Below are 229155 nucleotides of genomic sequence, written 5' to 3' on the forward strand. Positions count from 1 at the left end.
GCTGTCGATCGGGCTGGACGTGCCGGTGCCCGTGGCGCCCCCCGTCGTGCCCGTCGTCCCGGTGGGCGAGGCCGTGCCGCCGAGGCTTTTCAGCGCGTCCAGCACGCCGCCGCCCGCGCTGCCGCCGAGCTGGTCGGCCAGGGCTTTCGGGTCCTTGATCGCGCCCAGGTTGGACAGGCTCGACACCAGCGCCTTTGGATCCTTCGCCAGCTCGGTCAGGTCGCCCTGGCCCAGGCTGTAGTCGGTTTGGGGATCGTTCCAGCCGCCATGCACGTGCACGGAAACCGGTAAGCCGCCGACATCCGCGGCACCGCCCTGGCCTTGCAGCGAGGCGACGGCCTTGGGCTGGGCGGTGTAGTCGATATTGCGCGCGCCGATGCCGACCGTGCCCTGGCCGCTGACCCGCAGCAATTGCGACAGCAGCGCCAGGTCCTTGTTGGTCAGCACGCCGTCCTTGATGGTGAAGGTGCCGGACAGTTCGGCGAAGTCGGTCTTGGAGGTCTCCCAAGACGACGGGTCGAGCTTCAGGGTCGAGAGGCCACGCAGCAGCGCCGCCAGATTGGTGCCGCGCACCGCACCGTCGAGGAAGGTCATCTTGCCGGAGCCGTTCAGGGCGTTGGCCAGCGCCTTCTGGCTGTTGCCGCGGGTGGTGACGCTCATTTCCATGGCCGCGGTGCCCGACAGCCAGTCGAGCTTGGCCGCATCGGTCAGGAACGGCTCGGCCTGCAGGCTGGCGAGCGAGAAGGTGCTCTTGACCGTCGGCGTCTTGCCGCTGGCATCCACGTTCAGTTGCAGCTTGCCGTTGCCGTCATAGAGCGCCATTTCCGACAGGTTCAGGTCGAGCTTGCCGCCCTGCAACACCGCGTGCACCTGGCTCTTGCCGATCTTGATGTCCTTCGCCTGCAGCGAGCCGACGGCCAGCATCAGGTCGGCATTGACCGCGCGCAGGGCCGAGAAGTCGATCGGCTCGTCGCTCCACTGGTTCGATGCGGCTGACGGGGCGGCCGCCTTGCCGCCGGCGCCGGGGGCGTCGGTGCTGCCGAAGGCTTCCAGATACGGGTTGAGGTTCAGCGCATCCACCGCCAGCTTGCCCTGCACCGTCGGCACGTTGGCGCCGAGCTTGGCGGTCAGGTCGCCGGTGGCGTTGATGTCGTCGAGCGAGAGGGTGAGGCCGCTGATCGCCGCCTGGCCGGGGCTGGCCGCGACCTTGCCGGACAGTTTCAGGGCGTTCAGCACCTTGTCGCCCTGGATTTGCAGCGGGCTGCCGACCCATTCGGCCAGGCCGCGGACCGAGGGCACGCTCAGGTCGAGCTGGCCGGCGGCGCTGCCCTTGCCGGCATCCAGCGTGCCGCCATAGGCGAGCGTCAGCGGTTCGCCGCTGACCTTCACGGTCACGTCCGTGGCATTGCCCTGCATCAGCGCCCGCGGCTTCTGCACGCCCAGCGTCAGCGACAGCGCCTGCTGATGCCAGGTGGCGGAGCCGTCGGCCGAGAACGGGTCGTCCAGGCCCGGCAGCGCCAGCGTGACGTTCAGCTTGTCCACCGTCTCCGCCGCGCCGCTGCGGGCGTCGCGGTATTCCAGGCGACCGTCGACGATGCGCACATCGCCGAGGCGGAGCGCCTGCAACGCCTCATTGGTGCCGCCGGCGGAGGACGGCTTGGCCGCCACGCCGGCGTCGCCGGTCTTGCCGGCGCTGCCGAACGCCCAGTTCGGACGGCCGTTCTTGTCGACCTCCAGCAGGATGTCCGGCTTGTCCAGCACGAATTCCTGCACTTCCACCTCGCGCGAGAGCAGCGGCAGCAGCGCCACGTGCACGCGCAACTCCTTCAGCGTCATCATGTCGGCGCGGGAGCCGCCGGCGGCGTTCTGGAAGCGCACGTCGCCGGCCTTGAGCACAGCCTCCGGTAACAGCGACACTTCGAAATCGCCGTCGATGACCAGGTCGCGGCCGGTGGCCTGCTTCACCTGGGCCTGGAGTTCCTGCTTGATCGTGTCGACCGGCAGGAAGAAGGGAAGAGCGAACGCCGCGGCAATCACCAGGACCACCAGAACGACGAGGCCGATCAGAATTTTCTTGAGCATCGCGGACACCTTTTGCAATCGGGCAGCGAGAGCGAATATCGCATTTTAAATCATATGAATGTGGCAGTTCTATCGCCATTGTCGCAGCATGGTCGCGACCCGTCTGGCCTTCGCCGGCCAGGCCCCCTAGTATGGCACGATCCGCCGAGCGTATGAGAGCGCATGTCCCGCCGTTATTCCCTCTGGGCGCTGGCCCGCAATGCGCTCAGTCATCATGAGAACTGGCCCAAAGCCTGGCGCAGCCCGCAGCCGAAGCCAGCCTACGACGCCTTGATCATCGGCGGCGGCGGCCATGGCCTGGCCGCGGCGTATTACCTCGCCCGGCTGCACGGTGTGCGCCGTGTCGCCGTGTTGGAGCGCGGCTGGATCGGCGGCGGCAACACCGGCCGCAACACCACCATCGTCCGCTCCAACTATCTGATGGACGAGAACGCGCCCTTCTACGAGCACGCGCTGAAACTGTGGGAAGGGCTGTCGCAGGACCTGAACTACAACGTCATGTTCAGCCAGCGCAGCGTCATCAACACCTGCCACACGCCAGGCGAGCGCGAGGCGACCATGCGGCGCTACAACGCCATGCGCCTGCGCGGCATCGACGCGGAATTCCTCGGTCGCGAGGACTTGGCCCGAATCGAGCCGGCCATGAACCTGTCGCCCGACAGCCGCTTTCCGATCCTCTGCGCGCTGGCGCAGCCGCGCGGTGGCTCCGCCCGGCACGATGCGGTCGCCTGGGGCTATGCCCGCGCCGCCGATGCCCAGGGTGTCGACATCATCCAGAATTGCGAGGTGACCGGCATCGACCGTGATCCGGCCACCGGCGCCGTCACCGGCGTGCAGACGACGCGGGGCGCGATCCGGGCGCACAAGATCGGCATCGCCGTCGCCGGCCATTCCAGCCAGGTCGCGGCCATGGCCGGCGTGCGCCTGCCGATCGAAAGCCATTTGTTGCAGGCCTTCGTCAGCGAGCCCGTGAAGCCGTTCCTGAACACCGTGGTTTCCACCGGCGCGGCCCATTTCTACATCTCCCAGACCGACAAGGGCGAGGTGCTGCTGGGGGGCGAGATCGACGGCTACAACTCCTACAGCCAGCGCGGCACCTTGCCGAAGGTCGAGGAAGTGGTGCGCAACGCCACCGAGATGTTCCCGCGCATCGGGCGTCTGCGCTTCATGCGCCAATGGGCCGGCGTCATGGACATGACCATGGACGGCTCGCCCATCATCGGCAAACTGCCGGTGCCGGGCCTCTATATGAGCGGCGGCTGGTGCTATGGCGGCTTCAAGGCGACGCCGGGGTCCGGCTGGTGCCTCGCCTGGACCATGGCCAGGGACGAGCCGCACCCGCTCAACGCCGGCTTCACGCTGGAGCGGTTCCGCGCCAGCCACATGATCGACGAGAAGGGCGCCGGGCCCTTCCCGAAGGCGCACTAGGGGAGGATCGGACGACGCCATGCTGATGATCCCCTGCCCCTGGTGCGGCCCGCGCGACGAGACCGAGTTCGTCTATGGCGAGGCCGCGCTCGAACGCCCGGCCGATCCGCACGCCCTTAGCGATGCGGACTGGACCGACTATCTCTATTTCCGCGACAACCCGAAGGGCGCCCATCGCGAATTCTGGTTCCACCGCGCCGGCTGTCACCGCTGGTTCGTGCTGGAGCGCAACACCGTCACCCACGCCATCGCCGGCGCCTGGCCGCCCGGCGCCGCGCCGCCGCGCGAAGGGGGGGAGGCATGACCCGGCAGTTCTGGCGCACGGCGGCGGGCGGGCACGGCATCGACCGGGGCGAGCCGCGCTCCTTCACCTTCAACCAGTTCCGGCTGGAGGGCTATGCCGGCGACACCATCGCTTCGGCCCTGCTGGCGAACGGGGTGCGGCTGGTCGGTCGCTCGTTCAAATACCACCGGCCGCGGGGGGTGTTCGGCATCGGGGCGGAGGAGCCGAACGCGCTGCTGCGCATCGGCACCGGTGCCAGGGCCGAGCCGAACACGCGGGCGACGGTGCAGGAACTCTATCCGGACCTGACGGCCGCCACCCAGAACCACTGGCCCTCGCTGCAATTCGACCTGGGAGCGCTGGTGAACGCGGCGGGCGGGCTGTTTCCGGCCGGCTTCTATTACAAGACCTTCATCACCGACCCGAAGCGTTGGCTTCGGTACGAGGCGCACATCCGCCGCATGGCCGGTCTGGGCGCGCCGCCGGAGGGGCCGGACCCGGACCGCTACGCCCACACCAACGCCCACCCGGACCTGCTGATCGCCGGCGGCGGCCCGGCCGGGCTTGCCGCCGCGCTGGCGGCGGGCGAGGCCGGGGCGAAGGTGATCCTGGCCGACGAGAACCCCGTGCTGGGCGGGCAGTTGCTGCTGGCGCCGCAGCGGGTGGACGGCCTGCCGGGCCATGAATGGGCAGCCCGGGCCGAGGCGCGTCTGCGCGCCCTGCCGAATGTGCGGGTGCTGACCCGGACCACGGTTGCGGGTGTCTATGAACACGGTTGGTTCACCCTGGTGGAACGCTGCACCGACCATCTGGCCGAGCCCGACCCCAACGCGCCGCGCCAGCGCTTCTGGACCGTGCGGGCGCGCGACGCGGTGTTCGCGACCGGGGCCATCGAACGCCCCATCGCCTTTGCGGACAACGACAAACCGGGGGTGATGCTGCTCTCGGCCGTGCGCGGTTATCTGGCGCGCTATGGCGTGCTGGCCGGGCGCACGGCGGTGCTGTTCGCGAACAATGACAGCGTCTATGCCACCGCCCGCGAGTTGCTGGCCGCCGGCATGCGGATCGAGGCGGTGGTCGACCCGCGGCCCGTCGTCAGCGAGGCGGCGGCCGGGGCCGGTGCAGAGGGACTGCACGTGCTCACGGGGCACGCGGTGACGGTGGCGCGGGGCTGGCGCGGCGTGCGCGCGGCGGCGGTGGCGCCCATCGGCCCGGACGGCCGCCTCTCCGGCGCGAGCCGGCTTCTGACCTGCGACCTGATCGCGGTCTCCGGCGGCTGGAACCCGGCGGTGCACCTGCACGCCCAAAGCCGCGGCAGCCTGACCTTCCGCGAGGACCTGGCGGCGTTCGTGCCGCAATCGGACGGGGCGCCCTATCGCAGCGCCGGCGCCTGTGCCGGCGCCTGTGACCTGGCCGGCTGCCTGCGGGACGGCTCTGCGGCGGGGGCCGCCGCGGCGCGAGCCCTGGGTTTCGCCGGCACGGAAGAGCCGCCGGTGCCGCCGGCCGAAGGCGACCCGGTGGGGCAACAACCGCCACTCTGGGCCGTGCCGGCGCGCAAGGGCGCGCGCTGCTTCGTCGATTTCCAGAACGACGTCACCACCAAGGATATCGGCCTCGCCCGGCGCGAGAATTATGCAAGCGTCGAGCATCTGAAGCGCTACACCACGCTGGGCATGGGCACGGACCAGGGCAAGACCTCGAACGTCGCCGGTCTGGCGCTGCTGGCGGAAAAGCGCGGCGAGCCGATCCCGGCAGTCGGCACCACCACCTTCCGCCCGCCCTACACGCCCTTTGCCTTCAACGCCATGGCCGCCGGCCAGTGGGGCGAGGTCGGCCACCCGGTGCGCCGCACCGCTGCCCATGACTGGCACGCCGCCAATGGCGCGGTCTGGACCGATGCCGCCGGCTGGGCACGGCCGCTCTATTATGCGCAGGAGGGCCTTTCCGCCCAGCAGCGCATCGACGAGGAGGCGCTGGCGGTGCGCCATGCGGTGGGGCTGATCGACGTCTCGACGCTGGGCAAGGTGGACGTGCAGGGGCCGGATGCGGCCGAGTTTCTGGACCGGGTCTATGTCAATCGCTTCTCCAACCTGAAGGTCGGGCGCGGGCGCTATGGCGTCATGCTGCGCGAGGACGGGCGGGTTTATGACGACGGCGTCACCATGCGGCTGGGGCCGGACCATTTCCACATGACCACCACCACCAACCATGCGGGCGGCGTGCTCCAGTTGCTGGAATATCTGTTGCAGGTGGTCTGGCCGGAGTTGCGGGTGTTCGTCACGCCGGTGACCGAGCAGTGGTTCGCCGCGGCGATTTCCGGCCCGAACGCGCGGGCGCTGCTGGCCGATTTGGCGCCGGAGGTCGATGTCTCGAACGCGGCGCTGCCGATGATGGCCCTGGCCGAAGGGCTGGTGGGCGGCGTGCCGGCCCGCATCTTCCGGCTGTCGTTTTCGGGTGAGGTCGCCTACGAGATCAACGTCGATGCCGACTATGGCCTGGCCCTTTGGAACGCCATTCTGGCCACCGGCGCGGCGCACGACCTGAAGGTCTATGGCACCGAGGCCATGGCCACGCTGCGCATCGAAAAGGGCCATTTCACCCATGCGGAGGCGGATGGTCGGGTGACGCTGGACGATCTGGGCCTGGGCGCGTTGGTGAGCGGGGCCAAGGATTGCATCGGCAAGCGCTCGCTCACCCTGCCGGACCTGGTCGCGCCGGGCCGCAAGCAACTGGTCGGCTTGGTCGCCGAGGCGGGAGAGCGCATTCCCGTCGGCGCGCAACTGGGGCGGCTCGACGACCTGGTAGCGGTGCAGGACAGCCAGGGACACACCACGTCCTGGGCCTATAGCCCGACGCTGGAACGGTATATCGCGCTGGCCTTGCTGAAGGACGGTCGCGCACGGCACGGCGAGCGGCTCTACGCGCTCTCGCCGGTCATGAGCGAGCGGGCGGCGGTCACGGTGACGGCGCCCTGCTTCTACGACCCGGAGGGAGGGCGGCAGCGTGGATGAACCGACCCGCCGACCGCAGAGCCCTTTGGCCGAGCTGTTTCTGGCCGCCCAGTCGGCGCCTCCGGACGATACCGCCCGGGTGTTCGTGCAGTCGGTGCCCTTGGTCGGGCAGGTCGCGGTGCGCGGACGGCCGGAGGATGGCGCCTTCCGCGCGGCCGTGCGGGCCGCCACCGGCCTGGACCTGCCGCTTGCGGTGGGCGGCGTGGCGGAGGCGGGAGACTATCGCGCGCTCTGGCTCGGCCCCGACCACTGGCTGGTGGTGACCGCGGCCGGCGAGGGGCCGGCGCTGGTGGCGCGGCTGCAACCGGCGTTCGCGGGCCTGTTTGCGGCGGCCGTGGATGTCTCCGGCGCGCGCACGCGGCTGCGCCTGATCGGGCCGGCGGCGGCGGACGTGCTGGCGAGCGGTTGCCGGCTCGACCTCGGTCCGGATGCCTTCGGGGCGGGACAGGCGGTGCAGGCGCCGGTGGGGAATGTCACCGCCATTGTCCATTGCCTGACCGCGGAGCCGCCGGGCGAGAGGCTCTGTTACGACCTCTACGTGCCCCGCAGCCAGGCACTGTCGTTCTGGCGCTGGCTGGAACAGGCCGGCCGGCCCTGGGGGCTGGGTGTGCGGGCCTGAGAGGGCAGGAAGGGATGATTCCCGGCCGCCGCAGAGCGGTGGGCCGGGATCGGTTGCTGTCGCGAACACCATCGCCGCTCGTGTTCGAAGGATGACACCGGCCCCGGATGGCGGCTCCGCCACCTCCGGGGAACAGGAGGCTCAGTAGAAGCGGAGCAGGCCGACCAGGCGGCCTTGCACCTGAACCCGGTCCGGCTCCAGCAGGCGGGTTTCGTAGCGCGGGTTGGCGGCTTCCAGGGCGACCATGGCGCCGCGCTGGTGCAGGTATTTCAGCGTGACCTCTTCCCGATCCACCAGGGCGACGACGATTTCGCCCGGCTGGTGCTGGGCGCCGTCCTGGATGATGACCGTGTCGCCGTCGAGAATGCCGGCATTGACCATGGAATCACCCGCAACCTCCAGCGCGTAATGGCGGCCGCGGCCGACCATGCCCATGGGCACGCGCACGGTGGTGTCCGGGTCGCGCAGCGCCTCGATCGGGGTGCCGGCGGCGATGCGGCCATAGAGCGGCAATTCCACATCGTTGGCGACGGGCGGTGGCGGCCGACCGACGGCGGACGTGACCGGGGCGATCACGGGCTTGGGCGCGGTGGAACTGACCGCGGCGGATTCCGGCAGGCGCATCACTTCCAGCGCCCGCGCCCGGTGCGGCAGGCGGCGGATGAAGCCCCGCTCCTCCAGCCCGCTGATCAGGCGGTGAATGCCGGACTTGGACTTGAGGCCGAGAGCGTCGCGCATCTCGTCGAACGAGGGGGAAATGCCATCGTCTTGCAATCGACGGTTGATGTAGAGCAGCAGATCGGTTTGTTTGCGTGTTAGCATTGTAAGCCTCGCCTGAACGCGCACCATGGCATATGATGCGGTAACGAACATGATTTGTTCTATGTATGGCGAGAACGACCGTCAAGCGTGTATTTTATGTTCTCAAAGTAGCCCGTCGAGCAACAGGGCCGGAACGGGATCATTTGTGGTTGCCGCCGGCGCGTTCGGCGGACGCACGATCAGGGCGTCCGCCTCGGCCAGCGCCGTGAGCATGGAACTGTCCTGCCTGGCGAACGGCACCACCCGACCGTCGGCATCGAGGCGCGCGCGCATATAATCCTGGCGGCTGCCATTCGGTTCCAGATCGGCGCCGGTCCGGCAGTGTGCCGGCTGTGGAATGCCGCCGGCGCGGCCCTGCAGGGCGAACAGCAGCGGGCGCAGGAACAGCACGGCGCAGACCAGCGAACTCACCGGATTTCCCGGCAAACCAAGCACTTGGCTCTTGCCCATCGTGCCGACCATCAGCGGCTTGCCGGGGCGCATGGCAATCTTCCAGAAGTCGACGGCGAGACCGTCCTGCTTCAGCGCTGTCTGCACCAGGTCGTGCTCGCCGACGCTGGCGCCGCCGATGGTCACGAGAACGTCCGCATCCCTGGCCGCCGCGGCGGCTTCGCGCAGCGAGGCGACGGTGTCGTGGGCGACGCCCAGCAGCACCGGCTCGCCGCCGAGGGCGCGCACGAAGCCGGCCAGCGCCGTGCTGGTGGACGCGACGATCTGACTAGGGGCGATCGGCTCGCCGGGAAAGACGATTTCGTCGCCGGTCGCGAGAATCGCGACGCGCGGGCGGCGAATCACCGAAAGCCAGGGGTAATCCATCGCCGCGGCCAGCGCCAGTTGCCGGGGCGAGAGCGCGGTGCCGGCAGCCAGCCGCAGGTCGCCCGCGCCGAAGTCCAGGCCGGCGGCACGAACATGGCGGCCCTTGGGCTCGGCTTCCCTGATCAGGATCTGGTCGCCGTTCGCCTCGGTGTCCTCCTGGATCACCACGGTGTCGGCGCCGGCCGGCAGCGGAGCGCCGGTGAAGATGCGGACGCACTGGCCGGCCTGCAGGTTCGGCTCGTAGATGCCACCGGCGGCGACGGCGCCGACCTGGGTCAGCGTCACCGGCACGCGCGCGATGTCGGCTGCGCGCACGGCATAGCCGTCCATGGCGCTGGCGGCGAAGGGCGGCTGGGTGCGGCGCGCGGCGAGCGGGCCGGCGAGGATGCGGCCGGCGGCATCGGTCAGCGCCACGGTCTCGGCCGGCAGGACGGAGACGCCGGCGACGACGCGGGCCTGGGCTTCTTCGACAGGAATCATCGCGGGTTCGCCTCATAGGTTCCGGATTTGCCGCCGGCCTTCAGCAGCAGGCGGACGTCCTGAATTTCCATGGCTTTGTCGATGGCCTTGCACATGTCGTAGACAGTGAGCGCGGCGACGCTGGCGGCGGTCAGCGCCTCCATCTCGACGCCGGTGCGGCCCTTGAGCTTGCAGGTGGCGCGGATGTCGACGGCGTTGGCCTCCGGCACGCATTCCAGGTCGACCGTGACCTTGGTCAGTGCCAGCGGGTGGCAGAGTGGGATCAGGTCCGGCGTGCGCTTGGCCGCCATGATGCCGGCGAGCCGGGCGACGCCCAGCACATCGCCCTTGCCGATGGCACCGGCCCGGATCGCGGCCAGGGTCGCCGGCTGCATCACCACGCGGGCACCGGCGGTGGCGGTGCGCTCGGTCTCGGCCTTGTCCGAGACATCCACCATCTGGGCGTTGCCGGCGGCGTCGAAATGCGTCAGTCCCGTATCGCCATCGCCACCGTTCATCATGCGGCCCTCGCGAGCAGGGTCTTGGTGGCGGCGGTGACGTCGTCCTGGCGCATCAGATGCTCGCCCACCAGAAAACACCGGGCGCCCACCGCGGCCATGCGGGCGAGGTCCGCCGGCGTGCGCAGGCCGCTTTCGGAGACCAGCAGCCGGCCGTCCGGCACCAGGGCGGCCAGTTCCTCGGTCACGGCGATATCGGTGACCATGGTCTTGAGATTGCGGTTGTTGATGCCGACCAGTTGCGCGCCCAGCGCCAGCGCCCGGTCCAGTTCCGGCGCGTCGTGCACCTCCACCAGCACATCCATCTGCAACGCCTCGGCGGTGGCCGCGAGGTCGGTGGCCTCCGCATCGTCGAGGCAGGCCATGATCAGCAGCACGCAGTCCGCGCCCAGCGCCCGGCTCTCGCAGATCTGCCAGGCGGTGAGCATGAAATCCTTGCGCAGCGCGGGCAGGGTGCAGGCGTCGCGGGCGGCGGCGAGGTATTCGTCCCGCCCCTGGAAATAGGGCGCGTCGGTCAGCACGCTGAGGCAGGCCGCGCCGCCATCGGCATAGGCCCGGGCCAGCGACGGCGGGTCGAAATCGGGCCGGATCAGGCCGCCGGAGGGCGAGGCTTTCTTGATCTCGGCGATCAGGCCATAGGCGCCGGCGTCGACTTTCGCCTTCAGCGCGCGGGCGAAGCCGCGCGGCGGCTGTTGCAGCATGGCTGCGGCGAGCAAGTCCTGCTCGCTTTTCTGGGCCTTGCGCGCGGCGACGTGCGCCCGCTTGTCGGCACAGATGCGGGCGAGGATATCGGGCAGGTCGGGCTTGCTGCTCACGCGGGTGTGCCTCCGGTGGCCTGGACCAACGCCGCCAGCTTGGTCGCGGCGCTGCCGTCGTCGATGGCCTTGGCGGCCAGCGCGACGCCGTCTTTCAACGTGGCGACCTTGTCCGCGACGATCAAGGCCGCGGCGGCGTTCAGCAGGACGATGTCGCGGTACGGCCCCTGCTCGCCGGCCAGGAGGGCGCGCAGCGCGGCGGCGTTGTGCTCCGGCGAGCCGCCGACCAGGGACCGGAAGTCCGTCCGTGGCAGGCCGGCGTCTTCCGGTGCGATCTCGAAGATGGAAACCTGGCCGCCCTTCACCTCCGCCACATGGGAGGGGCCGGTGGTGGTGAGTTCGTCCAGGCCATCGGATCCGTGCACGATCCAGGCATGCTCGGTGCCGAGCTGGGCCAGAACGCGCGCCTGCGGTTCGAGCCAGTCGCGGGAGAAAATGCCCATGAGCTGCCGCCTGGCCCCGGCCGGGTTCGACAGCGGCCCCAGCAGGTTGAAAATGGTGCGGGTGCCCAGTTCCACGCGGGCCGGGCCGACATGGCGCATGGCACCGTGGTGGCGGGGGGCCATCAGAAAGGTGATGCCGGTGTCCCAGATCGCCTTCTGCACCAATGCCAGATCGGCGTCGATATTGACGCCCAGGACGGCGAGCACATCGGCACCGCCGGACTTGCTGGACAGCGCGCGGTTGCCGTGCTTGGCCACGGGCACGCCGCAGGCGGCGACGACGAAGGCGACGGCGGTGGAGATGTTGTAGGTACCCTTGGCGTCGCCGCCGGTGCCGCAGGTGTCGATGGCGTCGGGCGGCGCCTCGATTCCCAACACCTTGGCGCGCATGACGCGGGCGGCACCGGTCAGCTCCTCGACGGTCTCGCCGCGCACGCGCAGCGCCATCAGAAAGCCGCCGATCTGCGCGGGCGTGGCCTCCCCCGACATCATGATTTCAAAGGCCTGGCGGGCTTCCTCTTCCGCGAGCGGGTGGCGGTCGGCCACCTTGGCGATCAGAGGTTTGAAGGCGTCGCTCATGTCTCGGCGTCTCCGGGTTCAGGCCAGGGCGTGCAGGCGGCGGGGCGGCAGCGGCTTCGGCGTGCCGGTGGGCAGGCGGCCGCCGGTGGCCAGCCCGAGGAAATTGCCCAGCAGTTGGTGGCCGGCCTGGCTCGCGATCGATTCCGGGTGAAACTGCACGCCGTGGATGGGCAGGGTGCGGTGCCGGAAGCCCATGATGAGCCCATCCTCGGTCTCGGCGTTGATATCGAGGCAGTCCGGCAGGCTGGCCCGTTCCACCAGCAGCGAGTGGTAGCGCGTCGCCTCGAACGGGTTGGGCAGGCCGGCGAACACGCCCGTGTTTTTGTGATGCATGCGGCTGAGCTTGCCGTGCATCGGCTCCGGCGCGCGGATCACCCGCCCGCCGAAGGCCTGGCCGATGCATTGGTGGCCGAGACAGACGCCCAGCAGCGGCAGTTTCGCCTCGGCCGCGGCGGCGACGAGGTCGAGGCAGATGCCCGCCTTGTCGGGGTCGCACGGGCCGGGCGAGATGACGATGCCTTCGGGCTGCATCGCCAGCGCGTCGGCGACGGAGAGGGCATCGTTGCGGTGGACCGCGAACTCCGCGCCGAGTTCGCCCAGGAAGTGGCGGAGATTGTAGACGAAGCTGTCGTAGTTATCGATCAGGAGGAACATGGCATTCAACCGTCATTGCGAGCCGAAGGGCGAGGCAATCCAGGGGCGGGTCGGGGCGGGGGTGGCGGGCAGCCGGGATTGCGTCGTCGGCTGCGCCATCTCGCAATGACGCCATCGGAAGAAGGGGTTGCGCATCGTTTTGCCCCTCACTGCGGCGCGTAGCGGACGGCTTCGCCGGCGGCACGCACCAAGGCTGCGGCCTTGTCGATGCTTTCCTGGTATTCCGCCGCCGGGTTCGAGTCGGCGACGACGCCGACGCCGGCCTGGACGTACATCTTGCCATCCTTCACCAGCGCCGTGCGCAGGCCGATGCAGGTGTCCATGGTGCCGTCGGCGGCGAAATAGCCGATGCAGCCGGCATAGATGCCGCGCTTCTCCGGCTCCAACTCGTCGATGATCTCCATGGCCCGCACCTTGGGCGCGCCGGACAGCGTGCCGGCCGGGAAGCCGGCGATGAGCGCGCCGAACGCGTCATAGCTGGGATCCAGCTCGCCCTCGACCGTCGAGGACAGGTGCATGACATGGCTGTAGCGCTCGATCTCGAACTGGCCCACCACCTCGACCGAGCCGATCTTGGCGACGCGGCCGACATCGTTGCGGGCGAGGTCCAGCAGCATCAGGTGCTCGGCCAGTTCCTTCGGATCGTTCTGCAACTCCTCGGCCAGCGCCCGGTCCTCGGCTTCGGTGGCGCCGCGCCGCCGGGTGCCCGCGAGCGGGCGGATGGTGACGCGGTTGTCGCGCACCCGCACCAGGATTTCCGGCGATGAACCGACGATGGAAAAGCCCGAAAGATTGAAAAAGAACAGGAAGGGCGAGGGGTTCAGCCGCCGCAGCGCGCGATAGAGCGCGAACGGCGGCAGTTCGAACGGCACGGCGAAGCGTTGCGAGGGCACGATCTGGAAGGCATCGCCGGCGTGGATGTATTCGCGCGCCTTCAGCACGTTCCCCTCGAACACGTCGCGGGTCATGTTTGCCACCGGCTCCGGTCCCGGCCCCGGTGCGGCCGCGGAAAGGGCGCTGGCGGTCGGCGGCAGCGGCTGTTCCAACTGCTCCGCCGCCTCGACCAGGCGCTGGTGGGCGCGGTCATAGGCGGCGCGCGCGTCCAGGCCCTCTGCCGGGCGCACCGGCGAGACCAGGGTGATGCGGTCCTCGACGCCGTCGAACACCGCCATGACGGTCGGGCGGATGAACAGGCCGTCCGGCAGGCCGAGCGTGTCCGGCGGGGTGTTCGGCAGATATTCCATCAGCCGCACCATGTCATAGCCCATATAGCCGACCAGGCTGGAGGCCATGGGCGGCAGTTTCGGCGGCAGGTCGGGGATCTGCGCTTCCTCGATCAGCGCGCGCAGCGAGGCCAGCGCCCCGGTCTCGCAGGGCCGGAAGGCGTCCGGGTCGCTCAGCGCCTGTCGGTTCACCTCGGCCTTGTCGCCGTGGCAGCGCCAGATCAGGTCCGGCGACAGGCCGATGAAGGAATAACGGCCGCGGCTGGCGCCGCCCTCGACCGACTCGAGCAGGAAGGCGTTCGGCTGATCCGACCCCAGTTTGAGCCAGGCCGAGACCGGCGTTTCCAGGTCGCTGATCAGGTGGCACCAGACCAGTTGCGGCTTGCCGGCGTCATACGCCGCCCGGAATGCGGAAAAGGCAGGCTCGATGGCAAGAGAGGTCATGGGACGGGGCGCCTTCTAACGCAACTTAACGCAATGCACGGTCGATCGCGGCCTTGTCGATATCGACATCGTAATTGGCCCGCACCGCCTGTTGGAAGGCGCGGGCGATTTCCTGGCGGCGATCGCGGTTGAGGATCTGGCGAAGCTGGGTCATCGCCTGTTCGGCGGTCTTGTCGTCGTCCCCCGGCTTCGGCACGGTGACGTCGTCGATGCGCGCGACGAAGACGCGGTCGGGGCCGTTGACCACGATCACCTCTCCCTTCTTGGCCTTGAAGGCGGCGTCCACCAGTTCCGGGGTGGCGGGCGCCGGCGTTTGCGTGCGGGTGACGGCGGTGAGCGTCGTCTCGGCAAAGCCGGCGGTTTTGGCCTCGGCGCCGATGTCGCCGCCCGCGCGCACCGCTTCCGCCAGCTTGTCGGCGGCGGTCTTGGCCGCTTCGGCGCGTTGCCGTTCGGTCCAATCGCTCAGCACCTTGTCGCGGATGGTGGCGAAGGGCTGCTTGGCCGACGCGATGACACGGTCGACGCGCAGGACGAAATAGCCGCCGTCGGGCGTTTCGGTCAGGACCGAGGTCTCGCCGTCGTCGGTCTGGTAGGCGAGCGCCAGGAACTGGCCGCCCTTGGGCAGGCCGTCGGGCCGGCTGCCATCGGCGGTCTGGCCGGTGCGGCTCACGCCCTTGAAGGTCTGCACCGGCATGTCGACGGCGTTGGCCGCATCCTCCAGCGTGCCGCCGCCGGCAATGGAATCCTCGACCGTGTTGGCCCGCTTGATCAACTCGTCGACGGCCAGGTCGAGCGCCACCGCATGGCGCAGTTCGTCATGGACCTCGGCCAGCGGCGTGGTCGAGGCCGGGTCGATGGCCTTGACCCAGAGCACGTGATAGCCGAACGGCGTCTGGATCGGATCGGTGAAGCCCGCCGCTGTCAGGGCAAAGGCCGGGCCGGCGAGTTGCGTCGGCACCATGCCCGCCTTGGTCAGCGAGCCCAGTTCCGTGGCGACGCCGCCGGAGTCCGCGGCCACCGACACCCAGCTTTCGCCATTGCGCAGCCGCGCCACCGCCTTGGCCGCGGCGTCGGCGTCCGTGAACAGCAATTGCGAGATCGTGCGTTCCTCGGGGTGTTGGTACTGAGCGATGCGGGCCTCATAGGCCTCGGCGATGCGCTCTTCCGGCACCGCGAAATTCTTGGCGATGGCTTCCGGGCTGAGGATGATGGCGGAGATATCGCGCAATTCCGGCAGGTTGTAGGCCTTGCCGGTGCCGTCATAGAACGCCCGCAGCGGGCCGTCTCCCGGGTCGGCCGGCGCGACGAACCCGGTGTGCTCCTTGCTGAGCAGGGTCAGGCTGCGCTGTTGGGCGAAGAAGGCGTACTGGGTGTCGAGCATGGGCTTGGGCACCGGCGGTTCGGCCACGGCCGCGGCCAGCAGCGGGTCGCGCAGCAGGCGGCTTTGCACGTCGGCCAGGAATTGCGGTTCGCTCATGCCGGAACTGAACAGGACCTGTTCGTAGCGGTTGCGGTCGAAGGTGCCGGTCACGCCGCGGAACGCCGGTTCCTGGGCGATGGCGGTGCGCAGCATGTCCTCGTTGGTGGCCATCCCCATATGCTCCGCCTCGCGGTTCAGCACCTGGACGTCCACCACCCCGTCGATGACCTGGTCGTCGAGGCCCATGTTCAGGGCCATTTCCTGCGTCACCGTGGAGCCGAGGCGCTGGCGCAGGCGCTCCAGCGAGAAGTTGAACTGGCTGCGCAGGGTCGACTGACGCACGCCGGAATCGCCGACCTGGATGACGACCGGGTCCGGGTCCGGCTTCAGATAGTCCACGATCCCCCAGGCGCCGAACGAGATAATCAGCAGCCCGAAAAGGATTTTGGCAACCCAGCCGGTGGCGCCTTTGCGCATTGCGGTAATCATTGGCGCGTCCTTGAACCCAAACGGCAACATACGGAAAACTTGCGGGACGCCCGTATATAGAGTGACCGCGGCCCGGCAGCAACTGGCCCGGTCGCGGCGGATGTGCTAGGGGGCGGATCGAACGCATGTCCCGCAGCGGAGAACCCGAAATGGCTGCCCTCAAAACCCTGATCGCCGGCAATTGGAAGATGAACGGCCTGCGCGCCGACGGCGTGACGCTGGCGAAAACCGTCGCCGCCGGTGCGCCCGGCGTCGTCGCCAAGGCGGACCTGCTGCTATGCCCGCCGGCAACGCTGCTCAGCCTGGCGGCAAACACGCTGGGCGAGCCGCTGCGCAACGGCCTGGTCAGCCTGGGCGGCCAGGATTGCCATTCGGAGGCGTCGGGCGCCCACACCGGCGACATCGCCGCGCCGATGCTGGCGGATCTGGGCTGCCGCTATGTCATCGTCGGCCATTCCGAGCGCCGCACCAACCACCGCGAGGACGACGCCCTGGTCTGGCAGAAAGCCGTCGCCGGCCAGCGCGCCGGCCTGACCGCGATCATCTGCGTCGGCGAGACTGAGGACGAGCGCGACCGGGGCGCGGCGCTGGACGTGGTGCGCCGCCAGATCAATGGCTCCCTGCCCGACGCGGCGACGGCGGCCAACACCGTCATTGCCTATGAGCCGGTCTGGGCCATCGGCACCGGCCGCACCCCGTCGCTGGACGACATTGCCGAGGTGCACGACGCCATGCGTGCCCTGCTGGCCGAGCGCCTGAAGGACGGCGACCAGGTGCGCCTGCTCTATGGCGGCTCGGTCAAGCCCGGCAATGCGGCGGAGATCCTGGCGCTGGCCAATGTCAACGGCGCGCTGGTGGGCGGCGCCAGCCTGAACGCGGCCGATTTCCTGGCGATCGCGGCCGCAGCCTGAGGATCCGTGTGCCCCGGACGGTGCGGAGCGCCGATCCGGGGCCGGCTTCCTCCATCGAACACCGTCGCCCGTGTTCGCACGCCGAGAGCGGCCCCGGCTCAGGGCCGGGGAACGATGGCGGTCGACGGTGGGGAGGCAGGGCGCTAGGCTTCCGGCCTCTCTTCTGACGCCCCAAGTGCGGAGACCGTTCCCATGCTCGTGATGGACGCCATGGCCCAGATCCTGCGGAAGGAGGGCATCGACACCCTGTTCTGCTTCCCGACGACGCCGATCATCGAGGCCGCGGTGGGGGCGGGCCTGCGCCCGGTGATCTGCCGGCAGGAACGGGTCGGCGTCGACATGGCGAGCGGCTTCGCCCGCGTCGCCAACGGCAAGCCGCCGGCGGTGTTCGCCATGCAGTACGGGCCCGGCGCGGAAAACGCGTTTCCGGGCATCGCGTCCGCTTATTCCGACTCCGTGCCGATCCTGCTGCTGCCGCTCGGCCATGCGCGCGACGCGTCGCAGGTCTATCCGATGTTCAAATCCACCCGCACCTACGAGTCGGTGACCAAGCAGGTGGAGGAGATCACGCTGCCGGGCGAGGTCGGCAGCGTGATGCGCCGGGCCTTCAACGCGCTGAAGAACGGCCGGCAGGGGCCGGTGATGGTGGAAACGCCGGTGGACGTGGTGAAGCAGCAACTGGCGGCGGAGCCGGACTATCGGGTGGTGAAGCGGGTGCGTTCGGCCGGCGATCCGCGCGACATCGAGGCCGCCGCCGATTTGCTGGTGGCGGCGCGGACGCCGATGCTGCTGGCGGGCCAGGGGGTGCTCTACGCCCAGGCCAGCCGGGAATTGCGGGAACTGGCCGACCTGTTGCAGGCCGCCGTCATGACCACCAACGACGGCAAGAGCGCCTTCCCGGAGGATCATGCGCTGGCGCTGGGCACTGGCGGCATCGTCTACACCGCCCACGGCAAGGCGATTTTGGCGGAGGCGGACGTGATCCTGGGCGTCGGTTGCAGCCTGACCCCGCACCGCATCACCAGCCCGGCGCTGCCGGCCTCGGCCAGGGTGATCCACGCCACCAACGATGCCCGCGACCTGAACAAGAACTACACCACCGAAATCGGCATTCTGGGCGACGCCCGGCTGGTGTTGCAGGGGCTGATCGACTGCGTGCGCGACCGGCTCAAAGGCAAGGATCGCGACGGTGCCATGGCGCAAAAGATCGCCCGGCTGCGCGACCCGTGGCTGGCGGAATGGCAGGCGAAGCTCACCAGCGCCGAAACGCCGATGACGCCCTATCGCGTGCTGAACGAGTTCATGCGCGTGGTCGACCCGGCCGATGCCATCGTCACCCATGACAGCGGCAGTCCGCGCGACCAGATCCTGCCCTTCTACCGTGCGACGGTGCCGCGCTCCTATCTGGGCTGGGGCAAGTCGCACCAGTTGGGAACGGGGCTCGGCCTCGCCATCGGCGCGAAGGTGGCCGCACCGGACAAGTTCTGCGTCAATTTCATGGGCGACGCCGCCTTCGGCATGACCGGGCTGGATTTCGAGACGGCGGTGCGCAGCGGCATTCCCTCGTGCACCATCGTCCTCAACAACTCGACCATGGCGATCGAGATCCCGCACATGCGACTCAGCCACGAGAAGCACCGGGCGCGCGACCTGGGCGGCAACTATGCGGCGCTGGCCAAGGACCTGGGCGGCTGGAGCGAACGGGTCGAGGACCCGGCCGACGTCGGCAACGCCATCCTGCGGGCCAAGCGGGCGACGGAAGAGGGCCGGACCTGCCTGCTGGAATTCGTCACCAGCGCCGAAACCGCCTTCTCGAACCGGATTTAGCGGTGCCCTCCGCTTCCCCGGGCGCTACGGAGCGCCCCTGTTCCCCGGACGGTGCGGAGCGCCGATCCGGGGCCGGTGGCCTCCTTCGAACACGGCGGGCGGAGGTGTTCGCGAGAGCGACCGATCCCGGCTCTCGCCTCCGGCTCGGCCGGGAAATGGGGCGCCCGCTCTAGCCGAAAAAGCGGTCGAGGCGGTCGAAGGCCTGGTTGATCCGATCGTCGTCGACGCAATAGGCCACGCGCACATGGTGCTCGCCGCCGGGGCCGAACGCGCCGCCGGGGGTGGTGGAGACGCCGACCTTGTCCAGCAGGTCCAGGGCGAAGCTATAGCTGTCCTCATGGTCGGCCAGGATGCGCGGGAAGACGTAATAGGCGCCGTGCGGCCGCACATAGGAAAAGGCGTGGGCGAGCCGGTCCAGCCGCTCGCAGATCAGGTTGCGGCGGCGGGCGAGGACCTCGCGGAACGCGCCGGTATGATCGGCCTTGTGGGTGAGCGCGGCGATGCCGGCGGCCTGGGAGATGCGCGGCGGGCAGATCAGGGTCGCGTCGTGCACCTTCATCACCTGCGGCTTCAGCCAGTCCGGCACCACCATATAGCCGAGCCGCCAGCCGCTCATGGCATAGCATTTCGAGAAGGTGAAAAGGTAGACCAGCCGCTCGCGCAGTTCCGGCACCGCGGCCGGATGGCAGAAGGCCGCGATATCGGCGGCGTCATAGACGAAGCGGGAATAGGGGTCGTCGGCAATGACCAGGAAGTCGTGTTTCGCGGCTAGCCGGGCGATGGCCTCCAGATCCCGGCGCGGAAACACCGTGCCGGTGGGGTTGGAGGGCGTGACCAGCAGCAGCGCCTTGGTGCGGGGCGTCACCAGGGCGTCCAGGGCGGCGGTGTCGGCGCGCCAGCCGTCCGCCTCGCGCATCGGCCAGAACACCGCCCGGCCGCCGGCGAGTTTGATCTGCAACAGGTGCGAGGCGAAGCAGGGGTCGGTGACGATCACCTCGTCGCCGGGGTCGAGCAGGGTGCGCAGCACCACCTGCCCCGCCTCCATATTGCCGGCGGAGACGATGATATTGGCGTCCGCCGAGACCGCATGCCCGCTGCGGGCCAGATGGTCGGCGGCGGCGGCCTGGCGCAGCGCCGGCAGCCCGTCCGGCAGGGTGTATTTGCCCACCTCCGGGTCCTCCGCCAGGGCGGCGGTGGCGCCGGCGCGGATCGCCTCCGGCGTGCGGAACGAGGGCACGCCCCAGGCGAGCGAGACGCTGCCCTCGCGCCGTGCGGCCCGTGCGGCCATGTCCTTGATGGCGGACAGGCCGATACTGGCGACGGTTTCGGAAATATTCGACATCGACCGGAACCCCGTTGCGGTATTGGATTGACCCATTGGCGTGGGTGTCGGTTTTGCTTTCGCGAATACTATCAGATCCGGCGCATTCGCGGACAGGCAACCGGCAGTGTTGCCGCAAGGCGCTGACGGTTTCGGGTCTATTGACGCCCCGGTCCATTGGTGGTGGGGTTCTGGCGATGGCCGGCCGATCGTCGTGCGCCGTCTGCGGCGCGCTCCGTCGGCCCAATAACCCTTTCAGGGAAAAGGAGCCCCCGAGGACATGACCAGGAACAGTTGGACCGTGAAGCGCCTTTCGGCCGCGCTGGGCGCCGAGATCAGCGGCGTGAAACTGGCCGAGGCGACCGGCGACGACATTGCCGCCGTCAAGGATTTGTTGAACGAGCACAAGGTGGTGTTCTTCCCCGGCCAGTTCCTGAGCCCGGACGAGCACGTGGCCTTCGGCCGCCATTTCGGTGAACTGGAAGGCCATCCGAACCTGAAAGAGCGCAACGCCAAGGAGCATCCGGAAATCTTTCGCCTGATGGCGAGCGAAGGCGGCGTCGCCGACGAATGGCACACCGACCTGACCTTTCTGGAGCATCCGGCGCTCATGTCGATCCTCAACATGAAGATCTGCCCGGAGGTGGGCGGCGACACCATGTGGTGCAGCCTGACCGCCGCCTATGAGGCGCTATCGCCGCCGCTGCAGGAGTTGTGCGACGGCCTGAGCGCCCTGCATGACGCCCACCCGCACGATCGCTCCGACCGCATGCACATCCATCCGGTGGTGCGCGTCGACCCGGAGACGGGCCGGAAGGCGCTTTATGTGAACGAGCACTTCACCCGCCGCATCGTCGAGCTGAACGGGCAGGAAAGCGACCACATGCTGGCCTATCTGACCCGCTGGGTGCAGCAGCCGGCCTTCACCGTGCGCTATCGCTGGAGCGCCGGCACCATCGGCATGTGGGACAACCGCTTCACCCAGCACTATGTCGTCAACGACTTCGTCGGCGAGCGGGTGATCGAGCGGGTGACGGTGATGGGCGACACCATTGCCGGCAACGCGCCGCGCTGGCGGCCCTATCCCGAACGGGCCGGCATTTCCGCCATGACCCGCCACGACCGGCAGCTGATCCGCTATCTGAAAGACGGCGCGCCCGCCCGCGCGGCCGAATAGCGGCCCCCGCACAACCGCATTGCCGACACCGGGGCATGCAGGGCATACCCCGGTGCATCGTGTTTTGTCGCAATCGCAAGGAAGAGTTCCCGTCATGCCGACTTCGCCCTGGCAGTTCACCACCATCGAGCGCCGCGGCGCCGTGGCCATCGTCCGCTTCGACCGCGGCGAGGCGTTGAATGCGTTCAACGAGCCGCTGGTGCGCGAGCTGACCGCCGTCGCCCAGAGCTTTCACAACGACCACGACTGCCGCGCCATCGTGCTGACCGGAGCGGCCAAGGCGTTCTCCGCCGGGGCCGACCTGAAGGAGACCTATGGCGCGGCCGGCTTCGCCAACCAGCGCGAGCGCAGCCAGCTCGGCCGGCGGCTCTGCCGCGCCTGGGAGGAGACGCCACAGATCGTGGTCGCCGCCATCGAGGGCCTCGCCGTCGGCGCCGGCGTGGCGCTGGCGATCTCGTGCGACTGGCGGGTGATGGGCCGGTCGGCCTATCTCTATGTGCCGGAGGTGAAAATCGGCCTGACCCTGCAATGGCAGGCGATCCCGCGGCTGCTGAACTTCGTCAACCCGGCGCGCGCCAAGCGCATCGTCGTGCTGTGCGAGAAAATGGGCGCGGACATGGCCCATGACTGGGGCCTCGTCGACGAACTGGCCGACGATGGCCAGGCGGTGGAAGGCGCGCTGAAACTGGCCGAGGCGGCGGCGGCGATGCCGGGCGAGATCGTCACCATGTCGAAAGAGGCGATCAACGCCACCGCCAACGCCTCGAACCATCTGGCCTCGTTCATGGATTCGGACGTCTCGCTGCTCTGCCGCGACGCGGAGCCGGCCGCCAAGGCGCGCGAAGCCTTCCGCGCCGGCAAGCGCTGAGGAGGGGACGGCAATGGCGACATCGCCCTGGCAATTCACCACGGTCGAGCGGCAGGGGCCGGTCGCCGTGGTCCGCTTCGACCGCGGCGAGGCCCTGAACGCCTTCAACCAGCCGCTGGTGCGGGAACTGACGGCGGTGGGGCAGAGCTTCCACACCGACCATGACTGTCGCGCGATCGTGCTGACTGGCACGGCCAAGGCGTTCTCCGCCGGCGCCGACCTGAAGGAGACATTCGGCCCGCAAAGCTTTGCCGAGCAGCGGGCGCGCAGCATGGCCGGCCGCCATCTCTGCCGCGCCTGGGAGGACGCGCCGCAGATCGTCGTCGCCGCCATCGAGGGTATGGCCGTCGGTGCCGGTGTGGCGCTGGCGATTGCCTGCGACTGGCGGGTGATGGGCCGGGGCGCCTATCTCTACGTGCCGGAGGTGAAGGTGGGCCTGACCCTGCAATGGCAGGCGATCCCGCGCCTGCTGAACTTCGTCAATCCGTCTCGCGCCAAGCGCATCGTCACGCTCTGCGAGAAGATGGGCGCGGACATGGCCCACGACTGGGGCCTGGTCGACGAACTGGCCGACGACGGCGGCGCGGTGGCCGGCGCGCTGAAACTGGCCGCGGCGGCGGCGGCGATGCCCGGCGAGATCGTCACCATGTCGAAAGAGGCGATCAACGCCACCGCCAACGCCCGCAACCACATGGCCTCGTTCATGGACGCCGACGTCTCGCTGCTCTGCTGGGACGCCGAGCCCGCGGTGCAGGCACGCGACGCGTTCCGGGCGGGGAGGCGGTAGGGACGATTTCCTCCGCCTCTCCCGTGGAAGCGGGAGTCCCTGCCGGAGAGCCGACGATCAGGACGTCCGCGGAAATCTTGATCGCGTCATTGCGAGGAGAGACACGACGAAGCAATCCAGGCCGTTTTTCAAGGCGTTAAAACGCTGGATTGCTTCGCCTTCGGCTCGCAATGACGGGTTCCGGGAATGGCGGGTGGCGCCGGAAAAGGAGGCTCCGAGGGCTCACCCGCCGAGAAAGTCCTCCGTCCAGGCGTCGTAGCGGTCGGAGCGGGTGTAGACCTGCACCAACTCTTTGGACGGCAGGCCCTCCAGGTCCTTGGGCGCGACGCCGTCGCGGAGCGCCTTCAGCGTCGCATAGACCGCCTGCTGGGCGGCCATGATCGGCTGGTGGCCCTGCAGCGCGATGCGCACGCGGCGGCTGGCGAGATAGGCCTTGTCGGCCAGTTCCGGCGTCGCGCCGCCCAGGATCAGCGGCAGCGTCGTCGCCGCACTGACCGCGTCCAGTTCGGCGCGGGTCCTGACGCCGACCATGAACAGCGCGTCGACGCCCGCGGCCTCATAGGCCTGGGCCCGCTTCACGCCCTCGTCGAGGCCGGCGATGGCGATGGCGGACGTGCGGCCGGCAACCACCAGCGACGGGTCCTCCTTCGCTGCCATGGCCGCCTTCATCTTGCCGACGCCCTCGTCGAGCGAGAGCAGGCGCTGCTTCGCCTCGCCATAGGGCTGGGGCAGTTCCGTGTCCTCGATGCTGAGGCCGGAGACACCGGCCGTCTCCAGCTCCTGCACCGTGCGCATGACGCTGAGGGCGTTGCCGTAGCCGTGGTCGGCATCCACCATCAGCGGAATCTCCGCGGCCCGGTTGATGCGCAGGCATTGCTGCGCGAACTCGGTCAAGGTCATGACGATCAGGTCGGGCGCGCCGAGCACGGTCAGCGAGCCGGTCGAGCCCGCGAACATGCCGACCTCGAAGCCGATATGCTGGGCGATACGCGCCGACATCGGGTCGTAGACCGAGCCCGGATGCACGCACTGCTCGCCGGCGATCACGGCGCGGAAGGCGCGCCGGCGGTCGGTCCAGTTGGTCATGCGATCGAGACCTTCGGCGCGGCGTCCAGCCGGCAGACCATGCCTTCCAGCTTCGGATCGGCGGCGGGATAGTAGTCGAGCACGGCCGGGTCGTGGCCGGGAATGATGTGGTCGATGCTGTCCGCCAGCCGGTGCAGCTTGCCCCAGCTCTCGATCATCTGGGCCATGTCGACCAGGATCGGGAACGGCTTCTTGTCCTTGAAATTCATGTAGAAATGCGTCGCGTCGCTCGCGACCATGACATAGCCGCGCCGGGTCTTGACCCGCACCGACTGCAGGCCGGCGGCGTGGCCGTTGCAGAGATGGACGCTGATGCCGGGGGCGATCTGTTCGTCGCCGTCGTGGAACGACACCTGTTCGGCATAGACCTTGCGCACCATCTCGCACACGTCTTCGACGTGATAGGGCAGGCGCAGCGGCGCGTGGCACATGCAGCGGCCGGTGGCCATCTCCATCTCGCTGTCCTGCAGGTGCAGGCGCGCGTTCTTGAAGTCGCTGAACGTGCCGGCGTGGTCGTAGTGCAGGTGGGTGATGATGACGTCGTCGACTTTGTTCGAATCGATGCCGAGCAGGGCCAACCCCTCGCGCGGCAGCCGGTCGATCTGGCGGCCGCGCAGCTTCGCCACCTCGTGGTTGAAGCCGGTGTCGATGACGATGGTGCGTTCGTTGTTGGTGGCGACCCAGACATAATAATCCAGGTGCTTGGAGAGGTCATGCGGGTCGCCGCCGATGAAATTCTCGCTCATCGGCCGGTTCAGCACCGAGCCGTATTTGATGGCATAAAGGTCGTAGGTGTCGTTCACGGGCGTTCCTTCCGGTGTTGCAGGGGGCGGCAAGGCCTCGCGGCAACGTTGGCGCGATCCGGCGCCGCAGGCAACCGGTTTGCGGAGCGGCCGTGCCGGCGTCGCACTGGCGTCGCGCCGACCTCTGGCCTCTCAGCCGGCAACGGCCTCGTTGCGATAGCGGCCGGGGGGGATGCCCAGATGCTTGCGGAACATGTAGACGAAGCTGCTGGTGCTGCCATAGCCGAGGTCGAGTGCCACCTCGGTCACGCTGGCGCCTTTTTCCAGGCGCATGATCGATTCGATCAGGCGCCGGTTGGTGCGCCACTGGCCGAACGACATGCCGGTTTCCGCGCGAAACAGACGCGCCAGAGTGCGCGGGCTGGCGCCGGCCTCGCGCGCCATGTCTTCCAGGCTGCCGCTGGATTCGGGGTCGTCGATCAGCCGCTGCATCACCCGCGCGAGGCGGGGCTCTTTCGAGATCGGCAGGAACAGCGGGGCGAATTCCATCTCCGCCAATTCGTCCAGCATGACCTGGGCCAGGCGGGCCGCCGGTCCTTCGCGGGCATAGGCGTTGCCATAGGCGACAGCGCGTTCCAGCAGCGCCTCAAGCAGCCGGTTGACCTTCAGGGTGCCGCAATGGCCCGGCAGCGCTGCGGCGTATGACGGGTCGATGAACAGCAGCCGCGCGACGACCGGCCCGTGCGAGTGGAGCTCGTGTTCGATATGCGGCGGGATCCAGATCGCCAGCCCTGCCGGCACCAGCCAGTTGCCGTCGGTCGTCACCACCCAAATGCTTCCGGCCTCCGCGTAAATAACGTGGCCGCGGGGGTGAGAGTGGCCGGGCGTGCGGTGCGGCGCCTGCACTTGCCATTCGAAAGACAGGGTCGGGCGGTCGGGATCCACGACATTGCCGAAATCCGGCACCTCAACCAATGGCAAGTTTTCGACAGACATTGACCGGCTCCTGATAGCGGCCGCGGCGGAATACGGCGACAATACCACAATATATAACAAAACAATCGAGTAGGAAGATCGGGAGAATGAAAATCACTACTGGGCGGATGGACAACGGGCAGATTGCGAACAAACATCAGGGGAAACGGCTGGCTGACGGCGTGCTTATGCATGTCGTGACGCTGGCCTGTAAGGACCCGCACCACGCGGCCGAATTCCTGGCCGTGCTGGCCGAACACGCGCGGCGCGATGCCATGGCATACAACTGCTTGGCGTTTGAGTTCGGCCTGAAGGAGGGCACGGACGACACGGTATATCTGGTCGAGCGCTGGCGCTGCTGGGAGGATCTGGACGCGATGCTGGCCGAGCGCGTGGAGCCGGTCATGCCGGTCTACAACGCCCTGCTGAAACGCCCGTTCGACCCGGCCGCGGACTCGGTCCGTCTGGTTCTGGCGGCGCGGTAGCCGCCGGCCCACCGGGATTGCGGGCCGCGCGGTTTTTTTTCGGAGACTGCGCTACGCCACCCAGGGAATGAAGGGCAGATCCAGGCTGTCGGCAACGGCCTTGTAGGTCAGGTCGCCCTTGTGGACGTTGAGCCCCCGTTGCAGGTGCGGATCGTCGCCCAGGGCGCGGGCATAGCCCTTGTCCGCCAGGGCGAGCGCGAACGGCAGGGTGGCGTTGTTCAGCGCAAAGGTGGAGGTGCGGGCGACGGCGCCCGGCATGTTGGTCACGCAATAATGCACCACGTCGTGCTTCACGAAGGTGGGCTCCGCATGGCTGGTGGGGCGGGACGTGGCGAAGCAGCCGCCCTGATCGATGGCGATATCGACCAGCACCGAGCCCTTGCGCATGTTCTTGACCATCTCCTCCGTCACCAGCTTCGGCGCGGCTGCGCCCGGCACCAGCACCGAGCCGATCACCAGGTCGGCATTGGTCACCAGTTCCTCGATGGCCTCGACGGTGGAATAGCGGGTGTTGAGCGACGGGCCGAATTGCAGGTCCAGGTCATAGAGGCGGGCGAGGTTTTTCTCGATCACGGTGACGCGCGCTTCCAGGCCCATGGCCATGCGCACGGCGTTGGTGCCGGCGACGCCGCCGCCGATCACCACCACGTCCGCCGCCGGCACGCCCGGCACGCCGCCCAGCAGAATGCCGGCGCCGCCCTGTTCTTTCTCCAGATGGTGTGCGCCCACCTGCACCGACATGCGCCCGGCCACCTCGCTCATGGGCGAGAGCAGGGGCAGGCCGCCGCGGGCATCGGTGACGGTCTCATACGCGATGGCAATGCAGCCGGACGCCAAAAGCCCCTCGGTCTGGGTCTTGTCGGCGGCGAGGTGCAGATAGGTGAACAACACCTGGTCCGGCCGCAGCATGGCGATCTCGGCGGCCAGCGGCTCCTTCACCTTGACGATCATGTCCGCCGCGCCGAACACGGTGGCGGCGTCGGGCGCGATGCGGGCGCCGACGGCCTCATAGGCCGCATCGGCAAAGCCGGAGCCCTCGCCGGCGCCGGTCTGGACGACGACCTGGTGGCCATGATGGATCAGCTCGCGCACCGATCCGGGCACGAGGCCGACGCGGTATTCGTGGGTTTTGATTTCCTTCGGCACGCCGACGAGCATGATCTGCCCTCCCGTGGGATCAGGTTAACTGTGACTTGATGTAAGGCGTCGTCGCAACGGAACAATCAACAACAGGCCCGGAAGGGCGGCAATGGCCGTTAGCAAAAAGTACAGCGGCCAGTTCACCTGTTCGGCCAGAACCCCGCCGGGGGCGGCCAGAAAGGTGCGGGCGACGGCGAACAGCGACGAGAGCAGGGCGTATTGCGTGGCGGTGTATTCCCGGTGGCAGAGCGCGGCCAGGAAGGCGACGAAGGCGGTGGTGCCCATGCCGCCCGCCAGGTTTTCGAAGCCGATGACAGCCGCCAGAACCGTCACGTCGTGGCCCGCCAGCGCCAGGCCGGCAAAGCCCAGATTGGAGAGCAGTTGCAGCACGCCGGCGATCCAGAGCGCCCGCACCAGGCCGGTCCGGGCTACCAGGGCGCCGCCCAGAAACGCGCCCAGCAGGGTGGCGGCCAGGCCGAACACCTTCACCACCTCGGCAACCTCGGTCTTGGAAAAGCCCAGTTCCACATAAAGCGGGCTGGTCATGACCGAGGCGGCGGCGTCGCCCAGCTTGTAGAAGACGACGAAGGCCAGGAAGGCGAGCCAGCCGGGCCGGGCCAGGAATTCCGCGAAGGGCTCGAACACCGCCCGGCGGAGCCAGGTCAGCGCCCGGTCGAGGCCGGCGCCCTCGGCGCGGGCGTGCTGTGGCGCCGGTGGCTCCGGCGCCAGCAGGGTGGCGGCCACGCCCAGGCCCATGGCGACGGCCATGGCGGCATAGACCGTGCCCCAGGGCTGTGTGCTGGCCAGATAGAGCGCGCCGGCGCCGGAAGCGAGCATGCCGATGCGGTAGCCGAACACGATCATGGCCGCGCCCGCGCCCTGTTCGTCGTCGCTCAGGATTTCGACCCGGTAGGCGTCGATGACGATGTCCTGGCTGGCGCTGGCAAAGGCCAGCGCCACGGCCCAAAGCGCCACGGCGGCGGCATCCGCCGCCGGCTGCTGCTGCCCCAGGCCGAGCATGGCGACGATCAGCGCGGCCTGGCAGAGCAGCAGCCAGCCGCGCCGGCGGCCGAGCCAGCTTGTCAGGCCCGGCAGCGGCAGCTGGTCGATCAGCGGCGACCAGAGGAATTTCAGCGTGTAGGCGGTGCCGACCAGGGCGAAGGCGCCGATGGTGGCCTTGGAGACGCCGTCCTCCGCCAGCCAGAAGGTGAGGGTGGCGGTCGACAGCGCCAGCGGCAGGCCGCTCGCGAAGCCGAGCGCCAGGATCAGCAGCAGCCTTGGGCGGAGATAGACCGCGACGGCGTCGCGCCAGCCAGCGATCACGTCAGTTCAGGCCCACCGCGGCCCCGAGCGTCGGGCCGATCTCGTCGTTGACCACCAGGTCGGCATACTGGTCCAGTTCGGTCGGCTCGCGGTTCAGGATGGCGAGCTTGGCGCCGCAGCGCTTGGCCAACACCGGGAAGCCGGCGGCGGGGTAGACCTGCAGCGACGAGCCGATGGCGATCATCAGGTCGCAATTGTTGGTGGCGATCTCGGCCCGCCGCATTTCCTGCTCCGGCATGGATTGGCCGAAGGAGATCGTCGCCGTCTTGACATATTCGGAGCCGCAGGACGGGCATTCGGGCATGGTCTCGTCGCGGGCGAAATTCTCCAGGATCGGCTTCAACTCCATGTGCGTTTCGCAATCCAGGCATTTGGCATAGGTGGAGTTGCCGTGCAGTTCGATCACCCGCTCGGCGGGCACGCCGCTCGCCTGGTGCAGGCCGTCGATATTCTGGGTGATGACCGCGGTGCAGAAGCCGCGGCTCACCAACGCCGCCACGGCCAGATGGCCGCGGTTCGGCTGGGCGACGGTCATGCTTTTGTCGGTTTCGATCTTGCGCCGCCAGCTTTCGCGCCGGGCTTCCTCCGAGCGCATGAAGTCATCGAACATGATCGGCTTGTAGCGGGTCCAGATGCCGCCCGGCGAGCGGAAGTCGGGAATGCCGCTTTCGGTGGAGATGCCGGCGCCGGTGAAGATCACGATCCGTTGTGCGTCGCCAATCAGGCGGCGCAGGTCGTCGACAGGCGAGTGGCTCATAGACTCTCGCTTCCAAAACAGTTAAGCAAATGTGTGGTAACGGACGAACCTTCGACATGGTGCGTTCCGTTCCAGTTGGGCAGCTTCCGTTCCGTCACCTTTCCCAGCATGCCATTTCTTACCATTATCCGCCATTCGTTCCAATGGTTTTCCGTGTCATCAGTCGGGGATATGCAATATGACGGCAAATACCAGTATCTTTGTGTTGGGCGGGGAAGAAAAACCGAAATCAGAAAAAGAAGAATGGCACAGGTTTACCCACGCCAAGGTATTGCGCGTCAATTGCGCCAATGGCGACCTGACCGGTGAATCGACTTATCGGTCGCCGCCGGAGGTATGTCCCGAAGAGCGGGCCTCCATTCTGTTCAAGTCCGGCACTCTTGCCGGGGGGCGTCTCTATGCCTGTACCCAGACCGAAGTTCTGATTCTGAATCCCGACGATTTTGCCGTGGAACGCACCTGGTCGCACCCTTGCCTGAATGATGTCCATCATGTCCTGCCGGACGGCCAGGGCGGGTTCTATGTGGTTGTGACCGGCCTGGATCTGGTGATTCACGTCGACGCTGCGGGGGAGATCGACCGGGAATGGTCTACGGTGCCGGGAGAGGCACCCTTCACCCGCTTCGACCGACAAACCGATTATCGCAAGGTCCCGACAACGAAGCCCCATCGCACGCATCCGAACTTCGCGTTTCGCTTGGACGGCCTGCTTTGGGTGACCCGCTTCTTTCCGCGCGACGCCATCTGCGTGACCGCCGACGCACCGAACCTTCCGGTCGGCGTGGAAGGGCCCCATGACGGTCTCGTACGCGAGGGGAAAGTGCATTTCACGACCGTTGACGGTCATATCGTGGTTGTCGACCCAAGCGCACCGGATCGCCCCACGGTCTACGACCTCAACACGTTTGGCGCGTTCGATGCCCCGTTGGGATGGTGCCGCGGTTTGAAATTTCTGGACGACGATCGCATTTTGGTGGGGTTCAGTCGTCTACGCCGCACGAAATTCGCCGACAATTTGCGCTGGCTGAGGAAAAGAATAACAAATATGAAAGCCGATACGAATATTTATGTTGCGCCGGAGCCCACCGGAATACGCTGTTTCAACATCAAGACCAAAAAACAGGAATTTTTCTTGAATTTGGAGCAGTACGGAATGAATGCGATATTCTCCATTTTGTAGCTTCCGTGGCGAAGACGGACCGATACAATACAGGGCGCAGCACAACAAGATTTCCCGTCGAGGACACAATCATGCAGTTCGGCCTTTCCGTCCCCCATCGCGGCCCGCTCGCCAACCCGCAGGCGATCCGTGCCATTGCCCGCAATGCGGAGGCGCTGGGTTATGATGTGCTCACCGTGTCCGACCACATCGTCGTGCCGCGGACCATCGGCTCGAAATACCCCTACAGCCCCGATGGCGGCTGGTCCGGCGGCCGGGACGGGGTCTGCTTCGAGCAGTTGTCTCTGTTGAACTATGTCGCCGGCGTGACCGAGACCGCGCGGCTGCTGACCTCGATCATGGTGGTGCCCCACCGGGAGCCGATCCTGGCGGCCAAGGCCATCGCCACCGCCGACCAGTTGTCCGGAGGCCGGGTCGAGTTGGGCATCGGCACCGGCTGGATGGCCGAGGAATTCGCGCTGCTGAAAACCGCGCCCTTTGCCGAGCGCGGCGCGGTGACCAACGAATATATTCGCGCCTTCAAGGAGTTGTGGACCGCGGAAAAGCCGTTCTTCGACGGCGAGTATGTGCAGTTCCGGGACATTTTCTTCGAGCCGAAAACGCTGCAGCCGGGCGGCCCGCGCATCTGGGTCGGCGGCGAGAGCGGCCGGGCGCTGCGGCGTCTCGCGACGCTGGGCGATGTCTGGTACCCGATCGCCGGCGGCAATCCCAAGGCGCCGCTGGATACGCTGGCCGCCTATGACGCGGCCCTGGCGAAGCTGCGCCAGACGGCGGATCAGGTGGGCCGCGATCCCGCAAGCATCGGCCTCGCCTACAGCGCCATGGCCCACTCGCCCCGGGAGAAGCAGGCCGCCGACGGTGCGCGCATGCTGCTGACCGGCTCCGCCGCGGCGCGGCAGGACGATGTGGCGGCGCTCGCCGAACGCGGCGTCGAGACCCTGATCGTCAATGTCGCCGCCGGCGACCTGGACACGGCGCTGGCGCGGCAGGCGGCGTTTGCCGAGGACGTGATGGCCAAATTCCGGTAGGGGAGACAAGGGCATGGCCGACGCGCCGAAGAAAAACCCGATCCTGGAAGCGACCAAGATCCAGGCCCGCGCCGTCATCCCCATCGTCAAGGCGCTGGAGGCGGAACTGGGCCGGGAGCGGGCGCACGCCATCGTAGGCAAGGCCATCGGCGACAGCTATGTCGCCTGGCGCGAGCGGATGGGCTTCGAGACCGACGCCCACCCGCGCACCGAGGCGGAGGCCGGCCCGGACTTTCCGGTGGAGCACGCGGTGGTGGAGGACAGCGACACCGCCTACGGCCACAACATCACCGGCTGCGCCTTCGCCGACTATTTCCGCGCCATCGGCGAACCGGAAATCGGCGCGCTCATGACCTGTGGCGTCGATTTCCCGGCCGAGGCGCGCATCCGCCCCGGCTGGGAGTTCCGGCGCACCCAGACGCGCATGCAGGGCGCGCCGCACTGCGATTTCCGCTGGCGGCGCAAACCGCCGGCCGGTGGGTGAGGCGTCCGGCGCCAGCCTAAAACGCCTCGACCCTAAAACGCCTTGACCACGTCCTCGCACATTTTCTTGGCGTCGCCGAACAGCATCATGGTGTTATCGTTGAAGAACAACGGGTTGTCGACACCGGCATAGCCGCTGGCCATGGAGCGCTTGACGAACATCACCATGCGCGCCTTGTCCACCTCCAGCACCGGCATGCCGTAGATCGGCGAGCTGGGGTCGGTGCGGGCCGAGGGGTTGGTGGTGTCGTTGGCACCGATGACGAAGGCGACATCGGTGGTGGCGAAGTCGCGGTTGATGTCATCCATCTCCAGCACGTCCTCGTAAGGCACGTTCGCCTCCGCCAGCAGCACGTTCATATGGCCCGGCATGCGCCCGGCCACCGGGTGGATGGCATAGCGCACGCGCACGCCTTCGGCCTTCAAAAGGTCGACCATCTCGCGCAACGCGTGCTGCGCCTGAGCCACCGCCATGCCATAGCCCGGCACGATGATGACGCTGCCGGCATTCTTCAGCATGAAGGCGGCGTCGTCGGCATTGCCGGCCTTGACCGGCCCCAGTCCCGCCGCCGCGGCACCGGCGCCCGGGCTGGCGCTCTCGCCGCCGAACCCGCCCAGCAGCACGCTGGTCAGCGAGCGGTTCATGCCCTTGCACATGATGTAGGACAGGATCGCGCCGGACGCGCCCACCAGCGCGCCGGTGATGATCATCAGCGCGTTGTCGAGGGTGAAGCCGATGCCGCAACTGGCCCAGCCGGACAGCGAGTTCAGCACGCTGATGACCACCGGCATGTCCGCGCCACCGATGGGCAGCACCACCATCACGCCCCAGACGAAGCAGATCAGGGCCATGGCCCAGAACAGCCCCTCGCCGCCCCAGCCGCAAAAGGCGATGGCGGAGAAGACCATGATCAGGCCCAGAAAGCCGTTGACCGCCTGCTGGCCGGGAAACACCAGCGGTGAGCCGCTGACCAGGCCCTGAAGCTTGGCGAAGGCGATGACCGAGCCGGTGAAGGTGACGGCGCCGATGCTGGCGGACAGCATCATCTCGACCAGGCTCTGGGCCGGCATTTCGGCGGCGGCCGGCAGGCCATAGAGCGAGGGCGAATGCAGGGCGGCGCCGGAGATGAACACCGCGGCCAGGCCGACCAGCGAGTTGAAGATGGCGACGAGCTGCGGCAGTTCGGTGATCTTCACCCGCAACGCCACGAATATGCCGATGGCGCCGCCGAGCGCGATGCCGCCCAGCACCAGCACGAAGGTCTGGATCTGCGGCGCGAACAGGGTGGCGGCGATGGCGATGGCCATGCCGAGCACGCCGATCAGGTTGCCGGTGCGCGCGCTTTCCGGCGAGGCGAGGCCGCGGATCGCCAGCACGAAGCAGATCGCCGAGGCGAGGTAGGCCAGATCAATGAGGTTCTCGCTCATGGCCTCAGCTCTTCTTCTTGAACATGTCGAGCATGCGGTGGGTGATGATGAACCCGCCGAAAATGTTCACGCTCGCCAGCACCACGGCCAGAAAGCCCATGATGGTCGAGGCGCCGAGCAGCGCCGGCCCGGCCGAGATCAGCGCGCCGAGCACCACCACGCCGGAAATGGCGTTGGAGACCGACATCAGCGGCGCGTGCAGCGCCGGCGTCACCTTCCAGACCACGTAATAGCCGACGAAGCAGGCCATGGCGAACACGGTCAGGCCGAAAATGAACGGGTCGACGCCGCCGGCGCCGGTGTGCGCCATGCTTGTTGCCTGATTGGCGAGCGCGGCCGCATCGCCGGAAATGTCCTTGGCCTGCAAGGCAAGGTCGTGCAGCCGGCCGGACAGCGCCGCGGCCTGGTCGGTCAACTTGGCGGGATCCGCCCCTGCCATCGCCATGACGCTACTCCTTCTTTTCCAGCAGGACCGGGTTGGTGATCGCTCCATCGCGGCAGATCAGGGCCGAGGAGACGATTTCGTCCTCCCAGTCGATCTTGAGCGCGCCCGCGTCCTTGTCGACCAGCGGGGTGAGGAAATTCACGATGTTGCGCGCATAGAGGGCGCTGGCGTCGGTGGCCACCCGTCCCGGCAGGTTCGGGTCGCCGACGATCAGCACGCCCTTGTGGTTGACCGTCTCGCCCGCGACCGAGGGCTGGACATTGCCGCCCTGTTCCACCGCCATGTCGACGACGATGGAGCCGGCGCGCATGGTCTCGACCATCTCCGTCGACAGCAGCAGCGGCGCCGGCCGGCCGGGGATCAGGGCGGTGGTGATGACGATATCGGTGCGCGGCAGCACCTCCATCAGCTTTTCCGCCTGCCGCACCCGGTAGTCGCTGGACATTTCGCGGGCATAGCCGCCCTGGGTTTCCGCCGACCTGGTCTCCATCGTGGTGACGTCGACGAAAGTGGCGCCCAGGGATTCCACCTGCTCCTTGGCGGCGGGGCGCACGTCCATGGCCGAGACGACCGCGCCCAGGCGCCTGGCGGTGGCGATGGCCTGGAGGCCGGCGACGCCGGCGCCCAGCACCAGCACCCGGGCCGGCGCGACGGTGCCTGCGGCGGTCACCATCATCGGGAAGCCGCGGCCAAAGCGGGCGGCGGCCTGGAGCACCGCCGCATAGCCGGCCAGGTTCGCCTGGCTGGAGAGCGCGTCCATGCCCTGGGCCCGGCTGATGCGCGGGATGAACTCGAAGGCGAAGGCGGTGACGCCGGCCTCGGCATAGGCCTGCAACCGCGCATGATCGGCATAGGGGCTCAGCAGCCCGACCAGCAGCGCGCCCGGTTTCATCCCGGCAAGGGCCTCGGGCTCCGGCGGGCGGACGACGGCGACGATATCGGCCTCCGCACGGGCGGCGGCGGCGGCGCCGGCGATCGTGGCACCCGCATCGGCCAGGACCGCGTCGGGCATGCCGGCGGCAAGGCCCGCGCCGCTTTCGACCACGGTCTCGATGCCGAGGCCGGCCAACCGTTTCACCGCATCCGGACTGATCGCGGTGCGGCTTTCGCTTGCGGGTTCCTGCGGTACGAAGAACTTCACGGCATCCACCCATCGGCTCGGTCTACGTTCCCGATAGTAGACAGGTACGCAACCTTGCGACAAGATTGATAATTGGTAGCAATCGCTTCCGACCCACGCCGGAGCCGAGTGCCGCCGTGGCTCGTCTATTTCTTTTGGGCGTGCGGTGTGGAGTCGTGCGGTGTGGCGGCGGGCGTGATGCGGCGCTCGGGCAGCAGGCCCTTCGGCGCGAACCGCATCACCAGCAACAGGATCGCTCCCATCAGCAGGTAGCGGGTATAGGCGGCGCCGGCGAGCAGGTGCTGGGCCACGGGCGAGCCCTCGGGCAGGGGCGCGGTCAGCAGCGCCATGAAGCCGTTGCCGAGCGGCTCGGCCTCCACCCACAGGAACCAGATGATGAAGCCCCCCAGCACCGCGCCCCAGTTGTTGCCGGAGCCGCCCAGGATCACCATCACCCAGATCAGGAAGGTATAGCGCAGCGGAATATAGCTGGTGGGCGTGAACTGGCTGTCCAGGGTGGTGAGCATGGCGCCGGCCATGCCGCACACCGCACACCCCAGGATGAACACCTGCAAATGGCGGCCCTTGACGTCCTTGCCCATGGCCTCGGCCGCGTCGCGGTTGTCGCGGATGGCGCGCATCATCCGGCCCCAGGGCGAGTTCAGCGCCCGCTCCGCCAGCCAGAGGACGAGGCCCAGCACCATGACGAACAGCACCGCATAGCAAAGCTTGACGAAAATGCCGGCGGCATCGGTGGCATTGGCGAGGCCCAGCCCGTCGGTCAGGCGCAGGAACCAGTCGCTGGCGGCCAGATCGACCTCATAGGGCACGGGACGCGGCAGGCCGGTGACATTCTTGACGCCGCGTGTCAGCCATTCCTCGTATTTCAGGATGGCGATGATGATCTCGGAAATGCCCAGGGTGGCGATGGCCAGATAGTCGGCGCGCAGGCCCAGCGCCACCTTGCCGATCAGCCAGCCGGCGCCGGCGGCGATGACGGCGCCCACCGGCCAGGCCAGGACGATGGGCAGGCCGAGCCCGCCCAGATAGCCGGCATTGACCGGGTCGATCGCCTCGATCCGGTCGGTGGCCGGGCCGAAAAACGCGTTCACGGCGAAGAAGCCGACCACCAGCAGCACCAGGGTCGCCGGCAGGCGCAGGCCGCGCGGCAGCACGCGCCGGGCGGCGACGATGGCGGCGACGGTCAGCGCGACCGCCAGCAGGGTCATCGCCAGGCCAAACCCGCCCGCCTGCCAGGCGCCGGCCACCGGCGGCATCGCCACCAGCACCGCCGCCAGACCGCCCAGCGCCGTGAAGCCCATGATGCCGACATTGAACAGGCCCGCATACCCCCACTGCATGTTCACGCCCAGCGCCATGATGGCGGAGATCAGGCTGAGATTGAGGATGCCGAGGGCGACATTCCAGCTTTGCAGCAGGCCCACCAGCACCAGGACCAGCGCCATCAGGCCGTAATAGAGCGGGACCCGGGTCATCCGATCACCTTCCCGCGGATGATGCCGGTCGGGCGCACCAGCAGCACGGCCACCAGGATGATGAAGGATACGGCGAACTTGTAGTCGGTCGACAGCAACTGCACGAGGCCGTCCGGCGCCCAGCCCGTCGGCCCCAGATAGGCGAGGAATTTCTTGAAAGCGTAGGTGACGGTCACCTCCGAGAAGGCGATGATGAAGCCGCCCAGCACCGCGCCCACCGGCTGGCCGATGCCGCCGACAATGGTGGCCGCGAACACCGGCAGCAGGATTTGCAGATAGATGAACGGCTTGTAGGTCTTGTCGAGGCCGTAGAGCGTGCCGGCGATGGCCGCCAGCGCTGCCGTGATGGCCCAGGCGATCATCACCACCCGCTCCGGATCGATGCCGGAGAGCAGGGCCAGGTCCTCGTCGTCGGAAAAAGCGCGCATGGCCTTGCCGGCGCGGGTGCGTTGCAGGAACCAGAACAGCGCCGCCACGACCACGATGGCCACGACGACGGTGATGACCTGGGTCTGCTTGATGGCGATGCCCTCGGCCAGCCCGGTCAGGCGCTTGAACTCGAAGGCGGTGATCAGGAAGCGGGCGCCGTCGGCGAAGCTCTGGTCGGCGGGGCCGATGATGATGCGGATCAGCCCGGCCAGCACGAACATCACCCCGACCGAGACGATGGCGAACACGATCGGGTTGGAGCGCTGGCGGCGATAGAAGCGGAACACGCCCCGCTCCGTCGCCAGTGCCAGCAGGATGGTGGCGGCAATGGCGACCGGCAGCGCCAGCAGGGCGGTGGGCAGCGGCGCGATGCCGATGCCCCAGCCCTGCAACAGCCAGGTGACGAGAATGGCGGTCATGGCGCCGAACGACATCAGCTCGCCATGGGCGAAATTGGCAAAGCGCAGAATGCCGAAAATCAGGGTGACGCCCAGCGCGCCCAGCGCCAGTTGCGCGCCATAGGCGGTGGCGGGGACCAGGACGAAATTGGCGAACAGGGCCAGCGCGTTCAGAATATCCATCAGCCCCCCAGGAACGACCGGCGCACTTCTTCGTTGGCCAGCAAGGCCTCGCCCGTGTCGGTGAAGCGGTTTTCGCCCTGCACCAGCACGAAGCCGTGGTCGGCGATCTCCAGCGCCTGGCGGGCGTTCTGCTCGACCATCAGGATGGCGATGCCGGTCCTGGCCACCTCCAGGATGCGGTCGAACAGGTCGTCCATCACCACCGGCGAGACCCCCGCCGTCGGCTCGTCCAACATCAGCAGTTTCGGCTGGGTCATCAGCGCCCGGCCCACCGCCACCTGCTGGCGCTGGCCGCCCGAGAGCTCGCCCGCCGGCTGGCGGCGCTTTTCGCGCAGCACCGGGAACAGGTCGTAGACCTGCTCCAGCGTGTCGCTGAAGTCGTCGCGGCGGATGAAGGCGCCCATTTCCAGGTTTTCCTCCACCGTCAGCGAGACGAACACGTTGCGGTTCTGCGGCACGAAGCCCATGCCCGCCGGCACGCGGTCCTGCGGCGGCAGGTTGGAAATGTCGGTGCCGTCCAAAGTCACCCGGCCCTGGCGCAGGCGCAGCATGCCGAAAATCGCCTTCATGGCGGTGGACTTGCCGGCGCCGTTCGGGCCGACGATCACGGCGATCTCGCCCCGGTCGACCCAGATATTGCAATCGCGGACGATGTCGACGCCGCCATAGCCGCAGGTGATGCCTTGGGCGGAGAGGAACGTCACGCCACCCCCCGCCGCTGGTGCTTGCGCCCGGTGCCGAGATAGGCCTCGATCACCTGTTCGTTGGCCTTGACCTCGTCCACCGTGCCCTGGGTCAGCACTTGGCCTTCCGCCATGACGATGACCGGGTCGCAGAGGCGGGCGATGAAGTCCATGTCGTGTTCGATCAGAAAGAACGTGTAGCCGCGTTCGCGGTGCAGGCGCTGGATCGAGGTGGCGATGGTGTTCAGCAGCGTGCGGTTGACGCCGGCGCCGACCTCGTCCAGCAGCACCACCTTGGCGTCGACCATCATGGTGCGCCCCAGTTCCAGCAGTTTCTTCTGGCCGCCGGAGAGATTGCCCGCCAGTTCGTGGGTCAGGTGGGAGATTTCCAGGAAGGCGATGACGTCGAGCGCCCGCCGCCGCACCTCGGCCTCGCGCTCGCGCACGCGGGCGAAATCGAACCAGGTCTGCCAGAGCCGTTCGCCCGGCTGGCCGTCCGGGACGACCATCAGGTTTTCCAGCACGCTCAGGCTGGAGAATTCGTGCGCGATCTGGAAGGTGCGCAGCAGGCCCTTGTGAAACAGGTCGTGCGGCTCCAGCCCGGTCACGTCCTCGCCGTCCAGGCGGACGGTGCCGGAGGTGGGCGGATAGGCGCCGGCGACCAGGTTGAACAGGGTCGACTTGCCGGCGCCGTTGGGGCCGATCAGCCCGGTGATGGTGCCCTTCGCGATTTCGAGCGACACGCCATTGACGGCCTTGAGGCCGCCGAAATGCTTGTGAACGTTCTCGACCGCGATCATGCCGGCCCCTCACACCGCCTCCGCGGCCCGGCCCTCTGCCGGCCCGCGGAAGCCTGGGTTGAACCGGTGGATCAGTGGTAGCCCACGGTCTCGAACTTGCCGCCCTTGACCTCGGTCTCGCGGAAGCTGCCCGCGGCCTCGCCCGGGCCGACCAGTTCGACCGCGGTGCCGCCGACATAGTCGATGTCGCCGCCATCGGCCAGGATCTTCAAGGCCTTGGCCAGCTCGCCCGGATAGATTTTCTCGCCGGGCGCGTTGGCGACCTTGGTCACGAAGTCCTTGTAGACCTTGCTGTCGGTGCTGCCGGCCGCCTGCATCGCCAGCAACAGCAGGGCCGAGGCGTCATAGCATTCCGGCACATACGGATCGTCGCCCTTGAAGCCGCGGTCGGCGCTGAGCTTGGCCAGCATGCCGGCGCCGGGGCTGTCCGTGCCCGGATTGGTGCCGATGGAGCCGTCGAGGGCGTCGCCGAAATGGTCGGTCAGCGCCTGGCCCACCATGCCGTCGGGCAGGATGAAGCGGTCGAACGCGCCGGTGTCGAGCGAGGCCTGGATCATGCCCTTGCCGCCCTGGTCCAGATAGCCGGCGACGATCAGCACCTCGCCGCCCGCGGCGGCCAGCGTTGCGACTTCGGCGGAATAATCGGCCTTGCCGTCCTCGTGCGCGGCGACGGCGGTGATCTTGCCGCCCAGCTTTTCGAACGACGCCTGGATCGAGTCCGCCAGCCCCTTGCCGTAGTCGTTGTTGGTGTAGGTGAGCGCGGCGGTCTTGATGCCGCGGCGGTGCATGATCTGGCCGATCACCTCACCCTGGCGCGCGTCGGAGGGGGCGGTGCGGAAGAAATAGCCGTCGTCCTCGATGGTGGAGAGCGCCGGCGACGTCGCGGACGGCGAGATCATGACGATGCCGTTCGGCCGGACGACATTGTTCAGCACGGCGGTGGCGGCGCCGGAACAGGTGGTGCCGTTGATGCCGGAGACCTTTTCCGCCGTCACCAGACGCTCGGCGGCGGCGGTGGCCGCGGCGGCGTCGATGCAGGTGCTGTCGCCGCGGACCGAAACGACCTTGCGGCCGCCGAGGAACAGGCCGCTGTCGGAGACCTCCTCGATGGCCATTTCGCCACCTTTGGCCATCGGCGCCACCAGCGATTCCGTCGGGCCGGTAAAGCCTTGCAGCATGCCGATTTTCACGGCATCGGCGGCGGATGCGGACATGGGCAGGGCGACCGCCAGGACGCCTGCGGCAAGTATCCGGTTCAGCATGATATCTCCATCCTCTGTTCTCGCCTCTGTTCGCGGGGTTGACCAGCGGCACGTTCGGCGATCCGGTGCGGGGAGGCACCGCGACCGTCCGTCCGTTGCGCTCGCAAACCGGACGCATTCCGACCGGCCCTTTGGCGCCGATCGCGTACCGGTTAGCCTGTCGCCTCGGCGAGGGCACGTCAAGCGCGGCTATGGGCGAATATGGTGCGAAACTGGCCGCCCGATGGCATGAAACCCCGGATTTGTCTGCGTTTTCGGGCTTGCGCCACCGCTGCCCTTGCACTCTGACAGGCGCGCGTCCATTTTCAGCGCACATACCATTTCATCGACATGCGTTGGCGAGAGAACGCAAGGAAGCAGGACTTATGCTCGAGGCACAACCGGCAGGCGCGGGCCTGATCAAGGACGGGACCGACCAGAGCTTCATGGCCGATGTGGTCGACGCGTCCCAGGACGTGCCGGTCATCGTCGATTTCTGGGCTCCCTGGTGCGGCCCCTGCAAGCAGTTGGGCCCGACGCTGGAAAAGGTAGTCACCGGTGCCGGCGGCAAGGTCAAGCTGGTGAAGGTGGATATCGACCAGAACCCGATGGTGGCGCAGCAATTGCGCATTCAGTCCATTCCCGCCGTCTACGCCTTCAAGGGCGGCCGGCCGGTGGACGCGTTCATGGGCGCGCTGCCGGAAAGCCAGGTGAAATCCTTCGTCGAGAAGCTGGTCGGCGACAGTGTCGATTCGCCGGTGGAGCAGGCCATCGCCCAGGCGAAGGAATTGCTGGAGGCGGGCGATCTCGACAATGCCGGCGCCATTTTCAGCCAGGTGCTGCAGCACGAGGCCGAAAACGTCATCGCCAAGGCCGGGTTGGTGCTGGTGCTGGTGGAAAAGGACGAGATCGCGACCGCGCGCGAACTGCTGGACCAGATCCCGGCGAACGAGCGCCGCGACGCCTTCGTCGCCGGCGCGGTCAGCGCGGTCGAACTGGCGGAACAGTCCGGCGACAGCGGCGACCTGGGCGAGTTGCAGCAGGCGGTTCAGGCGGACCCGGACGATCACCAGGCCCGGTTCGACTTGGCCATGGCCCTGTTCGGCGCGCGCCAGCACCAGGACGCCGCCGAGGCGCTGCTGGAGATCGTCCGGCGCGACCGCACCTGGAACGATGACGGTGCGCGCCAGCAGTTGGTGAAATTCTTCGAGGCCTGGGGCCCGACCGACCCGCTGACCGTGCAGACGCGTCGCCGGCTCTCCTCGCTGCTGTTCAGCTAGGCGCGGGCGGATGGAAACGCCCGCTCTCGCCGACCTGCCGGAGATCGTGCCGATCTTCCCGCTGCCGGGGGTGATGCTGCTGCCGCGCGCGCCGCTGCCGCTGCACATTTTCGAGCCGCGCTATCGCGCCATGACCCGCGATGCGCTGGAGGGCGACGGCTATATCGCCATGGTCCAGCCCAGCGGCGAGCCCGGCGACGACCCGGTGAACCCGCCCGTGTTCCAGACCGCCGGTCTCGGCAGGATCGCCGCCTCGGAGCGGCTGGAAGACGGTCGCTACAACATGGTGCTGCACGGGGTGTGCCGGCTGCGTCTGGTGGCGGAGCTGCCGCTGAAGGACGGCTATCGCCGCGTCCGCGCCGATTACGCCGCCTTCGCCCACGACCTGCCGCCCGCGGCCGCCGACGCGGTGGCGCGCGAGGCGTTGCTGGGGGCTCTGGGCGCGTTCCTGGAGCGCCGCAATCTCAAGGCCAACTGGGACGAGGCGGCCAAGGCGTCGGACGAGCAACTGGTGAACAGCCTGGCCATGGCCTGCCCGTTCGGGCCGCGGGAGAAACAGGCGCTGCTGGAAGCGCACGACCTGGCCGCGCGGGCGGAGTTGTTGCAGGCGCTCTGCGAACTGGACGCCGGCGGCATCGCCAACGACAACGCGCCGCTGCACTGACCGCACCGGCCCCCGGAGCATCGCCCGAGCCCATGGAAACGCTTTGGCGATCGATGGCTGGGGGTAGGATGCTCCTGTTATGGAATTCCGAGCGGATTCCCCCGAACGGAACGGATCGGGAGCCGCTCTAGCGCGAGGCAATCATGACCGATCTCGATCCGCGACTGCTGGAAATGCTGGTCTGTCCGGTGACGAAAAAGCCGCTGACCTACGACCGCGAGGCCCAGGAACTGGTCAGCGAGGCGGCCAAGCTGGCCTTCCCGATCCGCGACGGCATCCCGATCATGCTGGTGGAAGAGGCCCGCAAGCTCGACGAGTAGGCGGTCGCCGCACCGCCGCGCGCGGGATACCTGCACCCCGGACGGCGCGAGCGCCGGTTTTGTAATCCGGACGGCGCGAGGGTCGGTCTTGGACCCCGAAGGTGCGGAGCACCGAACGTGTTCCACGGACGGTGCGGAGCGCCGGTCCGGGGCCGGTGTCGTCCTACGAACACCATCACCGGCGGTGTTCGCGAGAGCCGACCGGTCCCGGCGCTCGCCTCCGGCTCGGCCGGGAAACACCTGCATCGTGGTCCCGTGCTCTCAGTCGTCGTCCGCATAGGGGTTGTCGGGCTGGCGCAGCACCACCCGGATCGGCACGCCCTGCAGGCCGAAATCCTGGCGCAGGCCGTTGATCAGATAGCGGACATAGGCGGTCGGCAACTGGCCGGCGCGGGCCGCGAACACGGCGAAGGTGGGCGGCCGGCGTTTGATCTGGGTGATATAGCGCAGCTTCAGCCGGCGTCCGGCCACCAGCGGCGGCGGGTGCGCCTCCTGCAGGGCAGCGAACCAGCGGTTCAGGCGGCCGGTCGGCACCCGCACATTCCAGGTGTCGTAAATCTGGGTCACCGCCTGCATCAGCCGGTCGACGCGGTGGCCGGTCAGCGCCGAGAAGGTGACGATCGGCACGCCGCGCAACTGCGCCAGCGATGTCTCCAGCCGGTCCCGGATGCGCTGCATCGTGGCCTCGCGGTCGGCCACCGCATCCCACTTGTTGACCGCCAGCACCAGCGCGCGGCCTTCGTCCTCCACATGGCGGGCGATGGCGAGGTCCTGGCGTTCCAGCCCCTCGTTCGCGTCGATCATCAGCACGACCACATGGGCGAACCGGATGGCGCGCTGGGTGTCGCCGACCGACAGGCGCTCCAGCGAATCCTGCACGCGGGCGCGCTTGCGCATGCCGGCGGTGTCGATCAGGCGGATCGGCCGGCCCCGATACTGCCAGTCGACGGCGATGGCGTCGCGGGTCAGGCCCGGCATCGGCCCGGTGATGACCCGCTCCTCGTTCAGCAGCCGGTTCAGCAGGGTGGACTTGCCGACATTCGGGCGGCCGACAATGACGATCTGGAGGGCCTTGGGCTCTTCCTCCTCGTCCAGGTCGATGCCGGTTTCCGCCTCCGCCGTCGCGAGGCCCGGGCCGAAGTCGTCCGCCTCGTCCGTCCCGGCCGTGTCCGGCTCCGGATGGCCGAGCGCTTCGACCAGCGCGTCGTAGAGGTCGCCCATGCCCTCGCCGTGCTCGGCCGAAATCGGCACCGCTTCGCCCAAGCCGAGGGCGAAGGCTTCCAGGAGGCCGGCCTGGCCGGCGCGGCCCTCGCACTTGTTGGCGACCAGGATCACGGGTTTTTGCGCCCGGCGCACCTGCTCGGCGAATTCGCGGTCCACCGGCGTGATGCCGGCGCGGGCGTCGATCAGCAGCAGCACCGCCGCCGCCTCTTCGATCGCGCGGGCGGTCTGCGCCTGCATCGCCTGCTCCAGCTCGGACTCGGGCGTGTCCTCGAAGCCGGCGGTGTCGATGGCCTCGAAGGCGAAGTCGGCGATGTGGGCGGCGCCATAGCGGCGGTCGCGAGTCACGCCCGGCCGGTCGTGCACGATGGCCTGGCGCAACCCGGTCAGCCGGTTGAACAGGGTGGACTTGCCCACATTCGGGCGGCCGACGATCGCAACTTTGTGGCGCATGGGCCTGGTTCTCACCGGAAGGCGCTGAGCGTGCCGTCCTCGGACAAGGTGTAGACGGTGCCGTTGGCGGCAATCGGCGGCTGCAGCGTGCGCGGGCCGATGGACAGCGCGGCGAGGCCGGCCCCGTTTTCGGGGTCGAACTGGAGCAGCGCGCCGTTGGAGCGCACCAGCACCAGACGCCCGCCCGCCAGCACCGGCCCGGCATAGGTCAGGGGGCCATCCTGGTCTTCCGGGTCCTCGAACCGCGGCAGCGGCTGCACCCAGCGGACGCGGCCGTCGGGCCGGTAGAGGCAGACCAGTTCCTCGTTGTCGGTCACGACGAAGAGGAAATCGCCCGCGACCCAGGGCGCGGACGAGCCGCCCAGGCGCTGTTCCCAGAGGCGATTGCCGATGCGCATGCTGAAGGCGGCGGTCCGGCCGGCGACGCTGGTGGCATAGACGATATTGTCCGAAATGGCGGGCGGGCCGCCGAAATCGGAGAGACGGGTGCCGGAATCGTACCGCCGGATGGTGCCCATGGACGCCCGCCACAACTCCCGCCCGTTGGCGCTGCGCAGCACGGCGAGGTCGCCGAAGCTGAGCGGCACAACCGTGGCATCGCCGAAGACGGCCGGTGCGGCGCCGCCCAGCAGGCCAGCGCCTTCGCCGGTGCCCGGCAGCGACCAGACCCGGTGGCCGTCTTCCGCGTTCAGGGCGACAATGCCGTTGTCGGCCGTGACGATGATGACGAGCTTGCCGGCGATCGCCGGCGCCGCCCGCGCCGGACCCGGCAGTTTCGTCCGCCAGATCTCCTTGCCGTCGGCGGCGTTCAATGCCACGGCCTGGGCGTGGCCACCGGCCATGTAGACGCGGGGGCCGTCGCTGGCCAGACCGCCGCCGAAGCCTTCCTCTTCCTCTTCCGGCGCGGTATCGGCCTGCCAGAGCCGGGTGCCGCTGCGGCTGTCGAAGGCGCGGACGACCAGTTCGGCGTCGAGAACATACACCCGGCCGTCGCTGACGATGGGTGGCGAGGGCGGGCGGCGGGCCTCGTCTTCCGCTCCGGCGCCGGCGTCCACCTGCCAGGCCAGGCCTGCCGCGGGGTTCCAGGCGCGCTGGCCGCCGGTATGGGCGGGGTCGCCGCCGGCGACCGGCCAGTCGGTCCCGGTCATGGGCGGGAGCGTGACCGGCAGCAGGGCGATGTCCGGGTCGGCGACCGGGCCGCGGCCGATATCCAGCACCGCCTCGCGCTCGCCCGGCAGCGGCGGCGCCTCTTTCTCGCCGAAATAGTCGTTCGTCAGCGAACAGCCGGCAAGCAGCAGGGCGCCCAGCAGGCCGGCAAGCAGCGGTTTACAATTGCGCAAGGAAAGCCTCCGCCCGAGCCCGCGCGGCGGCCGACGCGGTGCTGTCATCCAGGATGCGTTGCATATGGCCGCGCGCCGCCTCGACATTGCCCGCCCGTTGCTCCACATAGCCGGCCAGTTCCCAAGCGGTGAACCGCCAGGGGCTGTCGTCGCCCATCCACGGCTGCAACAGGCCGAGCGTCGCCGCCGGGTCGCCGTCGGCCAGATCGAGTTCCGCCAGGCGGATCGCCGCCAGGGCGTGATAGGGGGCGCCGACATCGTCGTTGCCCAGGATGTTGCGATAGAGCACGCGGGCATTGTCGCGGTCGCCGTCGGCGGCGCGCAGCGCGGCTTCCTGGAACAGGGCCAGCGTCGCCTGGCCGCTGTTGCCGGTCTCGCTGATGGCCGCGAATTCGGCAATGGCGGCCTTGTCCTTGCCGTCGCGTGCGGCCGAAAGCGCGGTGTGCAGGGCGGCGGTGGCGGAGACGTTCTGACGGGTCTGGTATTGCTGCCACGCCACCCAGCCGGCCGTTGCCAGCACGATCACCGCGGCAAGGGTGATGATGGCCGTGCCGTAGCGCTTCCAGAGCGCGTCCACGCGGTCGCGGCGCAGGTCTTCTTCGATTTCTTGAAAAATGTCACCCAAGACGGCGGCTCCTGCCGGTCGGTCGTTTGACGGGAAAGCGTGTTTGGCACCGCCGGTAGCATATCCGGGCAGGCGTGGCCATAGTCAGGCTGGCGCGGTTAGGTCTGGACGCCACGGATTTTTGACGGAATGATGACATGGTTACAGGGAAGAAGCGGAAACGAACGATAGCCGCAACGGCTATCCGGCATATGGGAGTGCCCTGCCAATGAGCAAAGTGGTGCAGCTGGAGTCTTTCCGGCGCTCGCGCAAGCACGTGTCGTTCAACAAGCACGAACTGCGCGAGTTGATGACCGTCTACAGCCGCCGCGTCGCTTCGGGCGAGTGGCGGGATTACGCCATCGACCATATGGCCGGCATGGCGATTTTTTCGATTTTTCGCAGCTCGTTCGAGACCCCGTTGTTCCGGGTCGCCAAGGTGGCGGGCCGCAGCGTCAGCGAGCAGACCGAATGGATGGTGGTGAGCCAGGGCCAGCGCCTGAAACGCTCCACCTCCCTGCCGGACGTGCTGACCTATTTCGACAAGAAGCTGGAGGTCGTGGGCTGATCGGCGCTCCCGAGCCTGACCTACCTTTGCAGGCCACCCTCACAGGCAGTGCGAGAGGACACAGGACGCCTCTCGTCGAGAGCGGAATGGGCAACGGGCTCTGTTAGGCTGCTGTCTCCAGCGCCACCCGGAGTTCGTCGCGTTTGAATTCGTCGATAACGTCGATGTTGAACAGATGTTCAAGCAAGGCCGTCGCACCGACGTTCATCGCGGTCGCCATCTCAAAAAGGCTGTCGCGACCGAGGTCCTCGTGCGGTAAGAAATGCCGGATCAGATGACGTGGCATCAGCAGCATAGCTGCAAAAGCGTTCGCACGCTTTTCGATGCCCGGGGCGCCCAAGGCCCACTCGAATGCGTGACTCGTCTGGCGCGTTGGCGATCGTAAAGGATATGAAATAGCTCGTGCGCCAGGGTGAAGCGCCGTCCTGACTCCCCGGTATTATAGGCGCTGGTCAGGTTCACGATGATCGCTGGACGATACTCGGTTCCAGCAATGGCGACGCCGCGGATCGTTGATGTGCGGAAGCGCTGCTCGATTACGTCAATGCCCAACCGGGACACGAGGGCAGGCATGTCGATGGCGGTCGTTCCGCCAGCCAAATCCAGGTCGTCGAGGAGTTCTTCGGCCAGGTCGTAGCCTTCTTCAAAGGGGGCGGTCAGCGGCGCGCCGATGGTCGTATCGACGAGGTCGGCCAACTCAGGCGAATCCTGGCCATCACTCGGTCTGCTAGCAACATGAGCAACGTGTTGGTGTCCTCCGCGCCGATGTTGGGGCTGACTCCTCCGAACATCAGGACAGCGTCGTCGAACTCCGCAATGGCTGGCAGCCTCTGTGCACGAATGCTGCGATCAAGCCGGCCGCCATCGTTACGAGCCTGCTCGATTTTGTCGAATATTTCAGTGGGCAAATATGCCTGCTCGAGCGTCCCAAGTGACAGGTGTTGGAGTTCCCCAATCTTTCGTTCGAGTTCGGCGACCGATTCGCGATCGTCGGCGTTGAGATTAGCCGGTGGTGCGCTCACTGCCCAGGCAAGTGCCTCCCACAAGGGACCGGCAACCTCGGAGACCGGCAACATCGCCGCTCCCGGCGGCACCATGAACCGAAACCCATCCGGGGCATAGCTTGGTTGTCGGGCGGTCCAAGAGATCTCGATGTCGTTCACGAGGCGGCGGATGACTAGGTCTGGAAAAAGCGCACTCGAATCCGCAACTCGCAGGGCGTGGCGTGCCCACCACCCTTGCACGGCCGCATACTCTGCCTGTTCCGACTCGGAATGCGCATCGATCAGCCGGCGCAGTGCCACAAACACGGCGGTCGCTGCGGGCACAGCATGGTTGTCCCGCCAAGCAAGGCGCTCTTCATGTAGCAACGACACCCAATTCGTCGCCAACCACTCGAAAAAGGGTAACAGATACCAGCGAATTGCACCGTGATCGTTGCCGGTGAACTCGTGGCGGGTCAGCACAGGAGACTCCCGACCGTGAGGCACAATTCGCCCGTCGACCAACCGCCATGTGCTGGCCGCCGTTCACGCGGCTCGTGATCCTCGACCCAGCGCATCGCAATTTCGAACCGCGACGGGTCGCCAAAGCGAACAAAATCGCTCATTGATTGTCCGTTTCCATCGCCCAATGAATATCATTCTTGTCAAAGCGGAGATATTTTTTTATCTGACGCCTATTGACGGCGCCGCTGTCCAGCCAACTATTTTGATGGCGACAGGCACACTTTCCCATGGAACCGGGAAGCCATGCCAAGTGCCGTCGGCGGTCGGTTTGGCCTCGAAAGCAATTCCCTCGGCCGTTGCATAGCGTCGGCCGCTGGCATATCCACTTCGGCCCCTGCGAATAGCACCGCTGCTCTCGTGGCCTTCCAGTCATGAGCGTATGGCTCCGTTGCAAACCCTCCGGCCGCGGTTTGATGGGTCCATTCAGGGCAGAGTGTACCCTTCTGCTCATTGGCAGGCCGGTTCTTGTGTTTGGAAGACCCGCGATAGAGAGTGGTCGCTGACGAAGCCTGACGTGGCATCTGCTGGTCCGAAGCTTGAGAAGTCCTGCCGCCGGTCTGCGTTTTATCGGCTATCGCTGAAGCTGTCGCCATGATTGTCTTTGAGAGCAAGCGTTTTGGATGGTGATGGCCCCCTCACTCCCACTCAATCGTGCCCGGCGGTTTCGAGGTGATGTCGTAGGTGACGCGGTTGATGCCCTTGACCTCGTTGATGATCCGGGTCGCGACGCGACCGAGGAAGGCGTGCTCGAACGGGAAGTAATCCGCGGTCATGCCGTCGGTCGAGGTGACGGCCCGCAGCGCGCAGGCATAATCATAGGTGCGCTGGTCGCCCATGACGCCGACCGTGCGCACCGGCAGCAGCACCGCGAACGCCTGCCAGATGCGGTCGTAGAGGCCGGCGGCGCGGATTTCCTCCAGATAGATGCGGTCGGCGGCGCGCAGCACCGCCAGCTTGTCCGCCGTGATCGCCCCCGGCATGCGGATGGCGAGGCCGGGGCCGGGGAAGGGGTGGCGGCCGACAAAGGCCTCGTCCAGGCCCAGTTCGCGGCCGAGCGCGCGCACCTCGTCCTTGAACAGCTCGCGCAGCGGCTCCAGGAGTTTCAGCTTCATATAGTCCGGCAGGCCGCCGACATTGTGGTGGCTCTTGATCGTCACCGACGGGCCGCCAAGGGCCGAAACGCTCTCGATCACGTCCGGGTAGAGCGTGCCCTGCACCAGGAAGTCGGCGCCGCCGATCTTGGCGCTCTCGGCGTCGAACACGTCGATGAAGGTGGCGCCGATGATCTTGCGCTTGCGCTCCGGGTCGTCGACGCCGTCGAGCCGGGTGAGGAAGGTCTCCGACGCATCGGCGTGCACCAGCGGGATGTTGTAGTGCTCGCGGAACAGGGTCACCACCTGCTCCGCCTCGCCGGCGCGCAACAGGCCGGTATCGACGAAAATGCAGGTGAGTTGGTCGCCGATCGCCTCATGCACCAACACGGCGGCGACGGCGGAATCGACGCCGCCCGAAAGGCCGCAGATCACCCGGGCGTCGCCGACCTGCGCGCGGATCTTGGCGATCTCCGCCTCGCGGAAGGCGGCCATGGTCCACTCGCCGCCGCAGCCGCAAATGCGGTGGACGAAGTTCGAGAGCAGGCGGGCGCCATCCGGCGTGTGCACCACTTCCGGATGGAATTGCACGCCATAGAAGCGCCGCGCCTCGTCGGCGATGGCGGCGAACGGCGCGCCGCTGCTGGTGGCGATGACGCGGAAGCCGGCAGCCAGCGCGTTGACGCGGTCGCCATGGCTCATCCAGACCGTGTGCCGTTCGCCCGGATGCCAGACATGCTCGAACAGGGGGGAGGCGGTCTGCACATCGACCTCCGCCCGGCCGAATTCGCGCTCGTCCCCTGGCTCCACCGCACCGCCCAGGGCCTGCATCATCGCCTGCTGGCCATAGCAGATGCCGAGCACCGGCAGGCCCAGGTCGAACACGCCGGCGGGCGGCTGCGGCGCCTCCGCCTCGGTGACGGAGGCGGGGCCGCCGGACAGGATCAGGCCGGCGGGATCGAAGGCGCGGATCGCCTCCGGCTCGCCGCGAAAAAACGGCCAGATCTCGCAATAGACCCCGGCCTCGCGCACCCGGCGTGCGATCAACTGGGTCACCTGGCTGCCGAAATCGAGAATGAGGATGCGGTCGGTCATGGTAGGCTCGTGCGAATAGACGATGCGCACCGCCGGCGGAGGCGGTGCGAAGCGCGACGGTTTGGGGATGGTCTGGCCCTTACGGGTCGAGAGCCCGGTCGGCCAGACGCTGGTAGGCGCCGGTGCGCCAGAAATGAAATTCCCGGCTCATGCGGATGGCCGGTTTCAGCGCGAAGAACACGCTGCCGATCAGGAACAGCCATGTTCCCGTCCTGGTCGTTGCCGCATCGAAGAACAGGATGCTGCCGACGATGAACAGGAACGCGGCGGCAAAGTCGGCGATCGTGAACGCGATTTCGTAAATTGCGTACAGCCGCCGATGCTGCTGGGACAGGTCGCCGGCGGCGGGTAGGAACCAGGGCATGCGTTTCTCCCGAACGACATCGCATCACCGCGATTCCCCCTGAGCCGGGTCAGGCCCGCGGCCCGATCTGATAATTCGGGGGTTCGCGGGTCACGACGATGTCGTGGACATGGCTCTCGCGCAGGCCGGCATTGGTGATGCGCTGGAACTGGCAGAATCGCTTCATGTCGGCGATGGTGCCGTTGCCGGTGTATCCCATCGCCGCTTTCAGGCCGCCGACCAGTTGGTGGATGACGACGTTGACCGCGCCCTTGTAGGCGACCTGGCCCTCGACGCCTTCCGGCACCAGTTTCAGCGTGTCGTTGACCTCCTGTTGAAAATACCGGTCGGCCGAGCCGCGCGCCATGGCGCCGACCGAGCCCATGCCCCGATAGGACTTGTACGAGCGGCCCTGGTACAGGAACACCTCGCCCGGGCTTTCGTCGGTGCCGGCGAATAGCGAGCCGACCATAACACAGTCGGCCCCGGCGGCAATCGCCTTGGCCAGGTCGCCGGAGGCGCGGATGCCGCCGTCGGCAATGGCCGGCACGCCGGCGGCCTCGCAGATTTCGGCGCATTCCATGACCGCACTCAGCTGCGGCACGCCCACGCCGGCGACGATGCGGGTGGTGCAGATCGAGCCCGGGCCGATGCCGATCTTGACCGCATCCGCGCCGGCGTCGATCAGCGCCCGCGTCGCTTCGGCCGTGGCCACATTGCCGGCGATGACCTGGGTGTAGTTCGACATTTTGCGGATGGCCTGCACCGTCCGCATCACGCCTTCGGAATGGCCGTGGGCGGTGTCGACCACCAGCACGTCGACGCCGGCATCGAACAGCGCCTCGGCGCGGGCGATGCCTTCGGGGCCGACGCCGGTCGCCGCGGCGGCGCGCAGCCGGCCCTGGGCATCCTTGGTCGCGTTCGGGTTCAGCGCCGCCTTCTCGATATCCTTCACCGTGATCAGGCCGATGCAGCGATGGTCGCCGTCGACCACCACCAGCTTTTCGATCCGGTGCTGGTGCAGCAGGCGCTTGGCATCTTCCAGGCTGACGCCATCGCGCACGGTCACCACATTGCGCGTCATCAGCGAGAGCACGGGCTCTTCGGCATTGGTGGCGAAGCGCACGTCGCGGTTGGTCAGAATGCCGACCAGCCGGCGCGTGCCTTCCTGCACCACCGGGATGCCGGAAATGCGATGGCTGCTCATCAGGTGCAGCGCGTCGGCGAGCGTCTGGTTCGGGCTGATGGTGACCGGGTTGACCACCATGCCGCTCTCGAACTTCTTCACGCGGCGAACCTCGTCCGCCTGCTTGTCGATCGGCAGGTTTTTATGGATCACGCCGATTCCGCCCGCCTGGGCCATGGCGATGGCCATGGGCGCTTCCGTCACCGTGTCCATGGCGGAGGCGACCAGGGGAATGTCCAGTTCGACCTCGCGCGTCAACTGGGTTCGGGTCGTGGCCTGACCCGGCAGAACGGACGACGCGGCAGGGCGGAGCAGGACGTCATCGAAGGTTAGCGCGACGGGAATCGCACTCGGGTCACGCGGCGGCAAAGTATCCGGCATGTCAGCCCTCGCAGCGGCAGCCTGCACCGGGTCGGATCGCGCGGTTGCGATCCGCTCGCAGGCTCATTTGGGATGACGCGTTCCTATACACTGGCTTGGCGTCGGTTCCAAGCTAGCAGGTGTCGTCTTCGCTGCGCACAGTGCCGCGGAAGCCCTGCGCCACCAGATAGAGTTCGGAGGAATCCTTGCGGCTGGCCGGGGGTTTGGCATGCCGGACCTGGGCAAAGTCGCGCTTCAGCTCGGCCAGCAGTTCGCCGACCGCACCGCCCTGAAACAGTTTCACCACGAATCCGCCGCCCGGTGCCAGAGTCGCCCGCGCCACCTCATAGGCGATTTCCGCCAGCGCCAGGATGCGGATCTGGTCGGTACCCTTGTGGCCGGTGGTCGAGGGCGCCATGTCGCTCAGCACCAGATCCGCCGCGCCGCCGAGCCATGCCTTGATGCGCGCTTCGCTGTCTGGCGTTTCCACGTCGAGCTGGTGGCAGTCGACGCCGGGGATGGGGCCGAAGGGCAGGATGTCGACCGCGACCACGGTGCCGCCCGGCCCCAGCCGCCGCGCCGCCACCTGGCTCCAGCCGCCGGGGGCCGCGCCCAGGTCGAGCACGCGGGCGTTGCGCTTCAACAAATGAAAGCGCTCGTCCAGCTCGACCAGCTTGAACGCGGCGCGGCTCAGATAGCCCTCGCGCTTCGCCGCCGCCACATAGGGGTCGTTCAACTGCCGTTGCAGCCAGCGCGTCGAAGACGCCGTCCGGCCGCGGGCGGTGCGCACCCGCTCGGTCAACTCCCGAGCGCCGCGCCCGCTGGACCCTTTGCCGCTTCTCACCGTACCGTGATCCTCCGGGATTGATCGGCGGCGATCAGGTTGAACAGAATGCCTTCGCGCAGGCCGCGATCGGCCACCCGCAGCCGGCCGACCGGCCATTCCCGCAGGATCGCATCCATGATGGCGCAGCCCGGCAGCACCAGGTCCGCCCGCTCCGGCCCGATGCAGGGATGGTCGCTGCGTTCGGCCAGGCTGAGCGTGTTCAGATGGTCGACCACATGGCGGATCTGGCAGAATTCCAGCAGCCGGCCGTCGACCTTGTCCCGCTGATAGCGCTCCAGCCCCAAATGCACGCCGGCGATGGTGGTGACGGTGCCGGACGTGCCGATCATCTGCACCCGGCCGCGGGCGATGTGATCGCGAATGTGATAGCGGCGCTCGAAATGGCCGAGCAGGTCGCGGATCACCGCGATCATCAACTCATAGGTCTCGTCGTTGACCTCGGCGCCGCCGAACTCCTCCGCCAGGCGGACGACGCCCCACGGCATGGACAGGCTGTCGATCACCTCGCCCGCCGCACCGTCGTCGGCGACCCGGAGCCAGGTGACCTCGGTCGAGCCGCCGCCGATGTCGAACACCATGGCATAGCGCCGCTCCGGCACCAGCAGCGGGCCGCAACCGCGCGCGGCGAGGCTGGCTTCTTCCTTGGCGGAGATGATTTCCAGGCCGATGCCGGTCTGGTCGGCGACGCGGTCGACGAAGGCGCCGCAATTCTCGGCGCCGCGACACGCCTCGGTCGCGACGAAACGGGCGCGCAGCCGCTCGTGCCGCCGGATTTTGCCGGCGCAGATGCGCAACGCGGCGATCGTGCGGTCGATGGCCGACTCCGACAGCCGCCCGGAGGCTTGCAATCCTTCGCCCAGACGGGTGATACGCGAGAACGAGTCGATGACCCGGAACCCCTCGGCAGCGGGCAAGGCCACCAGCAGGCGGCAATTGTTAGTCCCCAGGTCGAGCGCGGCATAGACCGGCTCATCCCCGTTTCCCGACCGACGGCCCCGGGTGTATCCCGGATGACGCGGTCGGGGAATCATATATCCCACGGCAGCCTCCCGAAGCGGCCGGAACGACCGTTGCTGCGCTCATCATTTTCAATAAGGTACTGTGCGTGTCGGATATTCGCCAGCCAGAAGGCGCCGCACCGTGCGAAAGGTGTAGGCAAAGGGCTAGGCAAACCGTATCGGGCATGCTAGAAGCCCCTTCCTCGACGCGGAGCCGCTGCCGGCTTTGGCGCTCGAAAGGCCGCTTGGGGAATAGTTTAGCGGTAGAACCCCGGACTCTGACTCCGGTAGCCCTGGTTCGAATCCAGGTTCCCCAGCCAAACGATTTCAAGGACTTAGCCAATCCTCCGCCCGAAATTTAGGGCTTTATCCTCGGATTATCCTCGCTCTAGGCTCACCAATTTCGCGTGAAACCCGATATTGATCCCTCGGTTTTGAAGCTCGCGCGCCACAATTTCGTAGAGGCTGAGGCAAGTCGCCTCTAACTCGCAATGCGTCGGCACCGTTTTGACGCCGACCTTGAGGTAGCGCAACGCAATCATATCTTTGCTGACTGGCATGAAGGAAATTAGCGCCTCGTCCTTCCTAGTGAGGGCTAAACCGCGTGCCTTAGCTTGTGTCAGAAGCTTCGAAAGGTCGTGCCCAAATATTTTAGGACTGCGAAGCTTCGAGAGTGGCACTCCGTCAGCCAGCAGGTAGGCTTTGAGAAACAGCTCGATTGAGTGCCAGTAGAGGAACTCGGCTGGACTATCTGGGTGGGACTCCTGCTTCTCCCAGTCGAGTTGGATTAAAGCACGTCCAGCGCTCCAGAACGAGTGAGCGTAGTTGAACAAACCTATCGGCGACGGATCACTCATTTTGACTCTCTAGCAGTTCCGGGGTTTCGTAGATGTTGCCAATACTGACTTGTCGCTTTGCGTCCCTCATGCCTTGATGCACTTCATTTTGAGGGCGCGGCTCGCCAACTCTTTGGTATTCATATGCACCTGAATATTCGTTATATATAACGTAATAGTGGTGATCTGTATGTCCGTCTCTTTCATAGCTGGACACCCGCATTAACCATCATTACAGGCTCGGGTTATGATGGTTTCAGGCCGTCGGGGTCTATGGGCCGATCTGACGGGTGAGATTTTGGCGTTTGAAGAGGTTGCGACTCCGGCTTTTTGTGTTTCCGGACAGATTCATGCTGCCGCCGCGCGCCGTTCGTGGAAGACAAGGCGGTCGAAGTTGTAGGCGAGGTTGGCCCGCGTCAGTTTTGTCTCGGTCCGCGCCAGGCCGATGGCGCGGATGAACAGGCCGAAGCGCCCCTTTTGATGGGCAAAGACATGCTCGATGCGGGCCCGCACGGATGACTTCCTGGCATTGGCCCGGGCCGTCGCCTTGGGCATCGGCCTGCCTGCCGGCTTGCGGCGGTGGATGCGGCTGGTCAGCATCCCGGTCGCGAGCCACTTCTCGTTGGCTTTCGAGCGGTAGGCGGTGTCGGCCCAGCCCTCCGAGGGGGTGTTGTCCGTCATGAGATTCTCCAGCCTACTCGATAAGCCACAGAAGCAAATTTTATGCCGACGAGCCTTTTTGGCGATGCGGACGGCGGCACGACCCGGAATTGGCCTCTATACGGGCCTGACGGACCTTCACGATCGTGCAGTCTCCATCCGCAGGTGCTTGGGGGCGGCGTGATTTGGTCCATGCGACGACACATGTGCCGCCATCCGCGAATGGATTGGCCAATGACTGGTGACGATGCAGGCGGTGGGGGCCTTGCAAAGGCATTGGCCTGGATATTGGCAATGGCGGGGGGAAAGCCGGCGCTGTCAAGGCAACCTGGTTCGAGGCGACAGCGAGGACGCCACAGTCTCCTCGAACGCCAAATCCGTTCCGGCACTTTAACGTGATCCGCCTCGCGGTGATAGCGTACGAGCGCTATCCGCTATCGCTCCGCCAGGTCGAGAATTTGCCGTTCGAGCGGGGTATCGATATCGGCCACGAGACCATTGGGTTGTGGTGGAACCGCTTCGGCCCGATGGTTGCGGCTGAGTTACGGATGTGGCTACGACGCCAGGGCCGTTTCTCGCTCTGGCGCTGACATGTGGTGAGGTGTCCGTCCGCATCAACGCCGAGCGGCACTCTCTCTGGCGCGTCGCCGCTGCCGGTGGCTGTTAGACGGCAGGCTTGATCGACGCCCTTGAATGCGCAAGCATCGCCGGCGCGAGTCTCGATGGGATTTCCCGGCCAAGGTGGAGAAGCAATGATTGAGATCGATCGGCAGGATGACGTCTTTGTCCTGACCATGGATGCCGGCGAGAACCGCTGGAACACCAACTTTGTCCGGGCGTTCGATGCGCGGCTGGATGAGGTGCTGGCCTCCGACGGCCCGGCGGCCCTGGTGACGAGGTCGGCCAATGCGAAGTTCTTCTCCAACGGGCTGGATCTCGACTGGCGGCGCGGCGATGGCGACGGCGCGGGCGGAGATAAGACGGTTTTCGCCAAGGAATTCATGGCGCTAATGGCGCGATTGATCACTTTTCCCGTGCCGACCGTTTGCGCCGTCAACGGCCATGGGTTCGGCGCCGGCTTCATGCTGGCGCTCTGCCACGATGTTCGCGTGATGCGCGCCGACCGCGGCTATCTCTGCGCCAACGAGATTGAACTCGGCCTGCGGATTCCCGACGAGGAACTGGCCCTGTTCCGGCACAAGATGTCCGGCAGCGCCTTCTTCGACACGGTGCAATTGGCGCGCCGCTGGACCGGCCCGGATGCCCAGGCCGCGGGTTTCGTCGCGGCAACGGCGCCCCTGGACGATCTGTTTGATTTGGCGATGGCCAAAGCGAAGCGCCTGGCGCCACTGGGAGCGAACCGGGAGCTTTTCAGCAGTTCCAAGGAACGGATTTTCGGCGAAGCTCCCTCGATCAACGACAGGAACGGCGCGGCCCACTTCCTGCGCAACTACCGCGGCGGCCATTAGATCGTCTCGGGCGTAATGGCCAAGCGAGAACAGGGGCCGAAATATCCGCCTCTCACCTTTGGGTTCGGCCGCTGATGGACAGATCCGGGCTCAGCCCGGATACTTCCACGAGTTCACGCAACCGACGGATGAATACGCCGTGCCGATGATTCTCGCCGCCAACGCCAACGCCCAGGGTAGCCATGTGGGGGAGTGGCGGCATGCCGATGCTTGGGACAGCCCAGCGGCGAACATCGCCAACGCCGTACGGCTCGCGCAGATCGCCGAGGCTGGCAAGATGGATCTGCTGTTCCTTGCCGACGGCAACGGCGTCCGCAACATGGACAAGGCGGATCTGTTCGCGGCGACCTCGCCCTCCGACCGACCGGGCGTGTTTGAGCCCGTTACCCTGCTGTCGGCGCTGGCGATGGTGACACAGCATATCGGGCTCGTCGCCACCACCACGACGACCTACGACGAGCCGTTCCATGTGGCCCGGCGCTTCGCCTCGCTCGATCACATCAGCGGTGGCCGCGCCGGCTGGAACCTGGTCACCACATCCAACGCCGGCGATGCGCTGAATTTCAGCCATACCGCGCATGTCGCGCGCGAGACGCGCTACGACCGGGCCAACGAGTTCGCCGAGGTGGTGAAGGGCCTGTGGGATTCCTGGGCGGATGACGCCTTTCCCCAGGACAAGGCGACGGGGCGGTTCCTCGATCCGTCGAAAGTCCAGCGGCTCGACCACGAGGGCAAGCACTTCCGGGTCCAGGGGCCGCTCAACGCACCGCGCCCGCCGCAGGGCCATCCGGTGGTGTTCTCCGCCGGCCAGTCGGAGGCCGGGCGTGAACTCTCGGCCCGCCACGCCGACTGCATCTTCGCCATCGAGGCGACCTTGCCGGCGGCGCAGACGCTCTATACCGACTTCAAGGGCCGGCTCGCGAAATACGGACGCGAACCGGACGACCTCAAAATTCTCGCCGGCGTCACCATCTTCGTCGGCGAGACGCAGCAGCAGGCAGAGGATCTCGCCGGCGAGTTGGACGATCTGGTGCCGCCCGCTGTCGGCGTCGACTACCTCTCCAAGATGACTGGGCTCAACATGAGGGACTATCCGGTCGACGGTCCGATGATCGACTGGCCCGAGGGGCACCAGGGCCCGACCGGCATCGCCAACGCCATCGTCGAGGTCGCGCGAAAGGAGGGGCTGACCGTACGCCAGACCTACAAGCGCATCCTTCCGCAGATGGCCGGCAACATGTTCAAGGGAGACCCCGTTCAGGTTGCCGACGTCATGGAGGAATGGTACCGCGGAAAGGGCTGCGACGGCTTTATGATCGCCGCGCCGGTTGTGCCCACGGGCATGGCGCGCTTCACCCGATTGGTGGTGCCGGAATTACAACGCCGTGGCCTGTTCCGCCGCGAATATGAAGGCCGCACCTTGCGCGAGAATCTTGGGCTGAAGCGGCCGGAACGGCGGATCGCAGGCTAGTTCGGGCGCGGCGGTCTTGGCAGCCCTCTAGGCGGTCCTGCGCCGGGACGATGAAAACCCGGCGGCCACGTGGGGGACGCCCGACCGATTGGTGAGGATGATCGGCGAGAGGCGCGTCTCTCCATCTCAGCCCAGACGCTCTGCGATATAGCGCACGCCGCCGTTGACCGTAAAAAACCGGGGAGCGTCGGCCTCCGGAATGTCGATGCCCAGGCGTTCGTGCAAGGCAGCGATGATGTTCAGCATGTCCATCGAGTCGAGGTCGAGCGCTTCGCGCACGTCCTCGTCCGGGGGGATGCTGGATGGGTCAATGTCCGGCGCGATGGCGGTGATTTCCCCGATCAGGATCGCTTTGATCTCGGCTTCGGTCATAGGGCCTCCGGGGTCTGCAAGAGCGTGTCGATCGTGCACAGCAACAGCGCGCCGCGATGGCCGTCGCTGGCGCGATGATCGGCGGCGAGCGAGATCTGCACCTGCATCCTGGGCAGGACGGCATCATCCACGACTGCGGGGCGCCGCTCCGCCTTGCCGAAGCCGATCAGCGCCACCTGCGGTGGGTATATCACGCCCCACAGCCCCTCCACGCCCCGGTCGCCCAGGCTGGAAACGGTGGCGGTCGGATCGGTCAGTTCCGACGAGCGGATGCGGCCCGCTCTCATACGCTGGGTCGCGTCGCGGAGCGTCGCCATGAGAGCGTCGATGCCGAGTGTCTCCGCATCGTGGATGGCGGGCGCGATCAGGCCGCCGCCGCGGATGGCCACGGCGACCCCCAGATGCACGGCGTCGGCCGGGCGGAACGCACCCTCGATATAATGGCCGTTGAATTCCGGATACCGTTTCAGCGCCAGCGCGCTGGCCTTCAGCAGCAGCGCGGCCAGCAGCAGCCGTTGCGGCGGCGCGCGCTCGGCATTGGCCGTGGCGAGCCAGTTGGCAGCGGTCTCCAGGTCGATGCTGTGCTGGAGGTAGTAATGCGGGATTTCGCGCTTGGAGCGGGCCATGGCCGCGGCGATGGCCTTGCGCATTTCGCCCATGTCGATGCCGCGGCGGGCCGGCTCGCGCGGCTTTGCAGCGGGCGCTCCCCCCGCCGCCGCGACGTCTGCCGAGACGATGGCGCCGCCGGGGCCGGTGCCCTTCAGCCCCTGCAACGCCAGCCCCCGCTCCGCCGCCAGGCGCCTTGCGGCGGGCGAGGCCAGAATGCGCCCGCCCGATCCGACTGCGGCGGGCGGCGGTCTTGGAGGCGAAGCGACGTGCCGGTCCGGCGGTATGGCCGCCTCGGGCGCAGCGGAGGCAGGCGCGGGAGCCGCTGCCGGCCCGGGTTCCACGCCCACCCCCACGACCTCTGCCATGATCTCCGCCATGGGCGCGCCGACCGGGACGGTCTCGCCTTCCTGCAGCAGCAGCTTGGCGATGGTGCCGGTCTCGAAAATCTCGATCTCGATCGCGCCCTTCTGGGTCTCGACCACGGCGATGATGTCGCCGCGCTGGACCGGCTGGCCCTCGCGCACCAGCCATTCGACCAGGGTGCCGTCCTCCATGTCGGAGCCGAGCGAGGGCATGGTGAACAGGCCCATGACGCTAGCGCCCCAGGGTCTCGCGGGCGGCCTGGACGATGCCGGGCACCTGCGGGATGGCGGCAGCCTCCAGATGCTTGGCATAGGGGATCGGCACCTCGGCGCTGCAGACGCGGCCCACGGGGGCGTCCAGGTCCCAGAAGGCCTGTTCGGTGATGCGGGCGCTGATCTCCGCAGAGAGACTGCCGGAGCGCCAGCCCTCGTCGACCACCACCGCCCGGCGCGTCTTGCGGACGGAGGCCATGATGGTGGCGTCGTCCAACGGCCGGAGCGTGCGCAGGTCGATGACCTCGGCGGCCACGCCGTCCTTGGCCAGCGCTTCGGCGGCCTCCAGCGTCTTGAACAGCGAGCCGCCATAGGTGATGAGCGTGACCTGGTCGCCCGCGCGCCGCACGGCTGCCTTGTCGATATCCACCGGTCCGGCGTCTGCGGCCATCTGACCTTTCATGTTATAGAGCAGCGCGTTCTCGAAGATCAGCACCGGGTCCGGGTCTTCCAGCGCCGTCCAGAGCATGCCGCGTGCGTCCTCCAGCGTTGCCGGCGCCAGCACCCGGATGCCGGGAATGTGTGCGAACCAGCCCTCCAGGCTGTGCGAGTGCTGGGCGGCCAGTTGCTTGCCGGCGCCGGTCGCCATGCGGATCACGACCGGCACGCCGAACTGGCCGCCGGACATGTGGCGAACGGTGGCGGCGGTGTTCATGATCTGGTCGAGCGCCAGCAGGCTGAAATTGACCGTCATCACCTCGACGATCGGGCGCATGCCGCCCATGGCGGCGCCGATGCCGGCACCGGTGAAGGCGGACTCGGAAAGTGGCGTGTCGCGGATGCGCTCCTCGCCGAATTCCTCCAGCAAGCCCATGCTGACGGCATAGCAGCCGCCATAGCGGCCCACGTCCTCGCCCATGAGGAAGACGCGCTCGTCCTTGAGCATGGCCTCGCGGATGGCGGCGCGGACGGCCTCGCGATAGGTGGTCTCAACCGCGCTCATGGCCGGGCCTCCTCGGCCATGACGTGGCGGGTGAGGGTTTCCAGCGGTTCCCAGGTGCCGGCCTCGGCGAAGGCGACGGCCGTGTCCACCTCCTCGGCCACCTGCGCCTCGACCCGCTCCAGGTCGCCCGCATGGATGAAGTGGGTGGCCTCCGCCCACTCGGTCAGGCGCTTGATCGGCCCGTGCTCGCGCATGGCCTCCACCTCCGCCTTGTCGCGATAGAGCTGGGCGTCGAACATGGAGTGCGCGCGGAAGCGGTAGGTGCGGCATTCGAGGAAGTGCGGCGCTCCGGTCTCGCGCACCGCCGCCAGCGCCTGCCGCGCCGCGGCCTCCACATCCACCACGTTCATGCCGTCCACGGCCTGGCTGGCGATGCGGTAGCTTTCCGCCTTGCGATGAATGTCCGTCTCGGATTCGGAGCGATCGAGCGCGGTGCCCATGGCGTAGCGGTTGTTCTCGCAGACGAACAGCACCGGCAGCTTCCAGAGCGCAGCGAGATTCAGGCTTTCGTGGAACTCGCCTTCGGCCGCCGCGCCCTCGCCGAAGAAACAGGCGGTGACACGGCGGCGCTTCTGCATCTTGTCCGCCAGCGCCAGGCCGATGGCGAGCGGCAGGCCGCCGCCGACAATGGCGTTGCCGCCATAGAAGCGGGTTCCGGCGTCGAAAATGTGCATGGAGCCGCCGCGGCCATGGCTGCAGCCCTCCTGCTTGCCATACATCTCGGCCATGATTTTGGTCATGGGAATGCCGCGGACGATGGCGTGACCGTGCTCGCGATAGGTGGCGACCACGGCGTCGTCCGGCGCCAGCGCCTCCATCACCCCGGTCGCGACGGCTTCCTCGCCGATATAGAGGTGCAGGAAGCCGCGGATTTTCTCCTGGGTGTAGAGTTCAGCGCATTTCTCCTCGAACCGGCGGATGCGGATCATCTGGGCCAGCAGGTGCAGCACATGCTCCCGGCTGACTCTGGGATGCGTGCCGGAGGGGGGCTCGGTCATCGCTCGTCGCTCTCCAGGGTCGAGGTGTCGCCTTCCGGCAGGCCCAGCTCGCGCGCCTTCAGCAGACGGCGCATGATCTTGCCGGAGCGGGTCTTGGGCAGGGCCTCGCGGAACGCCAGGTCGCGCGGCGCCACCGCCGGGCCGAGGCGCGAACGGGCATGGCCGATGATCCGGCGTTTCAGCGCGTCGGAGGGCTCGAAGCCGCGGTGAAGCTGGACATAGGCCATCACCACCTCGCCCATGCGTTCGTCCGGCAGGCCGATGACGGCGGCCTCCGCCACCGCCTCATGCTCCATCAGGGCGCTTTCGACCTCGAACGGGCCGATCAGGTGGCCAGAGGACTTGATCATGTCGTCGGCGCGTCCGACGAACCAGAAATAGCCGTCAGCGTCGCAGAGGGCGAGGTCGCCGGTCAGGTACCAGCCGCCGGCAAACGCCTGGGCATAGCGCTCCGGATTGCCCAGATAGCCGCGGAACATGGACGGCCAGCCGGGGCGCAAGGCCAGCTCGCCGACCGCATTTCGCTCCGTCAACTCGCGCACCTCGCCGCCATCGGTCGCGACAATGCCTGCGTCGATACCGGGTAGAGGCTTGCCCATGGAGCCCGGCTTTACGTCCATGCTCGCATAGTTGGCGATCATGATGCCGCCGGTTTCCGATTGCCACCAATTGTCGTGGAAGGGCCTGCCGAACGCCTGATTGCTCCAGACCACCGCCTCTGCGTTCAGCGGCTCACCGACGCTCGCCATGAAGCGCAGGCGCGAGAGGTCGCGGCCCTGCATCGGCTCGGTGCCGATGCGCATCAGCATGCGGATGGCCGTGGGCGCGGTGTACCAGACCGAGACCTTCTCCGCTTCCAGGATGCCGTACCACCGCTCCGCATCGAACTCCGCCTCGTCCACGATCATGGTCAGGCCATTGGTCAGCGGCGAGACGATGCCGTAAGAGGTGCCCGTCACCCAGCCGGGATCGGCGGTACACCAGAAGATGTCGTCGGCGTGAAAATCGAGCGCGTATTGGCCGGTGACGTGGTGCGCCACCACCGCCTCATGCACGTGCATGACGCCCTTGGGCTTGCCGGTGGTGCCGCTGGTGAAATGCAGGAGCGCAAGGTCTTCGGGGCGTGTCCGGACGGTCTCGAATTCGGAGGAAGCCGCTTCCAGCAAGGGCGCCAGCGCGGCCGTGGCCGCCGGCACGTCTTCGCCGCCATCGATCAGCAGCACATGCTTCAGGGACGGCAGGTCGGCCCGCCACGCCGCCACCTTGCGCTCATAGAGAGCCTTGGTGGTGACCAGCACCGACGCCTCGCCGATTTCCATTCGGGTGCGGATCGGGTCCGGCCCGAAGGCGGAGAACAGCGGCGAGAACACCAGCCCGGCCTTGAGCGTCCCCAGCACGCTCACATAAAGCTCCGGCACCCGGCCCAGGAGCGAAAACACCCGGTCGCCCTTGTCGAGGCCCAGCCCGTGCAGCATGGCAGCGAATTTCGCCGTGTCCCGGCGAAGGTCGGCATAGGTGATGTCGCGCCGCTCGCCAGCCTTCCCGAGCCAACGGATCGCGCACTTGCCGCCCTGGCCTGCCGCCAGATGCCGGTCCACGGCCTCGTGTGCGATGTTGAGGCCGCCACCTGTCAGCCCGTCCAGCAAATGGCGCGCCGCATCCCAGGAAAATCGGGCGCGCTCGGCCGGATAGTCGCTGAGGACCGGAGCCGCGAATCCGGCGTCCGTGTGCTTGACGATGCGCTGCTCCAAAATCTGGCACCCCTTTCCGGCCCGCGGCCTTGGGTGGTCGACAACCAAGCCCGGCAAAAATGCAACCATGGCCGCCGTCGCGCAACCATGACCTAAATCAAGGTCCTGAGATTCATTGCCACGCGCATAGACGTAGATCAATTTCGGTGCGTATCTTCTTTGGCAGACTTGCCTGACGGTGAAACGGCGCGTGAGCGAGACGGCGATGCGACGGATCTTGGTGACAGGTGCGATGGGCCAGATCGGCAGCGAGTTGGTTGAGGCCCTTTGCCGTGAATATGAGCCCGGTCGGATCGTGGCGTCCGACATTCGGATGCAGCAGCCCCCCAATGGCCCGGCGAGCGAGCGTGCGGCCGTCGTGGCCGAGCACGTGGACTGCACGCGGCCTCATCAATTGCAGGAGGTCGTGCGGCGCCATGATGTCGGGACGATCTATCATCTGGCGGCGCTGCTCTCGGCCGTGGCGGAGGACAAGCCGCAGGTGGCGTGGAATGTGAATATGGGCGGCCTTTACAATGTGCTGGAGGTCGCCCGGCAATATGGTTGCGCCGTGTTCTTTCCCAGTTCTATCGGCGCGTTCGGTCCTTCCACGCCCCATGATGCCACGCCGCAAACGACGATCCAGCGTCCGACGACAATGTATGGTGTGACCAAGGTCGCCGGGGAATTGCTTTGCGACTATTACGCAAGCCGCTTTGGCGTCGACACCCGCGGGCTGCGATTGCCGGGGCTGATCTCGTACAAGACGCCGCCGGGCGGGGGCACCACCGACTACGCGGTCGAGATCTTCCGCCAGGCGATCCGCTATCGCCATTACACCTGCTTTCTGCGCGCCGACACGCGGCTTGACATGATGTACATGCCGGACGCGATCCGGGGCATGATCGAGCTGATGGCTGCCGACGCCCGCCGTCTCGCCAACCGCAACGCCTATAACGTCAGCGCCATGAGCGTGACGCCGGAGGAGATGGCCGCCGCCATTGCGGCGCGGCTGCCGGGCTTCGCTATCGATTACGACATCGACCCCGTCCGGCAGGCCATTGCCGACTCCTGGCCTCGCAGCCTGGATGATAGTGCCGCCAGGCAGGAATGGGGCTGGGCGCCGGCCTTTGACCTGGGCGCAATGTGCGATGACATGATCGCTCACCTGAGCCAGGCCCTGAAACCGGCCCGATCCGGTTGAGCGCACCCGAAGGGAGGCCAAGCATGCCTGACGACCGCCTGAAACCGATCCTCGCAGCCCATCTCGCCTCGCTTGAGGAGACGGGCACCCGGAAGGGGGCCGAGCGCGTCATCCGCGGGGTGTTGCCACCGGCCGGCGACCTGGGCCCAAGGTATTTGCTGGAAGGGCAGGGCGACCGGCCTTTTTTGCGGATGAACGCCAATAGCTATCTCGGGTTGTCGAGCGACCCCGCCGTGATCGCAGCGGAGGAACACGCCGTCCGCACATTCGGGGCGGGTCCCGGTGCGGTGCGGTTCATCAGCGGAACCTGGGTGCCGCATCGGGAATTGGAGCGACGGCTCGCGGCCTTTCACGGGCGAGAGGCGGCCATGCTGTTCAGTTCCGCCTATGCGACGGTCATGGGGCTCCTGCCGTCGTTGATCACGCCGGAGACAGCGGTGATCAGCGACGAGCTCAACCACAACTGCATTATCAACGCCATTCGGCTGTCCACGCCGCGTGAGAAGCGGATCTATCGTCACTTGGCGATGGCGGAACTGGAAGAGCAGTTGCAAGCGGCCAGCCAGACCTGCCGGCGAGCGATCATCGTGACGGACGGCATATTCAGCATGCGTGGCGATCACGCGCCGCTCGACCGGATCATGGCGCTTGCCCGCCGGTATGACGAAAAATTCGCCGAAAACGTGCTGGTCGTTGTCGATGACTCGCACGGCATCGGCGCCCTGGGCCGGACGGGCCGCGGTACGGAGGAAGCAACGGCCAGCGGGCCCGCAGACCTGCTGGTGGCGACGCTCGGCAAGGCGTTCGGCGTGAACGGCGGCTATGTCGTCGGCAGCGACACCCTGATCGCCTATCTGCGCGAAACGGCGCCGTTCTATATCTACTCGAACCCGATCACGCCTGCCGAGGCCGCCGCGGCGGCGGCGTCCCTGACCATCCTCGAGAGCCCGCGGGGCCTCGCATTGCTTGAGCATCTGCGGGCGATGACCACCCGCTTTGAACGGGGTTTGCTGAACCTGGGGCACGAAATCATCCCGAGCGCCCACCCGGTGACGCCGCTCCTGGTGCGCGACACGCCGCGAACGCGCCGGATGATCGAGCATTTGTTCGCTGCCGGCATCCTCGCAACCGGGCTGGGCTATCCGGTCGTGCCACGAGGCGATGAGGAGATCCGCTTTCAGATCGCCGCCGACCATACGCCCGCGGACATCGACGCCGCGCTGGATGCCGTGCGGACGTTTGACGGGTGACAGGGGCAGGCGGCTGTCGTGGCCTGAGCACATGCCGCCTGCAAGTCTATCTCACCGCCACCGCCGACAACGACCGCCCTACCCTCACCATCATGGCCAGCGCCTGATCGCGGCAACCCCTCCCGTGTTGGAGCCCGATGTTTGATCGGGTCCGGTTTCCCCCGGGACCGCAGACGAAGCTCGGCCTTTTGCCGCCCCCGGCCGGCAGCGCGGTTGGAGCATTTCGGGCCGGGTGATAAGCTTTCCTCCGGTCGTTGGCGCAAGTGATGTGCAACTACCGCTGCAATCGGGGCACCAGCCCCCATAACAAAAGCAGGAGGAAACGATGGCATTCGATTTTCGGACATGGCGCCTTTTACGCTGGGCCTTGGCTCCCGGCCTGGCTCTCGGCGTCATTTGCGGCGCCAGCGCCCAGGAGTTCACCATCAAGATCGGCCATATCGCCTCCACCACCGACGAGGATCACAAGGGCGCGCTGGTCTTTCAGAACTTCGTCGAATCGCAGACCAACGGTCGGGTGAAGGTGGAGATTTATCCGGGCGGTCAGTTGTGTGGCAATTTCCGCCAGTGCCTGGAAGCGGTGCAGATCGGCGCGATCGAGATCACGGGCTCGACCGTCGGCGGCGCGGCGAACCTGCTGCCCGAGTTGCAGGTGACTGACCTCCCCTACATGTTCCCGAACGACCGCGTCGCCGAAAAGGTCATGCACTCGCCCTTCATGGACAAGGTGCGGGCCGCCATGCTGGCCAAGACCGGCACGCTGCGGCTGATGGGCCTGAACAACACCGGCGGCTGGCGCGATTTCTTCACCACCGGGGCGGTCATTCGCACCCCCGCCGACCTCAAAGGCCTGAAAATCCGGACCATCGAGTCGGAATTGCAGGTGGAGATGGTCAAGCTCTTGAGCGGCAGTCCGACGCCCATTCCCTGGCAGGAATTGTACACCTCGCTCGCGACCAAGGTGGTGGTCGGCACCAAGAACGGCATCACCGACATCGTCAACATGAAGTTCCAGGACTTCCTGCATTACGCCATCCTGGACCACCACGCCTACATGTTCCTGTTCTGGTGGATGAACGACAATGCGCTGAAAAGCTATCCGCCGGAGATCCGGAAAGTGGTGCTGGACGGCTTTCACCACATGACGTCGGTGGCCAGCAACGACCCGAAATACACCCAGCTTGCCGCCTATGAGGCGTTCCGCAAGGCCGGCGGCACGGTCTATGTGCCGACGCCGGAGGAAAAGGCGCAGTTCGTCGAGAAGGTGCAGCCGCTGCGCAAATGGTTCACCGACAAATACGGCCCGGAATGGCTGGACGCACTGGAACAGGCCATCGCCGACGCCCAGAAGGACATCGCAGCCGAAGACGCGCGCATCATGGAATAGCCTCCGTCTTATAGGGCGGATTCTTTTCCGGCTGGCTCACCACCCCATTTTCCCTATCCCCGCGGAAGCGGGGACCCATGCCTGAGAGGCCAAGACACAGTCCGTGTCCTGTGTGAAGCTCTCAGGCATGGGCTCCCGCTTCCGCGGGAGATGGGGCAGGAGAGTGGGGCAACGAGTACCGAACCCACTTTAACCCCCGTCTCGGCGCGCTCGGGCCGGGTCCCCCTGACGGGGCGCCCGGCCTTTTTCGGTGCCCCGTGCCGGCGGCTCGGTCGGGCGGTTCGGGCGGGCGGCTTTAGGCGAAGCCCAACAGCCGCGGCAGCGTCATGGTTAGCGGCGGCAGATAGGTGATGAGGAAGATGACGCCGATTTCCACCAGCAGGAAGGGCAGCATCTCGCGGGCGATCACCTCGATGCTGAGCTTTGTCAGCGACGACGCCACGAACAGGATCAGCCCCATGGGCGGCGTGGCGAGGCCCACCGTCAGGTTCACGCACATGATGATGGCGAAGTGCAGCGGATCGATGCCGAGCCCGACCATGGTCGGCGCCAGGATCGGCCCCAGGATCAGGATGGCCGGGCCCGCGTCCAGGAACATGCCGACGATCAGCAGCAGCACGTTGATCAGGAACAACAGCAGGTAGGGTTCCTCGGTGATTGAGAACAGCAGGCCCGACAGCAGGGCCGGGATCTGGCTCAGCGTCGCCGCCCAGGCAAACGCCGTGGCGGTGCCGACCACCAGCAGGATCGCGCCCGACGACACCGCGGCGCGCAGGAAGATTTGCGGCAGTTCGCGGGGCGCGAGCGTTTTCAGGACGAAGACGCTCAGAATCAGCGCATAGAAGGCGGCAATCGCCGCCGCCTCGGTCGGCGTGAAGACGCCGCCGACAATGCCGCCCAGAATGATAACCGGCGTCAGCAGCGGCAGCGCGGCCTCCCGCCCGGTGCGGGCCATCCGGCCGATCGAGGCGCGCTCGGCCGATTTCGGGTAGTTGCGGCGTTTCGAGATGACGGCGGTCACCGCCATCAGCGCAAACCCCACCAGCAGCCCCGGCACGACGCCGGCGGCGAACAGCCCGGCGACCGAGACATTCATCATGAAGGCATAGACCACCATGATGATGCTGGGCGGGATGATCGGGCCGATCACGCTGGAGGCCGCGGTGACGGCGGCGGCGAATTTGCGGCTGTAGCCGTCCTTCTCCATCGCCGGGATCATGATCGAGCCGACGCCGGACGTGTCCGCCACCGCCGAGCCGCTGATGCCGGCGAACAGCATCGAGGTGACGATGTTCACATGGGCGAGGCCGCCGCGCAGATGGCCGACCAGGGCGTTGGCGAAGGCGACCAGGCTCTGGGTGATGCCGCCGCGGTTCATCAACTCGCCGGCCAGGATGAAGAAGGGGATCGCCATCAGCGGAAACTGGTTGATGCCGGCAAAGGTGCGCTGGACAATCATGCTGAGGAACAGCTCTTTGCCCTGGACGATGAAGCTGACCATCGGCGCGATGCCGAGCCCGAACACGATCGGCACGCCCAGCGCCATCAGGCCGAGGAAGATCCAGAAAAACAGCAGGGTCATGGCCGTCCGCCCCCTTTCAGCCGACCAGGCTCGGATCGCCGGCGCCGTGGCGGTCGGTGCCGCGGGCGGGGTCGATCACGCCTTTCAGCGCGTTGAGCCAGAATTCCAGCGCCACCAGCGCCGTCACCGCGCAGCCGATCGGCATGGCGGCATAAACGTAGGAAATCGACACGTCGATGGTGGAGGCGCGCTGAATCCGGGCGTTTTGGGTCAGGAAGGTCGCCTGGTCGACGAACATGAGCATGAGCGCGATGATCGCGCCGAAAACTCCCACCAACAGCAGGAAATAGAGCCGCCCTTTCAGCGCGTTCGCCAGCGCATCGATGGCGATGTGGGCGCCCAGGCTGAGGCCGACGGGCGCCACGATGAAGGTCATCCAGACCATGACGAACTTCGCGATTTCCTCCGACCAGGGGATGGCGTCGCTCAGGACATAGCGGCAGAAGACGCTGGCGATGATGATGCCGGTCATGACCGCCAACAGCAGGACCGCCGCGGCCTTGCACAACAGCAACAGAAGCCGGTTCAGGCCCCCGACCAATCGTTCCACGAAGCCGATGGCATCAACCATGCCGCACTGGCTCGGGCCTGCGGTCCACCATCCTGGGCATCCTCCGGTCTTGTGGCGGGCTCTGACGGCCTGCCTTGGGGGAATCCATTATGGCGGCGGGTTCGCCGGCCGGTCAATTCAGTCGCGCGGCAACCCGTCCGACCCGCTCCATGGCGGCCAGGACATGGCGCTGCTCCAGGCCCGGCCATTGCACGCGCACCAGGATCTGGTCGATGCCCAGCTCGTCGCGATACCGGGCCATCTGGTCGGCCACCTCCGCTTCGTCGCCGACCAGGAAGCGCTCGGCCATGAAGGTGTCGAAGCGCTCGCGGAAGCCGGCGCTGTTCGCATCCTTCTGGCCCCAGGACGCATAGGCCTCGTACTTGCCGAGCAGCGAGGGCAGGGCGGTGTCCAGTGCCTGTTGCCGCGTGGCGCCGATGACGCATTCCCGGATGACCGGGCGGCGGGCCGGCGGCGGATGGCCCGCCGCGATGCGCGCGGTCTCATAGATGGCCGTGCGCGCGCGGATGCCCTCGAAGGTGGCGCTGGGCGCGATCACCCAGGGATGGCCGAGCCGCCCGGCGCGGCGCACCGCCGGCGGGGCCTCGCCGCCGATCCAGACGGTCGGCCCCTCCGGGCGCACCGGGCGGATGCTGGCGCCGACGCCCGGCACGCAATAGTGCTTGCCCGCGTGCGTGACCACGTCCTCGGACCACAGGCGCTTCATCACGTGCAGGGCTTCCTCGAAGCGTTCGCCCCGGCTTTCCATCGGCGCGCCGAGGCCCTGGAATTCTTCCGGCCGGTAGCCGACGCCCAGGCCCAGAATGTATTTCCCGCCGGCGAGCCAGTCGAGCGAGGCGGCGTATTCCGCCACCAGCACCGGGCTCATCATCGGCAGCAGCACCACGGCAATGCCCAGTTCCAGCCCCGTGGCCTCGCCGGCCAGCCGGGCGATCAGGGGTTCGGCCTGGAGCATCTGCAAGGGTTCGGTCAGGAAATGCTGGCCGACCATGACGGTCTCGAAGCCGTTATCCCTGGCTGCGCGGGCCTGTTCGCAGAGATGGGCGATTTCCGGGCCGATCTCCGCGCCCTTCGGCCATTGGGTGGCCATGTAAAGACCCAGCTTCATGGCGCGCGCCTCCGTTCGCTGTCGACCGGGCCAGCCTGCCATGGCGCGCGCAAGCTGGCCACTGGAACTTGCCGGGACTTGCGGTCAGACTGGCGCTATCGGTTTACGGGAGGAGAGAAGCGACCATGCGGATCGGCCTGATCGGATACGGCGCGTGGGGACGTCAGCACGCCGCCGCCATCGAGCGCCTGCCGGGTCTTGAACTCAGCGCCATTGCGGTGCCGGGCGAGGCGTCGCGCGCTGCCGCGGCGGCGGCCCATCCCGGGGCTACGGTCTATCGCAGCTACCGCGAATTGCTGGCGTGCGCGCCGGTCGACATGGCGGATGTGGTCGTGCCCAACCACCTGCACGGCAAGATCGCCATGGCGGCGCTGGCCGCGGGCAAGCACGTGCTGCTTGAGAAGCCGATGGCCATCAGCCTTGCCGAATGCGACCGGCTGCTGGCCGCCGATGCCAGCTCCGGCCGTCGGATTTCGGTCGGGCACGAGTTGCGCCTGTCCAGCCAGTGGGGCCGGGTCCAGCGCGAGATCGCGGCGGGTCGGATCGGCGAGCCGCGGCATGTCTCGGTCGGCCTGTTCCGCAACCCCTACCGCCCCGGCGCCGACGGCTGGCGCTGCGACCCGGCGCGGGTCGGCTCGTGGAGCCTGGAGGAAACCGTCCATTTCTTCGATCTGGCCCTCTGGTATCTGGACGCCATGGGGGAGGAGGCGACGGTGCAGGCGATGGGCGTTCCGTCCGTCCGCTTCCCCGCGCTGTTCGAGACGCTGTGCGCCCAGATCCGGTTCGCCAACGGTCGCACCGCCACGATCAACCACACCACCGGCGGCTTCGGCCATCATCAATGGGTCGAGGTCATCGGTTCCGAGGGCGCGATCCGCACCGCCTGGCAGGGCCGGATGGATCGCGACGAGACGCCGTCCTGCGACTTCCGCATCCGGCCGTGCGGGTTCGCGGTCGAGCGCGGTCGGCACGAGTTCGAGGAGGTCGCGCTCGCGCCCTCCGGCGAGCTGGTGGAACTGGAACGCCAGCTGGCGCTGACGGCAGAGGCGTTTCGCGAGGGCCGGGCGCTGGTCTCGGCGGCGGAGGCCCGGCGCAGCGTGCAACTCTGCCTCGCCGCGGAGGAGGCGGCCCGAACCAACGCGCCCGTGTCGGTGTCGCGGTGACCTTCCCGCGTGGCGGGGGAGGCTGGCCGATCTATGGCGCCTCCAGCGCCTGGCGCATGCGCGCCTCGGCATGGGCGGCGGCGGCGCGCAGGCGGAGGGCGGACTTTTCGGTCCGTCCCACGGCCGGCTCCGATGCCGCCGGGCCGACCGCCAGGACGTGAGCCCCGTTCAGGCAGATCGCCCGCAACGGTGGCAGCGCGCGGTAGAGGGCGCGGTAGTGCTCGGCCTCGGCCCGCGCGCGTTCGGCCAGTTGCGGGCCATAGAGGCGGTGCAGCCGGCGCGGCAACAATCGCCGCTCGGCCCAGGGCGGGCGGCGCAGGGCCGGTGCGTCCGGGCTGCGGGTCAGGATGACGAGGGCGTGGGTGGCGCCGCGGGCCAGGGCCTCCATCAGGGGCAGGTGGTTCAGGACGCCGCCGTCCAGCAGGCGGCGGCCGTCCAGCGCCACCGGCCCCGCGGCCAGCAGCGGCATTTGCGTGGTGGCGCGCAGGATTTCGAGCGCGCGGCCGGGCGCGCCGAAGCCGGTCAGATAGACGGTTTCGGCGGCGCGGACATCGGTGGCGGTGGCGACCAGTTCCGGCCCGGGCTCGGCGAGGCGCTGCCGGTCGAGCGGCTTCACCGCGGCAAAGACCCGGTCGACGAGAAAGTCGATGTCGACCACGGGCCGGCCCCGCAGCGCCCGCAACGGGTCGATGAAGGCGCGGTTGTTGATGTCCTCATAGAAAATGCGGGTGCCGAAGCGCGCCTGCCCGGCGCGCAGATAGGCGAGCGCGCAGGCGCCGGCGGAGGTGCCGATCATCAGGTCGAAACAGTGGCCGAGCCCGGCCGCCTCGATGGCGGAGACCATGCCGCCAGCGATGACGCCGCGCATGGCGCCGCCCTCGGCGACCAGGGCGATGCGCAGGCCGTCGTCGAAGGGCGGGCCGGACGCACCGCTGTCGCGCCGCCGCCGCAGCGCAGCAGCCACGCCGACGCCCACCGCACCGCTCATCCCTGCGGGGCGGTCAGGGTGTCCAGCAGCAGCAGCGCCTGCCGCCGGCAGCCGACGCTTTCCATCCAGGCGGCCAGCCGTGCCGGCGTGTCGAGGCCCGCGGGCGCCCGGTGCAGTTCCAGTTCGACCGGGCGCGGCGCGATCTCCAGGCGGATGCGATAGCGGGCGCCGTCCCTCGCCGGCAGCGTCGCCGGCCAGTCGATCACCGTCCTGCCCGCATGCCAGACCCGTTCGGCGCTGGCGCCGGACGCCAGGTCGGTGATGGTGAGGCGGTTGTCCCCGTCCATCGTGCCGGGCCGCCAGAGGCGCAGGGGCGCCTCCGGCAGGCCGCACTGGGTGGCGGAGTGGGCGACGGTGATCAGGGCCGGGTCGCGCAATTGCTGGTCCGGCGCGGCGCGGACCGCGCCCAGCCGGGTCTGCTCGGTGTCGCGCGACGCCACCAGCCGGCCGAGATTGGCCATCATGCCGCCGTCGCCGGCCTTGGCCGCGGTCTCGCCGATGGGGCCGTCATAGGGGCCGGCAATGGTGCGGGTCTTGCCCGCGGCGTCGTTGATCATGACCATGCCGCCGGCGGGCACGGCCACCGCGGTCGCGGAATCGACCATCGACCCCGGTTGCAGGCCCGGCACGGTGCTGGAGAGCACGACCACGGGCGCGGCGTGCAGCGCCCCTGCCGTCATCGCCCCCGCCGCCATGACCAGCCCGATTGCAAGCAGCAGTGTCCGCCAAAGCCGCACCGTCATTTCTCCTTCAACTCCATGCGCGCGCCGGTCTCGCCGGCTGCCAGCCTTTGCCGGTGCAATGCTACCACAGGATCGTCGCCGAGACAGGCCAGCAGGGTGTGCGCCCGCGCGGGATCGCAACCCAGGGCCGCATAGGCGGCGCGATAGCGGTCGAGCCAGTCCGGCGCCGCGGCCGCGTTCAGGGTGGCGACGGCGATGGCGTCGCGCTTGCCCTTCAGCACGATGTCGCCGATGGGCTGCACCGGCAGCGGCGCGTCCAGATGCGCTTCCGCCTCGCGGAGGCAGACGCCGCTCACGGCGATGCGAGTGCCGAACGCCTTGTTGGCGCCCTCCAGCCGGGCGGCGGTGTTCATGGCATCGCCCAGCGCGGTGTAGTCGAAGCGCAGCCGGCCGCCGAAATTGCCGACCGTCGCCTCGCCGGAATGGACGCCGATCCGGGTCGTGCCCAGGCGGGCGTCGGTACGCTCGGCCCGGAACCGTTCGGCAAAGGCGTCGATGGCCATGGCACAGCGCACCGCATGGGCGGCGTGGGCCGGGTCGTGACCGGGCACGCCGAACAGGGCGACGACCGCGTCGCCGATATATTTGTCGACCACGCCGCGATGGGCCATGACGATGGCGCTGACCCCGTCCAGATAGTCGTTCAGCAGGCGGCCGAGCGCCTCGGGCGCCATCGCCTCGCTCATGCCGGTGAAGCCCTCAAGGTCGGTGAAGAGGAAGCTCATCTCGCGCCGCTCGCCGCCCAGGCGCAGGCCGGACGGGTCGCGCACCAGCTCTTCCACCAGTTGCGGCGCCAGATAATGGGCGAAGGCCGAGCGGATGAAGCGGCGTTCGCGATGGGCCAGCAGCGCGTCCAGGCCCATGGTGGCGCCAGCGCCGAGCAGCAGCGCCAGCAGGGCCGCTGTCACCGGCAGCACCGCACCGCCGAGGCTCGCGAGGCCGATGGCTCCGGCGAGCCACCCGCCGGCCAGCACGATCAGCGCCGGCAGCTTCAGCAGCCAATGCCAGCGCGCCATTGCCACCAGCGCGGCCAGGACGGCCAGCGCCAGCACGGCGGCCCAGCGCGCCGGCGCCGGCCATTCCGGCACCAGCCGGTTGTCGAGCAGTTGCGCCACCAGATGGGCGTGGATCGCCACGCCGGCGGTGGCGGGGCCGCCCAGCACTGCCGATAGCGGCGTCGCATGTCGGTCCTGTTGCGGCAGGTCCGCACCGACCAGCACGATCCGGTCCTTGAACCAGCCGGCCAGCACCGCCGGGTTTGCGGCCATCAGCGGCAGGATCAGCGCGGGCGTGGTCTGGAATGGCGGCGAGCCGTCGGTGCCGGGCAGGCGCCAGTCGACGGTCCAGGTCTCGCCCGCCCCGTCCGGGCCATCGCGGCCGGCAAGAGCTGCGGCGAGGCTGGGGGTATCGGTGCCGGCCAGCCCGCGGCTGTGGCGGCGGACCATGCCGTCCGGATCGGTGGTCAGGTTGGCGAAGCCGAAGCGGCCGCCGCTCTCCGCCCCGAACGTCCGGAGCCAGGCGGTTTGCGGTGCGGTCATGCCCGACCGGGCATCGGCCCAGGCCAGCACCACCGGCCCCGGAAACGCCTTGATGGCGGCGGCGAGGCGCGCGTCCTTTGCCGGCTCGGTCGGCTGGTCCAGCAGGATGTCGAGGCCGACGGCCCGGGCGCCCGCCGCGCCCAGCAACCTCACCACATCGGCCAGCAGCCCGCGGTCCACCGGCGAGCGATAGGGCAGGCGGGCCATGGTCGCCTCGTCGACGGCGACGATGGACAGGCGCGAATCCTGCCCGGCCGCGGGGCTGGCCATGGCGATCCGGATGCGGTCGGCAATGCCGGTCTCCAGCCCGTGCAGTGGGCCGACCCAGCGCACGGCCGCAAGCGCCAGCGCCGCCGCGACCGCGGCAATCGCCAGCAATCCGCCCGCCCGCCGGGCGGTTTTTCGCGAGGGAGAGACCAAACCAGACCCTTTGCGCAACACCGTAGCGCCACCGGGCGCCTGCGAATTTTTCCCGCCAATTTAGCAGGTTGGATCGAAATCCCAACTTAAGATAGCTTCGGCCGACCTTGTCCGGAGTCACCGCGTGCCGATCCTGAACCGCCTGCAACTGCCCCTTCTGTTCGCGGCCCTGCTGCTGCTGTCCGCCTGTGCCCAGTATGTGAAAACGCCGCCCCTGTCACCGTCGCCCACCACGGTGAGCCCCGAGGACGAGCTGGCCGCCCGTCTCGCCCGCATCACGCCGCCGGTGACCGGCGACGGCACCGAGCCGGTCTGGCTGCCGCGGCCGCATTCCAACGTGAAGCAGCCGCAGGTGGGCGACGATCTCGGCCACGGCATCACGGTCACGCCGGAACTGGCCGTGCTGTTCCAGGCATCGGCGGACAAGGACTGGCAGTACTGGAAAGCGGCGCTCGGCGCCGCCGAACGCTCGCTGCCGCATACGCCGGAGGCGGCCTATATCCTCAGCTCGCAGCGGATCAAGACCATGATCCACGCCGGCCGGCCGGCGGAAGCGTTCGAGGAACTGGCGCGGCTCAACCGTATCGAGAGCGACCTGTTCGGCGACAATTCCGAAACCCTATCCCAGTACGGCCAGTACAATTTCTGGCTGAACCGCCCGGACGAGGCGATCGAATATTACAGCCTGATGCTGGACAATCTGGGCGACTGGTGGATTCCGACCTTCTACTACGGCAAGCCGGAAAATATCGGCAATGCCAAGCGGCTGGCTGGCGCCATGGTGCGGGCCTATATCGGCATGTCCGGCGCCTATGTGATGAAAAAGGACTACCGCACCGCCATGGCCTGGGGCCGGCTGGGGCTGGAACGGGCGCAGGACATTATCGGCATTTCGCACCATCCCATTTACGGCCTGTTCGTCGTCCCCACGGCCTACATGTACGAGGGTCATGCCTGGATGCTGACCTTCTACGCCGCCGCCCGCCTGGGCGTCAGCGGCGACCGGGAGGCGAACCAGCCGCTGATCGACGCGGCCAAGGCCTATTTCCGGCAGGCCCAATACCGCTGGGGCGACCTGGTGGTCGATTCGGTCATCGACTTCGTCGCCTATGACCGGGGCTTGCAGCCGCAGGAAACCGCCCGCATCGGCCCTCTGCCCGAACCGGGCCTGGCGACGCCGGAGCGGCTGGCCGCGGCGCGCCATGTGCGGCCCGCCGGCCTGGAGACGCGCGAGGCCATCGCCCTGCCCATCCCCCATCCGGATTCGATCCGCCTGCCGGGCGCAGGTGAGGTCAACTCGTTCAACTTCACCGTCAGCCCGGCGCTGGCGAAGGCCAATGCGGCCTTCCTGCGGGGCGAATACGGGGCGGCGGCCGGGCTCTACGCCGCCATCGCCCGCGATGAGAAAGAGCCGCTGAAGCGCTGGCATGCCTCGGCCCAGGCGATCAAGGCGATGATCGCCGCCGGCCGCTCCGCCGATGCCCTGGCCGCGCTCCCGGCCAATGCGGAGTTGGAGCAGGCGTTTTTCGGCACCAATCTGGGCGCCAGGGCGTTGCGGGGCGACGCCAAATTCTGGCTCGGCGACTATGACGGCGCGGTGCGGGACTATCTGCAGGTGGCGGAGGCGCTGGGCAGTTTCCGGCCGCCGACCCTGTTCGTGTTCCCGCCGCAGATCCCGCAGCTCTCGCTCATGAACCAGGCGCAGTTCCGCGCCTATCTGGGGATCGCGCGGGCGCTGATGTACAAGGGCGACTACGCCGCCGCCCTGCCCTGGGCCGAAGCGGCGGAGCAGTTGTTCGAGGAAACCCATTACGCCTGGCAGCACGAGCTTTATCGTGCCTATCTGAAGATCGACCGCGACATGTTTTTCGGCCGCGGCCTGAACCTGGCGGTGATGGCCGCGGCCCGGCTGGTGCTGGGGCAGGACGAGCCCCAGGGGCAGGACCGGTTTGCCGCCGCCAAGGCCTATCTGGAGGCCATGAGCTTCGCGAGCGGCCTGACCACGGTCGACGCCATCCGCGCCCGCGCCCTGCTGGACGCCGGCCGGCCCGCCGACGCGGAGAAGATCGCCGCTGCCGCCGCCCGCTTTGCCGCGGCAGAGGGCCAGGCCGACCTGCTCTGGCAGGTACAGGCGCTTCGGGGCGAGGCGTTGGAGGCCCTCGGCCGGCAGCGGGAGGCGGAACGCGCCTTCCGCGCCGCCCAGACCGCCATCGAGGCCATTTCGGGCGCGCTCGCCACCGACGGCTCGAAGCGGCAGTTCAGCATCGGCAAGGGCGATATCACCCGCCGCCTGGTCGCCTATGACCTGGGGCGGAAGGACTATGCCCGCGCCTTCGCCGACCTGGAGCAGGGCCGCGCCCGCGCCTTCGTCGACATGGTCGGCCAGGTGCAGTTGGCCAGGGGCCGCAACCAGGCGCTGGTCGCCAAGGTGCGCGCGCTCGACGGCCGCATCCGCGCGGCCCGCATCCGGGCCTCGGCCCCGGGCAAGGCCGCGCCCGGCCTCAGCGCCGAGGTGCAGCGCCTTGCGGCCGAGCGGCACCGCGCGGTGGCCCGCCTGCGCCGCCAGTCGCCGGAACTGGCGGACGCGCTGGCGATCTCGGCCCAGGGCTTGCGGCCGGTGCAGCAGCGCCTCGGGCCGCGCGACCTGCTGCTCTACACCCTGCCGGAGGCGGATGCGGACGCACCGATCCGCTTCCTTGCGGTGCGGCGCGGCGGGGCTTCGGTCCTGACGACGACACTCAGCCATGGCGAGGTCGAGACTCTGCTGGCGCCCTTCACCACCGACGACCCGCTGGGCGACGCGCCGTTGCAGCAGGCGGCGGTGGAGACGCTGAGCCGGGGCCTGGGCCTCGCGGACTGGCAGCCGGCCGGCACGCTCTATGTGGTGCCGAGCCGGTCGCTCTATTTCCTGCCCTGGGCGGCGATGCCGGTCCGGGTGCCGGTGGTGGTGCTGCCGACCGGCGGCTGGCTGCTGCGCTCGCCCGACCGCATCGCCACGGCCCGCGCCGCCATTGTCGGCGACCCGGCCCTGGGCGGCGACTGGGAGTCGCTGCCCGGCGCGCGTGTGGAGGCGGACGACATCGCCGCGCTTTACGGCGTCTCGGCGATCACTGGCAGCGCGGCCAGCGTCGAGGCACTGCGCGCCCGCGTCGGCCGCGGCGTGCGCGTGCTGCATCTGGCGACCCACGGCGTGTTCAATGCGCGCGAGCCGCTGCAATCGGCGATCCTGCTCAGCCATGACGGTGGCACCGAGCGCCTGACGGCGTCCGACCTGTTCGAACAGCCGCTGCCGGCGACCCTGGTGGTCATGTCCGCCTGCGAGACCGGCCTCGGCCAGGTGACGGCCGGCGACGATTTCCTCGGCCTCGCGCGCTCGTTCTATCTAAGCGGGACGCATGCGGTGGTGAACAGCCTCTGGCCCGTGCATGACAAGCCCACCCGGCGGTTCATGGAAGTGTTCCACCGCGAAGCCGCCGGGGGCGACCTGGGCCGGGCCTGGCTGAAAGCTCGCGACACGCTGAAGGACGAGGGCTTGCCGCCGTCGGTCTATGGCGCGTTTGTCCTGGGCGGAGCCGCGCGCATCTGATACTGGGGCCCTTCAGCGCCCCCCGCCGCTCTCATCCTGAGTGGCGCGCGGCGCGTATCGAAGGACGGGGGGAGGCCTCGCTCCGGGTGCGCGGTTCAGATCGCCGCTACCGCGTGACCGCCGTCGACCACCAGCACCTGGCCGGTGACATAGCGCGACGCGTCGCTGGCGAGGAAGAGCAGGGCGCCGGTCAGGTCGTCCGGCAGGCCCAGCCGGCGCATCGGCACGCGGGCGATCAGGGCCTTGCCGGGCTCGGTCTCGAAAAAGGCGCGGTTCAGGTCGGTCAGGATATAGCCGGGCGCCAGCGAGTTCACCCGGATCTGCTGGCGCGCCAGCTCCATCGCCATCACCCGTGTCAGGTGGTCGAGGCCGGCCTTGGCGACGCCGTAGGCCACCACCCCCGGCTGGGTGCGGATGCCCAGCAGCGAGGAGATGTTGACGATGGTGCCGCCGTCTCCATCCTCGGCCATCTGGCGCGCCACCGCCTGGGCGACGTTCCAGGCGCCGGTCAGGTTGGTGTCCAGCACCGTCTCCCAGTCCTCGGCGCTGACATCCAGCAGGCGGCGGGTGACGGCGACGCCGGAATTGTTGACCAGCACGTCGATGCGGCCGGCCTGCTCCACCGCGGCGGCGACGGCATCCTCGGCCTGGTCCTTGTCGCGCACGTCCAGTTGCAGGGCGATGGCGCTGCCGCCGGCGGCCTCGATATCGTCCTTGACCACGGCCAGTTGCTCGACGCCGCGGGCCGCCAGCACCACGGTGGCGCCGGCGGCGGCCAGGGTCTCGGCAAAGCCGCGGCCGAGCCCGCGCGAGGCGCCGGTGATCAGCGCGACCTTGCCGTCCAGGCGAAAGGCACGGGTCGGGTCGGCGGCGCTGTCTGATGGCATGGCGGTGGTCTCCCTGGCGGTGGACGGTCTGGGGCAGTGGCGGGGGCATCGGGCTTGACCATGGACTTGACCGCAGGGGCCTCCGCCCCGCATGGTCCCCCATTCCTGCGAGACCGGCCGGGAGGGCTGTCGCCCATGCGCATCGATATCTATTCCGACACCATCTGCCCCTGGTGTTACATCGGCAAGCGGCGCTTGCAACGCGCCCTGTCGGCGCGCCCGGATCTGGAGGCGATCGTGCACTGGCACGCCTTCCAGCTCAACCCCTGGATGCCGGCGGCGGGCATGCCGCGCGAGGAATATCTGCGGGCCAAGTTCGGCGCCAGCGATGCGGGCCGCATTTATGCCAGCATCCGCGAGGTGGGCGCGACCGAAGGCATCGACTTCCGCTTCGACCTGATGGAGCGCACGCCCAACACCGTGCGCTCGCACCGGCTGATCGCCTGGGCGGCGGAGCAGTCGGGCGACGACCCCCAGGGCGCCGTGGTCGAGGCTCTGTTCCAGCTCTATTTCCTGGAGGGCAAGGACCTGGGCGCCACCGTCACCCTGCTGGAAGCGGTGGAGCGCACCGGCCTGGACATGGACCTGGCCGAGGCGTTTCTGGCCACCGACCTCTATGCCGACCGTGTGGTGCAGGAAGACGCCCACGCCCGGCGCATGGGCATTCAGGGCGTGCCCTGCTTCATCGTCGAAGGCTCCTATGCCATCAGCGGCGCGCAGGAGCCGGAATACTTCTTCCCCCTGTTCGACCTGATCGAAACGGGCCAGGCCGCGGCGGAATAGGTCCGAGCCCAAGGGGGGCGGGGGCGCCCTTGCCCCCTCCGGCCCGCATTGCGAGTCGCGCCGCCCTTCCTCCCTGGCGTCATTGCGAGAAGCCGCAGGCGACGAAGCAATCCAGCCTGACTCTGCCGGAGCCGCGGCCTGCCTGGATTGCCACGCCCGCTGCGCGGGCTCGCAATGACGCCGGGAAGGACGGTAAGGGAGGCAGCCGAGGCGTCAGAAAGAGAGGCGGCGGCGGAATAAGGCCGGGGCCGCTGGCGCGCCTATTGCGGCGCCTCGAACGCCGCGCCCTCGGCCAGGAGCGTTTCGGTCTCGTCGTCGGCAAAGCCGAACTCGGCCAGGATTTCCCGCGTGTGCTGGCCCTTGGCCGGGGCCGGGCGGTAGGTGGCGTTGTAGCGGCCGTCGCGGCGGATCGGAACGCCGATCGCTTCCGGCACCGAGGGCGCCATCGGGTCGACCAGCGGCAGGGCGGCGGCCAGGTTCGGGTCGCCGGCCACATCCGCGAACGTGTTGATCGGGCCGCAGAGAATGTCGGCCGCGCGCAGCCGCTCCACCCAATAGGCCGCGGGCTCGGCGGCGAACAGGGGTTCGATGATCGCGTCCAACTCGGCCCGGTGCTCGACCCGGAGCGCGTTGGTGGCGTAGCGCGGATCGCCGGCCAGATCCTCCAGCCCCAGGGCCGCGCAGAGTTTCTGCCAGTGCTCGTTGCGCAGGATGGCGAGGCTGATATGGCGCCCGTCGCCGGCGCGGAAGGCGCCCGCCGGCGCCAGATTGGTGTTCTGGTTGCCCTGGCGCAGCGGCACCTTGCCGGAGGCGCGAAAGCGGGTATAGCCGGCGCTCATCAGCGCCAGCGCCGCCGCCATCAGGCTGATGTCGATCTCGGCGCCGCCCTTGCCGGTGAGCCGGCCGTAAAGCGCCAGCAGGATCGCCTGCACGGCGGCGTTGGCCGCGGCCATGTCGATCAGCGGGAAGCCGACCCGGAGCGGTGGGCCGTCCGGCTCGCCCACCAGGCTCATGACGCCGCTCATGGCCTGCATGATGGTGTCGCTGGCCGGCAGTTCCGCATAGGGGCCGGTCTGGCCGAAGCCGGAAATGGTGCAATAGACCAGATCGGGCTTCAGCACCCGGCAGCGCTCGTAGCCGAAGCCCAGCTTGGCCATCACGCCGGGGCGGTAGTTGGAGATCAGCACGTCCGCCCGCCCCACCAGCCGCTCCAGCACCGCGCGGCCGCCGGGGCTCGCCACGTCCAGGCCGATGTCGCGCTTGTTGCGGTTGAGGGCGATGAACTGGGCGTTGGCCTCGCCGTCGACCTGGAAATGGTCAGCGGGCCTCGACCAGTCGCCGGCCGGGCGCTCCACCTTGACGACATTGGCGCCTTGGTCCGACAGCACCATGGCCGCATAGGGACCGGCCACGCCTTCGGTCATGTCGATGACGGTGATGTTGGAAAGAATGCCCCGCTCCACGGCCGGTCCTGCCCCCATCCCGCCTAGAACAGCCGGGCGGAGGCGATTTTCGCCCCCTCCACCATGGCGCCCAGCTTGGACCAGACCACGCTGGGCGCGACCCGGCCGGCGCCGGCCGAGGTGTCGAAGCCGCAGTCGGTGGCGGCCAGCACGCGGGAAGGATCGCCGAGCGTGGCGGCGACGCGCTCCAGCCGGTCGGCGACGGTTTCCGGGTGCTCGACATAGTTGGTGGTGGTGTCGATGCAGCCGACGATCACGCTCATGTCGTCCGGGATATTCCGGGGTGTGAAGGCCCGGTATTCGTGCTGGTGGCGCGGATTGCCCATGGGCAACAGCAGCGCGCCCGCATGGGCCTTGGTCAGGATCGGCAGCATCTCGCTGATGGGCACGTCGGCGTCGTGCGGGCCCTCGTAATTGCCCCAGCAGGCGTGCAGGCGGATGCGTTCCTTCGGCAGGTCGGCGGTGACGCGGCGCAGCTCCTCGATCACCCGCTCGACAAAGGCGAGGAATTCGCTGCGCGGCCGCTCGGCGAAATGGCCATGGCCTTCCAGCGCCAGGTCGGGGGCGTCGATTTGCAGGTCGAAGCCGTGTTCGATGATGGTGCGGTATTCGATGGCGACCGCATCGGTGATCGCCCGCAGATAGGCGTCGAACGAGTCGTAATATTCGTTCGGAATCGCGGTGGCGACGATGCCGGGCGAGGGCGCGGTGAAAAACGTGCCGGTCGGGCTCTGCCCCTCCAGCGCGCGCCGGAACTGGCGGCATTCGGCGGCGACCGCGTCCGGGTCCAGGTATTTCAGCGCGCCGACCACCTTGGGCGGCGTCATGTTGGAGACGACGGCCTTGCCCTCGAAGATCGCCTGGCGGATCGGCGCGAAATCCGGGTGGTTCTTGATGTCCTTGAACGGCTCGCGATAGCCGCCGGGGCCGAAGCCGCTCAGCCGGCGTTGCAGATAGAGGAAGAAGGCCTCGCGCGGCTGCTCGCCATTGTTGACCAGATCCAGGCCGGCGGCGATCTGCTGGCGCACATTGGCGCGGGTCGCCTGCTCGCCCAGGTCCGCGATCCTGGCCTCGTCCACTGGCTGGCCGCCGGCGCGCTCGGCATAAAGGCGGGTCAGGTCCAGCGGGCGCGGCAGGCTGCCGGCATGGGTGGTGAGGATGCGGCCGTCGGATCGCAGCATGGGCGAGGGGCCCTTTCGGCTTGGCGGAAACTCTACAGCACGTGATCGTAGAGCATCAGGCCGGCAAAGCCCAACAGGATCGCACCGGTGATCCAGTTGATGCCGTGCTGCACGGCGGGCCGCGCCAGCCAGCCACGGATGGCCTTGGCCGCCAGCGCCAGGCCTCCGTTCCAGAACAGGCTCATGGCGATCAACAGCCCGCCCATCACCGCCAGCTGCTTCGGCACGCTGCCGGCCTCCGGCCGCACGAATTGCGGCATCAGCGACAGGAACAGCAGGATGACCTTGGGGTTGAACAGGTTCGACATCAGCCCGTCCCGCAACGCCCGCCCCGCCGAGACATAGGGCGCGCCGACGGAGGCGGTCACATTGCCGAACGAGATCACGCCGGCCCGGAAGGCCTGGGCGCCGAGCCAGGCCAGATAGGCGGCACCGATCACGGCGATCACGGCCAGCGCGGTGGGGCTCGCCGCGATCAGCAGCGACAGGCCCAGCACCGTCGCCAGGGTGTGGCCGGAGAGGCCCAGCAGCGTGCCCGCCACCGTGCCGAGCCCGGCCGGCAGGCCGCTGGTCAGCGTGTGGCGCACGATCAGGGTCGTGTCCGGCCCCGGCGAGACGACGATGGCGCCCGCGGTCAACAGGTAGGCGAGGAGGGTGGCGGTGTCGGTCACGGTGTCGGTCGCGGTGTCGGTCACGGGGCGAGAGGCGGGCGATGCGATGATGGCTCCGCACTCTCTAGCCCGGAATGGCGGACACGGTAAGCGCGACAGGCGGTCGTTCCCTCTCCCTCCGCCGCGACCCGGTCTGGACCTAGGCCTCGATGTCGTGGACGTGCACGTCCTTCGCGGAATGGCGCCGCAGAATGTCCGTCGCCTGCTGCTCGTGCGCGCGATCCCGGATATGCACCCAGAGCAACAGGCCGCCATGGTCCAGTTGCGTCTGGATATAGCGGGCATGGTTCAGGTCGAGCATGCCTGCCAGCACGGTGCCGACCAGCGCGCCGGTCGCGCCGATGGCCGTCGCGCCCGCAATCGCTGCCGCCAGCGTGCCGCCGGAGGCGAACACCGCACCCGCCGCCGCAACGGCGCCGATATAGGACAGGGCGCCGATCAGCCCGCCCTCGGCATCGCCGCGGGATTCCGGCGCGATATAGTCGGCGCGCGGCGCCTCGGGGTCGTCCTCCGCATCCTCGACGCGGCGATAGATGTGGCCGAGTTTCTCGCGCACCGCGTCTTCGCCGGCCATGAGATTCAGGTCGACCCGGCCGAAGCCGGCACTCTGCAACTCGTCAATCGCGGCCTGGAGCGAGTCGGCGTCGCCGAACACTCCCACGGCTTCGCGGACCATTGGCCTGTCGTTTGGCATAGTATACTCCAATATTGCTATCTCAAAACCCAATATTTATGGATTATTGGCGAGGGTTCATTGATCCGTGTCAATACTTTGCCCTCGTTGTGGTCTTGTCCCGGCGGCCGTCCGCCCGTCGCTTTCGCTTTCGACCCCGGCGGGATTCGGGCATAACGGTCCCGACAACGCCCTTTCCCGCCTTCCGGACGCCCGACCCCATGCGCATCGAGATCATCTGCACCGGCGACGAGGTGCTGAGCGGCAAGACCGTGAACACCAATTTCAGCCACATCTCCCGCCGCCTGCAGGAAGAGGGGCTGCCGGTCACCTGGGAGACCACGGTCGGCGACGATCGCCCGACCCTGATCGAGGCGTTCCGGCTGGCCTCCACCCGCGCCGACGCGGTGATCGTCAATGGCGGCCTCGGGCCGACCAAGGACGACCTGTCGCAGGAGGTCGCGGCGGAGGTGGCGGGCGTCGGCCTCGCCCTCTGGCCGGACTGGCTCGCCAAGATCGAGGCCTTCTATGCCGAGCGCGGCCGCGCCATGCCGCCGAACAACCGCAAGCAGGCCATGCTGCCCGAGGGCTCGGAACTGATCGACAACCCGGTCGGCACCGCCTGCGGCTTCCAGATCGACATCGGCAAGGCCCGCTTCTACTTCACCCCCGGCGTGCCGCGTGAGGTCTACCGCATGCTGGAGGACCAGTTGATCCCGCGCCTGCGCCAGTTGTTCGGCGTGCGCCAGGTCAACTATCTGAAGCGCTTCCACTCGTTCGGCCTGGGTGAAAGCCGGGTCGACAACCTGCTCTCCGGCGTCGAGGACCTGGCGCCGGCCGGCGCGGTCAAGCTGGGCTTCCAGGCGCATTATCCGCAGCTGGAAACCAAGCTGGCCGTGCAGGCGCCGACGCTGGAGGAGGCGATGGCCATCGTCGCGCCCGTGGCCGACGAGGTGCGCCGGCGGCTTGGCAACGTCATCCTGGCGGAGGACGACGACAGCCTGGAAAGTGTGATCCTGGCGGCCCTCTCGGCCGCGGGCGGCGACGTCGCCATTGCCGAGGTGGGGACGTTCGGCCAGGTCGGCATGCGCCTCGCCGCCGCCGACCCGGAGGGCGGCGTGTTCCGGCGGTCCGCGGCGACCAACCGCCGCCACGACCTCGCCACCCTGCTGGACCTCGCCAGCGAGGACGAGGCGCTGGTGGAGAACGCCGCCAGCACGGTGCGGGTGCAGACCGGCACCAGCCACGGGCTCGCCATCCTGGTCGACACCAGCGGCGCCCGCGACCCGCAGATCGAGATCGCCATCGCCACGGCGGACCATGTGGTGCGCCGCGGCTCCAACCTGGTCGGCAACGGCGAGCGGGTGCGCAACGGCGCCGTCGAGATGGCCCTGGACAGCCTGCGCCGCCTGCTGACCGGCAAGCCGGTCGACGAGGTCCTCGATTTCGAACGCGCGCCGCGGTAGGCGGATGTGAACCCGCATGGGCATGTGGTATTTGGCAGACGAACAGACGTCGCTCGGACGGATTTGTCGTCCCGTACGTCCCGTGTTTTGTGGTGTTATCCCACATCGGCCCGACCTCTGCCTCCCCAATGCCAACCCTGGAGACCGAAGCCGCATGAGCGCGGAAAAGCAAATAGCTGCCATTCCCGGCCTGGACACTGCAGCCCGCGCCCGCCTGCGCGCCAACGCCGAACGCCTGGCCGCGTCCGGCTCTGCAACCCAGCAGGCCGATGCCCGGGCAGTCCTCGCTGCCCTCGACGCCCAGGCGGCTACGGACCATGAAACCCGGCAGTCCGCCCCTCTTGCCCGCCTGGTGACCGAAGCCTTCACCGCGGAGCCGCCGACAGAGACCGATCGACAGGTGCTCCAGGCCCTGTTGGATCATCCCGCCAGCACCGCCGAAGACCTTTCCGCCGCCTGCGGCTGGGACGGCGGTGCCTGGCAACTGCATTTCGGCAGCATGTGCGAGCGCCGGAAAGTCTGGCTGCCGGATCCCGACTATGTGCCGGCGCGCAATGGTTATTTCTATTCGGGCCTTCTTGCCGACTTGGACGAGCACAACCGCTTCACCATGAAGCCGGAGGCAGCCGAGGGCCTTGCAGCGGTGGGGATCGGGAAGGGGCCTGCCAGCTGACGCTCGCAGGCCGGTTGCGGATGGCTGCGCTAAGACCCGGCCCCCGAACCCCGCCCTTGCGCCCGTGCCGCGCCCGGGTCCAGACTGGTTCGCAAGCAACAACCAGAGAGGAGCCCCCGATGGAACCCGTCCGTTATATCGACCGGACGCGGGACGACTATCTGCGGCAGGGGTATGAGACGCCCTACCAGTGGGCGCATCACACGACCGCCCCCTTCACGCCGTTGACCAAGCCGCTCTCGCAATGCCGCGTCGGCCTGATCGGCACCAGCGAGGTCGCCGTTCATTTCGATCCCGAGACCGAAGCCAACCCCATCGTCGAAGAGGATTTCCGCGGCGTCTACACCATCCCGGCCGACACCCCGACCGAGAAGCTCTACAGCCGCACCCAGTCCTTCGACATGAACGCCACGCATCTGGACGACGTGAACGCGTTCTACCCCGTCGACCGCCTGCGCGAGGCGGTGGCGGACGGGCGCATCGGCTCCATGCCGGACCGGGTCTATGGCTGCTACAACAATTACAGCCAGCGCAAGGTGCTGGAGCAGGAGGCCCCGAAGGCGCTGCAACAGTGCCGGGAAGACGGCATCGACGCCCTGATCATGGTCCCCGTTTGACCCGTCTGCCATCAGACCGTGAGTCTGATCAGCCGGTATATCGAGGACCACGGCATCCCGACCGTCGTCATGGGGGCCGCCAAGGACATTATCGAATATTGCGGCGTCGCCCGCTTCCTGTTCGTGGATTATCCGCTGGGCAATCCCTGCGGCGAGCCGGGCAATGCCGGCCAGCAACGCGACATTTTTCAGATGGCGCTCGACCTGCTGGAGCGCGCGCCGGGGCCGATGACCACCCGCCAGGCGCCCTACCAGTGGGCCAGGGGCGACGAGTGGAAACGCCTTGTCTTCACCGCGGAACAGCCCTGGCAGAACGAGGAAATCAAGGCCAAATGGCTCGCGCGGAAGGACGAATACCGCCGCCTGCGGGCAGAAGGGAAAGTCTGATGAGCGCATCGGCACCGCCGCCGGCGGAGCGGGAGGTGGTCGTCTACACCTCCCCCATGTGCGCGCCCTGCGAGGCGCTGAAGCACTACCTGACGAGCCATGGCGTCGCCTTCCGCGTGCGCGACCTGCTGATGGACGAGGATGCCCAGGACCGTCTGGACGCCGCCCGCATCCGCTCCACCCCCGCCCTGGAGGTGGACGGCCAGCTCTACGCCGGCGACGCCCTGAACCCGGACGCGGTCAAGGCCCTGCTGGGGCTTTAGAGCGCTTTCGGCACGGGTTGCCCCACTGTCCCGCCCCATCTCCCGCGCAAGCGGGGACAGGGGAGATGGACTGGTGAGCCAGCGGGAAAAGAACCCGCTTGTCTTATGACTCCGCCGCTGCATCTGCGATGATGTAGCGCCCGGGTGGGGTGGCCACCCGGACAATTCCAGCTTCCCCGGACGCGCACAGCGCGATCCGGGGTCTTCCGCGGCGGTTACCGCCCCGGCAGCGCCACTGTCCGCGTCGGTCCGCCGAGGCCATGCACCTTGTCATGCCCCCGCACGACCACCTCGCGCACGCCGGGCGGGATCGCGACGCCGTCGAGCGACCGGGTGAAGGGCTGCTCGGTCACGTGCGGGTGGTAGAGCACGCGCTCGCCATAGACCGTCTTGCCGTCGGCCGACACCACGTCCCAGCGGTCGGCATAGTGGTCCCAGCCCTGGTCGGCGTGGCGGAGCGTTACCGCGAATGAAAACCGGCCGCCGCCCTCGGGCTCGACGGCGATGGCGACCACCGTCACCTCGCCCGCCTGCGCGGCCTCCGGCCAGGGGGCCGGCAGGGCCAGCAGGGCGGCAACCATCCACAGCGCGCCGATCGTCCGCATTGTCGCGTCTCCGAATCGCTCTAATTTCGCTAGTGATCCACTAGTCCGTCTGCGGCCGCGCCGGTCCAATCACAACCGCGCGAGCCGCCGCCGCAACCGGAACGACAGACCTCCATGGCCGATCTCTTCGCATCCTCCGCCGCCAGTGCCTCCGACTATTCCGCCGCCGATATCGAGGTGCTGGAAGGGCTGGAGCCGGTGCGCCGGCGGCCCGGCATGTATATCGGCGGCACCGACGAGGCCGGCCTGCACCATCTGGCCACCGAAATCCTCGACAACGCCATGGACGAGGCGGTGGCCGGCCATGCCAGCGTCATCGACATGGAGTTGATGGCCGACGGCTCGCTGGCGGTCCGCGACAACGGCCGCGGCATCCCGGTCGATCCGCACCCGAAATTCCCGGACAAATCCGCGCTGGAGGTGATCCTCACCACGCTGCATTCCGGCGGCAAGTTCAAGGAGACGGGCGGCGCCTACGCCACCTCCGGCGGCCTGCACGGCGTCGGCATCTCGGTCGTCAACGCGCTGGCGGAATGGCTGGTGGTGGAGGTGGCGCGCGAGCGCACGCTCTACCGCCAGACCTATCGGCAGGGCGCCCCGGACGCGCCGCTGGCGCCGGTCGGCCCGGTCGCCAACCGCCGCGGCACCCTGGTCCAGTTCAGGCCGGACGCGGAGATTTTCGGCGCCCGCGCCAAATTCCAGCCGGCGCGCCTGTTCCGCATGGCCCGGTCCAAGGCCTATCTCTATCGCGGCGTCAAGATCCGCTGGAAGTGCGCCGCCGAACTGCTGCCGCCGGAAAGCCCGATCCCGGCCGAGGCCGAGCTGCAATTCCCGAACGGCCTCGCCGACTTCCTGGGATTGCTGCTGGAGGAGCGGGCGACGGTGCTGCCGGTCTATGCCGGCGACCTCACCTTTCCCGGCCCCGGCGCGGGGCGCTGCGAGTGGGCGATTGCCTGGTGCGACGACCATGGCGACCCGCACGGCCATTCCTATTGCAACACCATCCCGACGCCCTCCGGCGGCAGCCACGAGGCCGGCTTCCGCAACGCCCTGCTGCGCGCCATCAAGGCGTTCGGCGAACTGTCCGGCGTGCGCAAGGCCGGCCAGATCACCGGCGAGGATTTGATGGGTTCGGCCGCGTTCGCGCTGTCGGTGTTCATCCCGAACCCGCAATTCCAGGGCCAAACCAAGGAACGGCTCGACAGCCCGGAAACCCAGCGCCTGCTGGAGGCCAATCTGCGCGACCGGTTCGACCACTGGCTCTCCGCCGATCCCAAGGCCGCCGCCCAGTTGCTCACCCATCTGGTCGAGCGGGCGGAGGAGCGGCTGCGGCGCCGGGCGGAGAAGGACCTGCAACGCAAGACCGCCACCAACCGCCGCCTGCGCCTGCCGGGCAAGCTCACCGACTGCACCGAGACCGGACCGGAGGGCACCGAGGTGTTCCTGGTGGAGGGCGACAGCGCCGGCGGCTCCGCCAAGCAGGCGCGCAACCGCAAGACCCAGGCGGTGTTGCCGCTGCGCGGCAAGATCCTGAACGTCGCCAGCGCCACGGTGGAGAAGCTGCGCGCCAACCAGGAACTCTCCGACCTGGTGCAGGCGCTCGGCTGCGGCATGGGCAAGCAGTTCGACGTCGACCGACTGCGCTATGAGCGGGTGGTGATCATGACCGATGCCGATGTGGACGGCGCCCACATCGCCAGCCTGCTGATGACGTTCTTCTTCCGCGAAATGCCGGGCCTGATCGCCCGCGGCCACCTGTTCCTGGCGCTGCCGCCGCTCTATCGCCTGGCCGCCGGCGGCACCACCATCTACGCCCGCGACGACGCCGACCGCGAGCGCCACCTCGCCACCACCTTCAAGGGCCGCAAGTCCGTGGAAATCAGCCGCTTCAAGGGCTTGGGCGAAATGCCGCCGGCCCAACTGCGCGAGACCACCATGGACCCGGCGACCCGCACGCTGCTGCGCGTCGATATCGGCCTCTCGGACCAGGGCACGGGCACGGCGCGGGAGGCGGGCGACCTGGTCGACCGGCTGATGGGGCGCAAGCCGGAACTGCGGCTCGCCTTCATCCAGCAGAACGCGCAATTCGTGGAAAGCCTGGACATTTAGTCCCGGAATCTGGCGCCGTCCGCTTCGGGTGTCGTCCGTTTTGAGCCTCGTCCGGAGTGCCCCGCTACCATCACGCTGCCGCCGTCGCCCGGCATCTTGCCATTGTGCCGCCGGCTACCCAATTCGGTTGTAGCTGGGTGCCCTGGGTTGCCCATTTGCAGCGGCCCGCCCGGTTCCGGGAGTCCTTACCGATGCGTTACGTTCTGACGGCTCTGCTGGCGGTTGTGTTGAGCGCGTGCGCAAGCGACGGCGCGCAGGTCAGCTTCAGCGATTACACCGGCTATTCCAGCAGCATCGCCCAATACGGCGCCCGCAACGGCACCATGGCCCTGGCGGTGTTCGGCAACCCCACCCGGGCCGACCAGGCCACGCTCGACGCCGCCGTCGCCGATGGCCTGCGCGGCACGCATGTGGACCGCGACACCGTGTTCGTGCCGGCCGAGCCGCCGCCAATGGCCGGCTATCGCACCGTCGTTGCCTTTGGCGGCGCGACGCAACAGCAGATCTGCCGCCCGGACTTCCGCCCCGCCGCGGCTCCCAAGGCGGCCACCGCCGACCGGCTCGCCGCGGCTTATTGCCTGGACGATCAGGAACTCTCGTATGTGAGCGCCCGCCACGGCGCGCTGAGCGGGCCGAACGATCCGGCCCTGCACCGGTTGCTGAACACGATGGGCCACGAATTGTTTCCGCTGGAAAACCCGAATATGCGAGACGGTTGCGCGCCGTGGACGGGGGGATGCGATTGAACAGTTGACTTCGCGACTGTTCGCTGATAGCCGCTCCCCTTGGAAAAGCGTGTGACGACACACGCCTCATCAAACCACGATTGCGCGTCAAGCTTATATGACTTTTGAAGCCTTGGGACTGAGCGAAGAAGTCCTGCGCGCCGTCAAAGATGCCGGCTACAGCGAGCCCACACCGATCCAGCGCGACGCCATTCCGGTTGTCCTCATGGGTCGCGACGTGTTGGGTTGTGCGCAAACCGGCACCGGCAAGACGGCGTCGTTCACCCTGCCGATGATCGACATTCTGGCCCAGGGCCAGGCGAAGGCGCGCATGCCGCGCTCGCTGATCCTGGAGCCGACTCGGGAACTGGCGGCCCAGGTGGCCGACAACTTCACCAAGTACACGGCCTACCAGAATCTCAGCTTTGCCCTGCTGATCGGCGGCGAGCGCATGGGCGACCAGCAACGGGCGCTGGAACGCGGCGTCGACGTGCTGATCGCGACGCCGGGCCGGCTGCTCGACCTGTTCGAGCGCGGCAACATCCTGCTGTCCGACTGCAAGGTGCTGGTCATCGACGAGGCCGACCGCATGCTCGACATGGGGTTCATCCCCGATATCGAGCGCATTGTCAGCCTGCTGCCGCGCATGCGCCAGACGCTGTTCTTCTCGGCCACCATGCCGCCGCCGATCCGCAAGCTGGCGGACCAGTTCCTGATCAACCCGAAGGAAATCACCGTCGCCCCGCCGGCCTCGCCGGCCGCGACCGTGGCCCAGCACAAGGTGCTGGTGGCCGAGCGCGATAAGCGCGCGGCGCTGCGCCAGTTGATCCGGCAGGAAGACGTCGCCAACGCCATCATCTTCTGCAACCGCAAGCGCGACGTGGACATCCTGGTCAAGTCGCTGGTGCGGCACGGCTTCGATGCCGCCGGCCTGCACGGTGATATGGCCCAGCCGGCGCGCATGGCCACGCTCGACAAGTTCCGCGACGGCGACGTGCGGCTGCTGGTGGCCTCGGACGTGGCCGCGCGCGGCCTGGACATTCCGCGGGTCGGCCATGTGTTCAATTTCGACGTGCCCGTGAACGCGGAGGACTATGTCCACCGCATCGGCCGCACCGGCCGGGCCGGCCGCTCCGGTCGCTCCTTCACCCTGGTCTCGCCCCACGACTCCAAGCTGCTGGCGGCGGTGGAAACCTTGTTGAAGAAAGAGATCGAGGTCATCGAACTGGCCGATTTCGCGCCGGCCGATCCCGGCGAGGCCGAGGAGCGCCCGCGCCGCGGCGGGCGCAGTTCTGCCGGCGCCAAGTCCCGCCCGTCCCCGAGCCGCAGTGCCCGCCCCGCCCGTGGCGGCGAGGGTGCCGCGCGCCGCAGCGACCGCCCGGCGCCGGTTAACGGCCGAGGCGAGGACCGTGCGTCGTCACGGCCCCGCCGCGACCGGGAGCGCGACGACGACGCGCCGCTGGGCTTTGGCGACAACGAGGTGCCGGCGTTTTTCCTGCAGCCGTCCATCGCCCCCTGAGTGCCGCCCGGCGCCCGCGCAGGCGCGCGCCGGGGCGATGTCCGACCATGGGGGCCGGGAAGCCGGTCGACCTTTGCCATTGCCTGTCCGTGCGGTCTTTTGGTATGCACCTATAATGGTACCGCATACAGGAGAGACAAATCGTATGGTGAAAGCGGGTTTGATGGCAGCGGCCATCGTCGTGGGCATGGGGGCGTCTGCCAATGCCGCGATTATCAAGAGTTACGACTTCGACAACGGCCTGGGCGATACGCTCGGCAACGGCAATGCGCTGACCGCGTCGGGCGGCACCGTGGCCGGCGGCCGCTATGAATTCGGACTGAACCAGGGGCTGCGCCTGACCGATGCCCTGCCCAGCACGACCGATTACGCCATGGAGATCAAGTTTCAGGTGAACGACAGCCTGGGCGGTTACAACAAGGTGATCGATTTCCAGGATCTGTCTTCCGATCTGGGCCTCTATGTGTTGAACGGGGCCGTCGACTTCTATACTGCGGGTCCGGCGGCGGGCACGGTGGCTCTCGATCAGGATTTCACCTTGGGATTGGCACGCGCCAGCGGGACGATTTCGGTCTATCTGAACGGAACGTCGCTGTTTTCGGTTGCCGATGGGGGGCAAGCGGTGTCCGGTGGCAATATCCTGAACTTTTTCGAGGATGATGTGGCCACCAGCCAGAGCGAAGCGTTTGCTGGCTCGGTTGATTTCATCCGGATCCACGACGATGCCTCGACCTTCGGTCAGGCGCCGCCGAATGTTTCGGTGCCGCTGCCCGGCGTGCTGCCGCAACTGGCTGCCGGGGCCGGTCTGCTGGGGGTGATCGGCTGGCGCCGCCGCAAGGCCGGCTGAGGCCGAGGGCGGCCGTAACCGATCTCCCAAGACGATCCGCTCGCGGTTCCGCCCGGCGATCGGCCGGCCCCGCGAGGGGCGACAGAGTTCCGGCCCCGCGAGGGGCGACAGAGTAGACGTCGCAGGTGGCGTTGCGTCGGTCGCCAAAGCGAACGGACTGGGCTAGTCTTCGCCCTGTCCGTTTTCGCACGCTTCCGATGGAGGATTCGCCCATGGGCAAACTTGCAGGCCGTACCGCGGTCGTGACCGGCGCCAGCCGTGGCATCGGCCAGGCCATTGCCGAACTGTTTGCCGCCGAAGGCGCCCGCGTCGTCTGTTCCGCCCGCACCCTGAACGAGGGCGACCACAAGATGCTGGAGGGCTCGTTGAACGGCACGGTGGAGAATATCCGCCGCGCGGGCGGCGAGGCGACGGCCATCACCTGTGACGTCTCGGTCGAGGAAAGCTGCGAGGAACTGGTCGCCAAGGCGCGCGAGGCCTATGGCCCCGTCACCGTGCTGGTGAACAACGCCGCCCTCAACTACTACATCCCGACCGAGGATTATCCCACCAACCGGTGGCTGCGCTGCTTCATGATCAACGTGCATGCGCCCTTCATCCTCTCCAAGCTGGTGCTGCCGGACATGAAGGCGGCGGGCGAGGGGGCCATCGTCAACATTTCCAGCGGCTCCGCCATCGGCCCGGGTCGCGGCCCCTATGCCGACCACACCGCCCGCGGCGGCGTCATGTACGGCGCGACCAAGGCGGCGCTGGAGCGCTTCACCCAGGGGCTGGGCCAGGAAGTGGCGCAGTATGGCGGCATCAGCGTCACCGCGCTTTCGCCGAGCCAGGTGGTGCCCACCCCCGGCACGGTCTATTTCAAGCTGGTCGACAGCATGGACGACCCCAAGGGCGAGCATCCCGACTTCATGGCCAAGGCCGCGCTGCTGCTGGCGAGCGAGCCGGCGGCGACGATCAACGGCCGGGTCTGCTACAGCCAGGAAATCCTGGGCGAGTTCGGCTGGATCGACAACCCGAAGGGCCGTGGCGTCACCACCCCCGGCTCCGGCTATTCGCAGATCTGAGGCCCGGCCCCCGTGGACCCCGTTCTGCAATCGGTTCTGCTCTCCGTCGCCAATGTCGCCGCCGGCGCGCTGTTCGGCGGCATGCTGTTCCTCACCGCGTTCTTTGCGCCGCAGGCCTTCAAACGCCTGCCGGACGGCGTGGCCGACCGTTTCGTGCGCGAGCTGTTCCCGTCCTACTACCTGATCGCGCTGGCGCTGGCGGGGATCGCCGCCGTCGCCTGCGCGCCGGTGCGCACGGCCGAGGCCATTGTCATGGCGCTGGTGGCGGCGGGGTTCCTGTTCGCGCGCTATTACCTGATGCCGAAAACGCTCATCGCCCATGACGAGCGCGCCCGCGGCACCCCCGGCGCGGCCGAGGCCTTTGCCGACCTGCACAAGCGCAGCGCGTTCCTGAACATGGTGCAGTTCGTCGCCACCCTGGTGGTGCTGGTGCGCCTGGTGGACTGAGCCTCCGGCGCAGCGGGGAAACCGGTCCCCGCGCCCCCGAAACAAGGTGTTTTTTCCATGTCTGGCCAATCCCTGCCCTGGAATCGTATCGCCCTGGTGCTGGCCATCGTGCTGGCCATGCTGGTTGCGCTGCTGCTCGGCTACGCCTATGTGCGCACCGACGGCGGCTCCTTCTCCGACAGCGGCAAGGCGCTGATCGGCGGCCCGTTCGAACTGGTCGACCAGGACGGCCGGACCCGCACCGACAAGGACTTTCTCGGCCAGAATCTGCTGATTTATTTCGGCTACACCTTCTGCCCGGACGTGTGTCCGACCGAACTTTCCAAGATCGCGGCGGCGATGGACCTGCTGCCGGAAGACGCCAACGTCACCCCCATCTTCATCACCATCGATCCGGAACGCGACACCCCGGCCCAGATGAAGGCCTATGTCAGCGCCTTCCATCCGCGCATGGTCGGCCTGACCGGCACGCCGGAGCAGGTGGCCGCCGCCGCCAAGGCCTATCGCGTCTATTTCGCCAAGAACACCAGCGGCGGAACGACCGAATACACGATGGACCACACGTCCATCATCTACTTCATGGACACCAAGGGGGAGTTCGTCACCCACTTCACGTCCGATGCGACGCCGGAAGCCATCGCGAAACGGGTGCGCGAGGCGCTGTAGGCGGGCATGATCGGGGCCAGCCCCAATCCAAGAGGACCCGATCCAAGAGGACAAGACCAGGAGCGCCCGCCCATGACTTCGATGATCACCGAAGCCCGCCCCGTGCGGTTCTCCGGCCCGCCGCCGGAGGCGGTCGACGTGGTGGTGATCGGCGCGGGCGTCGCCGGCACCGCCACCGCCTATTTCCTGGCCGAGGCCGGCGTGCGGGTGCTGCTGTGCGAGAAGGGCCGCGTCGCCGGCGAGCAATCGTCGCGCAACTGGGGCTGGGTGCGCCAGCAGGGCCGCGACTGGGCCGAACTGCCGATCATGATGGAGAGCAACCGCATCTGGCGCGGGCTGGCGGAACGCACCGGCGAGGCCGACCTCGTCTTCACCGAAAGCGGCTGCCTGCGCCTGACCGACGACCCCAAGGTCGCCGCCGGCTATGAGGCGTGGCGTGAGCTTTCGGTGCAGCATCAACTCGAAACCCGGCTGCTGTCGGCCGACGAGGTCGCCCGCGCCTATCCGGCCATCGCGCCGCCCGCGGGCAAGCGCTGGCTCGCCGGCATGCTGACGCCGTCGGACGGCCGCGCCGAGCCCTTCGTCGCCATCCCGGCCCTGGCCCGCGCGGCCGAGCGCGCCGGTGCGGCGGTGATCGAGCAATGCGCCGTGCGCACGCTGGAGCGGTCCGGCGGCCGCATCGCCGGCGTCGTCACCGAGCTGGGTCCGGTGCGGGCCGAGCGGGTCGTGCTGGCCGGCGGCGCCTGGAGCACCCATTTCGCGCACAATGAGGGCCTGGCCCTGCCGCAACTGGCGGTGCGCTCCACCGTGGCGCGGACGGAGCCGGCGCCGGAGGTCTATGGCCCCAACCTGTCGACGCCCGGCCTGACGCTCCGCCGCCGTGCCGACGGCGGCTACACCATCACCAGCGGCGACCTGGCCGAGCATTTTGTCGGCCCCAATTCGGTGCGCTGGTTCTTCAAGTATCAGCCTCTGTTGAAGAAATCCGCCCGCGACGTGAAGCTGATCCCGGCGGCCCCCCGCGGCTATCCCGGCGCCTGGGGCACGCCGCGGCGCTGGCAGGGCACGGAGGTGACGCCGTTCGAGCGCGCTCGCGTCCTCAACCCCGACCCCTCGCCCGTGGTGGTGCGCCGCATCGGGGAGCGGCTGGCCGGCCGTTTCCCGGACCTGGCCGGCACCCGGCTGGCGGAGGCCTGGGCCGGCATGATCGACGTGACGCCGGACGCGGTGCCCTATATCGCCGAGGATCATCGCCTGCCGGGCCTGTTCGTCGCCACCGGGCTGAGCGGCCACGGTTTCGGCATCGGCCCCGGCGTCGGCCGCGTGCTGGCCGATCTGGTGCAGGGCCGGCCCTCCGGCCACGATCTCACCCGCTTCCGCACCGCCCGCTTTTTCGACGGCAGCGCCATCGCGCCGGGGCCGTACTGAGGCGGAGGCGCCGGCGCGTCGCGACCGGTGTCTCCCGGCCGCCGCGGGGCGGTGCGCCGGGACCGGCCTCATCCTTCGAACACCGCCCGTCCGTGTTCGCACGCCGCGAACGGCCCCGGATCGGCGCCACCGTCCGGAACGCTCCGCACCGTCCGGGGAACAGCCGTCGGTGCGTTTCTCCGAGCGGAGCCTGAGCCCACGCGACCGGCTTGTCAGCGCAGGACGGACGCAAGCGGGCGGTGAGGTGGGACCGCCAGCGCGGCCTACGCCTTGCCGACCACCAGGAACAGGCGGTGGAAGGGGAACAGCGTCTCGCCGCCGGCGCGCTTGGGATAGGCGGTGCGCAGCGCCGCGCCATAGGCGGCCAGGAAGCGGTCGGCCTCCTCCGGGCCGAGGGCGGTCAGCACCGGGCGCAGCGCCGAGCCCTTGACCCATTCCAGCACCGGGTCGTCGCCCTGCAACACCTGGAGATAGCGCACCTCCCAGATGTCGAGGAACGCCGCCTGCGGCTTCAGCAGGTCGTAATACCAGTCCGCGTCCTCGACCCATTTGCGGGCGACGGATTTCCGCAGTTCCGGCGTGCCGAAGTCTTCCAGCGTCTCGCGCAGCAGCATGTGGCTGGTCTGGCCAAAGGAAAGCGGCATCTGCACCGCCATCACGCCGCCGGGCGCGAGCTGGTCCATCATGCGCGGAAACACGCTTGGATGGCCGTCGACCCACTGGAACATGGCGTTGGAATAGAGCAGGTCGGCCTTGGGTTCGGCCTCCCACGTGGCCACGTCGGCCTCCAGCCACTCGACCCGGCTGGCGCCCGCGGCCTCCGCCTTTTTCAGCATCTCGGCCGAGCTGTCGAGGCCGACCACGCGCGCCTCCGGCCAGCGCTCGGACATGATCCGCGCGATCTCGCCGGCGCCGCAGCCCAGGTCATAGACCTGCCGCGGTTCGCGGCCGCCGAGCGCCAGCATCGCCCGCTCGAACAGTTCCAGCGCCGGGCGCAGCCGGTGGTCGCCGAACTTGTGATACTGGCCGGGGTCCCAGACCGCGTGACCGCGCGGGCTCGTGTTCATGCCGAAAATCTCCGTGGTTCGTTGCGCCAGCCCGCCTTGGGCAGTTCGACGATAAAGCGTGTACCGCGGGTGCCGGTCGCCGCCAAGCGCAAGCTGCCGCCATGGGCGGCCACCAGGTCGCGGGCGATGGCGAGGCCGAGGCCGGTGCCGCCGGCCCGGACCGAGCCCTTGAACGGCTGGAACAGGTGGTCCCGCGCCTGCGCCGGCAGGCCGGGGCCGTTGTCGGCGATGCTGACGGCCCAGGTGGCGCCGTTGTCGCGGGCGCTCAAATGCACTTCCGTCGCCCCCGCCTCGAAGGCGTTGCGCGCGATGTTCTCGAACACGCGCAGCAATTGCGGGCGGTCGCCGCGGACGACCACGGTGTCGCCGACCTCGTTGCGCCAGTGCCACGGCGCCGTCGGCGCCAGGGTTTCGGCCAGCGCCAGCACGGTGTCGCCGGCTTCCTCTAGCACGTCGCGCAGATGGGCCGCCTCCAGCGCCAGGCTCGGCCGGCGGGCCTGGCTGAACACCACCACCTGGCTGCACAACTGCACCGCCCGGTCGATGGCCTGCAACAGGCCCGGCGCGGCCTTGCGCACCCGCGGGTCGTGGCTTTCCGCCAGGCTGTCCGACACCACTTGCGCCGAGGCCAGGATGTTGCGCAGGTCGTGGTTGATCTTCACCACCGCCTCGCCCAGCGCGGCCAGATGCCGGCGCTGGGTCAGCGCCTGGCGCACCGTCGCCTGCATATCCGCCAGCACCCGCGTTGCCACGCCGATCTCGTCGCGCCGGCGCGAGACGGCCGGCTCGACGGTTTCGTCCTCCGGCGCTGCGCGGAAGCGCACCATGGAGCGGGTCAGCTCGCCGATCGGGCGCACGATCATCCATTGCAGCGCCAGATAGACCAGGGCCGCGGTGATGGCCGAGATGACCAGCGAGAGTTGCAGGATCCGGTAGGAGTAATGGACCAGGGCCGAGCGCATCGGCGTCTCGTCCATGATCACCTCGACCCGGACCGACGGATCGAGCGGCGAGGGGCCGATCACCCGCAACACCCGGTTTTCCCGATGCGCCAGGGTCATGAACGCCTCGCCGATCAGGCCGAAAAAGGTGGCCGAGTCGAGGATGAAAAACGTGTCGGCCTTTGGCGCGGCCTTGCCGCCCAGCATGGGCAGAAAATGCTCGCCCAGGCGCGCCTCGACCGCGTGCACGCCCACATGCATCAACAGGGCGCGCTCCAGCGTCGGGCGCACCATCCGGTCGGTGGAGCCGGAAAGTGCCAGCACCGCCAGATGGGCGTTGGCGAGCCGGTCCTGCAAATAGGTCAGCCGGAACCGGGCGGCGGACGGGGCATAGATCAGCACCTCCGCCAGCATCACGAACAGCACCGTGAGCAGCAGCAGGCGGGCCGACAGCCCGGCGGTGAGTCCGCGCAAGTGGATCATGGTCCATCCCTGCCCTGAGTCGCGCCCGCTGGCAAGCCTCAGGCCAGCAAAGCCGCCAGGATGCGGTCACGGGTTAGCGGCATGTCGCAAAGTCGCCTGCCGAGCGCGTGTGCCACCGCATTGCCGATGGCCGCACAGGTCGGCCCGACCGTGCATTCGCCCATGCCGAGCGCCGGGTCCTCCGGCGAGCCGATCAGCTCGACCTCGACCGGCGGCACCTCGCTGAAGCGCAGGATCGGATAGGCGTCCCAGTCGCGGGACGCGATGCCGGTGCCGTCCAGTTGCACCGCTTCCTTCAGCGCGAAGCTCGCGGCCTGGACGATGCCGCCTTCCAGCTGGTTGCGCGCGCCGTCGGGATTGATGACCAGGCCGGCGTCGGTGGCGCTCCAGACATGGTCGAGCCGCACCGTCTCGTCGACGCTCACCGCCACCACCACGGCGGAATAGGCGGCCATGTTCTTGTAGCGCGCGAAGGCGAGGCCCAGGCCCTTGCCGCTGCCGGCGGGGCCGCGATCCGCCCAGCCGGCCATGTCCGCCGTGCGCTCCAGCACCGCCCGCGCCCGTGGATCGTCCAGCAGCGCCAGCCGGTAGGCGAGCGGATCCCGGCCGGCGCGGGCCGCCAGCTCGTCCATCATGCCTTCCATGGCGAACACGTTCACCGGCGCGCCGAGCCCGCGCAGCGCCGAGGTGCGCACCGGCCCCTCGCTCACCAGATGATGGCGGATGCGATGGGCCGGGATGCGATAGAGCGGCACGGCGTTGCGGGTGCCGCCGCCGCCGCGTTCCTCCGGCGGGTCGGTGGTCCTGACCGGCGGCGGCGGGTTCTCCAGCGCCTCGTGCGCCAGCAGATAGCCGCTGCCGGTGCCCGGCCGCTGCACGTGGCTCGGTGCCCAGATCTCCTGGGTCCAGTCGAGCGGCTGGCCGTCGCCGTCGACGGCGACGCGAACGGTGACCGACATGGCCGGGCTCACCGGCTCGTAGGCGAATTCCTCCTCGCGCCGCCATTGCAGGCGTACGGTCTCGCCCGGCAGGGCCAAAGCGACGATGGCGGCGTCGAGCGCCGCGTCGTCGGCGCCGTTATGGCCATAGCAGCCAGGGCCGTGGCGGTGGTGGCAGACCACGGTGTCCGGGTCCAGCCCCAGCACGGCGGCCACGTTCTTGCGCAGCGGGTGCATGCCCTGGCCGTGCGACCAGAGCGTCAGGGTCTCGCCGTCATGGTGCGCCAGCGCCGCCGACGGGCCCATGGAGGCGTGGGCGATATAGGGGCGGGTGTAGGTGCGCTCGACCACGGCCGCGGCGGCGGAGGTGTCGGCGGCCGCGGCGCCGATGGCGCGCAGTTCCGCCGGCCGGCCGACCAGCCAGGCGCCTTCGCCCATCTCCGGCGAGACGCTGCGGGTGCCGGACCATTGCGCGTGCGCCTCCGCATACACGGTCGCCGCTTCGGCCGCCCGCTCGCTGGCGCTGACGAAGGCGACGAAGTTGGCGCGGCGCACCACGCGCAGGTCCGGGTCGCCGCTCGCGCGCCGCACGGCGGCCTCATCCAGCGCCGTCAACCGCGCGTCGCGGCCCGGCTGGCGCAGCGTGCGGGCGTGCAGCATCCCCGCCGGCCGCAGGTCGTGCAGAAAGGCGTCGGGCGCGCCGGTGAGCTTGGCCGGCAGGTCCGCCTGGGGCACGCTCTGGCCGACCAGGCGATAGGCCGACGGCGGCTTCGGCGCGGCGCGGCCGGTGGGCGCCCAGCTGCCGTCCAGGGCCGGGCCACGTCCCAGTAATCCAGCCCGGTCGGGTGGCCTTCGCGCACGAACGCCCCTTCGACCACGCTCAGGTCGTCCGGTGCGCAGTTGAGGCGGAGCGCTGCCTGTTCGGTCAGCAGCGCCCGCACCTCGGCGCAGACCAGCCGGATCGAGGCGCCGGAGACCATCACCGACAGGCTGGACGAGGTGTAGAGTTCGTCCGGCCCGTGTTCTGTGTCGCCGGAGAGCAGGCGCACGCGGGCCAGCGGCAGGTCCAACTCCTCCGCCGCGATCTGGGCCAGCGCGGTGACGATGCCCTGGCCGATCTCCACCTTGCCGGAGGCGACGCGCACGGTCCTGTCGTCCTGGAAGGCGACCCAGCGGTCCAGGCGCGGGTTGGCGGTCAGGCTGAGCGGCAGTGTGACGGCGTCGGCCATGGCTCAGCCCTCCCCACGCAGGTGGGCGGCGGCCCGCTCAATGGCCTTCAGGATGCGCACGTGCGAGCCGCAGCGGCAGAGATGGCCGTCCAGCGCCGCCGCGATCTCCGCCCGCGAGGGCTTGGGGTTTCGCTCCAGCAGGGCCGCGGCGCTGATCAGGATGCCGGAGAGGCAATAGCCGCACTGGCCGGCCTGCTCGTCCAGAAACGCCTGTTGCAGCGGGTGCAGGCCGCCGTCCGGGCCGGCCAGCCCCTCGACCGTGGTGACCTGCTTGCCCAGGACCGCGTCGAGCGCAGCGGTGCAGGCCTGCACCGGGCGGCCGTCCACCAGCACCATGCAGGCGCCGCACTGCTCCAGCCCGCAGCCGAAGCGGGTGCCGGTCAGGCCCAGCGTGTTGCGCAGAATGTCCAGCAGCGGCGTGTCCGCCGGCGTGCCGTCCGCCAGGGGCTGCGCCGCTCCGTTGATGAAAAGAGTCGTCGCCATCGGGGCCTCGTCCTATCCGTCCTGTTCGTCGCGGTGGTCGCTGCCCTTTCTTAGCGTACCTCCGCCCGGCTGCGAAGGCGGGTGCGCCGGCTCAACTGCCGCCGATGACGAAGGCCAGGCTGACGCCCGCGCCGATGACCGGCACCCAGAACGGCACCCGGAATCCCGCGGCCGGCAGGTCGAGGGCGCCGCGCTCGCGCCATTTCACCAGCACCAGCGCGATGTTGACCAGGACGAAAATGACCAGCACGACCTGGGAGGTGAGCCCCGCCAGCCGCTCGATCGGGAAGGACACCGCCAGCAGCGCCACCGCCAGCGTCACCACTGCCGTCGCCACCACCGGTGTGCCGGTGCGCGCATAGACCGAGGCCAGCACCCGGCCGGCCGCTCCGGGAATCGTGCCCTGGTCGGCCAGGCCATAGAGCACGCGCGCGGCCATGATCACCTGGATGATGATGCCGTTCACCGTGGCCACGGCGGCGACGATGGTGATGGTCAGCGGCGACAGCGGCGTCACCGCTGCGAACACCAGGCCCAGCGGCGCCGGCGAGGCCCCCAGCGCCGCCGGCGGCACCGCCAGCACGGAAATCGCCGCCACCAGGAAATACAGCCCGGTTGCCGCGACCAGCGTGATCAGGATCGCCCGCGGCATGGTGCGTTCCGGCGTGCGCACCTCTTCCGCGACATTCACCATGTCCTCGAAGCCGATAAAGGCGAAAAACGCCAGCAGCCCGGCGCCGACAATGCCGGCCCAGACGGCGCCGTCGAGCGACCAGGGCAGCACCTCCGGCAGGCGCAGCAGCAATTCCGGCGCGCCGACCAGTCCGCCGATGACGATGGCCAGCAGGCCGGCCACCTCCACCAGGGTCATGAGGCCGGCAAAGGCGACCGACTCCAGGATGCCGACGCAGGCCACCAGCCCCACGGCCACGACGATGGCGACGGTCAGCCAGACGCGGTCCACCGCCAGCAGCGGGTCCAGGAACGCGCCGATATAGCCGGCGCTGCCGATGCTGATCGTGGCCGACGACACCGTGCCCGCCAGCATGACGCCGATGCCGACCAGCAGCGCCGCCAGCTCCGAGCGGAAGCCGGCGCGCACATAGGCGGCCTCGCCGGCGCTGACCGGGAACCGGCAGACGAATTCGGCGAAGCTGGCGGCGGAGAACCCCATGACGCACGCGGCCAGCAGGAAGGCCATGGGCGCATGCACCCCGGCCCGCGCCGCGGTGGCGCCGATCAGCACATAGATGCCGGCGCCGATGGTGACGCCCAGGCCATAGAGCACCACCAGGGTCAGGCCCAGGCGGCGGTGCAGCTTGGCGGCGGGGGGGATGGGCAGGTCCGGCTGGGTCATGGCTGGGTCATGGCTGGCTCATGGCGGATTCAGGGGGCGGGTCACCGGGTCGGGAAGCCGGGCAGGGGCCGGCAGCGGGGCCAGCAAAGCCGCTGCCGGCCGCCGCGGTCATTGCGCCAGATCAACAGTGCCGTCCCGTGGCTAGACCGCCAGCGCGACGCCGTCATGGCCGGGGTCGGCGCCGCCGGCCATGGCGCCGTCCGCGCCGATGGTGATGCCGTGCACCGCGGCGATGTGGAAGGTCAGCGGCGAGCGGATCACCTCATAGCCGGCCTCGCGCAGCGGCTCGACCGTGTAGTCGGGGATGCGGTTGGTGATGTCGATGGCGTTCGAGGTCGACGAGAAGCGCGGCACGCTCACCGCCCGGTCGATCGGCATGCCGTGGTCGATCACGTTCAGCAGCGCCTGCAACACGCCCATGGCGATCTGGGTGCCGCCGGGCGCGCCGATGACGACGGTCGGCCGCTCGCCCTCGAACACGATGGTCGGGCACAGGCTGGAAAAGCGGCTCTTGCCCGGCGCGACCGAGCCGGCGCGGCCCGGCCGAGGGTCGAACACGCCCATGCAGCCATTGTACATGAAGCCCAGCCCATCGGTGATGACGCCCGACGGCATGCCGAGCGAATGGGTCATGGTCACGCAGTTGCCGTCCTTGTCGACCACGGCGACATGGGTGGTCTGGGGCGACTCCGCGGTGAGCCGCTCCACATGCGCGCGCTCGCCGGCCCGGATGCGTGCGGCGCATTCCGCGGCATAGTCCTTGCCAATCAGCCGGTCGAGCGGCACGTCGACAAAGGCGGGGTCGCCCACATGCGCCTCCTTGTCGGCGGTGGCGATCTTCATCGCCTCGCAGACGGTGCGGATATAGTCGCTTGTGTTGTGGCCCATGCCCTTCAGGTCGAACTGCTCAAGAATGTTCAGCATTTGCAGCAACATGACGCCGCCGCCGGGCGGCTGGCACGAGGCGATGCGGCGGCCGCGATAGGTGGTCTGCAACGGGTCGGACCGGCCGACCTTGTAGGCCTCCAGGTCGGCCTTGCGCATCAGGCCGCCATGGGCGCGCATGTCGGCGTCGATCTCGTCGGCGATGGCGCCGCGATAGAACGCGTCGGCGCCGTCGCGCTGGATGCGGCGCAGGGTTTCGGCCAGGTCCGGGTTTTCCACCGTCTCGCCGATGCGGCGGAGGCGCCGGCCGCCCTTGCCGTCGTCGGCGAAATAGGCGGCGCGGCCGGTGCGGGACAGGGCCAGCCGCTCCTCCACCTGCACCCGGCCGAGCGCGGCGCCGTGGGTCCACCAGTAATAGACGTGCGGCCGGACCGCGAAGCCCCGGTCGGCCTGGGCGATGGCGGGGGCGACCACGTCGGCCCAGTCCCAGGTGCCGAAGTCGCGCACCGCCTCCCAATAGGCCATCAGCGAGCCGGGCGTGGTGATGGCGCCATAGCCCAGGTCGTTCACGTTGTCTTTCAGCACGAAGCCGAAGCCGTCGCGCGTTTCCTCGATCAGCAGGTTGTGCCACATGTCCGGCGTGGCGCTGAGCGGCGTCTTGCCGTGGAAGTCCAGGCAGGTGTGCACACCCTTGCCCGGCATGTAGATCTGGCAGTTGCCGAAGCCGGCAATGCCGCACATTTGCGGGTCGACCACGCCCTGCACCAGAGCGGCCGCCATGGCGGCATCGATGGCATTGCCGCCGGCCATGAGCACGCGGGCGCCGGCCTCCGAGGCTTCGGGCTGGGCGGAGACGATCATGGCTTCGGGCATGGCGGCGGTTCCTCAGGCAAAAAAACAGCCCCGGACGCTGAGTCCGGGGCTGGTATCAGAGCCTGTCGGTCGGCCGGGATCAAGCCCCGAGCGCCCGCCCGCCATTACCGGTTGGCGATGGCGACATAGTCCCGCTGCGGCGCGCCGGTATAGAGCTGGCGCGGGCGGTTGATCTTCTGGGTCGGGTCCTCGATCAGCTCGTTCCACTGGCTGATCCAGCCGACGGTGCGGCCGATGGCGAACAGCGCGGTGAACATGCTGACCGGGAAGCCCATCGCCTTCAGCATGAAGCCGGAATAGAAGTCGACATTCGGATAGAGCCGGCGCTTGATGAAGTATTCGTCTTCCAGCGCGATCCGCTCCAGCTCCATCGCGACTTCCATCAGCGGATCGTTGACGCCCAGTTCGGCCATCAGCTCGTGCGCGGCCTTCTGGATCACCGCGGCGCGCGGGTCGTAGTTCTTGTAGACCCGGTGGCCGAAGCCGAACAGGCGGAACGGGTCGTCCGGGTCCTTCGCCTTCTTGACCATGGCCGGCACATTGTCCTTCGTGCCGATCTCGGTCAGCATTTTCAGGACTTCCTCGTTCGCACCGCCATGGGACGGACCCCAGAGCGCGGCGCAGCCGGCGGCGATGCAGGCGAACGGGTTGGCGCCGGTGGAGCCGGCAAGGCGCACGGTCGAGGTGCCGGCGTTCTGCTCGTGGTCGGCGTGCAGGATGAAGATCAGGTCCAGCGCCTTGGCCACGACCGGGTTGACCTTGTAGGGCTCCGCCGGCACCGCGTGGCACATGTGCAGGAAGTTGGCGGCATAGCCCAGGTCGTTCTGCGGGTACATGAACGGCTGGCCGATGGAATATTTGTAGGCCCAGGCCGCGATCGTCGGCATTTTCGCGATCAGCCGGTGGCTGGCGATCATGCGGTGGCGCGGATCGTTGATGTCGGTGGAGTCGTGATAGAAGGCCGACATGGCGCCCACCACCGCGCACATCACCGCCATCGGGTGCGCGTCGCGGCGGAAGCCGCGATAGAAGCTCTGCATCTGGTCGTGCAGCATGGTGTGGCGGGAAATGGTGAATTCGAAATCGTCGTACTGGTCTTTGGTCGGCAGCTCGCCGTTCATCAGCAGATAGCAGACCTCGACATAGTTGGACTTCTCCGCCAACTGCTCGATCGGATAGCCGCGGTACATCAGGACGCCGTTGTCGCCATCGATATAGGTGACCTTCGACTGGCAGGAACCGGTGGCGGTGTAGCCCGGGTCGAAGGTGAAATAGCCCATGTCTTTGTACAGCGAGCGGATATCGATCACCGGAGCGCCGGCCGTTCCATACAGGACCGGCATGGTGGACGATTTGCCGGTCTGGCCGTCGGTGATGGTGACCGTGTGATTGGATCCGGTTTCCGACATCTTAATCCTCGTTTCTCAAAGGTCCCGTTCCGGCGGTCTGCCGCCATTCGGTCATAATTGTTTGCATTGCACCATACGACCGCGGGCTCCGCTTGGCAATTCCAAGCGCACCCGGCAGCCTCGCCGGTGACCCGCAACCCTCTATCGTTGGGCCGCCTTGGGGCGGAATGCAAGCGGTTGACACGCGGGTGGATTTAGGCTTGGCCGGCAAGGCGTGCCAGCGTCTCCTCCCGGCCCAAAATCCGCATGACTTCAAAGAGGCCCGGCGAGGCGTTCGAGCCGGTCAGCGCCGCCCGCAGCGGCTGGGCCACCTTGCCGAGCTTGACGCCGCCCGCCTCCGCCTGCGCCCGCACGGCGCCTTCCAGCGCCGCCTCGTCCCAGGGCTCCAGGTCGGCCAGGGATCGGGCCAGCGCCGCCAGATGGGCGCGGCCGTCGCCCTCCAGCAATTTCGCCGCCTTGTCGTTCAGCGGCTGGGCACCGTCGCGCACATAGAAGGCGCTGTTCTCGGCCAGTTCGTTCAGGTCCTTGGCCCGCTCCTTCAGGCCGGCCATGCCCGCCAGCAGGCGGTCGCGGCCGGTGGCGCTCACGGTCAGGCCCGGTTCGCGTTCCAGCCGCTCGACCGTCAGGGCGACCAGCCGGGCGTCGTCGGTCTGGCGCAGGTAATGGCCGTTCAGGTTGGTGAGCTTCGCCATGTCGAAGCGCGAGGCCGAGCGGCCGACACCGTCCAGGTCGAACCATTCCACCGCCTGCGCGGTCGAGATGATCTCGTCGTCGCCATGGCCCCAGCCGAGCCGCAGCAGATAGTTCCGCACCGCTTCCGGCAAAAAGCCCATGTCGCGATAGGCATCGACGCCCAGGGCGCCGTGCCGTTTCGACAGTTTGGCGCCGTCCTGGCCGTGGATCAGGGGAATGTGGGCGAACACCGGCAACTCCCAATCCATGGCCTTGAACACCTGGGCCTGGCGGAAGGCGTTGTTCAGATGGTCGTCGCCACGGATCACATGGGTCACGCCCATGTCGTGGTCGTCGACGACAACGCTCAGCATGTAGGTGGGCGTGCCGTCGGCGCGCAGCAGCACCATGTCGTCGAGTTCGGCGTTCTGCACCGTGACCCGGCCCTGCACCCGGTCGTCGATCACCGTCTCGCCGGTCTGCGGCGCTTTCAGGCGGATGACCGGGGCGACACCGGTGGGAGCCTCCGACGGGTCGCGGTCGCGCCAGGTGCCGTCATAGCGCATCGGCCGCTTTTCCGCCTTGGCGCGCTCGCGCATCGCCTCCAATTCCTCCGGCGAGCAATAGCAGCGATAGGCGTGGCCGGCTTCCAGCATCCGCTGGGCAACCTCCGCATGCCGGGCCTGGCGCGAGGCCTGGTAGACCGGCTCGCCGTCCCAATCCAGTTCCAGCCAGGACAGCCCGTCCAGGATCGCGTCCACCGCGGCCTGGGTCGAGCGCTTGCGGTCGGTGTCCTCGATCCGCAGCAGGAAGCGACCGCCGTGATGGCGGGTGAACAGCCAGTTGAACAGCGCGGTGCGCGCGCCGCCGATGTGGAGAAAACCCGTCGGCGACGGGGCGAAGCGGGTCACGACAGCCATGGATTCCGAGCCAATTCGTCTTTTGGTTGATGTCATACCGAATTATTGGTTGTGTTTGTGGCAGCGATTTGGAGTGGGTTATCGGCATGGGCCGGATCAGCGTCAATAGCAGCGAGGCAGGCCAGCGCCGGCGGGCGGGGCGGCTGGCCGTGCGGGCCAGGGCCGGCTTGCGGGCGCTGGCCGAAGCCGCGGCGACCACCTGGGCGGCGGAGGCGCGGCGGCGGCCGCTCTGGCTGGCGGTGGCGTTCGGGGCCGGCGTTGCGCTCTATTTCCTGCTGCCGTTCGAGCCGCCGGCGCTGGCCGGCCTGGCGATGGTGGCGCCGGCGGTCCTGCTGGCCGGGTTCGCGCCAAAGCCGGGATTGCGGGCGGCCGCCCTGGTCGTGGCGATGCTGGCGGCGGGTTTCGGCGCCGGGCAGTGGCAGGTGTTGCGAGCCGATGCGCCGCGCCTGCAACGGGGCACCGAGCGGTTTCTGGCCGAGGCCTGTGTCGACCGGGTGACGCCGCGCTCCACTTACACCGACCTGAGCGTTTCCGACTGGTCGCCGGGAACGCCGCTGCCGCAGGGGCTGAAGGCCCGGTTTCGCTGGCGCAATCCGCCGCCGGACCTGCGCCCCGGCAGCCGCATTCGGGTCAACGCCCGGCTGTTTCCGGTGAGCGGCGCAATCTATCCCGCCAGCTACGACCCGCGCCGGCTGGCGTTTTTCGACGGCATCGGCGCCGAGGGCTGGCTCGGCAAGACGACGCAAATGGCCGGCGAATGCCATCCCCCCGGCGCCCTGGCGGAGGCGCGGGCGTGGCTGCGCGGGCGGCTGCTGGCGGACGTGCCGGGGGCGGCCGGGGGTATTCTGGTCGGGGTCAGCACCGGCTGGCGCGGCGACATTGCCGGTGACGACGCCCATGCCATGCGCAATGCGGGGCTCGGCCATTTGCTGGCGATTTCCGGCCTGCATGTGGGCCTGGTCGTGGGCCTGGTGCTGGTGGCGCTGCGGGCCGGCCTTGCCCTGGTTCCGTGGGTCGCGCTGCGCTTTCCGATCCACAAATGGGCCGCTGCGGCCGGGCTGCTGGCCGGCATCGGCTATCTGGCCTTTTCCGGCGGCAGCGTCCCGACCCAGCGGGCGATGATCATGCTGGGCCTGGTGTTGATCGCGCTGCTGCTGGACCGGGTCGAACTCTCCATGCGGCCGGTGGCCTGGGCCGCCGTCATCGTGCTGGCGGCCGCGCCGGACGCGATCCTGACCCCCAGTTTCCAGCTCTCCTTCGCCGCGGTGATCGGGCTGGTGGCGGTGTTCGAAACCTGGCGCCGCCATCGCCGCCGCCAGGGCGTCAGCGACCGGCGGCTGCCCTGGGCGGCGCGCTATGTGCTGGGGGTGGCGGCGACGACGGTGGTGGCGACGCTCGCCACCATGCCATTCGCGGCGTTCCACTTCCACCGCATCGCCCTGCTGGGTCTGTTCGCCAACCTGATCGCCGTGCCGGTGTTCGCCTTCTGGGTGATGCCGGCGCTGCTGGCGGGCCTGTTGCTGGCCCCGCTGGGGCTGGAGACCTGGCTCTGGCAGGCTGCCGGCGCCGGCGTCGACCTGATCCTGGCCGTGGCCTATGCCCTGGGCAATGCGGAGGGGGCCGTCGGCCGCGTCGGCGTGGTGCCGGTCTGGGGCATCGGCTGCGCCGTGCTGGGCGGGCTCTGGTGGGCGATCTGGCAGGAGCGCTGGCGCTGGTGGGGCGTGCCGCTGGTGCTGGCGGGCCTGGCCGCGCCGCTCACCGCCCGGCCGCCGGACGCCATCGTCTCGCGCGACCTGCTGGCGGTGAGCGACCGGCAGGGTGGCTATTGGATGCGCGGGCGCGGCGGTTTCGTGCGCGAGCGCTGGCTCGACGAGACCGCGGCGCGCGAGCGGCCCTGGCCCGACGGGCGGGAGGCGGGCGCGCCGGGCGTCGCCTTTGCCTGCGACGGCCGGGCCTGCCGCCTGACGACGCCGGACGGAACCCTGGCCCTGGTCGAGGATCCGGACGCGGCCGGCGACTGCCGCACCGCCACCTATGGCATCGCGCGCTACAAGCTGCCGGGCTGCGCCTGGTGGGCCGGCTGGGACGAGACGGTGGTGCTGTCCCTGCGCGAGGGCCGTGCCGAGCGCATCGGTTCGCGCGAGCCCGCCCGGCCCTGGTTGGCGCCCTAAAGGCCGGCGGGCAGCGCCATGTCGGCCCCGTCCAGCGGCCAGCGGGGCCGGGGCGCGGTCGCGAGCGAATCCCGCTGGCCGCGGCGAAACCGCTCCCAGCCGGCCCAGGCGACCATGGCGGCATTGTCGGTGCAGAGCTCGGGCGGCGGCGCGATCAGCGTGGCGCCCCGCGCCGCCGCCTCGGCAACCAGCCGGTGCCGCAGCGCCTGGTTCGCCGCGACGCCGCCGGCGACCACCAGCCGCTCGCACGATCCGAACTCGTCCGCGAAGCGGTCCATGGCGTGGCGGCAGCGGTCGGCCAGACTGTCGGCGCAGGCCGCCTGGAAGCTGGCGCAGAGGTCGGCGGCGGTCTGGTCCTCGGCCTCGCCCGGCGGCAGAGCCTGGATGGCCTGGCGCACCGCGGTCTTGAGCCCGGCGAAGGAGAAATCGCAGCCGGGCCGGCCGGCCAGCGGCCGCGGCAGCGCAAAGCGGGCGGGGTCGCCGCGGCGGGCGAGCCGTTCCACCGCCGGCCCGCCGGGATAGCCGAGGCCCAACAGCCGCGCCGTCTTGTCGAACGCCTCGCCGAGCGCATCGTCGATGGTGGTGCCGTAGACGGTGTAGGCGCCGACATCGGCCACCGCCAGCAACTGGCAATGGCCGCCGGAGACCAGCAGCAGCAGATAGGGGAACGGCACCGCGTCGGAGAGGCGCGCCGACAGCGCGTGCGCCTCCAGATGGTTCACGGCGACGAAGGGCTTGCCCCAGGCGAAGGCCAGCGCCTTGGCCAGGGTCGCGCCGACCATGACACCGCCGATCAGGCCGGGGCCGGTGGTGGCCGCGACCGCGGCGAGGTCGGCGGGCGGCAGGGCCGCCTCGGCCAGGGTGCGCTCGACCAGCGGGCGCAGGAGTTGCAAATGCGCCCGCGCCGCGATTTCCGGCACGACGCCGCCATAGGGGGCGTGGTCCGCCAGCTGGCTGTGGATCGACTGGGCCAGAATGGTGCGGTCGCCGCGCACCACCGCCACGGCGGTCTCGTCACAACTGGTCTCGATACCCAGCACGCAATCGGTCACGGGGTCTGGTCTCTCTCGGGTTCCGCCTGTTGCGGTGCAAGGAAAGGCTTGCGCCGGCAAGGCACTTCTCTACACATGCCCGCATGACAGCCCAGCGTCCACCCCTTCGCATCGGCACCCGCGGCAGCCCGCTCGCCCTGTTCCAGGCGCGCGCCGTGGCCGATCTCATCGCCCGCCTCGACCCGCACCATTCCGGTAGTGCTGCGCCCGAGCCGGTGGTCATCCGCACCAGCGGCGACCGCATCCAGGACCGGCGTCTGGCCGACCTGGGCGGCAAGGCCCTGTTCACCAAGGAAATCGAGCGCGCCCTGGTCGATGGCGAGATCGACCTGGCCGTGCACAGCGCCAAGGACGTGGAGACCGAACTGGCGGCCGGCACGGTGCTGGCGGCGGTGCTGGCGCGCGAGGACGTGCGCGACGCGCTGATCGCTCCCGGTTGCGCCGCGCTCGCCGACCTGCCGCAAGGGGCGGTGGTCGGCACCGCCTCGCTCCGGCGCCAGTCGCAATTGCTGAGCGTCCGGCCGGACGTGCGGGTGGTGTTGCTGCGCGGCAATGTCGAGACCCGCCTCGCCAAGCTCGCCCAGGGCGACGTGCATGCCACCTTCCTGGCGGCGGCGGGGCTGAACCGGCTCGGCAAGGCCGGCCATGTCTCGGCCCTGCTCGACCCGGCGGAGATGCTGCCGGCGGCGGGGCAGGGGGCGATTGCGGTGCAGTGCCGGGCGGACGACATGGTGGTGCTGGCGCTGCTGTCCATGCTGAACGACCCTGCCGCGGCGGCGGAGGTCCGGGCCGAACGCGCCGTGCTGGCGGCGCTGGGCGGCTCGTGCCACACGCCGGTGGCGGTGCTGGCGCGGGCCGACGTGCGCGGCGGGCTCAGCCTTGCCGCCCGCGTGCTGCGGCCCGACGGTTCCGAGCGATGGCAGGCGGAGGCGACCGGCACCTGGGCGGACGGCGCCCGTATCGGACACGACCTGGGACAAAGCCTGAAACGCCAATGCGATCCCGCCCTGCTCCTACCCGCCGGCCCCGCTTCGACCGCATAAGACCGCTGGCGGCGCGTCCGGTCGAACGGCCGGCCGCGCTGCGCCGGCCTGCGGCGGTGCTGGTGACCCGGCCCGAGTCGGCCCGGCCGGCGCTGCGCCAGGCCCTGGCGGCCAGGGGCGTGCGCTTGCTGGTGCAGCCGCTGCTGGCGTTCCGGCGCCTGCCCGGCCCGCTGCCGCCCACCGCCGACATCCAGGCGGTGATCGCCAGCAGTGCCCAGGCCTTTGCCGGCGTCGATGCCGGCGCGCTGCCCGCGCCGATCCCGGTGTTCGTCGTCGGCCGGGCGACGGCGCGCGCCGCGGCCCGCAGCGGCTTTGCCGATGTGCGCGTGGCCGCCGATGCCCAGACCCTGGCGAGCGACGTGCGCAATGCCTGCGCGCCGCGCTACGGGCCGCTGCTCTATCTGGCCGGCCGTCATCGCGCCCGCGACCTGGGCCGCATGCTGACGGGGTTCGAGGTGCGGCTGGCCGAACGTTATGCGGCCGAGCCGGTCAAGCGTCTGGCGCCGAGCGTGCGGCAGGCCATCGGCCGCGGCGAGGTGTGCGCCGTCACCCTCTATTCCGGCCGCGCCGCCCACGCCTTTGCGGCCGCCTGCCGGCAGAGCGGGGTTTGGGCCGAAGCGCGGCGCATTCCGGCGCTTTGCCTGAGCCGGCGCATCGCCGCACGGTTGCGGACGCATGGTGTCCGCGCCGCATGGGGCGCGCCGTTGCCGCAGGCCGAGCGCTTGACAGCACGCCTTCTTGGCAGGCGATTTAGCGCCGCTGACCTGCCAGCGATTCCCCCTGCCGCGCCCGGCGCGGCCCATGCTCCGCATCCGATCCGAGACGAGGCGATGACCAGTTCTCCCCCCGAGACCCCCGACTCCGAGCCGGACCAGCCGTCGCGCCTGAAGTCGGTGGCGCCGCACTGGGTGGCCATCGTCGCCATTGCCGCGCTGGCCGCCATTGCCGTGATCTGGCTGTGGTCGGAATTGCAGAACAATACCGCCGGCCGCGACGCCATCGCCGCCCGGGTGGCGGCGCTGTCGACCCGGATCGACGATCTGGCGAAGATTCCCACCTTCGCCGACCCGGCCACCGTCGACAAGCTGGTGGTGGATGTGGGCGACCTGACCAAGCGCACGTCCGAAAACGCCCGGGGCGTGAAGGCCATCGGCGAGCGGGTGGATGTGGCCGCCTCGACGACGCAGGCCCGCTCGAAAAGCCAGTCCGACCGGGTGGAGGCGCTGGAAAGCCGGGTCGGCTCGGTCGAGAGCGCCATGGGCAACCGCGCCGATGCCCTGGCCGCCAGCCTGCAAGACCTGCGCGCCCAGGCGGACGCCACCAGGGCGGCGTTGGCCGGGCTGACCGCGAAACAGGGCCAGGACGCCAAGGCCGCCGCAACCCAGCTGGCCAGCCTGACCGCCCAGGCGGGCGACCTGGACCGTCGCCTGGCCCGGCTCGAAGCCTGGGCCGAGCGCGCCCGCCCCGCCCGCGTCGCCGAGCAACTGGTGGCGCTGGCCGACCTGCGACGCATGGTCGAGAGCGGGTCGCCATTCGCCGGCCCGCTGCAACGGGTGCAGGCCTCGCTGCCGGCCGCAAAGGATCCGGGCGCCACCGCCGGCTGGGCCGCCTATGCCGACACCGGCCTGCCCACCGCCGCCGGCCTCGGCCGACAACTGGCGGCCATCGCCCGCGGCCGCCCGCATGCGGGGCCGGTCGAGACCGGCAGCACCTGGGTCGACAGCGCGGTCGGGACCTTGTTGAAGGGCGTCACCATCGATGACAGCGGCCCGCTGGGTCAGGACCCGGTGGCCGACGCCTTCCGCGCCGCCCACAAGGCGCTGGCCGCCGGCGATCTGGCCGCGGCAGACGCGGCAGTCGCCCCCATTGCGGAGCGGATGCCGGCGGTGGTGGAATGGCGCAAGGCACTGACGGCGCGCCAGCAGGCGCTGGCCATGATCGGAGCCTGGGACAAAACCGTGATGGCGGGCATTAGCGAGGCTCCGAAATGATACGCGCGATTTTTCTGTTTCTGGTCTTCGGCGCGATCATTTTCGCCGCCGACTGGCTGCTGGACCGACCGGGAACCATCGCCATTTCGTGGCAGGGGCTGGAGGTGCACGAGTCGTTCGCCTGGGGCGTCGGCATGCTGGCGCTGGTGTTGCTGGCCGCCATTGTCGGCTTCTGGCTGATTTCCTGGCTGCTGCGCTCGCCCTGGACGCTGGCCTCGCGCATCGGCCGGTCGCGGCGCGAGCGCGGCCAGACCGCGATCTCGCTCGGCATGGTGGCGATTGCCGCCGGCGACCGCGAGGAGGCGCGCCGACAGTCGCGCCGTGCGGCGCAACTGGTGCCGGACCAGCCGCTCGCCACCCTGCTGGCGGCGCAGACGGCGCAGCTGGATGGCGACGAACAGGCCGCCCGGCGCTATTTCCTGCGGCTGGCGGAAACCCCGGACACCGCCTTCCTGGGCCTGCGCGGCCTGTGGATGCAGGCGATGAAGGAGGGGCGCACCCGCGACGCCCTGCACTATGTCGAGCGCGCCCACGAGCAGCAGCCGAACGCGGCCTGGGTGCTGGAGGCGCAACTGACCCTGCAGGCGCGCCTCGGCCAGTGGGATGCCGCCGCGGAGACGCTGGAAAAGCTGGCCAAGCGCAAGCTGCGCACCGTCGAGCAAACCCGCGAGGCGCGGGCGCTGATCCATGTGGAGCGCAGCCGTGCCCTGGCCGCCCGTGGCGACGTTCCGGATGCGCTGGCCGCCGCCCGGGTGGCCTACAAGGCCAATCCGACGCTGGTGCCCGGCGTCGCGCAGTATGCGCGGATGCAGATCGCCAGCCACCGCCGCGGCAAGGCGGAAAAGGCGATCGAGGAGGCCTGGAGCCTGTCGCCCCATCCGATGCTGGCAGAGGCCTATCGCGGCGTCGTCGATACGGTGACGCCCGAAAAACAGCTCGATCTCGCCCGCAAGCTGGCCGCGGTGAAGCCGAACGACCCGGAAAGCGCCATCCTGGTCGCCCGGTTCGCCATGGCCGCCAATCGCTGGACCGATGCCGCCGAAGCCCTGGCGCCGCTCACCCGCCGCAATCCGCCCGCCCGCATCTGCCGCCTGATGGCGGAAATCGAGGCGGACGGCCGCAACGACCTGGAAGCCGCGCGCAACTGGCTGGCCCGCGCCGCCGGGGCACCGCCGGACGAGGCCTGGGTGTGCCGCGAGACCGGCGCCGTGCAGGCGGAATGGTCCGCGGTCTGCGCCGACAGCCAGTTGTTCGGCACGCTGGAATGGCGGATCCCCTACCATCTGGAGACCGCGGCCCCGGCGATGCTGGAAGCCGCGACCGGAGGGGCGGTGACCGGAGGGGCGGTAACCGTGACCGGTGCGGCGGTCCTGGCCGACGACGGGGACGCCAGTGCGGACGCCGCCGATGCGGATGGCGTCACCGTGGTCGAGGCGGTGGCGGAGCCGGTGGATGCCGACGCCCCGCCCCGCAAGGCGGGGGCCGGCGCATGAGCGCGGCCAATTTCATCGAGGCCCTCGGCATCCGCTTCGTCGAGGTGTCGAAGACGCGGGTGCTGGCCGAAATGGACGCGCGCGCGGAGCATTCGAACGGCAACGGTGTCGTCCATGGCGGCATCTACATGGCGTTCGCGGATACGCTGGGCGCCCGCGGCGCCATCATGAACCTGCCGGACAACTGCCGCACCAGCACGCTGGAATCGAAGACCAACTTCCTGCGCGGCGCCCGTGTCGGCACGCTGGTCGGCGAGTGCACGCCGGTGCATGTGGGCCGCACCACCCAGGTCTGGCGCACGGTCATCACCGGCCCCGACGGCAAGAAATGCGCCGAGGTCACCCAGACCCAGCTCGTGATCGCGACCGAGCCCGACGATCCCGTGACCCTGCGCATGCAGGCCATGCGCGACGGCCGCATTCCGCACAATCCCTGACTGCCCGAGCCCTGACCGCCTCGAACCGTTTGCCACCGGTGGATACCGGACCCGGTGTTTCCCGGCCGTCGCGGAGCGGCGAGCCGGGACCGCTTGCCGCGTGCGCACACCGGCGCGGACGGTGTTCGAAGGATGACACCGGCCCCGGACCGGCGCTCCGCACCGCCCGGGGTACAAAGCGGCTCCGCACCGTCCGGGGATCAAACGGCACTCCGCACCGTCCGGGGTACAGAAGCGCTCCGGCCGGGGAGCACGGGTATCGGCGCCCGTCGCCCGCCCCTCCCGCCGAGGGGCGCCACCTCAGGCGCGGCCGCGCACCAGCGCGGCGCCGGCGGCCAAAGCCTCCAGCTTGCGCACGCCCAGCCAGCGGGGAATGGCGGAGAGGCCGCAATCGGCGGTCAGCGCCAGCCGCTCCGCCGGAATGCCGGCGGCCAGCACAAGGTCGATCCTGCGCGCGACGTCGTCCGCGCTTTCCTGATGGAAGCTCTTCACGTCGACCACGCCGGCGGCGATCCGCGCCGGGTTGGCCAGCGCCGCCACCAGGTCGAGCCCCGCCATCTCGCGGTTGGCGAATTCCAGCACCAGCCAATCGGCGCTGAGCGTCTCCAGGGCGGGTTGCAAGCGGTCGAAGTCGCGCGGCGTGTAGGGGCGGCTGGCATTGTTGCCGAAGCAGACATGCACGGCAAAGGCGTCCGGCGCGGCCTCCCCCACCCGGTTGATTGCCGCCACCGCCTCGGCCTGGCCCAGCCAGTCCAAGGGATAGGTGAGGCCCGGTTCGTCCAACTGTACCAGTGGGCAGCCGGCGGCCACCAGCGCCGCCACCTCCGCCCGGATCAGCGCCACCAGATCGGCGAGCAGGGCGTGCTGCGGGTCGGCCTCCGCCGCATAGGCCCGGCCGGCGCGGATGCTGCGCACGAAGGTGATCGGCCCCGGCAGCGCCATTTTCAGCCGCGTCGCCGCGGCCGCGTCGCCCAACTGCCGCGCCACCTCGCGGCGGAGAAACTGATAGTCTTCGACCAATCCCAGGCCGTTCGGCGCCCGCACCCGCTCGTCCGCCACATAGCCGGGGGTACGGTCATAGCCCGGCACGCCCAGGCGGCGCGCCACCGACTGGCGGGTCAGCCCTTCCAGCCGGTCGTACATGGCATAGACGAAGCGGTCCCGCGTCAGTTCGCCGTCGCTGAACACGTCCAACCCGGCCTGGATCTGGTCGGCGATGGCGGTGCGGGTGGCGTCGCCATAGGCCTCGTCCACGTCGGCCGGCCCGGCCTTGCCGGCGCGCATGGCCTCGCGGAAGCTGAACAGCCAGCCGGGCGCGGCGTGGCTGCCGACGCCCATGGTGGGCAGCAGGGGGAGGCCCGTCAGCATGCGCCGAACCTGCGCCGCGCCGCCGCGTATTCGGCGGCAACCGTTTCCACCAGGTCGGCGACCGCCGGCACGCCGTCGACCATCTGCACCGAATGGCCGGCGGACCAGACGTCCTTCCAGCGCCGCGGCGCGTTCGGGTTGATGTCCTTGTCGATGGCGACCGAGCCGCGCTCCGGCAGGTTGTCCGGGTCGAGGCCGGCGGCGAGCAGCGAGGGGATCAGCATGTTGGTCTCCAACCCGGTCATCGCCCGCGTCAGCTTGATGTCGTCCAGGCCGGAGGCGACCAGCATCTGCTTGTAGGCGTCCTTGGCCATGCTCTCGGCCGTGGCGATGAAGCGGGTGCCCATATAGGCGAGGTCGCAGCCCAGCGCCTCGGCCGCCAGCAGGGCCTGGCCGTCGCCGACGCCGCCGGCCAGCACCACCGGCCCGTCGAACAGGCGGCGCACGCCGCGCACGAAGGCGAACAGGTTGGCCCAGCCGGTCTGGCCGCCGGCGCCGGCGGTCAGCAGGATCAGGCCGTCGGCCCCGGCCGCAATCGCCTTCTCCGCATGGCGCATGCTGGCAATGTCGGCGAACACCAGCCCGCCATAGCCGTGGATCGCGTCGATGATCGGTGCGGGCGAGCCGACGCTGGCGATCACCAGCGCCGGCTTGTGTTTGCAGATCAGCGCCAGATCGTCGGCGAGGCGGCTGTTGGAACGGTGCACCACCAGGTTCGGCGCCACCGGCGCGTGCTCCGGCCCCAGTTCGGCGTCGATGCGCTCCAGCCATTCGGCCAGTTCCGCGACCGTGCGGCAGTTGATGGTCGGGAAGGAGCCGATGACGCCGGCCCGGCAGGCGGCAATGACCAGATCCGGGCCGGAGACCAGGAACATCGGCGCCGCGATCAGCGGCAGGCGGAGGCAGGAGTGCAGCGAGGCCGGTAGCGCCATCGGGGCGGCTCCTGATGGGTTGCGCGAAGAGGGACGGCGGGGGCGGGTGGGCGGACGGCGGCCGTCAGCCGCCGGTCTTCGCCTTCCACTCCTGGTATTTGGCCAGATTGTCCGCGTTCGGCGGATAGGTGCCGGGGATTTTGGCGCCGTCCTTGACCTGTTGCAGGATGAACTGTTCGTGCAATTCCTGCTCCAGCCCGCCTTCGGCCACCTCCTGCACCAGCGCCTGGGGATGACCACGACGCCGTCATTGTCGCAGACCACCCAGTCGCCGGGAATGACGGCGACGCCGCCGCAGCCGATGGGCACGTTCAGATCGCCGTCCGAAAGGCTGGCGACGCTCGCCGGCGCGGCCGCGCCCGGGCACCAGACCGGCAGGCCGCTGGCCTTGACGCCGTCGGCATCGCGCACGCAGGCGTCGCTGACCATGCCGGCGACGCCGCGCACCTGCATCCGCGTCGCCAGGATGTCGCCGATGGCCGCACCGTCGGCGAGACCCAGGCAATCCACCACCAGGATGTGGCCGGGCGGGCATTCCTCGATGGCGCGGCGCTGGGCCAGGTCGGTGCGCTTCAGGATCTCCGGCCCTGACAGATCCTCGCGGCCGGGGATGAAGCGCAGCGTGAAGGCCGGGCCGGCAATGCGCTCCTGGCCGTCGGAGAGCGGTTTCGGGCCGAACATCCAGACCTGCCGAATGCCGCGCTTCAGCAACTGCATGGTAAGGGTCGCGGTGGACACCCGCTTCAGGGTGGCGACGAGTTGGTCCTGGTTCATCTGGCTTTTCCTCTGGCGTGTTCGCCGGTACAACTGAGCCGAAACCACAGCCCGATGCAATCGTGAAGGAGCCGCCCGATGGACATGGCCTTTACCGCCGAAGACGAAGCCTGGCGCGAGGAAGTGCGCGCGTTTATGCGCGAGAACCTGCCGCCCGCCATCGCCCACAAGGTCCACAACGGCTTCGGCGTCAGCCGCGAGGAAATCCGGGACTGGCACACCAAGCTCTATGAGAAGCGCTGGGTCGCGCCGAACTGGCCGCCGGAATGGGGCGGCCCCGATCCGGCCTGGACCGTCAACCAGAAATACATCTATGACGAGGAAGCCTCGCTGGCGGGTGCGCGCGGCTGATCATGTTCGGCATCACCATGTGCGGCCCGTGCTGATGCGCTTCGGCACCGACGCGCAGAAGAAGGACTTCCTGCCGAAAATCGTCGCGGGCGAGCGCACCTTCTGCCAGGGCTATTCCGGAACCGGGCTCGGGCTCTGACCTCGCCAGCCTGAAAATGCGGGCCGAGCGCGACGGCGATGATTTCGTGCTGAACGGCCAGAAGATCTGGACCACGTCCGCGCACATGGCCGACTGGATTTTCTGCCTGGTCCGCACCTCGAACACCGGCAAGCGCCAGGAAGGCATCACCTTCATCCTGGTCGACATGAACACGCCGGGCGTCGAGGTGAAGCCGCTGATCACCATCGAGGGGCACGCGCGAGGTGAACGAGGTGTTCTTTCGGACGTGCGCGTGCCGGCGGCCAATGTCATCGGCGAGATCGACGACGGCTGGAGCGTCGCCAAATACCTGCTGGGGCACGAGCGCATGGGCGGCGGCGCGCTCGGCGGCCTGAAAAAGTCCATGGAACAGCTGCGGCAGATCGCGAACGAGGAGCCGGACGGCGCCGGCGGCTCGCTGGCGGAACAGCCCGACTTCGCGCGCAAGATGTCCGAGGTCGAGATCGAGCTGATGACGCTCGAAGTCCAGATGCTGCGCCTGCTCTCGAAGATGAAGGCGGATGCGGAAATGGGCCTGGAAGCCTCGATGATCAAAATCCGCCGCTCGGAGATCATCCAGCGGCTGAGCGAGCTGAAAATGGAGGCGGTGGGCTATTACGCCAACCCGTTCGTGCTGGGCGCGCTGGAGCATGGCTGGAACGAGGAGCCAATTGGCGGTGCGGATTATATTAACGCTTTAGCTGCGCACTACTTCAATAACCGCAAGCATTCAATTTTGCGGGATCGAACGAGATCCAGCACAACATCATCGCCAAGCGGTTCTGGGCCTTTAGGGGAGATTTCAAGAGACCGCGACATTCAGAGCTTGAGACTCCGCCACAAACATGCTTGAAACAAGCGTCTGACGCAGACCAGTGTTGCGTCGGACGCATTGGTCCGCGCCCCAGGGTTTCGGCTTGTTGGCTTAACTGTCTCAAATTCCTAAACGGGAGGAATTATGCGTCTCAGCTCTCTCTTGAAAAGCGTCGCCGTTGCGGCGGTGGCGGTCTCCACCGTCGCTGCGGTCAGCAATGCCGATGCGCGCGTTCGGATGAAGATCCACTCGGCCTTCAGCAAGAACATCGTCATCATCGGCCTGGGGCCGCATTAACGTGGCCGACGCCATCGAAAAAATGTCCGACGGCGAAGTCCAGATGAAGGTGTTCGAGCCGGGCGCGCTGGTTCCGGGGCACGCAATATTACGATCCGGTCTCCACCGGTTCGATCGACGGCGCATGGGGCACCCCGGCTATAACGTCAACAAGAACTTTGCCTATGCCTTCTTCTCCGCGGTGCCGTTCGGCCCGCGCGGCGGCGAATACATGGCGTGGATGCGCCATGGCGGCGGTCAGCAACTGGCGGACGAAATGTACGCCCGCGACAACAACATCAAAATGTTTGTCTGCAACCTGATCCCGCCGGAATCCTCGGCTGGTTCCGCAAGGAAATCAAGAGCCTGGATGATCTCAAGGGCCTGAAGATGCGCTTCTTCGGCCTGGGCGCCAAGGTGATGGAAAAGTTCGGGCGTCTCCACCCAGCTGCTGGCCGGTGGCGACATTTATCCGGCGCTGGAACTGGGCCTCGATCGACGCGACCGAATTCTCCATGCCGGCCATCGACAAGGACTACGGTTTCTACCAGATCGCCAAGCACAAACTACATTTCGGCTGGCTGGCACCAGCCGGCGACGCTGGGCGAAATGATCTTCAACATGGACAAGTTCAACCAGTTGAGCGACGGCCAGAAGGTCATGGTCGACCAGGCCTGCCAGGCGCAGACCCTGCGCGGCTTCGCCGAGGGTGAGGCGATCCAGGGCGCGGCGATGAAGTTCTTCGAGACGAAGGGCGTCACCATCCACCGTTGGCCCCAAGAGACGCTCGACAAGTTCTCGAGGCGGCCTGGAAGGAAGTCGTCGTCAACGAGATCGGCGACAACGATGACGCGAAGAAGATCTGGGCCTCGTTCTCGAAATTCCGTGAGGAATACAAGCTTTGAAGCGAAAACGGCTATCTGAAATAAGCCGTGCCCGTCATGCCGGGACATCGCCATCGCGGTCGTGTCCGGCCTGATTGCTGGCCTCGGGGCGCCCCTGGCGGGTCTGCCCGAGGTCTCTCTTTGACCCTTTCCACAAACCCCATTCCTCACTCGCAACAGCCCGATTTACGAGGCTGAAACACCAGATAGGGTGGAAGCGTTCATGCGCAAATTGCTCGACATCGCGGATCGAATCGAAAGATCTGCAATTTTTCGGACGAGCCGGTTCCTGGCTGATGATCCCGTTGATCGCGGTCATCATGTTCGACGTGTTGACCCGGAAACTGTTCGGCGGCGCCATTCAGCAGGCGATCCAGGACTCCTCGCTCTACCAGGTGCTGTCGCCGACCAAGCTGCAGGAATGGGAATGGCATCTGCATGGTGCCCTGTTCATGCTGGCCATCGGCTTTTCCTACACCATGAACGCCCATGTGCGCGTCGACGTGCTGCGCGAAAAGGTCAGCGACCGCAAGCAGGCGTGGATCGAAATGATCGGCCTCTGCGTGTTCCTGTTCCCTACACCATCGTCATCGGCATTCTTTGCGCCGATTTCGTCTATCTCCTACGCCTCGAACGAGGTGTCGGTGGCGATGACGGGCCTGACGCACCGCTGGATCATCAAGGCCTTCCTGCTGCTCTGCCTGATTTTGGTGTTTTTGGCCGGCGTGACCACCTTCCTGCGCCACATCGTCTATCTGTTCGGCGCGGAACACCTGCGCGACGACGTCAAGATGAACATGCTGACGTCCGCCGTGGCGGAACACCTGCCGCATCTGGACGATGAGGACGTGTACGGCCCCGGGCATACGCTGAAGACGATCTTGAACACAGCGATGTTCAAGCGGACAACGATCCCACCCCGAAATCAAATATTAAGCCCGGCGTCTCGGAAGGAATTCACGCTCATGTATTGGGAAGATTATCTCCCAGTGATCATGTTCCTTGGGCTGGCCTTCGGCCTGTTCTCCGGGATCCCGGTTGCGTTCGTCGTCGGCGGTATCGGCCTGCTGTTCGGCTTCATCGGCTCGTTCTACGACATGTTCTCCGTCATGGAGTTCTTCAACATCCCGGTCCGCATCTGGGGCGGCGCGGTGGAGAATCCGTGCTGGTGGCGGTGCCCCTGCTTCATCTTTCATGGGCACGATGCTGGAGCGGTCGGGCGTCGCCAACGACCTGCTCGAAATCCTGGACGTGTTGCTGAAAAAGGTGCCGGGCGGCCTGGCCGGGCGTCGGTCACGCTGATGGGCACGATCAGCGGCGGCGACCACCGGCATTATCGGTGCCTCGGTCGTGATGATGACGCTGATGGCGCTGCCGACCATGCTGCGCGCCGGCTATGCCAAGTCGCTGTCGACCGGCACCATCGCGGCTTCGGCGACGCTCGGCATTCTCATCCCGCCCTCGATCATGCTGGTGATCATGGCCGACCTGCTGGCGCTGTCTGTCGGCAATCTGTTCCTCGGCGCGATCTTCCCCGGCCTGCTGCTGTCGTCGCTCTATCTGGTTTATATCCTGATCATCGCCCGGGTGAAGCAGCCAGCATGGCGCCCCGGTGAAGGACAACTCCCTGGTCGAATCCCACGGCTCCATGCGCAAGATGGTGCTGAAGGGCTTCGTGCCGCCGGTCTTCCTGATGGTGCTGGTGCTGGGCTCGATTCTTCGCCGGCTGGGCCACTCCGACCGAGGCGGCCGGCGTCGGCGCGTTCGGTGCCATCCTGCTCACCATTTTCAACGGCCGCATGACGGGCGGGGTGATGCGGAAGTGGGTGAGCGCACCGCCATCATCTGCGGCATGATCTTCTTCATCTTCATGGGCGCGACCGCGTTTTCCTACGTGTTCCGCTCGCTGGGCGGTGAGGATCTGATCATCGCGGGCATCGAGGCGCTGGGCTTCGGTTCCTGGGGCATTCTGATCGTGCTGATGGCGACGATCTTTCATCCTGGGCTTCTTCTTCGACTTCATCGAAATCACCCTGATCGTGCTGCCGGTGTTCGCGCCGGTGGTGGCCATCATGGATTTCGGCGACCATGGTCGGCCGACGTGATCTACTGGTTCGCCATCCTGGTGGCGACGAACCTGCAGACCTCGTTCCTGACGCCACCGTTCAGCTTCGCGCTGTTCTATATGAAGGGCGTGGCGCCCAGTTCGGTGAAAATCCAGGATATCTATGCCGGCATCATCCCGTTCGTCAGCCTGCAGGTGATCGGCCTGGCCCTCGTGATCGCATTCCCGGCATCGCGCTCTGGCTGCCGAATGCGCTGCTGGAGTAGCCGTCCCGGAAGGGCTGGATTAGCCTTTGAGGTTGAGTTTAGGCTCCGGGACGCCAACGCTTCCCCGGAGCCTTTGTTTCATGGACCTTCGTTTCACCGCCGAAGAGCAGGCCTTCCGCGCGAACATCCGCGCCTGACGGCCGAAAACCTGCCCGCCGACATCAGGACAAGGTCGACCGCGGCATCGAACTGAGCCGCGACGACTATGCGCGCTGGATGAAGATCCTGTCCGGCGCCGGCTGGATCGCGCCGAACTGGGACCAGAAGGACGGCGGCCCCGGCTTCAGCCTGGCTGGAGAAGTATATTTTCGAGGAAGAGCTGTTCATGGCGCGCGCGCCGCGCACCGTCCATTTCGGCACCCGCATGGTCGGCCCGGTGCTGCTGGCCTATGGTACGCCGGAACAGCGCAAGAAATACCTGCCGAAAATCCTGACCAGCGAGGAAATCTGGTGCCAGGGCTATTCCGAGCCCGGCAGCGGCTCCGACCTCGCCTCGCTGAAGACGACGGCGGTGCGGGACGGCGACCATTATGTGGTCAACGGCACCAAGATCTGGACCAGCTATGCCCATTGCGCCGACCGCATGTTCGCCCTGGTGCGCACCGACAACACCGGCAAGAAGCAGGAAGGCATCACCGTCCTGCTGATCGACCTGAAGACGCCCGGCATCACCATCAACCCGATCATCACGCTCGACGGCCGCCACAGTTTCAACCAGGAATTCTTCGACAATGTGCGCGTGCCGGTCGCCGACCGGATCGGCGAAGAGGGCCAGGGCTGGAGCATCGCCAAATACCTGCTGGGGCACGAACGTTCGAACGCCTCCTACATCTCCATCAACAAGCGCAATCTGGCGAAGCTGAAGGCGATCGCCGCCGATCAGGAGATGGACGGCCGGCCGCTGGCGGAGAATGACGAGTTCCGGCACCTGATCGCCGAGGCGGAAATCGCGCTGGAAACGCTATCGGTCACCTCGCTGCGCCAGTTGGCGAATGCCAGCGCCGACCAGCCGGGTGGGGCCGGAGGCGAGCGTGCTGAAAAATGCGCACCGGCGACGTGTTCCAGCGCATCCACGAACTGATGATGATGGCCGGCGGCTACAGCGCCCAGCCCTATGTGCCGGAAGCGATCCGCGGCGGCTGGAACGAGGCGCCGGTGGGGCCGGACTATCTGTTCCGCATGGCGCCTGACTATTTCGAGGCCCGTGCCAGGCGTCGATCGCCGGCGGCAGCCACGAGGTGCAGAAGAACATTATCGCCAAGGCGGTGCTGGGCCTGTGAGGCCCGGCCGGGGCGGTTGAGGACCGGGAATGCTGTATATCGACGCCGATGCCTGCCCGGTGAAGGCGGAGGCCCTCAGGGTCGCGGAACGGCACCGGCTGAAGGTGCGGATCGTCTCCAATGGCGGCCTGCGCCCGAGCCCGCATCCGCTGGTGGAAACGGTGATCGTCGACCAGGGGCGGACGCCGCCGACCGATGGATCGCCGAGCGGATCGGACCGGGCGACATCTGCGTCACCGGCGATATCCAGGTGGCCTTGCGCTGCCTGGATGCGGGCGCAGAGGCGATCAACCACAATGGCGAGGTGTTCACGCGGGCGAATATCGGCAACCGCATGGCCATGCGCGACCTGATGGCGGATATCCGTGCCGCCAACCCTGCTGGCGGCGGGCGGCAGCGGCCGGTCGTTCTCCAAGGCCGACCGTTCCCGCTTTCTGAACGGCCTGGAACGGCTGATCCAGCAGGCGAAGCGCCGACCCCGCCGCCTGCGCGGCGTAGGGCCTGGCGTTCGGGATGAGCGGAGAGGCGCCCACCGAGGGGGAGGCCCCGGATCGCGCTGTGCGCGTCCGGGGAAGGGGCAGTATCGGCTATGTGCGGTTGCGGTCGAAGGCCGGTTTCTGGCCGGTGCCGTAGCGCTTCAGCGCGCCTCCGCGCCGACGGCGTTGGGGCGCTGGAAGATCCAGTTCTGCCAGGCGCTGAGGCGGGCGAAGATCTTGGTTTCCATGGTCTCCGGCCGGGGAAGCGCAGATTGGCCTCCAGGCCGGTCAGCGCGTCGGGTGAGAAGCTGGCGCGCTCCTCCAGGGCGAGGCGGACCTCGTCCTCCCAGTCGATGTCGTCATAGGCGAAGGTGACGAGGCCCAGCGCCTCAGCCTGCCGGGCGTCGAGCGGCGCGCCCGCGGCGGCGCCGATCGCCTCCAGCGCGGCCGGGTCGCCGAAAAACCGGGTGGCGAGGCGCGACAGGCCGTTGGCCATGGGCAGCGGCTCCCCGAAATTCAGGGGCCGAGAGCGTGAGGTGCGCCTCCGGCCGGTTGTCGCCCTCCAGCCCGCCGATCAGCATATAGCTGCGGTCGGCGGCGAGCGCGAGTTCGGCCAGCAGGCCGGCAAAGCAGGAGCCGGGGCCGATCAGCGCCACCAGCGAGCGCGAGGTCACGTCCAGGCGTTTGAACACCCGCTTCCAGTAGGCGCGGATCTCGGCCGCGAACCAGTCGCCGGCGGCGGCAGCCTCTGCCAGGGCGGTCTCGTGCGCCAGCACCTGCGCCGGGTCGCCCTGGGTCTCCAGCAGCCAGACGCCGATGGTGGGCTCGTTCAGGCGCAGTTCCAGGATGGCGTCGTCCAGCGCCCGCGCGGCCGCGAGGCTCCAGGTCTCCGCGCCCGCGGCGTGCAGGGCGACGGCGTCCGCGGGCGGCGGCCCGCTCGGCCCGGCCAGCACGAGGGGCGGGCGGTGCCGGCGGCGCGGTCGATCTCCACCGAGAGATGCGGGTAGGCGAGGCCGTCGTCGGCGACGGTCTTGGCGAGCGGCGGCAGCGCGACGCCCGCCGCGCCGGCGGGCGTTTCGAGCCGGCGGCCAGCGCCCGGACACGGGCCGCCACCGCCGCATCGAAGCCCGAGCGGGGGGCAACGGCGTCGACCAGGCGCCAGTCGACGGCGCGTTTGCCCTTCACGCCTTCCTCGATGCCGGCGAACACGTCGGCGCGGTCGCGGCGGACATGGCGCTTGTCGACGACGCGGGTGAGCCCGCCGGTGCCCGGCAGCACGCCCAGCAAGGGCACCTCCGGCAGGGCGACGGCGGAGGTGCCGTCGTCGACCAGCAGGATCTCGTCGCAGGCCAGCGCCAGCTCATAGCGCGCCGCCGGCGCAGGCGCCGTCGACCGCGGCCAGGAATTTCAGGCCGGACGCGGCGCTGGCGTCCTCCATGGTGTTGCGGGTCTCGTTGGTGAACTTGCAGAAATTGACCTTGTGGACATGGCTGGCGCCGGCCAGCATGCGGATGTTGGCGCCGGCGGAAAACACCTGCGGCTTGGGCCGAGCGCAGCACGCAGACCCGGACCGAGGGTGTTCGAAGCGCAGTCGCTGCACCGCGTCGGCCAGTTCGATGTCGACGCCCAGGTCGTAGGAGTTGAGTTTCAGGCTCATAGCCGGGCAGCAGGCCGCCGTCTTCGGCCACATCGAGCCAGAGCGTGGCGGTCTCTCCGTCCACATCCAGACGCCAGTGTTTGTAGCGTGTGGGATCGGTCCGGCAGTCGATGCGCATGGGGCCTCCGGTCAGGGGGCGGGTGTGGCGTCTTTCCGTACCCTATAGCGAAATTTTTTCTGCACGGGCACCCGCGGATGCGTGTAGGGTTTCGCCCAAAGCCGGGCCGTAGTATTGGCTTGGGTTGACCTATATCAGCGCGGTTCCGGGGTGGCGGCCTACAGTGGTGTCGAGATCACCGGGATCCAGAATGGCGAAGGAGTCTGTGCCCATGACCATCCGCACAGTTTTGACAATGTTGGAAGGGGCCGAGAGCGACGTGGTCGACCTGGCCGCGGTCAGCGCGTTGGTGAAGATGTTCCCCGCACATGTCGATTTGTTGCATGTCCGCCGCGACCCGCGCAGCGTGATGCCGATGGTGGGCGAAGGCCTGTCCGCCGACCTGATCGACATGGTGCAAAGCCAGGTCGAAAAGAGGAAGAGACGCTCGCGGCCCGCTGCCAGGGCATTTTCGACCGCTGGTGCGCCAGCGCACCTGCCGCAGATCGATTCCCCCAGCGCGGAGGCCAAGGCCTCGGCGCGGCTGGTGGACATGGTGGGCGACAGCGCGACCCTGGTGGCGACGCTCGGCAAGATGGCCGATCTGGTGGTGCTGCCGGCGCCTCGCTGGAGGATGGCGACCTGTCGCCGGGCGCCGAGGCAGCGATCTACGACACCGGCCGGCCGGTGCTGTTCTCGCCGCGGCGCGAACTGCCGAGCTTCGGCAAGCGGGTTTCGCTGTTCTGGAACGACACGGTGGAGGCGAGCCGTTCCGCCAAGGCCGCGATGCCGTTTCTGAAACAGGCGGAGGCGGTGCAAGTCGCGTCGGCGCTCGACGATCTGGTCGAAAGCGACACGGTCAAGGCGTTCGCGGCCTCGCTGGCCTGGCATGGCGTCAACGCCGACGTGCGTCTGGTCGAGCCGGGCGACCGCTCGTCCGGCGAGGCGCTGATCGACGCCGCCTGGGAATTCGAGTCGGATCTGATCGTCATGGGCGCGTTCAGCCATTCGCGGCTGCGCGAGATGATCCTGGGCGGCGTGACCCGCCATATCCTGCGGGTCGTGGGCCGGCCGGTGCTGATATTACTAGGGCATTTGCCCGGCAAACCCAGGCGTGGGCCGGGCATCAGAGGGAAAAGGGCCGTTGCCGGTGGGCGGCGGCCCTTTTTCGTGGCGGAATCGGATCAGATCAGGCCCAGCAGCCGCAGCGCCAGGGCGACGATGGCGAGCCAGCCGACCAGGAAGGCCAGCGTGCGCAGCACTGGAGGATGCCAGCGTGTAGACCACGATATAGACCGCGCGCGCGCGATCACGAAGGCCTGCACCGCCAGCAGGGTGTTCGCGTCGGTGACGCCGGCCACCACCACGGCGACCGCCAGCGGTGCGAACACCACCAGGTTCTCGACGCTGTTGTAGTGCGCCGCCTTCATCCGCTCGGCCCAGGCGGATTGGGGCAGCGGATGCGGTTGCGGGTTGTCGAGCGCGCCCCAAAGGCCCCGGACCACGATCCGGTCCAGCACATAGGGCAGGGAGGTGGCGGCCATGATCAGGCCCATGACGGCCAGCCACCACAATTCGGGGGCTACCATAGCGGTTGCACTCATTTCAGGTCTCCTCCGCAGATTGCCGGCACAACCCGGCCGCGAAGTATAGGGGCGGATCTGCCCGCGGACGGGTGCGGTCAAGCCGCCGCCGCTGCCCGGATTTGCGGCAGACAGACAGCAGCCGTGCGCGGCTCCGCTCTTGACCCGGCCGGCGGAACGGGCGTTATCGTAGCCCCGATTGCGCACTCTCGCGCCCGATGGGACGGGTTATGACCGATTTGGCTGCTTTGAAGGCGATTGTCGGGCCGAAAGGCTGGTCTGACAATCCGGACACTCTCGCGCCGCTGCTGGTGGAACCGCGCGGCCTCTACAAGGCGCGGCCCCGCTGCTGCTGCGCCGGAGACCACCGAACAGGTGGCCGCCATCGTGCGCGAATGCCGCGCCGCGGGCATCGCCCTGGTGCCGCAGGGCGGCAATACCGGCCTCTGCGGCGGCGCCTCGCCGGATGCGAGCGGCGAGCAGGTGCTGCTGTCGCTCGGCCGCATGAACCGCATCCGCGCGCTCGACCCGCTCGACTACACCGTCACGGTGGAGGCGGGCTGCGTGTTGCAGACCATCCAGCAGGCGGCCAGCGACGTCGACCGGCTGTTTCCGCTGTCGCTGGGGGCGGAGGGATCGTGCCAGATCGGCGGCAATCTCTCCACCAATGCCGGCGGCATCAACACGCTGCGCTACGGCAATGCCCGCGATCTGGTGCTGGGGCTGGAGGTGGTGCTGCCGGACGGCCGCATCTGGAACGGCCTGCGCCTGCTGCGCAAGGACAACACCGGCTATGACCTGAAGCACCTGTTCATCGGTGCGGAGGGGACGCTGGGCATCATCACCGCGGCCAGCCTGAAACTGTTCCCGAAGCCGCGCGAGGAGGTGACCGCCATTGCCGCCGTGCGCGACGTGCCGGGCGTGATCGAACTGCTGTCGCGCCTGCGCCTGTCGACCGGCGACCAGGTGACGGCGCGTTCGAGTTCATGGAGCGGTTCGGCATCGACCTTTCCATCAAGCACGTCCACGGCGTGCGCGACCCGCTCTCCGAACGGTACGAGCATTATGCGCTGATGCGCTGCTCGGCCGGGCGCGAGCATTCGGGCCTGCGCGAGAGCGTCGAGGAGACGCTGGGCCAGGCCATCGAGGAAGGGCTGGTGCTGGACGCGGCCCTGGCCGAAAGCGAGCAGCAGGCGCGCGACTTCTGGCGCATCCGCGAAGGCATTGTCGAGGGCCAGATCCCGGAAGGCGGCTCGATCAAGCACGATGTGAGCGTGCCGGTCTCGAAGGTGGCGGAATTCATCGCCCGCGCCGACGTGGCGGTGGCCAAGGCCCTGCCGGGCTGCCGCCCCTGCGCCTTCGGCCATGCGGGCGACGGCAACATCCACTACAACGTCACCCAGCCGGTGGACATGGACAGGCAGGTCTATCTGGCCAAGTGGAAGGAACTGAACCACGTCGTCCACGCCATCGTGCTGGACCTGGGCGGCTCGATCAGCGCGGAGCACGGCATCGGCAAGCTGAAGCCGGGACGAACTGGCCGAGGTGAAAAGCCCGGTGGAAATGGACCTGATGCGGGCCATCAAGGGCGTGCTCGACCCCGGCGGCTGATGAACCCGGGCAAGGTGGTGTGACCGGGCAGGGTGATGTGCCTGGGGCGGCAAGCGGCCGGGCCGCTCGCCGAAGAGCCTCCCACCCTTATCGCTGGGCGATCCTGGCGGGTGTCTGGCTGGTCTATTTCAGCTTCGGCCTGACCACGGTTTCCATGGCGCCGCTGGTGGTGCACATCGTGCGCGACCTGGAGATCAGCCATGCCCAGATGGGCGTGGTGCTGGGCGGCTGGCAGCTGGTCTATATCGCCACCGCCGCGCCCTGCGGCACGGTGATCGACCGCTGGGGGCCGCGGGTGGGGCTGCTGCTCTCGGCCGGCTTTCATCGCCACCAGCGCGGTGTTGCGGGCCCATGCGGTCGACTTCTGGACCCTGCTCCTGGCCGTCGGCGTGTTTGGCATTGGCGGGCCCATGGTCTCCATCGGGGCGCCGAAGCTGATCAGCCTGTGGTTCCGGGGGCCGGAGCGCGGCTTTGCCATGGGCGTCTATGTCACCGGCCCGGCGACGGGCGGGATTGTCTCCTATTCGCTCACCAACAGCGTGCTGATGCCCTGGTTCGGCCAGGATTGGCGCAGCGTGCTGTTGCTGCTGGCGGCGGTGGCGCTCGGCTGCGGCCTGCTCTGGCTCGCGCTGTCGGCGCATCCCAGGGCGCGGGCCATTGAGCGCGAGTTGAAGGCCCAGCCGAAGGAGCGGCAACTGACCGTGTTCGCCAGGCTGCTGGCGCTGCCCTCGGTACAGCTGATGCTGGTGATGAGCGTCGGCATTTTCTTCTTCAACCACGGCCTGAACAACTGGCTGCCGGAACTGCTGCGCCAGGGCGGCATGAGCCCGGCGGAGGCCGGCATCTGGGCGGCGCTGCCGACGGCGGTGGGCATACTCGGCGCGCTGACGATTCCGCGCCTGGCGGTGCCGGAGCGGCGGCTGGCGATCCTGGCCGCCCTGTTCGCGGCGGGGGCTGGCCGCCTTGCTGCTGCTGACCGGCGAGGGCGCGGCCATGACCGTGGGCCTGATCGCCCAGGGCATTGCGCGCTCCAGCATGATGACGGTGATGGTGCTGTTGCTGGTGGAAATCCGCGAGATCGGCAGCCGCTATGCCGGCGCGGCCTCCGGCCTGTTTTTCTCCGCTGCCGAGGTGGGCGGCGTGCTGGGGCCGCTGACGCTGGGGCGGTCTATGACGCCACCGGCGCCTTCCAGCCGGCCTTGCTGCTGCTGGCCGCCATCATGGCTGGCCTGGTGCTGTTGCTGCTGCCGCTGCGCCGGCGGCTGGCGTAAGGCCGTGAAGCTGGGCTAAAACCCTGCCACCGACCCCCTACCTTCCTTCAGGAGCCCGTCTTCCATGTCCGCCAACGATCTGTTCGACCTTTCCGGCAAGGTGGCCATCGTCACCGGGTCCACCAAGGGCATCGGCAAGGCCATTGCCGCCCGCTATGCGCAGTACGGCGCCAAGGTCGTCGTCTCCTCGCGCAAGGCCGATGTGTGCGAAGAGGTGGTGGCGGAGATCAACCGCGACTATGCCGACCGCGGCGGCGAGGCCTGGGCCTTTCCCTGCCATGTGGGCGACAAGGCGCGGTTGCAGGCCATGGTCGACGCCACCAAGGAGAAATGGGGCCGCATCGACATCTGCGTGCCGAATGCCGGCGTGAACCCGTATTACGGCCCGGCCATCGACATGCCGGATTCGGCCATGGACAAGATCTACGAGATCAACATCAAGTCGACCTACTGGCTCTGCCATATGTGCGTGCCGCACATTGTCGAGCAGGGCGGCGGCAGCATCGTCATCATCGCCAGCGTCTCGGGCCTGCGCGGCAACGTCCCGATTGCGTTCTACACGGTGAGCAAGGTGGCGGAGCACCAGATCGCCCGCAATCTGGCGGTGGCCTACGGTCCCCAGGGCATCCGCGCCAACGCCATTGCGCCCGGCGTGATCAAGACCGACTTCGCCAAAGGCGCTCTGGTCCGACCAGAAGCGGGTCGACGAGACCAACAGCCGGGTGCCGCTGCGCCGCTTCGGCCATCCCGGACGAGGTGGCCGGCGTCGCCCTGATGCTGGCGAGCGACGCCGGCGCCTATGTCACCGGCCAGGTGATCGACGTCTGCGGCGGCGCCGGCATCATGTGAAGGCGCCTTGGCCCCTCCCGCATTGTGGGGAGGGGCCGAAAGGACGGGGTCAAACGAAAGGACGGGGGCAAACGCCTGGAGCGGTTTCCGTTCGCCTTGGCTTACGGTACCTGCTCCAGTCATTGGATTTTAGGCAATTATCCGAGTCGCACAGTGGTTCCATTGTGCATGAAAATGCCCTGGCGCATTTTCGGCACTGGTTGAGCCACTCTCCCGCCCCATCGCCCGCGCAAGCGGGAGCCCATGCCTGAGAGCTTCTCACAGGACATGGACTCTGTATTTGTCTCTCAGGCATGGGTCCCCGCTTCCGCGGGGACAGGGGAGCGGGGCTGGTGAGCCAGCTGGAAAAGAATCCGCCCTAGTCGTTCATCAGCAGGTGGATCAGGGCGGAGGTGTCGTAGCGGCCGCCGCCGCGGGCCTGGACGGTGGCGTAGAACTGGTCCACCAGCGCCGTCACCGGCAGGCGGGCCTTGTTGCGGTTCGCTTCGGCGAGGCAGATGCCCAGGTCCTTGCGCATCCAGTCGACGGCGAAGCCGAACTCGAACTCGCCCCGGGTCATGGTGCGGCCGCGATTGTCCATCTGCCAGGACTGCGCCGCGCCCTTGCCGATTACCTCCAGCACCTGGTCCGGGTCGAGACCGGCCTTGACGGCGAAGTTCAGGCCTTCCGACAGCGCCTGCACCAGGCCGGCAATGCAGATCTGGTTCACCATCTTGGTGAGCTGGCCGCTGCCGGCCTCGCCCAGCAGGGTGACGGCGCGGCCATAGCAGTCCATGGCCGGCTTGGCGCGCTCGAACGGCGCCTGGTCGCCGCCGCACATGACGGTGAGCGCGCCGTTCTCCGCCCCCGCCTGGCCACCGGAAACCGGGCCGTCGATGAAGTTGAGGCCCATGGCCTTGGCCGCCGCATACATCTCGCGCGCGACTTCGGCAGACGCGGTGGTGTGGTCGACGAACACGGTGTCCTTGCCCATGGCCTGGAACGCGCCGTCCGGGCCGGTACAGACGGCGCGGACATCGTCGTCGGCGCCGACGCAGGCAAAAACCATGTCCTGGCCGGCCGCGGCTTCCTTCGGCGTCGCCGCGCTCTTGCCGTCGTATTGCGCGACCCACTGGGCGGCCTTGGCGGCGGTGCGGTTGTAGACGGTGACCGTGTGGCCGCCCTTGGTGGCCAGGTGGCCCGCCATCGGATAGCCCATCACGCCCAGGCCGAGGAAAGCGACGTTTGCCATGGGGAAACTCCCTATTTTTGGGTTCGACGGGCTTCTTCCGCCAGCGCCGGCAGGATCAATTCCTGCTGCATGGTTTGCCACAAGTCCTCGTCCGGAGTCAGCAGGCAGACATGCCCTCTTTCCGCGGGGCGGTAAGGCGAGCCGTCACCCATGCGGGCCACACCGCCCGCCTCCTGGTGCATCAGCACGCCGGCGGCGTGGTCCCAGGGGTTCAGCCGGGTGTAGACGCCGAAATGCATGCGCCCCTTCAGGCGGGCCAGATATTCCTGGCCGACGCAGCGGGCGTTGAACACATTGCCGAGCCGGCCGCGACCCTGGCCCCAGATGCGGCGGTAGGGCTCGGACTGGCGCACGAAGCGGCCGTAGATCGAGCCGTTCAGCGAGCGGTCCTCCGCCGGGCGCGCCACTTTCAGGCGGCGGTCGCCGAGATAGGCGCCGGCGCCGTGGGTGGCCATCGCCATGCGGTCGGAGAGCGGGTCGTAGATCCAGCCGGCCACGGTCTCGCCCTTGATCACCAGCGCCACGATCACGGCGACGATGGGCAGGCCCTGGGCGAAATTGCCGGTGCCGTCCAGCGGGTCGATCACCCAGACCGGCTCGTCGCCTTCCAGCACGGCGAGCAGGCCGCGGTCGTCGTGCACCGCCTCCTCGCCCACCACCAGCGAGCCGGGCAGGAGCTGCACCAGCGCCTTGGCCAGCGCCGCCTCCATGGCCAAGTCGACCGCGGTGACGAAGTCGCCGGGCGTCTTCTCGCCGATCTCGTCGGCGGTGAGGGTGATGAATTTCGGCACCAGTTCGCGCGCCGCGATCTCGCGGATGACCTGGGCGACGCGATCGGGATCGGGGATCATGACAGCGGACTCTATTGTGCTTCGAGGCCCCGTTCTAACCTTGCCAGGTCGGCCGGGTCCAGGGCGACGGTCAGATGGGCGCCGGCCTCGCGGTCCTCGCGCGCCAGCACCTGGCCGCGGCGATAGAGCCAGGCCAGCGTCTTGCCGTCGGCGTGCGCCACGTCGAGTTCGACCACCGTGCGCTGGGCGGCCAGCGCACGGTCGATGGCGCGCATCAGATCGTCGCAACCGTCGCCGGTCAGGGCCGAGGCCAGCACCCAGGCCTGGCCGTCGACGCGCTCGCGCAGCAGCGCCAGGTCTTCGGGCGGGATCAGGTCGGCCTTGTTCAGCACCTCGATCATCGGCTTGGCGTCGTCGCCGGAAAGGCCGAGTTCCGCCAGCACCTGCTCCACGTCGCGCTTCTGCGCCGCGGAATCCGGGTCGGCGGCATCGCGGACGTGCAACAGCAGGTCGGCCTCGGTCACCTCTTCCAGGGTCGCGCGGAAGGCGGCGACCAGCTGGGTCGGCAGGTCGGAGATGAAGCCCACCGTGTCCGACAGGATCACCGTGCGCCCGCCCGGCAGCTTCACCGCGCGCATGGTCGGGTCGAGCGTGGCGAACAGCATGTCCTGGGCCATCACGTCCGCCCGGGTCAGGCGGTTGAACAGGGTGGACTTGCCGGCATTGGTGTAGCCGACCAGCGCCACCACCGGATAGGGCACCTTCTTGCGGCTGGAGCGGTGCAGGCCGCGGGTGCGCTGCACGTCGGCCAGGTCTTTTTTCAGGCGAACGATGCGGTCGTCGATCAGGCGGCGGTCGAGTTCGATCTGCCGCTCGCCGGGGCCGCCCATGAAACCGGCGCCGCCACGCTGCCGCTCCAGGTGGGTCCAGGAGCGCACCAGCCGGGTGCGCTGATAGGTGAGCTGGGCCAGTTCCACCTGCAACCGGCCTTCGGCCGTGCGGGCGCGGGCGCCGAAAATTTCCAGGATCAGGCCGGTGCGGTCGATCACCTTGGCATCGACCGCGCGTTCCAGATTGCGTTGCTGGGCCGGCGTCAGCTGGCAATCGACGATGACGACGTCGATTTCCTCCATCCGGCAGACCGTCTCGATCTGCTCGACCACGCCGGCGCCCAGCAGGGTCGCCGGGCGCACTTTCTTCACGCCCGCCACCATGGCGTGACGGACGTCCAGATCGATCGCCGCGGTCAGCCCGACAGCCTCCGTCAGGGCCGCGTCAGCAGGCCGCGATGCGGGTTGGCCGGCAATATCGGGATGAACGACGAGCGCGCGCTCCGGCTCGGGTTTGCTGTTGTGAAAGCGCGGTTCGTCGCGGTGTTCGGTCAAACGGCAGCCTCGCCCTCGACAGCATCACCCTCGGGGCCATCCCACAGCATCACGGGCTGGGACGGCATGACGGTGGAAATCGCGTGTTTGTAGACCAACTGGGAGTGGCCATCACGACGCAGCAAAATCGAGAAATTGTCGAACCAGGTGATCACGCCCTGCAGCTTTACGCCATTCATCAGAAAGACGGTTACCGGCAGCTTGTTTTTACGCACATAGTTCAGGAACACGTCCTGAAGGTTTTGTTGTTTTTGGCCGGGCATCGCTCTGCCCCTTTCTTTTTTGCACTGTGGAGTCGGCACGGACAACATTGGGCAGTCGCTATCGTTCCGATAATTGCCAGTCGGACTTGTGATAACGATTCCCAGGTCAAATTAAGAACTGCCAAGGGATAGCACAAGCCTTTGTTGCACTTGCACAAGCCCATCCGCCAGCATGTCGGGCGCCATTCCGGGGGGGAGGACGGCCGGGTTGGCGGCGGCATGCCGCACCACTACCGCAGTGCAGCCCGCGGCGCGCGCGGTTTTCAGATCGGTGGCGGAATCGCCGATGAACCAGACGTCCGGGCCGGGGGCAATGCCGGTCCCGGCCAGCGCCAGATACACCGGCGCCGGGTCGGGCTTGTCGCGCTCGGCATCGGTGGCACCGACCATGGCGTGGAAGCGGTGTTGCCAGCCCAGATGACTGGCTTCCTTGCGCAGATGCCGGCCGCTCTTGTTGGAGACCAGCGCGACGGTCAGCGGCCGGGCGGCATCCAGCAGCGCCTCGGCGCCGTCCAGGACGGTTAGCAGGTCGAGATGGTCGCGCTCGAAGCCGGCGTAGAAAATGTCGCGCGCCCGCTGCCAGTCGTCGCCGAACAACACGGGAAAGCTGTCGCGTTGCGAGGCGCTGATGCGATCCATCGCCTCCGGGCGGCTCCAGGTCGGCTTGCCGAAGGCGGCCAGCGCCTCGTTGATGCCGGAGACGATGGCATCCCAGTTGTCGACCAGGGTGCCGTCCCAGTCGAACAGCAGCGCGCGGGGCCGGGGCAGCGAACCGGTCATGAGGGCATGGCTCCGGTGGCGGAGAAGGTGCGGTAGTGCCCGGCCAGGGCCAGGCTGAGGCTGCCGGGCCGGCCGTTCGCCACCGCGTCGTCGTCGATGCGCACGATGGGGTAGACGCCGGTGGTGGTGGAGGTCATGAACGCCTCGCGCGCGCCCTTGGCCTCGGCGAGGGTGAACGGCCGCTCCTCCACGGTCATGCCCGCCGCCCGCGCGATGCTCAGCACCCGGTCGCGGGTGATGCCGCCAAGAATGGCGTTGGTGGCGGGGTGTGTCACCAGCCGGCCCTCGCCGTCGACGATGAAGGCGTTGGTGGAGCCGCCTTCGGTGACGACGCCGTCGCTTTCGCGGGTGAACCAGGCCTCGAATGCGCCGTGTTCGCGCGCCTTCTGCTTGGCCAGCACGTTCGGCAGCAGCGCCACCGACTTCACGTCGCAGCGTTGCCAGCGGATTTCCGGCACGCTGAGGACGGCCGTTCCGGTCTGCACCTGCGCCTCGCTCGGCAGGCCCTGGCGGCGGCAGGTCATGACCAGGGTGGGCGTGGCCCGGCGCGGGAAGGGGGCGTCGCGGCGGGCCTGGCCGCGGGTGAGTTGCAGATAGACGATGCCCTCGCGCACCCGGTTGCGGCGCATCACCTCGGCCATGACCCGGCGCAGCGCGGCGCGAGGCATGGCCGGCGGCAGGCGCAGCGCGCCGAGCGAGCGGTCCCAGCGGTCCAGATGCGGCAGCTCGTCCACGAACCGGCCCCGGTCGATGGCGATCACCTCATAGACGCCGTCGGCGAACTGGAAGCCGCGGTCCTCGACCGAGACCCGGGCTTCGGCATGGGGGCAATAGCGGCCGTTGACATAGGCAACGCGGCTCATGGGGCACTCTCTTCAGAAATGTTCGATGCTGACGGCAAAGATGCGCTCGACGCGCTTGATGACGGATTCGACGGCAAAGAGGATGACGCGGTCGCCGGCGCGGATGATGGTGTCGGGCCGGGGGATGATCACCTTGCCCTCGCGCACCACCGCGCCGACCATGGCGCCGTGCGGCAGCTTCGAGTCCGAGAGCGGCTTGCCGACAATGCCGGACGATTCCATGGCCTCGATGTCGATGATCTCGCCGAACTGGTCGCCGATGGAATGCACCGCCCGCACCCGGCCGCGGCGGACATGCTGCAGGATGATCGAGGCGGTGATGGCGCGCGGGTTGATGACCACGTCGATGTCGAGCGGCTGCAACAGCGCCGAATAGGCCGGGCGCGTCACCAAGGCGATGGCCTGGTTGGTGCCGAAGCGCTTGGCGAGCAGGGCGGACAGGATGTTGGTTTCGTCGTGATCGGTCACCGCGATGATGGTGTCGGCCCGCTTGGCGTTGGCCTCCTCCAGCAGGTCCGGGTCCATGGCGTCGCCGTTCAGCACCGTGGTGCGCGGCAGCCGTTGCGCCGCGGTCTGGGCGCGGGCCGGATCCAGCTCGATCAGCAGGGCGGAAATATCGCGGTCTTCTTCCTCGATGATGCGCGCCAGGCGCTGGCCGATATTGCCGCCGCCGATGATCAGCACCCGGTGGCTTTCCGGCTCTTCCAGCCCGACCGCGGCCATGGCGCGGGGCACGTGCAGCGTGTCGGCGACGAAATACAGTTCGTCGCGGGGGAAAAGCTGGTCCTGGTCGCTGGGCACGAAGCCCCGGCCCTCGCGCACCACGCCGACCGCCTGGATGTTCAGATCCGGGAACAGGGCGGTGAGCTGGCGCAGCGGCGTGTTGATGATCGGGCAGTCCTCGCCCAGGCGCACGCCGATCAACCGCACGGCATTGTCTGCCAGTTCGATCATCTCGATGGCGCCGGGGGCGTGCAGGCGGCGCATGATCGCGCGTGCCACCTCCTGCTCGGGCGAGATGATGACGTTGATCGGCAGGCCCTCCTCGCCGAACAGCTTCGCCCAGCGCTCGGACGAATATTCCTGGTCGCGCACGCGGGCGATCTTGGTCGGGATGTGGAACAGGGTGTGGCCGACCATGCAGGCCATCATGTTCACTTCGTCCGACACGGTGGCGGCGATGATCATGTCGGCGTCGGCCGCGCCCGCCTGCTCCAGCACGCCGGGGCGCGAGGCGTAGCCGACAATGCCGCGCACATCCAGGCTATCGTCCAGGCGCCGAATCAACTCCGGCGACTGGTCGATCACCACCACGTCGTTTTCCTCGCTCGACAGGTGGCGGGCCAGGGTGGTGCCCACCTGACCGGCGCCGCAGACGATCACTTTCATGGTTCAGCGCTCACGGCCGTTCGCTCCCGACGGTCAGGCCCAGGGATTTGAGCTTGCGATGCAGGGCGGACCGCTCCATGCCGACGAATCCCGCGGTGCGGGAAATGTTGCCGCCGAAGCGGGTGACCTGGGCCAGCAGATATTCCCGTTCGAAATGCTCGCGCGCCTCGCGCAATGGCATCCCGACCAGCTCCGCCGCCAGGCTGGCCTCGCCTTCGGCCAGTCGGCCGGTGATTTCCGGGGGAAGGGCATCGGTGCCGATGGCGTCCTGATCGCCGGCCATGATCAGCATCCGCTCCATGGTGTTGCGCAACTGCCGCACATTGCCCGGCCAGTGATAGGCTTGCAACTGTGCCATGGCCTCTGCGGTGACATGGCCCGGTTGCCGCCCGGTGAGGCGGGCGGCCAGCGCCAGGAAATGGGCGGCGAGGTCGGGGATGTCGTCGCGCCGGGCGTTGAGCGGCGGCACGTCGATCGGCACCACCGCCAGGCGGTAGAACAATTCCTGGCGGAACCTGCCGGCCTCCGCCGCCGCCTGCAGGTCGCGGCTGGTGGTGGCGAGCACGCGCACCTGGACCTGGACCGGGGCGATGCCGCCGACGCGCACGAACGACTGTTCCTGCAACACGCGCAGGATCTTGGCCTGGGTTTCCAGCGGCATGTCGGAGATTTCGTCCAGCAGCAGCGTGCCGCCATGGGCCTGTTCGAACAGGCCGATACGGCGCTGGCCGCTGTCGGTTTCCGCACCGAACAGCTCGATCTCCATCGTCTCCGGCGCGATCGACGCGCAGTTGACGACGACGAACGGCCCTTCGGCCTGGCGCGAGGCCATGTGGATCTGGCGGGCCACCACCTCCTTGCCGGCGCCGCTGGGGCCGGCGATCAGCACGCGGCTGTTGGTCGGGCCGACCTTGGCGATGGCCTGGCGGATGGTCTTCATCGCCGGCGATTGGCCGATCAGTTCGACGTCGATGCCGGCGCGCAGGCGCAGTTCTTCCACCTCGCGCCGCAGGCGGGCGTCGGCGAGGGCGCGCTCGACCACCAGCAGCAGCCGGTCGGTCTTGAACGGCTTTTCGATGAAGTCGAAGGCGCCGCCGTGAATGGCGGAGACCGCCATTTCGATCGTGCCGTGGCCGCTGATCATGACCACCGGCACGTCCGGCACGGCGCTCTGAAACTCCTGCAGCAGTTCGATGCCGTCGAGCCGGCTGCCTTCCAACCATACGTCGAGGACGATCAGGTTGGGGCGCCGGCCCGCGACCGCCGCCAGCGCCTGATCCGCGCTGCCGGCCTGCCGGGTTTCGTAGCCTTCGTCTTCCAATAATCCGCTGATGAGGAGGCGAATGTCAGCCTCGTCATCGACCACCAATATGTCGTACGCCATGCTCCTGGCCCTGTGACGGCAGCCGGTCGGCGATGGTCACGCACACAAGGGCACCACCGCCTGAGGCATCGAGGAATACCAGATTCCCTCCGTGATCGGAGGCGATTTTTTGCACGATTGCGAGTCCAAGCCCCGTACCGCGCGCTCTTGTTGTCACATAAGGATCGGCCAGGCGGTCGCGCAAGTGCGCCGGAATGCCAGGGCCGTTGTCGGTGACCTCGATGATGGTTTCGCCGTCGCCCTGGCGGAGCGCGACCGTGATGCGGCCGGGCGGGGCGGCCTCGCCCTCCTCCTCGGCCCGGCGCTCGATCGCCTCGGCCGCGTTCTGGAGCAGGTTGGTGAACACCCGCGCCAGTTGTTGCGGATCGCAGGTCACCTGGAGCGGGTCGGGCTCGCTCGTCAGGGCGAAGGCGATGGAGGGGGCCGCGTTCTGTTGCAGCGCGATGGCCTCGCGGGCAATGGCCGTCAGGTTGCTGGGCGTCGGCCGGGGGGCCGGCAGGCGGGCGAAATTGGAAAACTCGTCCACCAGCTGGCGCAAGCCCTCCACCTGCCGTACGATGGTGTCGGTGCAGAGCTGGAAGGTCTCCGGGTCGTTGCTGACCTGGGAGAGATAGCGCCGTTTCAGACGCTCGGCCGACAACTGGATCGGGGTGAGCGGGTTCTTGATCTCGTGGGCGATGCGCCGGGCGATGTCGGACCAGGCGGCCTTGCGCTGGGCGTCCAGCAGTTCGGTGATGTTGGTGAAGGTGACGACGCTGCCGGCATCGCCGCCGGTCTCCGCGGTCACGCGCACCAGGAAGGTGCGGGTGCCGTCGGGCGTGGGGTAGTCGATCTGGCCTTCGGTCGTGCTGCCCTTCCAGCGCCGGGCGCGCTCGATCAGCGGGCCGATGTCCGACAGCAGATCGGCCAGCGGCCGGTCGCGGTATTCGTCGAGATCGATCCCCAGCAACTGGCTGGCCATGCGGTTGGGAAAGCGGATGCGGTCCTCATGGTCCAGGCCGACCACGCCCGCCGACACGCCGGCCAGCACCGCCTCGGTGAACATGCGGCGCTGGTCGAGCTGGCGGTTCGCTTCCACCAGTTCCTGGCGCTGGGCCAGGAGTTGCTGGGTCATGCGGTTGAAGGTTCGGCCGAGCGTCTGGAACTCCGCCACCTCCCCCATCGGGCCGAGCCGCACTTCCAGGTCGCCGGCCCGCACCCGCTCCGCCGCCTCGACCAGGGCGGCGATGGGGCGGGTGAGGCGGCCGGCGAAGACCAGGCCGAACCAGACCGCCACCACCACCAGCAGCAGGGTGAGCATGGCAAAGATGACGGCGAAGGTCAGCTCGATATCGCCGCGTTCGGTTTGCAGGCGCTGGAAGCGGCCGACGGCGGCGCGCACGTCGGCGACATGGCGCAGCACCTCCTGGTCGACGGCGCGGGCGATATAGAGAAAGCGCTCCGGCTCGCCGTCCAGTTTCACCAGGCCGCGCAGCTGGTCGCCGGAATGGCCGACGACCACGGCCACCTGTCCGTTGCGGGCCTCTTCTATGGCCCAGTCGGGCACCAGTTCCCGCGCCATGGACGCCAGGTCGCCGACGCGGGCTGCCACGGCGCCGTCGGCGGAAAAGATGATCGCCGCCTGCAGGCCGCGCCAGCGCAAATGGCGTTCCAGGAAGGCGGTGAGCGCCTCTTTGGTGTCGCCGATTTCGGCGCGGTCGCGGCGCAGGTCGGCCGCCACGGCCAGCGTGTCGCGGGCGGCGGCGCGCCCGTGCTCCTGCAAATAGGCATCGGCCACGGTCAGGGAGTCGCGCAGCGCCTCGTCCACCTGCTGGCTGAACCAGCCCTGCAGGCCGAAATGCAGGAAGACGACGCTGAACGTGGTCACCAGCACCGTCGGACCGCCGGCCATCAGGCTGAACAGATAGACCAGCCGGACGTGCAGGCCCGAGCCGGCCAGGCCGCGCCGCCGTTCGCCCCAGAGCTTCACCACCCGGCGCGTGACCAGCACCGCCACGGCCAGGAACAGCACCAGGTCCAGATTGAGCAGCGCCAGCAGCACCGACGGGGTTGCGGGCAGAAAGGTGGCCGAGCCGCTGAAGACCGTATAGGTCAGCAGCGAGGCGATGAAGGCCGCCACCACCAGGGCCAGTCCCAGGCGCTGGCCCAGGCGCCAGCGTTTCCACAACGCCCTGAGCCGCCCGGCCGGACGGGGTGGCGTCGGTGGGGCGGCGGGGTCGGTGGGGTCGGTTGGCGCGGTCGTCGTCACGCCCTTTCGCCTAGCGCGGTTCTCAACCCCGGGCAAGCTCCTGCTCGACCAGCATGGCCCAATAGCTGGCGCCATAGGGCAGGGCCGCGTCGTTGAAGTCGTAGCGCGGATTGTGCACGACGACGCTGCCGTATTCGCCGGGCGCGCCGTTGCCGAGGCGGATATAGCAACCGGGTTTCTCGTTCAGCATGAACGAGAAATCCTCCGAGCCCATGCCCTGGGGCGCGTCGGTGGAGACCTTGTCCTCGCCCAGCAGGGCCCGGCCGACGGCGGCGCATTTTTCCATGTGGGATTCGTCGTTGACGGTTGGCGGGTAGCGGCGTTCGTAGCGCACGGTGGCCGTGGCCTCGTGGGCGGTGGCGATGCTCTCGGCCAGCGCCCGCATGCGCGCCTCGGTCTGGTCCTGCACCTCCGGCTTGAAGCAGCGCACGGTGCCGCGCAGCACCACCTGCTGCGGGATCACGTTCCAGGTGTCGCCGCCATGCACCTGGGTGACGCTGACGACGACGCTGTCGATCGGGTTGACGTTGCGGCTGGCGATGGTCTGGAGGCCGAGCACGATCTGCGCCTGCACCACCACCGGGTCGACGCCCTGGTTCGGCCGGGCGGCGTGGGTGCCGTAGCCCTCCACCACGATCTCGAAAATGTCATAGCCGGCCATGGCTGGGCCGGCGCGCATCGCCATCTCGCCCACTGGCATGCCGGGCGAGTTGTGCATGCCGTAGACCGCGTGCGCTGGGAAGCGGTCGAACAGCCCTTCCTCGACCATGACCCGGCCGCCGCCCTCGTTCTCCTCCGCCGGCTGGAAGATGAAATAGACGGTGCCGTCGAAATTCCGGCTTTCGGCCAGGTATTTGGCCGCGCCCATCAGCATGGTGGAGTGGCCGTCATGGCCGCAGGCGTGCATTTTGCCGGGGATTTGGCTCTTGTGCGCCACATCGTTGGCTTCGAGAATGTCGAGCGCGTCCATGTCGGCCCGGAGCGCGATGGTGCGGTTGGAACTGCCGTTGCGCAGCACGGCGACGATGCCGGTCTGGGCGATGCCGCGGTGGATTTCGTCGAGGCCGAAGGTTTCCAGCTTCTCGGCGATATAGTCGCTGGTCCAGTGTTCCTCGAACGCGGTTTCGGGATGGGCGTGCAGGTCGCGCCGCCAGCCGGTCATCTCCTCGTGCAGGTCGGCGATGCGGTTGATGATCGGCATGGGGGGTCCTTCGCGGCAGGCGGTTTCGGGCACACCCGATGGTGGCGCGGCGGGGGGCGGATGTCCAGGGCGGGGCGGTGCGCGCGGTTCCCGCGCATGGTGTACCCCGGCCGCCGCGAAGCGGGGAGCCGGGGCCGCTCGCAGTCGCGAACACCGGCGGTTGTGGTGTTCGAAGGATGACACCGGCCCCGGATCGGCGCTCCGCACCGTCCGGGGTACGCGACGTTTCCGGCAGCGCTACCGCGCGAAGCTGCTGCGCAACTGGGCCGCCCAGCGATCCCGGATGCGGGTGATGACCCAGATCGAGCGGAACGTGCCCAGTTCGGAGCCGTCGGCGTGGAAGCGGGTGAATTCCATGGCGAGATGCACCTTTTCCGCCTCCGCCTGGATCACGTCCCGGCGGTTCCACTGGCTGCGCGCCCAGCCCGCGCCGGCGCGGGCGTAGAAGTCGTCCAGATAGGTGGCGGGCGTCTGCCAGACCTTCATCGCGCTGCCGGCGAGGCGGTAGTGCGGGAAGTGCAGGGTGGCGGCCAGGCCGTCCGGGTCGCGGGCGTTCAGCGCCGCCATGTGCGCGTCGACCACGGCGAGGCGTTCTGGATCGCCGCCTGGATGTCGGCGGGGAGGTCGGTTTGCGGGGGGAGGGGCATGGGGCGGCCTCCTACCACGTGTCGATCCAGGAATGCTTCTTGCCGTCGCGCGGTTTCGGCGGCGGCGAGGCGCGGAGGCCAGCCAGGACCCAGTCGCGGGTATCGGCGGGGTCGATGACGTTGTCGATCTCGAAATTGGTGGCCGTGGTCAGCGCCTTGCCCTGGTCGTACATGCCGGCGACCTTCTCCTCGTAGACGCGGCGGCGTTCCTCCGGGTCTTCGATCGCCGCCAGTTCGTTGCGGTAGCCGAGCTTGACCGCGCCCTCCAGCCCCATGCCGCCGAATTCCGCCGTCGGCCAGGCGACCGAGAAATAGGGCGCGTGGAAGCTGCCGCCGGCCATGCCCTGGGCACCGAGGCCATAGGACTTGCGCAGGCTGACGGTGAAGAAGGGCACGCTCAGATTGGCGCCGATCACGAACACGCGGCAGCAATGGCGCACCAGCGCGGTCTTCTCGTGCTCGGGCCCGACCATGTTGCCGGGGGTGTCGACCAGGAACAGCACCGGAATGTCGAACGCGTCGCAGAGTTGCAGAAAGCGCGCCGCCTTGTCCGCCGCCGGCGAGTCGATGGCGCCGCCCAGATGCTTGGGGTTGTTGGCGATGACGCCGATGGGCCGGCCCTCGATCCGGGCAAGGCAGGTGATCATGCCGGGCCCGAACGCCTTGCGCAGCTCCAGCACCGAGCCCTGGTCGCAGAGCGTCTCGATCACATCCCGCACCTCGTAGACGCGCAGGCGGTTTTCCGGCACGGCGCGGCGCAGCCAGCGCTGGTCCGCGGCCTGCCAGTCCGACACCGGCCCCTGGAAGTAGGAGAGGTATTGCTTGGCGACGGCCACCGCCTCGGCCTCGTCCTTGACCGCGATGTCGACGACGCCGTTCTTGGTCTGCACGTCCATCGGCCCGACCTCTTCCGGCGTGTAGACGCCCAGGCCGCCGCCCTCGATCATCGCCGGGCCGCCCATGCCGATGTTCGAGCCCTCGGTGGCGATGACGACGTCGCAGCAGCCCAGCAGCACGGCGTTGCCGGCGAAGCAGCGGCCGGTGGTGATGCCGACCATCGGCACCAGGCCGGAAAGCTTGGCGAACAGGTTGAAGGCCGGGATGTGCAGGTCGGCGGAGAAATACTTGTCGGTGTCGCCCGGCCGCCCGCCGCCGCCCTCGGCAAAGATCACCAGCGGCAATTGCATCTCCGCCGCCAGGGCGAACATGCGGTCCTTCTTGTGGTGATTGTTGAAGCCCTGGGTTCCGGCCAGCACGGTGTAGTCATAGCTCATCACCAGGGCGCGGGACTGCGTGTCCGCAAAGCGGTCGCCGTTGATGTGGGCGAGGCCGGCGATCAGGCCATCCGCCGGCGTGCGGTCGATCAGCTCTTCCATGGTGGAGCGGTTGCGCCGCGCGGCCACCTGGAAGGCGCCGTATTCGTGGAAGGAGCCGTCGTCGACCAGATCGGCGATGTTCTCGCGCGCGGTGCGGTGGCCGGTCTTGCGCCGGCGGGTGACGGCGTCGGGGCGGTTTTCGTCCAGGGTCTTGGCGCGGCGGGCCTCCACCTCGGCCAGGTCCGGGCGGATGGCGTCGAGGTCGATCTCCTCCTCTTCCGCCGCCTCGCCGGTCTCCACGTCCGCCGGCTCGACAAAGGCAAGGGCGTGGTCCTCGAACACGGTTTCGCCCGGTTCGACCGCGATCAGGCGGACAATGCCGCTGACCGGCGCGGCGATCACGTGCTCCATCTTCATGGCTTCCATGATCAGCAGCGCTTCGCCGGCGACGATGGTCTCGCCCTCGGTCCTGGCGAGCGAGACCACGGTGCCCTGCATCGGCGCGCGCACGGCCTCGGTGCCATCGGGGCCGTCCGGGCCGTCGGCGCTGGCGTCCGCCGCGCCGGGAGCGGCGGCACCGGGCTGGGCGGCGTCGGCCTGGGCATTCGGGTTCTGCTCGCGGCCCAGCACCAGCACCGCCAGCGGATCGTTCGGGTCGACGCGCGGGCCGGCCCGCTTGGCGTCAGACGGCGTGGCGGCGGCGAAGTGCAAGGGCGGGGCGGTGGGCGTCTGCAACAGCTCGTCGATGGTTTCCTCGATGAAGCGGGTATAGGTGGCGCCGGACCGCACCCGCTCGTGCGCCACGATGCGTTGCAGCACCGGCAGGTTGGTGGCCACACCGCCGATGCGGAAGCGGCGCAGCGCCCGCTCCGTGCGCCGCAGCGCCTCCGGCAGGCCGCCATCCGTCTTCCCGTTCCCGGGGGCGTGGACGATGACCTTGGCCAGCAGCGAGTCGAAGCGCGGATTGGTGCGGTAGCCGGTATAGCCGTAATGATCCACCCGCACGCCCGACGGCGGGTCGAAGGCGGTGAGCGTGCCGCCGGTCGGCCGGGCCGAGCCGTCCGGCTGCATTGCCTCCAGATTGACCCGCGCCTGCACCGCATAGCCGTTCGGCTGCGGCGGCCGGGCCGGATTCAGGCCCAGGCTCGCCAGCGACCTGCCGTCGGCGAGCGCCAGTTGGATCTGCACCAGGTCCAGGCCGGTGACACACTCGGTCACCGTGTGCTCCACCTGCAGACGCGGATTGCATTCCAGGAAGGCGATGGTGGTGTCGGCGCCGCGGTCGTCGCCGTCCACCAGGAATTCGAACGTGCCGAGGCTCCTGTACTTCACCGCCGCGGCCAGGTCGGAGGCGGCCTGGTGCAGGCGTTCGCGCACGGCGGGGTGCAGGTTCGGGGCCGGGGCGATCTCGACGATTTTCTGGTGCTGGCGCTGGATCGAGCAGTCGCGCTCGCCCAGCGCGATCACGCCGCCGGAGCCGTCGCCGGCCACCTGCACCTCGATATGGCGGGCGTGCGGCAGGTATTGCTCGATGAATACGTCGGAGCGGCCGAAGGCGGTGCGGGCCTCGGACTGGCTGCGCTCGAAGGCTTCGGCCAGGTCGTCCTCGTGGTGGATCACGCGCATGCCGCGGCCGCCGCCGCCCGCCACCGCCTTCAGCATGGCCGACGTGCCCGGCTCCAGGCCGGCAAAGAAGGCGCGGGCGACGTCCAGCAGGGTGGGGCCGTCGGTGCCCGGCAGCAACGGCACGTCCCGCTCCGCCGCCAGGCGCCGCGCCTCCACCTTGTCGCCGAACAGGTCGAGCTGCTCCGGAGTGGGGCCGACAAAGGTCAGGCCGGCGGCGGCGCAGGCGCGGGCGAAATCGCCGTTCTCCGCGAGGAAGCCATAGCCCGGATGCACCGCGTCGGCGCCGGCATTGCGGGCGGCCTGGACCACGCCCGCAATGTCGAGATAGGCGGCGGGGCCGGAGCCCTCCAGCGGCACCGCCCGGTCCGTGACGCGGGTGTGCAGGCTCTGGGCGTCGTCCTGGCTGTAGACCGCGACGGTCTCGATTCCCAGATCGGCGGCGGTCTGGGCGATGCGGATGGCAATCTCGCCGCGATTGGCGATGAGCAGGCGCTGCATGGCACTCCCTGTTGCTGGCAACGGACGGTTTTCGCCAGCATAGCCGCTGCGGGCGATCCGACCAGAGGGCACGCGCGGCGTGGCGGCCGTTGCGGGACCGCGCCCGCGGCTGGTGCGCTCGAAGGCCTGCGGCGGCGATGGCAAGACGACATTTCCGGCGCCTGCAGTCGGTCTGCCATGTACAATTGTATACAAATTCACACTTGGAGGCCGGACATTGTAGCGCTACTTTCCGGCGTCACGATCCAGATGAGGATGATCGGGTTGATTCTGAGCGTTCGCCCCGACCGGGCCCTGGTATTGCCGCATAGGCGTTTGTTGCTCGTGGTGGCGTTGTCGGGCCTCTGGTTGGCCGCGACGGCCGTTCCGTCCGACCCCGCCCTGGCCCAGGCCGCCAAGCGGCTGGTGGCGGTGGAGGCGGTCACGCTCCAGCCGCAGGTGGTGGTGGAATCCGTCTCGTCCGTGGGCGATCTGGCCTCGGAGGCCTCGGTCATCGTGCGGCCGGAAATCGCCGGCCGGGTGACGGAAATCGGCTATGTCGAAGGCGCCAGGGTCGAGGCCGGCGCCGTGCTGGTGCGCCTGGACGATGCGATCTACCGCGGCGAACTGGACCAGGCCAAGGCCCGGCGCGACCTGAGCGCCCGCAATTACGAGCGCGCCAAGGCCCTGAACCAGCGCGGCCACAGCAGCGAGCAGGCGCTGGACATCGCGCGCGAGGAAGTGCGGGTGAACGAGGCCAGCGTCGAACTGGCCGAGGCGCGGCTTCAGAAAACCATCATCACCGCGCCCTTTGCCGGCGAGGTCGGGCTCAGCGCCATCAGCGTCGGCGACTACATCAAGGCCGGCGACGATATCGTCAACCTGGAACAGATCGTGCCGCTGAAGGTCGATTTCCGCCTGCCGGAGCGCTATTTGCGGCTGGTCGCCGTGGGGCGGCCGGTGGATATCACGCTGGATGCGTTCCCGGGCAAATCCTATCTGGGCGAGGTCTATGCCATCGACCCGCGCATCCGCGCCAACGACCGCAGCATCGGCGTGCGGGCGCGACTGCCGAATGCCGAGGGCCGGTTGCGCCCCGGCCTGTTCGCCCGCGTCCGCATGATCGTCGACCGCCGCGACCAAGCGCTGGTGGTGCCGGAGGAAGCCCTGGTGCCGCGGGGCGACCACCGCTTCGTCTTCCGCATTATCGACGGCAAGGCCGTGCTGACCGAGGTGAAGATCGGCCTGCGCGAAACCGGGAAGGTGGAGATCGTCGAGGGCCTCCAGGCCGGCGATGTCGTCATCACCGCCGGCCAGGCCAAGGTGCGGGAGGGATCGGCGGTGCGCATTGTCGGCGGCAATGCCGGACCCCAGGGCAAGGTTTCGTCCGCCGCCGAAGGGTCCGCCTCATGAGGTTGCCGGAACTCTGCATTCGCCGCCCGGTGTTTGCGACCGTTCTGAGCCTGATCCTCTGCCTGGTCGGACTGGTCAGCTATCAGCGCCTGACCGTGCGCGAATACCCGGACGTCGACACCCCCGTCGTCACCGTCCAGACCACCTATCGCGGCGCCGACGCCAACATCGTCGAAAGCCAGGTGACCAAGGTGCTGGAGGATTCGCTGGCCGGGATCGAGGGCATCGACTTCATGACCTCGATCAGCCGGCCGGAAAGCAGCCAGATCACGGTCACCTTCAAGCTGAACCGCGATCCGGATGCGGCGGCGGCCGACGTGCGCGACCGGGTCGGCCGGGTGCGGGGGCGGCTGCCGGACGAAATCACCGAGCCGGTGATCGCCAAGGTCGAGGCCGACGCGCGGGCGATGATGTATCTGGCCTTCACCAGCGAACGCCACACGCCGCCGCAGATCAGCGACTATGCGGATCGCTATGTCACCGACCAGTTGCAGATCCTGCCCGGCGTCGCCTCGGTCCGGATTTTCGGCGAGCGGCGCTATTCCATGCGGCTCTGGCTCGACCCGGACCGGCTGGCCGCGCTCGACCTGACGCCGCTGGATGTGGAGGAGGCGCTGCGCAGCCAGAATGTCGAAATCCCCGCCGGCCGGATCGAAAGCACGAACCGCGAATTCTCGGTGCTGTCCAAGACCGGGCTTTCCACGCCGGAACAGTTCGACAATCTGGTGCTGCGGCGCGGGCCGGACTATCTGGTGCGGCTCTCGGACGTCGGCTATGCCGAGGTGGGGCCGCAGGACACGCGCCGGGTGGTGCGCTTCAACAACGAGACCGCCATCGGCCTCGGCGTCATCAAGCAGGCGACCGCCAACCCGCTGGACGTATCCCATGCGGTCTATGCGGCGCTGCCGGCCATTTCCGCCTCCTTGCCCGAAGGCATGCAGGTGCATGTCGCCTATGACTCGACCGTGTTCATCGACGAGTCGATCAACAACGTCTACCACACCATCGCCGAGGCGGTGGTGCTGGTGGTGCTGATCATCTTCCTGTTCCTGCGCTCCGGCCGGGCGACGCTGGTGCCGATCGTCACCATCCCGATCGCGCTGATCGGCGGCTGCGCACTGATGTATCTGTTCAACTTCTCCATCAACACGCTGACGCTGCTGTCCATGGTGCTGGCCATCGGCCTGGTGGTCGACGACGCCATCGTCATGCTGGAAAACATCTATCGCCATGTGGAGGAAGGGGCGACGCCGTTCGAGGCGGCGCTGAAGGGCAGCCGCGAAATCGGCTTCGCCATCATCGCCATGACCCTGACCCTGGTGGCGGTCTATGTGCCCATCGGCTTCATGGCGGGCGCGACCGGGCGCCTGTTCACGGAATTCGCCTGGACGCTGGCCGGCGCGGTGCTGGTCTCGGGCTTCGTCGCGCTGACGCTGTCGCCGATGATGTGCTCGCGCCTGCTGCGGCCGCACACCGCCCGGCACGGCGCGTTCTTCCGGGCGTCCGAGCGGGTGATGGACGGCATGGCCGGCGGCTATCGCTGGGCGCTCGGCCGGGCGCTGCGGCTGCGGCCGGCGGTGCTGTTGCTGGGGCTGGCGGTGGCCGGGGCCGGCTATCCCCTGATGGCGAACCTGAAATCGGAGCTGGCGCCCTATGAGGACCAGGGCATTATCCGCCTGTTCTTCAGCGCGCCGGAAGGGGCGACCATCGACTATACCAGCCGCTATGCCGCGCAGTTCGAGCCGATGGTCGACGCGATCCCGGAAATCGAACGCCGCTTCGTCGTCTCCGGCTATCCGACCGTGTCGCAGGGGCTGATCTTCATCAGCCTGGCGCCGTGGAGCGAGCGCGAGCGGTCCGCGGCCCAGGTGGCGGCGGCGCTGGCGCCGAAGGTGGCGCAGGTGGCCGGCGTGCGGGCCTTTCCGATCCTGCCGCCGTCGCTCGGCCAGTCGCGGCACTCCAAGCCGGTGGAAATCGTCATCGGCACCATCGAGCCCTACGAGAAGCTGGACCAGTGGGTCGAGCAGATCCGTGCCAAGGTGGACTCCTATCCCGGCCTGATCAATGTCGACACCGACCTGCAACTGAACACGCCGCAACTGCGCATCGACATCGCCCGCGACAAGGTGGCCTCGCTGGGCGTGGACGTGGCCCGCCTCGGCCGCACCATCGAAACGCTGCTGGGCGGGCGCGAGGTGACGCGTTACGAGCAGGACGGCGAGCAGTATGACGTGATCGTGCAGATGGCGGACATCGACCGCACCAACCCGGACGACCTGAACCGGATCTATGTCAAAACGCCCAGCGGCACGTTGACGGCGCTGTCCAACCTGGTGTCGATCACCGAGACCGTGGCGCCGAAGGAGTTGAACCATTTCAACCAGCTGCGCTCGGCCAAGATCACGGCGAACCTGGCCCCCGGCTACTCGCTGGCGGATGGGCTGGCGGTGCTGGAAAAGGCGACGCGCGAGGTGGTGCCGGCGGCGGCGCGGATCGACTATTCCGGCCAGGCGCGGGAATACAAAAGCTCCAGTTCCGGCATTTACCTGACCTTCGTGCTGGCGCTGGCCTTCATCTTCCTGGTGCTGGCGGCGCAGTTCGAGAGCTTTGTCGACCCGTTCATCATCATGCTGACGGTGCCGTTGTCGATGACCGGCGCACTGCTGGCGCTCTGGCTGGCGGACGGCACGCTGAACATCTACAGCCAGGTGGGGCTGGTGACGCTGATCGGCCTGATCACCAAGCACGGCATCCTGATCGTCGAGTTCGCCAACCAGATGCAGGCGCGCGGCGTCGACGCGAGAACCGCGGCGATAGAGGCGGCGGCCCTGCGCTTCCGGCCGATCCTGATGACCACGGGGGCGATGGTGTTGGGCGCCGTGCCGCTGGCGATCGCCACCGGCGCTGGTGCGCAGAGCCGGCACGACATCGGCTGGGTGATTGTCGGCGGCCTGCTGGTCGGCACGTTCTTCACCCTGTTCGTGATCCCGGCGGTCTACACCTATCTCGCCCGCAAACCCCGGCACACGCAGGTTGCGGAGCAGGTGGGGACGTCGGCGCCGACAGCGGCCGAATAGGGCGCACGGCGCCGGCGCACTAGGCGAGCCGGGGCTCATGAGCGGATGATTTTGGGAAGGATCCCCCGAGAGGGGGAAGAAGCTGGCTCCGCGGGTAGGATTCGAACCTACGACCGATCGGTTAACAGCCGATTGCTCTACCACTGAGCTACCGCGGACCAGAGCGGGGAGCGGCTCTGCGCTCCCCGTCGTTAGCGGCGCAATCTATTCAAGAACGCGGGCTTTGCCAAGCGGCGAGTTGCGCTCGGAATGCCGCAGTCCCCAAAAAAATTCGCCGGTGCTCAGACCACCGGCACCTGGCCGGAGGCGAGCATGGCCGGAGAGATCACGTCCACGTCCAGCGGCACGCGCCAGCGCTCGGTCTCCCGCACTTCCGGCGCCTCGTTGCGCAATGGCGCGCCGTCGAAGGTGAAGCCCTCATAGCCGTGGGTCTGCACCTCGTTGCACTTCTGCACATAGATTGGGAAGCCGCCGATATAGGGCATGAACACCCGCGGCCGGCCCGGAATGTTGGCGCCCACATACCAGGACGAGCAGGTGGAGCGCAGCGAGATCGCGGCCACTTGGTTCACATGCTCGACCCAGGCATCCTGGGCGGCGAGCGTCGGCTCGAACGTCTCGGCGCCGACGTCGCGCATGTGGCAGAGGCAGTCGGTCATCCAATCCACATGCTGCTCGATCGACTGGATCATCTGCGCCAGCACGCTGGGCGAGCCGGGGCCGGTGATCATGAACAGGTTGGGGAAGCCGTGGGTCGAGAGGCCCAGATAGGTGCGCGGCCCCGCCTCCCAGGCCTTGGCGAGGGCCTGGCCGTCGCGGCCCCGGATGTCGATCTTGTCATAGGAGCCGGTCATGGCGGCAAAGCCGGTGGCGCAGACAATGGCGTCCACCGGATATTCCTCGCCGTTGGCGACCACGCCCGCGGCCGTGATGCGCTCGACGCCGGACTGGGAGATATCGACCAGCTTCACGTTCGGCCGGTTGTAGGTCTCGAAATAGCCGGTGTCGACGCAGAGCCGCTTGCAGCCGAACACGTCCTTCGGGCAGAGCAGTTCGGCGGTTTCCGGGTCCTTCACGATCTCGCGGATCTTCTCGCGGGCGAAGTCGGCGATGGTGTCGTTGGCGTCCTTGTTGAACAGCAGGTCGCCATAGGCGCCGAGGAAGGGCAGGCCGCCGCGGGCCCAGAATTCCTCATAGGTCTGGCGCCGGTCCGCGTCGCTGGCTTCCAGCGCCGGCGTGGTGTTGAACTTGAAATAGAAGCCGGTCGGCCGCGCCCGCGCCTTGGCCCGCAGCGCCGGATAGTCGGCCTTCACCTCGGCCTCCCATTCGGGATCGACCGGGGAGTTCCAGGCCGGCACGGTGAAGTTGGCGGTGCGCTGGAACACGGTGAGCTGGTCGGCCTCGCGGGCGATGAGCGGAATGGACTGGATCGCGCTGGAGCCGGTGCCGATCACCGCGACGCGCTTGCCGGTGAAATCCACGCCCTCGTGCGGCCACTCGCCGGTGTGATAGATCGGGCCCTGGAAGTCGTCGATGCCCTCGAAGGGCGGCTTGTTCGCGGACGAAAGGCAGCCGACCGCCATGATGCAGAACCGGGCGGTGACCGTGTCGCCCTGGTCGGTCTCGACGGTCCAGCGCTTGGCCTTCTCATCGAAATGCGCCTTGGTCACGCGGGTGTTGAACTGGATGTCGCGGCGCAGGTCGAACCGGTCGGCGACATGCCGGGCGTATTTCAGGATTTCCGGCTGCGGCGCGTATTTCTCGGTCCACTGCCATTCCTGGTCCAACTCCTCCGAGAAGGAATAGGAATACTGCATGCTCTCGATATCGACGCGGGCGCCGGGATAGCGGTTCCAGTACCAGGTGCCGCCGACATCGTCGCCGGCCTCGTAGACCCGGGCGTTGAAGCCCTGTTTGCGCAGATTGTGCAGCATGTACATGCCGGCAAAGCCGGCACCGACGACGACGGCGTCGTAGCGGGCGTTCGCGTGTGAGGCGCTCATGGGTGGCAACTCCTGAAGAGATCCAGAGGGAATTGGGGCGAATTGTTTCCAGATCGCGGGAAAAATCAACCGGCGTGACGGGTCACCCGTCCAGACGGCCCCACCAGGTCCAGCGCTGGACGCGGAGCGCGATCACGGGCAGCGGGTCCAGGGTCATGTCCTGGTATTGGGGGTATTTCCAGGTGAGCAGGGCCTGCGCGCCGTCGTGCTCGGCGCCGTGCTGGAGGATGTCCGCCCGGCCCCGCACCAGCACCCAGCCGAGCTGGCTCCAATCCTCGGCATACTGGTCGGCCATCACGGCCGCCTGGGGGTTTTCCGCCAGGTTGCGCAGGCGCTTCAACGGCTTGGTGCCGCTTTTCGGCTTCTCGTCGATGGCGATGTAGATCGCGCGCCGATTGCCGCTGAGGGCAAAGCAGACGGGCACCACATGCGGGGCGCCCTGCCGGTCGGCCGTGGCGAGGCGGGCGACGCGCTGGCAGGCGAGCCAGTTGGTGGCCTGCTCCTTGTCGATCGCCATCACTCGGCCGCGCTGGCCGCGCTGGCCGCGTTGGCGACGCTGGCCGGCGGGCGCACCGCTGCCAGGCCGTCGGCTTCGGTTGCCTTGATGGTGGTGCGCACCATTTTCCGGGCGGAGTCCGCCGGCCAGGGCCGGCCGCGGTGCATGGTGGCGCGGTTGTCCCACATCACCACGTCGCCCGGTTGCCAGCGATGCCGGTAGGTGCGGCCCTCCGCCGTCGCCTCCGCCCGCAACGCGTCCAGCAGCGCCGTGGCGTCGTCCGGCGCCATGCCGCGGATCGCGCCCGCATGGCTGGCGATGTAGAGCGAGCGGCGGCCGTTCTTCGGGTTGGGCCAGGTCAGGCGCCAGTCCACGGCCGGCATGGCAGCGCGCTGTTCCGCCGTCATCAGGTCCGGCGCGATCCGGTCGCGGGAGTGAAAATAGGCGTGCTCGACCACCAGGTCGCGCAATTCGGCCTGCCGCGCCGGCGTCAGCCGTTCCCAGGCGAGGCGGGTGGAGCAGAATTCGGTCTCGCCGCCCCGATCCGGCACGGTGCGGGCGGACAGCACCGAGGCCTTGGCCGGGCGCGCCAGGAACGAACTGTCGGTGTGCCAGAGCTGGTTCGCCGCCGCCACCAGCCAGGAGCGATGGTCCGGCGGCAGCAGCGAGCCGTCGTCGGCGATGTTCGAGATCTGGCCCAGAAAGCCGCCCGCCCCGCGCGAGCCGACCTTGCCCAGTTCCAGCGGCCCGAAGCCGCGGGAAAAGGCGATCTGGATGGCGTCCGTCACCGCCTGGCCGCGGAACAGCAGCACGGAATGCTGTTCGAAGGCGGCCTCGACCGCGGCGAAGGCCTCTTCGGACGAGGCGGCGTCGAGCAGGGAAACGCCCTGCACCTCCACCCCGAAACCGGGGCCGAGCGGAACCAGTTTCATGGCTTCCTCCCTCGTTTTCCGGCGGCACCACCCGGAGGGGTCCGGCCGGCGCTACCGTGTGATCGGCGCAGTCTGCCGCGCGGCGGTCACCGTGCGCAAGACCAGGTCGGCAAGGCCGGGCAAAACCTCCAGGCTGCCGGGCAGGCTCAGATGGTCGTCGTCGGCATAGAGCGGCGTATGGCCGTCGACGACGCGGCAGGTGTCGGCGTCGCACATCCGGTCGTGCGGCCAGAAGACGGCGACACCGGGGCGCTTGGCCTCTGCGGCGATCACGGGCAGCACCTCGGTCTGGCGCCGGTCGAAGCTGGCGCGGTCGATGGCGGGCATCGGCTGTTGCAGATGGACCGCCCGCATCAGGGTTTTCGGCACGTCGAACGGCGCTTCCGGCACCGGTCCCACCAGGATGACCCGGGCGCCCAGGTCGCGGAACTGTGCGACGGTGCGGGCAAGCGCGTCGGCAAACCGAAGCTCGTGGCCGTTCGCCCTGTCGTAGAGATGCCAGGGCGCGAGTCCGTCGCCGGGGCTCGGCACCGGCGAGGCCACGGTGGCCCAGCGGCTCGCCAGCACCACCACGGGGATGCGTTCGTCCCGCACCAGGGCCAGCGCCCGCGCCTGGCTGGCATCGCAGGCCGTCGCGTTGCCCTGGTCGGAGCGGCGGACGCCCTGCAGCGCCGGACAGGCGGAAACGTCGAGGACCAGGCCCGGGACCGGCGTCAGTTGCTGAAGCCCCTTGGCCATCACCCGCGCATGGGAATCGCCCCAGAGCAGATAGCCGAAGCGCGAGTCCGGCCCCGCATCCGGCCCCGCATAGGTGCAGAGCTGGCCGCCCTTGAACGGCGCCAGCCGCTCGACGCGGTGGCAGCCCTTGGGGTTGACCGTGATCGCCTCCAATTCCGCCGCCACCGCCTGCGCCGCCGGCGACAGCCGTTGCGGCAGGCCCGCGGTGAGGCTGACCGCCAGGGCGGCCGCGCCCGTCACCAGGGCGGCACCGGCGATCTTGGTCTCGGCCCAGGGGCGGCCGCTCCGGCGGTGGGCGCCGCGGAACGGGGTTTCGACGAAGCGATAGCTGAGCGCGGCGAGGCCGATGCCGACGGCCAGCAATCCCGCCTGCTCCCACGGGCCGAACACGGTTTCGCGGTAGAGGCCGTAGAACACGATCAGCGGCCAGTGAAAGAGATAGAGCGAATAGGAAATGCGGCCGATGAACAGCACCGGAGCGGCGGCCAGCACCCGGCCGGCAACACCGGAGGCCGGGAGGGCCGCGGCGATCACCGCCGCCGTCGCCGCCACCGGCGCCAGCGCCGTCAGGCCCGGAAAGGGCAGGGCTTCGTCGATCAGGACGAAGCTCGCCGCCAGGCCGCCGAAGCCCAGCCCCGCCAGCAGCGTCCGCGCGGCCCCCCGGGGGCGCCAGCGTGGCTCCAGCCAGGCGATCAGGCCGCCGGCGCCGATTTCCCAGAGCCGTGCCATGGGCAGATAGAAGGCGCGCACCTCGTCGCCCACCCCATGGACCGCCACCAGATTCCAGCCCAGCGACAGCAGGCTGACCACCGCCAGCGCGCGCACCAGCCCGCGCCCGCCCCAGCGCCGCCCGCCCCAGCTTCGCCCGAAGGCCAGGACCAGCAGCGGCGCCAGCAGGTAGAATTGCTCCTCAATGCCCAGCGACCAGGTGTGCGCCAGCGGCGTCTCGTGCACCGACGGCGCGAAATAGTCGACCCGGTCGGCAAAATAGATGTTGGAACCCGAGACCAGCGTGGCGAGCGCGCTGTTGGCAAGGCGGGCGAAATCGTCCGGCACCATGACGGCGGCCCCGGCCGCCAGGCAGGCCGCCAGCGTCAGGATCAGCGCCGGCAGGATGCGGCAGATGCGGCGGCGATAGAAACGCCAGGCGGAAAACCGGCCCTGGTCCGCCTCCCGATACAGCGCGCGGAAGATGACGAAGCCGGAGATGACGTAGAACACGTCGACGCCGACAAAGCCGCCGGGCAGGTCCGCCACCCCCAGGTGAAACAGAAAGACGGCCAGCACCGCGATGGCGCGCAAGGCATCGACGTCGGCACGATAGGCGGGGGTGGAGGGAACCGGGGTCATGATGCTGCGTCCAGGATGGCGGCGGCGATCATCGGTGCCACGAGGCGGTTGCCCGCGTGGCTCAGATGATCGTCGTCGCGATAGAGCGGGTCAGCGCCCGATGCGATCCGGCAATGGGCGGCATCGCAGAGTTGGTGGTGCGGATAGACGACGCGAACGCCGGGCCAGGACTCCAGCCCGTGCAGGGCCGCCAGCACCTGTGCCTGGCGGCGGTCGAAGTCCCGGCGGCTAGCGGTCGGCAGCGCGTTTCCCAGCTGGGTGGTGCGTACCAGCATGGCCGGGACGGAAAAGTCGATTTCCGGCACCGGCCCGACGACGACGACCCGTGCGCCGGTGGTGCGCAGACGGCGCACGGTGCGCTCCAGCGCGGCTGCGAACGGGATCCGGTCGCCATCGTGCTCGGCATCGAATACGGTCTTGGGAATCCCCCCGTCGCCCGGCGCGCGCAGGTCCGAGGCGAGGTTGGCCCAGCGGCCGCCCAGGACCACGACGGGGATGCGCTCATCGGCGACCAGGGCCTCGATATGCTTCTGCAATGCTTGGCATTCCGCCCGATTCTTGCGCTTGGAGGTGTAGACCCCGATCAGCGCCGGGCAATCCGGCATGGTCGCCAGCACGCCCGTCTTGCCGGCGGGATGCAGCGTTTCGGACAGCGCGGCGTGGTACATGCCCGCATGGGAATCGCCCCACAACAGATAGTGGAACCGGTCCGCCTGCGGTGTGACGGAGCAGACGCCGGCTTTCTCGACAGGCGTCAGCCGGGCAATCCGCTGGCAGGAGAGGGGCGGCGTCGGCTCCGGGCGTTGCAGCATTGCGAGTTTCTGCCGGGCGGCGGCGTTCAGGCGTTGCGGCAGGCCGTCCCACAGCGGCAGGGCCAGGGCCAGGGCGGCCAGCACGCCGGCGGATCCGACCAGCACGACAACCGGCCGTGCGCCGGGGCGGCGGCGATGGGCCTGGCGGAACGGAGTCTCGATCCAGCGCCAGCTCAACGCAGCCAGGGCCAGCGTTCCCGCCACAATGGCGATGCGGCTTCCGGCATCCAGGTCCTGGCCGGTGGCGATGGTGTAAAAGGCGATGGCCGGCCAGTGGAACAGGTAGGTCGAGTAGGAAATCCGGCCGAGAAAGACCAGTGGCGCGGCCTGAAACGCCCGCCCGCCCGGGCTATCGGTCCGCAGGCCGCTGGCCAGGAAGAGTGCGGTCGCCCCCACCGGCAGCAGCACGGCAAAGCCCGGAAACGGCGTGTTCGTGTCGATCAGCAGGCAGGCGGCGACAATGCCGGCCACGCCCGCCCAGGCCAGAGGCTCGCGGAAGGGCAGGTCGCCCGTGCGTCGCCGCTCCCAGCAGGCAATGACGCCACCGACCGCGATCTCCCAGAAGCGCGCCATGGGCAGGTAGAAGGCGTGGCGCTCGTTCGCCAGGCCATAAAGCGCGAACAGGTTGTAGGCGAAGGACAGCAGTACGAGGACGCCCAGCACCGGCAGCAATCGCCCGACCGCCCGCCGTCGCACCAGCCAGAGGATCAGCAGCGGCGCGGTCAGGTAGAACTGTTCCTCGACGCCCAGCGACCAGGTGTGCACCAACGGCACTTCGCGGGCGGTGGCACCGAAATACTGGAGCCGGTCGTTGAAATAGAAATTCGAGACCGAGAGAATGGCGGAAAGCGCGCTGTTGCCGAACTCCGCATACTCGGCCGGCGTCATCAGCCACCAGCCCACGGCGGTGCACGCCAGCACGGTCAGCAACAATGCCGGCAGGATGCGGCAGAGGCGGCGGCGCCAGAAGGCGCGCAACGAAAACCGGTCCGCGGCCACGTCCTGCAACACGGTGCGGAAGATGACGTAGCCGGAAATCGCGTAGAACACATCCACGCCGACAAAGCCGCCGGAGACCACGTCGATGTCGAGGTGAAACAGAAAGACGGCCACAACCGCGACGGCGCGCAAAGCGTCCACATCCGCGCGGTATCCGGGCGGATGTGGGGTCGCTCGGGTCATGCTGGTTTGGCCCCTTGAATCCTTGGATGCCTGAACAAGGGGCCGCGCCGGGACGGGATCGCGGCGCGGCGGCGGATTACTCCGCCGCGATGCTGGGGGCCCAGGGGCGGGCGTTGCCGTCCTTGCCCTCGAAGGTGTCGATATCCTGGCGCTTTTCCATGGTCAGGCCGATATCGTCCAGGCCGTTCAGCAGGCAGTGCTTGCGGAACGGATCGACGTCGAACTTCACCGTTTCGCCGTTCGGACGGGTGATTTCCTGGGCTTCCAGGTCGATGGTCAGGCGGGCATTGGCGCCCTTCTGTGCGTCGTCCATCAACTCGTCGACCACGTCTTTCGGCAGCTTGATCAACAACATGCCGTTCTTGAAGCTGTTGTTGAAAAAGATGTCGGCGAAATCGGTGCCGATCACGGCCTTGATGCCGAAATCGGTCAGCGCCCAGGGCGCGTGCTCGCGCGAGGAGCCGCAGCCGAAATTGTCGCCGACCACCAGGATTTCCGACTTGCGATAGGCTTCCTTGTTCAGGACGAAATCCGGCTTTTCGCTGCCGTCGTCGTTGAAGCGCTGGTCGTTGAACAGGTTCTTGCCGAGGCCGGCACGCTTGATGGTCTTCAGGAAGCGGGCCGGGATGATTTTGTCGGTGTCGATATTCTGCGCCGGCATCGGGGCGGCGACGCCGGTGAAGGTCTCGTACTTGCGCATGGCGGCGAAACTCCCGTCGGTCTAATTCAGCAGGTCTTCATCGCTTTCGTAGAGCGCGATGAAGTGCGGCAGATGGATGGCGGCAACCTGGGTGTAGTGGCCGGTCTTGGCATCCCGGTAGAAGAGATCGCCGAGGCCTTCGTCCTCGTCGAACTCCTCGTCGTCTTCGTCCAGCCACTCATAATCCAGATCGAGCACGACAGGTGGGGTCAAGGCAACAACTCCCGGACGTCGGCCAGATGGCCGGTGATGGCCGCCGCCGCCGCCATGGCAGGGCTGACCAGATGGGTGCGACCGCCGGGGCCCTGGCGGCCCTCGAAATTGCGGTTCGAGGTCGAGGCCGAACGCTCGCCCGGCTTCAGCTTGTCGTCGTTCATGGCCAGGCACATGGAGCAGCCCGGCTCGCGCCATTCGAAGCCGGCTTCGAGCAGGATGGCGTCCAGACCTTCGCTTTCCGCCTGTTCCTTGACCAGGCCGGAGCCGGGGACGATCAGCGCGCGCACGCCGTCGGCCACCTTGCGGCCCTTGGCGATCTCGCAGACCGCGCGGATATCCTCGATGCGGCCGTTGGTGCACGAGCCGACGAACACGGTGTCGACCTTGATGTCGGTCAGCTTCTGGCCGGCGGTCAGGCCCATATACTCGATCGAGCGCTCGATCGAGGCGCGGCGCCATTCGTCGGCGATATCCGCCGGGTTCGGCACGGTGCCGGTGATCGGCAGCGCGTCCTCCGGGCTGGTGCCCCAGGTGACGGTCGGGATGATCTCCGCCGCGTTCAGCACGACTTCCTTGTCATAGGTCGCGCCCGCATCGCTCGGCAGGGTCTTCCAATAGGCCAGGGCGGCTTCCCACGCCGCGCCCTTCGGCGCGTAGGGGCGGCCCTTCAGATAGGCGAAGGTGGTCTCGTCCGGCGCGACCATGCCGGCACGCGCGCCGCCTTCGATCGCCATGTTGCAGACGGTCATGCGGCCTTCCATGGACAGGCCGCGGATCGCCTCGCCCGCGAACTCGATCACGTGGCCGGTGCCGCCGGCGGTGCCGATCTTGCCGATGATGGCCAGGATCAGGTCCTTCGCGGTGGTGCCCTTGGGCGGCGTGCCGTCGACGGTCACGCGCATGTTCTTGGCCGGGCGCTGGATCAGCGTCTGGGTGGCCATGACATGCTCGACCTCGGACGTGCCGATGCCGAAGGCCAGGCCGCCGAACGCGCCGTGCGTCGCGGTGTGGCTGTCGCCGCAGACCACGGTCATGCCCGGCTGGGTCAGGCCCTGTTCAGGCCCGATGATGTGGACGATGCCCTGGCGGATATCCATGACCGGGAAATAGGGAACGCCGAATTCCTTGACGTTCTTTTCCAGCGTCTCGACCTGGATGCGGGACTCTTCGTTTGCGATGCCGCCGGCCCGGTTGGTGGTCGGGATGTTGTGGTCGGCCACGGCCAGGGTCTTGTCCGGCCGGCGCAGCTTGCGGTGGGCGGCCCGCAGCCCCTCGAACGCCTGCGGGCTGGTGACTTCGTGCACCAGATGCAGGTCGATGTAGATCAGGCAGGTGCCGTCTTCCTGGGTCGCCACCAGGTGGCTGTCCCAGATCTTGTCAAAAAGGGTGCGCGGAGACGCCATTGCCGTTTTCTCCCATCTGGCTGCGGTTCCAGCCGAATTCTCACGGCGCCCTATCTACAGGGCGCGTGAGCGAACAATCAATCCCGCAGCACGGCTGCGGGCATAACCCGTTGTTTAATCAGCCGCGGCGGAATCGTTCCGCGCCTGGGCCGCGGCTTCGGCGCGGGCCGCCGCCTTGGCTTCCAGCGCGTTCCGCGACGCGCGGCTGCGCTCGGTGATGCGGGCCGACTTGCCGCGACGCTCACGCAGATAATAGAGCTTCGCGCGGCGGACACGGCCCATGCGCACCACCTCGATCGAGTCGATGTTCGGCGAATAGAGCGGGAACACACGCTCGACGCCCTCGCCGGACGAGATCTTGCGCACGGTGAAGGACGAGTTGATGCCGGCGCTCTTGCGGGCGATGCAGACGCCCTCATAGGCCTGCACGCGCTCGCGGGTGCCTTCGACCACCTTGTAGTTCACGCGCACGGTGTCGCCCGGACGGAATTCCGGCACCGGCCGCTCGGCGGTGAGCTTCGCGACGTTTTCCGCTTCGATCTGTTCGATGATGTTCATCTCGGTTCAAACCTGTCTTGTGTTCGTGTTAACCGTTCGCCGCCGCCGCACCGGCATAGGCGGCCCAGAGGTCCGGGCGCCGCGCCTTGGTGATGGCCTCGGCCTGGGCCAGCCGCCAGCGGGCGATGGCCGCGTGATTGCCGGAGAGCAGCACGTCCGGTACCGACCGGCCGTTCCACTCCGCCGGGCGGGTGTAGTGCGGGTATTCCAGGAGCCCGCGCTCGAAACTTTCCTCCGCCAGCGAGGCCGGATCGCCGAGAACGCCCGGCAACAGCCGCACGCAGGCATCCAGCAGCACCAACGCCGCGGTCTCTCCCCCGGAGAGCACATAGTCGCCGATGCTGATCTCTTCCAGGCCGCGGTCCTCGATCAGCCGGTGATCGACGCCCTCGTACCGGCCGCAGAGCAGCGTCACCGCCGGTCCGGCCGCCAGCGCCTTGACCCGGGCCTGGGTCAGCGGCGCGCCGCGGGGGCTGAGATAGATCACCGGGCCGCGCGGGTCCGCCGCCGTTGCCAGCGCCCGGTCGAGCACGTCCGCGCGCATCACCATGCCGGCGCCGCCGCCGAACGGGGTATCGTCGACCGTGGCGTGTTTGTCGGTGGCGTAGTCGCGAATGTTGACGGCGTCCAGTGCCCAGTCGCCGCGGCCCAGCGCCTTGCCGGCCAGCGAATGGCCGAGCGGCCCCGGAAACATCTCCGGAAACAGGGTGAGGACGACGGCGCGCCAGCTCATGCGTCCGGCACTCCGTCGCTCGCGTCGCCGCCCGCCTCGCTGCCCGCGGTTTCGTCGCCCACGGTTTCGTCGCCGGAGAGCAGCCCCGGCGGCGGAGCGACCACCAGCCGACCGCCGGCCACGTCCACTTCCGGCACCACGGCCAGGGTGAACGGCACCAGCAACGCCTTGCCGTCCGCGGTTTCGCCGAGTTCGAGCGTGTCGCCCGCGCCGAAGTCGTAGACGGCCCGGACTCGGCCGATCCTCGTGCCGTCGCGCAATTCCGCGGCCAGCCCGATCAGGTCGGCATGGTAGAACTCGTCGTTGTCCTCCGGCTCCGGCAGGGCCGCGCGGTCGACATAAAGGCGGGTGCCGCGCAGGGCTTCGGCCCGGTCGCGGTCGCCGACGCCCTCGATGCGCGCCAGCAGCAGGGCCTTGTGCCGGCCCAGCAACTCCACCCGGAAGGTGCGACTGCCGTCGGCGCTGGAAAGCGGGCCGTAGGCGGTGCAGTCCTCCGGCACTTCCGTGAAGGCCTTGAGGCGCACCAGGCCCTTGACCCCGTGCGCGCCGGCCACCGCCGCGACGCACACGCGCGTCCCGGCGTTCGCCGTCTCGCCAGGGTGGCTCTGGTGTTCCGTCATGACCGCCACGGTATCCGAAATCCTGTCCGCTTGCCTGCCGGCAGCAACCCGGCCGATTACTCGGCCGAGGCTTCCTCGCCGGCCTCGGCCTCGCCGCCGGCCGCCGCCGCTTCCTCAGCGGCCTTGCGCCGTTCCTCGGCCTCGCGCAGGCGCTCCTGCGCCTTGGCCTTGGGCTGGCTCTTCTTGGTCTGGTTCGGGATCGCCGGCGCGGCCATCATGCCGGCCTGGGCCAGGAAGCGCTGCACGCGGTCGGTCGGCTGCGCGCCGTGGTCGAGCCAGTGCTGGATGCGATCCTGGAACAGGCGCACCCGGTCCTCGTGATCCTTCGGCAGCATCGGGTTGTAGGTGCCGACGCGCTCGATAAAGCTGCCGTCGCGGGGGGCGGTGGCTTCGGTGACGACGATCCGGTAATACGGCCGCTTCTTCGAGCCGCCGCGGGACAAACGCAGTTTCAAAGACATTCGGGGGTTGATCTCCTCAAGAGGGGTGTTGGCAAAACTTCGCGGTTCGGGCCGGGCTCAGCGCCCGAAGGGAGGCAGGCCGCCGCCACCGCCCATCGGGGGCAGGCCGCCCCCGCCGAGCGGCGGCATCCCACCCGGCGGCATGCCGCCGCCGCCCATGCCGCCCAGAAGGCCGGCCAGGCCCTTGCCGCCGCCCTTCTTCATCTTCTTCATCATCTGCTGCATCTGGTCGTACTGCTTCAGCAGCTTGTTGACCTGTTGCACGTCCAGGCCGCAGCCGGCCGCGATGCGGCGCTTGCGGCTGGCCTTGATGATCTCCGGCCGGCGCCGTTCCTGCGGCGTCATCGACAGGATGATCGCTTCCTGGTGGGCCAGCAGCTTTTCGTCGATCTTGGCGTCGGCCATGGCCTGTTTCATCTTGCCCATCTGCGGCAGCAGGCTCATCAGCCCGCCGAGCCCGCCCATGCGCTTCATCTGCCGCAATTGCGACAGCAAATCCTCCAGGTCGAACCGGCCCTTCTGGACCTTTTTCGCGAGCTTCTCCGCCTCGGCCTGCTCGATGGTCTCGGCGGCCTTCTCCACCAGGCTGACGACGTCGCCCATGCCCAGGATGCGGCCGGCGATGCGGTCCGGGTGGAACACGTCGAGCGCGTCCATCTTCTCGCCGACGCCCAGGAACTTGATCGGCTGGCCGGTGACCGCGCGCATGGAGAGCGCCGCGCCGCCGCGCGCGTCGCCGTCGACGCGGGTCAGCATGATGCCGGTGACGCCCAGGCGCTTGTGAAAGGTCTCGGCGATCTGCACCGCGTCCTGGCCGGTCATGGCGTCGGCGACCAGCAGCACCTCGCTCGGCTGCACCACCTCGCGCACCTGGGCGGCTTCCTGCATCATCGCTTCGTCGATGGTCAGGCGGCCGGCGGTGTCGACCATCAGCACGTCATAGCCGCCCTTGCGCGCGCTATCGAGCGCCCGCTTGGCGATGGCGGTGGGCATTTCGCCGAAGATCGGCGGCACCACGTCCAGGCCGGTCTGCTGGCCCAGTTGCTGCAATTGCTGGATGGCGGCGGGACGGTGCACGTCGACCGAGACCATCAGCACTTTTCTCTTGTCGCGCGTCTTCAGGCGCAGGCCCAGCTTGCCGGTGGACGTGGTCTTGCCCGAGCCCTGCAGGCCGACCATCATCACCACTTGCGGCGGGTTGCCCCGGACGTTGAGTTCCGCCGGCTCGCGGCCCAGCATGTCCACCAGCTGGTCGTGGACGATCTTGATGACCTGCTGGCCGGGCGAGACCGAGCGCAGCACTTCCTGGCCGATGGCGGCGTTGGTGGCCTTGTCGATGAAGGACTTGACCACCGGCAGCGCCACGTCGGCTTCCAGGAGCGCAATGCGGATTTCGCGCATCGCCGCCTTGACGTCGGCCTCCGACAGCGCGCCGCGCTTGCGCAGGCGGTCGAACACATCGCCGAGGCGGCCGGTCAGGCTCTCAAACATGTGCGGGTCCTTCTGCTTTCGGTTGCCGGCGGGTTCCGGTTGCATTGCCGTCCGGGTGAATGCCGTTCTTGTCGACACCATTCCTGCCAATGCAATTCGCGCCAGTGCGCGAACCCTCGCGGACTGACGAAAACGAACCGGGGTTGTATGATCCGATCGGCCGCCCGGGTCAAGCCTTTGTTGCGGCCGGCGGGGGCGAGGCGCCGCGCGCGGCGGCCGATGGCCCGGATTGTCACGGTTCCCGCCCTTGCGAGCGCGTCCGCATCCCCCCATGATACGACCACGTCCGGACGTTTTGGACCCGGCCCGGGCGGCCGGGAGAGGAGTTTCACCATGCGATCGCTCGTCCTCGCCGGAATCGCGTGCCTGGTGCTGTCGGGCCACAGCCTGGCGATGGAGCCCGGTCACGCGTCGCAGATGAAGGCCACGGGCGCCTGCCCCCGGTGCGACCTGAGCGGGATTTCCCTGATCCAGGGGTTTTTTCCGGCGGCCGATCTGCGCGGCGTCAACCTGCGGGAATCGGACCTCAAGGCGATCGACCTCTCCGGGGCGGACCTGAGCGACAGCGACCTGCGCCGCAGCAACCTGGAAAAGTCCAAGCTGGCCGACACCAAGCTGACGAATGCCCGCATAGCCGGGGCGGATATGGAGAAGGCGGTGCTGACCCGCGCCGATCTCGGTCGGGCGGATCTGCGCGAGGTCGATCTCGGCAAAAGCGACCTGCGCGAGGCGGTGTTCGACAAGGCGGACCTGCGCAACGCGCTGATGAAGCGGGCGGACATGCGCAAGGCGCGGTTGGTCGGGACGCGGATCGAAAGCGCCAAGTTGGAGCGCTCGGACTTGAGCGGGGCCAACGCGGTCGGCGCCGATTTCACCAACAGCGACCTGGACCGGGTTCGATTGCTCAACGCCGATCTGCGCGATGCCGATTTCACCGACAGCCGGCTGGAGCGGGCCAATTTCAGCGGCGCGGACCTTCGGGGCGCCACCTTCGACGGTGCCATCCTGCGGCGCACCAATTTCAGCGACGCCAACCTGACCGGCGTGCGCGGCCTGAAGCAGGAGCGGCTGGAAGCCGCCTGTGGCAATCCCGGCACCAAACTGCCGCGCGGGCTGCATCTGCGCCAGTGCGAGCAGGAAACCGAGACGCCGGCCGATATCTCGGTCGGCCCCGATAGCTAGAGGGCGGAGTCTTTTCCCGCTGGCTCACCAACCCAGCTTCCCTGTCCCCGCGGAGGCGGGGACCCATGCCTGAGGGACCAATACAGAGTCCATATCTTGTGAGAAGCTCTCAGGCATGGGCTCCCGCCTCCGCGGGAGAGGGGGCAGGAGAATGGGGCAGCCCGTGCCGAAAACGCGCTAGCCCCGGCCGCGCGGCTCAGGCCGTCTGCGCCTGGAAGCGTCGGGCGCCGTCCTCCAGGGTCACGAACTCCGCGCCCTGTTCCAGCAGGTTCAGGATCAGCCGTTCCAGCATCAGCATGCGGTGGCCGCGGCCGATCACCAGCGGGTGGAAGGTGTAGGTCAGCAGGCCCCAGTCCGTGTTGCGGGTCATGTAGGTGAACTCGTCGGTCCAGTTCTCCAGCACGTTCGAGGCGTTTTGCAGGCCGGGAAACAACCCCTGCGGCGTGCGCAGGTATTCGAAATGGGGGTAGTCGTCCAGCACCCAGGAAATCGGCATTTCCAGCAGGGAGGTTTCCGGTCCGAACTCCATGCCGCGATCGTCGTGCACCACGTCGTTGGCGCGCGCGTAATAGGGCAGCCAGTCGTGCGCCATCATGCTGCTGTCATAGAGAAAGCCGTGCTTCAGCAGCAGGTCCACGGTCTGGTCCGACAGGTCCCAGGCGGGGGAGCGGTAGCCGCGGGCCTTTTGCCCGGTCATTTTCTCGATCAGTTCGTTGCCGCGGACCAGGTGTTCCTCCTCCTCGCCGTCGGCCAGGTTGGCGGGCGGGACATGGGTCCAGCCGTGATGGCCGACCTCGTGCCCCTGGGCGACGATCTCCTCGACCCGGCCCGGATAGGTTTCGAGCGTCAGGCCGGGGATGAAGAAGCTGGCCTTGATGTTGTAGCGGGCCAGCAGCTTCAGGATGCGCGGCACGGCCATGGCGCCGTACTCGCCGCGGCTGATCGCGGTCGGCGTTTTCATGCCGCGGGCGACCAGGGCGGACATGGCGTCGAAGTCGAACGAGAGATTGGCGAGATGGGTCGGCACGGGAGGGGGCCTCCTTGGCGAACGGGACGGGCGCGCGTATCATCTCCGCCACGATCACCCCAGACAAGTGAGGAAGCGCCTGATGGCGGAGGAAATTCTGGTAGGCGACTTGGTTGCCGAATTCTTGCAGGCGGCCGGCGTCACCACCGCGTTCGGCATCGTTTCGGTGCACAACATCCCGATGCTGGACGGCATCGGCCGGCGCAACGCCATCCGCTTCGTGCCGACGCGGGGCGAGATGGGCGCGGGCCATATGGCCGACGCCTATGCCCGTGCCAATGGCGGGCTGGGCGTCGCCATCACCTCCACCGGCCCGGGGGCCGCCAACATCACCGGCCCGCTGATCGAGGCGGTGTTCGCCGGCTCGCCCATGCTGCACCTGACCGGCCAGACCGCCACCGGCAATGTCGACAAGCGCCAGGGCGCGGTGCACGACGTGGCCGACCAGCTCGGCATGCTGGAGAGCACGTCCAAGACCGCCTTCCGCGTGCGCTCGGCCGAAAGCGCGCTGGGCACGCTGATGCAGGCGGCCCGCGCCGCCATGACGCCGCCGACCGGCCCGGTCAGCGTCGAAATCCCGATCGACATCCAGCGCACCAAGATCCCGCGCCCGGAACTGCTGGACCACTTGACCATCGCGCCGCCGGCGCCGGATGCGGGCGACGCGGCCAGCCTCGACCTGATCGCCGACCAGTTGCTGAAGGCGAAGCGGCCGCTGCTGTGGACCGGCAACGGCGCCAAGTTCGCCCGCGATGCGGTGCAACGCTTCATCGACATGGGGATTCCGCTGGTGACCTCCGGCCTCGGTCGCGGCGTCGTGCCGGAGACCGACCCGATGGTGCTGGGCTGCTTCATCGCCGTGCCGCGGGTGGAGGCGTTCTACAAGACCGTCGACTGCATGCTGATCGCCGGCAGCCGCGTGCGCGCGCACGAGACCCGCGACCTGTCGGTGGAACTGCCGGCCAACCGCATCCAGATCGATATCGACCCGGCGGCGAACGGGCGGACCTATGCCACCAACCTGTTCCATGTGGGCGACGCCGACGCGGCCCTGCACGCGCTCGCCGACCGGCTGGAAGGCAAGCTGAACCTGCCTGAGAGCTATCGCGACGAGGTCAAGCAATTGCGGGCCGACGTCCATGCGGACTACAAGAAAACCCTCGGCCCCTATGCGGACTTTGCCGAACAGTTGCGCGCCGCCATGCCGGACGATGCCCTGTTCGTGCGCGACATCACCAAGTCGCACACCACCTGGGGCTATCGCCTGTTCCCGATCCTGTCGCCGGAGACCAACATCTATCCGGTGGGGGCGGCCATCGGGCCGGGCTTCCAGCTCGGCATGGGCGCGGCGCTCGGCGGCGGCCGCAAGACCGTCGCCATGACCGGCGATGGCGGCTTCTTCCTGAATCTGGGCGAGATCTGGACCGCGGTGCAGGAGCGGATCGACTGCTGCATCCTGGTGATGAACGACTCCCAGTACGGCGTCATCAAGGACATCCAGGACGCGCTCTATGGCGAGCGGCACTTCTATGCCGATCCGGTCGGCCCGCCGCTGGACAAGCTGGCCGAACTGGCCGGCCTGCCGTATTTCAAGGTCTCGGACGGGGCCAGGTTCGGTGCCACCGTCGCCGAGGCCCTGAAAGTCAACGGCCCGACCATGGTCGAGGTCGACATGACCGCCATTGGCGACTTCCCGCGCTATTTCGTGCCGCCGCCCTACGCGGCCAAGACCTGACGGCGCTCCCGGCGCTCCCGGCCCCCCCACCGCCCGGCCGCATGACCGGGCGGTGGGGGAGGGGCGCAAGATCAACAAAATACCACAATTGCCTGTCTTCCTACTCTCGTATACCATGCCCATGGTGCTCAGGGAGCAAGGAGGACAGTCGCATGAACCGCATTGGCCCAATCGCTGCCGCGGCGGCATTGTTTGCCGCCGGATCGGCCCAGGCCGTGACGCAAACCGCCGGCTATCTGGAGATCGACGACGCCAACGACAAGGCGACGATCGACATCCAGTTTTTCACGGTCTCCAGCGTCGAGGATATCGAATTCCAGTTCGACATCCGCGATTTTCTCGATCAGCCGATGACCGACACTCTGGCCGCCCGTCTGTGGAGTGTCGATGGCGCCGGCAATCTGGTGGCCGCGCTCGCCTCCGCCGACAATGGCGGCATGGGCTCGTTCCATATGGATCGCTTCGGCGCCGATCGGTTGGCGATCGGCAACTATGCCTTTGTCGTCGGCACGCTGAACCTGGCCATGACCGAATTCCCGCCGTTTCAGGTGGATGCCGGCACGCCCGCCGGAATCCCGTTCGTCGAGTACGAGATTTCGACGACGACGGGCCAGCACGCCCTGGCCTATACCTGCATCCTGGAGGGCAATCTGGACGGTACCGTTACGCAGACCGGCGCCGGCCCCTGCCAGCTGCCGCAGGCGGCTGCCGAGCCGGGCACGCTGGCGGCCATGGGGGGCGGGCTCGCATTGGCCGGGCTGGTGGCCGTGCGCCGGCGGATGACCTGAGGCAAGCGGACGGAGCCGGGTGGCCTCAGGTTTCGCCGAACAGGAAGCTCAGCAGGGTGTAGCGGGTGCCGCGGCGCACCGGCATGACCTGATGCAGCAGCGAGGACGAGAACACCAGCGCCTCGCCCGTGCGCGGGGCGTATTCGGTGCCGCAGAATTCGGGAAAGACGATGCCGCCGCCCTCGTGCGCCTCGGCGTTCAGGTTGACGGAGCAGGCGAAGCGGCGATGGGCCACTTTCGGCTCGGTGTTGTCGCGGTGGCCGTGGGCGGCGCCGACCACGCCCTTGGCCCGGTCCGAGGCCTCGTAGCGGCCGATGCGGAAGCGCTCATAGCGGGTCAGGCGGTAGTGAAACGCCCTATGCACCACCGGCGCCACGCGCGCGAACAGGCGCTCGGCGATGAACTTCGTGGTGTCGGCCGTGACGACCCAATGGTCGACCCGGTCGTTGCGGCCATAGTCCGGGATGCGCATTTTGTAGTCCTGCGTCCGCTTCTGGGTGCCATGGCCGGGCTCGATGAACGTGTTGCCCTGCATGGCGAAAACCGTCAGCAGCCGCTGGCAGTCGGCCGGGCTGAACACGTCGGGCACGAACAGCACCGGCGCCACCGGCCCGGTCTGCACCCGCCAGGCGCGTTCGGGGCGCAGTTTCTCGACAAAGGCGCAGGCGATGTCGCCATGGTCCTCGGCCTCGGCCCCCAGCACCGCCTGCACGTGCCGGTTCGGCCGCAGCAACACGCTGGCGAGCGGCGGCGCGTCGGCCGCCATCAGCGCCGGTGTCAGGGCGCGGGCGGCTTTCAGGTCCGGATCGCAGAGAATGGCGAAGGGCAGGCCCAGCGCGTCCGCCCTGGCCTTGGCGGCGGTCGGCGGCAGCGGCAGGACGACGAAAACCGGGCAATCCAGCTCGGCCAGATGGTCGGCCCAGGCGGCAAGGCGCGCCAGGGCCGCGGCCGTCGCCGGTGCGTCCGCATCGCGCACGAACACGATCAGGCGCGAGCGGCCGGCCAGTGCATCGCCGTCGAGGTTCAGCGGCCGGCCTTCGGCGGTCATGGCCTCGAATGGCGGGAACGGGTCGCCGACCTGGATGCCGGCGCGGGCTGGGACGGATTGCATCGTCATGCCTTTTGGTAGGTGGCGTTCCGGGTCCTCCCGTGGTTATGGTCCATGCGGCGGCGGCGGTCCAGCGTATGCGCCAGCCGGTCCGGCGGCGGCGGAGAGACGATTATGAGCATTTGGGGAAAAATTCTGGGCGGGGCCGCCGGGTTGGCGGTCGGCGGCCCGATTGGCGCGCTGATCGGCGCGGTCGCCGGCCATTTCGCCGTCGACCAGAAAAGCGAATCGCAGCAGCCCCGGGTCGACGAGGGCGTCACCCGTCAGATCGGCTTCACCATCGGCGTGATCGCGCTGGGGGCGAAGATGGCCAAGGCCGACGGCGTCGTCACCCGCGACGAGATCGCCGCCTTTCGCCGGGTGTTCCGCACCGCCCCCGACGAGGAGAAGAACGTCGCCCGCCTGTTCAACCAGGCCAAGCGCGACGTGGCCGGCTTCGAGTCCTACGCCCACCAGCTCTCTCGCATCTTGCACGACAGCCCGTTGGTGCTGGAGCAGGTGCTGGACTGCCTGTTCGTGATCGCCACCGCCGACGGCAAGGTCACGCCGGACGAGCTGCGCTTTCTGGAGCGGGTGGCGGAGATTTTCGGCATCGGCGTGGCGGATTTCGCCCGCATCCGCGAAACCCATATGGGCGCGGACGAGAGCGACCCCTACACGATTCTGGGCGTGGCCCACGACGCGCCGTTGGAGGAGATCCGCGCCCGCCACCGCGATCTGGTGCGCGAGAACCACCCGGACCGGCTGATGGCCCAGGGCCTGCCGCAGGAGGCGATCGACGTCGCCACCGACAAGCTCGCCCGCATCAACGCCGCCTGGGACCAGGTGCGCCGCCAGCGCGGCGCGTAGAGCGGATTCTTTCCCTGCTGGCTTACCAGCCCAGCTTCCCTGTCCCCGCGGAGGCGGGGACCCATGCCTGAGAGACAAATACAGAGCCTGTGTCCTGTGAGAGGTTCTCAGGCATGGGCTCCCGCTTGCGCGGGAGATGGGGCAGGAGAGTGGCTCAACCGGTACCGAAAATGCTCTAAACCGCAGTGCCGTCGGGAAGCGCCGCCACCGTATCCCGGCCGAGCCGGAGGCGAGGGCCGGGACCGGTCGCTCTCGCGAACACCGTCGCAATCCGTGTTCGCGAGAGCGACCGGCCCCGGATCGGCGCTCCGCACCGTCCGGGGTAAATCGGCGTCCCGGAAACCCCCGCCGCGTCCCCGGCGTCAGTGGTGTTTTTCGAGGAAGGGCAGCACGGCCTCGGTGAAGGCGTCGTTCTTGTCGCCCGCCACCATGTGGCCGGCGCCGGCCACGTCGGCGAATTCGGCCTGGGGCACCAGGTCCAGGAATTCCCGCGCCACGGTCTCGCTCACCAGGTCGCTGGAGCCGCCGCGCACCAGCAGGGTCGGGCATTTCAGGCGCCGGGCGGCGGCGATCATGCGCTCCGGGTCGCGGTCCTCCATGCGCTTGTCGGCGTCGGTGACGAAGCGCGGGTCCCAGTGCCAGTAATAGCGGCCGTCGTCGCGCTGGCGCAGATTCTTCATCAGGCCGGAGAGGTCCTTCGGCCGCTTGCGGTGCGGCAGGTAGCTGGCGACGTAGTCGGCGCATTCCTCCAGCGTTGCAAACCCGCTTTCCGCCTTGGCGGCCATGAAGTTGATGATGCGCTCGACGCCGGCGCGTTCCACCCGTGGCGTGATGTCGACCAGCACCAGGGCGGAAAGGATGGCCTCGTCGCACTCGCCCTGGGCGATCAGGGCGGAGATGCCGCCGAGCGAGGCGCCGACCACCGCCGGCGGCACTGGGAAGCCGCGGCAGATGCCCCGCACGTCCTCGGCGAAGTGGTCGATGGCATAGCGTCCCTCGGCGCTCCAGTCGCTTTCGCCATGGCCGCGCTGGTCGATGGTGAAGGCGGTCCAGCCGGCGGCGGCCAGGCGCTCGGCCGCGCCGCCCCAGGCGTGGCGGGTCTGGCCGCCGCCGTGGAACAGCAGCACGGTGTGGTCGCCGTCGCCCCAGCGGTCGGCGACGAGGCGGAGGCCGTCGTCGGTACGGAACTCGGCGGCGACGGGGGTGATGATAGCGGACATGGGCAAGCCTGACGGTCGGGTGAGACGGTACGGGAGCCTCGCAGCCTATCCGGCCCTTCGCGGATGCGAAAGCGAATTAGGGCTCGCCAGGGCCGGGGCAGGCCGGCACACTGGCGCGCATTTCCCTTCCGAGCCCGACGGACCCTTCGCCATGACCGCCCTGCCCCCTTGCGAGCACTTCCTGCTGGAGCGTGACGCCGACTGGCTCACCATCTGGTTCAACCGGCCGGAGGCGCGGAACGCCCTCTCTAAAGAGGTGTCGGCGGAACTGGCCGCCGTGGTCGCGGCGGTGCGCGAGGACCGCAGCCTGCGCGGCGTCACGCTTCGCGGCAAGGGCCGGGTGTTCTGTGCCGGCGGCGACATCAAGGGCTTCCAGAGCGTGTTCCAGGGCGCGGCCATCGCCGGCGGCCTGGGGCTGACCTGCTGCGCCGACGTGGTCGTCGTAACCGAGGACGCGCTGTTCTCCATGACCGAGACGCAGATCGGCATCGTCCCGGCCCAGATCGCGCCCTTCGTGATCGGCCGCATCGGCTTGCCGGCGGCGCGGCGGCTGATGCTGACCGGCGGTCGCTTCCGCGGCGCGGAGGCGCTCAGGCTCGGCCTGGCGGATTATGTGGTGGCGAGCGAGGCGGCGCTGGGCGCGACCGAACTGGAGATCCGCACCGGCGTGCGCTCTTGCAGCCCGGCCGCGAATGCCGAGACCAAGGCGCTGATCATGAGCCTGCCGCGCCTGACGCCGGAGGAGGCCCGCCAGGCCGGCGGCTATGCCTTCGGCCGCTGCATGCTGAGCGCCGAAGGCCGCGAGGGCGTCGCCAGCTTCATCGAGAAGCGCAAGCCCCGGTGGGCGGAGTAAACAGGAGCGGACTCCAACACCCGCTCGCCGCAATCTCCGCCATTGTTGCGGTAGAGTGGTCTGCTGTAATACTATCGATCAACACGACCGTTACGGAGGAAGCCCCGCATGGCCCTCGAAATCCGCCCGCTGCACCCGGTGTTCGTCGGCGAGGTGTCCGGCGTCGATCTGACCCGGCCGCTGAATGCCGACGAGGTGGCCGGGCTCGAAGCCGGCATGGACCGCTATGCGGTGCTGGTCTATCGCGGCCAGGCCATCACCGATGAGCAGCAGATCGCCTTCAGCCAGAATTTCGGCAAGCTGGAACTGCCGGACAACAAGTCGAACATCACCAAGGCAAAGGACCGCCGCCTGCGGGCCGAACTGGCCGATGTCTCCAACCTGAACAAGGAGAACAAGCCCTACGGCCGCGACGACCGCCAGCGCATGTTCAACCTGGGCAACCAGCTCTGGCATTCGGACAGCTCGTTCCGGGCCATTCCGGCCAAGTATTCGCTGCTGTCGGGCCGGCGGATTCCGCCCGAGGGCGGCAACACCGAATTCGCCGACATGCGCGCCGCCTATGACGCGCTCGACGCCAAGACCAAGGACCGGATCGACGATCTGGTCTGCCTGCATTCCCTGGTCTATTCCCGCGGCCTGCTGGGTTTCGACGCGCTGAGTGAGGACGAGAAGGCCAATTTCACGCCGGTGCGCCAGCGCCTGGTGCGCACCCATCCGGTGACGGGGCGGAAGTCGCTCTATCTCTCGGCCCATGCGGGCGCGATCGAGGGCTGGCCGGTGCCGGAGGCGCGCGCCCTGCTGCGCGACCTGACCGAGCACGCCACCCAGCGTGAATTCGTCTATGCCCATGTCTGGCGCCAGCACGATCTGGTGCAATGGGACAACCGCCAGACCATGCACCGCGCGCGGCCGTTTGCGGATACCGAAGAGGTGCGCGACGTGCGCCGCACCACCGTGGCCGGCGACCAACCGACCATCGAGCAGGCCCAAGCCGCCTAGACCGCGGCTGTCTTTGAGGGAAGGACCCCAGCCCATGCCGTTAGACAGCGCCAACGCCTATCAGCACATCACCGTGCACCCGTTCGCCGGCTCCATGGGGGCGGAGATCCGCGGCGCGGACCTCGCCAGCCTGACCGACGCCGTGTTTGCCGAGATCAAGGCGGCCTGGCTCGATCATCAGGTGGTGTTCTTCCGCGACCAGACCATCACGCCGGAACAGCAGATCGCCTTTGCCCACCGCTTCGGCGAGATCCACCATCACCCGTTCATGAAGGGCATGGACGCCTATCCGGACATTCTGGAGATCAAGAAAGAGCCGACCGACACCTTCACCTTCGGCTCGGCCTGGCACACGGATCAGATGTTCAACCCGAAGCCGGCCATGGCGACCATGCTCTATGCGCACGAGGTGCCGAGCGCCGGCGGCGACACGATGTATGCCAACATGTACGACGCCTATGACGCGCTCTCGGACGGCATGAAGACCATGCTGGCGGATGTGAAGGGCTGGTGCGTCGGCAGCAAGGCGGCCGACCGCGGCGCGCGCTATGGCGCCAATCCGGACATGGCGTCGAAGGTGCGCGATCCGGGCGACCTGCAAACGGAAAGCGCCCACCCCATCGTCCGCACCCATCCGGAAACCGGGCGCAAGGCGCTTTATGTCGGCAGCCACGTCAAGCGGTTCGACGGCTTCACCGAGGCGGAGTCGGACGGTTTGCTGAAATACCTGAAGGCGCACTCGATCCGGCCGGAATTCACCTGCCGCGTGAACTGGAAGCCCGGCACGCTGACGCTCTGGGACAACCGGTGCGTCCAGCATTATGCCGTGCCGGACTACAAGGAACGCCGGCGCATGCACCGCATCACCATTTGCGGCGACGTGCCGTTCTGAGGGGCGGTTCGCCGCTCTCGTCCACTCCCGCCGTCATTGCGAGGCCGCGACGCGGCCGTGGCAATCCAGGGTTTCGCGCCGCTGGATTGCCACGCGGGCGTTGCCCGCTCGCAATGACGGTTTTGGTTTGAGAGGGCTTCCATGACCAGCGCATACCAGACCCTGACGCTGGAGCGGCGCGACCACGGCGTCGTCGTGGTCACCCTCAACCGTCCCGACCGGCTGAACGCGTTCGACGGTGTCATGCGCCACGAGATCCGGGCGATGATCCGGCTTGTGGCCGCCGACCCGGAGGCCCGCTGTCTGGTGCTGACCGGTGCGGGCCGCGGCTTCTGTGCCGGCGCCGACCTCGCCGCCGAGGACAAGCGCCCCTGGCCCACCGGCCCGTCGGAGCCGCGCTTCGCCTGGTGCGTCGAACTGCTGGAAATGCCGAAGCCGACCATCGCCGCCATCAACGGCGCGGCGGCGGGCGGCGGCCTGGGCCTGGCGCTGCTCTGCGATATCCGCATCGCGTCCGACAAGGCGCGGCTGATCCCGGTCTGGCTGAAGCGGGCGATCCACCCGGACGATCTCATCACCTGGACCCTGCCGAAAATGGCCGGCTATGCCCGCGCCATGGAGTGGCTCTATCTGGCCGACGACATCCCGCTGGAGGACGCGCGCGCCGCCGGCGTCGTCAATCGCATCGTGCCGGCCGCGGCCCTGATGGACGCGGCGCTGGCGCTCGCCGAACGCCTCGCCAAAGGGCCGACCCGGCATATGGCGATGGCCAAGCAGGCGGTGCTGAAAGGCCTGCTGCGCGAGCCCTATGACGCCGCGCTCTGGGAAAGCTGGAGCCAGGACCGCGCCCTGGAGACCGAGGACCGGAAAGAGGGCGTGCGCGCCTTCCTGGAAAAGCGCGAGCCGCGGTTTCGGGGGCGCTAGCGGTTTCGTCCCGGAGGCGTCTCAGATCGTCTCCGGCGGCGTGATCCAGTTGTGGAGCTGGATGCCGCCATCCACCGACACCACCTCGCCGGTGATGTAGGCGCCGTATCGGGGCGAGAGCAGGGCGAGTGCGGCGCCGGCAATGTCCGCCGGCGTGCCCGGGCGGCCGAGCGGCACCATCCGGTTGATCTCCGGCATGGTCGAGGCGTCGAAGCCGCCGCCGGGGATCGCGCCCGGCGCGATGCCGTTGACGCGGATGCCGTGGCGGCCCAGCGCCTTCGCCAACTCCTTCACCAGCATTTCCTGCCCCGCCTTGGAGGCGCTGTAATGGGGCAGGTTGCGCGGGCTGAACCGGTGCTGGGAGGTGATGAACAGGATTTGGCCCGTCACCCCCGCCCCGATCATGTCGCGGGCCAGTTCGCGCGCCAGGAAGAAGCCGGAGCGCAGATTGGTGTTGACCATGCCGTCCCAGGTCTCCTCCGAGACCTGGAGGACGGTGTCGCTTTCCAGCCGCTTCGGCGAGGCGCAATAGGCGAAGATCGAGACGCCGCCCTGGCCGTACGCCGCCTGCACCGCGGCCAGCAGAGCCTTCCAGCCGTCGCGCCCGGCCAGGTCGGCCTGGAAGCCCCGGACATCGGCGCCGTCGGCCCGGAGCGCGGCCACGGTCGGGTCGACATCGGCGGGGCCGAGGCCGGCGACGGCGATGCGGGCGCCCTCCGCCGCCAGGGCCTTGGCGAGCCCCAGGCCGATGCCGTTGGTGGCGCCGGTGATGAGGGCGGTCTGGCCGGCAAAGTCGCTCATGGTCGGGGCTCCCGTCTCGAAAAAGGGGTGTGGTTCGAGCGCTTAGAGCGCTTTGGGCACTGGTTGACCCACTCTCCTGCCCCATCTCCCGCGTAAGCGGGAGCCCATGCCTGAGAGCGTCTCACAGGACATGGACTCTGTATTTGTCTCTCAGGCATGGGTCCCCGCTTCCGCGAGGACAGGGAAGATGGAGTGTGAGCCAGCGGGAAAAGAACTTGCCCTACCACCTTGACGGTGCCATGGCCATAGGGCCATGCAGGTCTCCCCCGGCTTCCTCCCCGTTTCTCGCAAAGGCTCCGATGGGCGACGTTCTCTCTGCCATCGTTCCGCTGTTTGCGGTGGTGTTTCTGGGATTTGCCGCGGGCAAGCGCCTGCCGGTGTTCGACGCGGTCGGCGCCCACAAGCTGAACGCGCTGGTGTTCTATTTCGCCATTCCGGCGCTGGCCTTCCGCACCGTTGCCGGCGCGGCCGCCGACGGCGGGCTGGAGCCGCTGGGGCTGGTGGCCTATGTCGGCGGCGAGGCCGCGGTGTTCGCCTTCGCCGCCTTGCTCGGCTGGCTCGCCTGGCGGCGCAGCATGGCCGGCTGCGTGGTGATGGGCCTGGGCGCCAGCTTCTCGAACGGCTTCTACATGGCGCTGCCGATCACCTTCGCCCTGTTCGGCGAGGCCGGGGTGGTGCAGTTGCTGCTGATCCTGGCCTTCGACACCATGGTGCTGCTGCCGTTTGCCATGGTGCTGCTGGACATCGCCAAGGCGCGCGATATCGAGAGCGGCCGGCGCGGAGGCCGCACCCGCGGCTCCGGCCGGGCGCTGGTGACGGCCTTCGGCAATGTCGTCCGCAATCCGGTGGTGCTGGCGACGGTGGCGGGGCTGGCGATCGGCGTGGCGGGGCTGCCGCTGCCGGCGCTGGTGGACAAGACGCTGGGCCTGATCGGCCAGGCGGCCCTGCCCTGCGCGCTGTTCGCCATCGGCTGCGATCTGGCCCATCGCGGCGTCGCGAACGAGCCGGGGGCGGTGGCGACCGTGGTGCTGGGCAAGCTGGCCCTGCACCCGCTGGCGGTGCTGGGCCTGGGGCTCGCCATCGGCCTGCCGCCGCTGACGCTGGCGGTGGCGACGCTGGCCCCCGCCATGCCGGTCGGCACCACCGTCTACATCGCCGCCCGCCAGTACGAGGCGGCGGTGGGGATCGCCACCACCAGCATTCTGCTGGCAACGGCGATTGCGGTCGCCAGCATCTCTGCCGTAATGTTCGCGATGCAAACGCTGGGCCTGTTGCCCTGAACCGCGCGGTTGCGCCTCGACCCGTTCCGCCCCGATGGGATTGCCCATGCCCTCCGTTGCCCCGTCCGTCGCCAGCGCCATCATGGCCATTCCGGAACTGGTGCGGGCCGACGCGGCGCTGATGCACCGCTTCCGCCATTTTACCGGCCAGTTGTCCGTGAGCGCGGGCGAGACGCGCTGGTTCCTGCCGTTCGTGGCCGGCGAGCCGGCGGGCGCGGTCGCGGCGACGACCATCCTCACGCCCGCCGCCGTCGCCTTCAACGCCGCGCCCGCGGTCTGGCTGGCGCACTGGCAGCCGGTGCCGACGCCGCCGCACCACGACCTGTTCGGCCTGGTCAAGGCCCGGGCGCTGCGCATCGACGGCGACATGACCGTGTTCATGCAACAGCTTCAGAATATCAAGGACGTGCTGGCCAAGCCGCGCGCCCTGTTCGCCTAACGGAGGGTTCGTCTCATGGGTTGGTACGTCCACCACGTCAACATTCCGGCGCACGATGTGCGCGCGTCCGTCGCCTTCTTCCATCGGGCGGCCGGCCTGGAGGAATGCGCCTGGGCCTATCCCGATCCGGAGCGGCGGGACGAGGGCGTCTCCGACACCCGCGCCAGCCTGGGCAACCACAATCGCGGCCTGCATATCGTCACCGAGCGGCCGCTGTTCGCCCACCAGAACGGCTTCCTGCACAACCCGACCCTGGGCGGCCATTTCGCCATCACCGTCGACGATCTGGACGCGGTGGTGCGGCGGTTGCAGGCCGCCGGCATCCCCTATGACGATGCCGGCGTCTATGCCATGGCCGACATGCGTCAGGTCTATTGCTTCGACCCGTCCTTCAACCTGGTGGAGATCAACCAGGCGGTGGGCGAGCGCGCCGGCCCGCCGCCGGCGCCGGACGAGGAGCACGGCCGCGTCGACCAGCCGGGCGGCTGGTACCTGCACCATGTGAACATCGCCGTGATCGACGTGCGCAAGGCGGTGGATTTCTACACCGACATTCTGGGCCTGACGGAAAAGGAACTGGTCCGCCCGGTCGAGGCCGGCAATTTCCGCGCCGACCGCGAGGCGCTGGGCGTGTTCGGCTCCGACAATCGCGGCCTGCACCTGATCAGGCCGGACGCCACCTGGGCCGCGAACAACGGCCTGGCGCACAATCCCAGCATTGGCGGCCATGTGGCGCTCTGCGTGCCCGACCTGGACCGGGTCATGGCCAATCTGGACGCCATGGGCGTGCCCTATTCCGACGCCGGCAGCATCGCCATGCGCGACTTCCGCCAGGTGTTCTGCTTCGACCCGAGCATGAACCTCATTGAGTTCAATTCCCCATGCTGAGGGGCGAGGGGCGTGCTGCCAGCCAGCGTCGCCGTCCCGCTTCCCATCCTTGGCCGTCATTGCGAGTCCGCGGAGCGGGCGAAGCAATCCAGAACCGCCCGTACCCGTCCGAGCCGTGCCTGGATTGCTTCGTTGCCCTCCGGGCGCCTCGCAATGACGCCCGGAGGGAGGGGCGTCGCCGGCAAGAACCCTCGGTCCGGAACCCGGCCGTTTCCCAGGAATAACCACGCCATGCCCGCCCATATCGAACCGATCACCGGCCGTTACATCCACCTGGAGCTGGGCGGCAAGCCGCACCGGGTCTATTTCGAGGAGGCGGGGCCGGCGGACGGCATTCCGCTGGTCTGCCTGCACACCGCCGGCGCCGACAACAAGCAGTGGCGCCACCTGCTGACCGACGCCGAGGTGACGCGCCATTTCCGCGTGCTGGCCTTCGACATGCCCTGGCACGGCAAGTCGCTGCCGCCCGTGGGCTGGCGCGAGGGCGGCGATTATGCCCTGACCGCCGCCGGCTATGCCGACCTGATCCGCACCTTCTGCGCCGGCCTGGAGCTGGAAAAACCGGTGGTGATGGGCTGTTCCATCGGCGGACGGGTGGTGGTCTATCTGGCCATTCACCACGCCGCGGAGTTCGGCGGTCTGATCGGGCTGGAGGCGGCGGATTTCCAGCCGGAAGGCTGGTACGACCTGGACTGGCTGAACCGGCCGGACCTGGACGGCGGCAATGTCGCCGCCGCGGTGGTCAGCGGCCTGGTAGCGCCGACCGCCCCGGACGAATACCGCTGGGAGACGCTCTGGGGCTACATGCAGGGCGGGCCCGGCATCTTCAAGGGCGACCTGCATTTCTACCGCGTCGACGGCGATTTCCGGAACGACACCCACCGCATCGACCCGGGCGTCTGCCCGCTCTATCTCCTGACCGGCGAGTACGATTTTTCCTGCTCGCCGGCGGATACGGAGCGGACGGCGGCGAAGATTGCCGGCGGGCCGGAGGTGGTGACCATGCGCGGCCTCGGCCATTTCCCCATGAGCGAGGACCCGGCCCGCTTTCGTGAGTATATCCTGCCGGTGTTGGCGGACCTCCGGGCGAAACGGGGCTAGGGCGCTTCCGCACCTCACCGGATTCCTTGTTTCCCGGCCGCTGCGGAGCGGCGAGCCGGGGCCGGTGTCGTCCTTCGAACACCGCCGTCGCCGGTGTTCGCACGCCCAGAGCGGCCCCGGATGGCGGCTCCGCCACCTCCGGGGAACAGGGGCGTCTCGGGTGCGCTTAAGGCTGTCGCCCGTTGCTTCAGCTCGCCACAGGCCGGCTCGCTCCGCTCGCGCCTCAGGCGGAAGGGGCGGACAGAACCGGATTTGCACGAGTCTGCCTCGGTCCCATTTGACTCTGGCACCGCGCCCGCGGCGGCGATACTGTTGGCGGCATGCGCGCGGCCCCGCCGGGCGCCCTTCCTTATGTTGCAAGAGGCCCGTCCGCCGATGTCCTACGCCCTGATTGACGTCAAGCCCGTTGCCGGCGCGCTGGGCGCCGAGGTGTTCGGGGTCGATCTTTCGCAGCCGCTTTCCGACGCCGTCGAGGCGGAGGTGAAGCGCGCCTTCGTCGACCATCTGGTGCTGTTCTTCCGCGACCAGAAACTGGACGAGGACCAGTTGTTGCGCGTCGCCGGCCTGTTCGGCGTGCCCAATGTCTACCCGTTCGCCAAGGGGCTGGAGAGCCATCCGAAGATCACGCCGTTGATCAAGAACCCGGAGGACAAGGCCAATTTCGGCGGCGGCGCCTTTCACGCCGACACCACCTATCTGGAGCGGGTGCCGGCGGCGACCGCGCTTTATGGCCTGGATATCCCGCCCGCCGGCGGCGACACGCTGTTTGCGAACATGTACATGGCCTATGACACGCTGTCGGAGGGCATGAAACGGCTGATCGACCCGCTGGTCGGCATTTCGTCCGCCGGCGCCGGCCGGGTCGGCGACCGCAAGCAGCTCATGAACGCCAAGTCCAAGAGCATCCAGCTCCAGAACATGGACAAGCTCTCGATGGAGGCCGAGCATCCGGCAGTGCGGGTGCACGAGCGCTCCGGCCGCAAGGCGCTGTTCGTCAACTACATCCACACCCTGAAATTCAAGGGCTGGACCGAGGCGGAAAGCGAGCCGGTGCTGCAATACCTGTTCCAGCATCTGAAGCGGCCGGAATTCACCTGCCGCCTGCGCTGGCAGCCCGGCACGCTGGCGGTCTGGGACAATCTCGCCAGCCAGCACTATGCCGTGAACGACTATGACGGCCACCGCCGCGTCATGTGGCGCGTCACCCTGGAAGCGGCCTGACGCCCGACCGAATTGGAGGAAACCCGCCCGATGACCGAACTGACCAACCCCCGCATCATGATCGTCGGCGCCGGCGCCGTCGGCGCCTATGTCGGCGGCAATCTCGCCCAACAGGGCCTGGACGTCTCGTTCTTCGACGCCTGGCCCGAGCATGTCGAGAAGATGCGCGCCGACGGCATCACCCTGGAAGGCACCACGGCGGAGGAATGCTTCACCGTGCCGGTCAAGGCCTACAACCTGACCGAATTGCAGGGCCTGAAGCGCGAGCGGCCGATCGACATCGCCTTCATCTGCGTCAAGTCCTACGACACCGCCTGGGCCACCATGCTGGTGAAGGATTATCTGGCGCCGACCGGCTGCGTGGTCTCGCTGCAAAACTGCATGAACGAGGAAACGATTGCCGGCATTGTCGGCTGGGGCAAGACGCTGGGCTGCATCGCCGCCAAGATCGTCGTCGAGCTGGTCGGCCCCGGCCATGTCATCCGCCGCATCGCCAAGGGCGGCGCCGCCCACACCGTCTTTCGCGCCGGCGAGGCCACCTGCGTCATCACGCCAAGGCTGGAAATGCTGGTCGGCTGGCTCTCCAAGATCGACAGCGCCAAGGCCACCACCAATCTCTGGGGCGAGCGCTGGTCGAAGCTGGTGGCCAACGCCATGGGCAACGGCGTCGCCGCCTCCACCGGCATGAGCATCAAGGAATACATGGTGCAGGAGCCGGCCCGGCATCTCTCGATCCGCATCGCCGGCGAGGCGGTGAAGGTCGGCCAGGCGCTCGGCTATGCGCTGGAGGACACCAACGGCTTCGCGCCCGAAGTCTGGGTCAAGGCGGCCGAGGAACTGGAAAGCGGCGCCAACGACGCCCCGAACCTGGCCGCGGTCGAGAAAAAGCTGCTGGACAATGCCGCCAAGGCGAAAGAGGGCGCACGGCCGAGCATGGGCCAGGACATGCTGAAGGGCCGGCGCACAGAGATCCAGTTCATCAACGGCCTGGTGGCGGCCAAGGGTGCGGAAATCGGCATCCCCACCCCCGCCAATACCAAGCTGGTCGAGGCCGTGACCCTGGTCGAAACCGGCAAGGCACCGGCGGGGATCGAACGGCTGCTGTAGCGGTTGGAGGCCCCCCAGCGGCCGGCCCCGGCTCAAGGCTGCGCCTTGGCCGGGGAACAGGTTCAGGATGATGAGGAACGGTGTGCCCCGGCCCTGAAGCCGGGGCCGGCTTAAGTCCGGGCCTCCGCCCTTCTATTCCTCCACCACCGCCACCGCCCTTGTCCAGCCGGCGGAGCCGGCTTCGACCTTGACCGGGAAGCAGATCACCTCGAAGCCGTTCGCCGGCAGCCGGTCCAGGCGCCACAGCTTCTCCAGGTGGCAATAGCCCTTGTAGCGCCCGGCGCGGTGCCCCTCCCAGATCAGCTTCGGCGAGCCGCCCGCCTTGATCTTCTCTCGCGTCCAGCTGAAGGGCGCGTCCCAGCTCCAGCCATCGGTGCCGGTGACGCGCACGCCCTGGTCCAGCAGCCAGCAGGTCGCCTCGTAGCCGACGCCGCAGCCGCGGTCGATGAAGTCGTCCTGGCCGAAATGCGCGCCCGCGCCGGTGTTGACCAGCACGATGTCCAGCGGCTGCAATGCGTGGCCGATGCGCTTCAACTCCGCCTGCACATCGCCGGGCGTCGCCACATAGCCGTCGTCGAAATGGCGGAAGTCCAGCTTCACCGCCGGCCGGTAGCACCAGTCGAGCGCGATCTGGTCGATGGTGGCAGACGGCTCGCCGCCGGGCGTGATGCCCTCGTTCATGCGGCTGAAAAAGTGATAGGGCGCGTCCAGATGCGTGCCGTTGTGGGTGGAGATCGTCACCTTCTCCACCGCCGCGTACTCGCCCTCCGGCAGGTCCTCGACCTTGACCCCCATATACTCCGCCATCTGGGCCGCGGTGTCGTGGTGGTTCATATACTGGATCTGCGGGCGCATGTGCGGCGGGTCGCAGACAATGGCGTTGGTCAGCGGGATCGAGATGTCGATGAGTTTGCGGGCCATGGCATTTCCTCGTTTCTCCGGGCGGGGCAAATCGCTTTAATGGCGAGTGTCGCCCGAGCCGCGGGCCGGCGCAACGGCCAAGCGGTTCCCCCGGTCTCCAGGCTGGACACACACGAGGATGGCTCGCCCATGACGGACTCCGCCCAAGGTCAGGTCGCCGTGATCGGTGCCGGCATTATCGGCATCTGCGCCGCCGCCTATCTGCAACGCGAAGGCTTTCGCGTCACCCTGGTGGATGCCGAGGAGCCCGGCACCATGACCAGCTTCGGCAATGCCGGCGCGATTTCCGGCCACAGCGTTGCGCCGATGGCGCTGCCGGGCATCTGGAAGCGGGTGCCGGGCTGGCTGCTGGACCCGCTCGGGCCGCTGGCGGTGCGCATCGGCTATGCGCCCAAGGCCGCCCCCTGGCTGATGAAGTTCATGGCGGCGGCGAAGGCCTACGAGGCGCAGTCGGCGGCGCTGGCGTCACTCTACCGGCCGGTGCGGGAGGCTTACCTCGAACTGACCGGCGATGCCGGGGCCGATGACTTGCTAAAGCAGACCGGCAGCGTCTCGGTCTACGAGACCGAGGCGGGGTTTGCCGGCGACGCCATCGTGCGCGATCTCGCCCGCCGCCACGGCCACCGGGTCGAGGAACTGAGTGGCGACGAGTTGCGCCAGCTGGAGCCGGCGCTGGGGCCGCAATTCGTGCGGGCCGGCTTTTATCCGGACGGCACCCATTGCCGCAATCCGGGCGAGTTGTGCCGGCGGCTGGCGGCCATGGTCCTGGCCGCGGGCGGCCGGCATTTGCGCGCCCGGGTCACCGGGTTCGAGACCGGCAGCGCCGGCGTCGCCGCGCTCCGCACCGCGGACGGCGGGCGCCATGCCTTCGACCATTTCGTTATCGCCGCCGGCGCCTGGTCGCACCGCCTCTCGGCCGAGCTGGGCGAGCCGTTTCCGCTGGAGAGCGAGCGCGGCTATCACATGGTGCTGCCGCATCCGGGCTTCGAGACCAGCCGGCCGATCAGCTTCGGCGAGCGCAAATTCATGTGCACGACGATGGAGCCGGGCTTGCGCCTGGCCGGCACGGTGGAATTCGCCGGGCTGGAGGCGGCGCCGAACTGGGGCCGGGCCGACAAGCTGGTGCGTCACGCCCGCGAGATCTTCCGCACGGTCGATACCGGCGACGCCCAGCCCTGGATGGGCCACCGGCCGGCGACGCCGGATTCGCTGCCGGTGATCGGCCGCTCGAAGAAACACCGCAATGTCGCCTACGGCTTCGGCCACGGCCATCTGGGCCTGACGGGCGGGGCGATCACCGGCCGGCACATCGCCGCCGTCATCGCCGGCCGCGCACCGGCCATCGACCTCTCGCCCTTCGCCATCGACCGCTACGCCCGCTGATTGCCGGGGGCGGCATGCGAACACCGCCGGTGTCCGTGTTCGCGAGAGCGACCGGTCCCGGCGCTCGCCTCCGGCTCGGCCGGGAAACACTGTGCTTGAAAGTTTGTGTTCCCCGGAGGTGGCGGAGCCGCCGTCCGGGGCCGGTGTCTTCGGTCGAACACCGCCGCCGTCCGTGTTCGCAAGGGCGACCGGTCCCGGCGCTCGCCCCCGGCTCAGCCGTGCACCGCTCAGCCGAGCACCAGGCCGAGCAGCAGGCCGATGGCGCCGGCCGCCGCCGCCCACCAGGGCGAGACGCCGCCACCCTTGCCGTTCAGTGCCCGCTCGCCGAGGACTTCGGCGTGCTCGACCAGGCGGGGCAGGCGCTCCAGCGTGGCGACCGCCTGTTGCAGCCCGGCGGCGAGGCGGGCATCGGGGCCGCGGTTCTGGATCATCCAGTCCTCGATCAGCGGCCGGGCGATGGTCCACATGTCGATGGTGTCGTCAAGATTCCGCCCCAGCCCCTCGGCCATCAGCATGGTTTTCTGCAACAGCAGCAGCGAGGGCTGGGCCGGCATGTCGAACTGGGCGGTGACCTGGAACAGGTGCAGCAGCAGCCGCGCCATGGAAATCTCGGCGATCGGCCGGTCCAGGATCGGCTCGCCGACGGCGCGCAGCGCCTGGGCGAACACCGCCGGGTCCTGGCCCTTGGGCAGGAAGCCAGCCCGTACATGAGCCTCGGCCACCAGCCGGTAGTCGCGGCGCAGAAAGCCGACCAGAACGTCGGCCATGAAGTCCTGCCCGGCCGCATCCAGCCGGCCCATAATGCCGAAATCGACCACGGTCAGGCCGCCGTCCGGGCGGACGAAGACATTGCCGGGGTGCATGTCCGCGTGGAAAAAGCCGTCCACGAACACCTGGCGGAAAAACACCTCGGCGGCGATGGCCATGATGCGGTGCGTGTCGTGGCCGGCGGCGCGGATGGCGGCGGCGTTGTCGATGCGCAGCCCCTCGACCCGTTCCAGCGTCATCACCCGGCGGCCGGTGCGCTGCCAGTCGACCGCGGGCACGTGAAAGCCCGGATGGTCGGCAAAGTTCTCTGCCAGTTCCGCCGCCGCCGCCGCCTCCAGCCGCAGGTCCAGCTCGATACGGACCGAGCGGGCGAACACCGCCACCACCTCGCGCGGGCGGAAGCGGCGGGTGAACGGAAACAGGGCGTGGACCAGCCAGGCCATCCACGCGAACAAAGAGAGGTCGCGCTCGAACCGCCGCTCGACGCCGGGGCGCAGCACCTTGACCGCCACCGGCTCGCCCTCGGTCGTGACCGCGAAATGCACCTGGGCGATGGAGGCGGCGGCCACCGGCTCTGGGGAGAATTCGGTGAATCGTGTGGATAACTCGGCTCCCAGCGCCTGCGACACGACGGCGGGTGCGCCGGCGAAGGGCGGCAGCCGGTCCTGCAACGCGGCCAGGTCGCGGGCGACCGCCTCGCCCAGGATGTCGCCGCGGGTGGACAGCGCCTGCCCCAGCTTGACGAAGCTGGGGCCGAGCCGTTGCAGCGCCAGGGCCAGCCGCTCGCCCGGCCGTTCCGGCAGGCGGTGGCGGGCGAGGGCGCGCAACGCCCCCTGCATCAGCGCCCCTTCGCCCATGAGTTGGGGCCAGTAGAGCGCGTCGTGGCGGGCCAGCACCCAGAGAATGCGGGCGATGCGGAGCGGATGGAACAGCAGGCGCAGCATGGCGGGCGGGTCAGGCGGGCTTGCGGCCGCGATGCACCGCGACGATGCCGCCGGACCAGCTTTCATAGGCAACCGAGCCGAAGCCGACCCGCCGCATGATCGCCGCCAGCCCTTCCTGGTCCGGAAACTGGCGGATGCTCTCGGCCAGATAGCGGTAGGAGGCCTCGTCCCGCGCCACCACCTTGCCGATCTTCGGCAGCACCTTGAAGGAATAGGCGTCGTAGAGCCGGTCGAGCCCCGGCACGATCACCTTGGAGAATTCCAGGCAGAAAAAGCGCCCGCCCGGCCGCAGCACCCGCAGGATCTCGGCCAGCGCCACCGGCGGGCGGGTGACGTTGCGCAGGCCGAAGGCGATGCAGCAGGCATTCATGCTGTCGTCGGCGAAGGGCAGGGCCTCGGCGTCGCCCACGGTCCATTCCAGCCCCTCGATCCGGCCGCGGTCGAGCCCGCGGTCGCGGCCGACGCCGATCATCGCCTCGTTGATGTCGCAGACCACCACCTCGCAATCGGCCGCCTGCACCAGGCGGAAGGCGATGTCGCCGGTGCCGCCGGCCAGGTCCAGCACGGTTTCCCCGGCGCGCGGCGCCATGCGGCGCACCAGCCGGTCCTTCCAGAGCCGGTGCACGCCGCCGCTCATCAGATCGTTCATCAGGTCGTAGCGCCCGGCCACCGACGAGAACACGCCCCGGACCAACCCGGCCTTCTCGTTTTCGTCGACGGAACGGAAACCGAAATGCGTCTTGGTCATGGGGAGGGGAAAATCCTGGGGATGAATGCGGGATCAATTGGGGAGAACCATAGCTAAGGCACAAATCCGCGGCTAGCATCCCCCTTATGCCGGAATTGCCAGAAGTCGAGACCACCCGCCGCGGTCTGGCGCGGGTGCTGGAGGGCGCGAGAATCGCCCGGGTCGAGGTGCGCCGTCGCGACCTGCGCTGGCCGCTGCCGCCCGACCTGGAACGGCACCTGGAAGGGCGCCGGGTGGATCGGCTCAACCGCCGGGCGAAATACCTGCTGGCGCACCTGGACGATGGCGGCGTCTGGCTGATCCATCTCGGCATGTCCGGCCGGCTGATCGTCGAGCCCGCGGGGCAGAATGCGGCCAGCCGCCGGGGCGAGAACCATGTCCATGTGGTTGTCACGACCGCGGCGGGCGATACCGTACTCTATCAGGACGCGCGCCGCTTCGGCTCCATGGACTGGGTCGCCGACGCGGCCGCGCTGGCCGCCCATCCCCGGCTGAAAACCCTGGGCCTGGAGCCGCTTTCGGACGCGCTGGACGGCGGGGCCCTGCAACGGCTGTTTGCCGGCAGGCGGACGCCGCTCAAGGCCGCGTTGCTGGATCAGCGGCTGGTGGCCGGCCTCGGCAATATCTATGTGTGCGAGGCGCTCTATCGCGCCCACCTGTCGCCGTTCCGCGCGGCCGGCGGCCTGACGGATGGCGAGGCCGCGGCGCTCGCCCGGGAAATTCGTGCCACCCTGGAGGAGGCCGTGGCGGCCGGCGGCTCCTCGCTCCGCGACTATGTCCAGACCGATGGCGAGCTGGGCTATTTCCAGCATTCCTGGCGGGTTTACGGTCGGGAAGGGCAGCCCTGTCCCTGCCGCGAGGGCGCGGTCATTGCGCGGCACGTGCAGGGAGGCCGTTCCACTTTCTATTGCCCGTCCTGCCAAGTCTGACCTAGAACAGCCTCCGCTGCGCCCGTCGCGCGGTACGGACTTCTTCACCCCCATGTGCCTCCGAGGAGCTTTTCCCATGGCCTATGAGATGATCGCCGTCGAAACCCATGGCCGTGTCGGCCTGATTCGGCTGGACCGGCCCAGGGCGCTGAACGCCCTCTGCGCCCAGCTCATCAACGAGCTGGAGGACGCCATCAACCGGTTCGAGGCGGACGAGAATATCGGCTGCCTGGTGCTGACCGGCTCGGAAAAGGCCTTCGCCGCCGGCGCCGACATCAAGGAAATGTCGTCCAAGGGCTATATGGACGTCTATATGGCCGACTTCATCACCGTCGGCTGGGAGCGGGTGTCGAAGGCGCGCAAGCCGGTGATCGCCGCCGTGGCGGGCTATGCCCTGGGCGGCGGCTGCGAGATCGCCATGATGTGCGACATGATCATCTGCGCCGACAACGCCAAGTTCGGCCAGCCGGAGATCAATCTGGGCACCATTCCGGGCGGCGGCGGCACCCAGCGCCTGCCGCGATTTGTCGGCAAGTCCAAGGCGATGGACATGTGCCTGACCGGCCGCATGATGGGCGCCGAGGAAGCCGAGCGCTGCGGCCTCGTCACCCGCGTCGTGCCGGCGGACAAGCTGATGGAAGATGCCATGGCCACCGCCGAGACCATTGCCGACAAGTCCTTGCCGATCGCCATGATCTGCAAGGAAAGCGTCAACCGCGCCTACGAGACCACGCTGGCCGAGGGCGTGCGCTTCGAGCGGCGCCTGTTCCACTCCACGTTTGCGACCGAAGACAAGATGGAAGGCATGGCCGCCTTCGTCGACAAGCGGGCGCCGGCCTTCAAACACCGTTGAGACGGTGTCGAAGCGGCACTTTACCCCGGATCGGCGGCGAATTTGGCGTGCCAGCCGCTTGACCTTCCGGGTTCGAGACCGTATAAGCCCCGATCTTCGAACAACCGGCGGCAAGGGATAGCCATGGCCAATTCTCCGCAAGCACGCAAGCGCGTGCGCCAGACGGCGCGTCGGACCGCCGTCAACAAGGCTCGCGTGAGCCAGTATCGGACCTATGTGAAAAAGGTCGAAACCGCGATTGCCTCCGGCGATGCCGCCGCGGCCCGCGATGCGCTGCGTGAGGCGCAGCCCGTGCTGATGAGCGGCGTCAACAAGGGCGTCGCCCACCGCAACACGGTAGCGCGCAAGATTTCGCGGTTGAGCCGCCAGGTCAAAGCCATCGGCTAGCGGCCCGCCGCACACCCATATTTTGAAAATGCCGGCCCTGGGAAACCAGGGCCGGCATTTTCTATTGAAAGTGGAATAGTTAACGCGGTCGCTTGCGTTTATGGCTGAATTTTGGGCCCGGGTGGCTGTTACGAAGGGGGCGTGGGGTCAAGCACTTTTTTTTGCCGGCGGGCGGTTTTGGCCGTTGTCTCGACGGCGGGCGTAAGGTTACATTCCGGTTGCTAGATCGGAGCAGCTCAATAAAAATAATTAACAAATATAACAACGGGCGGTGCCGGATGCGGTTGGTTCAACGAAGACGCGAGGGTTGGCAAGTTATGTTGCTGTCGACGGGTCGCGACAGAAGTCGCATTTACCGGAATTACTACTAGCTTAGAATTTTGGTTCAGGGGGAGATCATTGCGGTTTCCCATCAAGAATACTCTAAATTAAAAGAAGAAAGTTTCGAACAATGCCGGATAATACAACAATTCCAGAATGTTCCGCCCAAGTCGCTTGGGATGCCGTTCAGGCCGACGATGCGGCGCACATTGTCGATGTTCGCACGCCCCAGGAGTGGGCGGCCGTCGGTGCACCGAATCTGGGGAATCTATCGCATAAGTTGCATTTCGTGTCCTGGCAGTTGCCGCCGGACATGCGAGTCAACGCGGATTTCATCGCAGAATTGAAAGCGGAGCGGATTCCCGCCAACGCCAGGTTGTATTTCCTGTGCCGTTCCGGCGTTCGCTCCCTGGCCGCCGCGGCCGCGGCGGCAGCGGCCGGATACGCCCATGCGGTGAATGTGCGGGAGGGCTTCGAAGGCGTGGCCGGACCGGACGGAATCCGCCATGGCGGCTGGCGCGGTGCCGGCCTGCCGGAAGCGCCGCACCGGGTCGGGGGAGACGGGCAATGACCGACATCGTCTCCGAAGCCGTATCCGAACCCCTGGGCCTGGACGAACTGCGCGCCGTTCAGTGGCAGCGCATCCGCGGCAAGCTGCGGGGCGAGTTCGGCGAGGGCGTGTTTCGCAGCTGGCTGAAACCGATGGCGCTCAGCGGGGCGGCGGACGACGCCGTCACCATCGCCGTGCCGACCCGCTTCATGCGCGACCGGGTGAACGCCCTTTACGGCGACCGCCTGCGGGCGCTCTGGAGTGCGGAAGAGGTGGAGACCGTCACGGTGGTCGTCGCGGCCCACGAGACGGCGGCGCACGAGACGGCGGCCCATGACATGGCGGACTGCGATGCCGGCCGGGTCGATGCCGGCCGGGTGGCCGCACCCGCCACGCTGCGGGCCGCCACGCCGGCCGTGAGCGGTGCGTCCGTCGCTGCCCGGTCCGGGCGTGCCGTCCCGGCCGCTCCGCGGACCGTCCCGGACGGCGGCGGGGTCGGGATGGGCGTGCCGTCCGACGACCGGCCGGACGCGATCGATGCCGGCGTGCCGGCGGAGGAATGGGTCACCACCATCGGTGCGCCGCTGGACCACCGGCTGAATTTCGACAATTTCGTCGTCGGCAAGCCGAACCAGTTCGCGCACGCGGCCTGCCGCCGGGTGGCGGAAGCGAACGAGGCGGCCTTCAACCCGCTGTTCCTCTATGGCCCGGTCGGCATGGGCAAGACCCACCTGATGCACGCCATCGCCTGGCATATCCGCCAGCGCGACCCGCGGCGCCGGGTGCTCTACATCTCGGCCGAAACCTTCATGTACCAGTTCATCCGCGCGGTGCGCTTCCGCGACACGGTGGCGTTCAAGGAGCAGTTGCGCTCGGTCGACGTGCTGATGGTGGATGACGTCCAGTTCATCTGCGGCCGGGAATCGACCCAGGAAGAGTTCTTCCACACCTTCAACGCCCTGGTCGACCAGAACCGCCAGATCGTCATCAGCGCCGACAAGTCGCCGTCCGACCTGGAAGGGCTGGAGGATCGGCTGCGCTCGCGCCTCGGCTGGGGGCTGGTCGCCGACCTGCACCCGACCGACTACGAACTGCGCCTGTCGATCCTGGAGGCCAAGGCCGACCAGATGGGCATCGCCATTCCCAAGGCGGTGATGGAATTCCTGGCCCACCGCATTTCCTCCAGCGTGCGCGAACTGGAAGGTGCGCTCAACCGGCTGGTGGCGCATGCGGAGCTGGTGGGACGGGAACTGAGCGTGGAGACGACGCAGGACCTGTTGCGCGACGTGCTGCGCGCCAACGACCGCCGCGTCACCATCGACGACATCCAGCGCCGGGTGGCGGAGCACTACAACATCCGCCTGGCCGACATGTCCTCGCCGCGCCGGGCGCGGGCGGTGGCGCGGCCGCGCCAGATCGCCATGTATCTGGCGAAGCAACTCACCACCCGCTCGCTGCCGGAAATCGGCCGCAAGTTCGGCGGGCGCGACCACACCACGGTCATGCACGCGGTGCGCAAGGTGGACGAGTTGCAGAGCAGTGACCGGGTGCTGCAGGAGGATATCGAACTGCTGCGCCGCATGCTGGGCGGCTGAGGCGGGGCCTCCCCCCTCTTGCGCTTTCCCGGACGGCAAGGCCGATCCGGGACCCCGGTCCGGGCGAAACTCCCCCGGAGATCCCGGCCCTCCGCTCCGCTGCGGCCGGGAAAGCTGAAAAGGCGGCTTCGCTCCAGCCGCGAAAGCGCCGCCTATCCCAGCGCGGCGGCGATGGCCGCTCCCGCCTTGAGGCCGTGGCCGGTGAGCAGCAACACCGCGCTCTCGCCCGGCTGGATGTGGCCCGCCTCCTGCAGCCGGGTGAGGCCGGCGGCGCCGGCGGCGGTGGTCGGCTCCACATACCAGCCCCCGGCCAGCAGGTCGCGCAGTGCGGCCCGGATCCGGTCTTCGCTCACCGCGACCGTCTGCCCGCCGGAGCCGCGCACCGCCTCCAGGATCGCCGCCGCCCGCACCGGCTGCGGCGTGGCGATGCCGTCGGCGACGGTCGGCGCCAGCGCCGGGGCCTCCCGTCCCTCGAACGCCGCCACCAGCGGCGAGCAGCCCTCGGCCTGGACCGCGTGCAGGCGCGGCGGCCTGGCGATCTGGCCTGCGGCGACGAGTTCGGCGAAGCCGGTGGCGAGCCCCAGCACATTGCCGCCCTGGCCCGCGGGCATCACCACATGGTCCGGCAGGCGGAAGCCCATTTGCTCCCAGAGTTCGAACGCCAGCGTCTTGGTGCCCTCGACGAAGAAGGGTTGCCAGGCGTGCGAGGCATAGAAGCGGGTTTCGGCCGCTGCCAGGGCGGCGTCGGTGGTGTCCTGGCGCGAGCCGGGCACACGGTGCAGGTCGGCGCCGAAGGCCTGCATCTGCATCAGCTTGCCGGCCGGCGCGGCGGCGGGGGCATAGATGGCGCAGGCGATGCCGGCGGCCCGGCAATAGGTGGCCATGGCCGCCCCGGCATTGCCGCTGGAATCCTCCAAAATCTCGGTCAGGCCCGCCGCGATCAGGGCGTTGACCAGCACGGCGATGCCGCGGTCCTTGTAGGAGCCGGAGGGTTGCAGGTGCTCGCACTTGAACAGCACGTCGCGGCCGTTCCAGCGCCCCGGCACCAGCGGCGTCCAGCCCTCGCCGAGCGACAGCCGCTTCGGCACCCGCAGTGCGGACTGATAGCGCCAGAGCGAGCCCTCGCCGCGGGCGATGTCCGCAGGCGTGAGGCCCGGCCCGTCGGTCAGTTCGACCGGCCCCAGGTCGTCCGGCGCGCGCCAGAGCGGCTCTGCCAGCGGCCAGGTGGCGCCGGTGCGGGGGTTGATGTAGGTGGCGGGCTCACATGGCATGGCGGGGCTCTGCGGTTGGCGGTGGTTCCCGCCCTGATACCGCAAGCCTGCCGCCGATGGCTATGCCGTTTGCCGGCCGAGCCGGAGGCGAGGGCCGGGAACGGCCGCTCTCGCGAACACCGGCCGCGATGATGTTCGAAGGAAGACACCGGCCCCGGATGGCGGCTCCGCCGCCTCCGGGGATCAGAGGGGCTCCGCACCGTCCGGGGATCAGCCGTAGCGGTGCAGCCCGCGTCCGTGGCGTTTCAGCCAGGCTTCCTGCGCCTCGAAGCCCGGTGTCAGTTGCGCCACCAGCGCCCAGAAGCGGGCGCTGTGGTTCAATTCCACCAGATGCGCCACCTCGTGCGCGGCCACATAATCCAGCACCTCGATCGGCGCCATGGCCAGACGCCAGGAGAAGGACAGCCGCCGGGCGCTGGAGCAACTGCCCCACCGGGATTTGGGATCGCGCACCGCCAGCGGCGGCGGCGCCTGCCCCAGGCGCTCGCAATGGCGCGCGACCGCCGGCACCAGCGTCCGCCGCGCCTCGGCTTTCAGCCAGGCCGTGACCAGGGCCGGCACCGTTTCCTCCCGGCCGCCGACATGCAGCACGCCGTCCGCCGCCCGCACCGGATCGCGCGCGCGCCCGGCGAGAGCGATTTCGTGGGGCGCGCCGGCGACCGGCACCACCGCGCCCGGCCGGAACGGCACCGGCTCCGGCGTCCGCGCCCGCTGGGCGGCGAGCCAGTCGCGCTTGGCGGCGACGAAGCGCAGGCCTTCGCCTTTCAGGCGGGCATGGGGCAGGGTCAGGACCGGGGCGCCGCGGGCGTTCAGGCGCAGCGAAATGCGCCGGGCACGGCCATCGACGCGGATGGTCAGGTCCGGCGGCACCTCCCGCATCGGAGGCTACAATTGCCAGTCGACGACATAGCGGATCAGATCCGCCTCGTCGGCCAGTTCGTCTTCGGAAATGGTGCGGTGCCGCACGGAAACGCCGGCCGTGTGCACGGTCTCCGGATCGCCGGAGACCAGCGGATGCCACCAGTAGAGCGGCTTCCCCTCCGAGAGCAGGCGATAGGCGCAAGTCTGCGGGATCCAGGACAATGCGCCGATATCCGCCTGGGACAGGTCGATGCAGTCCGGCACAAGGGTGCAGCGGTTGGCATAGTCGCCGCAGCGGCAGGTGTGCGGGTCCATCAGCCGGCAGGCGACGGAGGTGGGCTCGATCTCGTGCGTGTCTTCGTACTCGACCTTGAGCAGGCAGCACTTGCCGCAGCCGTCGCACAGGGACTCCCATTCCTCCGGAGTCATCTCCCAGAGGGATTTGGCCTCCCAGAATGGCCGCTCGCTCACAGGCTCGGCGATCCCTGGCGCTCGCGCCCGTTCAGGCCGAGCGACCACATCAGGCCCAGAACCCCGCCCTTGAGGAAGGGCAGGAAGGCCAGACAGAGGGCGAGGGTGACCGCCGGCCAGACGATCATGTTGGTCGTCATGGACCATTGCTGGGTCTGTTCGGTCAGCAGCACGGTCGGCACGACAAGGTGGCCGACCAGCACGATGGTCAGGTAGGGCGGAAAATCGTCGGCGCGGATATGGCCCAGCGCCTCGCCGCAACGGCTGCATTGGTCCACCACGCGCAGATAGCCGGCAAAGGCATGGCCCTGGCCGCAGGCCGGGCAGCGGCGGCGCAGGCCGCGGCCGATGGCGGTGCTCGTGGATTTGCGACGTTGGATCGGCATGGGCAGGAACTCTCCTCGACTCGAGTCGCCACTATATAGCGATCCGAGGGCCTTGTCCGCAGGCGACCGAACGTCCTGGCCTGATTTCCCGTGCCTGCTTTCCGCGCGCGAAGCGTGTAGGCTGGCGGCCATGCAAGCGCTCGACACCCTGCTGCCGCCGGCTCCGCTGGCCCCCGGCCTCTATGTGGTCGCCACGCCCATCGGCAATCTGGAGGACGTGACCCTGCGGGCGCTGCGGGTGTTGCGCGACGCCGCGGCCATCGCCTGCGAGGACACGCGCCTGACCCTGCGCCTGGTGCAGCGCTACGGCCTTTGCCGCACGCTGTTGCCCTATCACGAGCACAACGCCCGCCAGGCGCTGCCCGGCCTGCTGCGCCGGCTGGAGGCGGGGGAGGCGCTGGCGCTGGTGAGCGATGCCGGCACGCCCCTGGTCTCCGACCCCGGCTACCGGCTGGTGGCGGCCGCCCTGGAGGCCGGGCACCCGGTCGTGCCCATCCCCGGCCCCAGCGCGCTGCTGGCGGGGCTGGTGGGCGCCGGCCTGCCCACGGACCGGTTCTGCTTTGCCGGCTTCCTGCCGCCGCGCCAGAGCGCCCGCCGCCGCGCCCTGGAGGAGTTGGCGGCGATACCGGCGACCCTGGTGTTCTACGAGGCGCCGGGCCGTGTCGCCGACACGCTGGCCGACATCGCCGCCGTGCTGGGCGAGCGGACGGCCTGCCTCGCCCGCGAGCTGACCAAGCGACACGAGGAATGGCGGCGCGGCCCTGCCGGAGTCCTGGCCGCCGGCGCCGCCGAAGATCCCCCGCGCGGCGAGTGTGTGCTGCTGGTGGCGCCACCCGCCGCCGACGCCGGCCAGCCGTCGGCCGAGGACCTGGACACGCTGTTGCGCGCGGCCCTTGCCCGCGACAGCGTCCGCGATGCCGCCGCCGCGGTGGCCGAGGCGACGGGGCTGAAGCGCCGCGCTGTTTATGCCCGCGCCCTGGAACTGGCGCGGGCGTTGGATGGCGATGCGAACGACCGGGAGCCGGACGCGTGACCGCCGAACGCCAGCGCCGCGAACGCCTGGGGCGCGCGGCCGAAGCCCAGGCCGCTGGCTGGCTGCGCGCCCAGGGCTACACCATCCTGGCCGAGCGGCTGCGCACGCCCTCCGGCGAGATCGACCTGATCGCCTTCCGGCCGCCGGTGCTGGCGCTGGTGGAGGTGAAGGCGCGGGCCTCCACCGGCCGCGGCCTCTACGCCCTCTCCGCCCGGCAGGCAGCGCGGATCGCGGCGGCGGGCGAGCACTTTCTGGCTGATCATCCGGAGCACGCCGACAGCTTCGTCCGTCTCGACCTGATCGTGGTCACGCCCGGCGGGCCACCGCAGCACTTCCCGGACGCCTGGCAGCAGGACGGGGATGACAACGGCTGGTGAGGCGCTAGCATGGTCCTCTCGCCCGCCCGCGAAGGAGGCCCGAAGCCCATGAGCAGCGACAAGGCAGCCCCGCCGCCCCGCACCATCACCCTGGAACCCGCGCCGGCACCGGTGCGGGTCGAGTTCGCCGGCACCACGCTCGCCGAGAGCGACCGCGCCCTGATCCTGCGCGAGGAGACGCTGCCGCCGGCCTTCTACATTCCGCGCGCCGATGTGCGCTGGGAGGCGCTCCGCGAGTCGGACCGGCAGAGTTTTTGCCCCTACAAGGGCACGGCGCGCTATTGGAGCGTGCAAGTCGGCGACCGCGAGGCCGAAAACGCGGTCTGGGGCTATCCGGAGGCCATCGACGCGGTGGCCCCGATCCGTGACTGCGTCGCCTTCTATTGGAACCGCGTCGATGCCTGGTATCTGGACGACCGCCGCCTGGACGCGCCGAACTTCTGAGGTGCCATTCCGAGGGGCCGCTGTACCCCGGAAGCCCTTGTTCCCCGGAGGTGGCGGAGCCGCCCGTGTTCCCCGGAGGTGGCGGAGCCGCCATCCGGGGCCGGTGTCATCATCCGAACACCGCCCCCTTGGGTGTTCGCTTGCCGCCGGCCGGTCCCGGCGCACCGCTCCGCCTCGGCCGGGAAACCGCGCGCCCTAGTCCGGGTGGTGCAGGGTGGCCGCCAGCGCCACCGACACGGCGAACACCGCCCCGCCCAGCAGATAGGCGGTGGCATAACTGCCGGTCCAGTCGAAGATGAGGCCGCTTACCAGCGGGCCGCCGGCGCCGACCGTGCCCATCAGGGCCAGGATGGCGCCCATCAGCGCCCCGGCCGCGCCGGTGCCGAACAGGCCGACGGCGATGGTGGCCAGCAGCGGCGAGGCGCCGCCAAAGCCGAAGCCGAAGGCCAGCCCGGCCAGGATCACCCCCGTTGGGCTGCTGGCGAGCGCCAGCCCGACCATGCCGAGCCCGGCCAGCGCGCAGGCGGCCTGGTAGGACGGGCGCGGGCCGAGCCGGTCGCTCACCATGCCGACCAGCACCTTGCCGGCGCCGTTCGCCGCGCTGAAGGCCACGACCGCCAGGGCCGCGAAGGTCAGGTCGAAGCCTTTCTCCAGGATGAAGGGCGCCAGTTGGACGAAGACGATGGCGCCGCCGAACCACCAGAAGCCGAAGGTCAGCGCCATGCGCCAGAACAGGCCGGTGCGAACGATGGCGCCCAGGCTGTTGTAGACCGGCAGTTCCGGCTCCCGCCCCGCATTGGCCCGGCGGCGGGCCGCGGCCGCGCCGGCGCCATAAGGCTCCAGCCCCATGTCCGCCGGGGCGCGGCGCAGTAGCAGCGCGCCGCCGACCATCACCACCGCCGTGGCGATGCCGAGCCACCAATAGGTCTCGCGCCAGCCATAGGCGTCCAGCAGCGCCTCGACGATGGGGGCCATGACCAGCGTGCCGGTGCCACCGCCCAGGAGGCCGATGCCCATGGCGAGGCCGCGCCGGTCCTCGAACCAGCGGGAAATCGTCGAGACCAGCGGCGCCCAGGCAGCGCCCATGCCGATGCCGGCGATGCCGCCATAAAGGGCGTAGAGGTGCCAGAGCTCGGTCACATACGCGCCCAGCAGCGTGCCGCCGCCCATCAGCAGCCCGCCGAGGGCGATGGTCAGGCGCGGCCCGAACCGGTCGACGCACCAGCCCATGGGCAGGGCGAACACGCCATAGGTCACCAGGCCGAGCGACATCGCCCCGGAGATCGCGGCGCGGCTCCAGCCGAACTCGTCGACCAGATAGGGGTAGAACAGGGTGAAGGAATAATACGTGCCATAGCCGCTCATGCCGACCAGCAGGCAGGCGGCGACGATGACCCAGCCGTAATGGACGGACCTAAGAGCGGGCATGGAGACGGGCCTGGAGAGCGGCAATGCGGATCGGATCGGGCACTGGCGGCCTCCCAAGACCGGCCGCGATGATTGCCCGGCCCCGCGCCGGACAATGGACGAGGCGCAAGGGGCATGCATAGCACAGCCCCGCGGCCGAACAATCCGCCGCGATCGCCGGTTCGATACGGTTGTGGCGATCCGAAGGCCGATTTCGCTGGCGATTCAACCCAATGTCTACAGGAAAATGCATTTGTTGCCTGAAATACCGGACAAATTCCCTGCAATAAGATACGGTATTACAATACGATGGCATAATTCATGGTTGCAAATGGCGAGGATCAGGGTATGGTTTTGCATCCGTTAACCGTCCCGCCAGTCGAGTGCGGGCTGCGAAAAAGAAGGTGCGGTGATGAGTGTGGTATCGAAACTGACCCTGGCTGCGGGTGCGGCCGCGATCATGGGCGCCGTCGGCAGCGTGCCGGCGCAGGCGCGGTTGATCTTGGCCATCGATGATCCGACAACGGCCGGAATCGATTATATCGCCGTCGACGATGGCGATGGCATGGTGGGCGATGCGACCCCGTTCGGCACGGCCACCACCGCCGACGGCGCCGCTGGCGGCGGCAATGTCAATATGACGATCACCGGCGACCCACGGTTCGCGCTGATCTTTGCCGCAGCCACATCGTCGTCGACGCCGAGCGCCGGCAGTCTGACCTTGTCCGTTGTCAGCGTGTCGGGGCTGACGGCCGACGTGGCCCTGGATATCTTCGCGATCGATACGGATTACGGGCTGGGTCCCGGCACGTTGTGGACGGTCAACGAGTCGACGACCGGCACCACGGCGGCGGGAACGACCGTGAACACCGGCACGGCGGTCGACCTGACGAATATGGAACTGGGGCCGATCGCGCTGCCGGACAGCCATGGGACCGGCACGATCAACGATGTCGACCTGACCGTGAATGCGAGCTCGACGCCGGCGGCCTTCTCGCTGGCGCAGGGCGTCCGGATCGACTATCCGACCGCCGGTGCCGGCTTCCAGCCATTCTCGACCACGTCCGTCAACACCGCTTTGACGGTGACCGTCGATGAAGCGCCGGGCCTGCTGCTTGGCCTGGCGGGGCTGTTGGGGATCGGCTGGATCCGCCGTCGCCGCTGACGCTGCTTTTCCCACCGTTCCAGACTTCAGACGCACAGGCCCCGGTTTCGGGGCCTGTTTGCATTGCGGCGTCCCGTTTTGCCGGGCCGGTGGGGGCATCGTCGGGGCTCCCGTGTCGGGCCGCACCCGGTTTCCCCGCCGGAATTCCTCCCGCCTTTTCGAATGCAAAGAGGCCGCGCTCGGTTGAGCGCGGCCTCCCTGTCGGTAACAGCGTTGGGGGGTGGATCAGAAGTCCATGCCGCCCATGCCGCCCATACCGCCCATGCCACCCATGTCCGGCATGCCGCCGGCGCCCGGCTTCTCCGGACGCTCGGCCACCATGGCCTCGGTGGTGATGAGCAGGCCGGCAACCGACGAGGCGTCCTGCAGCGCGGTGCGCACGACCTTGGTCGGGTCGATGATACCGGCCTTCACCAGATCCTCGTACCGGCCGTCCTGGGCGTTGTAGCCGAAGTTGGCGTCCGAGCTTTCCAGCAGCTTGCCGGCGACCACGGCGCCGTCTTCGCCCGCATTCTCGGCGATCTGGCGCACCGGCGCCTGCAGCGCGCGGCGGACGATGGTGATGCCGACCTTCTGGTCCTCGTTCGCCGGGGAGAGCGCATCCAGGGCCTTGACCGCATACAGCAGCGCGGTGCCGCCGCCCGGGACGATGCCTTCCTCGACCGCGGCGCGGGTGGCGTTCAGGGCGTCATCGACGCGATCCTTGCGCTCCTTCACCTCGACCTCGGTCGCGCCGCCGACGCGGATGACCGCGACGCCGCCGGCCAGCTTCGCCAGACGCTCTTGCAGCTTCTCGCGGTCGTAGTCGGAGGTGGTCTCCTCGACCTGCTGGCGGATCTGGTTGCAGCGCGCCTCGATGTCGGCCTTCTCGCCGGAACCGTCGACGATGGTCGTCTCGTCCTTGTTGATGCTGACGCGCTTGGAGCGGCCCAGCATGTCCAGGGTGACGGTCTCGAGCTTGATGCCCAGGTCTTCGCTGATGACCTGGCCGCCGGTCAGGATGGCCATGTCTTCCAGCATCGCCTTGCGACGATCGCCGAAGCCCGGCGCCTTCACGGCGGCGATCTTCAGGCCGCCGCGCAGCTTGTTGACCACGAGCGTGGCCAGCGCCTCGCCCTCGATGTCCTCGGCGACGATCAGCAGCGGCTTGCCGCTCTGCACGACGGCTTCCAGCACCGGCAGCATCGGCTGCAGGCTGGCGAGCTTCTTCTCGTGCAGCAGGATGTACGGCTCTTCCAACTCGCAGATCATCTTCTCACCGTTGGTGATGAAGTAGGGCGAGAGGTAGCCGCGGTCGAACTGCATGCCTTCGACGACGTCGAGCTCGGTCTCGAGGCTCTTCGCCTCTTCGACGGTGATCACACCCTCGTTGCCGACCTTCTGCATGGCCTCGGCGATCATCTTGCCGATGGAGGCTTCGCCATTGGCCGAGATGGTGCCGACCTGGGCGACCTCGGAGGAGTCGTTGATCTTCTTCGACCGGCCCTTCAGGTCCGCGATCACCGCTTCGACCGCCAGGTCGATGCCGCGCTTCAGATCCATCGGGTTCATGCCGGCGGCAACGGCCTTGGCGCCTTCGCGCACGATGGCCTGGGCCAGCACGGTGGCGGTGGTGGTGCCGTCACCGGCGACGTCGTTGGTCTTCGACGCCACTTCGCGCACCATCTGGGCGCCCATGTTCTCGAACTTGTCGGAAAGCTCGATTTCCTTGGCGACGGTCACGCCGTCCTTGGTGATGCGCGGCGCGCCGAACGCCTTGTCGAGCACGACATTGCGGCCTTTCGGGCCCAGCGTCACCTTGACGGCGTCGGCCAGGGTGTTGACGCCCTTGAGCATGCGCTCACGGGCATCGGCGGAAAAACGGACGTCTTTCGCAGCCATGGTAGTTTATATCCCTCTTCTATCCGATCGGGGGTGTATTATCTGGAGCGCGGTCGAAGACGATCAGTCTTCGATAATGCCCATGATGTCGGACTCTTTCATGATCAGCAGGTCTTCGCCGCCGATCTTGACTTCCGTGCCGGACCACTTGCCGAAAATGATCCGGTTGCCTTCCTTGACGTCCAGCGGCGTGACCGCGCCGTCATCGGCGATGCGGCCGGAGCCGACGGCGATGATCTCGCCTTCCATCGGCTTTTCCTGGGCGGTGTCCGGAATGATGATGCCGCCGGCGGTCTTTTGCTCGGACTCGACGCGGCGGACCAGAACGCGGTCGTGCAGCGGCCTGAAACGCATTCGGGAGTCTCCCTTGAGGTTGCTTGCAGGTGATGTCACATCGGTGACCCAAGGCGACCGGATTGGCACGCCCGGGATGCGCCGCCATTTAGGAAGGAAGGCCCGTGGTTGCAAGGAAAAATTTGGCACTCAGCCCGGGTGAGTGCTAACAATTCGTTCGCACTCGCCGATGCTGGCTGCCAACATAAAGAAATATAATAGATTTTTACGCTTTTGTGCGACGAGTCGTCTTGATCGCCCCTGGCAATCCCCGTCACAATTCGCGGGTTGGCAATGATGGCAGGACGGAGTACGGCGCGTATGACATTCCTTTCGCAGCAACTGGCCGGTTACCGGCTGACCACCGCGGAAATCCTGTACCACATGCCGGACCATCCGCGCCTGCTCCAGGCCTTCGTCTGGCAGAAGCTGGATATCGCGCCCGAATTCCCGGTGCTGCGCCGGTTCCTGGATTTCTGGGACCGGGAGTTGGAGGGGCGCGTGCATTCGGTCCGGGTCGCCCAGAAAGGCTTGGTCAGCCCGGCGGAATTGCGCGTGGTCGACGGCGAGCTTCGCCTGCACTGACCCTGTCGGGCCGGCCGCTGCGGCGGCCGTTCCGCGCGACACTTTGAGCCGTCGCTTGCGGCAACCCGTCGTTTGATGGCGGGGGGGCTCGTCCATACACTCTCCGGCAGTAACAACGCCCGATCTGGGGAGTGTATCCGATAGATGGTGGCGATTCGTCACAGAGCGATAATAGCCGGGTGGCTGTTTGCTTTGGTTGCAGCAGTATTCGCAATGGTTTGTATTGGCGGTATTACCCGATTGACCGAGTCCGGTCTTTCGATGGTGGAATGGCGCCCGTTGATCGGCATGATTCCGCCCATGAGCGATGCCGAGTGGCAGCGGGTTTTCTCGCTTTATCGGACGATTCCCGAATACCATCAGATCAATGCCGGCATGAGTCTGGCGGATTTCAAGCTGATTTTCTGGTGGGAATACATCCACCGGCTTTGGGGCCGGCTGATCGGCGTGTTGTTCCTGCTGCCCTTCCTGTTCTTCCTGGTCCGCGGCTGGCTGACCCGGCGCCTGGCGCTGCGGCTGTTCGGCCTGCTGCTGCTGGGCGGGCTGCAAGGGCTGGTCGGCTGGTGGATGGTCAAGAGCGGCCTCGCCGAGCGCACCGATGTCAGCCAGTATCGTCTGGCCGCGCATCTGGTGTTCGCGCTGATCATCCTGGCCTTGCTGTTCTATCTGGGCCTGTCGCTGTTGATCCCGCCGAACCGGCGCATGCGCGTACGCCGGTCCCTGGCCGGTCATGCCTGGCTGGTGGCGGGCGCGATCCTGTTCACCATCGTTTCCGGCGCCTTCGTCGCCGGCACGAATGCCGGGCTGATCTATAACACTTTCCCGCTGATGGGCGGCCGGCTGGTGCCGGCGGAATACGCGCACATGTCGCCCTTCTGGCTGAACTGGTTCGAAAACCAGTCGGCAATCCAGTTCAATCACCGCTGGATCGCCATCACCACGTTCACGCTGATCGCGGTGTTGTGGGGGCGCTGCCGCCAGGCCAGCCTGAACCGGACGGCGCTGATGGCGGTCAATCTGCTGATGGGCGTGGCGTGCTTGCAGGTCTCGCTGGGCATTCTCACCCTGCTGACCAATGTGCCGATTCCGCTGGCGGCGACGCACCAGGCGGTGGCGGTGCTGTTGTTCCTGAGCGCGCTGGCCACGGCCTTCAGCCTGCGGCCGCGCTGGAAAACCCAGGCGCTGCCGGTGGGCGCCTTGCCCGCGTGAGCGACCCGCGCGCCGACGGCGGCGAAGACCCGCGCATCCGGGCCCTGCAAGCGGGGCTCGCCGCGCTGACGGCGGCCGATCCGGCGCTGGCGCGGGCGGTGGAGGAGGCGGGCGCCCCGGTTTTCGACCTGCGGCCGCCGGGCTTCGAGACCCTGGTCCGCGCCATTGTCGCCCAACAGGTTTCCGCCGCCTCGGCCCGGGCCATTTTTGCGCGCCTGTGCGCCGCGGTGCAGCCGCTGACGCCGATGGCCTTCCTGGCCGCCGGGCCGGAGGCGATCCGCGCCTGCGGCTTTTCCCGCCCGAAAATCGCCTATGCCACGGCGCTGGCCGAGCACATTCTCGACGGCCGCCTGCCGCTCGACTCCTTGCCGGAGCGGGACGATGCCGCCGTGGTCCAGGCGTTGACCGCGGTTCCCGGCATCGGCGTCTGGAGTGCGGAGGTCTATATGATCTTCGCCATGGGCCGCCCCGATGTCTGGCCCGCCGGCGATCTGGCCCTGCAGACGGCGCAACAGCGCCTGCGCGGGCTGGAGGCGCGGCCGACGCCGAAAGTCTCGCGCGAGCTGGCGACGGCCTGGGCGCCCTGGCGCTCCGCCGCGGCGGTGACGCTCTGGCACTATTACCGCACCATGCCCTGAGCCGCGCCGGCGGGTTTCTCCCTGAGCCAAGCCGGCGGGTTTTTTCCCTGAGCCGTGCCAGCGGGTTTCTCCCTGAGCCAAGCCGCGGATTTCGCCATGCGCGATGCCGGTAGCCGGTCGCAAGGCGGAACGCTACACTCGCGGGCGTCCACAGAATCCGATCCCGAAGGTTCGTCCCATGGCCACGCTCCAACCCTACGCCGCCCCCGGTGTGTTCGACCCGCCCGCCTATGCCCAGGCCATCAAGGTGACGGGCGCCTCCACCCTGATCGTGTTGTCGGGCCAGGTCGACTACGATGCCCAGGGCGGCGTCGCGAACCCCGGCGACATGAAGGCCCAGGCGCTGGCCTGTTTCCGCCATGTCAAGGCGCAGGTCGAGGCCGGCGGCGGCTCGATCCGGAACATCGTCCGGCTGAACGTCTACGTGACCGACATGGGCAAGGTGGCCGACTACCGCGCGGCGCGGGCCGAGGTGTTCGGCGACCTCAAGGTCGCCAGCACGCTGGTCGGCGTCACCGCGCTCGCCCAACCCGGCTTCGTCATCGAGGTCGAGGCCATCGCGGCCTTTTAGACTCCATTGCAAACCCGAGGAACCGTCCGAATATGACCGCCCAATACAAAATCGCCGTCCTGCCCGGCGACGGCATCGGCAAGGAGGTCGTGCCCGAGGGCCTGCGCGTGCTGGATGCCGTCGGCAGCCGCTTCGGCCTGCGCTACGAGTTCACCCAGTACGATTGGTCGTGCGAGGACTATGCCAAAACCGGCCGGCTGATGCCGGAGGACGGCATCGACCTGCTGCGGCCGCACGATGCCATTTTCCTGGGCGCCGTCGGCTGGCCGAGCGTGCCCGACCATGTCTCGCTCTGGGGCATGCTGATCCCGATCCGGCGCGAGTTCGACCAGTATGTCAACCTGCGCCCGGTGCGCCTGCTGGACGGCGTCTCGTCGCCGCTGGCGGGCCGCGGGCCGGAGGATATCGACTTTTTCGTCGTGCGCGAGAATTGCGAGGGCGAGTATTCGGAGATCGGCGGCCGCCTCTATGCCGGAACGCCCTACGAGATGGTGAGCCAGCAGACCACCTTCACCCGCCGCGGCGTCGACCGCATCCTGAAATACGCCTTCGACCTGGCGATGACGCGCAAGCGCAAGAAGGTGACGTCGGCCACCAAGTCCAACGGCATCATCCACACCATGCCCTATTGGGACGAGCGCTTCGCGGAGATGAAGAAGCAGTATCCGGAGGTGACGACGGACCAGTACCATATCGACATCCTGACCGCGCATTTCGTGCAGCACCCGGACTGGTTCGACGTGGTGGTGGGCTCGAACCTGTTCGGCGACATCCTTTCCGACCTGGGGCCGGCCGTGGCCGGGTCCATTGGCATCGCGCCCTCGTCCAATATCAACCCGGAAGGCCGCTATCCCAGCATGTTCGAGCCGGTGCACGGCTCGGCGCCGGACATTGCCGGCAAGGGCATCGCCAACCCGATCGGCCAGATCTGGTCCGGCGCGATGATGCTGGAACATCTGGGCCATTCCGACGCGGCCCAGGCCATCGAGCGTGCCATCGAGACCGTGCTGACCGGCGGCGGGCCGAAAACCCGCGACATGGGCGGCAACGGCTCGACCGAGGAGATCGGCAAGGCGATTGCCGAGGCGGTCGCCACCGCCTGACCGCCGCCCGGACTCGAAAGCTAGGATATTGCCATGAGCGCCGCCCCCGACCGCATCCCCGTCATCGACCTTGCGCCGCTGGCCGACGGCGGCGCGGCGGGCCGGGAGGCGGTCGCCCGCCAGTTGCGCGAGACCTTCACGCGCATCGGCTTTCTGCTCATCACCGGCCATGGCGTGCCGCAGGACCTGATCGACCGCACCTTCGCCGAGGCGCGGCGCTTCCACGCCCAGCCGATGGCGGCGAAGCAAAAGGTGCTGATGAACGCGCACAACAACGGCTACATGGCCGCCGGGCGCTACAATGTCCGCACCTCCCGCGTCAGCGAGGCGGACGCGAAGCCGGACCGGAACGAAGCGTTCTTCATCAAGCGCGAGCGCGGGCCGGACGATCCGCTGGTGCGGGCCGGCCGCCGCTTTGCCGGGCCGAACGAATGGCCGGACAACCTGCCGGGCTTCCGCGAAACCCTGCTGGAATACACCGACGCGGTCGACGCCATGGCGCGGCGCCTGTTGCCGGCGCTGGCGGTGTCGCTCGACCTGGCGCCCGATTTCTTCGACGCCGCCTTCGCCGAGAGCCAGTTTTCCTTCCGCCTGTCCCACTATCCGGCGGTGAGCGAGCGCGAGGCCGGCCAGTACGGCATCGCCCCGCACACCGATGCCAATTTCCTCACCTTCCTCGCGCGCTCCGGCGTGCCGGGCCTGCAGGCGCGCGTGGGCGAGGACCGATGGCTGGACGTGCCGGACGTTCCGGGCTCCTTCGTGGTCAATTCCGGCGACATGCTGCACCGCTGGACCAACGGCCACTACCGCTCGACCCCGCACCGGGCGCTGCCGCCCATCGGCGAGCCCCGGTACGCAATTCCGTATTTTCTGGGGCCGCACATGGATACCGTGATCGCCTGCCTGCCCACCTGCCAGGGGCCGGACGACCCGCCGCAATACCCGCCCATGACCTACAGCGAGTATCTGCACTGGTGGTACGACTCCAACTACAACGCCAAGGACCAGGCCGATCTGGCGGCCGGGGCCGCCGGCTCCGCGCCCCGGGCGGCGGAGTGAGGCGATGGCACCGCCGGTCCAAAGCGTCGCCGCCCGCTATTTCGACGATCTCGCCGTGGGCGAGCGGTTCGCCTCCGCCGGCTTCACCTTCACCGAGGCCGGAATCATCGACTTCGCCTGGCAGTTCGACCCGCAGCCCTTCCATACCGACGCCGACTATGCGCGCGAGCATTCGATTTATGGCGGTCTGATCGCCAGCGGCTATCACACGCTCAGCGTCTGCTTCCGGCTGGTGCACGGCATCGGCCTGTTTGCCGGCACCAATATCACCGGCCGCAAGTTGGACGGGGTGCGCTTCCTCAAGCCCGTCTATGCGGGCGACACGCTGCGGGTGCTGGTGACGGTGCAGACGCTGACGCCGTCGTCGCGGTCGGACCGGGGCTATGTCGGCCTGTCCTGGGATGTGCGCAATCAGAAAGACGAAGGCGTGCTCACCGCCGAGCCCGAACACGTGGTGATGCGCCGCCCCGATCCCGCCTGACCGACGGACGGTCCGGCCCGGCGTGATCGGCTCATGCGACCTGGCGCCGCAGAGGATCGCTTGCCATCAGTTTCCCACAAAATCACGGTACCGAATTGCGGGCTTTATTTAAGTAACGCAACGTGGAGAGTTGGAAATGGGCAAGTTGATTGCGGAATTCATTGGAACATTCTGGTTGGTGCTGGGCGGATGCGGCAGCGCCGTGCTCGCGGCGGCCTTTCCCGATTTGGGCATCGGCTTTATGGGCGTGGCGCTGGCGTTCGGGTTGACGGTGCTGACCATGGCCTATGCGGTGGGGCATATCAGCGGCGGCCATTTCAATCCGGCGGTCTCGATCGGCATGGTGGTCGGCGGGCGCTTCAGCGCGAAAATCCTGCCCGGCTATATTATCGCCCAGCTTCTGGGCGCGATCGCCGCGGCGGCGGTGCTCTATGTGATCGCCAGCGGCGGGCCGGCGTTCGACGCCAGTGCCGGCTTTGCATCGAACGGGTATGGGGCGCATTCGCCCGGCGGTTACAATATGGTCTCGGCCCTGGTGATCGAGGCGGTGATGACCGCCGGTTTCCTGATCGTGATCCTGGGTTCGACGCATGGCCGCGTGCCGGCCGGCTTCGCGCCGATCCCGATTGGCCTGGCCCTGACCCTGATCCATCTGGTGACGATTCCGGTGACCAACACCTCGGTCAATCCGGCGCGCAGCACCAGCCAGGCGATCTTCCAGGGATCGTGGGCATTGGATCAGCTCTGGCTGTTCTGGGTCGCGCCCATTGTTGGCGCGATTGTCGGCGCGCTGCTGTTCCGACTGATGACCGCCGACGACGAGCACGTCTGAGGGACGGCCGCGCGGGGGCTCTCGGGACTCTTATGATGTCGGTAATATTATGGTACGACAGAGATGTTGACCATCAAGGACGACGTTTGGAGAGACGAGAGATGGATTTTCGGTTGGTTGGCGCGTCGTTGGCCGGCCTGACGGGTTTGGTTGCATCCGCCGCGCAGGCGGTGCAGATCGACCCGATCCGCTATGACATGCGCAATGGCGAAAGCGGCACCTACACCTATCACGATGAAACCTACACCGGCTCCGGCAACAAGGCCGCGAATGGCGCGGCCTTGTCCGGCGGTGTCGGCGATCTGACCGATGGGGTTGTCGCCACCCAGAACTGGATCGACGCCGAAATCGCGCCGAACGGGCCCTATGTGGGCTGGTTCACCTTCGACCCCACCATCACCTTCTATTTTTCGGGCACGCCGACCATCAACCGCGTCGTGTTCCATTTCGACGATCCGAACGGCTTGGGCGGTGTGATGGCGCCGGCCGGGGTGACCGTCGACGGCGTGGCGCAGGCGATCGCCGACCCGGCCGGCTCGGCGCCGTTTGCGGTGGAGGTGACCGGGTTGAACATCGTGGCGTCCTCGTTCGACGTGGGCATCCAGCGCCGCGGCAGCAATATCTGGATCATGCTGAGCGAGGTCGAGTTCTTCGGCGATGCCGTGGCCGCGCCCACACCGGGCGTGTTGCCGCTGCTGGCGGTTGGCGCGGCGGGGCTCGCAGGGCTGGCGCGTCGCCGCGCGGCGTGACCGGCTCAGCCGGCGGCCCGCGTCTTGATCAGCGCCAGCGCGTCGCGCACGGCGGCCAGGCGCACGGCGCTGCGGTCGCCCGCATAGACCCGGTGCAGGGTTGCGGTCGGGCCGCCGCGGCTGGCAATGGCCAGGTGCACGGTGCCGACCGGTTTTTCCGGCGAGCCGCCGCCGGGACCGGCGAGGCCGCTGACCGCCACGGCCAGGTCCGCATCGTCGCCGGCAATGCGCAGCAGCCCCTCCGCCATTTCGGTCACCGTCTGGGGGGAAACGGCGCCATGGGCCGCCAGGGTTTCCGCCCGCACGCCCAGCACCTCGCGCTTGGCCAGGTTGGAATAGGTGACGAAGCTGCGGCCGATGCCATCGCTGGAGCCCGCGATCTCGGTCAATGCCGCGGCGATCAGGCCGCCGGTGCACGACTCCGCCGTGGCCGCCCGCAACCCGGCCCGGCGCAAGGCGGCCAGCGCCTCGGTCGCCAGGGCGACCACGTCGTCGGGAAACAGGCTCATACCAGGCCTCCGGATTGCAGCAGGACGAGAGCCAGCGCGGCATAGACGCCGGCGATCCAGTCGTCCGCCATGATCCCGAGTCCGCCGGGAAGCGTGCGGTCGGCCCAGGAGGCCGGCCAGGGCTTCAGGATATCGGCGGCGCGGAACAGAAGAAAGGCCAGGGCGATCTCCAGGGGCGCCAGCGCGGCGCAGGGCAGCAGGGCCAGCCACAGGCCCGCCACTTCGTCGATGACGACGGCGCCGGGGTCGTCCCGTCCCAGGGCGGCGGCATAGCGGCCGCCGGCCCAGATTCCGGCCAGGCTCACCGCCAGCGTGCCGATGGCCAGCAGTTCCACCCCGCCGGCCCAAAGCAGGAGCAGGCCCGGCGGCAGCGCCGCCAGTGAGCCCCAGGTGCCCGGCGCCTTCGGCAGCAGGCCGCTGCCGAACCAGGTGGCGAGGAGTTTTGCGATCATGGCGCCGGATCCCTGCCGCCCGCTTCCGCGCTCTCTGGCGTGCCCGCCGGCAGTTCCACCGTGGCGACCGCGTGGGCGGCGATGCCTTCCTCGCGGCCGGTGAAGCCCAGGCGCTCGCTGGTGGTGGCCTTCACCGCCACCCGGTCGGGCGCAAGGCCGGCCAGGGCGGCGATGCGGGCGCGCATGGCGTCGCGATGCGGGCCGATCTTCGGCCGCTCGCAGACCAGGGTCAGGTCCAGGTGCAGCACTCGCCCGCCGCGCGCGGCGACGCGCGCCATGGCATGGCGCAGGAACACGGCGCTGTCCGTTCCGGCCCAGGCCGCTTCGGAGGGCGGGAAGTGCTGGCCGATATCGCCCTCGGCCAGCGCGCCATAGAGCGCATCGCAGAGCGCGTGCAGGCCGACATCGGCATCGGAATGGCCGGCCAGCCCGCGGGTGTGCGGGATGCGCACGCCGCCGAGCGTGACATGGTCGCCCGCGCCCGCGGCGCCCGCGGCGCCCGTGGCGCCCTTCGGTTCCGCGAACGCGTGCACGTCATAGCCGAACCCGGTGCGGGTTTCGCGTGTCGCCGCCAGCAGCGCCGCCAGCCGGGCGAGGTCCGCGGCGGTGGTGACTTTCAGCAAGATGTCGTCTCCCTCGACCAGCCGGACGCGGTGGCCTGCCGCCTGCATCAGGTCGGCGTCGTCGGTGAAATCCTCGTGCGGCGCGGCGCGGTGGGCCGCCAGGATCGCCGCGAAATCGAAGCCCTGGGGGGTCTGGGCGCGCCAGAGGCCCGCGCGCGGCACGGTTTCGGCAATGGCGCCGGCGCCATCGGCCCGTTTCAGCGTGTCCACCACGGCCAGGGCGGGGATGGCGCCCGGCGCATCCGCCAGCGCCGCCAGCACCCGGTCCACCACCGCCGGCATCAGCAACGGCCGTGCCGCGTCGTGGATCAGCACCCGCGCCGGCGGCTCCGGCAGGTTCGCCAGGGATTCCAGGCCGTTGCGCACCGATGCCTGCCGCGTCGGGCCGCCCGCGACGGCCGGCAACAACGGCAGGCCGGCGGTGGCGCGGGCGTAGGCGGCGCCGTCGTCCGGGTGGATCACGCAGGCCACCGTGCCGATCGCCGGATGCGCCAGCAGCGCCGCCGCCGCCCGGCGCAGCAGCGGCTGGCCGCCGAGGCAGGCGTATTGTTTCGGCGCCGCGCCGGCGAAGCGGCTGCCGCGGCCGGCGGCGACGATCAGGGCGGCGGTCTGGGGTAGGGACTCGGGTCGGGTCTCGGGCATGCGTCCCGATAGCACGGGCACCGCAAACGCAACAGAGGGCTTGCAATCTGTGTGCGGTGCACCTAAATTGCTCAAGAATTCATCATTTAGGAAAATGAACAAGATTTATGCAGATGCTCCTCGAATCTGTGCCCGATGCCAGTGCAATCCTGGAAGCGCTGTCGGCTGCGGTGTTGGTGATCGATGCCAATGACGTGGTGCGGCAGGCGAATTCGTCGGCGGAGCAGATCCTGCAAACCAGCCGGCACGGCCTGATCGGGCAGCGACTGGACGCACTCATCCCCGCCGATTCGCCCCTGCACGCGCTGGCGCGCCAGGTGCGCGGCAGCGTTGCCAGCATTGCCGACCACGGCATCCCGCTGGAGACGCCGCGGGTGTCGATCCCGGCGGTCTCGGTGCAGCTTTCCCCGGTGCTGGACGCCGACGGGCGCGACCAGGGCTGGATCGTGCTGTCGATCTCGCCGCACACCATTGCCCAGCGGGTCGACCAGCAATTGCTGCACCGCCATGCCGGCCGCTCGGTCGCGGCCATGGCGGCGCTGCTGGCGCACGAGGTCAAGAACCCCCTGGCCAGCATTCGCGGCGCCGCCCAGCTGCTGGAAATGGCCGCGTCGGCGGAGGATCAGGAACTCGTCACCCTGATCTGCGACGAGGTGGACCGCATCAATGGCCTGGTCGAGCGCATGGGCCTGGTGGCCGACCCGCGCGGACTGGAGCGGGGGCCGGTGAACATCCACGAGGTGCTGGAGCGCGCCCGGCGCATCGCCGAAACCGGCTTTGGCGAGGGCATTCGCCTGATCGAGCGCTACGACCCCTCGCTGCCGCCGGCCTTCGGCCATCGCGACCAGCTGATCCAGGTTTTCGTCAACCTGCTGAAGAACGCGTGCGAGGTGGTGAGCCGGGACCGGGGCGAGATCGTGCTCTCCACCGCCTACGAGCACGGCGTGCGCCTGATGGTGCCGGGTGCGGCCAAGCCGGTGGACCTGCCGCTGGTGGTGCGCATCCAGGACAACGGGCCCGGCGTGCCCGACGACATGCGGGCGCACCTGTTCGATCCGTTCGTCTCGGCCAAGCCGGGCGGGCACGGGCTCGGGCTGGCGCTGGTGGCGAAAATCGTCAGCGAGCACGGGGGTTTGGTGGAATGCGACAGCGAGCCGGGGCGGACGGTCTTCACCGTCATGTTGCCGGTGGCAGCGGGGACGCTATGAACGATCCGGGTGTAATCACTGCGAACGATTCGCGTAGGAGAGTGGCAATGAAGCCGGCAACCATCCTGATTGCCGATGATGACCGGGCGATCCGCACGGTGCTGACCCAGGCGCTGGGCCGGGCGGGCTACGAGGTCCGGGCGACGGCGCACGCGGCGACGCTGTGGCGCTGGGTCGAGGATGGCGCCGGCGATCTCGTCATCACCGACGTGGTGATGCCGGACGAAAACGGCCTGGATCTGGTGCCGCGCATCAAGAAGCGCCGGCCCGACCTGCGCGTCATCGTCATGAGCGCGCATTCCACCCTGCTGACCGCGGTCAAGGCGACCGAGCGCGGCGCCTTCGACTATCTGCCGAAGCCGTTCGACCTGCGCGAACTGGTGCGCACGGTCGAGCGTGCGCTGAGCGAGCCGGCCAATGCGGTCGCCGCCGACAGGAATCACGAGGAAGAGGACCTGCCGCTGATCGGTCGCTCGCCGGCGATGCAGGAAATCTACCGGGTGCTGGCCCGCCTGATGAGCACCGACCTGACGGTGATGATCCACGGCGAAAGCGGCACCGGCAAGGAACTGGTCGCCCACGCACTGCACGATTACGGCCGCCGCCGCCACGGCCCGTTCGTCGCCGTGAACATGGCCGCCCTGCCACGCGAACTGATCGAAAGCGAGCTGTTCGGCCACGAGAAGGGCGCCTTCACCGGTGCGGTGCAGCGCAATGCCGGCAAGTTCGAGCAGGCGGCCGGCGGCACCCTGTTCCTGGACGAGATCGGCGACATGCCGCTGGAGGCGCAGACCCGCCTGCTGCGGGTGTTGCAGGAGGGCGAGTTCACCACCGTCGGCGGCCGCACGCCGATCCGCGCCGACGTGCGCATCGTCGCCGCCACCCACCGCGACCTGCGCCAGTTGATCCGGCTGGGGCAGTTCCGCGAGGACCTCTACTACCGCCTGAACGTGGTGCCGATCCGCCTGCCGCCGCTGCGCGAACGGCTGGAGGACGTGCCGGACCTGGTGCATCACTTCCTCTCCCGCGTGGCCCAGGAGGGGCTGCCGCAAAAGCAGATCGAGCCCACCGCCATCGCCCGCCTGCGCCAGCACCGCTGGCCCGGCAATGTGCGCGAACTCGAAAATCTCGTGCGCCGGCTGGTGGCGCTCTACACCGACGACGTCATCCGGCTCGAATCGGTGGAGATGGAGCTGGCCGACATTTCCGCGCCGCCCGAACCGGAAGGGGGCGGGGCCACCGTGCCGGCGGACGAGGGCCTGGAAACCGCGGTGGAGCGGGTGCTGAAACGCTATTTCGACGCCCATGACGACCTGCCGCCGCCGCCGGGCCTCTATGACCGGGTGCTGCGCGAGGTGGAGGCGCCGCTGATCCGGCTGTCGCTGGCTTCCACGCGCGGCAACCAGATCCAGGCTGCCAAAATGTTGGGCTTGAACCGCAACACGTTGCGCAAGAAGATCAAGGATCTTGGCATTCCGGTAATTCGCGGCCTCTCCTGATCCGATCCAGCACGAGCCGCGGGAAGCGGCTCGGCGCGATGATGGGTTATGTGGCGGCGTTTTCCTGCTCGGTCGGGCTGGGCCTGGCGGTCGCGGTGGCGCGGTTTGCCTACGAAGGTGGCACCAATGGCGTCACCGTAGCGGCCCTGCGCGCAACCCTGCTCGTCCTGCTGACGGGTGCCTATTGTCTGGCCACCGGGCGCAGCCTGCGCCTGTCCTGGCGGCTCTGGTTCCTGTGCTTCCTGCTGGGCCTGCCCATGGCGGTGATGTTCTATGGCAACATCGCCGCCGTGCAGTTCATCCCGATCGGGCTGGCCGCGCTGCTGTTCTTCACCTTTCCGCCGCTGATCGCCCTGGGTGAGGCCGCCTTGGCCCGGCGCTGGCCCGGCGGCGTGCAGGTGGCCTCGGTGCTGATCGCGTTTGTCGGCCTGGCGCTGATGCTGGGGGTCAGCTTCGAGACCGCGCACCCGCTGGGCGTCGCCCTCAGCCTGTCGGCCTCCATCGCCACCACCGTCAACGTCATCGGCAGTGCCCGGGTTCTGCCCAAGGGCGACCGCTGGGTCATGTTCTGGCACATGGCCGTGGTGGCGGCGCTTTGCCTGATCGCGGTCGCGGTGGCCCGCGATGCGGTCGTCCTGCCGACGGCGCCGGTCGGCTGGGCCGGCATGATTGGCGTCGCGCTGTTGCAGGCCAGTTCCATCCCGTTGTTCTATGTCGCCATCCACCATATCGGCCCGGCCAAGAGCGCCATGCTCACCAACCTGCAACCGGTGGTCAGCATTGTCGCGGCCTTCCTGTTGTTCGGCGAGTTGCTGACGCCGTTGCAGTCCGCCGGCGCGGCGCTGGTGCTGGGCGGCATCGTTTTGATGCAGGCGAGCGAGGTGCGCCGGCGTCGCTAAAGCGGCGTCGAGGCCCTTAGCCCGCGGCGGCGGGGCCCTTTGCCCGCGGCTGCGGGCCTGTGTATACCTGCGGCCTCGCCCGCCCCCCACTGCCCGGAGCCTCGCCGCCGATGAGCCCGATCCCGGCCGATTTTCCCGCGGCCTACCGCATTTCCGACCCGATCGACCCGCACGAGATCGCCACCGGCCCGTTCTACGAGCCGCTGGAGGCCGCCGGCGACCCGCGGGTCGTGCTGCTGGTGGAGGAGAAGCACTGCAACTCCGCCGGCACCACGCATGGCGGCTTGCTCATGACCATGGCCGACCTCACCCTGTGCGCGGCGGCGCGGGAAGGGCTGCCGGGCGAGCGGGCGATCACGGTGCAGTTGGACGCCCAGTTCATCGCCTCCGGCGCCATCGGCGACTTTCTGGTGGCGCGCGGCGAGGTGGTGCGCCGCGGCGGCAAGCTGATCTTCGTGCGCGGCCAGATCACCTGCGGCGAGCGCGTGCTGCTGACCGCCAGCGCCGTCACCCGCCGCGTCAAACGCAACCCTGCGAGCTGATGCCATGCCCCTGTTCCGGTCCTTGCTGTTGCCCGCCGCCGTTGTGGCCACCGCTGCCACCGTTGTCATCGTCGCCGGCGGCGCCCTCACGGCCCGCGCCGGCACGCTCGACCGGCCGGAGGTCACGGACTACCGCGTCTGGGAGTCCACCCGCTGCTACAAGCCGCGGGCGCCGAACGTGCAGATCACCGATGCGGTGACCTTCAATCTGGCGGTCGAGGGCTTCAACCAGTATATGCTGCACATGCGCCGCTATCTGGAGTGCGCGGAGCAGGAGGCGAACGAGGATTATGCCAGCCTGAAACGGGTGCTGGAGCAGGGTTTGGCCCTGGTCCGCTCCGACTCGCTCCGCGATTTGCAGGACGCGCGCGAAAATATCGAACAATTCCGGTCGCTCTATGCGCCGGAGCCGCAGAATGGCGAAACGGCCACGCCGCCGCCATCGGGACAGAACTGATCCATGCCAACCGTCACCGCACCGAAAGTCGGGCTCGTCAGCCTGGGCTGCCCCAAGGCCCTGGTCGATTCCGAACGCATCGTCTCCCGCCTGCGCTCGGAGGGTTATGAGATCGTCGGCGACTATGCCGGCGCCGACCTGGTGCTGGTCAACACCTGCGGCTTTCTCGACTCGGCCCGGGCCGAGAGCCTGGAGGCGATCGGCGAGGCGTTGACGGAAAACGGCCGCGTGGTCGTGACCGGCTGCCTCGGCAAGGACGCGGACCTGATCCGGCGCGAGCACCCGGACGTGCTCGCCATCACCGGCCCGCACCAGTACGAGCAGGTGATGGGCGCGATCCACGACGCGCTGCCGCCGGCGCACGACCCGTTTCAGGATCTGGTGCCGGAGGCGGGGCTGCGCCTGACGCCGCGCCATTACGCCTATCTGAAGATTTCCGAGGGCTGCCACAACCGCTGTTCGTTTTGCATCATCCCGCATCTGCGCGGCGATCTGGTGAGCCGGCCGCTGGCCCAGGTGATGTTCGAGGCGGAAGCCCTGGTGCGGGCCGGCGTCAAGGAATTGCTGGTGATCAGCCAGGACACCAGCGCCTACGGCCTCGACCTGAAATACGCGCCCAGCACCTGGAAGGGCCGGGAATACCAGACCCGCTTCCTGGACCTGGCCGAAGCGCTGGGTTCGCTGGGGGCGTGGGTGCGGCTGCACTATGTCTATCCCTATCCGCACGTGGATCAGGTGCTGCCGTTGATGGCCGAGGGCAAGGTGCTGCCCTATCTCGACATTCCGTTCCAGCACGCCAGCCCGCGGGTGTTGAAGGCCATGCGCCGGCCCGCCAACCAGGAAAAGGTGCTGGACCGCCTGGCCGCCTGGCGCAAACAGGTGCCCGACCTCACCATCCGCTCCACCTTCATCGTCGGCTTCCCCGGCGAGACCGAGGCGGAGTTCGAGGAGTTGCTGGAGTGGCTGGAGGAGGCGCAGATCGACCGGCTCGGCTGCTTCCAGTATGAGCCGGTGACGGGTGCCCCCTCGAACGACCTGCCCGGCGCGGTACCCGATGCGGTGAAGCAGGAGCGCTTCGACCGGCTGATGGCGTTGCAGCAGGAGATCAGCGCGGCGAAGCAGATCGCCAAGATCGGCCGCGAGATCGACGTCATCATCGACGATGTCGACGAGGACGAGGCCATCGGCCGGTCCAGCGCCGACGCGCCGGACATTGACGGCCAGGTCTATCTGGACGGCGAGAATGAGCTGGAAATCGGCGAGATCGTCCGCGTCCGCGTCACCGATGCCGATGCCTACGACCTCTGGGGCGAGGTGGTGGAGTAGGGCGCCTGCCGCCTGCTGCCAACGGTCCCTGGTATAGAACCGCAGTCGCCGCGGCCCCATCCCCCGTCCCGCGCTTGACGCGGGACCCATGCCTGAGCCTTCCCGATACAGTCCGGAGCCTGGGAGACGCTCTCCGGCATGGCTCCCGCCTCCGCGGGAGAAGGGGGGCGCGAGGGCCAACGCCCCGTCCGGTCAGAACGGAATATAGTCCGGGTGGGCCTGGAGCGCCCGCCAGTGCTCTTCCACGTCCTCGCGCAGCAATTGGCGGGTGATGCCGGCCACCAGCATCTCCACCGTCAGGCGCAGCGTGCTGATCGAACAGCCGCTGGGGCCAAAGGAGAGCGTCGGGCCGAAGCTGAAATCGTGAATGCGCGAGAGCCAGGGCGCCGCGCCCGGCTCTTTCTCCATGAAGCCAAAATTGCGGTCCAGATAGGGATAGCGGGCCAGCCGCTCGTTCGCCTCGTCGGCCGGCGGGCGGTAGGCGTCGCGCCAGAGTTGCACCCGGTCGGCGAAGGGCGCCAGTTCCGGCCGGGCGGTCAGGTCCTGGTCGTGGCCGGTGCAGGCGATGACGAAATCGGCGGCGAAGGGTCCTTGCTCCGTATCGGCGATCACCCGGCCGCCCTCCGTCCGCGCGCCCCGCCAGTTGGCGCTGGTGTGCAGGTGGAAGCCCGGCAGCGACGAGACCTTGGCCCAGGTGTTGGGCGGCATCGCCATGCGCGTTTCCAGCACATAGGTCATGAAGCGCCAGCGCCATTCGTCGTCCAGTTCGTGGCAGTGGCGCAGGAAGCCGGCGCTCATCACCCAGCGATAGACCTGCTGGCGGCGGATGGTGTCGCGGCGGCAGAACATGTGCACGGCGTCCGCCCCGGCCTCCAGCGCGGCGATGGCGTTGTCGCCCGCCGAGGCGCCGATGCCCAGCACCGCCACGGTCTTGCCCTTGAGCGCGCCGAAGTCGATCGGGTCGGCGGCCTGGGCGCGCAGCTGCGCCGGCAGCGCCTCCAGATAGGGCGGCATCCACCAGCGGCCGGTGCCGTCATGCCCCGTCGCCAGCACCAGCCGGCGGCAGACCAGCCGCTCGTCACCCGCCGGCGTGCGCACGGTCAGTTCCAGGCCGACGGCATGGGGCCGGATCGCCGTCAGTTCGGTTTCGTTGCGGACCGGCAGGGCCAGCACCTTGCGGATCCAGACCAGATAGGCGTTCCATTGCGGCAAGGGCACCAGGTCGATGGCATCCCAGGACTCGTCGCCGAACGCGGCGCGGTGCCAGGCCTCGTAGGTCAGGTTGGGCACACCCTGGTCCGGCCCCGGATAGTGCTTCGGCGAGCGGATTTCCGGCATGCGGGCGAAATCGTGCCAGACGCCCTCGCGCCCCTCCGGCCGTCGGTCGATCAGCAGGACATTGTCGACCCCTTCGCGCCGCAACAGGCCGCCGACCGCCAGTCCGGCCTGCCCCGCGCCGGCGATGACGACATTGTGGACATGCGCCCCGTCCGGCGAGGCCTTGGGCGGCACCCACAGCTTCTCGGGATGGCGCAGCGCGAACAGGTCGGCCTGCACCTGCTGCTCCAGGGCCGCCAGCCGACGCTCGGCATCGGCCAGTGGGGTGAGAACGGGGGGAGCGGTCATGGCGGAACACTGCGGGCGACGGATAGCGATCCTGAAGGCATAGGCCGGTCAGCCGGCGGCGTCGATGGACTTGGCCAGGATCTGGCTGATTTCGGTCAGCGTCCGGCCGCTTTCCGCGCGCCATTGGTTCAAGGCCGCCTGCACCTTGGCGAAGTCGCGCTTGGTCTTGGGCGGTTTGTCGACGACGCCGGCCCGGATCAGCGCGGCGACGCCGTCGCGCCCGAACACCATGCCGTCGCAGCCGAGGAAGCGCAGGGCATAGGCCGCGGAATTGCCGCCGAGGCGGTTGCCCCGTGTTCGGAGCAGGTCCAGCAGGCCGACGAAATCGTCGGCCGGCCAGTCCGCGAACAGCGCGGCGGCACTGCCGTGCTCTACGGCGACGTCGCGCAGCAGGGCGGCGTTGAAGGCAACGCTCGCGATTTTCGGCGGCGAGCGGACGATGCGGGTGTCCTGGGCCAGCGTGTCCAGGTCGTCCGGCGTCAGGCCGGCGCAATAGGCGATGTCGAAGCCGTGGAAAGCCTCTTCGAAGCCCGGCCATTTCGCGTCGATCACCTTCCACGACATGCCGGCCTGGAACACGACGCGGCTGAACATGGCGAGCCAGCGATGGTCGGGAATGGCCTTGAGTTCGTCCGCAGTCTTGGGCTTCGAAAGCCCGGCTTCCAGCGCGTCCGCGCCGCCGTGGCGGTCTGCGGCGAGGCGGTGGATTTCGGCGAAGGATTGCATGGGCAGGGCTCCCCGTAGGAGGTTAACCGATTGGCACTCTAACCGCTTTCCCGGACGGAGCCGGCCCGAAGGGCCGGTGCCGAGCCGGGACCTCTGGCCGGGGAGAACTCCCGGGGCTTGCATCGTACCCGGCGGGAGATCCCGGATCGCGGGCGCGGCCGCGTCCGGGAAAGCTCGGTTGTGGTTGGTAGGTTGCGGGTGTGAGGTTGCGGGTGTGAGGGTGCGGGTGTGAGGGTGCGGTTGGGGGGGCTGTCGGGAGGTTGCGGTTGGGAGAAAGAGTGACGTTGCCGCATCATCCGCGCGCATCGTGGCCTCCGCCTCTAGCGATCCGCGGGCTCGGCCAGTGCGTCGAACAGGGGCAGGCCGCCATCCGATGGGCCGAGCCTGGCCCGTTCCAGTTCCAGCAGCCGCTGTTTCGTCGCGACGCCCTCGCCGCCGGAAAAGCCGGTGAGCCGGCCGTTGGTGCCCATCACCCGATGGCAGGGGATGACGACCGGGATCGGGTTCTTGCCGCAGGCGCCGCCCACCGCCCGCGGGCTGGAATCGAGCGCTGCCGCCATCGCGCCATAGGTCAGCGTCTCGCCATAGGGGATTTGCTGCATCCGGCGCCAGACCCGTTGCTGGAACGGCGTGCCCGCCGGCGCTACCGGCAGGTCGAAGGTCTTGCGCTCGCCGCGCGCATAGGCCCGCACCTGGCGGCAGGCCTCGGCCAGCAGCGGCGGCGCGTCGGCGGCGGGCGCGCGTTCCGCGGCGTCCACCCAGCCGACGCGGACCACATAGCTCGCCGTCACCACCAGGAGCATGCGGCCGATTGCGGTGGCGATGATGGCCGAATGGGTCCGGGTTTCGGGCGCTTCAGGCATAGACATAGGTGATCACGAGACCGTCCTCGGTAAAGCTGACCGATGCGATATCGACCGCGCCATTGCCCGGCATGTGGTCCATCAGCGCGAACAGGGCCGAGCGGCCGTTCGGCGAGCCCAGCAGGGCGATGGCTTCCTCATCGGGTTCGGTCAGGGTCACCGTTCCGCCCTCGAACGCCGTGCGGTCGGTGTCGGCCATGAAGATGGTGGCGAGCGTCTGCGTGTTGCCGACCTGCTCGCGCGAGATGGATTGCAGCCGCCCGGAGACTTCGGCGTCGGGATGGGCCTTCCGGTAAACATGGGTCGCGATGACCTTCTGGAACCAGATGATGGTCGAATTCGGCAGCGGCGGATCGTAGACGTCGGTCTTGGCAAAGTCTGCGTCCATGGTCCGGTAGTTGATGCTGGCGTGGAACGCTCCGGTCCTGACGTTGAACGTGTTCGCGTACATCCAACTCTGATCGTCCTCGAAATCGTCGAACGCGGCATAGCCGGAAATTTCCTGCGGCAGGACATGGTCGGTGCGCGAACTGCGGTCGATGCAGACCGTGACCTCGTCGCCTCGGATCATCCAGAAATACTTGTAACCGGCGCCTAGCACATCGAGCACCACGGACCGATCGTCCCTGGCCGGAGCGTTTGCGGTTGCATCCGTGTACCAGGCCAACGCGTCGCCGATCAGGTCGCGGCCCTTGGTCAGGCTCGCCTGGTACTGGCGTTCCGCATCGGCAGGCTCATTCACGTTCTCGGACTCGTCGCCCATGTGAGCGTCAGCCAAGTCCTCGGTCGTTTGCTTTGCGGCGGGATCGCGTTTGCGTTGCAGCGGCTCGCCGCGGCGCGTCCTGCCGCTTGCGGTGCTCCGAACCGAACCGCCCGCCGCCCGTTGCCAGGCGTTCGCCTGCCGGGCCTGCGGGCTTTGCGTTGCCATTGCCTGCAACGCTTGCAGGGCCGGCCCGTTCGGGCCGTTGCCTCGCACTGCCGATGGCCGGCCGGGGGACGATTGCCGGGCCGAACCGGGTGCCTGAAGCCGCATCGACCTCCCTTTCTGCTGTCGTCCGGCCCGGGGGCCGGGTGTCCTTCCAGACGGTACGATCTTTCCGAAGATTCGGTCAACGACCGGGCGGGCCGCGGCGAAACGGCGGCGCCCGGATGGCGGGAAGGCCCCTGGACCGGGCGCCCGTCCGCGCCTAAGGTCCGCCGCAAATCCCACGGCACATTCCGCCGGGATCGGCCCCGGAGGCGGGGCGCGCGAAGAAGGAGACCAGCAGCATGACTCAGCCAGGCGGCGTGTGGGTGGCGGCGTTGACGCCGATGAACCCGGACCTTTCCCCCGATACCGCGAAATTCGTCGCCCACTGCCGCTGGCTGCTGGACCAGGGGGCGAACGGCCTGGCGGTGCTGGGCACCACCGGCGAGGCGAACTCGTTCAGCGTTGCGGAGAAGCGCAAGCTGCTGGACGCGGTGGCCGAAGGCGGTATCGCCGGCAGCCAGATGCTGCCGGGCACCGGCTCCTGCGCCATTCCCGACACGGTGGAACTGACCAGGCACGCGCTCAGCCATGGTGCTGCCGGCGTGGTGATGCTGCCGCCATTCTACTACAAGAACGTCTCGGACGACGGCCTCTATGCCGCCTATTCCGAGGTGATCCAGCGGGTCGGCGATGCGAAGCTGCGCATCTATTTCTACCATTTCCCGCAAATGTCGGCGACGCCGATCAGCCACGACCTGATCGAGCGGCTGTTGAAGGCCTATCCGACCACGATCGCCGGCATCAAGGATTCCAGCGGCAAGCTCGACAACATGCTGGAAATGTGCCGCCGCTTCCCCGGCTTCGGTGTCTTTGCCGGCTCGGAGCAGTTCCTGCTGCCGGTGCTGCGCGCGGGCGGCGTCGGCTGCATCAGCGCCACCGCCAACGCCACGGTCGCTCTCTGTGCCGAGGTGCTGGCGAAGAAGGACGACCCCCAGGTCGACGCGATCCAGGAAGAACTCACCGCCCAGCGGCTCGCCATTCAGAGCCAGGTGCTGATCCCGGCGTTGAAGGCCATCGCCGCGCGCCATACGGGCGACAAGGGCTGGCTGACGACGCGCCCGCCGGTGGTGGCGCTCAGCGCCGAGGAAGAGGCGGCCCTGTTCGCCGCGCTCGACGGCACCCGGTTCCAACTGGCGGCCTAACGATGCGCGCCTATCGCTATCTGACCGGTAAGGACGATTCGGCCTTCTGCCACCGGGTCACCGCCATGCTGAACAAGGGGTGGGAGCTGCATGGCGCGCCCACCCTGACCTATGACGCCGAGCGCAAGACGGTGATTTGCGGCCAGGCGGTGGTCAAGGACGTGCCCGACCGCGACTACGAACCGGGCATGGCCCTGGGAGAACTGTAACGGGAGACCTGTAGCGCGGTTTCTTTTCCCGCGGGCTCACCAGCCCAGCTTCCCTGTCCCCGCGGAAGCGGGGACCCATGCCGGAGAGGCCATTACAGAGTCCGTGTCCTTGGGAGAAGCTCTCAGGCATGGGCTCCCGCTGGCGCGGGAGAGGGGATGAGGAGGGGGCAACCCGTGCCGAAAACGCGCCATCCGGGGCCGCTCGCGGCGTGCGAACACCGGTGACGGTCCTGTTCGCGAGAGCGACCGGTCCCGGCCCTCCGCTCCACGGCGGCCGGGAAACGCCGGTGCTGCAAGCGTGTGCGCGGTGCGCTACCGCCCCTTGAATACCGGCTTGCGCTTCTCGGCGAAGGCCAGCATGGCTTCCTTGCTGTCCTCGTACTTGCCCAGTTCCGCGGTCATGTTCTGCTCGAAGCGGTAGCCGTCGCGCAGGCTCATATCCTCGATCGTGTTGAGCGCGTGCTTGGCAAGCGTCATGGCGATCGGGCTCTTGGCGGCGATATCGGCGGCGAGCGTCATGGCCTCCGGCATCAACTGCGCCAGCGGCACGCACTTCTCGACCACGCCCAGGCGCGCCAGTTCCGGCCCGAACAGGCGCTGGCCGGTGAACATCATCATGCGCGTCTTGGAATGGCCGAACAGGCGCATGGTGTGGCGGCCGCCGCCCAGCAGGCCGACATTGATTTCGGGCAGGCCCAGATTGCCTTCCTCCGCCGCCAGCAGGATATCGCAGGAGGCGGCCACCGCCAGGCCCGCGCCCAGCGCCGGGCCGTTGATGGCGCCGATCACCGGCTTCTTGCACTCCACGATGGCATGGAAGCACTCGCGCGCGCGGCGGCTGTGCTGCCACTGCTCGCCGGGCCCGCGCTCCTTGCCGGCGCGGCCGCGAATGTCGGCCCCGGCGGAGAAGCACTTGCCGGCGCCTGTCAGCACGGCGACGCGCACGTCGGCCAAGTCGCTCAGCGTGTCGAAGGCCAGCATCATGTCCTCGTGAAAGCGCTGGTTCTGCGCGTTCACCGGCGGGTTGTTCATGGTGACGACGGCGATGTGGTCGGCGATTTCGACCTGGACCATTTCCAGGCCGGAGAGTTCGGACATGGCGAGAATTCCTCGATTCGGCGCGGTTCGTGTGCGGATCGGCCCAGGCTAGCCCGCGGCCCGGCGCCCGTCCATGCCCGCCCCGGCAAGGTGTACGATTTGTCCGCGCGCCGGCTCAGCGGGCGGCCCGGATCGCGCGCCGGGCCCGCATCTGTCCCAGATTGACAAGCGCCAGCCCGGCCACCATCAGGCCGATGCCGATCCAGACCCACAGGCTGTGCCGCTCGCCGAAAATGAGCATGCCGGCCAGCACGCCGATGCTGACCACCAGATAGCCGACCTGGCTCAGATAGACCGGGCCGGCCATGCGGATGATCTGGAAATACAGCACATAGGCCGCGCTCGACGACAGGCCGAGCCAGAGCACCATATGGCTCGCCGGCCAGACCGGCGGCCAGGGCACCGCGTCGGAGCCGCTGGCCAGCAGGATCGCCAGATAGAACAGCGTCGCCACCGCCAAAAACCCGTTGGCGAGCGTCATCGCATCGGTCTCGCGCGGCATGTACCGGCTGATCACCACGGCGGTCACGCCATACAGGCAGGGGGTGAGCAGCCCCAGCGCCACCCATGGCACCATGGCGGCGTCCGGCAGGCTGTTGGCCGGCAGCAGGATCACCAGCGTGCCGACCAGCCCCAGGCCGATGCCGATGGCGCGCACGGCCTGGAACCGCTCCTGCCGGGCCGCGAGCGCGATGGCGTAGGTGAACACCGGCGCGGTCGCGATCACGGTCGACAGAATGCCGGCCGGCACGTGCTGCACCACGATCACGTTGTTCAGGCTGGGAATGGCGAAGCCGATCAGGCCGCTGGCCAGGTAATAGCGCAGATGGCGGCCGTTCAGCGGCGGCGGCTTGCGCCGGATCGCCGACACCAGGCTCAGCACCAGAAAGGCGATCAGCGCGTACCAGAACACGACCGAGATCGGCCCGAACGCCGCGACCGCCAGCTTGCTGGTGCTGACCGACAGGCCCCAGATCGCGCCCAGGGTCAGCAGGAAACCGAAAGCGAGACCCATGAATCCCGGCTAGTCCGCGCATCCTTCGAGCAGGACCAGTTGCGCTTCCGAGGCCGGCTGGCGCAGCTGGATCGCGGCCTGATAGGCCTCGGACTCGTAGAAGGCGCGGGCCTTTTCCATGGAATCGAACCGGATCACCACCATGCGCCGGTCCTCCTGCGGCCCTTCCAGCGTCTCCATCGCGCCGCCGCGCACCACGAACTCGCCGCCGAAGGCCGCGATGCAGCCCGGCGTGACCGCGCGGTATTTGGCGTACTGGTCCGGATCGGTAACATTGACGCGGGCAATGACATAGGCAGGCATGGATCGTTCCTCTTAGAATGGGCGTCTGGACGGAAGTCCAATAGTCTGGCCCAGCCGCCAGCGATAGACCATATGCTACAAAAAGGCTGCCCGCAGCCACACCGAGCCCTGCCTGGAGGAGGCACCCATGACCGACGAATTGTTCCCGGTCACGCCGGCCGTCGCCCAAAGCGCCCATGTCGACCGCGCCGCCTATGACGAAATGTACCGCCGCTCGGTCGAGGATCCGGAAGGGTTCTGGGGCGAGCACGGCAAACGTATCGACTGGTTCAAGCCCTATACCAAGGTGAAGGACGTCTCCTACGCCAAGGACGACCTGCACATTCGCTGGTTTCACGACGGCACCACCAACGCGGC

At 68.5% G+C, this 229155-nt stretch carries 202 protein-coding genes, 2 tRNA genes and 12 pseudogenes (2 of these 216 cut by a window edge); 97 read left to right on the forward strand and 119 right to left on the reverse strand.

Annotated features, from left to right (window positions below):
• Positions 1-2082, reverse strand: partial view of an AsmA family protein gene (locus H6844_01865; GenBank protein MCB9928154.1) — the 5' portion only. 126 nt of this gene lie to the left of the window's left edge; the window shows 2082 of its 2208 coding nt (coding positions 1-2082); it begins with the start codon at positions 2080-2082; the stop codon falls past the left edge of the window.
• Between the two features lie 162 nt (positions 2083-2244).
• Here H6844_01865 and H6844_01870 point away from each other — a divergent pair, with 162 nt between their 5' ends.
• From H6844_01870 to H6844_01885, 4 genes are read left to right on the forward strand one after another with little or no spacing between them, the layout of a single operon-like run.
• Complete coding sequence (locus H6844_01870) at positions 2245-3510, forward strand: sarcosine oxidase subunit beta family protein (GenBank protein MCB9928155.1); 1266 nt, start codon at positions 2245-2247, stop codon at positions 3508-3510.
• A 19-nt stretch (positions 3511-3529) separates the two neighbouring features.
• Positions 3530-3814 carry a sarcosine oxidase subunit delta gene (locus H6844_01875; GenBank protein MCB9928156.1) on the forward strand — a complete coding sequence of 95 codons (285 nt, stop codon included), beginning with the start codon at positions 3530-3532 and terminating at the stop codon, positions 3812-3814.
• Positions 3811-6804 carry a sarcosine oxidase subunit alpha family protein gene (locus H6844_01880; GenBank protein ID MCB9928157.1) on the forward strand — a complete coding sequence of 998 codons (2994 nt, stop codon included), beginning with the start codon at positions 3811-3813 and terminating at the stop codon, positions 6802-6804. Before H6844_01875 ends, H6844_01880 begins: the two co-directional genes overlap by 4 nt.
• Before the next feature lie 25 nt (positions 6805-6829).
• Positions 6830-7423, forward strand: a complete 594-nt coding sequence (locus H6844_01885) for a sarcosine oxidase subunit gamma (protein MCB9928158.1) — start codon at positions 6830-6832, stop codon at positions 7421-7423.
• A 141-nt stretch (positions 7424-7564) separates the two neighbouring features.
• On the opposite strand, the gene lexA is transcribed toward H6844_01885, so the two are convergent.
• The 8 genes from lexA to H6844_01925 form a co-directional block, all read right to left on the reverse strand.
• Positions 7565-8245: a transcriptional repressor LexA gene (gene lexA, locus H6844_01890; GenBank protein ID MCB9928159.1), complete on the reverse strand. Its 681-nt coding sequence runs from the start codon at positions 8243-8245 to the stop codon at positions 7565-7567.
• A gap of 102 nt (positions 8246-8347) precedes the next feature.
• Complete coding sequence (locus H6844_01895) at positions 8348-9541, reverse strand: molybdopterin molybdotransferase MoeA (GenBank protein MCB9928160.1); 1194 nt, start codon at positions 9539-9541, stop codon at positions 8348-8350.
• Positions 9538-10038, reverse strand: coding sequence for a cyclic pyranopterin monophosphate synthase MoaC (moaC, locus tag H6844_01900; GenBank protein MCB9928161.1), 501 nt, complete (start codon positions 10036-10038; stop codon positions 9538-9540). Before moaC ends, H6844_01895 begins: the two co-directional genes overlap by 4 nt.
• Entirely contained in the window at positions 10038-10835 is a 798-nt protein-coding gene (trpC, locus tag H6844_01905) for an indole-3-glycerol phosphate synthase TrpC (protein MCB9928162.1), read from the reverse strand. Before trpC ends, moaC begins: the two co-directional genes overlap by 1 nt.
• Before the next feature lie 14 nt (positions 10836-10849).
• Complete coding sequence (trpD, locus tag H6844_01910) at positions 10850-11875, reverse strand: anthranilate phosphoribosyltransferase (protein ID MCB9928163.1); 1026 nt, start codon at positions 11873-11875, stop codon at positions 10850-10852.
• A gap of 18 nt (positions 11876-11893) precedes the next feature.
• The gene (locus H6844_01915; protein ID MCB9928164.1) at positions 11894-12529 is read right to left on the reverse strand and encodes an aminodeoxychorismate/anthranilate synthase component II; all 636 of its coding nucleotides are present in this window, start codon (positions 12527-12529) and stop codon (positions 11894-11896) included.
• Positions 12530-12675: 146 nt separating this feature from the next.
• Positions 12676-14196, reverse strand: coding sequence for an anthranilate synthase component I (gene trpE / locus H6844_01920; protein MCB9928165.1), 1521 nt, complete (start codon positions 14194-14196; stop codon positions 12676-12678).
• 25 nt (positions 14197-14221) lie between these two features.
• Positions 14222-16093, reverse strand: coding sequence for a SurA N-terminal domain-containing protein (locus tag H6844_01925; protein ID MCB9928166.1), 1872 nt, complete (start codon positions 16091-16093; stop codon positions 14222-14224).
• A 161-nt stretch (positions 16094-16254) separates the two neighbouring features.
• Here H6844_01925 and H6844_01930 point away from each other — a divergent pair, with 161 nt between their 5' ends.
• Positions 16255-17016: a triose-phosphate isomerase gene (locus H6844_01930; protein MCB9928167.1), complete on the forward strand. Its 762-nt coding sequence runs from the start codon at positions 16255-16257 to the stop codon at positions 17014-17016.
• Positions 17017-17208: 192 nt separating this feature from the next.
• Positions 17209-18843 (forward strand): thiamine pyrophosphate-requiring protein, encoded by a 1635-nt coding sequence (locus H6844_01935; protein ID MCB9928168.1) that lies wholly within the window; start codon positions 17209-17211, stop codon positions 18841-18843.
• Between the two features lie 169 nt (positions 18844-19012).
• On the opposite strand, the gene H6844_01940 is transcribed toward H6844_01935, so the two are convergent.
• Positions 19013-20185 (reverse strand): pyridoxal phosphate-dependent aminotransferase, encoded by a 1173-nt coding sequence (locus H6844_01940; protein MCB9928169.1) that lies wholly within the window; start codon positions 20183-20185, stop codon positions 19013-19015.
• A 259-nt stretch (positions 20186-20444) separates the two neighbouring features.
• On the opposite strand from H6844_01940, the gene H6844_01945 reads away from it, so the two are divergent.
• From H6844_01945 to H6844_01955, 3 genes are all read left to right on the forward strand, one after another.
• Positions 20445-21341, forward strand: a complete 897-nt coding sequence (locus H6844_01945) for a TauD/TfdA family dioxygenase (protein MCB9928170.1) — start codon at positions 20445-20447, stop codon at positions 21339-21341.
• Between the two features lie 94 nt (positions 21342-21435).
• Entirely contained in the window at positions 21436-22209 is a 774-nt protein-coding gene (locus H6844_01950) for an enoyl-CoA hydratase/isomerase family protein (GenBank protein MCB9928171.1), read from the forward strand.
• 13 nt (positions 22210-22222) lie between these two features.
• Positions 22223-22996, forward strand: a complete 774-nt coding sequence (locus tag H6844_01955; GenBank protein MCB9928172.1) for an enoyl-CoA hydratase/isomerase family protein — start codon at positions 22223-22225, stop codon at positions 22994-22996.
• Positions 22997-23218: 222 nt separating this feature from the next.
• Here H6844_01955 and H6844_01960 read toward each other — a convergent pair whose 3' ends face one another.
• The 3 genes from H6844_01960 to H6844_01970 form a co-directional block, all read right to left on the reverse strand.
• Positions 23219-24082 (reverse strand): isocitrate lyase/PEP mutase family protein, encoded by an 864-nt coding sequence (locus H6844_01960; GenBank protein ID MCB9928173.1) that lies wholly within the window; start codon positions 24080-24082, stop codon positions 23219-23221.
• Entirely contained in the window at positions 24079-24828 is a 750-nt protein-coding gene (locus H6844_01965) for an N-acyl homoserine lactonase family protein (GenBank protein ID MCB9928174.1), read from the reverse strand. Before H6844_01965 ends, H6844_01960 begins: the two co-directional genes overlap by 4 nt.
• 189 nt (positions 24829-25017) lie before the next feature.
• The gene (locus H6844_01970; protein ID MCB9928175.1) at positions 25018-25821 is read right to left on the reverse strand and encodes a helix-turn-helix transcriptional regulator; all 804 of its coding nucleotides are present in this window, start codon (positions 25819-25821) and stop codon (positions 25018-25020) included.
• Positions 25822-25907: 86 nt separating this feature from the next.
• Here H6844_01970 and H6844_01975 point away from each other — a divergent pair, with 86 nt between their 5' ends.
• Entirely contained in the window at positions 25908-26285 is a 378-nt protein-coding gene (locus H6844_01975) for a hypothetical protein (protein MCB9928176.1), read from the forward strand.
• 51 nt (positions 26286-26336) lie between these two features.
• Here the strand turns inward: H6844_01975 and ald are convergent, their stop codons facing one another.
• Genes ald through H6844_01990 form a run of 3 tightly spaced genes read right to left on the reverse strand, consistent with a single transcriptional unit; the run spans position 26337 to position 29505 of the window.
• Positions 26337-27443, reverse strand: coding sequence for an alanine dehydrogenase (gene ald, locus H6844_01980; GenBank protein MCB9928177.1), 1107 nt, complete (start codon positions 27441-27443; stop codon positions 26337-26339).
• Positions 27444-27467: 24 nt separating this feature from the next.
• Positions 27468-28748: an AmpG family muropeptide MFS transporter gene (locus H6844_01985; protein ID MCB9928178.1), complete on the reverse strand. Its 1281-nt coding sequence runs from the start codon at positions 28746-28748 to the stop codon at positions 27468-27470.
• Position 28749: 1 nt separating this feature from the next.
• A complete protein-coding gene (locus tag H6844_01990) occupies positions 28750-29505 on the reverse strand; it encodes an NAD-dependent deacetylase (protein ID MCB9928179.1) in 756 nt (251 codons plus the stop codon).
• 178 nt (positions 29506-29683) lie between these two features.
• Here H6844_01990 and H6844_01995 point away from each other — a divergent pair, with 178 nt between their 5' ends.
• From H6844_01995 to H6844_02005, 3 genes are all read left to right on the forward strand, one after another.
• Complete coding sequence (locus H6844_01995) at positions 29684-30685, forward strand: hypothetical protein (protein ID MCB9928180.1); 1002 nt, start codon at positions 29684-29686, stop codon at positions 30683-30685.
• A gap of 71 nt (positions 30686-30756) precedes the next feature.
• Positions 30757-31713: a TIGR03619 family F420-dependent LLM class oxidoreductase gene (locus H6844_02000; protein MCB9928181.1), complete on the forward strand. Its 957-nt coding sequence runs from the start codon at positions 30757-30759 to the stop codon at positions 31711-31713.
• Between the two features lie 13 nt (positions 31714-31726).
• Positions 31727-32197: an L-2-amino-thiazoline-4-carboxylic acid hydrolase gene (locus tag H6844_02005; GenBank protein MCB9928182.1), complete on the forward strand. Its 471-nt coding sequence runs from the start codon at positions 31727-31729 to the stop codon at positions 32195-32197.
• A gap of 32 nt (positions 32198-32229) precedes the next feature.
• Here H6844_02005 and H6844_02010 read toward each other — a convergent pair whose 3' ends face one another.
• From H6844_02010 to H6844_02045, 8 genes are all read right to left on the reverse strand, one after another.
• Positions 32230-33624 carry an NAD(P)(+) transhydrogenase (Re/Si-specific) subunit beta gene (locus H6844_02010; protein MCB9928183.1) on the reverse strand — a complete coding sequence of 465 codons (1395 nt, stop codon included), beginning with the start codon at positions 33622-33624 and terminating at the stop codon, positions 32230-32232.
• Between the two features lie 4 nt (positions 33625-33628).
• Positions 33629-34063: an NAD(P) transhydrogenase subunit alpha gene (locus H6844_02015; protein MCB9928184.1), complete on the reverse strand. Its 435-nt coding sequence runs from the start codon at positions 34061-34063 to the stop codon at positions 33629-33631.
• 10 nt (positions 34064-34073) lie between these two features.
• A complete protein-coding gene (locus H6844_02020) occupies positions 34074-35210 on the reverse strand; it encodes a Re/Si-specific NAD(P)(+) transhydrogenase subunit alpha (GenBank protein MCB9928185.1) in 1137 nt (378 codons plus the stop codon).
• A gap of 125 nt (positions 35211-35335) precedes the next feature.
• Positions 35336-36685 (reverse strand): branched-chain amino acid ABC transporter permease, encoded by a 1350-nt coding sequence (locus H6844_02025; protein ID MCB9928186.1) that lies wholly within the window; start codon positions 36683-36685, stop codon positions 35336-35338.
• The gene (locus H6844_02030) at positions 36682-37695 is read right to left on the reverse strand and encodes a branched-chain amino acid ABC transporter permease (protein ID MCB9928187.1); all 1014 of its coding nucleotides are present in this window, start codon (positions 37693-37695) and stop codon (positions 36682-36684) included. Before H6844_02030 ends, H6844_02025 begins: the two co-directional genes overlap by 4 nt.
• Positions 37695-38399, reverse strand: a complete 705-nt coding sequence (locus tag H6844_02035) for an ABC transporter ATP-binding protein (protein ID MCB9928188.1) — start codon at positions 38397-38399, stop codon at positions 37695-37697. Before H6844_02035 ends, H6844_02030 begins: the two co-directional genes overlap by 1 nt.
• Positions 38396-39178, reverse strand: a complete 783-nt coding sequence (locus H6844_02040; protein MCB9928189.1) for an ABC transporter ATP-binding protein — start codon at positions 39176-39178, stop codon at positions 38396-38398. Before H6844_02040 ends, H6844_02035 begins: the two co-directional genes overlap by 4 nt.
• A gap of 71 nt (positions 39179-39249) precedes the next feature.
• Positions 39250-40440 (reverse strand): ABC transporter substrate-binding protein, encoded by a 1191-nt coding sequence (locus H6844_02045; protein MCB9928190.1) that lies wholly within the window; start codon positions 40438-40440, stop codon positions 39250-39252.
• Positions 40441-40805: 365 nt separating this feature from the next.
• On the opposite strand from H6844_02045, the gene trxA reads away from it, so the two are divergent.
• The 3 genes from trxA to H6844_02060 all read left to right on the forward strand — a co-directional run bounded on the left by trxA (position 40806) and on the right by H6844_02060 (position 42683).
• Positions 40806-41699, forward strand: a complete 894-nt coding sequence (trxA, locus tag H6844_02050; protein ID MCB9928191.1) for a thioredoxin — start codon at positions 40806-40808, stop codon at positions 41697-41699.
• 10 nt (positions 41700-41709) lie between these two features.
• Positions 41710-42363 carry an LON peptidase substrate-binding domain-containing protein gene (locus H6844_02055; GenBank protein MCB9928192.1) on the forward strand — a complete coding sequence of 218 codons (654 nt, stop codon included), beginning with the start codon at positions 41710-41712 and terminating at the stop codon, positions 42361-42363.
• Between the two features lie 143 nt (positions 42364-42506).
• Positions 42507-42683, forward strand: a complete 177-nt coding sequence (locus tag H6844_02060; protein MCB9928193.1) for a Trm112 family protein — start codon at positions 42507-42509, stop codon at positions 42681-42683.
• 261 nt (positions 42684-42944) lie between these two features.
• Here the strand turns inward: H6844_02060 and der are convergent, their stop codons facing one another.
• Genes der through H6844_02075 form a run of 3 tightly spaced genes read right to left on the reverse strand, consistent with a single transcriptional unit; the run spans position 42945 to position 46322 of the window.
• Positions 42945-44357, reverse strand: a complete 1413-nt coding sequence (gene der / locus H6844_02065) for a ribosome biogenesis GTPase Der (GenBank protein MCB9928194.1) — start codon at positions 44355-44357, stop codon at positions 42945-42947.
• A gap of 11 nt (positions 44358-44368) precedes the next feature.
• On the reverse strand, positions 44369-45697 hold the full coding sequence (locus H6844_02070; GenBank protein MCB9928195.1) for a PQQ-binding-like beta-propeller repeat protein: 1329 nt from the start codon (positions 45695-45697) through the stop codon (positions 44369-44371).
• The gene (locus H6844_02075) at positions 45684-46322 is read right to left on the reverse strand and encodes a tetratricopeptide repeat protein (protein ID MCB9928196.1); all 639 of its coding nucleotides are present in this window, start codon (positions 46320-46322) and stop codon (positions 45684-45686) included. Before H6844_02075 ends, H6844_02070 begins: the two co-directional genes overlap by 14 nt.
• Positions 46323-46530: 208 nt before the next feature.
• Between H6844_02075 and H6844_02080 the strand changes: the two genes are divergently transcribed.
• Positions 46531-46869, forward strand: coding sequence for a DUF2794 domain-containing protein (locus H6844_02080; protein ID MCB9928197.1), 339 nt, complete (start codon positions 46531-46533; stop codon positions 46867-46869).
• A gap of 103 nt (positions 46870-46972) precedes the next feature.
• On the opposite strand, the gene H6844_02085 is transcribed toward H6844_02080, so the two are convergent.
• The 8 genes from H6844_02085 to H6844_02120 form a co-directional block, all read right to left on the reverse strand.
• Complete coding sequence (locus tag H6844_02085; protein ID MCB9928198.1) at positions 46973-47164, reverse strand: hypothetical protein; 192 nt, start codon at positions 47162-47164, stop codon at positions 46973-46975.
• Positions 47155-47565: an ImmA/IrrE family metallo-endopeptidase gene (locus tag H6844_02090; protein MCB9928199.1), complete on the reverse strand. Its 411-nt coding sequence runs from the start codon at positions 47563-47565 to the stop codon at positions 47155-47157. Before H6844_02090 ends, H6844_02085 begins: the two co-directional genes overlap by 10 nt.
• On the reverse strand, positions 47526-48335 hold the full coding sequence (locus H6844_02095) for a hypothetical protein (GenBank protein ID MCB9928200.1): 810 nt from the start codon (positions 48333-48335) through the stop codon (positions 47526-47528). The genes H6844_02090 and H6844_02095 overlap by 40 nt, the downstream gene beginning before the upstream one ends.
• A 677-nt stretch (positions 48336-49012) precedes the next feature.
• Positions 49013-50563: a glutamine-hydrolyzing GMP synthase gene (gene guaA, locus H6844_02100; protein ID MCB9928201.1), complete on the reverse strand. Its 1551-nt coding sequence runs from the start codon at positions 50561-50563 to the stop codon at positions 49013-49015.
• A gap of 79 nt (positions 50564-50642) precedes the next feature.
• Entirely contained in the window at positions 50643-50927 is a 285-nt protein-coding gene (locus tag H6844_02105; protein MCB9928202.1) for a YrhK family protein, read from the reverse strand.
• Positions 50928-50976: 49 nt separating this feature from the next.
• The gene (gene guaB / locus H6844_02110; GenBank protein ID MCB9928203.1) at positions 50977-52473 is read right to left on the reverse strand and encodes an IMP dehydrogenase; all 1497 of its coding nucleotides are present in this window, start codon (positions 52471-52473) and stop codon (positions 50977-50979) included.
• A gap of 112 nt (positions 52474-52585) precedes the next feature.
• Positions 52586-53395, reverse strand: a complete 810-nt coding sequence (locus H6844_02115; GenBank protein ID MCB9928204.1) for an RlmE family RNA methyltransferase — start codon at positions 53393-53395, stop codon at positions 52586-52588.
• Positions 53293-54330 carry a Ppx/GppA family phosphatase gene (locus tag H6844_02120; protein ID MCB9928205.1) on the reverse strand — a complete coding sequence of 346 codons (1038 nt, stop codon included), beginning with the start codon at positions 54328-54330 and terminating at the stop codon, positions 53293-53295. The genes H6844_02115 and H6844_02120 overlap by 103 nt, the downstream gene beginning before the upstream one ends.
• A 213-nt stretch (positions 54331-54543) precedes the next feature.
• Here H6844_02120 and H6844_02125 point away from each other — a divergent pair.
• Positions 54544-54617 (forward strand) — tRNA-Gln (locus H6844_02125).
• Between the two features lie 57 nt (positions 54618-54674).
• On the opposite strand, the gene H6844_02130 is transcribed toward H6844_02125, so the two are convergent.
• Both H6844_02130 and H6844_02135 read right to left on the reverse strand, forming a co-directional pair.
• Positions 54675-55154: a hypothetical protein gene (locus H6844_02130; protein ID MCB9928206.1), complete on the reverse strand. Its 480-nt coding sequence runs from the start codon at positions 55152-55154 to the stop codon at positions 54675-54677.
• A 327-nt stretch (positions 55155-55481) separates the two neighbouring features.
• Positions 55482-55829, reverse strand: a pseudogene (locus H6844_02135) (transposase).
• 359 nt (positions 55830-56188) lie between these two features.
• Between H6844_02135 and H6844_02140 the strand changes: the two are divergent.
• From H6844_02140 to H6844_02150, 3 genes are all read left to right on the forward strand, one after another.
• Positions 56189-56383 carry a hypothetical protein gene (locus H6844_02140; GenBank protein ID MCB9928207.1) on the forward strand — a complete coding sequence of 65 codons (195 nt, stop codon included), beginning with the start codon at positions 56189-56191 and terminating at the stop codon, positions 56381-56383.
• 162 nt (positions 56384-56545) lie between these two features.
• Entirely contained in the window at positions 56546-57262 is a 717-nt protein-coding gene (locus H6844_02145; GenBank protein MCB9928208.1) for an enoyl-CoA hydratase/isomerase family protein, read from the forward strand.
• 145 nt (positions 57263-57407) lie between these two features.
• Positions 57408-58733, forward strand: a complete 1326-nt coding sequence (locus tag H6844_02150; GenBank protein ID MCB9928209.1) for an LLM class flavin-dependent oxidoreductase — start codon at positions 57408-57410, stop codon at positions 58731-58733.
• A gap of 126 nt (positions 58734-58859) precedes the next feature.
• Here the strand turns inward: H6844_02150 and H6844_02155 are convergent, their stop codons facing one another.
• The 5 genes from H6844_02155 to acsA are packed head-to-tail and all read right to left on the reverse strand — an operon-like array spanning position 58860 to position 64110.
• Entirely contained in the window at positions 58860-59105 is a 246-nt protein-coding gene (locus H6844_02155) for an acyl carrier protein (GenBank protein MCB9928210.1), read from the reverse strand.
• Complete coding sequence (locus H6844_02160) at positions 59102-60304, reverse strand: 2-oxo acid dehydrogenase subunit E2 (GenBank protein MCB9928211.1); 1203 nt, start codon at positions 60302-60304, stop codon at positions 59102-59104. Before H6844_02160 ends, H6844_02155 begins: the two co-directional genes overlap by 4 nt.
• A 4-nt stretch (positions 60305-60308) precedes the next feature.
• Complete coding sequence (locus H6844_02165) at positions 60309-61292, reverse strand: alpha-ketoacid dehydrogenase subunit beta (protein MCB9928212.1); 984 nt, start codon at positions 61290-61292, stop codon at positions 60309-60311.
• Positions 61289-62290 carry a pyruvate dehydrogenase (acetyl-transferring) E1 component subunit alpha gene (gene pdhA, locus H6844_02170; protein ID MCB9928213.1) on the reverse strand — a complete coding sequence of 334 codons (1002 nt, stop codon included), beginning with the start codon at positions 62288-62290 and terminating at the stop codon, positions 61289-61291. The genes H6844_02165 and pdhA overlap by 4 nt, the downstream gene beginning before the upstream one ends.
• Entirely contained in the window at positions 62287-64110 is a 1824-nt protein-coding gene (gene acsA, locus H6844_02175) for an acetate--CoA ligase (protein MCB9928214.1), read from the reverse strand. Before acsA ends, pdhA begins: the two co-directional genes overlap by 4 nt.
• Before the next feature lie 136 nt (positions 64111-64246).
• Here acsA and H6844_02180 point away from each other — a divergent pair, with 136 nt between their 5' ends.
• From H6844_02180 to dctP, 3 genes are all read left to right on the forward strand, one after another.
• Positions 64247-65224 carry an NAD-dependent epimerase/dehydratase family protein gene (locus tag H6844_02180; protein MCB9928215.1) on the forward strand — a complete coding sequence of 326 codons (978 nt, stop codon included), beginning with the start codon at positions 64247-64249 and terminating at the stop codon, positions 65222-65224.
• 23 nt (positions 65225-65247) lie between these two features.
• Positions 65248-66474: an aminotransferase class I/II-fold pyridoxal phosphate-dependent enzyme gene (locus tag H6844_02185; protein MCB9928216.1), complete on the forward strand. Its 1227-nt coding sequence runs from the start codon at positions 65248-65250 to the stop codon at positions 66472-66474.
• Between the two features lie 325 nt (positions 66475-66799).
• Positions 66800-67861 carry a TRAP transporter substrate-binding protein DctP gene (gene dctP / locus H6844_02190; protein MCB9928217.1) on the forward strand — a complete coding sequence of 354 codons (1062 nt, stop codon included), beginning with the start codon at positions 66800-66802 and terminating at the stop codon, positions 67859-67861.
• Positions 67862-68156: 295 nt separating this feature from the next.
• Here the strand turns inward: dctP and H6844_02195 are convergent, their stop codons facing one another.
• The 3 genes from H6844_02195 to H6844_02205 all read right to left on the reverse strand — a co-directional run bounded on the left by H6844_02195 (position 68157) and on the right by H6844_02205 (position 71122).
• On the reverse strand, positions 68157-69443 hold the full coding sequence (locus H6844_02195) for a TRAP transporter large permease subunit (protein ID MCB9928218.1): 1287 nt from the start codon (positions 69441-69443) through the stop codon (positions 68157-68159).
• A gap of 16 nt (positions 69444-69459) precedes the next feature.
• Positions 69460-70014, reverse strand: coding sequence for a TRAP transporter small permease (locus H6844_02200; GenBank protein MCB9928219.1), 555 nt, complete (start codon positions 70012-70014; stop codon positions 69460-69462).
• 112 nt (positions 70015-70126) lie between these two features.
• Positions 70127-71122: an LLM class flavin-dependent oxidoreductase gene (locus H6844_02205; GenBank protein MCB9928220.1), complete on the reverse strand. Its 996-nt coding sequence runs from the start codon at positions 71120-71122 to the stop codon at positions 70127-70129.
• 125 nt (positions 71123-71247) lie between these two features.
• Here H6844_02205 and H6844_02210 point away from each other — a divergent pair, with 125 nt between their 5' ends.
• Entirely contained in the window at positions 71248-72285 is a 1038-nt protein-coding gene (locus H6844_02210; protein ID MCB9928221.1) for a Gfo/Idh/MocA family oxidoreductase, read from the forward strand.
• Positions 72286-72316: 31 nt separating this feature from the next.
• On the opposite strand, the gene H6844_02215 is transcribed toward H6844_02210, so the two are convergent.
• Genes H6844_02215 through H6844_02225 form a run of 3 tightly spaced genes read right to left on the reverse strand, consistent with a single transcriptional unit; the run spans position 72317 to position 75974 of the window.
• Positions 72317-73249 (reverse strand): patatin-like phospholipase family protein, encoded by a 933-nt coding sequence (locus H6844_02215; protein MCB9928222.1) that lies wholly within the window; start codon positions 73247-73249, stop codon positions 72317-72319.
• 20 nt (positions 73250-73269) lie between these two features.
• Positions 73270-74016, reverse strand: coding sequence for a hypothetical protein (locus H6844_02220; GenBank protein ID MCB9928223.1), 747 nt, complete (start codon positions 74014-74016; stop codon positions 73270-73272).
• Positions 74013-75974 carry an adenylate/guanylate cyclase domain-containing protein gene (locus H6844_02225; protein ID MCB9928224.1) on the reverse strand — a complete coding sequence of 654 codons (1962 nt, stop codon included), beginning with the start codon at positions 75972-75974 and terminating at the stop codon, positions 74013-74015. The genes H6844_02220 and H6844_02225 overlap by 4 nt, the downstream gene beginning before the upstream one ends.
• Before the next feature lie 124 nt (positions 75975-76098).
• Here H6844_02225 and H6844_02230 point away from each other — a divergent pair, with 124 nt between their 5' ends.
• Positions 76099-79560: a CHAT domain-containing protein gene (locus H6844_02230; GenBank protein MCB9928225.1), complete on the forward strand. Its 3462-nt coding sequence runs from the start codon at positions 76099-76101 to the stop codon at positions 79558-79560.
• A 95-nt stretch (positions 79561-79655) separates the two neighbouring features.
• Here H6844_02230 and H6844_02235 read toward each other — a convergent pair whose 3' ends face one another.
• A complete protein-coding gene (locus H6844_02235) occupies positions 79656-80447 on the reverse strand; it encodes a glucose 1-dehydrogenase (protein MCB9928226.1) in 792 nt (263 codons plus the stop codon).
• A gap of 135 nt (positions 80448-80582) precedes the next feature.
• On the opposite strand from H6844_02235, the gene H6844_02240 reads away from it, so the two are divergent.
• Positions 80583-81230: a DsbA family oxidoreductase gene (locus H6844_02240; GenBank protein ID MCB9928227.1), complete on the forward strand. Its 648-nt coding sequence runs from the start codon at positions 80583-80585 to the stop codon at positions 81228-81230.
• A 260-nt stretch (positions 81231-81490) separates the two neighbouring features.
• On the opposite strand, the gene H6844_02245 is transcribed toward H6844_02240, so the two are convergent.
• The 4 genes from H6844_02245 to H6844_02260 form a co-directional block, all read right to left on the reverse strand.
• Positions 81491-82693: a CoA transferase gene (locus H6844_02245; GenBank protein MCB9928228.1), complete on the reverse strand. Its 1203-nt coding sequence runs from the start codon at positions 82691-82693 to the stop codon at positions 81491-81493.
• Positions 82694-82716: 23 nt separating this feature from the next.
• Positions 82717-83874, reverse strand: coding sequence for a methionine synthase (locus H6844_02250; protein ID MCB9928229.1), 1158 nt, complete (start codon positions 83872-83874; stop codon positions 82717-82719).
• 32 nt (positions 83875-83906) lie between these two features.
• Positions 83907-84569, reverse strand: coding sequence for a LysE family translocator (locus H6844_02255; GenBank protein ID MCB9928230.1), 663 nt, complete (start codon positions 84567-84569; stop codon positions 83907-83909).
• Between the two features lie 115 nt (positions 84570-84684).
• A complete protein-coding gene (locus tag H6844_02260) occupies positions 84685-85239 on the reverse strand; it encodes a hypothetical protein (GenBank protein MCB9928231.1) in 555 nt (184 codons plus the stop codon).
• 200 nt (positions 85240-85439) lie between these two features.
• Between H6844_02260 and H6844_02265 the strand changes: the two genes are divergently transcribed.
• From H6844_02265 to H6844_02280, 4 genes are all read left to right on the forward strand, one after another.
• Entirely contained in the window at positions 85440-86684 is a 1245-nt protein-coding gene (locus tag H6844_02265) for a CinA family nicotinamide mononucleotide deamidase-related protein (protein MCB9928232.1), read from the forward strand.
• 154 nt (positions 86685-86838) lie between these two features.
• Positions 86839-87357 (forward strand): hypothetical protein, encoded by a 519-nt coding sequence (locus tag H6844_02270; protein ID MCB9928233.1) that lies wholly within the window; start codon positions 86839-86841, stop codon positions 87355-87357.
• A gap of 20 nt (positions 87358-87377) precedes the next feature.
• The gene (locus H6844_02275; GenBank protein ID MCB9928234.1) at positions 87378-88361 is read left to right on the forward strand and encodes a reductase; all 984 of its coding nucleotides are present in this window, start codon (positions 87378-87380) and stop codon (positions 88359-88361) included.
• A complete protein-coding gene (locus H6844_02280) occupies positions 88361-88624 on the forward strand; it encodes a glutaredoxin family protein (GenBank protein MCB9928235.1) in 264 nt (87 codons plus the stop codon). Before H6844_02275 ends, H6844_02280 begins: the two co-directional genes overlap by 1 nt.
• 215 nt (positions 88625-88839) lie before the next feature.
• On the opposite strand, the gene H6844_02285 is transcribed toward H6844_02280, so the two are convergent.
• Positions 88840-89205 (reverse strand): hypothetical protein, encoded by a 366-nt coding sequence (locus H6844_02285; GenBank protein ID MCB9928236.1) that lies wholly within the window; start codon positions 89203-89205, stop codon positions 88840-88842.
• A 138-nt stretch (positions 89206-89343) separates the two neighbouring features.
• Between H6844_02285 and H6844_02290 the strand changes: the two genes are divergently transcribed.
• The 8 genes from H6844_02290 (at position 89344) to H6844_02325 (ending at position 98034) form a co-directional block, all read left to right on the forward strand.
• Positions 89344-91338, forward strand: a complete 1995-nt coding sequence (locus H6844_02290) for a type IIA DNA topoisomerase subunit B (GenBank protein ID MCB9928237.1) — start codon at positions 89344-89346, stop codon at positions 91336-91338.
• A gap of 191 nt (positions 91339-91529) precedes the next feature.
• The gene (locus H6844_02295; protein MCB9928238.1) at positions 91530-92084 is read left to right on the forward strand and encodes a hypothetical protein; all 555 of its coding nucleotides are present in this window, start codon (positions 91530-91532) and stop codon (positions 92082-92084) included.
• A gap of 97 nt (positions 92085-92181) precedes the next feature.
• Positions 92182-93582: a DEAD/DEAH box helicase gene (locus H6844_02300; GenBank protein ID MCB9928239.1), complete on the forward strand. Its 1401-nt coding sequence runs from the start codon at positions 92182-92184 to the stop codon at positions 93580-93582.
• A gap of 145 nt (positions 93583-93727) precedes the next feature.
• On the forward strand, positions 93728-94429 hold the full coding sequence (locus H6844_02305; protein ID MCB9928240.1) for a hypothetical protein: 702 nt from the start codon (positions 93728-93730) through the stop codon (positions 94427-94429).
• A gap of 212 nt (positions 94430-94641) precedes the next feature.
• Positions 94642-95493, forward strand: a complete 852-nt coding sequence (locus tag H6844_02310; protein MCB9928241.1) for an SDR family NAD(P)-dependent oxidoreductase — start codon at positions 94642-94644, stop codon at positions 95491-95493.
• A 12-nt stretch (positions 95494-95505) separates the two neighbouring features.
• Entirely contained in the window at positions 95506-95940 is a 435-nt protein-coding gene (locus tag H6844_02315) for a DUF4149 domain-containing protein (protein MCB9928242.1), read from the forward strand.
• 57 nt (positions 95941-95997) lie between these two features.
• Positions 95998-96606, forward strand: a complete 609-nt coding sequence (locus tag H6844_02320; GenBank protein ID MCB9928243.1) for an SCO family protein — start codon at positions 95998-96000, stop codon at positions 96604-96606.
• Between the two features lie 72 nt (positions 96607-96678).
• Positions 96679-98034, forward strand: coding sequence for an FAD-binding oxidoreductase (locus tag H6844_02325; GenBank protein MCB9928244.1), 1356 nt, complete (start codon positions 96679-96681; stop codon positions 98032-98034).
• Positions 98035-98297: 263 nt separating this feature from the next.
• On the opposite strand, the gene H6844_02330 is transcribed toward H6844_02325, so the two are convergent.
• The 8 genes from H6844_02330 to H6844_02365 form a co-directional block, all read right to left on the reverse strand.
• Positions 98298-99101 (reverse strand): methyltransferase domain-containing protein, encoded by an 804-nt coding sequence (locus tag H6844_02330; protein ID MCB9928245.1) that lies wholly within the window; start codon positions 99099-99101, stop codon positions 98298-98300.
• Positions 99098-100525, reverse strand: a complete 1428-nt coding sequence (locus H6844_02335; protein MCB9928246.1) for a HAMP domain-containing histidine kinase — start codon at positions 100523-100525, stop codon at positions 99098-99100. Before H6844_02335 ends, H6844_02330 begins: the two co-directional genes overlap by 4 nt.
• Positions 100526-100563: 38 nt before the next feature.
• A complete protein-coding gene (locus H6844_02340) occupies positions 100564-102198 on the reverse strand; it encodes a xanthine dehydrogenase family protein molybdopterin-binding subunit (protein MCB9928247.1) in 1635 nt (544 codons plus the stop codon).
• Positions 102199-102695: 497 nt separating this feature from the next.
• Positions 102696-103175, reverse strand: a complete 480-nt coding sequence (locus tag H6844_02345) for a (2Fe-2S)-binding protein (GenBank protein ID MCB9928248.1) — start codon at positions 103173-103175, stop codon at positions 102696-102698.
• 91 nt (positions 103176-103266) lie between these two features.
• Positions 103267-104532: an amino acid permease gene (locus tag H6844_02350; GenBank protein MCB9928249.1), complete on the reverse strand. Its 1266-nt coding sequence runs from the start codon at positions 104530-104532 to the stop codon at positions 103267-103269.
• 141 nt (positions 104533-104673) lie between these two features.
• Positions 104674-106278, reverse strand: a complete 1605-nt coding sequence (gene ggt, locus H6844_02355) for a gamma-glutamyltransferase (protein MCB9928250.1) — start codon at positions 106276-106278, stop codon at positions 104674-104676.
• Between the two features lie 116 nt (positions 106279-106394).
• Positions 106395-107699 (reverse strand): citrate synthase, encoded by a 1305-nt coding sequence (locus H6844_02360; GenBank protein MCB9928251.1) that lies wholly within the window; start codon positions 107697-107699, stop codon positions 106395-106397.
• Positions 107700-107893: 194 nt separating this feature from the next.
• A complete protein-coding gene (locus H6844_02365; protein MCB9928252.1) occupies positions 107894-109291 on the reverse strand; it encodes a glutamate--tRNA ligase in 1398 nt (465 codons plus the stop codon).
• A gap of 86 nt (positions 109292-109377) precedes the next feature.
• On the opposite strand from H6844_02365, the gene H6844_02370 reads away from it, so the two are divergent.
• Positions 109378-111462 carry a ComEC/Rec2 family competence protein gene (locus H6844_02370; GenBank protein ID MCB9928253.1) on the forward strand — a complete coding sequence of 695 codons (2085 nt, stop codon included), beginning with the start codon at positions 109378-109380 and terminating at the stop codon, positions 111460-111462.
• Here the strand turns inward: H6844_02370 and tsaD are convergent.
• Complete coding sequence (tsaD, locus tag H6844_02375; protein ID MCB9928254.1) at positions 111459-112502, reverse strand: tRNA (adenosine(37)-N6)-threonylcarbamoyltransferase complex transferase subunit TsaD; 1044 nt, start codon at positions 112500-112502, stop codon at positions 111459-111461. The genes H6844_02370 and tsaD overlap by 4 nt on opposite strands.
• A gap of 95 nt (positions 112503-112597) precedes the next feature.
• On the opposite strand from tsaD, the gene hemC reads away from it, so the two are divergent.
• The 4 genes from hemC (at position 112598) to H6844_02395 (ending at position 117478) form a co-directional block, all read left to right on the forward strand.
• On the forward strand, positions 112598-113557 hold the full coding sequence (hemC, locus tag H6844_02380) for a hydroxymethylbilane synthase (protein ID MCB9928255.1): 960 nt from the start codon (positions 112598-112600) through the stop codon (positions 113555-113557).
• 62 nt (positions 113558-113619) lie between these two features.
• Positions 113620-115548 carry a uroporphyrinogen-III synthase gene (locus H6844_02385; GenBank protein ID MCB9928256.1) on the forward strand — a complete coding sequence of 643 codons (1929 nt, stop codon included), beginning with the start codon at positions 113620-113622 and terminating at the stop codon, positions 115546-115548.
• Complete coding sequence (locus tag H6844_02390) at positions 115545-117041, forward strand: heme biosynthesis protein HemY (GenBank protein MCB9928257.1); 1497 nt, start codon at positions 115545-115547, stop codon at positions 117039-117041. Before H6844_02385 ends, H6844_02390 begins: the two co-directional genes overlap by 4 nt.
• A complete protein-coding gene (locus tag H6844_02395) occupies positions 117038-117478 on the forward strand; it encodes a PaaI family thioesterase (protein ID MCB9928258.1) in 441 nt (146 codons plus the stop codon). Before H6844_02390 ends, H6844_02395 begins: the two co-directional genes overlap by 4 nt.
• A gap of 300 nt (positions 117479-117778) precedes the next feature.
• On the opposite strand, the gene H6844_02400 is transcribed toward H6844_02395, so the two are convergent.
• The 3 genes and pseudogenes from H6844_02400 to H6844_02410 form a co-directional block, all read right to left on the reverse strand.
• Positions 117779-118846 carry a cobalamin-independent methionine synthase II family protein gene (locus tag H6844_02400; protein ID MCB9928259.1) on the reverse strand — a complete coding sequence of 356 codons (1068 nt, stop codon included), beginning with the start codon at positions 118844-118846 and terminating at the stop codon, positions 117779-117781.
• On the reverse strand, positions 118840-119778 hold the full coding sequence (locus tag H6844_02405; GenBank protein MCB9928260.1) for a nitronate monooxygenase: 939 nt from the start codon (positions 119776-119778) through the stop codon (positions 118840-118842). Before H6844_02405 ends, H6844_02400 begins: the two co-directional genes overlap by 7 nt.
• Positions 119779-119842: 64 nt before the next feature.
• Positions 119843-120552, reverse strand: a pseudogene (locus H6844_02410) (ribonuclease activity regulator RraA).
• A gap of 78 nt (positions 120553-120630) precedes the next feature.
• Here H6844_02410 and H6844_02415 point away from each other — a divergent pair.
• The 6 pseudogenes from H6844_02415 to H6844_02440 all read left to right on the forward strand — a co-directional run bounded on the left by H6844_02415 (position 120631) and on the right by H6844_02440 (position 127097).
• Positions 120631-121819 (forward strand): annotated as a pseudogene (locus H6844_02415) (acyl-CoA dehydrogenase family protein).
• A gap of 181 nt (positions 121820-122000) precedes the next feature.
• Positions 122001-123037, forward strand: a pseudogene (locus tag H6844_02420) (TRAP transporter substrate-binding protein).
• A 275-nt stretch (positions 123038-123312) separates the two neighbouring features.
• A pseudogene (locus H6844_02425) lies at positions 123313-123762 on the forward strand (TRAP transporter small permease subunit).
• A 219-nt stretch (positions 123763-123981) separates the two neighbouring features.
• A pseudogene (locus tag H6844_02430) lies at positions 123982-125347 on the forward strand (TRAP transporter large permease subunit).
• 80 nt (positions 125348-125427) lie between these two features.
• Positions 125428-126627, forward strand: a pseudogene (locus H6844_02435) (acyl-CoA dehydrogenase family protein).
• A 29-nt stretch (positions 126628-126656) separates the two neighbouring features.
• Positions 126657-127097: pseudogene (locus tag H6844_02440) on the forward strand (YaiI/YqxD family protein).
• Between the two features lie 117 nt (positions 127098-127214).
• On the opposite strand, the pseudogene H6844_02445 reads toward H6844_02440, so the two are convergent.
• The 3 genes and pseudogenes from H6844_02445 to H6844_02455 all read right to left on the reverse strand — a co-directional run bounded on the left by H6844_02445 (position 127215) and on the right by H6844_02455 (position 130461).
• A pseudogene (locus H6844_02445) lies at positions 127215-128878 on the reverse strand (benzoyl-CoA-dihydrodiol lyase).
• A 129-nt stretch (positions 128879-129007) separates the two neighbouring features.
• Complete coding sequence (locus tag H6844_02450; GenBank protein MCB9928261.1) at positions 129008-129907, reverse strand: hypothetical protein; 900 nt, start codon at positions 129905-129907, stop codon at positions 129008-129010.
• 134 nt (positions 129908-130041) lie between these two features.
• A complete protein-coding gene (locus tag H6844_02455; GenBank protein MCB9928262.1) occupies positions 130042-130461 on the reverse strand; it encodes an MAPEG family protein in 420 nt (139 codons plus the stop codon).
• Positions 130462-130670: 209 nt separating this feature from the next.
• Between H6844_02455 and H6844_02460 the strand changes: the two are divergent.
• The 3 pseudogenes from H6844_02460 to H6844_02470 all read left to right on the forward strand — a co-directional run bounded on the left by H6844_02460 (position 130671) and on the right by H6844_02470 (position 134171).
• Positions 130671-132074 (forward strand): annotated as a pseudogene (locus H6844_02460) (FAD-binding oxidoreductase).
• A gap of 131 nt (positions 132075-132205) precedes the next feature.
• Positions 132206-133322: pseudogene (locus H6844_02465) on the forward strand (MFS transporter).
• A 64-nt stretch (positions 133323-133386) separates the two neighbouring features.
• Positions 133387-134171: pseudogene (locus H6844_02470) on the forward strand (SDR family oxidoreductase).
• Between the two features lie 358 nt (positions 134172-134529).
• On the opposite strand, the gene H6844_02475 reads toward H6844_02470, so the two are convergent.
• The 12 genes from H6844_02475 to H6844_02530 form a co-directional block, all read right to left on the reverse strand.
• Positions 134530-135402 (reverse strand): NAD(P)-dependent oxidoreductase, encoded by an 873-nt coding sequence (locus H6844_02475; protein ID MCB9928263.1) that lies wholly within the window; start codon positions 135400-135402, stop codon positions 134530-134532.
• Positions 135403-135413: 11 nt separating this feature from the next.
• A complete protein-coding gene (locus H6844_02480) occupies positions 135414-136253 on the reverse strand; it encodes an inositol monophosphatase (GenBank protein MCB9928264.1) in 840 nt (279 codons plus the stop codon).
• 11 nt (positions 136254-136264) lie between these two features.
• Positions 136265-137578: a GTPase HflX gene (hflX, locus tag H6844_02485; GenBank protein MCB9928265.1), complete on the reverse strand. Its 1314-nt coding sequence runs from the start codon at positions 137576-137578 to the stop codon at positions 136265-136267.
• Positions 137575-137841: an RNA chaperone Hfq gene (hfq, locus tag H6844_02490; protein MCB9928266.1), complete on the reverse strand. Its 267-nt coding sequence runs from the start codon at positions 137839-137841 to the stop codon at positions 137575-137577. The genes hflX and hfq overlap by 4 nt, the downstream gene beginning before the upstream one ends.
• A 111-nt stretch (positions 137842-137952) precedes the next feature.
• Complete coding sequence (locus H6844_02495; GenBank protein MCB9928267.1) at positions 137953-138621, reverse strand: HAD-IA family hydrolase; 669 nt, start codon at positions 138619-138621, stop codon at positions 137953-137955.
• Positions 138618-139484: a D-amino-acid transaminase gene (locus H6844_02500; GenBank protein MCB9928268.1), complete on the reverse strand. Its 867-nt coding sequence runs from the start codon at positions 139482-139484 to the stop codon at positions 138618-138620. The genes H6844_02495 and H6844_02500 overlap by 4 nt, the downstream gene beginning before the upstream one ends.
• A 12-nt stretch (positions 139485-139496) precedes the next feature.
• Positions 139497-140873 carry a Trk system potassium transporter TrkA gene (trkA, locus tag H6844_02505; protein ID MCB9928269.1) on the reverse strand — a complete coding sequence of 459 codons (1377 nt, stop codon included), beginning with the start codon at positions 140871-140873 and terminating at the stop codon, positions 139497-139499.
• 10 nt (positions 140874-140883) lie between these two features.
• Positions 140884-142257 carry a sigma-54-dependent Fis family transcriptional regulator gene (locus H6844_02510; GenBank protein MCB9928270.1) on the reverse strand — a complete coding sequence of 458 codons (1374 nt, stop codon included), beginning with the start codon at positions 142255-142257 and terminating at the stop codon, positions 140884-140886.
• Complete coding sequence (locus tag H6844_02515; GenBank protein ID MCB9928271.1) at positions 142229-144505, reverse strand: PAS domain-containing sensor histidine kinase; 2277 nt, start codon at positions 144503-144505, stop codon at positions 142229-142231. Before H6844_02515 ends, H6844_02510 begins: the two co-directional genes overlap by 29 nt.
• A gap of 22 nt (positions 144506-144527) precedes the next feature.
• On the reverse strand, positions 144528-145706 hold the full coding sequence (locus H6844_02520; protein MCB9928272.1) for an amidohydrolase: 1179 nt from the start codon (positions 145704-145706) through the stop codon (positions 144528-144530).
• 237 nt (positions 145707-145943) lie between these two features.
• A complete protein-coding gene (locus H6844_02525) occupies positions 145944-146288 on the reverse strand; it encodes a hypothetical protein (GenBank protein ID MCB9928273.1) in 345 nt (114 codons plus the stop codon).
• 76 nt (positions 146289-146364) lie between these two features.
• Positions 146365-149793, reverse strand: a complete 3429-nt coding sequence (locus H6844_02530) for a carbamoyl-phosphate synthase large subunit (GenBank protein MCB9928274.1) — start codon at positions 149791-149793, stop codon at positions 146365-146367.
• A 324-nt stretch (positions 149794-150117) separates the two neighbouring features.
• Here H6844_02530 and H6844_02535 point away from each other — a divergent pair, with 324 nt between their 5' ends.
• Positions 150118-151185, forward strand: coding sequence for an efflux RND transporter periplasmic adaptor subunit (locus tag H6844_02535; GenBank protein ID MCB9928275.1), 1068 nt, complete (start codon positions 150118-150120; stop codon positions 151183-151185).
• On the forward strand, positions 151182-154262 hold the full coding sequence (locus tag H6844_02540) for an efflux RND transporter permease subunit (GenBank protein ID MCB9928276.1): 3081 nt from the start codon (positions 151182-151184) through the stop codon (positions 154260-154262). Before H6844_02535 ends, H6844_02540 begins: the two co-directional genes overlap by 4 nt.
• Positions 154263-154345: 83 nt before the next feature.
• On the opposite strand, the gene H6844_02545 is transcribed toward H6844_02540, so the two are convergent.
• The 14 genes from H6844_02545 to ffh form a co-directional block, all read right to left on the reverse strand.
• Positions 154346-154420, reverse strand: a tRNA-Asn gene (locus H6844_02545).
• A 123-nt stretch (positions 154421-154543) separates the two neighbouring features.
• Positions 154544-156265 carry an NAD(P)/FAD-dependent oxidoreductase gene (locus tag H6844_02550; GenBank protein ID MCB9928277.1) on the reverse strand — a complete coding sequence of 574 codons (1722 nt, stop codon included), beginning with the start codon at positions 156263-156265 and terminating at the stop codon, positions 154544-154546.
• Positions 156266-156347: 82 nt separating this feature from the next.
• Positions 156348-156782, reverse strand: coding sequence for a TIGR03668 family PPOX class F420-dependent oxidoreductase (locus H6844_02555; protein ID MCB9928278.1), 435 nt, complete (start codon positions 156780-156782; stop codon positions 156348-156350).
• Positions 156782-157693, reverse strand: a complete 912-nt coding sequence (locus H6844_02560) for a TauD/TfdA family dioxygenase (protein MCB9928279.1) — start codon at positions 157691-157693, stop codon at positions 156782-156784. The genes H6844_02555 and H6844_02560 overlap by 1 nt, the downstream gene beginning before the upstream one ends.
• 51 nt (positions 157694-157744) lie before the next feature.
• Positions 157745-159781, reverse strand: coding sequence for an acyltransferase (locus tag H6844_02565; protein ID MCB9928280.1), 2037 nt, complete (start codon positions 159779-159781; stop codon positions 157745-157747).
• Positions 159778-161733 carry an acyltransferase gene (locus H6844_02570; protein ID MCB9928281.1) on the reverse strand — a complete coding sequence of 652 codons (1956 nt, stop codon included), beginning with the start codon at positions 161731-161733 and terminating at the stop codon, positions 159778-159780. The genes H6844_02565 and H6844_02570 overlap by 4 nt, the downstream gene beginning before the upstream one ends.
• 118 nt (positions 161734-161851) lie before the next feature.
• Positions 161852-162475, reverse strand: coding sequence for a 3-isopropylmalate dehydratase small subunit (gene leuD / locus H6844_02575; GenBank protein ID MCB9928282.1), 624 nt, complete (start codon positions 162473-162475; stop codon positions 161852-161854).
• Between the two features lie 21 nt (positions 162476-162496).
• Positions 162497-162688: a hypothetical protein gene (locus H6844_02580; GenBank protein MCB9928283.1), complete on the reverse strand. Its 192-nt coding sequence runs from the start codon at positions 162686-162688 to the stop codon at positions 162497-162499.
• Entirely contained in the window at positions 162685-164094 is a 1410-nt protein-coding gene (gene leuC, locus H6844_02585; protein MCB9928284.1) for a 3-isopropylmalate dehydratase large subunit, read from the reverse strand. The genes H6844_02580 and leuC overlap by 4 nt, the downstream gene beginning before the upstream one ends.
• Before the next feature lie 114 nt (positions 164095-164208).
• Entirely contained in the window at positions 164209-164643 is a 435-nt protein-coding gene (rplS, locus tag H6844_02590; protein MCB9928285.1) for a 50S ribosomal protein L19, read from the reverse strand.
• 37 nt (positions 164644-164680) lie between these two features.
• The gene (gene trmD / locus H6844_02595) at positions 164681-165385 is read right to left on the reverse strand and encodes a tRNA (guanosine(37)-N1)-methyltransferase TrmD (protein ID MCB9928286.1); all 705 of its coding nucleotides are present in this window, start codon (positions 165383-165385) and stop codon (positions 164681-164683) included.
• Positions 165382-166005 carry a 16S rRNA processing protein RimM gene (rimM, locus tag H6844_02600; protein ID MCB9928287.1) on the reverse strand — a complete coding sequence of 208 codons (624 nt, stop codon included), beginning with the start codon at positions 166003-166005 and terminating at the stop codon, positions 165382-165384. The genes trmD and rimM overlap by 4 nt, the downstream gene beginning before the upstream one ends.
• 56 nt (positions 166006-166061) lie before the next feature.
• Positions 166062-166466: a 30S ribosomal protein S16 gene (gene rpsP, locus H6844_02605; GenBank protein ID MCB9928288.1), complete on the reverse strand. Its 405-nt coding sequence runs from the start codon at positions 166464-166466 to the stop codon at positions 166062-166064.
• 57 nt (positions 166467-166523) lie between these two features.
• Positions 166524-167957, reverse strand: coding sequence for a signal recognition particle protein (gene ffh, locus H6844_02610; protein MCB9928289.1), 1434 nt, complete (start codon positions 167955-167957; stop codon positions 166524-166526).
• Between the two features lie 333 nt (positions 167958-168290).
• Here ffh and H6844_02615 point away from each other — a divergent pair, with 333 nt between their 5' ends.
• Entirely contained in the window at positions 168291-169139 is an 849-nt protein-coding gene (locus tag H6844_02615; GenBank protein ID MCB9928290.1) for a pentapeptide repeat-containing protein, read from the forward strand.
• A gap of 196 nt (positions 169140-169335) precedes the next feature.
• On the opposite strand, the gene H6844_02620 is transcribed toward H6844_02615, so the two are convergent.
• Entirely contained in the window at positions 169336-170124 is a 789-nt protein-coding gene (locus H6844_02620; GenBank protein ID MCB9928291.1) for a polysaccharide deacetylase, read from the reverse strand.
• Positions 170125-170248: 124 nt separating this feature from the next.
• Between H6844_02620 and H6844_02625 the strand changes: the two genes are divergently transcribed.
• On the forward strand, positions 170249-171901 hold the full coding sequence (locus H6844_02625; protein MCB9928292.1) for a thiamine pyrophosphate-binding protein: 1653 nt from the start codon (positions 170249-170251) through the stop codon (positions 171899-171901).
• A gap of 152 nt (positions 171902-172053) precedes the next feature.
• Complete coding sequence (locus tag H6844_02630; protein MCB9928293.1) at positions 172054-172689, forward strand: hypothetical protein; 636 nt, start codon at positions 172054-172056, stop codon at positions 172687-172689.
• Positions 172690-172714: 25 nt separating this feature from the next.
• On the opposite strand, the gene H6844_02635 is transcribed toward H6844_02630, so the two are convergent.
• Positions 172715-173800 carry a redoxin domain-containing protein gene (locus H6844_02635; GenBank protein MCB9928294.1) on the reverse strand — a complete coding sequence of 362 codons (1086 nt, stop codon included), beginning with the start codon at positions 173798-173800 and terminating at the stop codon, positions 172715-172717.
• A gap of 111 nt (positions 173801-173911) precedes the next feature.
• Between H6844_02635 and H6844_02640 the strand changes: the two genes are divergently transcribed.
• Positions 173912-174646, forward strand: coding sequence for a TerB family tellurite resistance protein (locus tag H6844_02640; protein ID MCB9928295.1), 735 nt, complete (start codon positions 173912-173914; stop codon positions 174644-174646).
• A gap of 362 nt (positions 174647-175008) precedes the next feature.
• On the opposite strand, the gene H6844_02645 is transcribed toward H6844_02640, so the two are convergent.
• A complete protein-coding gene (locus tag H6844_02645) occupies positions 175009-175866 on the reverse strand; it encodes an alpha/beta hydrolase (protein MCB9928296.1) in 858 nt (285 codons plus the stop codon).
• 151 nt (positions 175867-176017) lie between these two features.
• Between H6844_02645 and H6844_02650 the strand changes: the two genes are divergently transcribed.
• From H6844_02650 to H6844_02665, 4 genes are all read left to right on the forward strand, one after another.
• The gene (locus tag H6844_02650; protein MCB9928297.1) at positions 176018-176719 is read left to right on the forward strand and encodes an enoyl-CoA hydratase/isomerase family protein; all 702 of its coding nucleotides are present in this window, start codon (positions 176018-176020) and stop codon (positions 176717-176719) included.
• A 108-nt stretch (positions 176720-176827) separates the two neighbouring features.
• A complete protein-coding gene (locus H6844_02655) occupies positions 176828-177721 on the forward strand; it encodes a TauD/TfdA family dioxygenase (protein ID MCB9928298.1) in 894 nt (297 codons plus the stop codon).
• 34 nt (positions 177722-177755) lie between these two features.
• Positions 177756-178613, forward strand: a complete 858-nt coding sequence (locus H6844_02660) for a TauD/TfdA family dioxygenase (protein ID MCB9928299.1) — start codon at positions 177756-177758, stop codon at positions 178611-178613.
• 141 nt (positions 178614-178754) lie between these two features.
• Positions 178755-179537 (forward strand): enoyl-CoA hydratase/isomerase family protein, encoded by a 783-nt coding sequence (locus H6844_02665; protein MCB9928300.1) that lies wholly within the window; start codon positions 178755-178757, stop codon positions 179535-179537.
• A 21-nt stretch (positions 179538-179558) separates the two neighbouring features.
• On the opposite strand, the gene H6844_02670 is transcribed toward H6844_02665, so the two are convergent.
• The gene (locus tag H6844_02670; GenBank protein ID MCB9928301.1) at positions 179559-180338 is read right to left on the reverse strand and encodes an SDR family oxidoreductase; all 780 of its coding nucleotides are present in this window, start codon (positions 180336-180338) and stop codon (positions 179559-179561) included.
• Positions 180339-180637: 299 nt separating this feature from the next.
• On the opposite strand from H6844_02670, the gene H6844_02675 reads away from it, so the two are divergent.
• The 6 genes from H6844_02675 (at position 180638) to H6844_02700 (ending at position 186374) form a co-directional block, all read left to right on the forward strand.
• Positions 180638-181618, forward strand: coding sequence for an AEC family transporter (locus H6844_02675; protein MCB9928302.1), 981 nt, complete (start codon positions 180638-180640; stop codon positions 181616-181618).
• A 46-nt stretch (positions 181619-181664) separates the two neighbouring features.
• Positions 181665-182057: a hypothetical protein gene (locus tag H6844_02680; GenBank protein MCB9928303.1), complete on the forward strand. Its 393-nt coding sequence runs from the start codon at positions 181665-181667 to the stop codon at positions 182055-182057.
• A gap of 15 nt (positions 182058-182072) precedes the next feature.
• A complete protein-coding gene (locus H6844_02685) occupies positions 182073-182945 on the forward strand; it encodes a VOC family protein (GenBank protein ID MCB9928304.1) in 873 nt (290 codons plus the stop codon).
• A 231-nt stretch (positions 182946-183176) separates the two neighbouring features.
• Positions 183177-184046: an alpha/beta hydrolase gene (locus H6844_02690; GenBank protein MCB9928305.1), complete on the forward strand. Its 870-nt coding sequence runs from the start codon at positions 183177-183179 to the stop codon at positions 184044-184046.
• A 351-nt stretch (positions 184047-184397) separates the two neighbouring features.
• Positions 184398-185267 carry a TauD/TfdA family dioxygenase gene (locus tag H6844_02695; GenBank protein ID MCB9928306.1) on the forward strand — a complete coding sequence of 290 codons (870 nt, stop codon included), beginning with the start codon at positions 184398-184400 and terminating at the stop codon, positions 185265-185267.
• A gap of 30 nt (positions 185268-185297) precedes the next feature.
• Complete coding sequence (locus H6844_02700; protein MCB9928307.1) at positions 185298-186374, forward strand: 2-dehydropantoate 2-reductase; 1077 nt, start codon at positions 185298-185300, stop codon at positions 186372-186374.
• A gap of 132 nt (positions 186375-186506) precedes the next feature.
• Here H6844_02700 and H6844_02705 read toward each other — a convergent pair whose 3' ends face one another.
• Complete coding sequence (locus H6844_02705) at positions 186507-187295, reverse strand: cyclase family protein (protein ID MCB9928308.1); 789 nt, start codon at positions 187293-187295, stop codon at positions 186507-186509.
• Between the two features lie 129 nt (positions 187296-187424).
• On the opposite strand from H6844_02705, the gene H6844_02710 reads away from it, so the two are divergent.
• Positions 187425-188678: an FAD-dependent oxidoreductase gene (locus tag H6844_02710; protein ID MCB9928309.1), complete on the forward strand. Its 1254-nt coding sequence runs from the start codon at positions 187425-187427 to the stop codon at positions 188676-188678.
• Positions 188679-188905: 227 nt separating this feature from the next.
• Here H6844_02710 and ubiB read toward each other — a convergent pair whose 3' ends face one another.
• Both ubiB and H6844_02720 read right to left on the reverse strand, forming a co-directional pair.
• Positions 188906-190390, reverse strand: a complete 1485-nt coding sequence (gene ubiB / locus H6844_02715; GenBank protein MCB9928310.1) for a 2-polyprenylphenol 6-hydroxylase — start codon at positions 190388-190390, stop codon at positions 188906-188908.
• 10 nt (positions 190391-190400) lie between these two features.
• Complete coding sequence (locus H6844_02720; protein ID MCB9928311.1) at positions 190401-191138, reverse strand: class I SAM-dependent methyltransferase; 738 nt, start codon at positions 191136-191138, stop codon at positions 190401-190403.
• A gap of 86 nt (positions 191139-191224) precedes the next feature.
• On the opposite strand from H6844_02720, the gene mutM reads away from it, so the two are divergent.
• The 5 genes from mutM (at position 191225) to dnaA (ending at position 195773) form a co-directional block, all read left to right on the forward strand.
• Positions 191225-192067 (forward strand): bifunctional DNA-formamidopyrimidine glycosylase/DNA-(apurinic or apyrimidinic site) lyase, encoded by an 843-nt coding sequence (mutM, locus tag H6844_02725; protein MCB9928312.1) that lies wholly within the window; start codon positions 191225-191227, stop codon positions 192065-192067.
• 76 nt (positions 192068-192143) lie between these two features.
• Positions 192144-192920: an enoyl-CoA hydratase gene (locus H6844_02730; GenBank protein MCB9928313.1), complete on the forward strand. Its 777-nt coding sequence runs from the start codon at positions 192144-192146 to the stop codon at positions 192918-192920.
• A 123-nt stretch (positions 192921-193043) separates the two neighbouring features.
• Complete coding sequence (gene rpsT, locus H6844_02735) at positions 193044-193307, forward strand: 30S ribosomal protein S20 (protein MCB9928314.1); 264 nt, start codon at positions 193044-193046, stop codon at positions 193305-193307.
• A 451-nt stretch (positions 193308-193758) separates the two neighbouring features.
• Positions 193759-194199, forward strand: a complete 441-nt coding sequence (locus H6844_02740; protein ID MCB9928315.1) for a rhodanese-like domain-containing protein — start codon at positions 193759-193761, stop codon at positions 194197-194199.
• A complete protein-coding gene (dnaA, locus tag H6844_02745; GenBank protein ID MCB9928316.1) occupies positions 194196-195773 on the forward strand; it encodes a chromosomal replication initiator protein DnaA in 1578 nt (525 codons plus the stop codon). Before H6844_02740 ends, dnaA begins: the two co-directional genes overlap by 4 nt.
• Positions 195774-195925: 152 nt before the next feature.
• Here the strand turns inward: dnaA and H6844_02750 are convergent, their stop codons facing one another.
• The 4 genes from H6844_02750 to H6844_02765 all read right to left on the reverse strand — a co-directional run bounded on the left by H6844_02750 (position 195926) and on the right by H6844_02765 (position 198762).
• Positions 195926-197044 (reverse strand): pyridoxal-phosphate dependent enzyme, encoded by a 1119-nt coding sequence (locus H6844_02750; GenBank protein MCB9928317.1) that lies wholly within the window; start codon positions 197042-197044, stop codon positions 195926-195928.
• 210 nt (positions 197045-197254) lie between these two features.
• Positions 197255-197923 (reverse strand): M48 family metallopeptidase, encoded by a 669-nt coding sequence (locus H6844_02755; GenBank protein ID MCB9928318.1) that lies wholly within the window; start codon positions 197921-197923, stop codon positions 197255-197257.
• 6 nt (positions 197924-197929) lie between these two features.
• Positions 197930-198376, reverse strand: a complete 447-nt coding sequence (locus H6844_02760) for a YcgN family cysteine cluster protein (GenBank protein ID MCB9928319.1) — start codon at positions 198374-198376, stop codon at positions 197930-197932.
• The gene (locus H6844_02765; protein ID MCB9928320.1) at positions 198373-198762 is read right to left on the reverse strand and encodes a DUF983 domain-containing protein; all 390 of its coding nucleotides are present in this window, start codon (positions 198760-198762) and stop codon (positions 198373-198375) included. Before H6844_02765 ends, H6844_02760 begins: the two co-directional genes overlap by 4 nt.
• A 130-nt stretch (positions 198763-198892) precedes the next feature.
• Here H6844_02765 and rsmI point away from each other — a divergent pair, with 130 nt between their 5' ends.
• From rsmI to H6844_02780, 3 genes are read left to right on the forward strand one after another with little or no spacing between them, the layout of a single operon-like run.
• Complete coding sequence (gene rsmI, locus H6844_02770) at positions 198893-199795, forward strand: 16S rRNA (cytidine(1402)-2'-O)-methyltransferase (GenBank protein MCB9928321.1); 903 nt, start codon at positions 198893-198895, stop codon at positions 199793-199795.
• Positions 199792-200172, forward strand: a complete 381-nt coding sequence (locus H6844_02775; protein ID MCB9928322.1) for a YraN family protein — start codon at positions 199792-199794, stop codon at positions 200170-200172. The genes rsmI and H6844_02775 overlap by 4 nt, the downstream gene beginning before the upstream one ends.
• Positions 200173-200220: 48 nt before the next feature.
• On the forward strand, positions 200221-200616 hold the full coding sequence (locus tag H6844_02780; GenBank protein ID MCB9928323.1) for a DUF427 domain-containing protein: 396 nt from the start codon (positions 200221-200223) through the stop codon (positions 200614-200616).
• A gap of 195 nt (positions 200617-200811) precedes the next feature.
• On the opposite strand, the gene H6844_02785 is transcribed toward H6844_02780, so the two are convergent.
• Positions 200812-202044, reverse strand: coding sequence for an MFS transporter (locus H6844_02785; GenBank protein MCB9928324.1), 1233 nt, complete (start codon positions 202042-202044; stop codon positions 200812-200814).
• 391 nt (positions 202045-202435) lie between these two features.
• Here H6844_02785 and H6844_02790 point away from each other — a divergent pair, with 391 nt between their 5' ends.
• On the forward strand, positions 202436-203188 hold the full coding sequence (locus H6844_02790) for a hypothetical protein (GenBank protein ID MCB9928325.1): 753 nt from the start codon (positions 202436-202438) through the stop codon (positions 203186-203188).
• Positions 203189-203413: 225 nt separating this feature from the next.
• Here H6844_02790 and groL read toward each other — a convergent pair whose 3' ends face one another.
• Entirely contained in the window at positions 203414-205069 is a 1656-nt protein-coding gene (gene groL / locus H6844_02795; GenBank protein ID MCB9928326.1) for a chaperonin GroEL, read from the reverse strand.
• Between the two features lie 63 nt (positions 205070-205132).
• Positions 205133-205423 (reverse strand): co-chaperone GroES, encoded by a 291-nt coding sequence (gene groES, locus H6844_02800; GenBank protein MCB9928327.1) that lies wholly within the window; start codon positions 205421-205423, stop codon positions 205133-205135.
• A 300-nt stretch (positions 205424-205723) separates the two neighbouring features.
• Here groES and H6844_02805 point away from each other — a divergent pair, with 300 nt between their 5' ends.
• From H6844_02805 to H6844_02845, 9 genes are all read left to right on the forward strand, one after another.
• A complete protein-coding gene (locus H6844_02805) occupies positions 205724-205987 on the forward strand; it encodes an usg protein (protein MCB9928328.1) in 264 nt (87 codons plus the stop codon).
• Between the two features lie 144 nt (positions 205988-206131).
• A complete protein-coding gene (locus tag H6844_02810; GenBank protein ID MCB9928329.1) occupies positions 206132-207196 on the forward strand; it encodes a COX15/CtaA family protein in 1065 nt (354 codons plus the stop codon).
• 35 nt (positions 207197-207231) lie between these two features.
• The gene (locus H6844_02815; GenBank protein MCB9928330.1) at positions 207232-207834 is read left to right on the forward strand and encodes a DNA-3-methyladenine glycosylase 2 family protein; all 603 of its coding nucleotides are present in this window, start codon (positions 207232-207234) and stop codon (positions 207832-207834) included.
• Between the two features lie 178 nt (positions 207835-208012).
• Positions 208013-208405: a RidA family protein gene (locus H6844_02820; GenBank protein ID MCB9928331.1), complete on the forward strand. Its 393-nt coding sequence runs from the start codon at positions 208013-208015 to the stop codon at positions 208403-208405.
• Positions 208406-208437: 32 nt separating this feature from the next.
• Positions 208438-209508, forward strand: coding sequence for a tartrate dehydrogenase (locus H6844_02825; protein MCB9928332.1), 1071 nt, complete (start codon positions 208438-208440; stop codon positions 209506-209508).
• Between the two features lie 33 nt (positions 209509-209541).
• Positions 209542-210567 (forward strand): isopenicillin N synthase family oxygenase, encoded by a 1026-nt coding sequence (locus H6844_02830; GenBank protein ID MCB9928333.1) that lies wholly within the window; start codon positions 209542-209544, stop codon positions 210565-210567.
• Positions 210568-210571: 4 nt separating this feature from the next.
• Positions 210572-211048, forward strand: a complete 477-nt coding sequence (locus H6844_02835; protein ID MCB9928334.1) for a MaoC family dehydratase — start codon at positions 210572-210574, stop codon at positions 211046-211048.
• 136 nt (positions 211049-211184) lie between these two features.
• Positions 211185-211880, forward strand: coding sequence for an aquaporin Z (aqpZ, locus tag H6844_02840; GenBank protein MCB9928335.1), 696 nt, complete (start codon positions 211185-211187; stop codon positions 211878-211880).
• A 101-nt stretch (positions 211881-211981) separates the two neighbouring features.
• Positions 211982-212629: a PEP-CTERM sorting domain-containing protein gene (locus H6844_02845; protein MCB9928336.1), complete on the forward strand. Its 648-nt coding sequence runs from the start codon at positions 211982-211984 to the stop codon at positions 212627-212629.
• Positions 212630-212634: 5 nt separating this feature from the next.
• Here the strand turns inward: H6844_02845 and H6844_02850 are convergent, their stop codons facing one another.
• From H6844_02850 to H6844_02860, 3 genes are read right to left on the reverse strand one after another with little or no spacing between them, the layout of a single operon-like run.
• The gene (locus tag H6844_02850; protein ID MCB9928337.1) at positions 212635-213138 is read right to left on the reverse strand and encodes a nicotinamide-nucleotide amidohydrolase family protein; all 504 of its coding nucleotides are present in this window, start codon (positions 213136-213138) and stop codon (positions 212635-212637) included.
• The gene (locus tag H6844_02855; protein MCB9928338.1) at positions 213135-213590 is read right to left on the reverse strand and encodes a phosphatidylglycerophosphatase A; all 456 of its coding nucleotides are present in this window, start codon (positions 213588-213590) and stop codon (positions 213135-213137) included. Before H6844_02855 ends, H6844_02850 begins: the two co-directional genes overlap by 4 nt.
• Entirely contained in the window at positions 213587-214855 is a 1269-nt protein-coding gene (locus H6844_02860) for a bifunctional 2-C-methyl-D-erythritol 4-phosphate cytidylyltransferase/2-C-methyl-D-erythritol 2,4-cyclodiphosphate synthase (GenBank protein MCB9928339.1), read from the reverse strand. Before H6844_02860 ends, H6844_02855 begins: the two co-directional genes overlap by 4 nt.
• A 107-nt stretch (positions 214856-214962) precedes the next feature.
• Between H6844_02860 and H6844_02865 the strand changes: the two genes are divergently transcribed.
• The 6 genes from H6844_02865 (at position 214963) to rimO (ending at position 220786) form a co-directional block, all read left to right on the forward strand.
• Complete coding sequence (locus H6844_02865; GenBank protein ID MCB9928340.1) at positions 214963-216063, forward strand: PAS domain-containing protein; 1101 nt, start codon at positions 214963-214965, stop codon at positions 216061-216063.
• Positions 216064-216110: 47 nt separating this feature from the next.
• On the forward strand, positions 216111-217562 hold the full coding sequence (gene ntrC / locus H6844_02870; protein ID MCB9928341.1) for a nitrogen regulation protein NR(I): 1452 nt from the start codon (positions 216111-216113) through the stop codon (positions 217560-217562).
• Between the two features lie 38 nt (positions 217563-217600).
• Entirely contained in the window at positions 217601-218461 is an 861-nt protein-coding gene (locus H6844_02875) for a DMT family transporter (GenBank protein ID MCB9928342.1), read from the forward strand.
• A 110-nt stretch (positions 218462-218571) separates the two neighbouring features.
• Positions 218572-219003, forward strand: coding sequence for a PaaI family thioesterase (locus H6844_02880; protein ID MCB9928343.1), 432 nt, complete (start codon positions 218572-218574; stop codon positions 219001-219003).
• A gap of 4 nt (positions 219004-219007) precedes the next feature.
• On the forward strand, positions 219008-219460 hold the full coding sequence (locus tag H6844_02885) for a hypothetical protein (protein ID MCB9928344.1): 453 nt from the start codon (positions 219008-219010) through the stop codon (positions 219458-219460).
• Positions 219461-219463: 3 nt separating this feature from the next.
• Positions 219464-220786 carry a 30S ribosomal protein S12 methylthiotransferase RimO gene (gene rimO, locus H6844_02890; protein ID MCB9928345.1) on the forward strand — a complete coding sequence of 441 codons (1323 nt, stop codon included), beginning with the start codon at positions 219464-219466 and terminating at the stop codon, positions 220784-220786.
• A gap of 192 nt (positions 220787-220978) precedes the next feature.
• Here rimO and H6844_02895 read toward each other — a convergent pair whose 3' ends face one another.
• From H6844_02895 to H6844_02910, 4 genes are all read right to left on the reverse strand, one after another.
• Positions 220979-222412, reverse strand: a complete 1434-nt coding sequence (locus H6844_02895) for an NAD(P)/FAD-dependent oxidoreductase (protein MCB9928346.1) — start codon at positions 222410-222412, stop codon at positions 220979-220981.
• A 48-nt stretch (positions 222413-222460) separates the two neighbouring features.
• Positions 222461-223138, reverse strand: a complete 678-nt coding sequence (locus tag H6844_02900) for a DNA-3-methyladenine glycosylase I (protein MCB9928347.1) — start codon at positions 223136-223138, stop codon at positions 222461-222463.
• A gap of 320 nt (positions 223139-223458) precedes the next feature.
• A complete protein-coding gene (locus H6844_02905) occupies positions 223459-224007 on the reverse strand; it encodes a methylated-DNA--[protein]-cysteine S-methyltransferase (protein ID MCB9928348.1) in 549 nt (182 codons plus the stop codon).
• Positions 223994-224779 (reverse strand): hypothetical protein, encoded by a 786-nt coding sequence (locus tag H6844_02910; GenBank protein MCB9928349.1) that lies wholly within the window; start codon positions 224777-224779, stop codon positions 223994-223996. The genes H6844_02905 and H6844_02910 overlap by 14 nt, the downstream gene beginning before the upstream one ends.
• 491 nt (positions 224780-225270) lie before the next feature.
• On the opposite strand from H6844_02910, the gene H6844_02915 reads away from it, so the two are divergent.
• Together H6844_02915 and H6844_02920 are read left to right on the forward strand one after the other, a co-directional pair.
• Positions 225271-226173 carry a dihydrodipicolinate synthase family protein gene (locus tag H6844_02915; GenBank protein ID MCB9928350.1) on the forward strand — a complete coding sequence of 301 codons (903 nt, stop codon included), beginning with the start codon at positions 225271-225273 and terminating at the stop codon, positions 226171-226173.
• A gap of 2 nt (positions 226174-226175) precedes the next feature.
• Positions 226176-226382 (forward strand): DUF1737 domain-containing protein, encoded by a 207-nt coding sequence (locus H6844_02920; protein ID MCB9928351.1) that lies wholly within the window; start codon positions 226176-226178, stop codon positions 226380-226382.
• A 312-nt stretch (positions 226383-226694) separates the two neighbouring features.
• Here H6844_02920 and H6844_02925 read toward each other — a convergent pair whose 3' ends face one another.
• The 3 genes from H6844_02925 to H6844_02935 form a co-directional block, all read right to left on the reverse strand.
• Positions 226695-227480 (reverse strand): enoyl-CoA hydratase/isomerase family protein, encoded by a 786-nt coding sequence (locus H6844_02925; GenBank protein MCB9928352.1) that lies wholly within the window; start codon positions 227478-227480, stop codon positions 226695-226697.
• 115 nt (positions 227481-227595) lie between these two features.
• Positions 227596-228495, reverse strand: coding sequence for a DMT family transporter (locus tag H6844_02930; protein ID MCB9928353.1), 900 nt, complete (start codon positions 228493-228495; stop codon positions 227596-227598).
• Positions 228496-228504: 9 nt separating this feature from the next.
• Positions 228505-228798 carry a DUF1330 domain-containing protein gene (locus H6844_02935; protein MCB9928354.1) on the reverse strand — a complete coding sequence of 98 codons (294 nt, stop codon included), beginning with the start codon at positions 228796-228798 and terminating at the stop codon, positions 228505-228507.
• Positions 228799-228925: 127 nt separating this feature from the next.
• On the opposite strand from H6844_02935, the gene acs reads away from it, so the two are divergent.
• On the forward strand, positions 228926-229155 hold the 5' portion of the coding sequence (gene acs / locus H6844_02940; GenBank protein MCB9928355.1) for an acetate--CoA ligase. It continues 1708 nt past the right edge of the window; 230 of the gene's 1938 nt are visible here — the first part of the coding sequence; its start codon is at positions 228926-228928; its stop codon lies off the right edge, out of view.

It is taken from the genome of Alphaproteobacteria bacterium (assembly GCA_020638555.1).
Taxonomy (GTDB): domain Bacteria; phylum Pseudomonadota; class Alphaproteobacteria; order Bin95; family Bin95; genus JACKII01.

Bases quoted from the DNA above. Each gene is read 5' to 3' on its own strand.
- H6844_01870 (MCB9928155.1), top strand. From the start codon at position 2,245: ATGTCCCGCCGTTATTCCCTCTGGGCGCTGGCCCGCAATGCGCTCAGT.
- H6844_01875 (MCB9928156.1), top strand. From the start codon at position 3,530: ATGCTGATGATCCCCTGCCCCTGGTGCGGCCCGCGCGACGAGACCGAG.
- H6844_01880 (MCB9928157.1), top strand. From the start codon at position 3,811: ATGACCCGGCAGTTCTGGCGCACGGCGGCGGGCGGGCACGGCATCGAC.
- lexA (MCB9928159.1), bottom strand. From the start codon at position 8,245: ATGCTAACACGCAAACAAACCGATCTGCTGCTCTACATCAACCGTCGA.
- H6844_01895 (MCB9928160.1), bottom strand. From the start codon at position 9,541: ATGATTCCTGTCGAAGAAGCCCAGGCCCGCGTCGTCGCCGGCGTCTCC.
- moaC (MCB9928161.1), bottom strand. From the start codon at position 10,038: ATGAACGGTGGCGATGGCGATACGGGACTGACGCATTTCGACGCCGCC.
- trpD (MCB9928163.1), bottom strand. From the start codon at position 11,875: ATGAGCGACGCCTTCAAACCTCTGATCGCCAAGGTGGCCGACCGCCAC.
- H6844_01915 (MCB9928164.1), bottom strand. From the start codon at position 12,529: ATGTTCCTCCTGATCGATAACTACGACAGCTTCGTCTACAATCTCCGC.
- trpE (MCB9928165.1), bottom strand. From the start codon at position 14,196: ATGACCTCTCTTGCCATCGAGCCTGCCTTTTCCGCATTCCGGGCGGCG.
- H6844_01925 (MCB9928166.1), bottom strand. From the start codon at position 16,093: ATGCGCAAAGGCGCCACCGGCTGGGTTGCCAAAATCCTTTTCGGGCTG.
- H6844_01930 (MCB9928167.1), top strand. From the start codon at position 16,255: ATGGCTGCCCTCAAAACCCTGATCGCCGGCAATTGGAAGATGAACGGC.
- H6844_01935 (MCB9928168.1), top strand. From the start codon at position 17,209: ATGCTCGTGATGGACGCCATGGCCCAGATCCTGCGGAAGGAGGGCATC.
- H6844_01940 (MCB9928169.1), bottom strand. From the start codon at position 20,185: ATGTCGAATATTTCCGAAACCGTCGCCAGTATCGGCCTGTCCGCCATC.
- H6844_01945 (MCB9928170.1), top strand. From the start codon at position 20,445: ATGACCAGGAACAGTTGGACCGTGAAGCGCCTTTCGGCCGCGCTGGGC.
- H6844_01950 (MCB9928171.1), top strand. From the start codon at position 21,436: ATGCCGACTTCGCCCTGGCAGTTCACCACCATCGAGCGCCGCGGCGCC.
- H6844_01955 (MCB9928172.1), top strand. From the start codon at position 22,223: ATGGCGACATCGCCCTGGCAATTCACCACGGTCGAGCGGCAGGGGCCG.
- H6844_01960 (MCB9928173.1), bottom strand. From the start codon at position 24,082: ATGACCAACTGGACCGACCGCCGGCGCGCCTTCCGCGCCGTGATCGCC.
- H6844_01965 (MCB9928174.1), bottom strand. From the start codon at position 24,828: ATGAGCGAGAATTTCATCGGCGGCGACCCGCATGACCTCTCCAAGCAC.
- H6844_01970 (MCB9928175.1), bottom strand. From the start codon at position 25,821: ATGTCTGTCGAAAACTTGCCATTGGTTGAGGTGCCGGATTTCGGCAAT.
- H6844_01975 (MCB9928176.1), top strand. From the start codon at position 25,908: ATGAAAATCACTACTGGGCGGATGGACAACGGGCAGATTGCGAACAAA.
- ald (MCB9928177.1), bottom strand. From the start codon at position 27,443: ATGCTCGTCGGCGTGCCGAAGGAAATCAAAACCCACGAATACCGCGTC.
- H6844_01990 (MCB9928179.1), bottom strand. From the start codon at position 29,505: ATGAGCCACTCGCCTGTCGACGACCTGCGCCGCCTGATTGGCGACGCA.
- H6844_01995 (MCB9928180.1), top strand. From the start codon at position 29,684: ATGACGGCAAATACCAGTATCTTTGTGTTGGGCGGGGAAGAAAAACCG.
- H6844_02000 (MCB9928181.1), top strand. From the start codon at position 30,757: ATGCAGTTCGGCCTTTCCGTCCCCCATCGCGGCCCGCTCGCCAACCCG.
- H6844_02005 (MCB9928182.1), top strand. From the start codon at position 31,727: ATGGCCGACGCGCCGAAGAAAAACCCGATCCTGGAAGCGACCAAGATC.
- H6844_02010 (MCB9928183.1), bottom strand. From the start codon at position 33,624: ATGAGCGAGAACCTCATTGATCTGGCCTACCTCGCCTCGGCGATCTGC.
- H6844_02015 (MCB9928184.1), bottom strand. From the start codon at position 34,063: ATGGCAGGGGCGGATCCCGCCAAGTTGACCGACCAGGCCGCGGCGCTG.
- H6844_02025 (MCB9928186.1), bottom strand. From the start codon at position 36,685: ATGACCCGGGTCCCGCTCTATTACGGCCTGATGGCGCTGGTCCTGGTG.
- H6844_02030 (MCB9928187.1), bottom strand. From the start codon at position 37,695: ATGGATATTCTGAACGCGCTGGCCCTGTTCGCCAATTTCGTCCTGGTC.
- H6844_02040 (MCB9928189.1), bottom strand. From the start codon at position 39,178: ATGATCGCGGTCGAGAACGTTCACAAGCATTTCGGCGGCCTCAAGGCC.
- H6844_02045 (MCB9928190.1), bottom strand. From the start codon at position 40,440: ATGCTGAACCGGATACTTGCCGCAGGCGTCCTGGCGGTCGCCCTGCCC.
- trxA (MCB9928191.1), top strand. From the start codon at position 40,806: ATGCTCGAGGCACAACCGGCAGGCGCGGGCCTGATCAAGGACGGGACC.
- H6844_02055 (MCB9928192.1), top strand. From the start codon at position 41,710: ATGGAAACGCCCGCTCTCGCCGACCTGCCGGAGATCGTGCCGATCTTC.
- H6844_02060 (MCB9928193.1), top strand. From the start codon at position 42,507: ATGACCGATCTCGATCCGCGACTGCTGGAAATGCTGGTCTGTCCGGTG.
- der (MCB9928194.1), bottom strand. From the start codon at position 44,357: ATGCGCCACAAAGTTGCGATCGTCGGCCGCCCGAATGTGGGCAAGTCC.
- H6844_02080 (MCB9928197.1), top strand. From the start codon at position 46,531: ATGAGCAAAGTGGTGCAGCTGGAGTCTTTCCGGCGCTCGCGCAAGCAC.
- H6844_02085 (MCB9928198.1), bottom strand. From the start codon at position 47,164: ATGCTGCTGATGCCACGTCATCTGATCCGGCATTTCTTACCGCACGAG.
- guaA (MCB9928201.1), bottom strand. From the start codon at position 50,563: ATGACCGACCGCATCCTCATTCTCGATTTCGGCAGCCAGGTGACCCAG.
- H6844_02105 (MCB9928202.1), bottom strand. From the start codon at position 50,927: ATGCCCTGGTTCCTACCCGCCGCCGGCGACCTGTCCCAGCAGCATCGG.
- guaB (MCB9928203.1), bottom strand. From the start codon at position 52,473: ATGCCGGATACTTTGCCGCCGCGTGACCCGAGTGCGATTCCCGTCGCG.
- H6844_02115 (MCB9928204.1), bottom strand. From the start codon at position 53,395: ATGGCCGGTCGGCCGGCTGCGGGTGGCCGATCGCGGCCTGCGCGAAGG.
- H6844_02120 (MCB9928205.1), bottom strand. From the start codon at position 54,330: ATGATTCCCCGACCGCGTCATCCGGGATACACCCGGGGCCGTCGGTCG.
- H6844_02130 (MCB9928206.1), bottom strand. From the start codon at position 55,154: ATGAGTGATCCGTCGCCGATAGGTTTGTTCAACTACGCTCACTCGTTC.
- H6844_02145 (MCB9928208.1), top strand. From the start codon at position 56,546: ATGATTGAGATCGATCGGCAGGATGACGTCTTTGTCCTGACCATGGAT.
- H6844_02150 (MCB9928209.1), top strand. From the start codon at position 57,408: ATGATTCTCGCCGCCAACGCCAACGCCCAGGGTAGCCATGTGGGGGAG.
- H6844_02155 (MCB9928210.1), bottom strand. From the start codon at position 59,105: ATGACCGAAGCCGAGATCAAAGCGATCCTGATCGGGGAAATCACCGCC.
- H6844_02160 (MCB9928211.1), bottom strand. From the start codon at position 60,304: ATGGGCCTGTTCACCATGCCCTCGCTCGGCTCCGACATGGAGGACGGC.
- H6844_02165 (MCB9928212.1), bottom strand. From the start codon at position 61,292: ATGAGCGCGGTTGAGACCACCTATCGCGAGGCCGTCCGCGCCGCCATC.
- pdhA (MCB9928213.1), bottom strand. From the start codon at position 62,290: ATGACCGAGCCCCCCTCCGGCACGCATCCCAGAGTCAGCCGGGAGCAT.
- acsA (MCB9928214.1), bottom strand. From the start codon at position 64,110: ATGGTTGCATTTTTGCCGGGCTTGGTTGTCGACCACCCAAGGCCGCGG.
- H6844_02180 (MCB9928215.1), top strand. From the start codon at position 64,247: ATGCGACGGATCTTGGTGACAGGTGCGATGGGCCAGATCGGCAGCGAG.
- H6844_02185 (MCB9928216.1), top strand. From the start codon at position 65,248: ATGCCTGACGACCGCCTGAAACCGATCCTCGCAGCCCATCTCGCCTCG.
- dctP (MCB9928217.1), top strand. From the start codon at position 66,800: ATGGCATTCGATTTTCGGACATGGCGCCTTTTACGCTGGGCCTTGGCT.
- H6844_02195 (MCB9928218.1), bottom strand. From the start codon at position 69,443: ATGACCCTGCTGTTTTTCTGGATCTTCCTCGGCCTGATGGCGCTGGGC.
- H6844_02200 (MCB9928219.1), bottom strand. From the start codon at position 70,014: ATGGTTGATGCCATCGGCTTCGTGGAACGATTGGTCGGGGGCCTGAAC.
- H6844_02205 (MCB9928220.1), bottom strand. From the start codon at position 71,122: ATGAAGCTGGGTCTTTACATGGCCACCCAATGGCCGAAGGGCGCGGAG.
- H6844_02210 (MCB9928221.1), top strand. From the start codon at position 71,248: ATGCGGATCGGCCTGATCGGATACGGCGCGTGGGGACGTCAGCACGCC.
- H6844_02220 (MCB9928223.1), bottom strand. From the start codon at position 74,016: ATGACGGTGCGGCTTTGGCGGACACTGCTGCTTGCAATCGGGCTGGTC.
- H6844_02235 (MCB9928226.1), bottom strand. From the start codon at position 80,447: ATGCCATCAGACAGCGCCGCCGACCCGACCCGTGCCTTTCGCCTGGAC.
- H6844_02240 (MCB9928227.1), top strand. From the start codon at position 80,583: ATGCGCATCGATATCTATTCCGACACCATCTGCCCCTGGTGTTACATC.
- H6844_02250 (MCB9928229.1), bottom strand. From the start codon at position 83,874: ATGCTGCGATCCGACGGCCGCATCCTCACCACCCATGCCGGCAGCCTG.
- H6844_02260 (MCB9928231.1), bottom strand. From the start codon at position 85,239: ATGCCAAACGACAGGCCAATGGTCCGCGAAGCCGTGGGAGTGTTCGGC.
- H6844_02265 (MCB9928232.1), top strand. From the start codon at position 85,440: ATGCGCATCGAGATCATCTGCACCGGCGACGAGGTGCTGAGCGGCAAG.
- H6844_02270 (MCB9928233.1), top strand. From the start codon at position 86,839: ATGAGCGCGGAAAAGCAAATAGCTGCCATTCCCGGCCTGGACACTGCA.
- H6844_02280 (MCB9928235.1), top strand. From the start codon at position 88,361: ATGAGCGCATCGGCACCGCCGCCGGCGGAGCGGGAGGTGGTCGTCTAC.
- H6844_02285 (MCB9928236.1), bottom strand. From the start codon at position 89,205: ATGGTTGCCGCCCTGCTGGCCCTGCCGGCCCCCTGGCCGGAGGCCGCG.
- H6844_02290 (MCB9928237.1), top strand. From the start codon at position 89,344: ATGGCCGATCTCTTCGCATCCTCCGCCGCCAGTGCCTCCGACTATTCC.
- H6844_02295 (MCB9928238.1), top strand. From the start codon at position 91,530: ATGCGTTACGTTCTGACGGCTCTGCTGGCGGTTGTGTTGAGCGCGTGC.
- H6844_02300 (MCB9928239.1), top strand. From the start codon at position 92,182: ATGACTTTTGAAGCCTTGGGACTGAGCGAAGAAGTCCTGCGCGCCGTC.
- H6844_02305 (MCB9928240.1), top strand. From the start codon at position 93,728: ATGGTGAAAGCGGGTTTGATGGCAGCGGCCATCGTCGTGGGCATGGGG.
- H6844_02310 (MCB9928241.1), top strand. From the start codon at position 94,642: ATGGGCAAACTTGCAGGCCGTACCGCGGTCGTGACCGGCGCCAGCCGT.
- H6844_02320 (MCB9928243.1), top strand. From the start codon at position 95,998: ATGTCTGGCCAATCCCTGCCCTGGAATCGTATCGCCCTGGTGCTGGCC.
- H6844_02325 (MCB9928244.1), top strand. From the start codon at position 96,679: ATGACTTCGATGATCACCGAAGCCCGCCCCGTGCGGTTCTCCGGCCCG.
- H6844_02330 (MCB9928245.1), bottom strand. From the start codon at position 99,101: ATGAACACGAGCCCGCGCGGTCACGCGGTCTGGGACCCCGGCCAGTAT.
- H6844_02335 (MCB9928246.1), bottom strand. From the start codon at position 100,525: ATGATCCACTTGCGCGGACTCACCGCCGGGCTGTCGGCCCGCCTGCTG.
- H6844_02345 (MCB9928248.1), bottom strand. From the start codon at position 103,175: ATGGCGACGACTCTTTTCATCAACGGAGCGGCGCAGCCCCTGGCGGAC.
- H6844_02350 (MCB9928249.1), bottom strand. From the start codon at position 104,532: ATGACCCAGCCGGACCTGCCCATCCCCCCCGCCGCCAAGCTGCACCGC.
- ggt (MCB9928250.1), bottom strand. From the start codon at position 106,278: ATGATCGTCTCCGCCCAGCCCGAAGCCTCGGAGGCCGGCGCCCGCGTG.
- H6844_02360 (MCB9928251.1), bottom strand. From the start codon at position 107,699: ATGTCGGAAACCGGATCCAATCACACGGTCACCATCACCGACGGCCAG.
- H6844_02365 (MCB9928252.1), bottom strand. From the start codon at position 109,291: ATGGCTGTCGTGACCCGCTTCGCCCCGTCGCCGACGGGTTTTCTCCAC.
- H6844_02370 (MCB9928253.1), top strand. From the start codon at position 109,378: ATGGGCCGGATCAGCGTCAATAGCAGCGAGGCAGGCCAGCGCCGGCGG.
- hemC (MCB9928255.1), top strand. From the start codon at position 112,598: ATGACAGCCCAGCGTCCACCCCTTCGCATCGGCACCCGCGGCAGCCCG.
- H6844_02390 (MCB9928257.1), top strand. From the start codon at position 115,545: ATGATACGCGCGATTTTTCTGTTTCTGGTCTTCGGCGCGATCATTTTC.
- H6844_02395 (MCB9928258.1), top strand. From the start codon at position 117,038: ATGAGCGCGGCCAATTTCATCGAGGCCCTCGGCATCCGCTTCGTCGAG.
- H6844_02400 (MCB9928259.1), bottom strand. From the start codon at position 118,846: ATGCTGACGGGCCTCCCCCTGCTGCCCACCATGGGCGTCGGCAGCCAC.
- H6844_02405 (MCB9928260.1), bottom strand. From the start codon at position 119,778: ATGGCGCTACCGGCCTCGCTGCACTCCTGCCTCCGCCTGCCGCTGATC.
- H6844_02450 (MCB9928261.1), bottom strand. From the start codon at position 129,907: ATGGCGGGTCACGCCGCCCAGGATCATCTCGCGCAGCCGCGAATGGCT.
- H6844_02455 (MCB9928262.1), bottom strand. From the start codon at position 130,461: ATGAGTGCAACCGCTATGGTAGCCCCCGAATTGTGGTGGCTGGCCGTC.
- H6844_02475 (MCB9928263.1), bottom strand. From the start codon at position 135,402: ATGGCAAACGTCGCTTTCCTCGGCCTGGGCGTGATGGGCTATCCGATG.
- H6844_02480 (MCB9928264.1), bottom strand. From the start codon at position 136,253: ATGATCCCCGATCCCGATCGCGTCGCCCAGGTCATCCGCGAGATCGCG.
- hfq (MCB9928266.1), bottom strand. From the start codon at position 137,841: ATGCCCGGCCAAAAACAACAAAACCTTCAGGACGTGTTCCTGAACTAT.
- H6844_02495 (MCB9928267.1), bottom strand. From the start codon at position 138,621: ATGACCGGTTCGCTGCCCCGGCCCCGCGCGCTGCTGTTCGACTGGGAC.
- H6844_02500 (MCB9928268.1), bottom strand. From the start codon at position 139,484: ATGAGCCGCGTTGCCTATGTCAACGGCCGCTATTGCCCCCATGCCGAA.
- trkA (MCB9928269.1), bottom strand. From the start codon at position 140,873: ATGAAAGTGATCGTCTGCGGCGCCGGTCAGGTGGGCACCACCCTGGCC.
- H6844_02510 (MCB9928270.1), bottom strand. From the start codon at position 142,257: ATGGCGTACGACATATTGGTGGTCGATGACGAGGCTGACATTCGCCTC.
- H6844_02520 (MCB9928272.1), bottom strand. From the start codon at position 145,706: ATGCCGATCATCAACCGCATCGCCGACCTGCACGAGGAGATGACCGGC.
- H6844_02530 (MCB9928274.1), bottom strand. From the start codon at position 149,793: ATGCAGCGCCTGCTCATCGCCAATCGCGGCGAGATTGCCATCCGCATC.
- H6844_02540 (MCB9928276.1), top strand. From the start codon at position 151,182: ATGAGGTTGCCGGAACTCTGCATTCGCCGCCCGGTGTTTGCGACCGTT.
- H6844_02550 (MCB9928277.1), bottom strand. From the start codon at position 156,265: ATGAGCGCCTCACACGCGAACGCCCGCTACGACGCCGTCGTCGTCGGT.
- H6844_02555 (MCB9928278.1), bottom strand. From the start codon at position 156,782: ATGGCGATCGACAAGGAGCAGGCCACCAACTGGCTCGCCTGCCAGCGC.
- H6844_02560 (MCB9928279.1), bottom strand. From the start codon at position 157,693: ATGAAACTGGTTCCGCTCGGCCCCGGTTTCGGGGTGGAGGTGCAGGGC.
- H6844_02565 (MCB9928280.1), bottom strand. From the start codon at position 159,781: ATGACCCCGGTTCCCTCCACCCCCGCCTATCGTGCCGACGTCGATGCC.
- leuD (MCB9928282.1), bottom strand. From the start codon at position 162,475: ATGCGCAAGTACGAGACCTTCACCGGCGTCGCCGCCCCGATGCCGGCG.
- leuC (MCB9928284.1), bottom strand. From the start codon at position 164,094: ATGGCGTCTCCGCGCACCCTTTTTGACAAGATCTGGGACAGCCACCTG.
- trmD (MCB9928286.1), bottom strand. From the start codon at position 165,385: ATGAGCTGGCGCGCCGTCGTCCTCACCCTGTTTCCGGAGATGTTTCCG.
- rimM (MCB9928287.1), bottom strand. From the start codon at position 166,005: ATGACGGAACACCAGAGCCACCCTGGCGAGACGGCGAACGCCGGGACG.
- rpsP (MCB9928288.1), bottom strand. From the start codon at position 166,466: ATGTCTTTGAAACTGCGTTTGTCCCGCGGCGGCTCGAAGAAGCGGCCG.
- ffh (MCB9928289.1), bottom strand. From the start codon at position 167,957: ATGTTTGAGAGCCTGACCGGCCGCCTCGGCGATGTGTTCGACCGCCTG.
- H6844_02615 (MCB9928290.1), top strand. From the start codon at position 168,291: ATGCGATCGCTCGTCCTCGCCGGAATCGCGTGCCTGGTGCTGTCGGGC.
- H6844_02620 (MCB9928291.1), bottom strand. From the start codon at position 170,124: ATGTCCGCCCTGGTCGCCCGCGGCATGAAAACGCCGACCGCGATCAGC.
- H6844_02625 (MCB9928292.1), top strand. From the start codon at position 170,249: ATGGCGGAGGAAATTCTGGTAGGCGACTTGGTTGCCGAATTCTTGCAG.
- H6844_02630 (MCB9928293.1), top strand. From the start codon at position 172,054: ATGAACCGCATTGGCCCAATCGCTGCCGCGGCGGCATTGTTTGCCGCC.
- H6844_02635 (MCB9928294.1), bottom strand. From the start codon at position 173,800: ATGCAATCCGTCCCAGCCCGCGCCGGCATCCAGGTCGGCGACCCGTTC.
- H6844_02640 (MCB9928295.1), top strand. From the start codon at position 173,912: ATGAGCATTTGGGGAAAAATTCTGGGCGGGGCCGCCGGGTTGGCGGTC.
- H6844_02645 (MCB9928296.1), bottom strand. From the start codon at position 175,866: ATGTCCGCTATCATCACCCCCGTCGCCGCCGAGTTCCGTACCGACGAC.
- H6844_02650 (MCB9928297.1), top strand. From the start codon at position 176,018: ATGACCGCCCTGCCCCCTTGCGAGCACTTCCTGCTGGAGCGTGACGCC.
- H6844_02655 (MCB9928298.1), top strand. From the start codon at position 176,828: ATGGCCCTCGAAATCCGCCCGCTGCACCCGGTGTTCGTCGGCGAGGTG.
- H6844_02660 (MCB9928299.1), top strand. From the start codon at position 177,756: ATGCCGTTAGACAGCGCCAACGCCTATCAGCACATCACCGTGCACCCG.
- H6844_02665 (MCB9928300.1), top strand. From the start codon at position 178,755: ATGACCAGCGCATACCAGACCCTGACGCTGGAGCGGCGCGACCACGGC.
- H6844_02670 (MCB9928301.1), bottom strand. From the start codon at position 180,338: ATGAGCGACTTTGCCGGCCAGACCGCCCTCATCACCGGCGCCACCAAC.
- H6844_02675 (MCB9928302.1), top strand. From the start codon at position 180,638: ATGGGCGACGTTCTCTCTGCCATCGTTCCGCTGTTTGCGGTGGTGTTT.
- H6844_02680 (MCB9928303.1), top strand. From the start codon at position 181,665: ATGCCCTCCGTTGCCCCGTCCGTCGCCAGCGCCATCATGGCCATTCCG.
- H6844_02685 (MCB9928304.1), top strand. From the start codon at position 182,073: ATGGGTTGGTACGTCCACCACGTCAACATTCCGGCGCACGATGTGCGC.
- H6844_02690 (MCB9928305.1), top strand. From the start codon at position 183,177: ATGCCCGCCCATATCGAACCGATCACCGGCCGTTACATCCACCTGGAG.
- H6844_02695 (MCB9928306.1), top strand. From the start codon at position 184,398: ATGTTGCAAGAGGCCCGTCCGCCGATGTCCTACGCCCTGATTGACGTC.
- H6844_02700 (MCB9928307.1), top strand. From the start codon at position 185,298: ATGACCGAACTGACCAACCCCCGCATCATGATCGTCGGCGCCGGCGCC.
- H6844_02705 (MCB9928308.1), bottom strand. From the start codon at position 187,295: ATGGCCCGCAAACTCATCGACATCTCGATCCCGCTGACCAACGCCATT.
- H6844_02710 (MCB9928309.1), top strand. From the start codon at position 187,425: ATGACGGACTCCGCCCAAGGTCAGGTCGCCGTGATCGGTGCCGGCATT.
- ubiB (MCB9928310.1), bottom strand. From the start codon at position 190,390: ATGCTGCGCCTGCTGTTCCATCCGCTCCGCATCGCCCGCATTCTCTGG.
- H6844_02720 (MCB9928311.1), bottom strand. From the start codon at position 191,138: ATGACCAAGACGCATTTCGGTTTCCGTTCCGTCGACGAAAACGAGAAG.
- mutM (MCB9928312.1), top strand. From the start codon at position 191,225: ATGCCGGAATTGCCAGAAGTCGAGACCACCCGCCGCGGTCTGGCGCGG.
- H6844_02730 (MCB9928313.1), top strand. From the start codon at position 192,144: ATGGCCTATGAGATGATCGCCGTCGAAACCCATGGCCGTGTCGGCCTG.
- rpsT (MCB9928314.1), top strand. From the start codon at position 193,044: ATGGCCAATTCTCCGCAAGCACGCAAGCGCGTGCGCCAGACGGCGCGT.
- H6844_02740 (MCB9928315.1), top strand. From the start codon at position 193,759: ATGCCGGATAATACAACAATTCCAGAATGTTCCGCCCAAGTCGCTTGG.
- dnaA (MCB9928316.1), top strand. From the start codon at position 194,196: ATGACCGACATCGTCTCCGAAGCCGTATCCGAACCCCTGGGCCTGGAC.
- H6844_02750 (MCB9928317.1), bottom strand. From the start codon at position 197,044: ATGCCATGTGAGCCCGCCACCTACATCAACCCCCGCACCGGCGCCACC.
- H6844_02755 (MCB9928318.1), bottom strand. From the start codon at position 197,923: ATGCGGGAGGTGCCGCCGGACCTGACCATCCGCGTCGATGGCCGTGCC.
- H6844_02765 (MCB9928320.1), bottom strand. From the start codon at position 198,762: ATGCCGATCCAACGTCGCAAATCCACGAGCACCGCCATCGGCCGCGGC.
- rsmI (MCB9928321.1), top strand. From the start codon at position 198,893: ATGCAAGCGCTCGACACCCTGCTGCCGCCGGCTCCGCTGGCCCCCGGC.
- H6844_02780 (MCB9928323.1), top strand. From the start codon at position 200,221: ATGAGCAGCGACAAGGCAGCCCCGCCGCCCCGCACCATCACCCTGGAA.
- H6844_02785 (MCB9928324.1), bottom strand. From the start codon at position 202,044: ATGCCCGCTCTTAGGTCCGTCCATTACGGCTGGGTCATCGTCGCCGCC.
- H6844_02790 (MCB9928325.1), top strand. From the start codon at position 202,436: ATGAGTGTGGTATCGAAACTGACCCTGGCTGCGGGTGCGGCCGCGATC.
- groL (MCB9928326.1), bottom strand. From the start codon at position 205,069: ATGGCTGCGAAAGACGTCCGTTTTTCCGCCGATGCCCGTGAGCGCATG.
- groES (MCB9928327.1), bottom strand. From the start codon at position 205,423: ATGCGTTTCAGGCCGCTGCACGACCGCGTTCTGGTCCGCCGCGTCGAG.
- H6844_02805 (MCB9928328.1), top strand. From the start codon at position 205,724: ATGACATTCCTTTCGCAGCAACTGGCCGGTTACCGGCTGACCACCGCG.
- H6844_02810 (MCB9928329.1), top strand. From the start codon at position 206,132: ATGGTGGCGATTCGTCACAGAGCGATAATAGCCGGGTGGCTGTTTGCT.
- H6844_02820 (MCB9928331.1), top strand. From the start codon at position 208,013: ATGGCCACGCTCCAACCCTACGCCGCCCCCGGTGTGTTCGACCCGCCC.
- H6844_02825 (MCB9928332.1), top strand. From the start codon at position 208,438: ATGACCGCCCAATACAAAATCGCCGTCCTGCCCGGCGACGGCATCGGC.
- H6844_02830 (MCB9928333.1), top strand. From the start codon at position 209,542: ATGAGCGCCGCCCCCGACCGCATCCCCGTCATCGACCTTGCGCCGCTG.
- H6844_02835 (MCB9928334.1), top strand. From the start codon at position 210,572: ATGGCACCGCCGGTCCAAAGCGTCGCCGCCCGCTATTTCGACGATCTC.
- aqpZ (MCB9928335.1), top strand. From the start codon at position 211,185: ATGGGCAAGTTGATTGCGGAATTCATTGGAACATTCTGGTTGGTGCTG.
- H6844_02845 (MCB9928336.1), top strand. From the start codon at position 211,982: ATGGATTTTCGGTTGGTTGGCGCGTCGTTGGCCGGCCTGACGGGTTTG.
- H6844_02850 (MCB9928337.1), bottom strand. From the start codon at position 213,138: ATGAGCCTGTTTCCCGACGACGTGGTCGCCCTGGCGACCGAGGCGCTG.
- H6844_02855 (MCB9928338.1), bottom strand. From the start codon at position 213,590: ATGATCGCAAAACTCCTCGCCACCTGGTTCGGCAGCGGCCTGCTGCCG.
- H6844_02860 (MCB9928339.1), bottom strand. From the start codon at position 214,855: ATGCCCGAGACCCGACCCGAGTCCCTACCCCAGACCGCCGCCCTGATC.
- H6844_02865 (MCB9928340.1), top strand. From the start codon at position 214,963: ATGCAGATGCTCCTCGAATCTGTGCCCGATGCCAGTGCAATCCTGGAA.
- ntrC (MCB9928341.1), top strand. From the start codon at position 216,111: ATGAAGCCGGCAACCATCCTGATTGCCGATGATGACCGGGCGATCCGC.
- H6844_02875 (MCB9928342.1), top strand. From the start codon at position 217,601: ATGATGGGTTATGTGGCGGCGTTTTCCTGCTCGGTCGGGCTGGGCCTG.
- H6844_02880 (MCB9928343.1), top strand. From the start codon at position 218,572: ATGAGCCCGATCCCGGCCGATTTTCCCGCGGCCTACCGCATTTCCGAC.
- H6844_02885 (MCB9928344.1), top strand. From the start codon at position 219,008: ATGCCCCTGTTCCGGTCCTTGCTGTTGCCCGCCGCCGTTGTGGCCACC.
- rimO (MCB9928345.1), top strand. From the start codon at position 219,464: ATGCCAACCGTCACCGCACCGAAAGTCGGGCTCGTCAGCCTGGGCTGC.
- H6844_02895 (MCB9928346.1), bottom strand. From the start codon at position 222,412: ATGACCGCTCCCCCCGTTCTCACCCCACTGGCCGATGCCGAGCGTCGG.
- H6844_02900 (MCB9928347.1), bottom strand. From the start codon at position 223,138: ATGCAATCCTTCGCCGAAATCCACCGCCTCGCCGCAGACCGCCACGGC.
- H6844_02905 (MCB9928348.1), bottom strand. From the start codon at position 224,007: ATGTCTATGCCTGAAGCGCCCGAAACCCGGACCCATTCGGCCATCATC.
- H6844_02915 (MCB9928350.1), top strand. From the start codon at position 225,271: ATGACTCAGCCAGGCGGCGTGTGGGTGGCGGCGTTGACGCCGATGAAC.
- H6844_02920 (MCB9928351.1), top strand. From the start codon at position 226,176: ATGCGCGCCTATCGCTATCTGACCGGTAAGGACGATTCGGCCTTCTGC.
- H6844_02925 (MCB9928352.1), bottom strand. From the start codon at position 227,480: ATGTCCGAACTCTCCGGCCTGGAAATGGTCCAGGTCGAAATCGCCGAC.
- H6844_02930 (MCB9928353.1), bottom strand. From the start codon at position 228,495: ATGGGTCTCGCTTTCGGTTTCCTGCTGACCCTGGGCGCGATCTGGGGC.
- H6844_02935 (MCB9928354.1), bottom strand. From the start codon at position 228,798: ATGCCTGCCTATGTCATTGCCCGCGTCAATGTTACCGATCCGGACCAG.